Below are 230,686 nucleotides of genomic sequence, written 5' to 3'. Positions count from 1 at the left end.
AAAGGGCAGAGTGGACGCTAGCAATGATTCTCGAAGGCTCTATCGATAAAAACTGTAACAGAGCGTAGGATTGATTGAGTGATGTAAAGGCCTGATTAGGACGCCCAAGTTGATTATATATTTGGGATTGAGACACGGCGGCATCTTTTAAACCTGAAAGTAAACAAGCAAATTGACAAGGTTTAACATGGTGATCATTCACCGCAGTTTGAATATGAGTCGGCAGGTGGTGTAGGACATCTTCATACAAATAATGGGCTTCGGGCCAGTGTCCCTGTTCCATAAGTTGCTCGGCTTTTAAGTAGCGAGTCCAGCACTGTTGCAATTCCATATTGAGTCTCTCCATCGTTCATTCTGCGCTTATTAGAATGCAAATTAATCTCAATTGCAAATGCTTATCATTACATTTATTGAAAGTGAATTGTCTAATTAATGTTCAGTTAAACGCGAATGTTGCCTAAGTCACTAAAATACTTATGAATTGCATCTACACTGAACTTATATGAAGTATTTTTACAGGATGTAGGAGGCGGTAATGGCGATTAAACAATTATCTTCAGAGCAGTTATATCAAGTAGCAGATCTTGAAATGCTACCGTGTAAATCGACCAAAGAACTGGCCCCCATTGATGAAATCGTAGGACAAGAACGCGCCCAAAAAGCGGTTGAATTCGCGATGTCGATCAAAGAGAAAGGCTATAATATTTACGCAATTGGGCAAAATGGCCTCGGTAAACGCACCATGATTTTGCGTTACTTGAATCGTCATCCACATGAAACAGAGCAGCTGTTTGACTGGTGTTATGTCACTAATTTTGATGATGTGCGTACGCCGAAAGTATTGAAGCTTCCACAAGGCGTAGGGAAAAAGCTTAAACAAGATATTGAAAAGTTGATGACCAAATTGGTCAAGGCGATGCCTTTGGCTTTTGATAATGAAATGTACTTCAGTCGTGCGGATAAACTGAAAACACAACTTGATAAAAAACAACAAGTTGCTCTTGAAGGGATCAGCAATGAAGCCAAAAGCAAAGGTGTGAGTTTAACTCTGACGAACCAAGGGGACTACCAGTTTGTCGCCATGAATGGTGAGGAGTTACATACTGAAGAGAGCTTCGATGAGTTATCGCCTAAGCAGCAAAGTGAATTTGATAAGACCATTGATTTCCTTGAAGTCAGCTTACGCAATATGTCTCGTGATTTAACGGAGCTTGAAGAGACTTTCTCTGAAAAAATTCAAAAGCTGAATGACGATGTAACGCTCGATGTGATTACCCATTTTATTAAGCAGCTAAAAGCCGATTACAGTCAGTATCCAGAGATAAAAAAACACCTCACTGAACTGCAAAAAGACATTGTTGAAAATGCCGATATTTTCCTTGAAGAGGGGAATGAGCAAGCTGAAATTGCCACCGCTTCTTTGGATAAGAAATTGCCTCGACGCTACAAGGTGAATGTTCTCGTGAGTCAGGCCGAAGGCAAGTATCCTATCGTGGTCGAAGAGAACCCAAATTATCATTCTCTGTTTGGTTATGTTGAGACCGCGACGTTTAAAGGGACGGTATTTACCGACTTCTCATTGATTCGTGCGGGGAGCCTGCATAAAGCAAATGGTGGCGTTCTATTGATGGATGCGGTCAAAGTACTTGAGCAACCATATGTATGGGATGGGCTGAAACGCGCGCTACGTTCAAGACAGCTAAGCTTTACCTCATTAGAGAAAGAGGTCACGCTGACTGGAGCGGTCTCATTGGATCCTCAGCCTATTCCGCTTGATGTGAAAATTATTCTGTTTGGTGATTACCGCACTTATCAATTACTTCAACATTATGACGCAGAATTTGGTGAGCTATTCCGAGTGACGGCTGATTTTGAAGATGAAATGAAGCGTACACCGGATTCTGAACTTCACTATGCGCGATTCATTTCGAGTATCGTTCATGACAACAATATGCTGCATTGTGATCGTAAAGCTATCGCAAGGATCATTGAACACAGCTCTCGCCAAGCGGGTGATCAAAGCAAGTTATCACTTCATTCTGCTCACATTGCCAATCTATTGCGTGAGTCTAATTATGTGGCTAAAACCGCTAAATCGAATCTGATCCGCTCTAGTCATGTAGAACAAGCGCTGGATAATCAGCAGTTGCGAGTCGGTAGGTTGCAAGACAGCGTGATGGAGACATTTGTCAATGGCACAACGCTTATACGCACCTCCGGCGAGGCGATAGGGCAGGTGAATGCATTGTCGGTGCTAAGTACCAGTGATCATATGTTTGGCGCGCCTAACCGAATTACCGCAACTACTGCCTATGGTGAGGGTGAAGTGATCGATATTGAGCGAAACGTTGATCTTGGAGGAAGTATCCACTCTAAAGGTGTGATGATTTTGTCTGCGTATCTTTCATCAGTATTTGGTAAAACGGCACGAATACCACTGACTACCAATATTACGTTTGAGCAGTCTTACGGTGGAGTCGATGGTGACAGTGCCAGCATGGCTGAATTTTGCGCGGTAGTGTCCGCCTTTTCAAAGCAGCCAAATCGACAGGATATTGCGATCACGGGTTCAATGAATCAATTTGGTGAGTCTCAGCCCATTGGTGGCGTAAATGAAAAAATTGAAGGCTTCTTTGACGTTTGTGTGATCAAAGGGCGTTCAGCAGAGCAAGGTGTGATTATCCCTCAATCTAATATTCATAACTTGATGTTACGACCTGACATTGTAAAAGCGGTTGAGAAGGGGGAGTTCCATATTTGGGCAATTGAGCATGTGACGGAAGCGATTGAGATCTTCACTGGTAAAGAAGCAGGTATCGCAAGCGAAGAGGGTAGCTATCCGATCAATACAATCTTTGGTATCGCACAAGCCAAACTCAATGCACTGCGTAAGTAATAGAAAGTAAAGGGTTTAAAATGCAAGGGACGGCATAATTGAGCCTGTGAATTACATTATATGCGTATAGTGTGCTATAGATAATAGCTGAGCAATCAAAAGGAATTGTAATGCTTAAAGGTTCTATCAGTGAAAATTTACCAAGCAGTCGTTTGGATGATCTCGATGTTTTTATGTTGAATCAAGCTTTCGCGCATATCAACTCTGCGGTGATTGTGGCGGATCTTTCTCGGAAAATTGTAATGGTCAATGCGGCGGCAACATCGCTTTTTGGTTATTCCGAGGAGGAGCTGCTAAACCAAAGTACGCGGATGCTCTATGCAGACGAAAGTAATTTTTACAAAACAGGCAAAGACCGTTTTAACCCAACGGCCAAAAAAGAAAATGAAGCATCTCATGTGCAGTATCGTTGTAAGTCTGGGCGTATTTTTCAAGGGCAAACTTCTGGTGGTGCGATAAAAAATATTTCAGGGAATAACGCTTTCTACATTGGTATTATTTTAGATGAATCTTATCGGCTTAGTGCTGAAGAGACATTGAACCAGCTGCATAAAGTGACCTCATCTCGTGACTTAAACTATTCCGAAAGGGTTCAGGCCATTTTGGAATTAGGGTGTACGCACTTTCAACTGCCAATTGGTATTGTGAGTAAGATTTCCGGCAACCATTACGAAGTGCAAAATGCCACTCACCCCGATGACGCCTTGTCGGCAGGAATGGTTTTCGATTTGACGGGAACCTATTGTTGCCACGTATTTAAGGCAAATGATGTTCAAGGCTTCCATCATGTCGCGCAGAGTTCCATTGCAAAACACCCTTGTTATGAAAATTTTGGATTAGAAGCGTATTTAGGGGCTCCCATTTTTGTTGATGGGGAGCGTTACGGTACATTGAATTTCTCTAGCGTGACAAAAACACGTTCGTTTATTCGTCAAGATTACGAATTAATACGTCTTTTTTCTGAATGGATTGGACATGAAATTGCACGAAATAAAGATCTATTTGCACTGGAAGTTGCCAATACAAAGTTGGTTAAAGTGGCAAGCACTGACGAATTAACGGGATTGGCAAACCGACGAAGTATCGAACAGGTACTTAATGAACAATTATCATATTGTCAGTCGCTTGGATCCAATATGTCGGTGGCATTGATTGATTTCGACGATTTTAAGGCAATTAATGATACTTACGGGCATACCGTCGGTGATGACTCATTAAGGCTATTTTCTGACATTGCGAAAAGCCATTGTCGTAAAAATGACTGCTATGGACGATGGGGGGGAGAAGAGTTTCTGGCTGTTTTACCTCAAACTGATCTTCATGGCGCATCGCTACAGATTAAAAGAATACAAGACAGCTTGAAAAATAGTTGTTTAATACAAACCGATTCCGCGATTAATCTAACTCTAAGTGTGGGGATTACGGAGTTTCATCCTAATGATCGCTTTGAAGATATTTTGATGCGAGTGGATAAGCTAATGTACCAAGCGAAGCGCCGAGGAAAAAATTGTATTGAAACGGGTTAATGATCTTTTGGAATCGCTATTCCTATAGGGAAGTTACGTCGTTATCACGATCAATCGTTAACGACGTTTAACTGAAGGTTATTTACGCAAGACTAATTTAGCCCCATCGAACTTGAGCTGGCTCAATAGGTTTTTGGCATTTATTTTGCCATTATCATCAAACTCTAGGCCATACTTCGAGTAGTGAGTCGATTTTTGTAAGTTACATACCCGCCCTTTTAATGGCGCAAATACTTGACCTCTGCGGGCACCTACCATGATTTCTATTGAGATGTCATCACCGATTTGAATTGGTCTTCCTACCGGTGGGGTTACAAACCGACAACCACTTTTCGACAGATCACGGACTTCACACTCAACTTTATGTCCACTTACAAACGCTTTAGCAGCAAGGTTAACGTCATATCGAATCTCTTTTCGTAACTGAGTCACTTGCATCGTATTCGGGATACTGAGCATAATGAGTGGGATAGGTTCTAATATCTTATGCAAGAGCTGACAGCGAAAATGAATGATCGCACCTTCACCACGATGAGAAAGAGCTCTTACGTTGACCCAAAATCCTGGTTGGAAAAAGAACTCTAAATCATCATCTGACACTTTGGGTATTTCAATAAGGATACACTGATCCGAATGCGTGCCTATGAAGCTGGTGGTCGTAAGAAACTTAGTCCCAACCGGGGTGGAAATATTAAGCGTTAATTCACTGCTATGTTCAACCATCCCAAGCGCATCGGTACTATTGAGTGTTGATACTGTCTTGTTGTGAACTTGCGGTTTCATTAGCGGTGAATTCATCTAGCCTGTCTCCATTTTTGCTATGCGCTTTAATTATCATTTTTATATACTCAAGCTGATTGATATTAAGTTTTGACACGAATATTTACAATAAGCGCATTCGATAAATTATAAAACTTGGAGGTTTAGCATGCATAACGTGACACATAATATTGACGGTGAGTGCTTTTTGGTCGATTTAGAGCAAGGAATGCACGCAACGGTTAAGTACAAACGAGACAATAGTGTCATCACCATCACGTCAACAAGAGTCCCTGATGAGCTACAAGGCAAGGGGTATGGCAAGGTGATGATGGAAAGTGTACTTGCGGAAATTGAGCGTTTAGGACTGACGGTGATTCCTGAATGTAGCTATGTGGTTCATTATATGAATAAGCACACTCAGTGGTCTCATTTGCTAGCCAAGTAATAAGAACTGAAGTAATAAAAACGAGTGCTCCCCCCGATAGGATGATCTACGGGGGGATACCGTATGGCTAGAGTTTGTTCTTTACTCTTGCCATGAAGTAAGTATCAATATATTCCCCATGACGGAAGCAAGAATCGATAGCTTTTCCTTCTATCACAAAGCCTAATTTTTTATATAGGCCAATGGCTTTCTCGTTGTCAGTATTGACCTCGATCTGAATTCGATGAACATTGAGCCAGTTATCTGCCAGCTCAATGACGGTTTCAATGAGTTGTCGTCCAATCCCTAAGCCGTGATAGTCATCATGCACACCAAGTCCAAAACTCGCACAATGCTTAGTCCTAGGTCTTTGGGAGTGTTGGAATCCAATATTACCGACTATCTTGCCATCAATTTCTGCAACGTAGCTGTAAACGCCTTCCGGTATATCGGTTAGCCTTTTTTGCCATGAACTCAGTGTTGGAAGTGGCAATTGTAAGGTTTGGCTCTGAGCAAGCGGTTGTGAGTAAAGTTCACATAGTCCAGATGCATCTTTGATGTCGCTAGGACGAATTATTATTTCCATATTCTTGCTCCAAAGTGATCAAACAACCAATAATGTAGCGGTAACTTGATGAAATGAATAGCGTTAAATAAGCATTGTTAATTATTCGTTACTGAGAGTATGATCATTTTTTTAAAGCAAGGAAGAGTCATGCATAGCCCTCCTCAACTGGCCACTTGGAAAACGCCACAAAATTTCCTCTTAATCATCTCAATTATTGTCCCTATCGCGTTTGCTAGTTGGATGGCGCTGCTGAATAATTTTGTTATTGAACGTGCAAACTTTAGCGGCGCTGATATTGGTCTGTTGCAAAGTGTCAGGGAGATCCCAGGATTTTTGGCTTTTACCGCAGTGTTTGTGCTGTTATTTCTACGTGAACAGAAATTTATGATCATCGCATTGATGATGTTAGCGGTTGGCGTTGCGATTACAGGACTCTTTCCATCGGTGACCGGGTTGCTCTGTACGACACTACTGATGTCTGTGGGCTTTCACTATTTCGAAACATTGAAACAGTCGTTGTCGCTGCAATGGCTCTCGAAAGAGGAAGCTCCCGAAATGTTGGGTAAGCTCATCTCTATTGGGGCTTTGGCTTCGCTATGCACTTATGGTGCGCTATGGGTGATGCTTGAAGTATTTCAGCTAGATTTTAAGTGGGTTTATATGATCACTGGTGGCATCGCGTTCATTCTGGTGGTTGTGATTGCCGTTAGTTTTCCTGAGTTTAAAACAGAAACACCACAGAATAAGAAGTTGGTTTTGAGAAAGCGTTATTGGCTCTATTATGCATTAACCTTTATGAGTGGGGCTCGCCGCCAAATTTTCACTGTTTTTGCTGGATTTTTGATGGTCGAAAAGTTTGGTTACTCCGCGGCTGATATTACGCTTCTATTTTTGATTAACTACCTGTTCAATTTTTTGTTTGCTAAGAAAATCGGTAAAATAATCGGTATTGTCGGTGAGCAAAAAGCGCTAATGTTTGAGTATATAGGGCTAATTTTTGTGTTCATCGGCTATGGATTAGTTAAGAGCGCTGAGTGGGCTGCGGCCTTATATGTGGTCGATCACCTCTTTTTTGCTTTGGCTTTAGCGATTAAAACGTACTTCCAAAAAATTGCTGATCCAGCAGACATGGCTTCGACGGCAGGGGTGTCGTTTACGATAAACCATATTGCAGCGGTAGTTATTCCTGTCACTTTTGGTTTAATTTGGCTGGTATCGCCATCAAGTGTTTTTTATATCGGTGCGGTCATGGCTGGTTTGTCACTGATTCTTTCTTTGAATATTCCTGTACACCCCAAAGCAGGTAATGAAGTAAGACGGTTTAGTTGGAATTAAATCGATCGGACGGCTGCGATTCAATTACTATTTGAGTAAAGAAAAACCAGTGACCTATGCCACTGGTTTTTTGTATCTAACAGTCAATGCATAGCGAAAATGAAACTATTCCGCGCGGTGACTGTATCGTTATTTAGCGCGATTGAAAGTTACGGTTTCGTAGCTTAATGGCGTTAATGATTTGAGTGGTGTTAGGGTTTCAACAACCGATTGAGCATCGGTATTACACTTCACGTTCTCAGCTTTACAGTTAAGAGCTTGGCCTTGGTACACGACTGACTTTCTCATGACCATTTTGCCTTTTTTCATCTTCTCTTTAAGCTCTAGTTTGGTGACAGGGAAAGCAGTTAAGTTGCCGTCTACGTAAGCGAGATCAACACGCCCTGATTTCTCTGTTTGAGAATCAAATACAATGCCCCATCCGTCATTACCTGTAGCGTGGTAAGCATCCATCGCGACGTTATAGGTCTCTTTGTCTTGCACTGCTGTCCATTTCGGTGAAGAAGGAGTACCAGTATTGATTTCAATTGAGCTCAGCTTTCCTTCAACACCAGAGATGGTTTCATCGAAGGTGTAACGAAGGTTACCGCCGTAAGGGAATTTACCAGCATGTGCACCTTCAGGAAGGGTTGCTGTAATGCTTGAGCTGATCAATGCCTTAATGTTCTCCCCGCTCATTGGAACAATAGATAAAGCATTAGAGAAAGGAAGCAGTTCAAGAGAGATATTTCCTTCGCGTAAATCCCCAAATGCGATGTCCTGACGTACGCCACCTGCACCGACTAGTGATAGATCAGCTTTGATGCCAGCAACCTTAGCGACTTCATCAGAAGCAGCCCAAGCGTATTGACCCCACGCTACAATCGGTGCGACATCTGAACCATGAGCATCGGTTCCGCCATCATTTGGACGTCTTTCGTGGTTAATTGTATCTGGAACAAAAGTGATCACATCACCATAAGCTTCATTTAGGTGAGGTTGGTATTTTTGATCAATCAGCTTACGTAATTCGCTGTTCTCTTCTGTGATCGTAATGTTTTTGGTGTTATCGATGAATGTTTCAACTTTTTTTGTCTCTTTGGCCGCGAGTTTGTTGGTGCGATATTTATCGCCATAGAACTCATCGTTACTCAATAGAGTATTGTGGCCATTACAGCTGGTGATGGCACCTTGATCATTGAAGCTTGCCTTCACAAGACCGATAGCCTGCGCTGATTCACCCGCTTGAACGATACATGTTTTACCGCCATCAGGGTTAGCAACAAGGTTTGCGTATGTTCCGTTATCGGCTTTACCTAGGTTTGTGAAATCACCAAGTAAAGTATGAGAGTGACCACCGACAATTAAATCAATACCGTTAACTTTTGACGCTAATTCAACATCCTTTGCATTGCCAATATGAGTGACCGCGACGACTTTAGTAATGCCCATCGCTTTCAATTTATCGACACTTGCTTGAGCCGATATCACCATGTCTGAAAATTCAACGCCGCCCGTTTTGCTGGCGATATCTTTCATATCATCGAGAGCCAGGCCAATAACACCGACTAAGTTGTCACCACTTTTAATGGTTGCCATATCCGTGATTTGAGTCTTCTTGTTACCATCGAATTGGTAAATTAGGTACGGCTGGATATTTTTGTTGCCGTTTAAATACTCGTCACCTTCGATATCGATATTGGCTGCTAGCATTGGGAAATTGATAGATGAAACAAACTCAGCAAGCTTTTCAGTACCAAGATCAAATTCATGGTTACCCATAGCCATTGCATCGATGCCCATCTTGTTAAGCAAATCGGCATTCATCGCACCGTGGTTAAGCTTGAAATAAGCGCTGCCTTGGAATGCATCACCACCATGAAGAAATAGGAAGCTATCGTTAGCGTCTTTTGCTTGTTGCTTATAAGCGAGTGACTCTTGGTAAACTCGTGGGTAACCACCAAATTCATTGTAAACAAGTTCTTCATTTACTTTGAAGCTTGATTTAACCGCATCAAATGCAGAGTGAGTATCGTTGACGTGCGCGACAGTGAGCTCAAAAGAGTCTTGGGCAATAGCTTGTGCGCCATGCAGGCAAAAGCCAACAGATAATGCAAGAAGAGTGTGATTGAGTTTCATCAGAGAACCTTATTGATTTAATAATGGCGTTTTTATAAATCAATTAGTTACATTAAAAAGTGATCGAGGTAGTAAAAATTTGATTGTTTACTCTATTTTTCATTTATAAATGCGATGAAAGTTTTGCTTTCAATAATAAGAGTAAGCATTGGATGATGTTTGAACCGTCTTAAAGGGGATATGCAAAGTGAAGGCGTATGAAAAAGGCCGCGTGTTTATGGCGGCCTGATTTTCATTTCTATGCTGACGGAACGAGGGTTATTAGAAGGGATACCAAAATAGGGTTGGCTCGATAACTCGTTTGGTAATGGCTAACATAACGGTAATGCCGATTATAGCCAATAGAATATAGTCGGTTTTAGTCATGGCTTTCAGGCTATACCATGTCCGTGACTTGTGACGACCAAACCCACGTAGTGTCATCGCATTCGATATTTCATCTGCTCTGTCTAAACTAGAAAAAATCAGCGGACCCAGAATTTTGGCCACGTTTTTCATTCGAGTGAAAAAGGGGGCTTTTTTCGATAACTCCACTCCACGTGCTTGCTGAGCATGCATAATATTGACAAAGTCTTTCTTTACTTCTGGCAAATAACGCAGCGTTAAACTCACGGCATAAGCAATCTTGTATGGCACACCTAAGCGATTTAGGCTTGCCGCGAATTCTGTTGGGTGGGTTGTAAACACAAACACCAAAGCGATAGGGAACATGCTGAAGTATTTTAGAGTCACCGTTAACAAATAAAACAGTGTCTCTTGTGTCAGCGAATAGCCGCCCGGTAGAGCAAGCAGTATGGTTTCACTGCCCATGAATTCAGTCCCTTGACTTGGTGCGAGCAAATACATAAATAGGGCGTTGAGTAGCAATACACTCGCCGTGCCTATCAGAAGCGGTTTGTATACTTGTACTGGGACCTTGGTCATTTTTAATAACCCCAATCCAACCATTAACAAGCCTGTGATCATACGCAAGTCAAATGTAGTGAGAACTACCGTTACCCATGCTAAAAATAGGATGAATTTAGTGATGCCATTTAGAGCATGCAGAGGGGAGTTGGTATTAATGTAGTTAATACCAAATTTCATTTTAGATGCTTTCATGCTGACCTCTTTCATGTTGAATGAAGTGCTGCATAAATGCGTCCGTTTGGGTGATACCCACCTTAAGTGCGAGTTCGTATAAGCTCGTTGTTGCTAAGTTTGCACTATCCAGTAGCGCTGGTTGGCTGAACACTTGTGTCATTGGAGCATCTGCTATCAGTTTGCTGTCAGAAAATACGATAGAGCGGGTGGTGTACTCCAAAACTAAATGCATATCATGAGAAATGATAACCACAGTAATACCCAACTCACGGTTTAGCTTTTGAATGAATGCCAGCATTGAGGTGTAATTTCGATAATCTTGACCTGCGGTTGGCTCATCCAAAATCAGAAGTTCAGGCTCAAGAACCAAGATAGACGCGATAGTGACACGCTTTTTCTGTCCGTAACTCAGAGCTTCAATTGGCCAATTGCGATATTTGCTTAATCCACATAGTTCTAATATGTGCATGACTTTCTCTTGAACTTGCTCTTCACAAACTCCTCGGTTACGTAAACCGAAAGCAATTTCATCGACGATCATATGGTGCGAAATCATATGATTTGGGTTTTGCATGACTACGCCAACTTTCTGGCTTCGCTCAAAAATAGATAGCGTATCTAGATTGATCCCATTAAGTGATATGTTGCCTTCATCTGGATCGATAACCCCCATGATAAGCTTAGTTATCGTGGACTTCCCTGATCCATTCTTGCCTAAGATAGAGACAAACTCACCTTTATTGACTTGAAAGGAAACGTCTTGAAGGGCGTTCTTCTCACCATCATAAGAGTAAGTCAGATCTTGAATCGACAGGAGTGGCTCAGTGTGGGGCGCAAGTGTTGTTTCTGGGCGAGCATTAAACCAATTGTGCAATGTTTGCTGATGCTTCTCGGTATTGAATGACGCGAGTGATGATAAGTTTTCGTCGGCACTAATTGAAGAGTTTGCCGCTTTTAGTGCTGATAAATAGAGCGGTTCACGGATACCATGTTGCTCTAAAAGAGGTGAAACAAGCAATTCATCCGGTGTGCAGTCAGCAACGATTTCACCTTGCTCCATCAATATAATTCTATCAACATGGCGATGTAAGACATCTTCTAAGCGATGTTCAATAATGATGATGGTTTTACGAGTGCTTTTATGCAGTTGATCAATGATTTCAATCGTCGCTTTACCCGTTTTTGGATCTAAGCTTGCCAAGGGCTCATCGAACAAAAGCGTGTCGACATCGTCAACGAGAACACCACCAAGTGAAACTCGCTGCTTCTGCCCACCAGAAAGGTCATGTGGAGAGTGATCGAGCATCTCATCGAGATCGACCATTTTCGCAGTATTGGTGACAATACAGTGCATTTCATTGGTCGCCATCTGCTGGTTTTCCAGAGCAAACGCGATATCTTCACCAATACTAAGCCCTACAAACTGACTATCCGTATCTTGTAATACCGTTCCAATTTGTTCGGTAAATTCATGCATGTCGAAATGACGAGTATCCCTATTATTGAGCGATAATTTGCCCGAGATCTCGCCTTTTATTGCATGTGGAATCAGACCATTTAAACATTGGCCAAGTGTTGATTTACCGCTACCACTTGGACCAATAATGACGATTTTCTCCCCTTGCTCTATCCGTAGATTGATATTTTTTAGCGTCGGTTTATCCAGCGACTCATATCTAAAAGAGAAGTTCGAAAATTCTATTGTCATTGCCGTTTACGCCTCAGTTAGGTTACGGCTTTGTTTGTTTCTTTTCGCCACAGATTTAAGTATGAAGTAACCAACGATAGCGATAAGAACGGTGTTCCCAGCAGCAATAATCGATAACTGAGTAAACACTTTAGTAAATGGTTCTGCATATAAAATGGTATCGAGGAATGCTGAGCATCCGTAGCCTGCGATGTTGCCAACTAGAGCAAGTAAAACAAATAGAATGAAATCTTTATGATTAAAGTCGCCTTTCTCAATGCGGTTTTGAGTCAATTTAGGGAAAAAGCCAATGACTAAACCAACAATGCCTGAGCCAAGAACCCAAGTGATCCAGACGCCCCAACCTGCAAAAAGGTCAGTGACCCAGTGACCGATGAACCCAACTAAAAAACCGACTAATGGCCCAAAAAGTACAGAGAAAAGGGCTAAAACTGCCATTGCTGGTTTAAGTGTAGTGTTGGCAAAGACTGGTACGCCAAACATTGGCAAGCCGCCAATACCGTAAAGGGCTGCGCCAATTGCGATAACAACCACGGTTTTTGCTGAAAGATTCATAGATAACCTTAATTACTAAAATGTTCTTTTTAAAGAGCGGAATGGATCTGCTTTTATTTGCATTTTTCTATTGAGATTAAATAATAAACAAATAGAAAAATAAGCCGCGCATTATACAGGACAACAGACACCCAAGGGAACCTATGTGTCTAGATGTCTAAAAATAAAAAAAGGCAGCTGAATGTCAGCTGCCGTATACATTTTTTCAGAATGTTTGTATTTAAACCGATTGAGTTACCGAGAGGCGTAGCAAGTAGTTTAGGCATCGCTAGTGGTCTAGACGTCACTAATGTCTAAGTACAACTAATGGTTTAAATACAAGTAATGCTTTAAATACAAGTAATGGTCTAAATGCAACTAATGGTCTAAATACAAATAGTTTTGCCAGCTTTTCATTCGTATTAACACTTTCCGCATGATGGAGACATGAGTAAAGCTATCGGAATAAACAGCCACTTCGACCGCGGTACCTAGTGGTAAATGGTAATCTGACAGGTCATCATTGACTTTCAATTTCACCAGTACGCGGCCATTGGTGCGTAAGGCTTCCGTTCCTACCAAAGTTCCACGAGCTTGAAATTGGCTTTCTCCGATAGTTGGTAGCACATCAATAATTTCACCCTGAAAGACTTTTCCAGGAAGCGCTCTGAATAGAAACTCAGCAGTAAAACCAGGTTGTAGGCGCTGCAATGAATTTTGTCTAAAGGCGGCAGTATAGATTTTGTCTTCAGTGTGGACAAAGGTTGCAACGGGTGCCAAAGGCAGAGGAACCGCCATTACACCAGGTCTTAGGGCCAGTTGAGTCACATATCCGTCAGTGGGTGCCCTGACTATCGTCTGATCTAAATTGAACTCTGCTTGCTGAAGGTCGGCCAGTAATTTTGCAACAGCGGTATTTTCACCACCAATCTCTGAGCTAAGCGCGATTTCAGCTTGATCAAGTTTCGCTTGTGTGACGTTTACAGCCGCTTCGGCCGCTTTATAAGCTTGGCGGCGGGTATCAAGTTGTTGTTCAGTGAATGCGCCTTTATCGTACCCTTTTTGATAACGTAAGAACTCCCGCTTGGCTTTGTCTTTTTCAGCAACGGCTTTGATCTTTGCTGATTCGGCTTCAAAGACATCAGACTTTAGCCCCAGAGCACCTTGGCTTGCTTGTTTTATCTGGGCTTCAATTTTCGCCACTTCAGCCTCAAAAGGAATGGGATCGATTCTAAATAGAACATCTCCTTGCTTAAGCTCTTGGTTCGGCAATACTGGCACTTCCACAACTCGCCCACGAACACCAGACACGACAGGTGTGGTGGTGAACACTTGGTTACCAACTTGGGTGAAAGGGTGATTGTAGTTCATCAACAAAATTAGAGTACCGATTAATACGACACCGCCGAGTACCGCGGTGGGTACCGTCCACTTGTTTAGTGGGATTTTAAATACTTTAAATATCGTGATACACAGAGCGGCATAGGTCATTATCAGAAGTAAGTCCATTATTTATCCTCCTGATTTTGTTGTGCGGTTTGAGATGATGCTAAGGTCGTTTGCTTAGAATCTTGGGCTCGCTCTTGCGAGTCAGGTTGCGAGGGTGCGAATTGGGCGATTTTGATATCAGAGAGCTCTTTTTCAAGTGCCGCAACTTGATCTATCAACACGTCTACACGGTGATGAATATCTTGTTGCTCTTCTTTTATTTTTGCAAATCCCCAGCCTCGATCTTTGCGCCATAATGTTGCCCAAATCCAAAGAAATGGCCAAATCGTATGTAGGGTAAATAGGCTTACCCAGCCTGATACATGAATCGCATCTTGGTGTGGGTGGTCTCGCTCTTTTGCAATCTCATATGGGATGTCATGTATGACGATGACACCATAAAAAATTACAAGAGCAACAAAAATTAAGAGCCCAAGGGCAAAATAGTCTAAAAACATACAGCATCCTTGTGTTTAGTGAAACAGTAAGAAAACGTCTCACATAATATTAGTTAAGTATTTGTTGTAAAATATAAATAATCAACAAAAAGAACTGTGACATATGCGCTAATTCATATTTTGGGTAGAAGAAAAACGGTAACGGTGATATGTCAGTGGGTGCTTAGGGGGCGGAGTATGGAGATAATCAGTGAAACGGAGCAATGCGAATGAAAGGCCTAGAACTCAGTTGGTCCTAGGCCCAGATTCATTTATTCTTCTAAACAGACTTGATTACGCCCATTCGCTTTTGCTCTGTATAACGCTTTATCTGCTCGATAGAAGGTGCGTTGTGTATTTTCACCTTCACGGTGCGAGGTAATGCCGATACTGACAGTGAGTCCTCGCTCACCTAGGATCTCATGCCATCCATACTGGAAAATACGTTCACGGTAGTTCTCGGCATGCATTTCGGCTTGTTGCATGTTGACGTTTTCTAAAATCACAAGGAACTCTTCTCCACCAAAACGAACGCATGATGCACCGCTGAATCTAAAGTAGGAGGAGAGTTCATTAGAAACACTGACGATCGCTTTATCTCCGACTAAGTGGCTCAACTCATCATTAATGGACTTAAAATGGTCAATATCGACAACCATTAATGAAAACGTAGTGTCGTGTAGGAGTAAATCTTTTAGTTTTACATCTAACCAACGGCGGTTGTGTAAATTTGTCAGAGGGTCTGTAAATACATCTTGCTGTAGTTGAGCAACGGCATTCTTTTGATTTTCAGTGGTTTCTTTTAACTCACGGTTTTCTTGCTCAGAAAGAATCAACTTGAGTTGTAATTCAAAGCGAGACAGCCTTCGTAACTGAGTCGCTCCCAGTTCACTGATAGGAATATGCTTCATTAAATCAGATTCAATGCGGTAGCCTTTTTTTTCATATTCAAGTGCTTCTTGATACTCATTTTGGCTGGCACTGATGTGGCTTAATGTGTCATAAAACTTCTTTACAACCGCCGATGAAGATTGAATTTTTATACGTTTATGAGTGGTATTCAATACGATAGTGGCCAGTTGTTGCTTACCATCTATGCAGTTTAAACATAATGCTAACTCTAAACGAATCATCAAGGATAACCAACTAGATGAAGCACTGCTAATCGAGTATTGGACTTTTGATAGGGCGAGCAATGCATCGTGATACTGTTTTTTCTGACGAAAGATTTTGGCTTGGTAGAGACGAATTTGGCCGGCTAAAATTTTGTCACTGACGAGAATACTGAGCTCTTCACACTCTAAGAGTAAGTCGTTGGCTGCGTTGATGCGTTTTAGGTCGATGTAACAGGCAACGATATGAAGTTTGTATCGAAGTCTCAATGATCGACTACTTATTGCATGATCAATACTGTCAATCTTTTGGTAATAACGTAGTGCGCGGCTGTGGTCACCATAAGCATCGCACAAGTTCCCCATACCTAAAATTGATGCGACATAATCGTCAATAAAACCATGTTCTACAGCAATATTAGAGATGCTGATGTATTCAGATAGTGCTGAAGTGTAATCACCAATATCCATTAAACGTTCACTGAGACTCGCTTTTATTGTCAGGATATCATCGACGTCTTCGGGAATATTGAGTAAGTTAAGCGCACGGCGAAGTTCATCAATACTGGTGCTATGTTGCTTTAACTTTGCGCGGTATTCTGCGCTGATTAAATAGCAATGAGCACGTTCTTTATCTGTCGTTGCGATATGTTTACAGATATGTTCCCAAAATATAATGGCATTTTCACCAGACACGGAAGAAGGATCTAAGCCAGCATCGGAAATTTTGTTGAGTAGCGTTTCCATGATAGTACCTTCTATTGGCTTTCTTCTAATTGCTCGAGGGTGAATGGAAAAGTGAGAATGTCTTGTAGTGTCAATTTTGGTAGTTCGCCTGTTAAACCTTTACGATGCCAAGGGTAGATTTCAATCATTTGACTGAGAACGAGAAATAGCTGGTGTGCCGCGTCACCTTTCTCCGAGACTAGCATCGCAATGCGCTTGCTACTTAAGCGAGAGAGCAGATCATTGTGGTTACACAGTGTATGAGCAATCTCTGTACATACGTCTAAATAAGCCGGATCAGAGTGTTGAAGCATAATTATGGCGTGATTGGAGTGTTTAAGTTCTGTTTTAAATAGAACCAATTGCTCCCACCAGAATGTTTCAGAAACAACGTTTGAATAATGTTTCTGTGGGTCATATTCGTATTGACCACGGATTCTGTTAATTAGCTTACGTGCACGCTGCTCAAGTTGGCGCTTCGAACCTCGAGCTTTATCTAAGCTGACTCGAATGGTTTGTTCATTCAGCATTTTAATAGAGTGCTGGCGGTATTTTTTAAAGGCGATCAGTGCGGCTTCAAAATCATCTTGTTTTTCAGCGACTAAAGATTGTTGAAAGCAAATTTGACTGAGAAGTTCACCATTATCAAAAAGAGAGGCCGATTGTTCAGCATCCAAAAGTAATTTTGTAGCTTCTTTTGGTTTTTTCTTTAATAGTTCAAGCCTTGCTCTGCTGATAAATGAGTGAGCTTTAATCCATGTTAAATTGTGTTTCAGAGCAAGGTCATGAGCTTTTTTCGTTGCAATTTCAGCATCATCTAGCCGCTCAAGACCAAGTAAAGCTAAGCCTCTAAAATCCCATACTTCAGCTTGCCATGTTTTGTCTTGATGACCTTCCAAAGCATCCTGGGCACCATCAAGTACTGATAGCATTTCAACGTAATTATTGAGTAGGTAATAGTCCCATGCGAGAAGAATGCGAGCCTTACCTTCAAGCCAGCCAATTCGAGCACTATTTGCAACGGTGACAGCAAGCTTGTGGGTTGAGCTGGCCAGTTTATGTTCGTTAGTGATTCGCCATACGTTGCCCAGCCCAATAAGACATTCAATTTGAATTTCGACTTCATCAACAAGGGCAGATTGCTCTAACGCATTAATCCAAAATTGTTGCGCAGAGTAGTATTTGGCTTGCCCCCAATATTGCAAGGCATGTACGTGTAGGATTTCAGGGAGGTAGTTATCAGTATCGAGGCGACTTTGCTTAGAATAAGCTTCTTTGATGGTTTTCAAGCCTTTCCTATAATCCATCAAAGACCAATAGCATCGCGCCATAATCATTAATGACTGGATAGCGCCTTCTTGAAAAAGAATCTGCTCTGAACGAACTAGGCACTGTTCAGCGATACGTAATGCATCTTTAGGCTCTGAATCAATGCGTGATTTCAGTTGTTCTATTTCGATTTCTAAAAGAGACTGATTTTTATCCAAAAGTAATATCCATGACTACCGAACATATTGATAATGTGATCATTATATTAGCGTGCTCCTCGATTAGCACTATTTATGGACTTATAAAGGTAAAGTTTGATGTCTAAGCAACAATAATTAGTGCCGACTCACACTTAATACAGCAAAGTGACGAATTGAGATAGCGGCAATCTTGCGCCATATCATTAGATTCTAGCCTTAAAGTATTAAGACAGGAGCTGTTTTAATGTAAGAGGATGCTCTGTAAGCTCTAATCTTTGTGCCGCTGTAAGCCCATGCTTATCTTGGTAGCATAAATTGTGCCAAGCTCTGAATATATCGAGAAGAGGAAGTAATCCTCCAGGGCGCAGCTTGCGTCTTGGCTCGTTTATGAAGTTATCAAAAAGAAGTTGGAAGCGTTGCTGGTAAAACTCAGTCTGTTTTACTGACGCCTTGCTAAGCCAATGTTTTGGCGCATGGTTTTCACCTGCAAGATAGCAAATGCCTTTATGAGCAGAGCCTTGATTGGATATTGCCCAACGATCTCGCCACCATCCCATATGCACGATATCTGTTTTTTCAAATTCAGTATCGTTGCTCCAGCCGTTATCTTCTTCCACATACATTAAGTCAACGTTTTGACTCAATATTCGCGGTAAGCATACGCTAAGAGCGGCAGAACGAAGAACAGGATCTTGTGGCATATAAATCGAAACGCGCTTATTTTCGTTACACATATCTAGCACATGTAGAAAATGTGCATATGACGTATAAGGCGGTCGAATAAGTGCCCCTTTTGATGGATAGTTGAATATTGTGAGGTTCCCCATTGGGTCCTCGACATTTCCACGAGCCAAAATGGTTTGATACTGTTGGTCTATTCTTTCACGTAATAGAGGTGAAGGTGCCGGTGTCGGTAAATTCGCTTCTGAAGAGTGGTCTCGAGAGACAAACCGTGAAGGTGTGCTGTAAGGGTCATGATCGACTGAACCTTCAGGTTCTTCACCAGAAGAGTAGTTTACGTGTTGACATAAAATGTAGCCAGAGTGCGCTTCGCCTGTCGCAATCCATAATACGCCATTACTGCTTTTAGGTTGCAGTGGCATATAGTGAGAAGCAAATTCAAATGATTCTGCATGATTTACCCAACGAGCATCGATCATCGCCAGTTTACGACGGCAGCGACTTGCAATATGGTCAACATGGTCGTAGAACGTCTTTGGGTTGATTGAGAGTTTTCGGCAGATTTCACGTACGGAGTAACTCATAAAGAGCAACCCAAGTAAGTTTTCTTGAAAGGCTAGTTTTTTGTTGATACCAGACCATTTGTCAACAAACGTGGATTGGCACTGTTTGCAACGGTATCGCTGACGATCACCACTAAAACCAAAAGCATGGTAGAGGTGTTTGTGGGTGTGAACGGATAGACCAAAGTTCTCACACTCGCCGTTACGACAAGCGGGAAGGCCATCACTGTGAAGTTGTCTTAACCTATGTAACTCGTTAAGAACTTCTTGGTTGTTAAGTAAGGGGGGGAAAGCTCCACACTCACGACAAACCATCGCCGGACGCTTAGGGTTCGCATGTTGCAAAACGTAACGTTTTGCGTCGCTCAATCCAAAGTTGTCACACGCCAATGTTTTACAAAAGTTGAGTTGTAAACCATCTGCGTCTTTTGGCAGTTTGCCGTTGGACACGATCGCCCCCTCGGGATATTCAGGCTGCCAAGTTTTACCTCAGCAGCAAAATGAATTTTTATTAGATGTTGATTGCTGTTTCTAGAGCAACTTTCATCATGTCATTGAATGACTTTTGACGATCTTCAGAGCTTAGTTTTTCGCCACGGATGATGTGGTCAGAAACGGTAAGGATTGTCAGTGCTTTTGCACCTAAGTCAGCAGCAACACCGTAGATACCCGCTGCTTCCATATCAACACCTAGGATACCTAGTTTTTCCATTTTGCCGAATAGGTCAGCTTCAGGAGTGTAGAAAAGGTCTGCAGAGAATACGTTACCAACTTTAACTGGAACTTCTTGTGCACGAGCTTGGCTTACTGCTTCTTCTAGAAGACCGTAATCAGCAATTGCAGCGAAATCGTGGTTGTTGAAACGAATACGGTTCACTTTAGAGTCTGTAGAAGCACCCATACCGATAACAACGTCCATTAGTTTAACGTCATCACGTACAGCGCCACAGCTACCTACACGGATTACATTTTTAACACCGAATTCTGCAATGAGTTCGTGAACATAGATGCAGCACGATGGGATACCCATACCGTGACCCATTACTGATACTTTTTTACCTTTATAAGTACCTGTGTAACCAAACATATTACGAACGTCACATACTTGTTTTACATCATCAAGAAAAGTTTCTGCGATGTATTTAGCGCGTAGTGGGTCACCTGGCATTAGTACTGTTTCAGCGAAATCACCAGCTTGAGCATTAATATGAGGGGTTGCCATAGTTGTATCTCCAAAGTTTTTATCGTGGTGACAAGGATTTAAAATTCAAATCACCAATTCTGTTGAATCTGTTTCTGTCTGTTGAAGCAATAATAGCTAGATATCACGGCCTACCTTGAGACATTCATCACAGAATAGTGCAAGGTGCACTACATTGCCAATATTGATAACTCTTTTTGTTGAAAGTTGTAAGGCAATCGATTTGCTATGTGAATTATTAATAGTGGTTGTACGAAAATATTTTTTGTACAATCAGTTTTGGCATGCTATAAGTTATACGTAGGTTAATTTTGTATAGTTTTGGGGGTGTTTATGTCGCATATTGAGATCGGAGTGAGTGCATGTATCATTGGAAATCCAGTCAGATTTGATGGAGGAAGTAAATTAAATCATTTTCTTGCTCGGGATCTTGTTGACTATTTTTCTTTCGTGCCCGTTTGTCCTGAAGTTTCTATAGGTATGCCGACACCAAGACCGGCAATACGGTTGGTTTCTGACGAAGAGCGAATTCGCTTACTGCAAAGTCAAGACAGTTCGAAAGACCATACCGACAATATGATTCAGTTTTCGAAACAGAAAGTTCAAGATCTTGGTAAAAAAGAGCTGTGCGGTTATGTTGTATGCGCTAACTCTCCGACATGCGGCATGGAGCGTGTAAAAGTTTACCAAGGTAACCAAGCGCAAAAAAATGGTGTTGGCTTATTTACACAAGAGTTGATGGAGCAAATGCCGTGGTTGCCTGTAGAAGAAGATGGAAGGTTACAAGACCCTGTATTACGCGAGAATTTCATTACACGAGTCTATAGCTTGCGAGATTTCTATGATTCGATGGGGGGCGATCCAACGCCCGGAAAAATAGTTGCTTTTCATTCTCGCTATAAATTGAGCTTGATGGCTCACCATCCTGAGTCATATAAATCACTAGGTCGTTTGGTGGCACATATTAAAGATTACGATGAGAATGAGTTTTACCAACGTTATCGTACTGAATTCATGCAAGCGATAAGAAATCGAGCAAGCAGAAAAAACAATACTAATGTTCTGATGCATATCCAAGGCTATTTCAAAACACTGCTTACTGGGACGCAAAAAGCGGAACTGTGCCGTGTGATAGATCAATACCGAACCGGCTTGCTTCCGATCCTTGCACCGTTAACTCTAATTAATCACTACTTAGAGGCGTTTCCTGACTCGTATTTACTACAGCAAAAGTATCTCCAACCGTATCCGCAAGAACTAGGATTACGCTATGCACTATGAATCTGATCATGAAAAATGTGAGACAGAAGATCATAAATTGTATGCCATACGCGAAGTGTCTGAGTTAACAGGAGTTAAACCCGTGACACTTCGGGCGTGGCAGCGACGCTACAATTTAATTAAGCCCCAACGAACCGAAAAGGGGCATAGGCTTTATACGCAGGGTAATATAGAGACGATTAAGTCGATTCAAAGCTGGCTGGCGAAAGGCATTTCCATAGGGAAAGTTAAACCGCTGCTTGAATCTGAGCTGATAAATAATGCCGGGGCCGGAACTCAAGCAAGTACCTCACCGGTTTTAGAAGACGTTGATACATTGATCTCAGCACTAGCCTCTTTAAATAATGGGAAGGCAGAATCGATCGTTAGCATGGTATTAAAAGAGTACCCGTTAGACATCGTGACCGAGCAATTTGTATTCCCTATTTTGGATGCGCTGGAGCTTGTCAAAGGCCCGCAGCGAACCATTCAAAAAAGCCTGTTTCAGTCAATTATGCTCACGCGATTGATCTCAATTATTGAGGCGGAGAGAAAAGCTGCACATAAAGGGAAATGTTTATTTGTCAATTTGGATCCGATTGGCAGTATACCGGCATGGCTTTCGTGCTTGAAATTGAGTGAAATGGGTTTTTACATGGTTATGCTAGATGGGGTAGAAAGTGTATCTGCTTTACTCAAGCATGAAACCGTTACCAGCTTTTCTCATGTACACTTTTTTTCTAATCGAGCATTGGCAGATAAACAAGTCGCAATATTGACAGCGTGGATGAGTCACGCTGAGCAGGAAGTCTCGGTATCTGACGTTATTGATAAGCTGTATCTGTCATCCGAAGAAATAGCGAGCAGTGACTGAATTTAAGCAGTATGGATGCAGGGAAGCACTTTGTAAGATCAACTATCTCGCCTCAATAGTTGATAAAACAGTCGAAAGAGAGATAACCTTGTAAAAGATAAAGTGCTAAGGAATAACGATAAATGCTGCGATTCAAACCGTTAGGGCTACTACTAACACTCATTTTAGGCGTGACAAATGGAAGCCATGCTGCCACGTTTGAGTTACCTGAAGATGACAGCCATATCGTTGGTCGTTTGCAACTGCATGTTGTTGAAAAAGGTGAGACCTTAGCCAAAGTGGCCAAGCAATATGATGTTGGTTTTTTATCATTAATGGCTGCAAACAAAGGCGTTGATCCCTTCCTTCCCCTTGAAGGGTATGTACTTACTATCCCCTCACAATTGATTCTTCCTCAAGTTCCGCGAAAAGGTATTGTCATTAACCTTGCTGAATTGAGGCTTTACTATTTTGAACCTTCCCTGAATCAAGTCCATGTTTTCCCCGTTGGTATTGGCAGGGTTGGACGCGACACTCCAGAAATGGAAACGAAAATTAGTCAGAAAAGAGCGAATCCGACTTGGACTCCTCCCACCTCAATCCGCAATGAGTACTTAGCAAAAGGCGTTGAGCTACCCGCGGTTGTGCCGGCAGGTCCCAACAATCCGTTAGGGGAGTTTGCTTTGAGACTTGGGTATGGCGCTGGAGATTATTTGATCCATGGAACTAATAAAGAGTTTGGTATTGGCTTGAGAGTGAGTTCTGGTTGTATTCGTATGGAACCTCAAGATATCAAGTGGCTTTTTGAAAAGGTAAGTAAAGGCGAGAAAGTGAAAGTGATTAATCAGCCGATTAAAATCGCCCTTGAACCGGATCGGAGCGTGTTTATTGAGGCTCATGAGCCATTAACTCGCAGTGATGGAACGCAACAACCTCTTACCCTTCCTATTGAGTTAAATTGGTGGTTGGAAGAGTTTCAACTGTCAGATAGTAAAGCGAAGGCTGTCATTTTGGCGCAAAACGGTTTGCCTGTAGAAATAGCAGCACCTACTGAATAGCAGGTGCTGGAACAAAATAAGGCCGCTTATTTTGTGTAAGACTGTGCAATGTTATCGATACGCTCATTTGCACGAGCCGCTTCTTCTTGTGCAGACATTGCCGCGTCCGCTGCCATTTTTGACTTCATTTCAGCGTCAGCTTGCTCACCTTTAAGAGATGCCACTTCTTGGCTTAGTTGAGACACTTTGTTATTTAGTTCATCCATCTTTGCCATGCTCGCTTCATCTGGCCCTGAAGCACACCCAGCAAGAAGTAGTACTGATGTTGTTGCAGCAGCAAGTAACATTTTGTTCATAGGAACTCCTTGTTCAATAAGTATCGAATCGCGCGCTATACATTCTTCATCATATAGTCGCATCACCTTGATTGTAGCGACTAATTATCAATACACCTAGTTATCTGATGATAAAAAGTTCAATAGTTGAAGTAAGTATCGTTCAGATATTGAACATTCTTATATCTGAGAATCAACAGAGGGAGGCTGAAGGCGGTACTTTCAATTCCATATAATTTTTATGTGATCTCTATCTATAATGGCTGCTTTTGCGTTATCATATCGTGTTAACCAATTTTTATATCGAATCATTAAGACTGGAGAGTCCATTGCACTTTAAAGATTTAAGCCTAGACAATCGCTTACTTAAAAATCTGAAACACTACGACTTTAAAAAAGCGACAAAGATCCAACAACAAGCGATTCCTGTTGTTATTGCAGGAAAAGATTTGTTGGCTTCGTCAAAGACGGGATCAGGCAAAACCTTAGCATTTGTTTTACCTATGCTGCATAAGGCTCTCAAAAATAAAGCATTTTCTGCAAGAGATCCTCGTGGTGTGATTTTGGCTCCGACACGTGAACTGGCGAAACAAGTTTACGGTGAGTTGCGCTCAATGCTGGGTGGATTGTCTTATGATGCGACCCTAATTCTTGGTGGTGAAAACTTTAACGATCAAGTTAAAGCGTTACGCAAATACCCACGCTTTATTGTGGCTACTCCTGGTCGTCTTGCCGATCACCTTGAGCACCGCTCTTTGCATTTAGATGGTGTCGATACGCTTATTCTTGATGAAGCGGATCGTATGTTAGATTTAGGCTTTGCACCTGAATTACGACGCATTCATAAAGCGGCAAAACACCGTCGTCGTCAAACGTTAATGTTTTCAGCAACGTTGGATCACGCGGAAGTTAATGATATTGCATCTGAAATGCTTGATTCACCAAAACGTATTTCTGTTGGTGTTTCGAACGAAGAACATAAAGACATTACTCAAAAATTCTATCTTTGTGATCACTTAGATCATAAAGAAGCAATCCTCGACCGTATTATTGAAGAAGCTGAATACCGTCAGGTCATGATTTTTACAGCAACTCGTGTGGATACTGATCGTTTAACTGAAAAGCTAAACGAGAAGAAGCTTAAAGCCGTCGCTCTGAGTGGTAATTTAAACCAAACTCAACGTAATGCGATCATGAGCCAATTTGAGCGTGCAGTCTTTAAGATCCTTGTGACTACGGATGTCGCTTCTCGTGGTATCGATATTCCAAACGTGAGCCATGTTATCAACTTCGATATGCCAAAGCATACGGAAGAGTATGTTCACCGTGTAGGTCGTACTGGCCGTGCTGGTAATAAAGGGGATGCTATCTCTCTAGTTGGACCAAAAGATTGGGATAGCTTCAAGCGTGTAGAAACCTACCTACAACAAGATTTAGCTTTCTCTGTACTAGAAGGATTGAAAGGTAAATTCAAAGGTCTTCGCCCGCGTAAGCCTGCCTTTAAGAAAGGTGGCCCTGCAAAAGGTAAAGCGAAAGCGAAATCAGCACAGACTCCGAAAAAACCAACTCAACGTGATAAGAGCTTCCATAAGAATGTTGCAGTGGGTGATTCTGTCTTTATTCCAAAGAAAAAACCTGCGAAGCCTGCGGTAGATAAACCAGCAGAAGAGTAGGGTTTGAATTAAAAAAAACCGCCAAATTGGCGGTTTTTTTGTTTCTAGTGTTTAGCTTTTTCTTATGTGTACTACTTAAACTTTAAAGTAATCAAGTTCCAGTTTTTGCTTCTCAGCAAGGTTGGATAGCTCATGGCTAGCCGCTGCTGCTTGAGTGACGCCAGTTACGTTTTGACTAACCAAATCGTAAATGTTTGAAATGTTGCGATTAATATCTGCTGTTACATGGCTTTGCTCTTCTGCTGCCGTTGCAACTTGAGTATTAATCGAAGCAATATCACCGACTGATTCGCTAATCTCAGATAGTGCGTGGTTCACTTGATTTGCAAGCTGTTGGTTCTCTTCTAACGTGGTTAAACTTGAAATCATGCTCTCGTTAGCTGAGCCAGACTGATGTTGGAGCTCTTCGATGATGGCCTGAATTTCTTGTGTTGATGATTGAGTTCTTGCTGCTAGTAAGCGAACTTCATCAGCAACGACAGCAAATCCACGGCCGCTTTCACCTGCGCGAGCCGCTTCAATTGCCGCATTAAGCGCCAGTAAGTTCGTCTGTTCTGATATGCCTTGAATCACTTCAATCACATTGCCAATTTTTTCAGACTGTTCTTTCAATGAGCTAACAACACCCGCAGCGTCGCCCAACTGGTCTGCCATTTTCACATTTGCGCGGTTACTCTCTTCAAATAACTTCATGCTGTGTGAAGCACTTTCATCGGCTCGTTTTGATGCTGCATCGGCATCTACGGCATTGCTGTTTACGTTAGATGCCGTGCTTTCTAATTCATTGACCGCAGAAGCCACTTGTTCCACTTCTTGCTTTTCTTGATCTGAATTGGCACTTGATTGAGTCATGACCGCCGCCAATTCTGTTGATGCAGACGCTACTTCAACACTGATGCGGATAAGGGAATCTACGGTATGACGTAGCTGTTCAACGGTTGAATTGACATCATGGCATAGGTCGGTAATTTCATTCTTACCGTCAACATCGGCTTTCACTCGAAGATTACCTTTGGCGATCTCTCGCATCGTATCTTGGAGTTTGCGAATTGGAGTCACAATGATGCCTGCTAATAACCAGCCGCTTATCAATGCAATGGTAAGAACAACAATCAAGCCAATAGTGATCGCGCTAAGAGTACTTGTGTGTTTTTCGGTATTGATGCGTAAATCATCAAGAGAGATCTTGTTTAACTTATTTGAAAGTGCGTCAATCGCGTTAACCATCTTCGCACCAGCATCGCGATATTCAGCAGAAGCTTGGTTGTATTGCTGTTGGAAACTATCCGATAAATTTGTCGCGGAATGCTTGGTCTTTAATAGAGGGATCATGGTGTTTTGTGAGTAATCGACGTAGGCATTCATCGCTTCTCGCACAGCTTTAACCTCTGATTTCAAAGATGAAATACGGTCTAGAACATTAAGTTGCTCAAAGTTTGCCTGCTGGTTTGTCTTTAATTTTCCTGAGAGTAGGCTTACCTCGTTAGGATCAAATAAGCTGTAAATTGCGCTGATACGCATTGCGTAAGTATTGTCGACAATGGTACTAAGCCCATCTTTAAACACGATGACATCTTCAGTCGATGTTGTAACGTCATTGAAAGCTTCTTCTAATTTTTGCCCACCAAAAGTGATGCCAATAAGTAGGAGAACAACTGTGAAAAGGACAGGAACAATGACCTGTACCTTGATGGATAGATTACTGAGTAGTTGACGCATAAAAGCCTCTATTTAACGTTGTAATAAAAATATTTTGTAATGTTTGGAAACGAAAGTGTTATCGGCTCAGAAATCTTTGTCTCAGTAGATGATAACTCTGTGATATTGCTTCCACTTGAAGGTAATCTTCAGACTAACACTATTTATCCCACCACCCAATAATTTGAACGCATTCATGTTCGTTATTTTTCGTTTCGGTCTATAAATACAAAAAATAATTAAGAGGGTGAAGAGGTTATCGTTGTCATAGAGGCTTCAACGAACTGAAACACAACTGTCACATAACCTGCCTAAAGTGAGCATCGTCAAATGAAACACAACGGCAATAAGGCCACTAAAGGAATTTGTGATGAAAAAAACAGTAATCGGCGCAATCGCTCTATTCGGTGCTTTAACAGTGACTTCAGTTTCAGCAAAAGAAACTATTTCTGCGGTAGGTTCCAGTAGTGTAACACCGCTTATGGAAGTGTTTTCTGAAACATACATGAAATCGAATTCAAATGTTTATATTGAAGTGCAGGGGCCTGGCTCTTCTGCAGGCGTTAAAGCGGCAAAAAATGGGTCTGCAGATTTAGGGATGTCATCTCGAAATCTAAAAAGCTCTGAAAAGGAACCTGAATTAAAAGAACTGGTAATTGCTCGTGACGGTATTGCGGTCGTAGTAAACCCTAAAAACGGCATTCAACAATTGACGGCTGAACAGGTTACAGCAATCTATAAAGGCGAAGTGAGCAACTGGAAAGAAGTTGGTGGTGCAGATAAACCAATCGTTGCGATTACTCGTGATACGGCATCAGGCACTCGCGGTGCATTTGAAGATATCATGAAATTGAAAAAGAAAATTTCAGGTGTAAAAGTATCGGCTATTTCGCAACGAGCACAAGTTGCTAATGGTAATGGCGCACTGAAAACAATGGTCGCTTCTAACCCATATGCGATTGGCTATATCTCTTTAGGTACAGTGGATAACTCAGTACATGCGCTCCCTATCGACGGTACTGACGCGACAGTGAGTAATGTTAAGAATGGTTCATACAAAGTGGCACGTCCATTCCTAGTTCTTTACAAAGAAGGTAAGCCTTCAGCATCAACACAGCAATTCCTTGACTGGATGGTTACCGATGAAGCTCAAGCATTGGTTGCCAAAAAAGGTTACATCTCAGTTAACTAAAACAAATCATTATTGCTCAGCCCACATTTCGGGCTGAGCCTTTTTTACCCATATCGAATTATCGACATATGAGTATTTGGTTATGACCATCGCAACAAATAGTGAAAAGCTTATGAATAGCTCATCGATCTCAATGAAACGTGGATTACGGACGAAAAAGCGGGTTGATTGGAAAGAACGTATTTTTCACGGTTTATTTTTAACCAGTGCGGTTATTGGCATTGTGTCATTGTCAGTTATCGCTTATTTCATTTTTAAAGAGAGTATCCCTGCATTTCAAGCGGTAGGTGTTTCAGGCATCGTTCTCGGACAAAACTGGCTCCCACCTGCACTTTATGGCGTTGCAACAATGATTGTTGCCTCAGTGGTTTCAACATTAGGTGCTGTGGTGGTTGGGGTTCCCATTGGCTTACTGACTGCAATTTTTATTGCTGAAATTGCACCAAAACCACTGGCTAATATTATTCGCCCTGCGGTTGAGTTACTAGCAGGTATTCCTTCGGTTGTATACGGTTTTTTTGGTTTGGTGATCATCGTCCCTCTTATTCAAAACATATTCCAAGTTCCTGCGGGTAATACGATTTTGGCTGGAATTATTGTATTGGGCATCATGATTCTGCCAACCGTTATAACGGTATCGGAGACGTCAATACGTGCTGTTCCCAGTGTTTATAAAGAGGGCTCTTTGGCGCTAGGGGCATCAAAGATATTTACTATTTTCAAACTGTTAGTTCCTGCCGCTCGTTCTGGGATCATGACGGGTGTGATTCTTGGCATTGGCCGTGCGCTAGGCGAAACAATGGCCATCATTATGGTGATGGGAAATGCGCCTGCGATGCCCGAAGGGATTTTAGACTCTGCTCGAACGTTGACAGCCAATATCGCAATCGAAATGTCTTATGCCAGCGGGATCCACGCGAATGCATTGTATGCGACTGGCGTTGTATTACTGGTTTTCATCATGTCATTAAACGCTGTTTTACTGTATTTAAATCGTGAAAAAGCGAGGTAACTATCATGACTTCACAAAATATGACCACCTCAGAGAAAAAAGCGATGTCGGCGTCAACAGCACCCGATAAATTGAAAAGTACAAAACTTAAAAAACAGCGTCAGTTCAAAGATAATGTATTAAGTGTCTTTATTTGGGGCGCTTCAGCATTAACCGTAGGCTTCCTGTTTTGGATCATGTGGTACATCCTTTCAAATGGTTTGCAGCATGTTGATTGGAATTTTGTTACCGATGACTACACACGAACAGGGGATGAACACGGAATTTTCCCGATGATTATCTCGACGATCTATATGGTGATCGCGTCGATTTCAGTCGCCGCACCGCTTGGGATCATGACGGCAATCTACTTAACGGAATACGCCAAAGTGGGCAGTAAATTGGTTAAGATTATCCGTTTCTGTACCGAATCATTAGCGGGAATTCCATCGATCATATTTGGTCTATTTGGTATGACTTTCTTCGTGGCAATACTTGGGTTAGGTTTTTCCATTTTGTCGGGAGCATTAACGCTGAGTATTTTGATTCTTCCTGTCATTATTCGAACAACGGAAGAGGCTCTAATGGCAGTGCCGCAAACGTATCGAGAAGGATCTTATGGGCTAGGCGCTCCAAAAATTTATACGATTTGGCGTTTAATTCTACCAAGTGCCATGCCTGGGATTTTGACTTCCGTCATTTTGAGTATTGGCCGTGTTATTGGAGAGTCGGCACCTGTATTTCTTACCGCAGGTATGGTGGCGCGTATCCCAGATAGTTTATTGGATTCAGGAAGAACGTTAACGGTTCACCTGTATAAGCTCACCACGGAACTATTTTCTATTGAAGAGTGGAACCAAGCCTATGGCACGGCAACTGTATTGATTGTAGTGGTGTTACTGATCAACACCCTGACCAAACTGATAGCCAGTCGCTTTAATACTGCAACGTATTAAACATTGAGTACTTCAAGTACATAGTCGCTATCAGCCACAACAGAATTTAAGAGAACTTAAAATATGAACAAATTTGATATTCAAGACCTCGATCTTTTTTACGGTGAAAATCAGGCACTAAAAACCATTAACTTACCTGTACCAGTGCGCCAAGTTACGGCATTGATTGGTCCGTCGGGCTGTGGAAAATCAACATTACTTCGGTGCTTAAATCGAATGAATGATTTAATTGAAGGCGTGAAGATCACTGGTCGACTTGAAATGGATGGTGAAGATATTTACGGCAACATTGATGTCGCCGATCTCCGCATCAAAGTCGGCATGGTATTTCAAAAACCGAACCCTTTTCCTATGAGCATTTACGAAAATGTCGCGTATGGATTACGAGCTCAAGGCATCAAAGATAAGAAGCATATCGATTCCGTGGTTGAGCGTTCGCTACGTGGTGCCGCGCTTTGGGATGAAGTAAAAGACCGATTGAAATCACATGCCTTTGGTTTATCTGGCGGTCAACAACAACGATTATGCATTGCTCGTACTATCGCAATGGAGCCTGATGTCATTTTAATGGATGAACCAACATCCGCGCTTGATCCTATTGCAACCCATAGAATTGAAGAGCTGATGGAGGAGCTGAAAAAAGAGTATACGATCGTTATCGTGACTCACTCAATGCAGCAAGCAAGACGTATCTCTGATCGTACGGCTTTCTTCTTAATGGGAGAACTAGTGGAGCATGATGATACTGCCGTTATTTTCAGTGAACCTAAAGATGACAGAACAAAAGGCTATGTTAATGGTGATTTTGGTTGATATGCAATCATGCGCTAGTAGTAAATTCTAAGAAATCACTATAAAAATATATGCGATGAATTTTGCCTCACTTTATGTGAGGCTTTTTTTTGGAAACAAAATCCCAATAATGTCTAAGTACTCTAGGATGTTGTAAATAGAGTTTCAAAAATGCGGTGCATTTAACAATCGACATTTAACGCCATTGATTGCATATGGTTTTTTGAGCAATGATCCAGCCATTAGATGACATTATTGGGGTCCCTTGGTGTATATAAAAACGTTCTCAAAACAAGTTTCAGCAGTAAGAGATCATAGAGTGTTGGCTGAGGTGTTATTTGCTTACCTTCAAGAGGAGCTAAGTATCGAGGGCGCGCTCATTTTTCGTGATCCTATTTATAGTCCACGAACTGTCCCGTTATTCTCAATTGGTACTTTTTCATCACTCATCTCTTATCCATCTACTTTTTGGAAGTGGGCGGCACAGTTTGATACTGCGGAAGGATTCATACCTATCGCCATGAATAGCTGTATATGGGATGAGAAACCAAAGCATGAATGCTCTTATGTCATGATGCTGGATAATTCAACGGCTTCTCGAACTTACATTATCATTCAAGGTATTAAAGATGAGAGTGTCGAAAAAATATTTGAATCTACATTTGAGTTTTTACAAATTGCGGCGGCAAAATGGCAATGCGTGCGAGCTGAAAAAAATGCGGCTTTAGAGATTAAAAATCGAGATGTACGTGAAGCGCAATACCTCGATGAGATTAAAATGCGCGAACAGTTTGTAAACAACATGAAGTTGGTACAAAAGGTCGCCTTAGAGCTGTCTAATCCAAAATCCCTTGATGAATTATATAAAGCAGCAGTCGAAGCGGTACGTGATCAGCTTGGCTTTGATCGTGCGGTATTCATGTTACTTGATATGAAGAAGCGATGCTTCAGTGGGACTTATGGAACGGACGAATTTGGGAAAACAAACAGTGAACATCAGACCCAGTATGATATTCATCAGCTAGAAGAAGAGTACATTGAAGGGTTATTCAGTAAAAAAAAGAATCTGGTTGTGATCGAAAATGCACCTCTCTACACGGCTGGTAAAGTGGTCGGGCAGGGGTGGAATGGCATGCTGATTTTAAGAGAAGCGGGAGAGGCTTTTGGTTGGATCGCAATGGATAATTTGGTTCATCGCAATGCAATTACTGATTATCAGAAACAGATGTTGGAGTCTTTTGGTTCGCTTCTGGCGCAAATATATATCCGTAAGCGCCAAGAGCAGAGCGTTCGTATGCTGCACTCTAGTATTGTCGAGCTTTCGAGGTGCGCGACGGTAAGTGAAGTTTGTAAGTCCGCCGTCACCTTTGCGATTCAACATTTAGGTATCGATCGTTTAGCCGTTTTTCTAACCGATGAAAAATGCTCTTATATGCAAGGTACATGGGGGACTGATACTCAAGGCAATGTGGTGGATGAATCCTACTATCGAAGTGAAACCACGAATAAATCGATCGTGAATCAAGCGAGATCGGTTCCAAACGAAGTGGCTTTTGAAGAGTCAGTTCCTGTTTACCATGACTGTAAAATTGTAGGTTTTGGTTGGACATCAATGACGATGCTGACCAGTAATAGTGGTGTCCCTATCGCTTTTATCGCCGCAGATAATTTGCTAACTCGTAGTCCATTAACGTCCCAGTTGAGAGAAATGATCCGTATGTTTGCATCAAGCTTAGCCGAAGTGCTTCAGCGAACGGAAGCGCAAGAGGCGATCCGAGAGCTGAACGAAAACTTAGAGCAAGAGGTCTCTAAACGAACTCATGAATTAGAACAAGTGAATAGGCAGCTTGAGGTGCTTTCAAAAATGGATCCTCTGACCCGCTTAGGCAACAGAAGAATGTTGGATTATCACTTGGAAAAATTATGTGAAATAGAGAGCGAGAGGGAACTCACTTTTGGGGTCATCATTCTTGATATCGATCATTTCGGGCTGTTCAATAATTATTATGGTCACCTTGAAGGGGATATCGCCTTGATTCGAATCGGCAATATCCTTGAGCGATATGCTTCAGGTGAAGATCAAACATTTTGCCGCATTGGTGGTGAAGAGTTTGCATTATTACTTGTAGATACCACCGAAAGAGAAGTGGAAGAGAAAGCGGAAGCGATACGTCAAGGTATCGAGAATGAGAACATTAGGCACATTGATAACCCTGACAATACATGCTTAACGGTATCCATCGGGTACACATGGACCACAATGACATCGGCGAACTTTAATTTTGACTCGCTATACAATAAAGCTGACGAAGCTCTATATCATGCCAAAAGGTCAGGACGAAATTGTGTGAGTTGTTTGGACCTATCGAGTGAAAATGCTTAGTCGTGTGAAAATACTTAGTCGTGTGACGCTGACATAGAAACATTTGATTTATCTTAGTTGGAATGTCGAGAAGGTCAGAGTTTCGGGATGTAACGAGGTAGCTTGTTTTGCTTCTGCTATGTTTAATAAATATCAGGTTTATTAAATATCAAAAGCATAAGGGCATCAAAATGGAATTTGATTGGGTTGAATGGTTTGGTTATTTAGCTTCGCTTGTAGTACTCGTCTCATTAACCATGACGTCGATTATTAAATTACGGGTGATTAATTTTATTGGTTGCTTGTTATTTGCGGCCTTTGCCTATTTCATCGATTCATACCCCACCATGTTAATGAACCTCGGCATTGCGGGGATTAATGTGTATTACCTCTACAAAATTAGCCACACTAAAGAGAAGTTTAAACTGATTTCAGCGTCGGTTGGTTCTGAATATTTTGAGCATTTCATTACAGCAAACCGCGAAGATATCGAGCGGCAAATATCGACAGAAGAGTTAAAGTCAGCAGACACTGCTTTTTATATGCTTAGGAATAACAGTATTGCAGGGTTGCTGGTGGGTAAGAGAGAGCAAAATGGAGTACTGAACGTCTTACTTGATTATGTCACGCTAGAGTATCGTGATTTTAAAATTGGTCAGTATTACTTTAAAACGCATCCTGATGTGATAAAAAGCCGAGGGTTCAACTCGTTACACGCGCACGCAAATAGTGATGAACACCGTACTTACTTAGAAGCGGTAGGGTTCCTGCCTTCGGACGCGGATGATCAGTTATTTATTAAGTATCTGTAATTTCAATTACCCTAATGAATCAGATAAAAGGGAGCCAAAAATTCATTTGGCTCCCTTCCCTTTATTCACTTTAACGGCTATCTCGTATTAATAACTATCTCATATTAATAACCATCTCGTATAAATAACTATCTCATCTCAAAAGCGACCTCCTCACGCCAATCAGTCATGCCGCAGTCGTGATGGTTATCTTCATTTAAAGTTTCGCTAGCACTGATTTGTGTTTCGACTTTTGTGCTGTAGAGCTGATTTTCATCGCTTTGTTAATCAATTTAAGCAATGACTTGTTACTCCACTGAGACCGAGTTTCCCCATAGTGACTTTCATGCATTCGCTGGAGTTCATTCTCCATCGCATGGCGAACATCTGTGTCCAAATTGACTTGCGAGTACATCCAACTAGAGACGGCTTGTTGAATACGAATCGGATCACCGGCATCGATGGTTTGCAGTAGGCCAAGGTCTTGAGGGGCGATCTCGGCTTTGCTTGCTTGTGTACCGACATTTTTTGGCTTGGTTCTCCAAATCTTGATGGCCATAAGCACGGTGATTAGCCATAACGTGGCAAACATATAAGTCAGATATGGCCAAATGCCAGCATCAATAACCGTGATGGTTTGTGTTTCAACAGGCACAGCCTTAGTTGGCGCGCTTGGCAAAGTCAGAGCCGTTTCGTTACCCGGTTTTACCTCTAAGGTTAGTCCATCAATATTCGCTGTTTCCTGTTGTTTTAACTGAGTATTCCACCATGGGATTTTTACAGAAGGAAGTGTCACACTGCCTGTCGATTTCGGGATCAACACTTGCTTCACTGTCATTACGGTTTGACCCTGATCGGTGATGTCAAATTGAGGCTTTTCATCATAGACTCTAAGAGAGTCTGGATACGTTACATTCAAATTAGGCAATTGAGTTTCAGACAATCCATCAACGGTTAAAGAGATGGTTCGAGTGAGTGATTCACCAACTTTGGTATCGAAAGTCGAGGCAGGATCGAGATTTTTACCAGACTCATCTTGCCAAGTCTGTTTGAGTGTTAGCGATGGTGTTGGTAGCCAAAACCCACGGTAATTATCGGGTTTGGCTAATACTTTGATCGTGTAGGAATCGGCTTTGGTATTCAGTTGGATTAGACGTGTGGAGCCATTGCGGTTCCCTCCATAAACCACGGCACCTTTCAGACTTGGACCTAACAGTGTCGCGTTAGTGTGCCCATTATCATCAGCGGTTATGTGATAGCTCTGATCGACAATCGTCACTTCCATTCCATCGATAACGCTTTGATATTGCTTGGAGTCCCCAATTGCTTCGATACGGACTCCGGTTGCTTTCGGTTGGATTATTTGTGGGTTTTGTAAGCGTCGCGGATCCGCCTTAATAATCAGTCGGGCATGAAACTGTGTACTTTCATTCGGGTAGAGCTCATTTTTCTCTAGCTGAGTTTGAAATTCAACCATGTCGTTTTGGCTAGGAGCCGATGTGTCGATGCTTGATTGAATAACGATAGGCTGAGTTGATACACCTCCGACAGAAAAACTAGGGATTGTCAGTGTTCCTAATTTGAGTGCTGCGAGAGAGACTGTCCATTCACTGCGAACACTCCGATCACCATTGATGATATTAATCGCCGAACCGAAACTTGGGCGACCTAGATAGAAATCGGACTCTAGTGATGTAAAGTTAATGTCTTCAGAGCTGAGCTTATGATCCGCGACAATTTTAAGCTGAAACACTTCATTTTTGGCGACTCTGTTTTTACTTACGCTTGCGACTAAGGACTCAGCATGAGCGATTGAGCTTAGGCCTAGCACTAGGCTAAAGAGCATCGTGGAGAGTACTCTTATGAAAAATGGATAGGTGCGTTTCATTCTATTTACCACTTTTTATTGTTTTGTTGAGGGGCGTTTCTTTGTTGCGCTTGTAACAACATTTGTGCTCGTAATAATCGACTAGGATCGCGAGCACTTTCGACTTGTTCTAATCGCCTAACATCTGGGTCAACCTGTTGTACCTTACTGTTCTCTTCTGGAGAGGAGTCAGTTGATGGACGGTTGGCTGTTTGGGGATCGGTCAGGTCTTTCTCTTCAGGCAATTGAGTACCTTCAGAGGGCTTATCCTGTGAAGGCTCAGTTTGTGACTGCTCCGCTTGTGGAGACTTAGCCTGTGGAGACCTAGCTTGTGAAGATCCAGCTTGTGTATCATTCTCATCACTAGGTTCCGGTTTAGGTTGCGAGCCCGAATGATCGCCTTTTTGTTCGCTATCTGATTTCTCGCTTCCTTTATGAGGCTCAGAACGATCATTCTGTGCCGATTCGTTTTTTGAACCTTGCTGACCACTCTGTTTATTCTGTTGAGATGACTGGTCTTTGTCCGATCCTTGTGACTGAGAAGCGTTGTCATTCTGCTCTTGGTTCTGTTTAGAATCTTGTTGCTGTTGCTGTTGCTGTTGCTGTTGCTGTTGCTGTTGCTGTCGCTGTTGCTGTTGCTGTTTAGCTTGTTCAACAATGTCCAAGTTCTTCTTTGCAAGTGCATGGTTTGGATTGTTTTTTAGCAGCTTTTGATAGTGCGCAATAGCGTCATCTAGTTGACCGGATTGAGCATACGCATTGGCAAGGTTGTATTGATCATCTTCGCTGCTTAAAGGCGTTAAAGTCTCTATCGCAGATTGATAATCTCCCGCCTTATACTGAGCTGCACCTTTCCAACTTTGATTTGAAAACTGCTGAGCGGCAGATTGGAAATCTTCATTTTCAAATGACTGGTAGGCTTGTTGATCATCGGTTTTCCAAGGGTTCGCTTGACTTGGCGTTGGGTAAGCAAGTGGTAAAAACAGTAATGCGACACTCCAGATACCTCCCTTTCTAAATAGAAATAAGCCAGGGATCAACAGTAGAGGAACTAGCCAGAAACCATTATTGACTCGTTCGGTCAGTCGTTGGTCACTGTGCTTTTTAGCGCGGCCTTGGTTGCTAAGTTTCTGATTTGCAATCAGCTCTACATCACTGCTTGAATGCTGAAAAGGCGCAAAAACACCACCCGTTGACTGGCTTAATGACTGCATGTTACCTAGATTAGATTTCGCGATAACGGTAGCCCCTGAGCTCTGTTTGAGTAGGCTGCCGTCACTAAGTTTTATTGGTGCTCCCTCTTCTGTTCCAATGGCTAGAAATGAGAGTTCCCACTGTTGGCTAGAAGTAAGTTCCTGAATCTCTTGATATTCACGGTCATCAATATCGTCACTGATAAGAATGATCTGACCTTGATGATTACCAGCATTGGTTAACATCTCGATGGCGAGTTTCACCGCTGAAGCCGCATCGGCTCCTTGATATGGCATGATATCAGGAGATAAGTTAGGAATGAGAGCATGCAATGTATTCGTATCGCTTGTGAGTGGACTGACCGTATAAGCATCACCGGCATAAGCGATGAGCCCTGTAGCCCCCTCTTTCCAAAGCGGAAGTAGATCCAAAGCTTTATAGCGTGCTTGGGTTAGCCTGTTGGGTTGAATGTCGGTGGCATAGAGAGACATCGACATATCCATGACGAGAACACGTGCCGTCGCTAAGTCGAAACTCGGTTGCTCTGCTTTTTGAAAACTAGGCCCAGATAAAGCAACAATTGCCACAATACCGCTTAGTGCAAGACCAATCGAGAGTGGTTTGTGATTTTTAGTTTGATTGAAACCGAGCTGATTGGCTAAATGTGGCGCAATCAGTCCTGTTGAATTTTTGCGTCGAAATAGCCAAAGGCAAAGTATGAAAAGTGGAATGATCGCTACTAGCCAGTAGGGATAGAGAAAAACGAAACTAGCCATGATTTCTCCTCAGAATGATTAATATCAGAGAAAGAAGCAGTGCGAATGACAAGGGTAAGCCAAACCATTCACTTTGAGGTCGCCAAGTTTGTATCGCGGCACTGATCGGCTCTAATTGGTTTATTGTATCGTAGATGGTGGAGAGTTCTTGGCTATTGCGAGCTCGGAAATACTGCCCACCCGTCATGCGAGCAATCTCCATCAGCGTTTTCTCATCGAGATCCTGAGCGGTATTCACTTTGCGAGTCATGAAGAACTCTTTGACGACCATTTCACCTGCGCCTACGCCAATGGTGTAAATCGTGGTGTTGAATTTCTTAGCAATGGTTGCCGCTTCAAGCGGGTCTAACACTCCTGCGGTGTTGCTGCCATCACTGAGTAAAATCATCACTCGTTGTGGCGCATCACTGTCTACAAAGGTTTTCGTTGCAAGCCCGATCCCATCACCAATGGCCGTTTTAGTCCCAATTAAGCGCAAAACGGCTTGATTCAACTGCTGAGAAATGGTGTTTCTATCTAAGGTGAGTGGTGTTTGTAAATAAGCGTGATCAGCAAAAAGAACTAAACCTAAGCGGTCGCCTTTACGTTTATCGATAAATTCGGACAGCACATTTTTTACGGCACTTAAACGATCGATAAAGTCATCACCTTGCTTCATGTCTTGCTGATTCATGGAGTAGGAGAGGTCAACCACTAGCATCATGTCACGATGTTTAGGTTGAAAATCAACAGGATCACCATACCAAACCGGTCTAGCACTTGCGCATACAAGCAGTAGCCAGATGGCACAAGCAAGCACTTTTGCCAATAAAATATTTGGCGTCTTGGCTGTTGATTGTTCAGGCAAATAAGGCAGTTGAATGGCTGCCCGCTGCTTTACTGCGGGGGCAAAAATATAGATTAAAAAAGGCAAAGGGAGGATGAAAAACGCTCCCCACCAAACGAATTCAAGACTAAACCAATTACTCACGACCACCTCTCTTTGGTGGCAGAGCTTGTTCGATCCAAAATTGGCAATCTTCAATCAAGCTTTGTTGTGTTTCTGAGGATGGTTTTTGGTAAAGAGCTTGCTGCCATACAGCGCTATTTGGGGTAAAGCGAGGTTGGCTTATTTGAGAGTCCAAAAATGCGTACCACTCTTCGCCAGACAGCATAGCAATACGCTCTCTTGGGTAGTAACTGAGAGCCGCTTGACGCAAGAGTTCGATCGCTGCTGATGGGGTATGTTCCAAAGCTTGGTTGGTAATGATTTTCAGAGCCGCTTTTTTGGGTGCTAATTTCTTCTTGCGCCAACGCAAATAAATAACAACAAGTAACACCGTAAAGCAGGCCAAAGCCATTAATGACCACCAACCCCATGCGAGCGGCCACCAACTTGGAGCGTCAGGCAGTAAAGCCGGGTTTAATGGTAACGTAGGGGGTTGGGTTGTTGTTGATTGTGTCATGAATGTGTTCCAGTAATTTGCTCAACTAAAGATGTTGCACTTGAGATAGAGGTGTAATTGATTGCGAGAGAGCAACATAAATCGTTCAATTTATTCTGTTCTTGTTGAAAAGCAGCTTCAATATTACGACGGGTATTCGGCGATGAAAAATCAAGCCATAGCGCTTTGAATCCGTTTGAGACTTTTTCACTTCCGCGGTAATGGGTTTGACCTTTTTCTAAAGGGTCGTAAATATGAACGAGACGAAGTCGGTTGTGTTTTCGTAATTGAGTGAGTAATGCTCTATCTGACTCTTGATAGCGCATGAAGTCACTTAATAGGATGATTTCACTTCCTTTGGGGCAGAGCTGGTGCAATGTTTTTAACCCAGAAGCCATCGACGGCATGTCTGAGCCACGTTGATTCAGCTTGTTTTCCTGTAGCGATTCGTTATGCGCAGTAACTAATTGCTGCATGATGCGAAGAGGGCTACTGGTACGCGAAGAGGGGCGAAACTCAAACCGTTGTTCGCCTGTGTCTATAATGGCTCCGATGCGGTCTTTCTGCGCTACGGTTAACCAGCAAATTAGACTCGCGATATGAGCAAGTTGTACCGACTTAAGTACCATTTGAGAACCGAAAAATAGGCTTGGATTGAGATCAATATATAGCACCACTGGCTGCTCGCGCTCTTCGCTAAACAGCTTGGTGTGAGGCTTACCTGTTCGTGCTGTCACCCGCCAATCAATACTGCGGATGTCGTCTCCAGGTTGATATTGGCGGACTTCAGAAAAATCCATCCCTCGACCTTTTTGGCGGCTTTGATGTTGGCCACTTAATTGAGACCATAAACTGTTCGCTGGGGGTAACCAGCGTACAGTTTGAGACTTATAGTGCAGGAGTTCATCTAAACAGAGATTCACACCATCACTATGTGGGGGTAATTGGTTATCCATAGAAATACTCAAATTCTTAAGCTCGACTTACTTCATAAGCGCTATCTACTTCTTAAGCACTATCCACACCTTAAGCACTACCAACAAGGGTCAGAAGCTGAGAAATGACAGTGTTTGGGTGAACGCCTTCTGCTTGAGCGTGATAGCTTAAAAGCAGGCGATGCCTTAACACTGGAAATGCCATCGCTTGTACATCTTCTGGCGTCACAAAATCTCGATTTGACAGCCAAGCATGAGCGCGTGCGCAGCGATCAAGGGCGATCGTTGCTCGTGGGCTAACCCCCATTTCTAACCACTGATCCAACTGTTCTGCGCCAGTGTTGTTGGAGTAAGCTTTAGGCTCTCTGGTCGCCATGACCAAGCGGATAATGTACTGCTCAACACTTTCCGCCATATGAATTTCCAACACCTCTTTACGGGCTTGGAAGATATCTTTCTGGCTCAGGTGTGCAGGTTGAACTGGCGTCGTACCAAGGGCCTCGCCTCGATTAAGGCGTAAGATCTCTAGTTCACTTTGAGCATCTGGGTAGTTAACATCGAGATGCAGTAAAAAACGGTCGAGTTGAGCTTCAGGAAGTGGGTAAGTCCCTTCTTGCTCAATAGGGTTTTGGGTGGCCATTACCAGAAAGAGTTCAGGTAATTTATAAGTACTTCTACCGACTGAAATTTGTTTTTCGGCCATCGCTTCAAGCATCGCAGCTTGTACTTTGGCTGGCGCTCGGTTTATCTCATCAGCAAGGACTAATGAGTTAAAGATCGGCCCAGGTTGAAAAATGAACTCGCCCGTTTCAGGTCTAAAGATATCAGTACCCGTTAAATCTGAAGGTAAGAGATCAGGTGTAAATTGAATACGGTGAAAATCGCCCTCAATACAGTCAGCCAAAGACTTAACCGCACGAGTTTTCGCTAAGCCAGGTGGTCCTTCAACTAAAATGTGCCCGTCTGCTAGTAGAGCGACAAGCAGTTGTTTTACTAGCTCAGTTTGACCGATGATTTGAGATTCTAAATATTGCTTAAGTTGAGTGAAGGCTTCGGACTGCATGAGTGTTCTCTCTGTTATTTGTAGCATGAGCTACGTTGTGCTCGAAAATACATCTATTGGTTGATATTAAAAGGGAAAAGTTCCTTAAATCGGCCAACTTTTTCATGTCTATTATTATGGGGCCAGATTTAAGCGATCCAACCATTCAGAATTGAAAGATTAAATTTAAAAAACAATTTCAAAAAGCCGCAGACAAACTAAAGTTAGTTATACTTTTGCCGATAAAAAAAGATCAAGTGATTAATCCCCCAACAGAAGGGCATAATGATGTTCAAATTGAGCTCCATGAGTATCAAACAAAAAGTTGTTTTAGGCATGACATTTGCCGTACTTGCTTCCACTGTCATTGTCGGTGTTATGGCTCAGCGCCAAGCCCGTGAAGTTCTTACCCATCGTTTAATTGATATTGAATTACCAGCCATGTTGGAGAAGGTTAATTCTGAGATCGACCAAGAAGTATCAACCCTACTTTTTGCTGCTGAACAAACCGCTAATAACGAATTCATCAAAGAGGCTGTCTCATCAACCGATCGCGATCCAAGTACCGAAGCGATGCTGGTTAAGCAGCTGAATAATATCCGTAGCCAATATAAACTAAACGATGCGTCGGTGGCTAACCGCCAAACTGCTTATTATTGGAATCAAGGTGGCTTTTTGCGCCAATTGAACCAACAGCAAGATGGTTGGTTCTTTGGATTTACTCAATCTGGACAGCAAACAATGGTGAGCATGTTCCAAGAGGCGAGTGGCGAAGTGAAAATGTTTGCCAATTTCCAACAGGTCAATGGCACAACAATGTCTGGGCTATCGAAATCGATGGACGATATGGTGCGTCTACTTAATGGCTTCAAAATTGAATCGACAGGTTTTGTTTTCTTAACGGATTCAAAAGGTGCGGTTCAAATTCATCGTCAATCAGACAAAAGCCAGTCTAATTTAAATTCACTGTATGGCTCTGCATCCAATCAGTTACTGAATAAATCAGGCTTTAATTTGATTACGACGGAATACAATGGACAAGATGTGTTTATCGCAAGTAACTACGTACCTTCAATGGATTGGTTCGTGGTTGGCGTAGTACCAGTTGATGAAGTCTTTGCCGATTTGAATGCCACAGCACAAAAAATGCTGATGACGACCATTATTGTGGCGCTTATTTTCATTGCGATGGGTGTTCTACTCGCAAATAGCATCGCAAGCCCAATCAAACTGATATCGGAACGCTTCACTGATTTAGGCAAAGGTGATGGCGATCTGTCGCAACGAATTGAAGTGAAAGGCAATGATGAAATCGCCCAGTTATCTCAAGGCTTTAATGGTTTTATAGAAAAAATTCACGAGTCGATGAAAGAGGTCGCTTCAACCAGTCGAGCATTGCAGTCTGCTTCTGAAGGCGTCTCGAATAAAGCACACATTACTCGTGATAATAGCCACGAGCAACGAGATCAAACTATTCAAGTTGTTGCCGCTGTTAATCAGATGGGGGCGACGATCAGTGAAATCGCGTCTAATGCGGCGACGGCAGCAGAAACCGCGAACCATGCATCAGACAATACAGAAATGGGTCGTAGTGTCGTGACTCAAGCGAAAGATGCGATCAGCCGTTTGGCGGCCGATATTGAGAACACGGGCTTAGTGGTACAGCAATTAGCATCAACTACTCAAGATATCGGTTCTATTCTTGACGTTATTCGTGGGATCTCTGAACAGACTAACTTGTTGGCACTCAATGCGGCGATTGAAGCGGCACGTGCTGGTGAGCAAGGTCGTGGCTTTGCGGTGGTCGCGGATGAAGTGCGCAACCTAGCGAGTAGAACGGCTGATTCAACTGAAGAAATTCAGAAGATGATCAACCAACTGCAAAGCGATGCGAAAGATGCGGTTTCAGCGATGGAAGCAGGGAAAGCCATTACATTAGAAGGTGTATCTTCGTCTGATGAAGCCGTTGGTGTATTGGTGACAATTTCAGAGCGAATTATTGATATTTCAGATAGAAACACTCAAGTTGCCACCGCAACAGAAGAGCAGTCAACGGTAGTACACACCATTAATCAGAATATCGAAGAGATTAACGCGATTAACGAAGTGACGACCGGGACGGCTGAGCAATTAGCCGAAGCGAGCCAAGAACTGCGTGAATTATCCGCTCGTCTAGATAATATGGTCGGTAGCTTTAAGCTATAAGTGATTTATAACCTTATTAAATTTTAGGTTATGAGTGGTAGAGGTGCGTAGGTCGCAGTGCCGCGCACTGTCACTCAATAAGACTCGATCAAATTTGTCACGAGTCATGTTGATTACAGTGATCAGTCGGTTTGGTTTAGAAAAACTATTATGTTCTAGAAACTAAAACTATAAATAGGTAAAATTCAAATCAGATATGATGATTAGGTAAGTAAAATGAGCGATTTTGAAAAAGAACTGGCTGAGTTTTCACAGCAAGCGAGTAACGAGCCAGAAGTAAAACTACCTTCTCTAGAAGAGCAAAAAGCGGTAGTTGCTGAACTAAAGAGATTGGAAGCGGAAGGTAAACTTACACCAGAAGTGCTAGAGCAGCATTTTGGTAAATTTCAGTCTGATAACGATGCACCGATTCACTAGTAAAGCGATTAAGTTATTCAATTTAAAGGCACCTTATTGGTGCCTTTTTTATTTGCACTATTTCGTGATAGAAATAATTACGCTGTCTTCTTAAATATAAGAATTATTAATCAAGCGTATGAAAGCGAAGTATATTCTTTATGACTTTTGTCTAGGTTGGCTATTACAAAACTTGACGATTTGAAAGAGTTAACCACATTATTAACTGCAAAAGACGTTGGCTATTGGAGTAAATTATGGAAAAGCACTCAAAAGTTAAAGGCTCAGCATTTTTTATTGCTGAAAACAGTTTACAGTCTGGGTTACTCAAAGACTCACTAGAAGAGAAACTAAATTTAGCGTTTAGGCTTGTTACAATAAGCAATCTGTTTGATATAAATCATAATGAAATATCAGAACCAGATTTTATGATTATTGATGTTTCTTCGTTGTCTGAGCAAGATATTATTCACTACTTTCAAGTTCGTAATGCTAAATTTCCTAATTGCTATGAAGTTTTGATTAATTGCAAAGATGAAATTGAATATAGAGAGTTAATCAAATGGAAAAATCTTGTGGGTGTTTTTTATACGAATGATACGTTAGAACTGTTAATTCAAGGTATTACGAAAGTTTTAGACGGTGAGATGTGGTTTAGTCGTAAATTAGCACATGAATATATTCGTTTCTACCGAGAAAGAGAATGTTCTAATACCAGTTCTAGCTATTCACTCCTTACAAACCGTGAGCAACAAATCATTAAACTATTGGGTAACGGTGCCTCAAATTCAGAAATTGCTGAAAGCTTATTTGTGAGTGAAAACACGGTTAAGACTCATCTACATAATGTGTTCAAGAAGATTAATGTGAAGAATCGTTTACAAGCACTTATTTGGGTCAAAGAGAATGTGGGCTCAGAAGAGTTTGTATGATAGATAAGAAAAAGGTACCTCATTGAAACTAGGTACCCGTTTACTGAATTCGATTTAACTGGTTAGTGTTAAGGTGGGTGGTGTTGTCTGATTTGGCATACCTGAACTGCTGGCCTGTTGTTTTTTGTTGTCTTGATTTTGTTGGCGTGCAAACCGGATAGCCTCTTTACGGCAGTTTACATTTATCTTTTTGTAGAGCTTGTAGATGTGTGTTTTGACGGTGCTTTCAGCAACAAAAAGTTCATTGGCGATTTGTAAATTAGATTGTCCACAAACCAACCTATCTAAGATCTGTTGCTCCCTTTTTGTGAGTTCACCTATGCTATTTTTAGTCGATGGGGCATAGGGTCTACAGCGTGTTAGCATCTGCGCCATTAGGTTGCGTGGTAGCCATAGATCGCCTTTAGCGACAACCTCAACGCAACGTGTGAGATGATCCACAGGCGCGTCTTCATATAAAATCCCTTTCAGACAGCACCATGAGACAATGGTGTCGCAGAGTAGATCGACAGGCACGTCATAAATGACAAGATTAAAATCAAAGGTAGTTGCTGAAAGCAAATCAGTGTAAAGCCCATCTTTTATATAGTGGTAACTCATTAAAATAACAGAAATATTTTCAACCGAATAAGGTTGAGAAAACTGTTTATCTGTTTTCTGCTGTATTACAAATTTATTAGATTTTTCTAACTCACGTTGGATTAATCGAGAATGTATATTTGTACGACTTAGTAATAATATTTTATTTTTTTCTAGTACTTTCCCTTCCATAGTAAACCTCAGCTGACACATATTAACGTTGGACTAATAACATAACTAACAGTTAGTTAGGTATAGCAGTTCTTTATAATTTGAGTTGTATCTAAAATGATACACTCATTAATATACATTTACTTATTCTCTATATTGTTGATAAGTATTAGTATTTACGTCCTATTTTTTCCTACAACTTATCTACTACTTTTTATTTTCTTCATGCTTGTTTAATACTCACAGGTTTTTTTTGAGCATTATAGTTACTTACAAGTTAACGGAACGAAGGGATGACTCATGAATAATATAATGAAAAGTATTCATGCTTTTTTATTATTTATAGCAGCATTATCTTTTTCCAGTTTGGCAACTCAAGGAAGCCAATTATCTGTTTCTATTTCAGGGCATATCGAAAGTTATTGTGAGATCGATTTTACTGATGGCGTGAAAATGGACTTTTCAAACGAAGCTCAGAAAGTGCTTCCTTTTGATATTCAATGTAACCAACCGTTAAGTATGTCGGTTTACTCTCGAAATGGTGGTTTGCAGTTATTGAAAAGTAAACAGGAGAATCTAACCCCTTATGAAGTCAATATTGACATTACATCACTGGGGTTGAGCCAAACACTATTAAGCCGAGAAATATCGTCACCAAGAATTATTAACAGTTCAAATGTTATTCCATTCAACACTGATGGTGTGATGCGAGTGACGTTGGAAGAAAACCTGCTTTATGCGGGGTACTACGAAGATGTCATTGAGATTGATGTATTTCCGTCAATCCATGGCAGTGGAAAGTAAATCATCTGCTAGTTGCAGAGTGTGGCTCCAGTTTGGAACAGGGCCATGACAAGTACGTCTTAAACTATATAAAGGAATCTATTCATGAAAAAGCTAACAATATGTGCAGTTGCGGTATCGGGTCTATTTGCCGCTCAAGCGAATGCTGGTGATGTTCAATTAGTTGGGTTTGTTGCCCCAGTATGTGAAGTTTCTGGGCTATATACGCAGTTACTCGATTTTGGACAAGTCTCTAGTATCCAGTCTGTCTCAACTGACCTATCCATCCAATGTAATGATGCTGATGGGGCAACCGTAACACTGACGAGTGCCGAAGGTGGTCTTGAGTCTGATGATAAAGAAGACTATGCCATCGGTTATACCGCGACATTATCACCAGATAGTCATGCGGATCTCGTATTGACGACATTAGGCGGCCCTGGCGCGAATGATGTAAGTGCAAGTATGTCTTACTCTGGTTCGCTTGCTTTAGCTGGTGGTGTTCCTACTAGCTTGTCTGTAACGACTAATGAAACCATGGGTTGGTCTGGTGGTTACTCAGATACGCTAACCGTTCAAGTAACAGCGAACTAAAGAATAATAAAAACAAAAGATGGGAGGATAGTAATCGTCCTCCCATCTATTTTTGAGGGGTATAGAGATGAACACGTTTAGAAGGCTCTCTTTAATCTGTGTATGTTTAATCAGCTTTTCAGCCTTTGCTTATAAGGTTCAGCCGATGGTGGCTGAAATGGCACCGATTGGCAAAGGTTCCCAAATGTCGATGCGAATTGATAATACGAGTAATCAACCGCTAACGGTGGAGCTATTCCCACTGTCCATGGTGATGGATGAATTTGGTAATGAAACCACTTCGCCCGCTGAAGATGACCTGTTGGTGATTCCAGTTACTGCGATTATTCAACCAGGACGATCGCAATCGGTGATGGTGCGCTACTTAGGTGAGCCTTCAATTACTCAATCAAAAACCTATCGAATTTCGGTTAAACAAGTACAAGTTAAGAATGCAGAGAAAGATGCAGCAAGCTTAGGTATTCTTCTACAATTCAATACCTTGCTTAATGTTAGGCCTAAAAATACATACTCAGAGTTAAGTGTTCAGAATATAGAAAAGAAAGATGGGAAATGGATGATTGAGGTCGCCAATGATGGAGAAAGTTATGGTCGGTTAACGAATACTAATTGGACCGTTTCAGATCAAAGTCACTCTGTGTTTCTAAAAGGTACCGACGTGAGTCAAAGAATTGCGGGGACTTTGGTGCTACCGAAATCTAAACGTATTTTTGTTATGGATCCACTGGATGGGTTTGATGCTAATTCACTCTCAATTGAGATTGTAGACACGGAGTGAACCATGATAACTCGTCGCATGCTCTTAATGGTGGTTGCCGTGTTGTTGAGCGGCGCAGAGGCTCAAGCTGTTATTATTTCCCCCACGGTTTTGGAAATCGATAGTCAATCAAGTGGGCAGTCTCAAGTTATCGTCTCCAATAACACCACTCAAATAACCCCCATCGAGGCCAGTTTGCGCCGTTTAGTATTTCAAGGCGGTGGTGAATTTGTCGCACAGGACGTGATAGACAGTCAGTTGATGGTATTCCCACCTGCGGCAATGATAAAACCTGGCCAATCTCAAGTATTTCGTTTGCAGTGGATTGGTGACGATAGCTCGGCTCAATCGGAAAGCTATTTCCTTCGTTTTAGCCAACCCTCTTTGTTGGCTACTCAGGGGAGCCAATCTGGGATTGCGGTTCAAATTCACTACAACGCTATTATTCATGTGTTCTCTCCAGAACAAGCACCCAACGTTGAAATGCAAGTGACCAACAGTGGCGAGGCTGTGGTTAAGAATAGTGGTAATCGTTACACCTATTTAAGCTTAACCAAGTTTCTGCCCGCGGAAGAAAGTGCGACCGAGTTTGGGCTTACCCGCGTTGAGATGATGACATCGCTAGGCGAGCATTTTCTTCCACCATTTAGCTCTATTGAACTGCCTTCGAATTCATTGCTGAAACCTGGTGTTTATCAAGGAGTCCAACAATGAAAATACGCCAAGGATGGTTTCTAAGTTTTATTGTCTGTGTCATGTTCAGTTTTACAGCGGTCGTTGAAGCAACGCAGGAAACTATTCAAGAAATACAACAACCGAAAATAAACCCTACCGGTCGAGATATTGAGCTGATCTCCCTGCTAAAAATCAGTGATAGCGTCGTCGGTGAGGCCGAAGTGACGATCACCGCAGATGATGTGATCTTACTTCCCAAAGAGAGCACTCTTGCCTTGCTTATCCCTTTAATTACAGAGGACGCAATGGAAGTGTTAAAGGCAAGCAACCAGACTGAAAAACTATCACAAGAGGATTTTCGTCGTGCAGGTTTAGATTTAAATTTTGACTTTTCGACACTAGAGTGTGTGGTGACGGTTCCTGCGCAATATCGACGGACTCAACAGTTGTCCGTCGTCTCTTCCCCCTCTTTTGGTCAAAATTATTTATCACCAGCATGGATCAGTGGGTATTTGAATGTCTCTCTGTCGGGGACTCAGTCTCAGACGGTTGAGGATACCTCCGAAAATATCACAAGCTTTAATCACCGCTTTGAATCGGCATTAAACATAGGATCGGCGAACTTTGAGTATGAGTCTGCTTATGACGATGTTGAAGGGGACTCAGCCTACGTTCGGCGTGGGACTCGAATGAATCTTGATTTCCCATCTCAAGGCACGCGTTTGGTTGTGGGGGATATGTTCAACTCTGGAAAAAACTTGCAAGATGGCACGGATATTTTAGGTCTTGGTCTTACTCGTGATTTTACGTTGATACCAACCAGAAATGTGCGCCCAAAAGCCACTCAAACCTTTACATTACAGCGAACTTCAAATGTGGATGTGGTGGTAGACGGTGCGATTGTTCAGAGGCTTACATTGAATGCTGGTAGCTATAGTTTGAGTGATATCCCATTGGCGCAAGGCACGAACGATGTCGAATTGGTGATTACGGACTCTAGCGGTCAAGAGGAACGTATTCAATTCTCTGTGGCGACGGGGAATGACCTATTAGACAGCGGAGAGTTTGAGTATAGCGTTATGCTCGGGGTACCAAGTGAAACGGTAGCGAATGAGATCGATTATTTAACGGATCAACAGCTTATTCATGGTTATTTAGATGTGGGTGTCGCGCCTTGGCTAACTCTTGGTGTTAATGGCCAAGTGAGAGAAAAACTCTATCAATATGGCGTATCCAGCTTGCTGGCGAGTGATATTGGTGTAACGGAGTTTATTGTATCTCAGAGTCATCATCCTACGTTAGGTGATGGGCATGCGGTTCGTGTTGCTTACGATGCAGAGTTTTCTGACGAACTCGACTTTAACCCTCAGTTTAGTGTTATTTATGACTATCAATCGGAAAATTTTGCGGGTGTAAATGATGATATGGCTGCCACTCTGCCCCTGAACTCGGTCGAGCATTATGTGTCACTGTTTAGCTCTATGGATGTTACCCCTAGGTTGCGAACGGCTCTTTCTGGGACGTATAGCTCAGGAAGAGAAGATGCCGATAATTTTTGGTCACTAAGTCCCAGCTTTTCAGGCCCATTCTTTAGTACTCCAGCCACTTGGAGTGCTCGCTTCAATTACCGTAATTACCAATATAGTGATGACGAGTACAATACGACCCTAACGCTCAGTTGGCCTTTGAGTAGAGCAACACGGCTGGTTGGTCGTTATCAGAGTGATAAGGATTTCGGCTCTCTTGATATGAGTTATAAGAAAGGAATTGGGAACACGGGAGGGATTTCTGCTTTTGCTACGCTGGAAACCGAAAGAGAGACAGACTCAAACATTGACGCGGGCGTGAATTATACCGCTAATCAATTTCAAGTGATTGCCGATCATACCACGCGCTATCAAGATCTCAGTGAAGACAAACGAAACCATAATACTCGACTTGAGATCTCCAGTGCGATTGCGTTCGCAGGTACTTCTGTCGCGGTTGGACGTAAGGTTGGCGAGGCCTTTGCCGTGGTTAAGAAACACCAAAGCTTAGCTGAGAATGAGATTGCGATTGACCCTGAACGAAACACTGATTATGCCCGCGTCTTTAGCGTTTCCGATCATAATATGTTGGTATCGGATCTTGTGGCTTATACCCCACAGTTGATTGGGTACGATGTGGAGGATTTGCCACCCGGTTATGATCTTGGGGATGGGGCATTCTCTATTTATCCAGGATACAAAAGAGGTTATCAGCTAGAAATAGGTTCAGATGCGGTACTCACCATACTGGGGAACCTATTTGATGCGCAGACTAAAGAGCCCATTTCCTTAATTTCAGGTGTGGCTCTGTACCTTGGCGATGAATCTAGCGGTGAGAGTAACAAAAGCAAGCCACTTGAGTTTTTTACCAATCGGACAGGGCGGTTTGCTATTTCCGGAATGCGTCCAGGAGCTTATCGATTGGAACTGAACATGAAACCAAAACGATCGCTTGAGCTGGTGATCTCAGAAGATGGTGGTGTATTGATTCGAGTAGGAGATCTCTATGTTGAATAACCCTATTATTAGCGTGATGGGCTTGGCGCTTAGCGTGATGACAGGCTCTGCAAATGGTACGACAATGACTCATAGTTCTGGGGCGAATGAAGCGTGCGCCGCCAGTTTGATCAGCTTAGATCCTGTTTCCGCTCAGTCGACTTATGATGTTTTTTCGACTGCGACGTCCCCATTAGTAAAAGGATATCAAGTGAGGGCGGATGTTATGGGGCAAAACTGTTCCATTGTTGTGGAGATCGATGTCGACGACGGCTCGACAGTATTACGAGGAAGTTCTCAGCAAGCGCTTCGCTTTGAGTGGGCCGGTGGTAATGGATACCAAAAAGGAGGGCGCTGGTATGTCACTTTGACGGATGCGACACCAAATGTGCAATTTCAGTTGAGGTTCCCTTCAGATCAGTGGGCGACTGCGGGACAATTTAATGGCCAAATGACAGCTTCGATACAGCCGAATAACTCAAATGAGCCTATTTCAGAAGAAGAGGTTTTTCTAGAAGCAGAAGTCGATGTTTTACCCAGTGCGAAAATTCAATTTTATGGATTATCTCAGCGGTATTACGATTTGGACTTAGGGAAATTAGACTCGCATAAAGTTATCCAATCGGCGCCTAATTTATGGGTTCAAAGTACGGGTGAGTATGCCATTTCGATTGAATCAGAAAATCGTGGATACCTTCGTCATGAATCATTGAATACTCAATGGGATGTGGCTTACGATTTTTTGATCAATAATCAGGAAATATCGTTGGTGAATACAAGTAAACAGTGGCGATCCAGCCATGCTACGCAAGGGAAAGCATTACCTATGGCGTTTGTTATTGGAGATATAAGTCAAAGGCCCGGAGGCGATTATAGCGATATATTGCATATTACGATTGAGCCTGAATTGTCTCAAATACCGTAATAGAAAATAGAAAATAGAAAATAGAAAATAGAAAATAGAAGATAGAAGATAGAAGAAAAAAATCCCTCTAACTTGCGTTGGAGGGATTGTTTCTTGAGCTTGCTCAGTGGGTCAGCTTAGTCTCTTGTTACGCCATGCTCGTCGAACATACGACGACATGCGCGACCATCACTGTGGAACAGGTGACAACGATGAGCTGGAATACCAATCGCCAGTTTGTCACCAGGTTCAACCGTTAGAGTATCTGGTTGGCGGTAAATAACATCAGCATCCGCACCTTCAAGGTTTAGGTAAACTTGAGTTTCATTACCCAGTTTCTCAACAATCATCACTTCACCTTCGATGGTTGCATCACCTGTTTCAGACGAAACCAAGTGCTCTGGACGAACACCTAAAGACATGCGGTCGCCAACATTAACTGTTGTGCCATCAACGGGTGTCCAGAAAGAGAAGCCATTTGAAAGTTGAACTTTTACTTGTTTTGCTTCAGCTTCAATAATAAGAACGCTCATGAAGTTCATTTTTGGTGAACCGATGAAACCTGCAACAAAACGGTTTTCTGGGTAGTGGTAAAGCTCAAGTGGACGACCAACTTGAGAAACATAACCGCCATCAAGAACAACAATTTTGTCAGCCATTGTCATCGCTTCTACCTGATCATGTGTAACGTAGATCATGGTACAACCAAGTTGACGTTGAAGCTTAGTGATTTGCGAACGCATTTGAACACGTAGTGCAGCATCTAAGTTAGACAGAGGTTCATCAAGTAGGAATAGGTTTGGTTGTGAAACAAGAGTACGACCAATGGCAACACGTTGACGTTGACCACCAGAAAGTGCTTTTGGTTGGCGGTCAAGTAGATGGCCTAATTGAAGAATTTCAGCTGCGTGTTCAACACGTTTGTCGATCTCTTTTTTGTCAGCTTTCGCTAATTTTAAGCCAAATGACATATTGTCATATAAGTTTAAGTGAGGGTATAGAGCGTAAGATTGGAATACCATACCAACGCCACGTTTGGATGGCTCTACATCGTTCATGCGCTCGTCGCCAATGTATAAGTCACCTGACGTAATATCTTCTAAGCCAGCGATGCAACGTAAAAGTGTTGATTTACCACAACCCGATGGGCCAACGAAGATAACAAATTCGCCTTCCTTGACATGCAGATCAACATTTTTAGAAATTAGTACGTCGCCATACGCTTTACAAACATTTTTTAACGTGACACTCGCCATTTAGCTCGTCCTCGAACAATATCAAATTTTTTATAAATCACTGCCTATCATTATATGAGTTTTCTTGCAGGCAATGACAGTAGGAATTGGTAAGTTTTAGAGAAAGAGAGTAAGAAAAAATGGGTGGTGTCTACGAAATGCGTAGAAATGCACCACCCATCAAAGCCAAGGACAAGTTTGTATCCCCCGACACCAATGAAATGCCTCCCCCGTGAGTAATAACTACCACTTGCAATTCAATTGGTGACAACAAACTAGCCCGGCAATGTAAAACCAGTACTCTAGAAAAGGTAATACTGGAAAAGGGTTCTTACTATCCACTCTTGGATGACTAAAGTTTCTATTATTTGTCTTCTAGCGTCATCCTCCCATAGAAATATTTTAGAGGGGGAGTAGGAGGGGAGGAGCAAGAAAAGAGGAAATAAGGCGTAGTTGGATCAACTTCAAAAAAAATAGGCTTCAAAGAGTGAAATTGGTCACATAAAGATTCTTTTTTGTGATTGGCGTCTCTAACCTTAATCGATGGTGATCACGAAAATGCGCCATAATACCAAGGGCGTAGCCAGTAGGATGATGAGTAAATTATGATTTTCTTCGATGATATACATGAAATAACGGCTCATCCTCTGTGGTGACCCTACTCAAAAAAAATAAAAAGGATATGAACATGAAAAAAGCCCTAAGCACTGTTGCGCTAAGCACTCTTGTCGCTCTAGGTTCTTTTGGTGCACATGCTGCCATCGAAGAAGGACAACTTACCATTTGGATTAATGGTGATAAAGGTTATAACGGACTTGCAGAAGTAGGTAAACAGTTTGAAGCAGACACTGGCGTTAAAGTGACAGTGGCTCACCCAGACGGTCTTGAAGCTCGTTTCCCACAAGTTGCAGCGACTGGCGATGGTCCTGATATTATCTTTTGGGCTCACGACCGTTTCGGTGGTTATGCAGAAGCGGGTCTACTTGCAGAAATCAAACCTTCTAAAGAGATTAAAGAAGGCGTTGTTGATTTTGCATGGGATGCAGTTCAATTTGACGGTAAGCTAATTGGTTACCCAATTGCTGTTGAATCTCTATCTCTAATCTACAACAAAGACTTAGTGCCTAACCCACCAAAAACATGGGAAGAAGTTGAAGCTTTAAATACTAAACTTCAAAAAGACGGTAAGTCTGCAATTATGTGGAACCTAAAAGAACCTTACTTCACATGGCCACTAATGGCTGCTGATGGCGGTTACGCATTCAAATACACTTCTGAAGGTTACGACATTAAAGACGCTGGTATCAACAAACCAGGCGTTAAAGAGTCTATGAACTTCATTAAGAGCCTAATTGAAAAAGGCGTGATCTCTGCAGATATGGATTACTCAGTATCTGAAGCGGCATTCAACAAAGGCAACACGGCAATGACTATCAACGGTCCTTGGGCGTGGGGCAACATTGAGAAGTCTGGCATCAACTACGGTGTGGCTACGCTTCCTAAATTTAAAGGTAAAGCATCTAAACCATTCGTTGGCGTACTAACGGCGGGTATCAGCACTGCTTCACCAAACCAAGATCTAGCAGTTGAGTTCCTAGAGAACTACCTAATGACTAATGAAGGTCTACGTAAAGTAAACAATGATAAGCCACTAGGTGCTGTTGCGCTTAACTCGTTCCAACGTGAACTTGATAGCGATGCTCGTATTGCAGCAACAATGGACAACGCAATGAATGGCGAAATTATGCCAAACATCCCACAAATGAATGCATTCTGGGGTGCTGCGAAAAACACTATCGTGAACGTTGTTGATGGTCGTCAAACTGTAGATGCAGCTCTTGCAGATGCAGAAAAGCAAATGGTTAAATAATTTCGGTTTTTCATAAACCTTTTTAAGGAGAGGGTAACCTCTCCTTACTTTTCAATTTTTTTATATATCGCTAGCAGGTTCTTCTATGCAGTCAGTTCAAGGTACAGATGCTGTGTCAGCACCACCAAGCCTACCAACAAGCAAAAATGTATTTATAAAATGGGCACTTCTTGGCTCCGTTGGTATTATTAATGGCTATGCAACCATCCTAATGTATTCTCGCGGTGAGCTCGCATTTGCGATGCTTACGGTGATTTTAACCACTCTAGCGCTTTACATTTTCGGTAGTAAAAAGACATACGCGCACCGTTACATTTACCCTGGTATTGCAGGGATGATTCTTTTCATTCTTTTCCCTCTTGCATACACAGTCGGTCTTGCATTCACTAACTACAGTGCCAAAAACCAATTATCGCTAGAGCGAACTCAATCGGTCCTTTTAGATAGAACTTACCAAAGTGGCGAAAGTTTCCCTTTCACCCTTTATAAAACAGATAATGGGCACCGCCTATCTATTGATACCGGTGATCAAATCTTAGCAACGAAAGAGTTTGTACTTGAAGGCTTTACAGGTACGAATCTGGACCTTGCTCCAGTACCATCGGTTTCTGGTAAGAAAGAGTCAATTAAGACGATCATCAAAAGTCGACCTATTCTAGGTGCGATTGATCTTCATACGCCTTCTGGTCAAGCAATTCGAATGAGTGGCCTGCGTAAATTTGCGGCTGTTAATTCGTTATATACAATGCAAGCCGATGGCGAAACATTAATTAACAACGAATCCGGCGAAACGCTTAAACCAAATATGGAAGTGGGCTACTACCAGCCAATTTCAGATACTGGTGAATTCATTGGTAGCACTGTTTCTCCAGGTTTTGTGGTTCAAATTGGTACTCATAACTTTGAGCGTGTATGGACTGATGACGGCATCAAAGAACCGTTCATCAACATCTTTGTATGGACAGTGGTCTTCTCGGCAGTCAGTGTCGGTTTAACGCTTGTTATCGGTTTGATTCTAGCAAGTGTTGTGCAATGGGAAGAGTTAAAGGGTCGTGCTATTTACCGCGTACTTCTTATCCTTCCATATGCGGTACCAGCGTTCATTTCAATCCTGATCTTTAAAGGTTTGTTCAACCAAAGCTTTGGTGAAATTAACATGGTACTAGAGAGTATGTTTGGCTTTAGTCCGAACTGGTTCTCAGACCCTGTCATGGCTCGTGTTATGGTGTTGATTGTTAACACATGGCTTGGTTTCCCTTACATGATGATTCTATGTATGGGCCTATTGAAAGCGATTCCAGAAGATTTGTATGAAGCATCTGCCATTGATGGTGCTGGTCCTCTGATGAACTTTAAACGCATTACTGTGCCGCTAATGATTAAACCATTAACGCCACTTCTAATCGCAAGTTTTGCCTTTAATTTTAATAACTTTGTAATGATTCAGCTATTGACGAACGGCGGTCCAAACATGATTGGTACCTCTGAACCAGCTGGTTACACAGACTTACTAGTGAGCTACACCTACCGTATCGCATTTGAAGGCGGCGGCGGTCAAGACTTTGGTTTGGCAAGTGCAATTGCAACGCTAATCTTCCTACTTGTTGGTGGCCTAGCACTACTCAACCTTCGTTTCACTAAGCTATCTCAGGATTAAGGAGCAATATAATGGCAATGGTACAAGGTCAATCACTTAAATACCGTGTATGGGCGACCCATATTGCGCTTTGGATATTCCTATCAATGATTATCTTCCCGTTATTGATGGTAATCGCGATTTCATTCCGTGAAGGTAACTTTGCGACAGGTAGCTTGATTCCAGAAAACCCATCACTGGAACACTGGAAACTAGCGTTAGGTATTGCAGTCACTAATGCAGATGGCACAGTAACACCGCCTCCATTCCCAGTATTAACGTGGTTATGGAACTCAGTGAAAGTAGCAGGTATTACTTCTATCTTAGTGGTGTCGCTGTCTACAACGTCAGCATATGCATTTGCTCGTATGCGCTTTAAAGGTAAAGAAACTATCCTGAAAGCGATGATGATTTTCCAAATGTTCCCAGCAGTACTCGCGTTAGTTGCACTATACGCATTGTTTGATAAATTGGGTCAGTACATACCTTTCTTAGGGTTGAACACGCATGGCGGTCTGATTTTCTCTTACCTTGGTGGTATTGCACTGCATGTATGGACAATCAAAGGTTACTTTGAATCGATTGATAACTCGTTAGAAGAAGCCGCTGCTCTGGATGGTGCAAGCCCATGGCAAGCATTCCGTTTGGTTCTGCTTCCACTGTCAGTGCCAATTCTAGCGGTTGTATTTATTCTGTCATTTATCGGTGTGGTGGGTGAAGTTCCTGTAGCGTCACTACTACTTTCTGATGTAAACTCTTATACATTAGCAGTAGGTATGCAGCAATACTTGTACCCTCAGAACTATCTTTGGGGCGACTTTGCGGCAGCAGCAGTGTTGTCAGCATTACCAATTACCGCAGTGTTCTTACTTGCACAACGTTGGCTTGTTGGTGGCCTGACAGCTGGTGGCGTGAAAGGTTAAGAACAGTTCGAATAATAATAGAGCGATCTTTAGATCGCTCATTTATCGATACTTCTATTACACTTTTGGTTTGGCCGCTGATCAGTAGTAGAAGACGAACACTGGCGTTACGCATAGCTGGCTGTTAGTGAGGTTCCTTACGCCGTTTACACTAACAGTTTTGTAACTCAAGCCTAAGCATCTGCTTAGGCTTTTTTGTATCGGTAACATGCCGTATTCGTTAGTGGTTGAGTATAGAGATTTTACGGTGTCTCAAAAGTGAGTGACTAAACGAGTGCGTGAGACCTCAAATAATAAACTGCAACCGTTCACGTTATTACATAAAATTTAGAGTTCGCGATTAGAAGGGGCGTAGCCTAAATATTGCAGTAACACGTAAATGCTTTCTTGCTTTAATGCGACTTTTCGAAAGAGGTTTGCAAACGTATTATCCCCACCGAAGCAGGTCTGAATGTAATGGTCAATTTCCTCATTCGGATAACCCTCAACATACATGGTTCTTACCCACTGATATTCAACGGCACTGGTGTCGATAATGGTCGATTCACTAAGAGTGGGTTTATGTATGCCCAATTTTTATTCCGCCTGAAGATAAATAACTTTAGTTACAGCGAATTAGAACAAATCAAGATGAAAGAAAAATGACAAATCAGTAAAAATTGTTGGATTAAAAAGGCGTTGGAGCAAGGTTTACCACCGCAGAAAATAGAAAGCGGTGGATTTAGAGGGAAGTGTTGTCTTAAATTGCGATTACTTGAGTAGCTTTACATGCGCTTCCATCTCTTCACCAATCTGTTTACGCATATTCATCAGTTTGATTGCGGATTCTCGTAACATAATATCTTCCTCTGTTACTGGAACCCACTCCGGGATCTTGGTTGGTTTTCCGTTTTCATCAACGGCAACCATAATCACAATGCAGTGCGTTGTCAGGCGTTTATCTAAATCTTTTGGATCACTGGCCTGCACGTCAATCGCAATATGCATAGATGAAGAGCCGGTATAAATAACCTTCGCGCTGACCTCAACTAAATTGCCCACATGAATCGGCGCGACGAAACGGATACCACCAGCATAAGCGGTAATACAATATTTACCACTCCAACCTGCTGAACACGCATAGGCAGCTAAATCGATCCATTTCATGGCGGCACCACCATGTACTTTGCCCCCAAAGTTTACATCGCTAGGCTCTGCTAAAAAACGTAACGTAACATCTCGTTGACCACCACTCATTAGCCATCCTCACTTGAGCTATTTGCATTTAAACTATTTGTATTTAAATAATTTGTATTTGAACTACTTGTGAGTTGATAGTACGCGATATATCAACGCAACAAAAGTGCAAAGTTAATGCAACAAACAGTGGCTTGGTTGGCTATAGATTCGCTTTAATACGCAAATACAGATAATTAGATGAGTTGTGCTTTTATCTGGCCATCTAAGTTGGCACAATCATGCCATCTCCGCTCTGGTTTCATGACGATGACAGAGCTTTTTTATATTGGGATCTTTCTCGCTATGCGCATTCTTCATACTTCCGATTGGCATTTAGGGCAAAATTTTTTCACTAAGAGCCGTAAACAGGAACATCAACAGTTCATTGCTTGGTTATTACAGTTAGTTCAAAGCCAAAATATCGATGCCATCATTATTGCTGGTGACGTGTTTGACACTGGTTCGCCTCCTAGTTATGCCCGAGAAATGTACAATCAGTTCGTGGTGGATCTCAGTCAGTTGAATTGTCAGCTGGTGGTTCTTGGTGGCAACCATGATTCCGTCTCAACCTTGAATGAATCTAAACAATTATTAGCGTGTTTAAATACCCATGTTATCGCCAATACCAGTGATAACTTGTCTGAACAATTGATTGAATTGAAAGATGAGCATCATCAAGTAGGTGCACTGTTATGTGCCGTCCCTTTTGTGCGGGCGCGAGATGTTGTTGTCAGCCAATCTGGAGCGAGCGGAACGGATAAGCAGAGAGCGTTGGGTCAGGCGATAGAATCACATTACCACCAACTTTTTGAGTTCGCGGTTGAACAACGATCAGAAAAACAGATCGATGTTCCAATCATTACTACGGGCCACTTAACCGCCCTTGGTGTTACAGCAAGTGACTCTGTTCGCGATATCTACATCGGAACCCTTGATGGCTTTGATGCTAAAGGTTTTCCGCCAGCCGATTACATTGCGCTTGGTCATATCCATCGCCCTCAACTCGTGGCTAAAAAAGAGCATATTCGTTACAGCGGATCGCCTATTCCTCTTAGCTTTGATGAACTGAAGTCTCAAAAACAGGTGGTTATAGTTGAATTTGACACTAGCCGCAATGCACTGGTCTCAACGGTTGAAGTACCCATGTTTCAAGCCATGGCGATGCTAAAAGGCAATCTCGTAGAAATTGAAACCCAATTGGATGACCTTGCGAACACTGCCGAGAATGCCAGCATGTGGATCTCTATCGAAGTGAAAGAGCAAGATTATCTCTCTGATCTACAAGCACGAGTACAAAGCATGGTTGAAGGTAAGCCTTTTGAAGTGCTGCAACTACGTCGAGCTCGTGGTCCAAAACAGGCGGGTTTAACCCAAGAGAAGAGTGAAACCTTAGCTGAACTCACGCCTTTTGATGTGTTTGGTAAACGAATTGAACTAGAGACGTTTGAAGGGGAAGAGGAGCAGGCAAGGTTGGCTCGAATGAAAGATAAATTCCGCCAAATTGTCTCCGAAGTAGAACATAAGGAGGCAGACTAATGAGAATTCTAAGTTTATTTTTTGGCAATCTAAATTCCCTTAAGGGCGAATGGAAGATCGACTTTACTCAGTCCCCATTTGTCGATAATGGCCTGTTCGCGATAACGGGGCCAACGGGTGCAGGAAAGACCACGCTCTTAGATGCTATCTGTTTAGGGTTGTACCACAGCACTCCGAGGTTAGGGCCGTTATCGACATCGAATAATGAGGTCATGACTCGTGGCACTGCGGAATGTTTTTCAGAAGTAGAGTTTGAAGTAAAAGGCGTGGCTTATCGCTCGTTTTGGCGCATGCGTCGTTCACGCGGAAAAGCGGATGGTAACTTACAAGCCGCACAAGTGGAGCTTTCTGAAGTTGAAAGTGGCAAAGTTCTGGCTAATCAGATTAAGAAAAAAACAGAGCTGGTAGAAACTATTACGGGGCTCGATTTCGCTCGATTTACAAAATCTATGATGCTGTCTCAAGGTCAATTTGCCGCCTTCCTAAATGCTAAAGAGTCGGAAAGAGCTGAGCTATTAGAAGAGCTAACGGGAACTGAAATTTACGGACTGATATCAGAAAAAGTCCATGAACATTTCAGTACTGCCAAGCAAGAACTGGCTGAGTTAGAGTCACGAGCTCAAGGCGTACAGCTTCTGACTGAAGAACAGAAGAGCGAACTCCAGAAGTCACAGAGTCAGGTTCAAGCTTCAGTCGCTCAAGCTCGTTTACAAGTGGAAAACTGGCTAGCGCATAGAGCCTGGTGGGAGCAAGTTGAGAAAGAGAAAATCAATCTGACTAACGCAGAACTTGAGTTAAAGGGGGCAGAAAACGATAAGGTAGCAGCGCAGGCTGAATTGTTACGTTTGGCTCAAAGTGAACCAGCAGAAAAATTGCGAACGCCATTTACTCTTCTCCAAGACGCTCAATCGCAACAGAGCAAAATTGAGTTGCAACTTACGACCAAGCAGCTGCAATTAGAGCAGATCAATCAACAGAAAACGCTTGCTGAAAATAGACTCAATACGGTGAAAGCGAAACACGAAGAACTTCGATCTGCACATAAAACGCAAGAAAAACTGCTTAATGATCAAGTGATCCCTTTGGATAATCAACTGGCGACGTTGGCATCCCAACTCAGCAAGCTTGCAGAAGAGAAGGCGAAGTTAGAGCAGCAGTTGCAACACTTAACTCAAGGATCCACAGTATTAAACCAGCAGTTGATGGATTGTCAGAGTGCGTTAGAAGTGACAGCGCAGTACCAAGCGCAACATCAAAGTGATCGTGACGTAGCAGAGCAGCTCACTGGATGGAAGCAGCAACATAAGCAGTGGCAAGAGACTGAGAAACAAAAGCTGGAACAAGCGGCGCAAGAAGGAAAATTCGCAGCTGCGATTGCTTCAGAACAGGAAATTCTAGAGGGTAGCACAAAGGCTCAGTTGCAAGCCGATCTCGAATTGAAGCAGGCGAGTGAGCATCATGCTGCCCTGAATCAACAGTGGACGGTATTACTTCAATCGAGTGATAAAACATCTTTAGAGCGTCATTTAAGTCAAATTAGTGAAAAGCTAACATCTCGCCATACGTTGACCAATTTAAACAGTCAATGGCAGCAGTACAATAAAGAACGCAACGACAAGCAAGCTGATAATCAAACACTAGAGGCGAAGCAACAGCAGTTAAATTCGACTCGTGAACATCTAAGAACGCAATATCAAACTAAGAAGCAGCTAATCACTTCTCTTGAGCAACAGGTGGGGCAAGAAGAACATTTAGCTTACTACCGTTCATTACTTAAGCCGAACATGGAGTGTGCGCTATGCGGCTCTGTTGAGCACCCGAATGTGGATTATGCAAACCCGGATCAAACGTCAGATTTATTAGAGCAAAAGCGGAGCGTCGTTGCAGAGTTTGAAAAAATTGAACAGCAAGGGAAAGAGGTGGCCGTTGAATTAGACTCCATTGCTAGGCAGCTGAAAGACAACCTTGAACGTCTAGCATGGCTTAGTACTCAGTTGGATAACGTTCAGCGAGAGTGGCGAAGTCAAACGGCACGTTTAGAGCTTGAGTTAGACATTACACAGCTGGATAAGGTCGCAGAGTTAGGTTCGGTGTTAGAGCAGGAGCATAAGCAGATAACCCAACAACTTGAACAGCTATCACAATTAGAAAAGCAGTGTCATCAAGCTAGCCAAGCTCAGTTAAAAGCGGAGAACGAGCACAATCGCTGTGTTAGCCAAGTTCAATTGCACCAGCAACTTCTTGCAAATCATCAGCAAGCGCAGGCAGATGCGAATGAATCGTTACAGAGATTCGACGTAACATCAAAAGAGCAAATAGCAGTGCTGCTAGAGGCTATAGAAAGCTTAGGCTATCGCATTGATGATGTATCGAAAATTGCGAATTGGTTTGTGAATAAAGAGCAAGACGTTAAATCTTGGCAGGAAAACCAAGATAAGAAGCTTGAGTTAGAAAAGCAGATCGACGCTATTCAGATGGAGCAGAAGCATGGCCAACAGCGCAGTGTTGAATTGATATCTGAAACTCAACAACTGGTCAAAAAATCAGAAGCGCTGACACAAGATCAGAAAGTCGCGACGCAGCAGAGATATACCCTATTTGGTGACAAATCGGTCTCTCAAGAGCGCTCTAGTTTGCAGCGCAATCTTTCTGATTCTGAAAATCTGCTTTCGCAACATTTGGCGACAAATAGTGACTTATCGCAGCGTTTTTCAACCATTAGTGGTGAGGTGAACTCTCTAGATGAGTCTCATAAATTGTCCGTTGTGAGTGTCGAGAGTAAGCAGAAAGAGTGGGAGGCATTATTGCAACAGAGCCCATTTTCAACTCAAGCAGATTTGGAAAAATCCTTGTTAAGTGAAGATGAAGTCAAGCGTTTGACCGATCTCAAAGTGGGGTTAACAGCGCGATTTGACGGTGCTGGGGCACTGGTGAAAGCTGCACGAGAGAGATTGGATACCTTACAGCGTCATGAGCAAGCTACACAATGGAGCGCGATTGAGCTTGCTGTAGTCTTAACTGAATGCGAAGTCACTCAACAACAAGTGGAACAGTTGACTAAGCGTGAAGGTGAAATCAGCAATGAACTGCATTCAGACGCGCTTCGACGAGAAGAACAACAGTCATTATTTGAACAGATTGACGCTTATCGAAAGCAGTATGATGATATCCAGTATTTACATTCGCTTATTGGTTCGCAGAAAGGGGATAAATTCCGCAAATTTGCTCAAGGGTTAACGCTGGATAACTTAGTGTACCTTGCTAATAAGCAATTGGATCGTTTACATGGTCGATACTTACTTCAACGCAAAGAGAGTGACGGTTTAGAACTTGCTGTTCTGGATACCTGGCAAGGTGATTTATCACGAGACACCAAAACCCTTTCTGGAGGAGAGAGCTTCTTGGTGAGCTTGGCACTTGCGTTGGCGCTGTCTGATTTAGTGAGCCATAAAACCAGTATTGATTCCCTCTTCTTAGATGAAGGCTTTGGTACTTTAGATGCAGAAACGCTCGATATTGCCTTGGACGCTTTAGATAACCTGAACGCATCTGGCAAGATGATTGGGGTGATTAGTCATATTGAAGCGATGAAAGAGCGAATTCCTACTCAATTAAAAGTAACGAAAAAAAGTGGCTTAGGGGTAAGTGTTTTGGATAACCAGTATAGAAATTAATAGTTTGATAAATAAACCATTTATTTTAAACATAAAAAAACACCTAGCTAATGCTAGGTGTTTTTTTAAGCCGATTCGGTACTGTATTTTATTTTAAGGTGTACCTTTTAAAAGCCAACTGACAGTTAGTTATTCTATCAATTTACATTCGATTTTAGTCTAGATATTGAGAATGCGGTACTGTCCGATCGGACAGGTTTGTAGAATGAGATTATTGCGCATTGTTGTATTTCCACATACAAGGAGATACAACAATGACAATACAAATCCATTCACACAACCTCAATGCAATACCAAAGCATGATTACATCAACTTACTGAAATTGCGCTACAAAGTTTTTTCTGCCCGTTTACACTGGGATTTAGAAACCAGCGAAGAGATGGAAACAGACCAGTATGATGTTGAATTAGCTCACTATTTATACGCAATGGAAGACGAAGGTAGTATGGTGGGATGCTGGCGGATCTTACCGACCACAACGGACTATATGTTGAAGAACACCTTTCCCGAACTGTTGGGGGGGATCAGTGCGCCTGTTGATGAGAAGGTGTATGAATTAAGCCGTTTCGCGGTTGATAAAGACTTCTCGCGCAAAGTTGGAGGTGTGAGTAATATCACGCTGAAGATGTTCCAATCTCTTTATTACCATGCACAAGACAAACAGATTGATTCTTATGTCACAGTGACATCTGCAGGAGTAGAAAAGCTGATTAAACGTATGGGGATCCCTTGTTCTCGAATTGGCGACCAAAAGGTTCATATGTTGGGTGACACAAAATCGGTCGCTTTGCATATACCAATGAATAATCACTACCGGGAGAGTGTAGGCGCTTAAACGACGTGTGTTTAGTCATCTAGATAGGTGAATGAATCGTCACTTTAGTTAGGTGATAAAGAAACAAAGCATGAGCACAAGTGATTAATCGCTTTGTGCTCATTTTTAAAGGATAGTGTTAACAGAGGATATTGTTAAAGTAGTGGGTTGATATAACCACCTAAAATGGCTTTAGTGATGGCTTGATATCGGTTGGTCGCATTAAGTTTTTTGCAGGCATTACTGATATGGAATTTCGTCGTACGTTCAGAGCAACCAATTATGGTCGCAATTTCCCAAGCACTTTTCCCTTCCGCCGCCCATGTTAGGCACTGGGTTTCTCTAGCAGTGAGAACCGCTCTTGGTGCTGCATCATTATGACACTTTGCGATGTTGTGGATGTTATTAGACAGAAGGGGAACAATAAGCTGCGATATTTCGATGCTACGGTTTTGCAGTGAGTAGGATTTTACATCCGATGTTGCAAAACTAATCATACCAAACTCACCTCGTAGTCCATGAACAGGGATGCTGAAGCCTTTTTTGAGCCCGTTGCAGCGAGCTTCTTCAAATATCTCGTCGCCGCTATTGGTCAGTTCTTTGATTCTATCCCACTGGATTGGCAAGAAGTTATGAATGCTGTATTTCACAATAGGATCAACGTGCATAAAACCAGATTGATCGTATTGTTCGCGCCAGGCAGGAGGATAGTTGTCAGTGAGTAAGGTTTCAGAGGTAGTCAGCGTTGGTTTTAAGGATAACCCAAATAAAAAATACTCATGATCAATGATGTTATTTAGATCAAATAACACACTTTCCAGTTTCTCATGACTTGAGATCTCTCGATTCTCTTCTATTAATCGAAGTATTTTCTTCATCAATAAATAAGACCTTGTGCCAAATATCAGAACTGATTAAATATAAATATATCAGTAATATACAGTATATGCACCTGTTCTGATAAAAAATCATTCCATATTGACACTCACTGGCTCTTACTTGGTGACATCGATGAAGCATTAAGTGGTGTACTAGACGACTTCAATAGTAACGGAGTTCTCTTTTGCAAAGGCATCGATCTCTTCAGGGGGAGGTGTGTCCGTAATGATGATATCGACATCAGCTATTGTGCCCAGTTTTACCATCGCATTTCGGCCAAATTTAGTATGGTCAACCCCTAGTAATACACAGCGGCTATTTTCGATAATAGCTCGTTTGACTCTAACTTCATGATAATCAAAATCAAGCAACGAACCATCGTGGTCGATGCCACTTATTCCTAAAATACCGAAATCTAAGCGGAATTGAGAGATAAAATCCAGTGTCGCTTCACCAGTCACACCACCATCAATATTTCTGACTTCACCACCGGCGAGAATGACTTTAAAGTCGGGCTTGGTCATAAGAATTGTCGCCACATTAATATTATTGGTGACGATCCTTAACTGTTCATGGTTCACCAAAAGTGCTCTAGCGATAGCTTCCGGCGTTGTACCAATATCAATAAATAGAGTGGCGCAGTTGGGGATATGTTTAACCAAAGCGGCAGCGACTTTCTCTTTTTCTGGCTGTAAGGAGACTTGCCTAGATTGATAAGATGAGTTTTCAGAGCTTGATGCTAGTGTTGCACCACCGTGATTACGTCGTAGCTTATTGTCATCTGCGAGCTCATTAAGGTCTCTACGGATTGTCTGAGGACTTACGTTGAATCGTTCGACTAAATCATCGGTACTAACAAAACCATGAGTCTGAACGAGTTCAATAATTTCTTGATGGCGTTTAACTGCTTTCACTAACCAACTTCCTTATTGCGAATATTCATTTTAGTGTACGCTGTGAAGGCGCAATTTCAATAACTTCGAACAAATTCACAGGCTATTGTGCTCGTCTTTGACGTGGATTCACATAAACGAAAGCAAAAAAGAAAATTTACATTGATGTTAAGCTGCACTCTTGGCAATAACGGCAACTTGCTTAGATGTTTTAATTTGTGAAAGAATAACGCCAGATATCACCAAAATACCGCCCATCAGATGATAGCTCTGGATTGTCTCTCCAAGCAGCGTCGAGGCTAACGTGACCGCTATGACAGGTAAAAGATTCATGAACATCGCAGTAGAATCAGCCCCGATGATTGCAATCGATTTTACCCACATCCAAGGTGCAATGACCGATGCCAGAATGGCGGCATAAGCGATCAAACTATAAGACGCTTGTGTGGGTAGTAACTGGTCACTGGTCAGCCAGAGTGGCGTCAGCATAATCACAGCACATAGCCCCTGCATGTAGATGAAAAGCCAGTTAGAGAAAGGCATTTTCCAACGCTTTAGAAGAACGCAATACACCGCATAAATGCATGCCGCGATCACCATTAAGCCGTCACCCTGAGTGATTTCTTGGCGGGTGAAAAACAGCATATCACCCTTCCCGAGCATGAAAGTTAGGCCTAAAAGCGACAAAACCCCACCTACAATGCTTAAGCCTGATACTTTTTTACCTAATAACGGGACGCTAATGAAGACACTAAGCAATGGAACCAAAGAGATAATAAGAGACATGTTTGATGCAGTTGTGGTAAGTCCTGCGTAGTAGCCTAGTGACTGATTCAATACCATGCCGAGTAGAGCAAGAAATGCGATCTTACGGATATAAGGTTTTATGGTTTTCCATTGGCGAATGAGCGATGGTAAGCAGAAAGGCGTTAAAAGAGCCATGGCAAAAAACCAGCGGAAAAAGCTCATAGCACTAGGCTCTATTGCTGATGCCGCCAGTTTATTTACGATGGAATTGCCGCCCCAGATCACTACGGTAAAGAAAGGTAAGAGATAATTCATGTGATATCCATCGAGTAATTAATCGTTGGAGCTAGTGTATTTGGTCGCTATAATTATAAATATCTCCAGAAAGACATTCAGCGTGATAGGAAGACAATTTTGAAAAAAACGCCGAGAAAGCTGCACCGATCCTTATCAACGGAAAACGCACCATCAGATGTGTTTATGAATTTTGAAGCGTTTTTGTCGAATACTGAAACAAGAACTCACAGCCACGAATGGGGGCAAGTTCAGTTGATCAGTGGCGGGATTTTGGAAATGGAAGCTGAAGGAACCCGTTTCCTTGCTCCTCCCCATTTAGCGATTTGGGTTCCCGCAAATGTGATGCATTGCAGTTATAATCGTAAGCCCCTCGACTACTGTTCATTGAATATCGCTCATCAGCTAACCGCGTCGTTTCCAAACCAGACTAGTTTGATAAAAGTCACCCCAATTGTGTCTGCCATTATTGATGACTTACGACGTCGAGATGTCAACATTGCACAATCGGAATCTGACAAGCGATTGGTTCAAGTTTTGCTTGATCAACTGGCAACGGAAGAGGTTGAACACCACTTTCTACCGTCTAGCAATCATAAATACTTAGCGCCTATTCTTGCAGCGATAGAGGAGAACCCAACCGATGATATGTCACTCGCAGATTGGGCAAGCAGAGTTCACACCACGGAAAGAACGCTTGCTCGTTATTGTCAAAGCGAATTAGGGATGAGTTATACCGAGTGGCGATTAAGGGTGCGATATCTACATTCGATGGAGCTACTGCGCAGCGGTCAGTCGGTTAAAGAGGTGGCCTTAACTCTAGGTTACAACCAAGCAAGCCCTTTTATCACAATGTTTAAGCGATATTCGGGGTTCACGCCGGAGCAATACAAAAACCGTTTGCTGTAAGGGATTACACCAACGGTCAGGTTATTAAGAGATCTGTTTAGAGAAAAAGCAATGGGTATTCTTGAGGCGTTGGCGGAGAAGAACGTTCTTTTAGTCGTTCATGGAATTAGCGGCCTATGGGGGATCATGGCCGCTAATTTTTATTTTTCAGGCGTTTCTAGTGCTCTGATGGCGACGTTTAATGCATTGTCGAAATCTGCCCTTTTCTCTAGTTTTCCAGAGCTTGCTGGTCCGAGTGCGTTTGAATATAACGTTCTTTGCTTATCTAAAGGTAGATCTAATTGATTATATAAATTTTGTCGAATTTCGGCGTGTTGTTCTGGTTCATTATTCGAAAGGTCTATCAGGGTATCGTAAATTAGAGTGGAAATGGTGTTCATCGTAATCCCTTAATTACTGAATGGGTTGCATATTCGTTATATCTGTAAATTCTCCGGACGTCTGCGATGTCAGTCACATAACAATGGGTCTCAGATTGATGTGTGACTTATGACATTCTTAGCCCCATATTCGCCCAACGATCAAAGCAATTAAGGGTAAGATGTAAGCACATGAGAGTGATGTTTACAGTGTTGGCTTTAAACATTACCTTCTTGTACGGATTGAACTGGAACAAATAGGCTCGCTTATCTATAATGCCACTCCAAAATTTTATACCTCAGGAAATTGTCCTTGGTTGATGTCGTTATTTTAGCCATTGCTCTCAGTATGGATGCGTTCGCTGTATCTATTGGTCTTGGAGCAAAACATATTAAAAATTCTAGAGCTTTAGCGCTTATGTCGGGAGTCTATTTTGGTGCTTTTCAAGGCGCGATGCCGCTCTTGGGTTATCTAGGTGGAAAGGGCGTTCTAGGATTTGCTGAGTCATATGCACCTTGGGTTGCTTTTCTCCTGCTTGTCGTGATTGGTGGCAAAATGATTCACGAATCGATGTCGGACGGAGCAGAGAAAAATATCCGTGATATAACCCATAAAGTGATGTTTTTTCTCGCGATAGCAACCAGTATTGATGCCATTGCAGCAGGCTTCACTCTTTCGGTTCTGGATGTTAATCCGATGATAGCGTGTACGATTATCGGGCTAATAACCTTCGGATTTAGCTGGGGGGGAATTTTTATCGGTTCTAAATGTGGAACTTGGCTGGAAAGTAAAATGGAATTACTTGGAGGCGTGACACTTATACTGATAGGTATAAAAATTGTTTGTACATAACCGCAGACTGATCTTTGCCTAATATCGATTCAGTATCTAGAAACACGATTGGATCGCTTCGGCTTCGTTTACTGATAAGTGATAATAAATTATGCTTTTAGCGACGATGCAGCTAAAAGCATAATTAGTTAAATTGAATTACCCTACACTGAGTGCTCAATCAGGTAATTTAACCCACCCACAATGGCTGCGACTTGAGCTTTATTACACTCTTCATCTGTCACCTTCGGGCTATCAGGGTAAACCTCTGTTGTTGAACCAAATTGGCAATTCGTCATTCCACCGCAAAGAGAAAGCTCAGTCATTGGGTAGTTGATGACTCCTTCTTGAGTGACTGGAGAGCCAATAATATTGCCGTCAGAATCTGGCGGAGCGATATGAGTCACTTTTCTTACTGAGTCTATGATTGCTTTTTGGAAGGCTTCAACAGGCTGTTCCGAATCTCCCACGGTATAAAACCCATCAGGCACCTCTTCTTCGATATACTCCACACCGTCGCGAGCAGCAAGTGCAGGCATAAATTCAGATTCATCCGTGTCTGTTGTTTCATGCAGGTCTATGTGCATGAGAAAATCAATGTTGAGAGCGTTAACAAACTGCATCACTGATGCGGATTCTTCTGCTGGGCTATTGGCATAAAACGAACGGTTAGGATCGATAGCAAGTGGGTTCCAACGGTTAATCGTTTCGTAACCCCAAGGGCTAATACACGGCGTTACGACAAAATTGAAGCGGTCTAAATAGTGGTGAACCTGAGTTTGTAGAAAGGTCAAAGCCCCCTGAACACCACTGGTTTCATATCCGTGAACGCCGCCAGTGATTAAAATGGTCGGTTTTGAGGGATCCCAATTTTTAGTTTTAATCGCAAAAAGAGGGTAGCGGTCAGGGTCGTAGCTCAGTGCACCGTATTGTTCGATGTCAAAATCAGCGTTTAGTGCTGTGATTTTTGAAACCACTTCTTCTTGGTAAGAGCGTTTAATTGTGACTTGTTCACGCCATGCGTCTTTCTCTTTCTGCGTCCATTTGACGCCAGCGGTTCCGATTGGATAAAAGTATGAGCTTTGCATTGCTGAGCCTTGTTTTTGAGATGCTTGTTTTATGAGAGTAACAGCGGAAATGAATCGAGCAAAAGATTTTTTAAAGTGAATAGATTTCAGGGGCGAATCGGTGCGTAGAGGTGATGAATCTTGATAGATGATAGCTATTGATTGTTCCGCTCAGGTGAATGCTAAGTCAATAAAAACGGCAATGAACATTATCGCTCATTGCCGTTATGTCTGAGTTGAATTCTAGATTAATTTAGCACAACGAATATTTACTTAACCGTCCAAGCAATGGTCTCATCAGCTCGGATTGGCACAACAATATCTTGTCCAAAAGGCATGGTTGATGCAACGGTCCACTCTGCTTTAACGAGTGTGACTGTATCGGTATTACGCGCTTGCCCATAAAAATCAGGGCCATTGTGACTTGCAAATGCTTCTAAGTTCTCAAGCTTGCCTTCTTGTTCAAAAACTTCAGCATACAGTTCTAGTGCGGCGTGAGCGGTATATGAACCAGCACAGCCACAAGCGGCCTCTTTTTTACCCTTACCATGAGGGGCAGAGTCGGTTCCTAGAAAGAACTTTTTGCTACCACTGGTTGCGGCTGCAATTAAAGCTTGCTGGTGGGTGTTGCGTTTTAAAATTGGCAAGCAGTAAAAGTGAGGTTTAATTCCGCCAACTAACATGTGGTTGCGGTTATACAATAAGTGGTGAGCAGTAATAGTTGCAGCAACGTTGTCGTTTGCACGGTTAACAAAATCGGCGGCATCGGCTGTTGTGATATGCTCTAACACGATTTTTAGGTTCGGAAAGTCATTCACAATTGGAGCGAGAACGGTATCTAAGAATGCCTTCTCGCGGTCAAAGATATCGACATCATGAGCAGTGACTTCGCCGTGAATGAGGAGCAGCATACCAACTTCTTGCATCGCTTCTAAAACCGGATAAATATTTTTAGCACAAGTGACGCCAGAATCTGAATTGGTTGTCGCGCCAGCAGGGTAGAGCTTTGCAGCAACAACAGCACCTGATGCTTTTGCAGTACGAATTTCATCAGCAGTGGTATTGTCTGTTAGGTAAAGCGCCATCAAAGGCTTAAATTGAGCACTTGGCTTTTCTGCCATGATACGCTCGCGGTACGCTAACGCCATTTCAGTATCAGTGACGGGTGGGATGGTATTTGGCATGATCAAAGCACGGCCATTGTAACGGCTAATGTCTCGAACGGTGTCCGCAAGAACGTCACCATCACGAAGGTGAACATGCCAGTCGTCTGGACGAGTGATCGTAAGTGTTGTCATTTATAAGCTCCCACCAATTAAAATAGTTATGTGATTGGAGCCTAAATAGAGCGAAAAGTGTGAATGCAATCGCTTCCGTTTAGGCGACAGGATGATAGAGGAAATACTATTTGATTTCATCTTCTTTCTGACTTTTCCTTCGTATTTCTGGGATGACGGTGAATTCTTTTGTAAGCAGAAGTTTGTTAGCATGGCAAAATAGAAATGTTAGATACTGAACACAAAGGATAGGGTTAGTAATGTCATCTCAAAATACAACACCTCGCAGCAAAGTCACTCAACACGCAGACTCCACCCCAACACTTACTCAAATTAATGTTTACCCTGCTAAATCTGTTGGAGGGATCTCGCTTTCAAATTCATGGGTAGAGAAGCAAGGTTTAAGCTTCGATCGTCGATTTATGATTGCGCTGTCTGATGGAAGCATGGTGACCGCTAGAAAATACCCAAAGATGGTGAAAGTGAAATCTTGCTTAGTCGCGGATGGCGTTATGTTTACGTACCCCGGAATGCCTGCCCTAAAACTGGTGTATTCGGAATTCAAAATGCAAGAGTCACCAGCACAAGTATGGAAAGATACCTTTACTGCATATACCACGACGGATTGTGCTGATGATTGGTTTAGCCAAGTTCTCGGATTGCGAGTAGAGTTTCTATTTTGTGGGGAGCAGTCTAATCGAGTGCGCGAAAAACTTGGCCATAATGTCAGTTTTGCTGATGGTTACCCTGTGCTTATTATTAGCCAACAATCATTAGATGAGCTGAACAGACGTAGTCCTGAATTTCACTCAATGGATCAATTTAGAACCAATTTAGTGGTGTCTGGTTCTGAGCCATTCATTGAAGATAGTTGGAAGCGTATTCGTATCGGTGAAGTAGAGTTTGAAGCAGTAAAGCCTTGTGAACGCTGCATTCTGACTACAGTCGATGTGGAAAAAGGCGAATTCAGAACAACGAAAGAGCCGCTGAATACACTATCTCGTTTTCGCGCTAATGAGCGTGGCGGTGTTTTCTTTGGGCAAAACCTAGTGGCAAAAAATGAAGGATTGATCCAAGCCGGAGATGTAATCGAAGTTTTAGAAACCAATGAGAAAGAGTTCTATCAAGATACTTCAAGCGGGAATGTTGGTGAAAATGAAGGCGTTGACGATCTTCAATTAGTCGCGGCAGAAGAAAAAGCGCTGCAATTGAGTGTGAATGGCTATCTGTTTGAAGGGAATAACCAAGATACATTACTGAAACAAGCCGAAAACGCTGGGTTGTCGATTATGAATAGTTGCCGTGCTGGCATCTGTGGTGCGTGTATGATGACGCTAGAGTCTGGCAAGGTCGATCATTTTGATGCTCCTGCTATACAAGATGAAGAGAGGAGCATGGGGAAAATTTTAGCCTGTTGCTGCGTCCCTAAAACGGATATCGAAGTGATTGATTAAGCTTCGTGTTCATCTCTTGTGATTTAAAAAAGGCTAACAACGAGTGTTGTTAGCCTTTATGCTTTTTAGAGCTTAGAGCTTAGAGCTTAGAGCTTAGAGCTTAGAGCTTAGAGCTTAGAGTTTAGAGTTTAGAGCTAGTCATAGATCGTAGGAATTGGCTGGCGCTTGTGTTGAGTCGCTTTATAAATATTCACTAGACGGTTGGTGACATCCTGTGAAACAGGCTTGCCTTCCAAAAAGTCGTCAATCTGTTCATAAGACAAATCCAGAGCATCTTCATCCGCTTTTTGTGGATCAAGTTCTTCTAAATCTGCGGTAGGCACTTTTTTTACTAACTGTTCAGGAGCACCTAAAGTTGCGGCTAACTCACGGACTTGGCGCTTGTTTAGTCCAAACAGTGGCGCCATATCGCAAGCGCCATCACCAAACTTGGTATAGAAGCCAGTAATGTTTTCAGCTGAATGGTCAGTACCAATTACTAAGCCGCCAACATAGCCAGCGATTTCATATTGCGCTGCCATCCGTGCTCGTGCTTTAACATTGCCTTTAACAAAGTCGATTTTTGCTGAGTCAGTTGGAAGAAGGTTCGTGCCTTCTAAAGCAACATGAGAAGCCGAATGTAACCCATCAACGCCTGCTTTAATGTTGACAGAAACAGAGTGACTCGGTTGAATAAAAGAGAGCGCTAGTTGTGCTTCATCTTCATCTTTTTGTTCACCGTACGGAAGGCGAACGGCAATAAATTGATAAGCCTGCGAGTTTGATTCTGTATTTAGGGCATCAATTGCCAATTGCGCAAGTCGGCCACAGGTTGTGGAGTCGACCCCACCGCTGATGCCAAGTACTAACGATTTACAACCCGATTGTTGTAGCTTGTTCTTGATGAATGCGACGCGGCGATCAATTTCAAAATGAGCATCAATTGATGGGAGAACACGCATTTCATCTCGGATGAGTTGTTCCATTAGAGTTCCTTTTCTGCAAGCAATATAAAAAATAGTGAAATTAGTAGTATCATACCGAATTCATTTGATTAAAAAACTCAATTTAATAGGCGAAAGTCAGGCATGAAGAAAATAGCAGTGTTTGGGAGTGCGTTTAATCCGCCAAGTTTAGGCCATAAGAGCGTTATTGATTCATTAACCCACTTTGATTGCACCTTATTGGTTCCTAGTATTGCCCATGCATGGGGCAAAACCATGCTGGACTATGATATACGTTGTGAACTTTTGGATGATTTTATCTCTGATCTCGCACTTCCAAATGTACTGCGTTCAACCGTTGAGCAAGAATTGTACCTACCGGGGAAAAGTGTCACCACTTTTGCGGTCTTAAATAGAATTCAAGAATTGTACCCACATGCCGATATAACCTTTGTTATAGGACCAGATAACTTTTTCAAGTTTTCAAAATTCTATAAAGCGGAACAAATAATGCATCGATGGTGTGTGATGGCGTGCCCTGAAACAGTCAATGTTCGCAGCACGGATATCCGTAATCGATTAATGGCAGGTGAGGCAATTGATGATCTAACCACGGTTTCGGTTAGTAAAAAGTTGCAACACAGCAAGCTGTATTAGATAATTAAGCGCTAATCTAATGAGGTCCGATGACTATGCTAAAAAAGATGTTCATAGCTTCTATGCTAACTGTGGCTTATGCGCCATCGATTTATGCTGGGTGTGACTTTTTTAGTAATGAATCCGTCATGTTGGAGTCAAAATCCAGTTGGTGTGACTCAATAGCCAATGGTGTTGATATGATTAGCTCACAAGTCTCTACATTAGGAGGCTTGCTTGAAGAAGAAAAAATGCCGAATACTTACTGGGCAGAGTGGGCATTAAGGCCAGAAGATGAGCCTATCTTAACGCAAAATATATCTAGTAATTACATTGGTCTAGGCATTTGGATGCCAGATGAGTTGGCTGAAAATGAAAACCAAATGACCACAGAAGAGTGGCTGACTAATCACGGTTTACAGATCAGTATTGGCCTGGGTGAGAAAAAAAGCGGTGAGCCTAGAATGCGTTTTGATTACCGTTGGCATGAAGTTTATCAAGGCGATGTCATGATGCAGATCGAACTGCCATTTTAGACTTTCAATGATCTAAAAAAGCCGCTAAGAGGAGAGCATCTCAGCGGCTTTTTGCTATCTAAAGGAATGCTTAAACTAAAGGAATGTTTAAAGCTCACTTCCAAATACAAGCAGACATAACTGCTCAAACTCTTCTTCTTTACCGGAGAAAAGTTGCTCAATAATAAGTGCTTTCTTTTGACCAGATTGAAGACGCTTTTTGCTCTCGCGCATTGTCATGACTAAGATATTTATCTGCTCTAGATCAGAACTCTTTCCAGGCTCCCATTGATTAAACTCACGACTTAGCTGAGTTTCAATTAACGTTGGCTGAAGGGAGAGAACTTCCTCTTTAAGTACCGCTAATAGATCTTTCTCATGCTGTGGAGATAGCTTCTTTTGAGTTAGCTTATTTAATACGGCACGAGAGAGTTCTGATAAGCGAACTAAACCCGATTGAGTTGGGAACTTGTCAGTAAGCCGAATTGAAAAATCAACACGTTGAATATGAGTATTTGGAAAAAAAGTGATTGAAGTTAGGCAATCAAATGGCACCCAGATGGTTTCCCCTTGTTCAATAGCGTATTCAGTTTTTCCAAGCTTAATTAAGAGCAGGCCACTTTGGACGGTGATTAAACTATGCTTGAGCACTTTTTTTCTTGGGGTAATGACCAAGTAAGGGTAGCTAGTGTTCTGGTGTTCAATCGCGTAATTCATAGTGTAAACCTAAATTTATGGGGCGATAAGATTAACGGTTATGATCAAAAATTCCAACTATAAGTCTGATATTTGGAGATAATCTGGTCTGACCTTGTCAAAAGTATGGACTATGTAGCTGCGAGTGTCGTCAACAATGCGTAGAATGAAGAAGCTTTTTTATTTGATGTAGTGAAAAATGACTTCTAATACCGATCTTTATGCTGATATCCGTCCTTACAATGATGATGAGATCCCAGCTGCAATTAATCGTCTCATTAATGACGAAGAGTTTATCAATGCTATTCTAGAACATCGATTTTCAAATCATGCGACTTGGTTTAAAACTTTAATGAGTCCTGTTTTGCGTGTTTACCTGAAAGTTAAGTGGAGTAAATACCGTTCTGTTGATGCTATCCAGCTTGAAGTGAAAAAGTATTTAAAAAATACTCTGAATACGACAACGGATGGGGTGACTTACTCTGGGCTTGATGCTTTAGATAAAGATACGGCTTATTTATTTGTGTCTAATCACCGAGATATCGCGATGGATCCCGCTTTGGTCAACTATGGTTTGTATCAAGAGGAACACAGAACAGTTCGTATTGCTATCGGTGATAATTTATTAAAAAAACCGTGCGCCGCAGACCTCATGAGGATCAATAAAAGTTTTATTGTGAAACGATCTGCAAAAGGACCTCGTGAAATGATGAAAATGCTTGGGCAGCTTTCTTCATACATCAAGCACTCATTAGAGACTGGAAATTCTATTTGGATAGCGCAAAAAGAGGGGAGAGCAAAGGACGGGAATGATTTTACCGATCCTGCGATCCTAAAAATGTTTCATGTGGAAGGGCGTAAGCAAAAGACGCCTTTTTCAGAATATGTAAAATCACTGAAAATTGTGCCAGTTTCAATATCGTACGAAAATGATCCGTGTGATATCGCTAAAGCCCGTGAGCTATATGAAAAAGCGACACATGGCGTTTATGAGAAAGGCGAGTTTGAAGATATTGAAAGTATCATTCAAGGGATCATTGGACGTAAATCTCGTGTACATGTCGCATTTGGCCAAGTGATCGAAGATGATTACGAAACGCCTGAAGCATTAGCAACGGAAATTGATCGTCAGATACACCACAATTATAAATTATTCCCGATTAACCTTCTGGCTGAAGGTAAGGAAGATAGCTCAATAACAGAGGCGACCCGTAGAGATTTTGAATCAAAATTGGAGCAACTTCCATTGGGGGCGCATCAGTATTTGATTGACAGCTACGCAAACCCGGTGAAGAATCAAGCATAAGAAAGAGAGGAGCGATAAACGCTCCTTTTTTCATATCTGAGACAGATTATTTTGCAACGGCGCCACCTAGATTGAGTTTTGATGGCCATTTTGAAATGCGATTGCCACCCAGAAATATGTTGCCTTTAACGGTCATAATATCTGGAAACTCGGTAAGACCGGATCCCCCAATATACAGGTCTCCATCTACCTCTAATCCGTTAGGTAATGCGGTCAAAGGCGTTCGGATTAGGCTTAAATCACCTTTTACTTTCAGTCGATTCGGTAATTTGGTTAGCGGTGTATCGGTTAGGTTGAGGTATCCGCCAACTTTAACGCCTTTGGGCCACGACTGAATTTGTGTTCCAATGAAATTGGCGTACCCTTTTATAGACGTACCAGCTTTAATTTGTTTTACCATGCTATTTGAAGCGTCTAAGCTACCAAGAACCTTTAAACCAGCAGGCAAGCGAGTGATACTGGTTTTTGCAATATTAAGATTACCCTTAACTAATAAATCATTTGGTAGCGAGGTGTAAGGTTTATTGCGCAGGTAAAGGTTGCCATAGTTATCTAAATGGTTCAGCAGTTGGTAGGAATCTAAGGGTGCGGAATGGATCGCTTGTGATGCGAAAAGCAGCGTGCTGGCAAGTAATATCGTTTTGTACATCAGGGGAGCCTACTTTTCGGTTGCTATCGCTATTGGCTGTAAGCAATAAATATCTATATAGAGTAGTGTAATGAAGTTTTTAAACAAAATCATACTATTTACTGGGATCAGTTTATGTACCAATGCAGTGCAGGCCAAAACTGTTTCAACTCCCAGCGCCGCTCTCATCATAACTGAAGAGTTGGGACAAAGAGTCTGCTATTTCGAAGATAAAGCCTATACCATAGGTGCTGTTATTCAGGTTTCAGATATTTTACTTGAGTGTGTTGCTGAGAAGAGTTTTGAGACCAATGGAGCGTTGAAATGGGTGAAGTTAGACGTTAAAAACGAGCAATAGTGCTCGTTTTATTCGTGGATCTCAGAATTAACGTCTTAAAGAACGAGTCTTTAATTCAAAGATAAGCTTTTCAGCACTGACTTCAAATTTAAAGCGGGCTGTTAGCTCTGTTGACTCATCAGTAGATTTCAAAATGTCATGCTGTACATTTTTGCATACACCTTGGGCTAAACTTAAGTACTTAGCAAACTCAGCGTCCAGTAGTTCTTGGCTAGTTGCGCTAATCATTACTTCAGATACATCATCGCCTTCTTTAATGATAAAACCGATTTCGCCCGCACAGCCACATGCTTCACATACTTCAGTTTCTTTTAGATCAATACTCATAACAAATCCTCTTACAAAATATGAGGCTATTCTAACGAGCAAATGGAGCGACATCTAGAGAAATGAATGATTCTTGTCTATTTAATGAATCGTATGCTATGTTATTTATTAAAGCGGTGGCTTTCTGTACATAGTCGGTTTGTGGTTAATACATGTGTGATCTTAGTCACATTACTGAATGGAGCTATGTCACCTAAAGGTTAGAATGTTAGACAGTTAGTTGCTTCATGAAGGATTTTATAAGATTATCTATGTGCAGAATAGTATTTCTAAAACGAATTAATATTATGGCTTTATATTGTGATCGATAATGTAATTTATTTATATGAAACTTATTGATTACATATTACTCTGTTACGAAGTTTGTTTTAAATGTTAATAATGTTATTGTTAACATCGCTGATAGAAATGTTTTTCTCATATTGATTCTAGGGTTTATTTGTAATACTGCTTAATGTTGTGCTGTTACTTTCTGAAAAGCAGGTAGTAAATTTAAGCTTGCAGTTTATTCTATAAAGAACATAATACGGATAATTACTTTCATGCTGGTTCAGGCAATTGAATTAGATGGATTTACAAAAAAGAAGAGCGTTAAACCATGCCAAAGCGTAGTAAAGAAGATACTGAAATCACAATTCAGAAGATTATGGATGCTGTTATCGACCAGCTATTGAGATTGGGTTATGACAAGATGTCTTACACAACTCTAAGTCAACAGACGGGCGTTTCTCGCACTGGTATTAGCCATCACTTTCCTAAGAAAACTGACTTTACCGCAGCATTAGACGGTCGCATTTTTAAAATGTTTATGGAACATATTGAGTTCGATAAAGATCTTGAAGGCTTTTCAAAAAGCTGGCTTGTTGCTTTGGAAAATGCAGAATTCTTAGCTATTTTACGCTTGCTTTTCCACCATGTAGTTGTATCAGAAAATGCTCATGAATTTGCAGCAAATGGTATTGACCGCTTATACAAACTTGCTGAATCACAATTTGGTTCTGAAAGCTCTAAAGAGCTAGAGTGGCTATTGGGTAAATCTCTGGTTCAAATGAGCAAATAAGCCTGATTACATATTAAAAAAGCCTCATATATTGAGGCTTTTTTTCTATTTAAAGAAAGTTATATTGAAATTAACTTGTTATCAATAAAATGAGTTGTGTGGATACTGGCTAGAAATTGTGAGTGTATGACTTATTTGTGTATGCATATACAATTTAAGTAGTTGGTTATTGTTATTATAGTCATTGAATTTTAAGTGAGTTCTTGAGGTGAAACCTGTAAGCCGTGATTGGGATGAATTCTGTTATCCATTTATTTACGAAGAGAGTCCTGTTTGTGATTTCGAAATAATCGCAGATGAACTGTGCAGTCGTGTTGGTTTTGTGCTCTCTATGGAGCTTGATGATTATTCGCGTGATTTATTGAGCCGGGTTCAACCTAATATCTATCATTTGAATGGTTCTGTCCGTGGAAAACTGGCTATTTCTGTAAATGAGCTGGAAGAGTTGAAAAAAGATTATGTTCAACTGAGAGAAAAATTAGACGGAGGCTTTCAAGGCTTTGTGTTACCAGGTGGTCATCCAATCGCAAGCCAGTTGCACCTTTGCCGATGTCAGGCAAAAAAGATTGTTAGAGCTCTGGTTAAGATCGAGCATACTAGTAGTAAGAGCCCCGATCCTATTCTATTTAAATACGCTAACTTATTGGCGAATACAATGTATGCACTTGCCTCTTACACCAATCAGATTACAAAGTCGCCAGAAGTTGAGTTTGTTAGCCGTAGTTATAGCATGCCAAAAAAATAGCCTTAACAAAGGCTAAGGCTATTTTGTTGAACATTAAATCGAATGATTAGCTTGTCATTGCTGCGGATTCTAAGTTCTTAGCGCCTCGTAACATCGCTTCAATTAGTTCACCAGCATTAAACTTTTCTAACGCTTCATGTGCTCCTACTTGCTGCGCCCTATCGACACAAATTTCGCTAGAAAGGGATGTATGTAATATGCGGTAAGATTGGTTTAGAGAGGGATCATTTTGTACTTCGAAGGCTAGCTCATAGCCGTCTAAACCGGGCATCTCTATATCACTTACGAGAAGTTCAATAGGGGTATTGTTCTCAGCTTGCTCTTTCATGACTTTTAAAGCATCAAGGCCGTTATTACAAATTTTGTATGGAATATTAATACTATCTAAGGCATCGGAAAGCTGCTTGCGGGCAATGGATGAATCGTCTACCAGCAAAATATGCAGCGCTTTTAGTCTTTCTCGTTCAATATCGGTGAGCATTGGAATTCGAGCTGAGTCATACTGTGGGTAGATTTTAGATAGCAATAATTCTACATCTAACAGCTGGACGATGTTGTCTTCAAATCGGGTGATTCCGGTAACAAAGACATTATGTCCAGTTACGGTTGGTGGCGGCTCAATAGATTTCCAATCACACTCTATTATTTTGTCGATAGATCGCACCATAAATGCAACCACAGTTCGCAAACAGTCGGTGACAATTAGGAAGCAATTTTCATACTCTTCTGGCTCTATTGGACGAAAACCAATCGCCGCGGACATATCAATGACAGGCACGGTTAGCTCTCTGATGGTGATAGTACCAATAACATGATGATGAGAGTATGGGATTTTTGTCGTTGGCATATAAGGGACAATTTCTCTTACCTTAAGCGTACCAATGGCAAAGCTTTGCTTTAATGATAGCTTAAACATTAGCATGCCTTGCGATTGGTTAGCCTTACTCTTTGGTCGAGCCATATATATCCACCTACATTAAAATATTCTTATGCAATCTTATCTGATCATAGCTTAACGGCAACTTAAGTCTTAATATTTATGTGTTTTTATTGCGTCTACTCAAATTGGCTAGGTAACGATGAGTGAAGATTTAGAATTGATGAGGTAAAATGGCGTATCGCAACACTTTGAGATTAATTATGGCTAGATCAGCAGCAGCGCTTCACATTTTGGTGAAGCATAAAGAACAAGCAGAAGACATTATCAAACAGTTAAAGAAAGGCGCAAAATTTCAGACGCTTGCAAAAAAATTCTCCACCTGTCCGTCAGGTAAAAAAGGAGGGGATTTAGGGGAATTTCAAAAAGGGCAGATGGTCCCTCAGTTTGATAAAGCCGTATTCACTGGTGAAATCTTAACGCCACTATTGGTAAAAACAAAATTTGGTTGGCATGTTATTAAGGTTTTATACCGAACGTAATTTGATTGAAGTCATCTATAACGAAAACTTAAGAGCATAGAGGTAATTCTATGCTCTTTTTTTTGCCGACGTGTTGTTTGATTGTTTATGTTTCCCCATTTATGACTACTGCTATGAGTGATAAAGATCACAGCTTTGGCTTTGGCTATTAACTGATCCCTAAAATACTTTACGTGGTAGTAAGAGGTTTTCATAAACATCATGAAAAGGAATGGAGTAAGGGCGTTTGTGCTGGAAATTAATTATTCTTTCAATATATCAAAGTGTTATGTCTATTTTTTTTAGAGTGTGCATAGGGGTAAGTTGAAAGCTGAAGCATGAATTATCCAGAATTTCATTCCGTTAACCTTCTACGCCCTAAGGTATCCTCCGGGGTCGCATTGCAAAAGGGGGAGGGAGATTTCATTGCTGATCATATAATCGTTGCATTGTTTGGGCTTGTATTCATTTTTAACCTTGTATGTATAGGTTGAAGCCCAAGAAGATAGGAGAGAAATTATGACGCATTCAGTAGTGCCGAAGCAGAAGAGTAGTGATGTGATTTTACATGCATTCGATTGGACTTATTCAAACATCGCCCTTCAAGCTAGTACCATCCATTCTTTGGGTTACAAATCAGTGTTGGTTTCACCGCCAATGAAATCAGCGAGAACGGCTGAAGGTACGAAATGGTGGCAACGATATCAGCCTCAAGATTACCGAATTATTGACAACCAACTTGGCAATACACATGACTTTAAGGCGATGGTTGATGCTTTAAAAGCACAAGGCATACGAACCTATGTAGATGTGGTCTTCAATCACATGGCTAACGAATCTAAGCAGCGATTAGATCTGCAATACCCTAATGCAGCGGATATGGCGGAGTATGAAGAGAGCAATGGACGGGTTGAGGAATTAAAACTATTTGGCGATCTCTCTAAGCCGCTGTTTGATGAAGATGATTTTGTTGAAGCGTTCGGTATTGAGAATTGGAAAGATAAGTGGGAAGTGCAAAATGGTCGTATATCAGGCGGACCACAAGATCCCGGCTTACCGACTTTGCGCGTGAGCGATTATGTTGTAACTCAACAGCAGAATTACCTTAAAGCTTTAAAAGCTATGGGTGTTAAAGGCTTCCGAATTGATGCGGCTAAGCACATGTCAATTGAGCATCTTAAAAGAGTATGGACTGAGGACATAACTAAAGATATTCATATTTTTGGTGAAATAATCACAGATGGTGGTGCGACTGAAGAAGAGTACGAGATTTTCTTAAAACCTTATTTAGAAGAGACTCGTTTAGGGGCGTATGATTTCCCTCTTTTTAAAACCATTCATGATGCGTTTGCTCCGAAAGGCAGTTTGAAAGCTTTGATTGACCCATACTGCTTTGGCCAGGCGTTGTCACATCGTCGAGCGATAACGTTTACGGTTACTCATGATATTCCAAACAACGATGTCTTCCTTGATTTGGTGATGGATGAAGCAAGTGAACACTTGGCTTATGCATACATTTTAGGTCGTGATGGGGGCGTCCCACTTGTCTACACTGATTTAGATACTAGTGGTATCGTAAATTCAGAAGGAAAACCACGTTGGCAGGATGCTTGGCGCTCAGAAGCAATGATGAATATGATCGGGTTTCATAACCAGGTTCATGGTGAAAAAATGTCAGTGATCGAAGCAAATGACGACATGATTGTATTTTCTAGAGGGAAGAAAGGCCTGGTGGTGATCAATAAGTCGGTTCGAAGCCAAAGTCTACTTGTTCCTTGGGGCGCTGATGTGACCGATTTAATGACTCGTAAAACATTAGAGAATATTGGCGGAAAGTTAAGCTTCGATATTCCAGCAAAATCCTGCATGATGCTAGTTAATAGTTAATAAAAAACGAGGCATTAAGCCTCGTTTTTTTATCTCTCTATCCAGCTAGCTTTACTTAAACAATGAACTTATTAAGAAGATCATCCTGTTCTCTGACATTGCTGATCTGGACTTGCATTGCAGCATTTGCCCCTTCTGCTGCATCAGCTACTAGAGTGGATAAATCTTTAATTTTCACTGTATTGTTGTTTATCTCTTCCGCAACTAAGCTTTGCTCTTCTGCTGCTGAGGCAATCTGGATATTCATGTCTGAAATCTGCTCGATTGCACCACGAATTCGCTCAAGAGAACCATTGGCTTGCTGTGCCTTCTCTACCGCTTCAATGGCTGTATTTTTACTTTGATTCATCGCGTTAGACACTGAACTTGCCCCTGCTTGAAGCTGTTCAATCATACTGCGAATTTCAGTGGTCGATTGTTGAGTTCGCTGAGCAAGAGTTCTCACTTCATCTGCTACAACAGCAAATCCACGGCCAGATTCTCCTGCTCGCGCGGCTTCAATGGCAGCATTAAGAGCAAGTAAGTTTGTCTGGTCAGCAATGTCATTGATTACTTTAAGAATGGTTTCGATGTTATCTGTTGCAGATTCCAATACTTGTACTTCTGAAACGGCTTCATCAATACGAGCCGACAAGTTATCAATTGCGACCGTTGTGTCACCAACAATGGTATTGCCTTCAATGGTTGCTTCATCAGCGTCTTTCGCTGCGGCGGCGGCACCTTGAGCATTGTTTGCGACATCTGATGACGTCGTGGCCATTTCATGCATCGCAGTCGCAAGTTGTTCAAGCTCTTGAAGCTGATTTTGCATTGCCGATACCGATTGTTCAGCACCGCTTGCTGTCATTTCCGTATTGCTCATTATCTCCTTACCGATCGTTTTAGATTGAGTAATTTGCATTTGCAGCGTTTCGGTGAAGGTGTTAAAACCTTGGGCAAGTTGAGAGAATTCTTGGTCAGTATTGGTATCTAGGCGTTTCGTTAAGTCACCTTGACCGGAAGCAACGTCTTGGATTGCATCATTCAGTACTTCTAATGGTTTCATTAATGATTTGATCAGTATTAGGAGTATTGCAATGCTGAGCACAAGCGCAATTAAAGTGTATAAAATGGAGCTATCACGTAAGTCGTAAACTGCTTGGAAAGCAATACCTTCATCTAAAATTGCTCCGACGTACCAATCTTCGCCGGGTACTTTAGAGAAATCGACAGCAAAGGTTTTACCATCAAGATCGACATATTGCGGTGACTCCTTGATGCTCACATTTGGTAAATACTCGCTCATCGGTTTACCATTCATACTGCTTTCAGGGTGAGCAATGGTGGTTCCATTTTCGGATACTAAAAATAGGTAACCGGCATCAAATAGGGTCACTTTATTTACTATTTCTGCAAGTCCAGCCAAGCTTACGTCGTAAAAAATAGACCCGATGAAGTTACCATTCTCACGTACAGGAGTCGCAATCGATACGAGGATCTCATTGGTGGCGGAGTCTGCGTAAGGGGCGGTGATGATCAGTTTATTTGCTTGCTGTGCTGCTTTGTACCATGGGCGAGATCTTGGGTCCCAACTGCTACCAGGATTCCAGGAAGGATCATTATTAATATTGGAACCATCATTTTCAAATCCTAACCCAACAAGGAGAAACGTATCTTTGACTACTGGACGGGTAATCACATCGGAAATGTGCTGAGGTGACAAATCAACTTCAAGCATGCTTGTGGAATAGGCGGCGATCGCTTTACGGTTATTAATTTCGGAAGCTACGGTATTTTTAACGCCATCAATGATTTCTATTACACTTTCGTTCACTTGTGATTGAACTTCAGATTGCATAGTGAAGTATTGTTTTGCGGTTAATAACGATACGGTAACCAATAATAAGATGGATGAAGCGGCAACAATTTTGTGGCTGAATTTCATGTCATGTCCTTCTGAAATTTCATTCTCTATCAGTGTTATAGTTAGAAAACTCAAGAGTAGCCAGAAATAGTTACAACTTTAGTTGAGTTCTTTGATATGAGTAATGATTGGTTGTTGTTTCATATATTATTGTTATAAATACAAAAAGCGAGTGAATGACTCGCTTTTTGTGTGAGTTAGCCAATAAACTAAACGATGAATTTGTTCATGATTGAATCTTGCTCTCGAACATTTTCAGTTTGAACTTGCATCGCAAGATTGGCACCATCTGCGGCTTCTGAAACTTGTGTGGATAGATCTTTGATCTTCACTGTGTTGTTATTGATCTCTTCTGCCACCAAGCTTTGCTCTTCTGCTGCTGATGCTATTTGAATATTCATATCAGAGATTTGGTGAATCGCATCTCTAATCTTATCTAAAGCCCCATTGGCTTGCTGTGAACGCTCAACAGCCTCAAATGCCGTATCTTTACTTTGATTCATGGCATTGGAAACTGAACTAGCACCCGCTTGTAGCTGTTCGATCATACTTTTAATTTCAGTCGTCGATTGTTGAGTTTTTTGCGCTAATGTTCTGACTTCATCTGCGACAACGGCGAAGCCACGTCCGGATTCTCCCGCTCGAGCAGCCTCAATTGCAGCGTTGAGTGCAAGTAGGTTGGTTTGATCGGCGATGTCATTAATGACTTTTAGAATTGTTTCAATGTTATCCGTCGCTGATTCCAGAACTTGTACTTCCGATACGGCTTCATCAATACGGCTCGATAAGGCGTCGATAGCCGTAGTCGTGTCTCTGACTACTGATGTCCCTTCCTGAGTTGCTTCACCTGCCACTTTGGCGGCTTCTGCTGCGCCTTGGGCGTTATTGGCTACATCTGATGAGGTTGTCGCCATTTCATGCATTGCGGTTGCAAGTTGTTCAAGCTCTTGAAGCTGAGTATTCATCGCTTCTGCTGAGGCTTTCGAACCTGCAACTGTCATTTCAGTACCGCGCATGATCTCTTCACCTATCGCTTTAGATTGAGTGATTTGGCGCTGAAGAGTTTCGGTGAAAGTATTGAAGCCTTGTGCAAGATCTGAAAATTCTTGATCCGTGTTGGTGTCTAGTCTCTTCGTTAGATCACCTTGACCTGACGCAACATCATTAATTGCAGCGTTTAGGGCATCCAATGGGCGCATAAGGAATCGGATAAGTAAGGTCAACGCGATGATACTTAGAATTAAACCGATAATAGTGAACAGAATTGAGCTATCGCGCATCTCTTTGATTGATGCGAAAGCGATGTCTTGGTCTATGATTGCCCCAACATACCAATTTTCACTTGGGATAGATGTAAAACTTATCATGAAGGTTTTACCATCAATCTCAACGTTTTGAGGTTGCTCAGTCAGTGTTGCCTGAGGAAGGTAACTTGATAGTTTTTCACCATTATTTTTAGCATCTGGGTGAGCAATGGTTGTGCCATCGTCTGTTACAAGGAATAGATACCCAGCGTCGAATAAATTGACTTGATTGACCAGAGTTGCAAGGTTTGTTAATTCTAGGTCATAGAACATGCCAGCAACAAGTTGACCATTTTTCTTAACAGGGGTCCCGACTGAAATGATTACGTTTTTACTTGATGCATCAACATAAGGTGCGGTGACAACAAGGTGCCCTTTTGATTTGGCGTCTTTATACCACGGTCTCTGGCGAGGATCGTAATCAGAGCCAGCGTCCCAGTTATCGTCGTTCTCTATTACAAAGCCATTCTCTTCATAGCCATAGCCGATGGCTAAAAAGCTGCTTTTTAACTTTGGTGTTTCAAGAATCGCCTGAACATAGTCGTGATCGTTTGGAGAGATCTCTAGAATTTCGGTTGTGCTCTGGGCTAGAGATTTTTTTGCTTCCATCTCTGATACAACCGTATTTTTGACCCCTGCCACCAGTTCATTGAGGCTGGAGCTAACACTTGACTCAACTTCCGCGCGAACGGTATATAACTGTTTTATTGACAGCAAGGAGACGGTAACGAGTAATAATGCCGATGAGGCCGCTACAACTTTGTGACTAAACTTCATAAAAATCCCTCTTTAAATAAGCCAGTAAGTAATCCGTTATTCTTCTTATTATGTAATTGTATCGGCAAGTATGAATGAAACTTGATTGGATATCGCTATCAATTCCACGAAATAACAGCATGTGTGAGCTACGCCTCTGAATGGAGTACTATTAATATGTGAATTTCGTTCGAATAAGATGTGATTGTTACGATAAATACCTAGTTAACTGAGATATTTATGCGTATATGCAGTTACTTAATTGAAATTTTAGATGTGTTTATAGCTCGCGAGAACTAGTCTTTATAGAACATTTTACGGATACTAGCCATTAGAGATGTGATTTGGTTTTTTTCGGCCATAAATTTGTTTTTTATAATAAAAAGCCCCGCATTAAGCGAGGCTCTAACTAACTAACTAACTAACTAACTAACTAACTAACTAACTAACTAACTAACTAACTAACTAACTAACTAACTAACTAACTAACTAACTAACTAACTAACTATTTATTTATCTTACTTGCCATATTTCATTTAAAAGATGAAATGGGCTACACCAGCGATAACAGGAAGAGTTATCAACGTACGCAGGATAAAGATAATGAACAGTTCAAAGATATTGACTGGGATACGACTACCTAATAGCAGGGCACCAACTTCAGACATATAAATAAGTTGAGTTACTGACATTGCAGCGATGACAAATCGAGTCATTTCGTTGTCGATCGACGCCGCAAGAATCGCGGGAATAAACATATCAGCAAAACCAACGACGATGGTTTCAGATGCCGCAACCGCTTCTGGAATGCCTAACAGCTCTAAGAAGGGAATAAATGGTTGTCCAAGTACAGAGAAAATAGAAGTGTACTCAGCGATAACCAATGCAATCGTACCTAAACCCATCACCACAGGCAGTACGCCGAATACCATATCAGCAGCATTGCGTATGCCTTCACCGAATACAGATTTAACTGAAGTGACTTTACTTGCTTTATTTAATGCTTGCTCTAATCCCCAAGAGAAAGAGGTGTGGCCCGCAGGAATAGCGTCTGCGTCTTTATCTGGTACAGATCCATCAATGAAAGTGTTCTTTTTCATTGATAATGGAGGCAGTCGAGGAATAATGATTGCAGCCACGAAACCCGCTAAGCAGATTGCCGCATAGAATGGTAAGAAAAGGTGCTCTAAGTTTACTTGAGCGATAACAACTAAGCTAAAAGTAATAGAAACCGCTGAGAATGTGGTACCGACAACCGCCGCTTCACGTTGAGTATAGAATTTGTTTTCGTACTGTTTGCTAGTTAGAAGAATACCAACGCTGCCATCACCTAACCAAGAAGCCATACAGTCGATTGCACTTCGACCTGGAAGGTTAAACACAGGACGCATGATTTTGCTTAGTAGAGTACCGAACAGCTCTAGTAGACCAAAGTTAAGTAAAAGTGGAAGGAGCAAACCAGCAAAAATGAAGACTGAAAATAGAGTAGGTAGCAACCCTTCAAGAACCAACCCGCCAGTGTTCTCTTCCCAGATCGCTTCAGGACCAAACTGGAAAAAAGTCATTAGAACCGCAACACCACCGATCACTCTAACTGCTAGCCATAATAGAGAAGGGTTAAATAGACCGTTTAAAAAGCTATGATTAACAATGAATGATGGTTTAATCAGTTTGGTCAGTACAGAGGCAATAGACATGAAAACGATGATCATCGTTATCATCGGTACTAAGGCGTCACCAAATAGGGCTTGGATTGATTTGGCTAATACTGCAACAGGAATGGTGAGATCCCCATCATAACTAATTGGCGCCATGAAAAGGAACAAACCAATTAGTGAAGGGATGAAGAACATCCAAAAATTACTCTTTTTTACTGGTGCTTCCGTATTTTGCGTATCGTTTATCATCATAATCTCAATTACTACTAGTCAACAAATGCCGAATCCTTGGCATAAATATTCACTAAACATCCGTATTTACTCAATGGAAGAGAGATTACCTAGCTTTGCATAGTATTGCAATACTATGCAGGAATATTGGCTAAATATTCAAGATTAAAGATTGATAGAGTTCGTATTTTGAGCGATTTGTTCTGTTTGTGTTACAAGTGTATTTGTGGTGTTGTTTTTCGATGGTTTTGATGTGAGCTTGTTAACATACAGGAAGATGGAATAGCAAAATGCAATGATGAATGCAAAAGTAGCCGGAAAAGCAAGTGCATATAAATCAAAATGTTTGAATAATGCTGCTCCTAAGGTTCCTCCTGAAACAAAGCCAGCAATAATGAAAAGAAATAGTGTTGCCTTTCTGCGATCAAAAGGACGACCTTTTAATCTCTCTCCGATCATTATCCCAAGGTCAGTGATGAGACCGGTCATATGAGTGGTTCTAATAATCGCGCCACTATAGGTTGTGATCATCGCATTTTGTAGTCCGCAAGCGGCTGAAGCAAAATAGTGCCCTGTTAATGAGCCATTGACCAATACATACAGAGCGGTAAATAGTAGTGCTCCTTCGGTACATAGAGCAATGCCATAACGACGCCCACGTTTTAAAGCGGTACTTTCAATGTAGAAACCACTAATGGCAGCACCAAGCATAAAGCTCAGTACGATAAACAGTAGATGTAGAGTTAGGTCGTTAGCGTTGTAAAGGCTTGAGCCCAAAAGTGTCACAGTACCTGAAAGGTGGGAGATGGATTGATGCTGGAATCCCATTAAGCCAATTGCATTGACGGTACCTGCAAGAGCCGCAAGTAAGAATGCACCATATTCAATCCAGCGAGGAAGTTTTGAAATCACGATGTTGCCCTCTGTATACCAAGGGCTGGATTATAACGAGGCTAAGTAAAGAGACACAAATAAATTGTGCTATTCCATTTGATCTTACTCAAAAGTAAGCGAAGAAAACGATTGGTTTATTCTTGAGCGTTTCAAAAAGATGCATATTACTCAAGATGTTCCATTTGGCAGTCAAATTTTACCCAGCCATGTTTTCTCTCTTCATATACTGAGAAACTGGGTTCAGGGAAATCTTGTTCTTTAAATAGACCTAATGGAATGACACTTGATTCCGGTAACGCGCTCAAGGTGAGTTGCATTGTCGTGCCGCAGTGAGGACAAAATTGATAAGTCACTTTATGGTTACTATTGGCTATTCGCGTGTATTGTGAAGTTTCACCAAGAATTGAAACTTGCTCAGCGGGAAAACGCGCTTGCACACCAAATACGCTGCCTGTTCGCTTTTGACATTCAAAACAATGGCAAATAGAAGTACGAATGGGCTCTCCTGTGCAAATGAGGGTAACATTCCCGCATTCGCACTCTGTGGTTCGTATTTTTTGGCTCATAAACATCCCCTTTCTAACGGACAAATATAAATGTAAGGTTACTTAATGAATCTCAAGGTATTATTCATAGTTTAGCGCATATTATTACCCGTCATTTAGGATCCAAAATGAAGAAACGTATTTTACCCATACCTCTTATTTTACTTATTCCCATCCTCTTGTTGATCATCGTGGTCATTGGTGGTGTCTATCGCTTTAGTTTAAGCGATGAAGAGATCTTGGCGAAATATCCTTCGAGTGCAGTGAGTTTCGATCCTGTTGTTAAGGCTGTTTTTGATCTTAAGTCAGTCAACCCTTGGACGATAGAGGTTCCAGAAACGAGTGCGTTTTCGTTTATTGATGAGCTGGACAGCGAACAATATATTGCCTACGGCCACTATGATTCGGGTCTGGAAAGAGGAACCGTTCGAGTTGATATTGGTAAAGTGTTACCCGTTCCTCAAGTAGACTATGCCGCCTATTTAGCCCCTATGAGCGTGTCCAATCAAGGCTCTGGCGTATTCTATTATCTGGCGTTATTTAAGTTTGATACGCAAAGGAGCCGCGTTGTTTTAGCCGATAGCCTTTATGTAGGGGATCGTATTTCTATCACGAGTTTAACGGCTATCGAAGAGGGTTCTATTGAGCTTCAGTATCTCGATAGAACTGATGATAGCGCGATGGCAGATACTCCAACCGTGGAGAAAAAACAGCGAGTCGTAATTTCGGGGCAACTGAAGATTATCGCGAGCGAATGATCGGTTTGTGTTCGAATAATATGCAACTCAATATTGTTAATGTGAGCCAAATTACATATCATCGTCATTAGAAGTATAGAATTGTGAACTAAAACATAAACGTTGATAAATTTTAAACAAATGGAGCTTGCTATGATTAACAAACGTTTTTTCAAGACTAAAGATGAAGTTGAAGTGACTTTTGAACTTGCTGCCGCTGATGCTCAGTCCGTAGCGATTGTTGCCGATTTCCTTGATTGGGAAGCGACACCAATGAAAAAAGTAGTAAAAACAAAAACGTTCAAATTTAAAACTCGACTGCCGAAAGATAGCCAGTTTGAGTTTCGTTATTTGGTAAATGAAAATCAGTGGGTAAATGATGGGCAAGCGGATAGCTATATTCCTAACGAATATGGTGAAGATAATTGCCTGGTATCAACAACACAAGTGTAGATAATTACTTTTTCTAAGTTCTTGTCGTACTGGGTTTTTAAGCTTTTAAAGGGCACATTGTTGCCCTTTTTAAGTGTAAAGATGACAATGCCATGATGATTTCTGGCTCAGAAAAGCATATTCTCTTTCCTTTATTAGTTTAAGATATTGGTTAGATTGTGCCTTTAAAAATACTTACTTCCCGATTCTCTGAATGGTCACTTTACAAAAAATCGTTGGTTTTTTGTCTCCCTTTAGGTGCTGTTCTTGGGCTTTCCGCCTCTTTCCCTGATCATCAACTGCAACGGACGATCGAGCTGAACTTACCTGAATCTTCATTAGTTAGCTCTTTTTTTACCGAAACTAACACCGCAGCACTTCCGCCTGATTTCGAATATGAAATTCAACCTGGCGATAATCTCAGTAGCATCTTCACTCAGCTTGATTTTACTTATCAAGAGATGATGAAAGTGATGGAGACAGATCTCAACTTCTTGGCATTAGATACCCTTAAGCCAGGGAACCAACTGCGTTTTTGGCGAGATGAATCAACGGGCGCACTAGACAAAATGGAGTTGGTTTTTAATATCGCAGAGAAAGTGGCTTACCAGAGGTTAGACGATGGTAGTTTTGAATATCAAGACATATCCATTCCTGGAGAGTGGAAAGTGATACCGCTAGTCGGAGAGGTTAACGGGAGCTTTTCAGCTTCAGCGAATCAACTGGGGCTGAGCAGTATAGAGATAGATCATGTTGTCGGGCTTTTAAAAGATAAGATCAATTTTTCACGAGACTTACGCGCTGGTGATAAATTTGAAGTTGTGCAGCGTCGTCAATTTGTTGGAGATATCGCAAGTGGCAATCGTGAGATCCAAGCGATCAAAATCTTTAATCGTGGCCGAGTCTTGAGTGCTTATTTACACAAAGATGGTCAATATTACGATAAAAATGGTGATAGTTTACAAAGAGCATTTCAGCGCTATCCGACAAGTCGAAAGTGGCGTTTAAGTTCAAACTTCAATCCCAAACGCCTGCATCCTGTTACTGGTCGCGTTAGCCCTCACAACGGAACGGACTTTGCTACACCTGTTGGGACACCAATATATTCTACTGGTGATGGTCAAGTTATCATGACTCGCAAGCACCCTTATGCTGGTAACTATATTGTTGTTAAACATGGCAGCACATACAAAACGAGATATTTGCACTTAAGCAAAATTTTAGTGCGTAAAGGGCAGAAAGTGTCTCGTGGTCAAAAAATAGGCCTTTCTGGAAAAACCGGACGAGTAACGGGTGCGCATTTGCATTATGAATTGATTGAGCGCGGTCGAGCTGTCGATGCAATGAAAGCGAACATTCCAATGGCAAGTTCTGTGGCAAAGAAAGATATAGCCGAATTTAAAGCGACAACGGATGAGCTTGATAATTTACTGGCAGCTCAAGAAGCAGAGCAGATAAGATCATCAACGCTAGCGAATCACTTATCACAACAGGAAAACGGATCTTAATGCTTTTGATTTAAAGCGGAGTGAATCGGTTGTTTTAAGTCAGCATGAGTATGTATAAAATTGAAGCCGTTAGTATGTAATCAAAGAGATTGCACACTAGCGGCTTTTTTATGCTCGACGTATCTGATTTAAGTTTTTCCACTGCTCAATAATCGTCAGTGGACGCTCTGGGCGGGAGAAATAGTACCCTTGAATTTGGTGGCACCCCATCGAATAGAGTTTATTCAGTGCTTCTAAATGCTCAACCCCTTCAGCGACAAGGTCAACGTCTAGATGCCGAGCAAGTTGAATGATGAGTGACACGACATGCTCAGAGGATTTATTGGTCATCATATTACGGATGAAACTTGCATCAATCTTAATGCAGTCGATAGGGTAGCTATGAATGTAATTGAGACTGGAATAGCCTGTACCAAAATCATCGAGTGCAACCGTAAACCCAGAGTGACGAATATCATTGAGAATCGGTTCAATTCCCCCGCTTTGCGTGAGTAAGACGGTTTCAGTGAGCTCGATAGTGAATTCTGGCGGTGTGAAGTGGTATTTGCGGATGGTGTGAAGCAAATTTGAGAGATACTGGCTGGAATCAGAAAGCTCGTTTGCAGAGCAATTGATCCCGAACTTTACTTTGTATCCTAGGCCTTGCTCTAAAATTTGCTTCGCCTGACAAGCTAACTCAATGATCCTTTGGCCCAATGGCACAATGAGTCCTGACTGTTCCGCCGCTTCAATAAATTCTACCGGCGAGATGGAACCGTATTCGGCACTATCCCAACGACATAACACTTCGAAGTAATTCCATTCTGTCCGGTTGTTGTTAACAATTGGCTGGACCACTACGTAGATCTCGCTGTTTTCCTCAATTGGCTTTTCTAGTTCGTTTCTCATCGCTTCGATGATCTGTGTTTTACGGTGATACTGAGCGCTCAGGTGGGTGTCGTAGCACTGGATATGTGTATCTCGATATTGCTTGCAATCTTTGAGCGCGAGACTTGCATTTAGTATGAGTTGATCGGCACTTACTTGGTTATTTGATGTTCTGGCAATACCGATACTCACACTAAAGTTGATTTGGTGAGCAGAGTCTGTATAGCCTTGACTGATAGAGCTAATCAATTCTTGACTCATTTCGATAGGTGAATCTGAAAAGGTGATGAAAGCAAATTCGTCACCAGCAATACGAAATACTAGGTTGGGGTCAGGCACGGAACGTAATAAATTCTTTGCGGTGAATTTTATGATTTGGTCTCCGATATAGTTCCCGTACAAATCATTGATTGCTTTGAAATTATCTATATCAACAAAGGCTAATGAAAAGGGTTGGTCTAGTTGTTGAGTCATCAACTCAAGTTTATCTGCTAAGCAACTTCGATTTAAAAGTCCAGTTAGGTTGTCATGCGAGACTTCGTGGCTGAGTTGATTGAATAATTGGTTTGAGCGCTCTGAGAGCCAGCGTTCCCTGAGAGTATGAACAATAATATTGGCGTAAACGTGATGACAATAAAGAAGTTGAGCGGTGTCATCTAATGGTTCCTCAAAGGTTGAAAGTAAAATCCCCATGATCTCACCGTTATGTGCTTTTAAAGGTACACCCAAATATGACTCGATACCGCACTCTCGTAGAAAGGCATCTTCTGGGAATAGGTCATACACTTTTTCAGTATACAGGCAGTGGTCATTTGTTGCCTGTCGCACGGTTTCGCAAGGCGTATTTTCTAAGGAGTAGTTGAAGTTATTGATGACTTCGCCACCACAGGCGTAAGCAAGGGTATGGGCAATATTCTCGCTTTTGTTGATTTCCACAATACATGAACAATATGAATTGAAATTTTGGTGCAGTTGCAGTGAGACCTGCTCTAAAAGCTCAACATTATCTAGCATCAATGTTGAGGTGATCTGTTCTATATCGATAGTGTGATTAGCTAATGATCTTTTCATAATGATCACTTACCTTTACCTGAGCCAACTGATAATTATTATTCTTATATGCATGTATATTACTATTGACGATGTTTGCGCAAATTTCAAACTTTTGGACTAACTTTTATTGTGGTTTCCTCCACTAGGTTAGGGGGACAGAGGTTTGGCCTACACTCTTTGTTTTATGTCGTGGAATGAACACTATGCTTTTTATCATCTGAGTTGATGAGAGTAATAGAAAGCAATAGCGAAAGGCATTTAACCAATGTTTTTAAGCGGTGACGTGTTAGAAGCTCACTGATACAATGCGCTCAATTGAGAATCCTATAATCAGGAAAGTGAAATGCAACAGAATGAATTTGAAGTTTTAGTTAAAAACGTATGTGCGCAAGACGATTTACCAAAGGCGCTTGAGGTATTAATTGCTTGTGAAGATGAAGAAATTGCTGAAGCTGCAAAATCGCTAGTGGGTCAATTTGCGCTAGCCGACGTTGAAGGTGAGAAGCGAGTTTATCACGTAACGTTACAAGAAAATGATGCAGGTGAAGAAGAAGAGTTTGTTGAACACGTAATGAATGCGGGAGACGACGTTGTCAAATTTGCGGCTTGGTTCTTTGAATCAATGTTTGAATTGAAGCAAAAAGACACGTATCAAGCCGCAGGTAAAACCTATAAGCAACCTAAGCGCAGCTAATAAGAGAATAAACCTCGAACAGTAAAAGAAAATAGATGAGTCAAATACGACTGATTTTTATTAAATACTCATCATGAAAGTTAATTACAATAAAATGTGATGCAAGTCTTGTTTTTGGTTCTGTTTAATGTAAAATCGCCACATAAAGAAAGTTAATTACAAAACTATATTGATGTGGAGAGATAACATGGGTAACGAATTAGGCGGTGCTTATCTTGGTCAAATGATCGCTCAAGACATGATGCACCAAGCGCTTTATGGCAAGACTAAAGCAAAGAAAACATCTTTCATCAAAAAAATGATGAAGAAGATGTCTAAGTAATTAAGCTTTAGCATATATTTTAAGCCCCAGGCAGTCATGTCTGGGGCTTTTTCATTTTAAGTAATGAAAGAAAATTAGCAGTTTGTAATTGATGTCTGTCGAGACTAATTTTCCGATGATTAGCTTGCCGATTGCTTTGCCAAATCGACGACGTTATCTGGTATGGAATCGAGACCATTCTCACCAATCCAAGCTTCAAGGTTGTCTGCGCCACCGATATATTTACCATTCATCCAGATTTGTGGAACCGTTACCGGTGTTTTTTCGCCAATGATGGCTTTTACTTCTGGAATCATGCGGTAAAGTGCGGCGCTCTCTTTGACAACATCATGGTATTGATACTGGATGCCTGCATCGTCCAACATCTGTTTTGCTTTAACACAGTATGGACATGTCGCTTTGCCATAGACAATGCTTCCTTTAAGCGAGTCTCGTGTGGTCCACTCTTTGATTACCGACTGAACCAAAACACCTCGATTCAGAGCTTCCCCTTGACTGATCACTTTACCTTCAACGACAAGAATTGGAGCATGCCAAGCGCCCAATTTTAAGGGCTCCCACCAGTAAGAAAGCCAATCTTTCACTTCCAACTCTACTGGAACATCCGCTAATTCATTCTCAAAGGTATCTTTTAAAATATCTTTGGTCAAAGTGCATTCGCCACAAGGGATATTGACTTTAAATGGCCCCCAGCTTCCACCCCAGCGGTATAGCGTGATTTTTATTGGGTTTGACATCGGCACTTCCTTTCATGATTCCGTTTAATAATAAGAACTAATGAACGAGCTTTTTATTTCAAATTAAATTTTTATTTTTTGTTTAGAAGGCTTTTTTGTTTCCCAATGAGTGATAAAAGCAACAGACGCGATAATGATGAACGCTCCAAGCCACAGTCTTCCAGGTGGAACCCAGCCAAATACCATCCAGCCAGCTAATACATTAAGAGGAAGCTTTGCATGGTCAAAAGGTTGTACAAACGAAGCATCAGCAACTGCATAAGCCTTAACAATTGCCCATTGAGCCAAAGCTGTCATCGCACCAGCAGCAAGTAATACAAGCCAGATTGTCCCACCTGTTGGCATATTAAAATCAGGAAGAGCGAGCAGAATATTGAATGGTGTGATTAAAACAAGAAGATAGACCACCATGGTTGACGGTGAGTCATCGGAAGATAATCGCTTCACCATTAATGAATAGCATGCCCAGAAAAAAGCCGCGCCAACAGGGAGTAATGTCGCCCAGTTAAAGGTATCCCCCCATGGTTCCAAAATAATCATAGCACCGATAAAGCCTGTCAGCGTGGCTCCCCAGCGTGCCGTTCCTACTTTCTCTTTTAGAAATAGACCAGAGCCGATCGTTGCAAACAAAGGGGATGTCATTAGCAATGCGATACCTTGCCAAATGGGTACAGGGTACGCGAGCGCCCACAACCACAGTTGAATCCCAATAACGGAAAGGAAAACACGTAAAAGGTGCATACCAAGGCGGTTGGTTCTGAGAGATTGACGGATCCCTAATGTTCTTAAGTAAGGCAAGATCACGACTAAAGCTATCGCATATTGTACAAGTGCGACAGTTGTGGAAGGGAGACCAAACTTAATACTGGCGACTTGTGCAAGGCTATTCACAATGGCGAAAGCTAAGCCTGCTGTGAGCATCCAACTTGCCCCTTGGATTGGGTGATGATTTGATTGGGTCATTTAAAAGAGAATTTGTTAAAAGATGTTAGTAAATCATACGTTTTATCGCGGGCTAAGCCAATCATATCCTTTTGATGATGTTGTTAAAAAAATCTGAAGGAAAGAGATATCCCCCAATAAACACGAGGAAAGTGAAAAATATGTAGCGATTGATGATTGCTGTGATTACTCTGGTGTTAAATATATGGTGGCAAGCTTTGGACAACATGATCTCAGTAAGTATAGAAACCAGCAATCTGTGGGAGAAATGAATAAATGACAACTCAATTTCTTGATGACGTGATACAAGGTCATCGAGTCGTCCAATCATTAGATGTTGGTGATTTACCTTGTGGTGAACACCAACTTTGGTTTCAGGCTTCAACTTGTGGCATTGCTCAGCAACAGTTGCTTCCTGTGAGAGTGTTTAAAGGGACGCAGTCTGGACCTCTATTAATGATCACTGCTGGTATCCATGGCGATGAACTCAATGGCGTTTTGGCCGCTCAGCAAGTGGCACGAAAATTGGTTGGAAAATCTGTTTTTGGGTGTGTGACGATTGTCCCTACGGTCAATTTAACGGGAATGCTGAATCATAGTCGAGATTTTATTACTTCGGCACCAGATGCTTCTTCCGTTAACTTGAATCGTTTTTTTCCGGGTAACCACGACGGTTCAACAGCAGAACGTTTCTTGGCTAATTTATGGGAAAAGCTATTGAAACCCAATGCTACGTTCGCGATTGATCTCCATACTCAAACCAGTGGAGCAATTTACCCATTGTATGCGTTCGCTGATTTTCGATTGCCTACGGCGGTGGAAATGGCGAGATTGATGGATCCTGACTGCATATTAGATGATCCTGGAGACCCGGGCATCTTGGAAACCGTGTGGAACCGTAATGGGATCCCAAGTATCACGGTTGAAGTGGGGATGGGGAAAGTGACCCAACTTGATATGATTCAGCGTGCGGTCGATGGCGTAATCAATGTTTTGAGTCACTATCAAATGATTACCGGCACGGTGAAACCACCAAGCAGAGAATGCGTGGAAGGGAGTAAAATTGTAACAGTCAGAGCGGAAAGCGGAGGGTTTATTATTCCGCAGGTTGCTCTTCTGGATGAGGTAAAACCAGATCAACTATTGGCTATTCAGTATGATGCGTTTGGGCAAGAATCGATGCGATACCTTTCACCATCACACGGTGTCGTGTTGAGTCATAATACTGATGCGATGCGCGAACCGGGTGGGCTAGTGGTGCGGTTGTTATCGTAACTATCTATATTCTGGAGAGCTTGCTTTTGGTGAACATGCTTCTGGTAAATATGCTTCTCGTGAACTTGAGCCGGGATTGGCTTTAGCTCATAAAAACTCGAAACCACAGTCCCATCGGTGACAAAACACCGGTGGTAATATTTTTAATTTCGCCATCTCGAATAATCACAACTGTGGGAGTGACTCGTACTCCCCAATTCTGACTCTGTGTGCCAGTGACATCATTTAAAACAGAGAATTGATACTCATTTTCTTGCATGTATTGGCGGATCTGAGCGTCATCTCCAGACGAGAGAGCAACGCTGACGACAGGGTTATCTTGCGAAAAACGTTCGATCGTTGGGCTCACAAGGCTGCATGCGCCACACCAAGTCGCCCAAAAATAAACCACAACGGGTTGATTTTTACTGAGTTCGTTAACATCTAAGATTTCACCATTTAGCCCTGTTCCAACAATGTGCGGAGCCGATCCTGATGGCATGTTGGCACTGTAGTAGTAATCTAATGCGAACGAAAATAGGCTGACAATCAACAGAATAGAGATCAGCTCTTTTGCCCATTTTTTGATTTTCTTGGGTTTCTTATCTGGTTCTGAATCGTGTTTGCTTTTATCTATTTTCATTTTTTCAACGCCATTAAATTCACTTCCATCTATATTGACCTGTATTCTAGCGTTTTTCTTTCATATCGATGTTATTGCCTCGGCATATTTGCGTAGTGTGCTCTCATTCGAGCAGGGCTCTGCACATTCAAAGTTAGGAATTTAAGGGCGGTTTAGTTCAGAATAGTTGAGCTAGAGATCTGATTTTTGATAGAAAAGTCAGCGTGATTCTTATCTCCACCTGGAATGATAGGTTAGACTCTGCGCTCATATTTAAACCAAGGAAAGGGACATGAACGCGGTTCGAGTCGGAGAAAGGGAAATTATACCCACTAAAATAGTGTGCATTGGGCGAAACTATGTCGATCACATAAAAGAGTTAAATAATCCGATACCAGAACAGATGGTCGTGTTCAATAAGCCTAATAACTGCGTAACGTCGACGCTCTCTTCGTTCCATCAAGAGCCATTACATTACGAGGCTGAAATCTGCTTTCTTGTTGAACAGGGACGATTATCAGCGGTAGGAATTGGTCTTGATCTGACCAAGCGTAATTTGCAGTCTTATCTCAAAAACAAAGGTTTACCTTGGGAAAGGGCCAAAGCATTTGATGGTTCGGCGGTGATGAGTCGTTTTATTAGCCTTGATTACATTGATGTGAAAACATTGCAGATCGAACTCTATATTAATTGTGTTCGCGTACAGTGCGGGCAAGTCGAACAGATGCTCTATCCACCACTCGCTATTTTAGCTGAGCTTGAAACCTACACGACACTTTACGATGGCGACATCATCATGAGCGGTACCCCCAAAGGCGTTGGAGAAGTTCATGCTGGAGACGTTTTTCTTGGGCGTTTAAAGAGTGGAGACAAAACGCTGATAGAAATTGAATGGCAAGCAAAGTAAAGCTTTTAGTTGCTTAGTTGCCATTTCATTTAAGTCTACTTGTAATAGATAACGGAACCAGTGCTAAACGAAGACTAGTTTAGTACGAATACGTTAAGCACTAAGAACAGCAGCATGCTCACTATTGTTGTGAGGAGAACATTTTTCGTCTTCCATGCAATAAAAACCGCAATCACAGCGCCCCATAAATAAGGGTTCTGAACGGAAAGGGACAAGGTGCTGTCGGGCATAAATACAATTGGCCCCCAAATCGCAGTCAGAACCGCAGGGCTTGAATAACTGAGCAACTTTTGCGCTTGCGCGTTGAGTCTTAATGGTAATTTGGGCTCTAAAAATAGATACCGGCTAAGAAAGACTAAAGCGGTCATTGCGAAAATAGAGAGGATTACCATGACTGTTCCCCCCAATATTTTTCCGTTAGATAACCGAGCAGCATGCCACCCACACTTGCGAACATGAGACTGCCTTCAATTTCCCAATAAGTGAGGCCAACGGATAGCACGAGTGCACCTAGTACAGAGACTAATATGGGGATGTTCTTGATGGTCGGGATCACGATTGCGATGAACGTTGCGGCAACCGCAAACTCTAACCCGAGTTCATTCAGTGCAGGAATGTAGCTTCCTGCGACAATACCAGCAAAGGTGGCAAGGTTCCAAAACAGATAGAAACTCAACCCTGCGCCAAGGGCATACCAACGGTTAAACTGTTTATCTGTCTGGTGCCCGCATACAGCAAATAGCTCGTCGGTTAATAGAAAACCTAGTGATAACCGCCACCGTAAGGGAAGAGGACTGATTTTACTTCGCATCGACACGCTATAAAGAAAGTGGCGTGAAGTAATGAAGAAGGTGGTCAACAGCATCGTCGTTAACCCTGCTCCCGCCTTAATCATTCCCATTGCGACCAATTGTGCCGAGCCAGCAAATAGAATGGCTGACAGCGCTTGCCCTTCTAAAGGGTGTAATCCAATATCAATCGCAAATGATCCTGCTAGTAACCCCCACGGTAAGACGGCAATGCTTAATGGGATCATGACAACCATGCCCTGTAAAAAAAGTCGAGTGTTAGAATCTGTCATGGTGTCGGTCATTGTCTTTGTATGCATCATTTTTCTTCAATGAGTATTCGGTCTATTTATTTAGCCACTGTTGAAATGATGGTGATTGTATAAAATTGCTCAATAGAGCTTTAGATATTGCCCCGGGGTTATTCCCATGGCTTTTTTAAAGTGTCGATGCAAATGGCTTTGATCGTGAAACCCTGTCTCTTGCGCCGTATCAGATAACGAGTGCCCTTGCCTCATTAGCTTTCTAGCCATGCGTAATCGAGACTGAATTTGATACGCATGGGGAGGCAAACCAAGCGTTTTTTGGAATGATCGGACTAAGTGGTATGGGCTAAGGCCACTTAGTTGTGAGAGATCACTAAGAGATACATCCGCTTGTGGAAAATCATCGAGAAACTCTTTGATCAGCAAAAGTGGCTTTTGCGCTTTACCTTCATGGTTTATTGAGTGTCTAGACTTACCATGCTTTCCCATCAATTTGACGAGAGAGGCATAAATCAAGGTTTCTCTTAATAAGCGATTATCTGAGTGTTCGAGAGTGTTGAATACGAGTCTAAACTGGTTGGCAAGTTCTGGATCATAGACGACAGGTTCGGGAAAATATGGAGCACCAGCATGGGCTTGATTCAGCTCTCGGCTAATCTCTTCTAACTGCTGAGGAAGAGGATACATGGCTTTATATGCCCATCCACCTTCTGTTGCTGAGTGGCCACTATGCACCTCATCTGCATTAATTAAGATGATGCTATCTTGTGGTGCAATATGATTGCCTCCAGTTCGATAAAAACTCTGAGCTCCTCTCTCAATGACACCTACCGTGTAACCCTCATGGCTGTGACGAGAGAAGTTTTGTTTCTCGTATTGAGCATCCAAAATTTCCAGCCCACCGAGCTCTTCCGCTACTTGGTAGTGAGCAATCTCTTTTTTGGTTTTCGCCTGAGCCACATGAGTTCCATTTGAGACTTGAATGAGTTTTATCAGTGTAACGCAATTAACAGGAAGAATTTTGTACAAAATTGCGCATGCTATGTTCTTGAACTGTTAAAAATATCGCTGCCTGATGTGCTTGTATTTTAATCTATCGCCATTTACTTAATTTGCAGTCTATCGGTCATGGTAATGGTCCTTATGTTGGTATAAAATTCGCCGCTGAATTTATAAGGCAAAATATAATAATGATAGATATTTCAATTCTTCCGGTTTATTTAACCGCTGTCGTTGCGTTGCTACTGCTGCCTGGGCCAGACATGCTTTTGATCGCAAGCTCAAGTATCAGTTACGGCCGTAAAGTGGGCGTTTTTGCAAGTTTGGGAAATGCGACATCGGGGATTATTTTAACCTTACTCGCATCGTTAGGGGTTTCAGCTCTTATCGCAATGAGCCCAATCGCATTGAAAGGTTTAACTCTTCTTGGCGGTGCGTACTTGCTGAAAATGGGATGGGATAATGTTCGTGCTCAAGCTGATGTTGCTCCTGAACTGGATCAAACATCAAAAATGGCGACGACTTACTATCAGCGTGCTCTTGTCAGTAACTTGCTAAACCCAAAAGCATTACTGTTCTTTGTTATGTTCTTGCCTCAGTTTGTATCAACGAACATTGCCGCTTCTTCTGGTGAGCAAATGCTTGCATTAGGTTTACTGCTAAACGTTCTGGGGTTGTTGTTCAACTTTATTATTGTCGCGTTAGTGGGGACTCTGGGTAAGACGTTGGTGAATAATGTTCAATTTCGCACTTATCAGAACAAATTCATGGGCGCGATTTTTGTCTTCCTCGGCATCTGGTTATTGAGCTCATTCGTGACATCGTTGTAAGTCGTTAGATTCGACATTATTTTCAAGCTTTGAGTGATCATTGGAAAAGAAAAGTTAAAGCCAGCATTGGATTGCTGGCTTTTTTGTACCTATTTAAATGCTAAGGCTTGATTGGTGTAGGGCGATCAACTGCGCCATTGCATTATTGGCTTTCTCTTGTACAAACTGATAGTCATCGCCTTCTTTAAACTGCTCGATGACTTCGTAATAGCACTTCAATTTTGGCTCTGTTCCTGATGGGCGCACAATGATCCGCGCGTCATTGTCTAAGTGGTAAATGAGTACATCACTCGCGGGTAGGTTGATCTCTTCTGTCTTTCCATCTGCCGTAAATCTCAATGATGCTTTAAGATCTTCAGTGATCAGTACTTTAAAGCCCGCGATCTCTTTTGGTGGAGTCTCGCGTAATTTATCTCCCATTGATGGAGAGTTTGGCGCAAGAGCAATGCTGCGCTGAGCATTCACATAGACACCATGTTGACGATAGATACTTTCAAGTTGATCCCATATCGTTTTCCCTTGGCTGTATAGCTCAGCTGCAAGTTGCGCGAAAGCGACCAAGGCAGAAAGACCATCTTTGTCCCATACCTTGCTGCCAACTGTGTAGCCTAGCGCCTCCTCATAAGCAAAAAGGAACTGTTTCTCTTCACTCTGTCTTTGCATGGCGACATTGGTGAGCCATTTGAAACCCGTTAGAGTTTGGAAATATTCAGCGCCTTTGTCCTGAGCTATTTTTTGCAGCAGTCTTGACGATACAATGGTATTCCCTACCAGTTGCTTGGTGGCGTCAGTATGTCGAAGCAGATACTCACCAAATAGAATCCCAACCTGATCGCCTGTTAACATTTTATAATCTCCCTCAGGTGTTCGAACCGCGAGGGCGAAACGATCGGCGTCAGGATCATTCGCACAGGCGAGTTCAGCACCCACAGAATCCGCTAGGGCAATTACCATGTCCATGGCTCCTGCTTCTTCAGGATTAGGGAAGTTCACGGTTGGGAATGTACCATCGGGTTCCCGTTGTTCTGACACGCTGAGGACCTTTTTAAACCCGGCATCATGCAGCAGAGTTTCTGCCATTTCAGCGCCTACGCCATGCATTGCCGTATACGCAACAGAAATCGAGAGCGGGTCAGTATGATTAGAGAGCAGCTCGTTAGAATTCATGGTTTGGCGATAGCTTTGGTAGTAATCATCCTCTAGCCAAACGAGTAAGCCTTTTGCATGGGCGTCACTTAGTGACATTTGCGGAATAGGTTTTGTCGCAGCAATGTCGATCTCTGCGGCGATCCCTGAATCATGAGGAGGAATGATTTGAGCCCCGTTTTCCCAGTAAACTTTAAACCCGTTGTATTCAGGAGGATTGTGGCTTGCTGTAACGACCACAGCCGCGGCGGCATTAAAGTGTTCAATGCCATAAGCGACAATCGGTGTGGCGGCCACTTTACTGGTTAGGTAGACCTTAATTCCGAGAGAGGTTAATACGCTGGCGGTATCGTGAGCAAACTGCTTGGAATCGGTTCGCCCATCATAGCCAATGACAACCCCGCGCTTGCAAGTGTCATTGGTGTGATCAATAAGGTAATGGCCAAGACCTGTCGCCGTTTCTTGGATCACTAAGCGATTCATCCTGTTGGGGCCAGCCCCGACCATTCCCCTTAATCCTGCGGTTCCAAACTGAAGTCTAGAGTGGAAGCGATTCTCTAGTTCGTCGTGTTCGTGCGTATCGATGAGGTATTGAAGTTCTTCGCGAGTTTTAGGATCTGGATCTCTTTCTAACCAGTGAGTGATTGCTTGCATCATAGTCTGAACCCTGTACTTGTTCTTAATCATCATTAATAAGCTTAATGTAAACGATATTCATTATCAATTGGTTGAGCGCAATCGCTAAACCTAGATTTGTTATCGATTCTCATTTACTGGATGAGTTTTATATTCTGTCCCTTGAACAATTATAGATCTCTAACTAGCCTTTATTAACATAAATATAACAAATTGATTTTTAGTCATGTTACTAGGAAACAGATTGCACGGATGATCGGCATCGACCAACTATGGCGAGAGATGACCCAGGAGGGGCCTTTGAAAGAACTATTGATGATAGCAAAGCGACTAGTCCTTATCTTTATTGGGTCTCACTCCGCGCTCGCATTTTCAGGTGATTCTTCATTGAATATGACGAAAGGGGTCACTGACATTAGTGGCAAAGTCTATGACTTACATATGCTGATTTTTTATATCTGTTGTGCGATCGCTTTGATTGTTTTTGGTGTGATGTTCTATTCAATATTTCATCACCGAAAGTCAAAAGGTGCGGTTGCTGCGCATTTTCATGAAAGCACTAAGGTCGAAATTCTCTGGACCGTTATTCCCATCATCATTCTTATCGCAATGGCGATCCCTGCAACCAAAACATTGATCGCGATGGAAGATACGTCGCAGTCAGATTTGACGATTAAGATCACGGGATCACAGTGGAAGTGGCATTACAGCTATTTTGGACAAGATGTCGAATTTTTTAGTTTGTTGGCGACCAGTTCAAAGCAGATTGAAGGCGTAGAGGAGAAAGGAGCGCACTACTTACTCGAAGTCGATAACCCACTTGTTGTGCCTATTAACCGTAAAATCCGATTTTTACTGACTTCTGATGATGTTATTCACTCATGGTGGGTCCCTGACTTTGCAGTCAAAAAGGATACGATCCCGGGCTTTATCAACGAAGCATGGACAAAAATAGATAAGCCAGGCGTGTACCGAGGCCAGTGTGCCGAACTGTGTGGACGAGCTCATGGGTTTATGCCGATTGTGGTGCATGCAATGGAAGAGGATAACTATGAAGCATGGTTGGCAGAGAAAAAAGAGGCATTAGTTAAGGCAAAACAGGCGGCCTTAAGTGCTTTAGACCAATCCCTTTCAATGGAGCAGTTAATGGCGACAGGCGAAGCGGTCTACTTGGCCCGATGTTCCGTCTGCCACCAAGTTTCGGGCGCGGGTATTCCTGGCGCTTTTCCAGCGATTAAAGGCAGCGCTGTTGCAACGGGAGATCGATCTGCCCATATCGATGTGATTGTGAACGGTCGAAGTGGTACCGCTATGCAGGCGTTTGTAAATCAGTTAACGGAAGAAGAGATCGCAGCCGTCGTGACTTACCAACGTAATGCATGGGGAAATGATACCGGTGATTTGGTTCAAGCTTCGGATGTGAATTCGTTTAAACAGCAGACAGCGAAGGGTGATTTATGAAAACGTCAATAGAGTCGAAACAGAAACAATCTGCCGCTGTTGATGATGAGTTGAACCATTCTGCGAGTGGAAACATGAGTGATGATCATTCCGAGCATCACGCTCCAAGTGGTATAGCGCGATGGGTTTACTCTACTAATCATAAAGATATCGGCACTCTCTATTTATGGTTCAGCTTCATTATGTTTTTGACAGGTGGAGCCATGGCGATGGTGATCCGAGCGGAGCTATTCCAACCGGGTTTGCAGCTGATTGAGCCGGATTTTTTCAACCAAATGACCACGGTTCACGGGCTTATCATGGTGTTCGGTGCCGTAATGCCAGCCTTTACTGGGTTAGCGAATTGGATGATTCCGATGATGATTGGTGCGCCGGATATGGCGTTACCAAGAATGAATAATTTGAGTTTTTGGATCTTACCTTTTGCCTTTTTGATCTTGATTGCTTCCCTATTTACAGAAGGTGGTGGACCTAATTTCGGTTGGACATTTTATGCGCCGCTGTCGACAACTTACGGCCCTGACAGTACCGCTTTATTTGTATTTTCCGTTCATATCATGGGAATAAGCTCAATCATGGGGGCAATTAATGTCATCGTCACCATATTCAATATGCGAGCGCCGGGGATGACACTGATGAAAATGCCAATGTTCGTTTGGACTTGGCTGATTACTGCGTTTCTTTTGATTGCGGTGATGCCTGTTTTAGCCGGGGCGGTCACCATGGTTCTCACCGATAAATATTTTGGAACCAGCTTCTTTGATGCTGCTGGTGGTGGGGATCCGGTGATGTTTCAGCATATATTCTGGTTCTTTGGTCACCCCGAAGTTTACATCATGATTTTGCCATCTTTTGGGATTATTTCAGCGATAGTACCAGCCTTTAGCGGTAAGCGTTTGTTTGGGTATCACTCGATGGTGTATGCCACTTGCAGTATTGCACTGCTCTCTTTCTTAGTTTGGGCGCATCATATGTTTACCACTGGAATGCCCGTTTTTGCCGAACTCTTTTTCATGTATTGCACCATGTTAATTGCAGTGCCCACCGGAGTAAAAGTGTTCAACTGGGTGGCGACAATGTGGCGAGGTGCTCTGACGTTTGAAACTCCGATGTTGTTTGCTATTGCGTTTATTGTGCTCTTTACCATTGGTGGATTTTCAGGACTGATGCTGGCCATTGTGCCTGCGGATTTCCAATATCATGACACCTATTTTGTGGTGGCTCATTTCCATTATGTGCTGGTGACGGGGGCGGTATTCTCCATTATGGCGGCAGCTTATTATTGGCTACCGAAGTGGACAGGAAATATGTATGACCAAAGATTAAGTTTGTGGCATTTCTGGTGTTCGGTCATTTCGGTTAACGTTCTATTTTTCCCAATGCATTTCCTTGGCTTAGCTGGCATGCCAAGACGGATCCCTGACTATGCGATTCAGTTTGCCGATATTAATCAGGTCGTATCAATCGGTGGTTTTGCATTTGGTTTATCTCAATTGATCTTCTTATGGTTAGTGATCAAATGCACTCGGGGCGGTGAAAAAGCGAGCGCAAAACCTTGGGATAGGGCTGAAGGGTTAGAGTGGACGGTGCCGAGTCCCGCGCCTCATCATACCTTTACCACACCTCCGAAAATTGATGATTAAGGTGATGTGATGGTGAAGAAAAGTGACATTTCAAACCTTAAGCAGTCTAACCGAAAGTTGGTTGTGATTCTGTGTGCAAGCGTGATTGGAATGTTTGGCTTTGGTTTCGCACTTGTCCCTTTGTACGACGTGATGTGTGACGTTTTAGGTATCAACGGAAAGACCAATACCGTTTCAGCTATTCAACCTCAAGGGATGCAACCTGACGTTTCTCGAACCATACGAGTCGAATTGATGGCACATATCTCACCAGACATGCCATGGACGTTTGTTCCGCAAAGTCGAGTGATTGATGTTCACCCGGGACAAGTCATTCAAACTGCATATTTGGCATCAAATCAATCACATTCTCCTTTAGTTGGACAGGCTGTACCGTCGGTATCTCCGGGCCTTGGGGCCAGTTATTTTAATAAAATAGAGTGTTTTTGCTTTAATCAACAACCGTTAGAAGCGAATGCGCAAGCTGAGATGCCATTGATATTTTACATTGAACCGGATATTCCCGATTCAATCCACACATTGACCTTGTCATACACCCTTTTCAACATCACCACGAAAGAAAATTCAGATTTAGAAAGTAACAATGTCGATGCAAATAAAGAGAGCACAGATACGCGTGATGCCAGCGAGTTGGCAAAGCTATCATTACCTGCCCAAATTGAGCTGAGTAATATTGGCAGCCACGCTGCTCAAGGAGTCTCACCATGAGTTCAAAACATCAAACTTATTACGTTCCTGCCCAGAGTCACTGGCCGATTGTTGGTGCGATTGCTCTGTTCTTGGTCGCTGTCGGGGCTGGTCTAACGGTGCAAAGCCTTGATACTGACTCAAGTGGTATTGGCGGAAAAATCGTGCTGTTCATTGGCTTTGGGGTGTTGCTCTATATGCTCGCTGGCTGGTTCAGTAATGTCATTTCCGAATCATTATCAGGTCTGTATTCTGAGCAAATATCTCGCTCATTTCGTCAGGGGATGAGTTGGTTTATTTTTTCTGAAGTCATGTTCTTTGGTGCATTCTTTGGCGCTCTTTTTTACGCTCGGATGCTATCCATACCTTGGCTCGGTGGCGCTGATAATAACGCGATGACTCATGAAGTATTGTGGCCTTCATTTGAAGCTATTTGGCCTTTGACTCAAACGCCAAGTGGTGAACAAACGGAGGCGATGTCTTGGCAAGGGATCCCACTTAAAAACACCATATTGCTATTGCTCTCTTCGGTTACCTTGCACTTGGCGCATATCAGTTTAGAGAAGAATAAACGTATGGCTCTGATTGTATGGTTAGAGCTGACGATCGTGCTAGCTGCTTTTTTCCTCTATTTTCAAGTGGTTGAATACGTACATGCTTACCAAGAGATGGGCTTAACGCTTCAGTCTGGAATTTATGGTAATACCTTTTTTATGCTCACGGGTTTTCATGGTCTCCATGTTTTTCTGGGAACGACTTTCTTGATCGTATTGCTGGCGAGGGTCGCCTTTGATCACTTTACCCCTCACGATCATTTCGCCTTTCAAGCCGGAAGTTGGTACTGGCACTTTGTTGATGTGGTTTGGTTAGGTTTGTTTGTTTTTGTTTATGTCTTGTAACCTAATAAGGGCGGGGGTTGGGCTCGATCCACCCGGACAGCAATGCAATTAAAAGGAGCACGACCACCAAGGCGGAAAAGAAAACTCGACGGCCTAAAAAATGGCTAACTGGTTTCTTTTGAGAGCTCGATTCAAGTGGTGTTTTTGAAATATGAAGTAGGGCACGCATAAGATTAAATATGATGAAGAATAACAGTAGCACTAAAGCAATTTTAAACAGCAGTGGGAGCAACATAGCTTCTCCTAATAAACGTCTAGCTGAATCTTATTATTTTTGGTTGGCACTGCTAATAACTGTGGTCGTATTTACTGTATTGGTCAAATTGGGTTTATGGCAGCAATCTCGTGGGGAAGAAAAACAACAGCTTGAAAGAGCAATTGCTGATCGCGCTAACCGAGATTACGTGCCTTTGGAATCTATTCTCGTTTCGGATGATGGCACCACTTTTTTAGCTACAAGACGAGATTTAGGTACAAGAAATGAGTTAAGTACAGCAAATGAATTAGCTGCAAGAAACGATTTAGACATACATAAGCGTTCAGATGCGAAAAATATAGTTGGTACAAAAGTGGTGGTAACGGTGATCCCCAATAGTGATCAAGTTTTCCTACTTGATAATCAAACGTATCAAAACAGAGTGGGGTACTTGGGGTATCAACTTGCTCAGATCCAATCAAAGGATGCCTCGTTAAATGGAAAGTGGATTGCTATTGAATTAGGTTTTATCGCCGGCACATCATCGCGAGATAAACTTCCTTCGGTTCGGGTGTTGCCAGATACGATAAAAATGCTTGAGGGGAGGCTGTATTCCCCATCAATCAATCCATTAAGTGATCAGCTTTATCTTGAAGATACATTTCCTTATCGCATTCAAAATTGGAGTTTTTCACAATTGAGTGCATATACTGAATTAGACCTAATTAAATTGATTATCCAACCAATTCAACCGTTAGATGCGAAATCGTGGGCTTATCCTCAACCATGGAAACCACTCCCCATGACATCGCAGAAACATTTTGGTTATGCGGTTCAGTGGTTTGTTATGGCGGCTGTGTTTTTAAGTTTATGTATTTGGTTATGGATAAAAATGCTTAATCCAAGGAGGGGTAAATGAGTACGAAGCTAAGAGGTCGATTAATGCTGATTGGGTTAGTGTTTGTATTTACTTTACCCGCCATAATGGCAAAAACGGTGCTGGATAATCATTGGTATCAGTCAGGAGTGACAAATCAAGGGGTGTTGATTGAGCCTGCTACCTCTTTGGTTTCTCTGGGAATCGATAATCCGTTTGAGTCCCAAGCTTGGCATTTGGGATATGTCGTGCCTGCACGTTGTGATCTATTTTGCCAACGTCAAATCCACCTACTAACTCAAAGCCATACCGCTCTTGGAAAGTATAAAGAGCGAGTTGTTCCTGTGTTTTATGTGCGCTCTGATGAGGACTTCGATCGAGTTTCTGCACTATCGGATTTCCAAGTGGTTAAAGTGGGACAAGCATTAGACGCTACAGCGAAAGCCTTTGATTATATGATTGTTGATCCACTTGGTCAGTTGGTGATGCGATACCCGAAAGCGGAGTCTGAAGAGGCGCTTGCTTCTCAAAGTAAAGGACTGCTTGCGGATTTAAGGAAACTATTGAAGCTTTCTCGAGTTGGGTAGTGATAACCTAAAGTTGAGACGTAACAAGATTCAATGGTGAGTGTTCAAGGAGTAAGAACATGAAGTTGATTGTGTTAGTGAAATTTAGCCTGATACTGACTGCGGTTGTGATCATGTTGGGGGCATATACGCGGTTATCGGATGCCGGATTAGGTTGCCCTGATTGGCCCGGTTGTTATGGACAAATAGGTGCACCATCAAGTGAATCTCAGCTGCTTGATGCTAAAAATTTGTACCCTAATGAAGTTGTCGACTCTCACAAAGCTTGGCTTGAAATGATCCATCGCTATTTCGCTGGCACATTAGGGCTGGTTATTTTTGCCATCGCATTTCTATCTATTCGTAGCAAAGAGATTCCACCTAGTTTGCCAATGATGCTGTGTGGTGTTGTCATATTTCAGGCGCTGCTGGGAATGTGGACGGTGACGATGAAACTCATGCCAATTGTGGTGATGGGGCATCTGTTAGGGGGCTTCGCTCTTTTCAGTCTTCTTACTCTTCTTTATTGTCGACTGCGAAAAAGAGAGCGCTTGATCGATCACTATAATGTGAATCCAGCACTGCGCCCAATCGCAATCGTCGCGCTTATTGTGGTTATTCTTCAAATCATGCTTGGAGGCTGGACCTCATCTAATTACGCCGCTCTTATGTGTACCTCTCTGCCTATTTGTGAAGGAAATTGGCCAGAATTATTGAATTTTGATCGCGCATTCCAGCTCTATCAACCTGGTTTTGAAAGCTACGAATATGGTGTTCTCGACTATTCAGCAAGGATGACGATTCATGTTACTCACCGTATCGGCGCGATGATCACTGCACTCGTTGTGTTTACTTTGGCTTTTAAACTGGCCAGTCAGTCTGATTCTGTTTTGAACTTAGCAGGCCGCCGGCTCGGTTTGGTTTTGGCATTACAACTCGCATTAGGGATAAGTAATGTCGTGCTTCATTTACCTTTACCCATTGCTGTCGCACATAACATCGTGGCTGCATTGTTATTAGTCGGTGTCGTAAGTATCAACTATTTGCTTTGGAAGCCGCATTCGGTGGTGGATTTGTCAGGGAGTATTTCAAATGAATAAATCAGTGATGTTAGCCACAGGTAATATGGCCGAAAAATCGAATTGGAAGCTCTACTTGACCCTAACCAAACCGAAAGTCGTCGCTCTTATGTTGTTAACTGCACTGGTGGGGATGTGCCTTGCTGTTCCGGGGAGTTTGCCGCTTAAAGAGACGATTCTAGGGTTGTTAGGGATCGGGCTAATGGCGGGCTCTGCGGCGGCTTTTAATCACCTGATTGATCGCCGTATTGATGCCATTATGGCGCGGACACATAAGCGCCCATTACCATCAGGGGAGCTCGGAGTCGGGAAGGTGTTCTTTTTTGCATTGGGAATTGGCTGCCTTGGCTTCGCGATCCTATTTGCTGGCGTGAATGTACTGACGGCTTGGCTCACCTTTGCAAGTTTGCTTGGATATGCAGTGGTGTACACCATGTATCTAAAGCGAGCCACACCACAAAATATTGTTATTGCGGGGATCGCCGGAGCAATGCCTCCCTTGCTAGGTTGGACGGCGGTTACGAATGAACTGCACTCTCACGCTTGGTTGTTGGTCATGATTATATTCATTTGGACACCTCCGCACTTTTGGGCGTTGGCGATTCACAGAAAAGAGGATTACGCCAAAGCTGATATACCTATGCTTCCTGTGACTCATGGGGTTGAATACACCAAAACATCAATATTGTTGTATACCATTTTGCTGGCGCTAGTATGTGTTCTTCCTGTACTTGTTGGGATGAGTGGTTTGATTTACTTTGCGAGTTCGTCTCTCTTGAGTGGCGCATTTATCTACCATGCATGGCAGCTGAAATTTAGAGCGAATGATAAGTCTGCCATCGACACATTCAAATTTTCTATTTACCACTTGATGCTGTTGTTTGTCGCCTTGCTTCTAGACCACTATTTGTCGTAATGGTGTCGATTTGCGACATGGAACATCTTGGATAGGAATAAACTGGTGTTTGAGCCTGAGTGTTTGAAATAGGGAGCTATAGTTAAAAGGGTACTAACAATAAGAGTACATAAATGCGTAGATTTCTGGCTGTTTTGTCTGTTGTTTTCCTTTTAACTTTTTCACAGCGTAGCTATGCTCACTTAATTGAAGTGACAATATACGCTGATAATGCTTACCCTCCATATAGCTATGTTGAAGACGGAATGGCAAGGGGGGTGTATGTTGATGTTCTAAATATTGTATTTAAACGAATGGAACATTATCACGTGACCATTAAACCAGTCCCGTTTAAGCGTGGTTTGCGTCTGATTGAAGCTGGACGTGGTTTTGCTATATTTCCCCCATATTATTATGCCAATCGCCGACCTTATATTTCTCCTTACTCTATGCCTATTTTGGACGAAGATGTGGTGGTGTACTGCCATTCTGATGTCATGAAAGATCGCTCACGTCCAAATTGGCCCGGTGATTTTTATGGCTTAACTATTGGTATAAATGAAGCCTTTTCGATTGGTGGTGCGGCATTTTGGCAAGCAAAAGAGAGAGGCAAACTGCGAGTTGAAACCGCGAGCAATAATCGCGAAAACATACTTAAGTTACGTGCGAAAAGAATAGATTGTTACATTAATGATAGATTGTCTATTCAGTGGGAAATCGCAAAACTCAGAGAGGAGGGAGTAAAAATCTCAAAAGACGCTTTTACTCTGGCGGTAGAGGTGAGCTCTGAGCGTGGGTATATCGGATATACGAATCAGCAACTTGAATCGTATCCATTTAAAGATGATTTTGTTGCAGAGTTTGATCGTGTACTTATGGATATGCAGAACCGTGGGGAGGTTGACTCAATCCTTGGCAGTTATACCCCGAAGCTTTGATTATCCAAAGCTATGACTTTCTAAACAGCGACGGCTCTATAACTTCGCCGAATTTATTTACTGCCAATAAAAAGAGCATGCCAGTTAGCATGCTCTTTCTTATATTTCTGATTTACTCTTAATGAACCTCGATATAGGCGATTATTCGACGGCCTTTAAGTCGAAATATTACTTAGTTTCCGTATGCTCAAAGCTTGGGATTGTCACTTCAACACGACGGTTTTCACTACGTCCTTCAGCCGTTGCATTTGAAGCAATAGGATTATTTTCTCCTTTACCGCTCGCGGTTACTTGTTGAGGGTCAACACCTTCAGAAATTAAGTAGTCAGCAACAGATTCAGCACGTTTTTCTGACAGTTTCTGGTTGTAAGAGGCTGCACCTGAAGAGTCAGTATATCCTACGATCTCCGCTTTCGCTTGCGGGTAGGTGAGAAGCAAATTCAGAAGAGGTTTAAATGAATCTGCGGCTGCTGGAGTGAGCGTCGAGCTATTGTTAGAAAATAATTCAGCGTTAAAGCTCTCGCTGATCATCTGAGTGGTCGTAACGGGCTGCGGTGCGGGTTCCATCTCTTTCACTGGCTCAGGTTCAACCGCTTTAGGCTCTGCAACTACTGGTTCTTGATATACTGCTGGAGCAGATTGACCAAATCGATAGGTAAGACCGAGACTTAAGAAATTTGCATCCAGATCTTTCACATAATAGTCGGTCATATTTTGGAAGCGTTGATATTCAATGCGAACAGCAAAGTTATCTGTGTAGCTATATTCTGCACCCACACCACCGGTTAAAACGGTGTCATTATCGTCACCAAAATCCATGTAAGCGCCACCGATCTTGGCGAACAGATCAAACTTTTCATTGAGTGGTAATGAGAACTTAGGAGCAAGTGAAAGTGCCGTAAGTTTTTGTTCGGAGAAGTAATTAGCTCCTCCTTTGTTGATGTTGGTTTTGAATTCACCTAAATAGTCATAACCAAGCTCTAGAGCAACATAATCAGAGAAATCGTATCCGAGGTACAAACCAACACCGTAAGTATCGTCATCACAAGGAGAGCTTTGGTCACAGCCATCATCGATCCAAGTGGTACCAACTTTAGCGCCAACGTAGGTTTGCTGAGCGATTGCGTTCGAGGCCATGCCACCAGATAGTAGTGCGGCCGAAACAAGTAAAGCGAGCTTTTTCATAGTCATTCCTTTTTATTTAATATCTTTAGTAGGTCATGAAGCTAATGATGGGCTGATAGCATTAACTCCATTCTATGAGTTCAAGCACCACTGCTGAGACTCATGTTACTTGCCATGTGTATCTTTCCTTAAGTAATTATCATTGATGAAATTGGTCCCAGACAGATTTTTTACAACTGATTAAAGAATAGTCTTACAATTGAGAAACATAAAGTGAGTTTTGAGAGTTTATTCACGTCTAGAAAGTATAGGATAGCATTGTTGTAAATTTTTTATTACACCGGCTGTAAAGTGTAAATGTGCAAATTAATTGCCTTTTATCTTAAATAGTGATTGAAGTTCTACTTTTTAGTCGATAAGTTACAAGGAAGCAGAAATTAGTGTGCTGTATAAATAGTAATCAGCAATGGATAAGCACAGCACAGGGATAAGAATAAGGAAGATGTAAGCAATGTATCAAACTGATGATGTAAGAATTAATAAAGTAAAAGAATTATTACCGCCAGTTGCGGTTTTAGAGAAGTTTCCAGCGACTGAAATTGCTTCTTCTACCACATTTCAAAGTCGTAAAGCGATCCACAATATTTTGGAAGATAAGGATGATCGTCTACTTGTTATTGTTGGGCCATGTTCAATTCATGATCCAGAAGCAGCCGTTGAATACGGCAAACGTTTAAAAGTTCTGCGTGATGAGCTTGGTGATCGTCTAGAAATTGTCATGCGAGTTTACTTTGAAAAACCACGTACAACGGTTGGTTGGAAAGGTCTTATTAATGACCCGTACCTGAACGATACTTACAAGTTGAATGACGGTTTGCGTATCGGTCGTAAGTTACTTCTTGATCTTACCGATATGGGAATGCCAACGGCGAGTGAATTTTTAGATATGATCACGCCTCAGTATGTTGCTGATTTAATTAGTTGGGGCGCAATTGGAGCGCGTACAACTGAATCTCAAGTTCACCGTGAGTTATCTTCTGGTCTTTCATGCCCAGTTGGTTTCAAAAATGGCACCGATGGCAATATCAAAATTGCAACGGATGCGATTCGCTCAGCAAGCGCGCCGCACCATTTCTTGTCTGTAACTAAGTATGGACATTCTGCGATTATCGAAACAAGTGGTAACCCTGACTGTCATATCATTTTGCGAGGTGGTAAAGAGCCAAACTACAGCGCTGAACATGTTGGTGCGATTAAAGAAGAGCTAGAAGCATCAGGCTTATCGAAAAAAATTATGATTGATTTCAGCCATGCAAATAGCTCTAAGCAGTTTAAACGCCAAATGGTTGTTTCAGATGACATCAGTGCTCAACTTGCTGCGGGTGAACAATCTATTTTTGGTGTAATGATTGAATCTCATTTAGTCGAAGGTCGCCAAGATCTTGTTGATGGCAATGTTGCGACATACGGTCAATCTATCACTGATGCTTGTATCGGTTGGGAAGACACCGAAACCGTTCTGCGCCAATTAGCGGATGCTGTGACTGCAAGGCGTCAAGCGTAAAATAGGAAGACTTTCTGTTATAGACGGTTAGAAAAATGCCCAGAATTAACTGGGCATTTTTTTTATAAGTCGGTTTCTACTCTCAGTAGGCGGCTATCTTGAAAGGTACCTTCCATCTTAAGCGTCTGTGTTGGGAAGGCTACATCGCCACCATGTTGATGGATAATTTTCAGTACTTTCAGTAACACATCTTGTTTGACTTGTTGGTAACGGACCCAGTTCACCGTTTTAGTAAATGTATAGATAATAAAGTCTAGTGATGATGGGCCAAAGGCATTGAAATTGACAAACAATGTCTGCTTGGTATCAATATCAGGATGGTTCTCTAGCATGGTCTGAATATCAGTAATAATAACTTCAAGTTTGCTGGCATCATCATATCGAATGCCGATAGTCTCTTTAATGCGTCGATTGAGCATCCGAGAAGGGTTTTCCACAACAATATTACTAAAAACAGAGTTTGGTACATAAAGCGGCCTTTTATCAAAGGTGCGGATAATGGTCATTCTCCAACCAATTCTCTCCACAGTGCCTTCAATCGTACGATCGGGGGAGCGGATCCAATCGCCAACTTTAAACGGGCGATCGAAATAAATCATCATTCCGCCGAAGAAGTTAGACAGTAAATCTTTGGCAGCCAAACCGACAATCAAGCCACCGACGCCACCAAAAGTAAGCAGGCCAGATAAACTTAAGCCAAAGGTTTGCATTACCGTCAGTAGACCAATGGTAATAAAGAATAGACGCGCTACTTTAGCAATGGCTTGAACCGTCGTTTCGTCACGCTTCTTTTGTGACAAAATATACTCTTCTACATTGCTGATAAGACGCAGCGTGACCCATACAAAAACAACAATGAGCAAAATAAGCTTAAGATTGCTTAACCAATTGATCTTATTACCGAACTGCTGTGCAAGAATTAACCCTGTAGAAACGGTGGCTGGCCAGCACCAAATCAAAGTGCTGATGGGTGTCTTGAGAGCATGCAGTAAAAGGTCGTCCCAATGAAAGGCGGTTTTTTCTACAAGGGTTGCTAACCGGCTGTACAAAATACGCCAAGTGATCCAGAGGAAAAAACTGGCGGCAGTGATGAGTAAAACACTGTTACTCCAATCTTGATGATAAGCGGAGAGCTGAGTCTGTATCTGTGCTAAAAGTTCATTCATTACGACGACTTAAGTCAATATAGTTAATTTTAATTAGCTGAATTATAGGTGCTTATGTCGTAAATGAACATCCATCATGCAGTAGGTTAGTGGGCTAAATGAGAGGTAAACCTTGTCGGTGTGCCTATTTCAACATTAATGTCATCATAGTCAGGACAAAAGTTGAAAGAAAAAAGCCACGACCAATAAGAGGAGGTGGCTTGTACTTGCTAGCAGAATGGATGGATCCTGTAGACTGTCTTGCTATTAATCAGTGTTATCTATTAGCTATCAAACAAACTGACATATTCGGTGTACCCTTCTTCAACTAGCTGCTCTTTTGGGATAAATCGCATTGCTGCAGAGTTCATACAGTAACGTAAGCCCGTTGGCGCTGGGCCATCTTTAAACACATGCCCTAAATGAGAGTCAGCAAAACGGCTGCGCACTTCTGTTCGGGTAGAAAACAGTTTATGGTCAGGTTTAGTGACAATGTAAGCTTCGTTAATCGGTTTAGTAAAACTCGGCCATCCTGTACCTGATTTGTATTTGTCTGTTGATGAGAATAGAGGTTCGCCTGTGACAATATCTACATAAATACCTTGAGCTTTGTTGTTCCAATACTCATTGCTGAATGAACGTTCAGTTGCATCATTCTGTGTCACATCGTATTGAAGATTCGTCAGTTTTTCTTTGATCTCTGCATCTGATGGCTTTGTATATGCCTTTACGCTTGAGGCGATATTTTTACTATCAATCAGCTGTCTGAGCGTTTTTGGGTTCTCTTTTCTATCATCACCGAATACACCATCTAGATATTGATCTCGGCCAGATGCGTAACGGTAGTAGTTATAACGAACTTTACTCTTCTTATAGTAATCTTGGTGGTACTCTTCTGCAGGCCAAAATTTTTCGAATTTAATCAGCTCAGTGGCGAGTGGTTTGTCGTATATCTTAGCTTCATCGATTTCGGCAATAAATCTTTTGGCGGTATTGAACTGCTGTTGGTTAGTATAGAAAATAGCTGGACGATAATGTGCCCCACGATCTACGAATGATCCCTTAGCATCCGTTGGGTCAATATGGCGGAAAAAATAATCCAATACTTGCTCATAATCGACTGATTTAGGGTCATATGTCACTTCGATGACTTCAATGTGACCTGACTTTCCTGACGATACTTGCTTATACGTTGGGTTTTCTAGAGAGCCTCCAGAGTAACCAGAAACAACATCAACCACGCCATCAAGTTTTTCTAAATCTGACTCAGTACACCAGAAACAACCACCCGCTAAAGTGATGACTTCAAATTGGCCATTTTTTGCGATTTTGTCCATGGTATCAGCAGAACCGGATTGGCTAATAAATAGTGAAAACAGCGGCAGTGCAACCGCTATAGAAACCAATATCTTAGATAACTTTTTCATAAACACCTCTTTATGTGGGATCAACATAGTTAATGAACGTGTTGTCGTGTGGATATGTTGTTTAATGTTGATATAAAGACAGGATTGCCCCAAAAAAAATTTCAAAAATAGAGATAATAATTTCCGAAGCACCTTAAGGAAAGTGACTTCGGGGCGGGGAGCTGAAGGTATTGAAAGCTATAATACGTGTGTTACAGAGGTCTCTTCGATCAATTTTTATTGCGCAAAAATAGCCACAGTAGTACCTTGTGAGCATCGAAATTGATTAAATCATAGGTAGTAAAATGCAAGCTGAAGTTAAGTGGGTTGAAGACTTTAAATTCCTTGGTCAATCGCAATCTGGCCATGCCGTGGCAATGGATGGTAATGGTGGAGAAACAGCACCAAGTCCAATGGAAATGGTACTGATGGCGGCTGGTGGCTGTAGCTCGGTTGATGTAGTCGATGGCTTAAAAGAAGCAAAGCAAAAAGTGTCGGCTTGTAATGCAAAACTGACTACAGAACGTCGTGATACTGCCCCACGTATTTTTACAGCGGTTAACATTCACTTTGAAGTGTCAGGTGAAGATCTTGACGGTGACATTGTCGCTAAAGTCGCTGCAAACTCGCTTGAGAAGTACTGCTCTGTCTGCCTGATGTTAGGTGAGGGCGTTAAGATGACCCACTCTTGGGAAATCGTATAAATATTGCATGAGAGTAACTTGGCAATTATTGCTAAGTTACTTGCCATGGCTTAATGAGTTAAGCGAAAGGAATTGTCGTGCAATATGTGAAAATTAAAGAGGCAATAGCAGAACAGATCGACTCTGGAATGCTGGCGGCTCGTCAAAAGTTGCCATCAGAGCGTAAGCTTGCGGAATCTTTTAATACCACTCGTGTCACCCTACGTGAAGCCCTTTCTTTACTGGAATCAGAAGGCAAAATTTTTCGAGAAGATCGCCGTGGCTGGTTTATCTCGCCTGCGCCGCTTCGTTACGACCCAGTTCAAACATCAAACTTCACCTGCATAGCTCAAGCTCAAGGGCGAAAACCGAAAACCGAACTGTTAGCAGCCAAAAGTATACTTGCAACGAAAAGAGCGACAGCATTACTCAACCTTGCACCATTCTCAGATATTTATCGAGTTGATAGAGTCAGATACTTAGAAGATAGGCCTGTTGTGTATGTGACGCACTTTATTCGCCCTGAGTTATTTCCTAATCTTTTAGATTTTGATCTGTCGTCATCATTAACGGATATTTACCGAGAGCATTTTGGTGTTGTATACAAAAAAACGAAACTCCGCGTGAGTACATCGTCTTTGTTGGGGGAGTCTGCTCAAACGTTACGTGCGACTTCAGGAACACCTACAATGGTGGTTGAAAAGGTTAATTATAACCAGAACGGTGAATTGATCGATTGCAGTATTGAGCATTGGCGACACGATGCAATCAGCATTGAATCCATCGTAGAGCTTGAAGCTAGTGAAGGGTAAAACTTCCTGACTTGTATCAAACGGTTTCATTGAGGCTTCCATAATGGGAGCTTTTTTATTGGCTGTCGGTGCTAGAGATAATAAAAAGCCCTTATTGATTAACTCAGTAAGGGCTTTGTTTTATCGATGTTTAAAAACTATTGTATTGAACCTTGTTCTAAGCGAAAACTTAGAGTGAGGTTTAAGCTTCAGTTTTTGCTTCAACTAGTTCAGCTTCATCTTCCGCTTTTGCCGCTTCAAGCATCTTACGAACAACAACAGAGGCACCAAGTGCAATCACAACCATAACTACCGCTAGGATAGTAAGAAGTTGGAAGTAGTCACCGTAAACTGTTTTAACGATTTCTTGAGTGATCTCTTGGCCTTTCTCTAGCGCGATAGAAGTAGAGAATACTGCACCAACAATACCACTTAGAGCGATAGCAACAGAGAATAGACTTACAGAGAAGTTCTCAATGTGCTTAGGCGCTACTGAAAGGATGAATGCCACTACTAGGCTACCTACGATTACTTCAGCAAATGCTTGGAAGAAGTGGATAGCGAGGAAGATTTCCGGACGGATGATTACGTCTTCGCCGATGTTCATTACTGCTAGAGTAAGGATACCAAATGCGATTGCTGTACAAACGAATGAGAAACCAACTTTAGTTGCAGTAGAGAAGTTAATGCCACGTTTTTCAAGAGAAGAGAACGTCATCGCAATAACAGGACCAGCAACGATACACCATAGTGGGTTCATCGCCATAGATGCTTCAGGAGCAATTGGGATAAGACCGAATAGATCGCCACGCATTGTGTTGATCGTAACCATAGTCATTGAAGTCATCATTTGACCGTAGTAAACGAAGAAACAAGTCGTCAGCAGTGTCATGATAAGGATCGTACCCATTTTTAGAGCGTCAGATTTCTTAGACTTAATCATCAAAGAGATGAAGTATAAGATTGCTGCAGCACCAATTGCGTAAACGATGTTTTGGCCGATATCCATGTTTGAGAACATGAAGAATACTAAGCCAACCATACCTAGAGAAAGCGCGAAGAACGCAGCCCAGTTTTTAGCACTTACTGGCTTCTGGTCAATTTCTGCACCAACAGATAGAAGTGGTTTGTGGAAAATGATCAGTGTAACGAAAGCCAGTGCAGCAAGAGCAGCAGATAGACCGAAACTACCATTGAAGCCGATTGCTAGTACGAACATTGGGAATAGGTATTGACCTAATAGTGCGCCAACGTTGTTCACTGAGTAGTTTACAGGGTAGCCGTTCTCAAAATCTTCTTCAGTAGCAAAAGTACGTTTATATAAACTTGGGTAAGAAGGAGACATTAGACCACGAGCGTAACTTGCTAACGCGATACCAACCAGTGCCATCGGAACGTTAGTTGCAGATGCGCCAAGTACAAGAAGTGCGTAACCCGTTGCAAAAGTGCCGTATGCAATAGTGAGTGAACGGTATGCACCTAAAAATTTGTCTGCAATGAAACCACCAGCAATAGCAAATAGTGGACCAATTGAAGAGAAAGCACCAACAACCATCATAGTGTCAGCTTCGCTATAACCCAGATCTTCTAAGAAGAAACGAGTCAGAATTACCATTACGCCGTAAAATGACAAGCCAAACATCATTTGGCAGAACATCATCGATTTATTCAGTTTATTCCACATTATATTAATCTCATAGTTGTGGGTGAGGTGTAGTTTAAAAACGCGATTATACTATCATTTTTAGATGGACATAAATTGAAACATTTATCGCAAAAATAAATCTTAAAGCAATACATTTTCTAATGTATCGGGATGGTAATTCTAATGGGTATAAAATGTAGCCAATGCAAATGATTGCGTGATTAAATAGTATGCAGTGTTTTTAGTTTGCTAGTTGTGGTCGGCAGTAAATGATGTGGATTCCCAGTGCTCCCAGAGTTTTTGTTAACAAACTAACTACATAGATTACTGGTTTTAGACGTGTTTTTAGAGCTGATGGATGTATAGATAATGAATTGACTGGTATGTAATCGCGTGCATATCTGTTAGAGGTTGCATTAGAAAAAATAACCCTAATTAATGTATTTTTAATCTTAATTGAGCATTTGTGCTGTCAAAATATGCTTATTCATATCAGTACTTTATTTGGATATTTAATAAAAAATTAACATTTAATAAACGCTAGTATTGAGGCATAGTTTGCGTATTGGAGTACGCGGGGCTGGTGATTATTTTTGCAACCAATTCATTCTGGCGACGAGTGTTTGTTTTTTTCATTGCTCGTTTGATATAGGTTCTAACAGTCTCGTACGATAGGTGGTGCATTTTTGCAATCTCTGCGGGGGAGTGTCCGTTGAGCAATTCACGGCATATCACTGCTTCTTTATCAGTCAGTCCAAACGCATGGCAAAGAGCGTTTAAGTTGACTTTGGGGGGCTGATCTAGTGAATAGATAAAAATGGCGACTCCACCTTCGATGCAAGGCCGGCTTGAGGCTGGTTCTTGAATTGAATTTTTACTATCGTAGTAACTATCTGATATTAATGGTGCGATCGTTATCGTATACCCAAAATGGTTTGGTTTTTCCAAAGATATGGTTTCGACAGTACGGTTATTTAAACAATTAGATAATGCTTGGCTGAATAGTAGTTTGTTATACGGAGGGCATAAATGAAGGCTCTGGTTCACTTGTCGAAATATTTTTCCGTTATCAAGCAATGCGAATCCTTGGGTATTTGCATGGCAGACCTGACCTTGCTCATTAATTAAAATGACAGGTAATTGGATTTGATTAAATAATAATTCGGTAAGGTGTGCTTGTTGCTGTTGCTTAAGCTGTTGATGATAAAGTTGCATTGCGTGTTGAATATGCGGGATTAACCGCTTTAGCAGTAGGCATTCTTGTTGATTGAATTCATGTTGATTTCTACTTCGATGAAAGAAAATCAAACTACGCCAGGTGCCGTCTTGGGATAAAACAGCGCCCGTCGCATAGTAGATATCCAGGTCATCATTAAGTTGAGAAAAAAACTCAGGATGCTGCACTCGCATCTTATCTGCATCAACATCCCCCATGGTAATTAGGCTCCCAGAAGGGCTGAGGTTTAATTGTGAGATCAATGGATCACTTTGGCTGTTGAGTTCGATAAAAGCAGAGGCATCTTCAATATCGAGCCCGGCAGCCCATACCAAGCGTGACTTTTTGCTAATGTCATTCGTCATGACTACAGCGCCGGATAATAAGTTCAATTGCTTAACTAAAAGGTTTAAAAAAAAACTAAAGCCATCTTTAGACACTAAAGACTCATATAGAGATCGAATTAACGTATCAAGACAGTAATGGCTCATATTATGAAATCTCTTAATTATCTTTATTATTAATAACGGTAGCAGATCTATTTCCTTCTTTACTGTTTGATTTTATTTGGATTGACCTATATCAAATTTATAAAATAATTTCTTTTCATAGTGATTTATAGCTCTCAGTGTTGATATAAATCTTTTTATGCATCAATAAATATAAAATGTCCCCAATTGGGGATAGTTTAATACCTCCTTTTGATTAGTTTATGAAGTAGTAGTGCAAATGTACTAGATGCTCAGAATATGATTAATGAAAGGAGCTGTATATGAAACTTTCCCCTTTGGTAATAGCAATGAGTGCTATTGCCTTACCTTTATCGGGGTGTGGTGGAGACTCTTCAAATACGTCGAGTGATTCGTCGACCTATACGATAAAAGCCATTGATGGCTATCTGCGCGATGCTTTTGTGTGGTTAGACATTAACGGGAACTTCAAACATGACCAAGGAGAACCTTCTGCTATATCACTTAAAAATGGAGTGGCCAATTTAGATGTATCAAGCGTCGCTGATTATCTCGATCATGCGGTTATCGTAAAAGCGATTCCCCACGTAACTATTGATGAAGATACTCAATCGGAATCCAACCCAAATGGCGTTCCTATTCAATATGCATTCATGATGTCTGCCCCTGCAGGCGAAGCTATGGTCACCCCTCTTTCGACACTTGTTCACCTGAAGTTGGATGCTGGAAATATTGAGAAAGATGAAGCGGTTCAACAAGTATCGACTCAGCTTGGGATCGACCCTGAAGATGTACTGGGTGATTACAAGCAAGAGAGTAAAGAAGACATTTTAGCAAAGGCAAATGCGATTGTTGAACTTGAGCTGCTTCCGACAACAGAAGATGAGTTGGCGACGGCTTCTAAAGATACATCGATCTTGGATCAAGGATTAACTGCCTATAAAGATCTGATACAAAACCTGACTCCAGACCAACGAATTACTAAAGATGAATCTGGAGATTTTGTTGCGATAGAAAATGTTGATAAAGACGGTGATGGTGTCATCGATGGGCGAGACTCCTTTCCGGATGATGGAAAGGAGTGGTTGGACTATGACCAAGATGGAACGGGTAATAATGCCGACTTAGATGATGACGATGATGGGGTAGAAGACAGTAATGATGCTTTTCCATTTGATAAATCGGAGTCAGTTGATACCGATGGAGACGGTATTGGAAACGTAGCGGATACCGACGACGATGGGGATGGTTACCTTGATGCACAAGATGGTTTTCCGCTAGATAAAACCCGAGCAGGTGATCACGATAAAGATGGCTACGACAGCCTGAATGATGCCTATCCAAATGACGCAACAAAAGCAGGCGATCATGATGAGGATGGTGTTGATAGCATCGATGACCGATTCCCTAATGATAAAAGCGAATCTGTTGATACCGATAATGATGGGTATGGCGATAACTTAGCCGATAAGTTTCCAAACAATGGGGATGAGTGGGCGGATACCGATGGTGATGGCTACGGAGATAATAAAGCGGACCTTGTTCCAGATGATAAAGACCGTGCTGGAGATCATGATAACGACGGCATCGATACACTGATAGACAACTGCCCACATACGAGCAATGAGAACCAAGCTGATTCTGATAAGGATGGCATTGGTGATGCGTGCGATACCAGCGGTAGCATGAATGCTGTATGGAATACAACTAACTGGAATGACTCAAACTGGCAATAAATTCGCCTAAGGATTAGAACATGAATAAATATAATATGAGCTTACTTGCTAGCCTTATTACCGTTGGACTTACGGCAAATGCAGTCGCAGCAGACAGTTTGGTCGAGTTTACTGCAGGAACTCCGGCGAAGGCGGAAGAAGTTAATGGCAACTTTGCATATTTAGATTCGAAGATTGATGCGATAAAGGCGACCACATCCTTAGATATTGATTGCAGCAGTTCTCCTGAATCTTTGAAGACAACATTAGATGCCGCAACTTATGCAGGCCCGCTCACTTTGAATGTCACAGGGGCTTGTAATGGCCCAATTAATATCAAGAAAAATGATGTCATTATCAGCGGCGGTGAAATTACAGGGACGGAGGTCGATGGTGAATTAGAAGCGATGTTTGTTTCGGGTAGGACGAACATTAAGCTTGTTGATGTGAAGATCAATTCAGGTTCGGTGAGCATAGTAAGAGAATCGTATGTGCGTTTTGAGAACGTGACGTTACCAACGCCAACCCTTGAAGATGCGGATGATGGATGGTACGCCCCGAACGTATCCATGCGTTCATCATCATTGCGCATTAATTCGGGTAGCCTTGATAACTTATCATTGGCGAGTACATTTAACTCTTACGTACGGCTCAACAGCGGCTTAACTGGCAGTCCACAGCAAATCAATATTGATCTTAATTCATCGCTTCATAGTAAAGTAGCAAACCTCAATATAAAAGGTGTGCTATCCCTGTTTGGTAATGGTTCATTTATAGGTAAAAAAGTAAGTGCGGGTAGCTTTGAAATGGGCAATTCATCAGCATTTGAAGCGAGTGAATATACTTCAACAGGCTTTGTTGCATTAAATGAAGGTGCTGTTTTTGCTATTGAAAATAACGATGGCGTAACGACTCCTCTCTCAGTTCTGGCGATGGAATGTCATGCTGCAGATATATACGTTGATGGTGGCGTATCCTTCACTGGTACTCATGAGGAAGCGGGAAACACATCTTTTGAAGCGCATCATGGTTGTCGCGGTGAGATCAGTGGACAAGTTACTTTTCAAGGCACTGTCGACGATTGGACTAAAGCGAACTACAGCCACATAATGCTGTCTTATAAAGATGCAAACAATGAATTCCAATACCGTGATTAAGTATTGCTGATAATAATTCGATGTTAGAAATGAAGGCTAGATAGTTAAAGTGATCGCACTATATGCGATCACTTTTTTATCAGAGATTAGTGACTAGTAATTCGTGTCAGGCCACTCGTTTCAAGCTACTCGTTTCAAGCTACTCGTTTTAAGTTATTCGCAAGGTGGTGCCATGTGTATCAGCGCAAGCCCGCCAAGAGAGGTTTCGCGATATTTGCGGTTCATATCTTTGCCGGTTTGATACATGGTATCGATAACCTTATCTAAAGAAATGAGGCATTTGCTGGTTCGTTTGAGCGCCATTCTTGAAGCATTAATTGCTTTCATGGAGCCCATCGCATTTCGCTCAATACAAGGGACTTGAACTAAGCCGCCAATCGGATCACAAGTCATGCCTAAAGAGTGCTCCATCGCAATTTCTGCTGCCATGCAGATCTGCTCGTTACTTCCACCTCGAAGGGCGGTTAAGCCTGCCGCCGCCATGGAGGAGGAGACGCCAACTTCTCCTTGGCAACCTACTTCGGCACCTGAAATGGATGCGTTTGTTTTATATAAAATGCCAATAGCTCCTGAGACAGCTAAAAAGTCTTTTAACTGCTTAGTGTCGAGCTCTTTAATGAAGCGGTGGTAATACATCAGCACTCCTGGAATCACGCCTGCCGCTCCGTTTGTAGGAGAAGTCACCACTTGGCCTCCTGCGGCATTTTCTTCACTCACCGCAAAAGCAAATAGGTTAATCCAATCCATGATCTCCATAGGATCGTTTTCAATGGATGCATTGGCTTCGAGCTTTTTGAGCAAAGCAGGGGCGCGACGAGTCACTTCAAGTCCCCCTTCTAAAATCCCTTCGGTTTCAAAACCTCTTTGCATGCACAGCGACATCACTTTCCAGATTTGGTCCGCTCGGCTATCAATGGTTTCCATCGATTGGAATGCTTGCTCATTTCTGAGGACAAGCCCACCCAAACTGAGGCCATTTTTGTCGGCAAGGTTGAGTAACTCTTCTGCCGATTTAAAAGGAAACTCGACCTGAGTATCGCTCTCGGCAATACCATTCTCTAATTGTGCCGCCGTAGCAATAAAGCCTCCGCCAATAGAGTAGTAGGTTTCAATGACGAGCTGTGTGCCCGTTGCATCAAACGCGGAGATCGTCATGCCATTTTCATGCAGGGGTAAATTGGAGGTGTGGAAAAGCATATCCGTTTCAGTATCGAAGCTAATCTCGTGGCTACCAGATAGGCTTAAACGTTTATCATCCACTGCTTTTTTCATCGCAGCATTAGCGCTGGAGATTTTAATCGTGTCAGGTTTATTGCCAAGCAAGCCTAAAATCGTAGCGCGGTCAGTGTGGTGGCCTTTACCAGTCAAAGATAAAGATCCGTAGAGATCAATCTGTACCCGTGTGACATTCTCTAGGTAGGGGGCGATTATCTGGGTAAAATTGTACCCGGCAATCATAGGTCCATTCGTATGTGAGCTAGAAGGGCCCACTCCAATTTTATATATGTCAAAGATAGACAGCATAGAAACTTCCTGTGAGGCTTTGGCTTGATAAAACAAGCTCTTGTCGTGTAGATCATTTCAGTGTATTGAATGTCATTCCAATTTTAAAATGGATGCTATAAATATAGTTCACACTGTCTCATACGCTTCTCTGCATTTGTGAGCATAAATGCGACGCATGTAGCCAGTGAGGTTTAGTAAAGCTACGGGTAACCGATATGATTGTATACAGAATTCACTATATCCCATTTCAAAAACGAGACTTGAGCAATAAATGAACAATAAACGCGTAGTGATTGTGCTAGGAAAGCGGCTAAATAAAAATACATTGACTGCTGAAGGTAAAAGCCGAGTTGAAGGTTTGGTGGAACATTTGGAGACATCCAGCCGCCAAAACATTGTGGTTACTTTCTGTGGGGGAATCACTTCTGGGCAGACGCGTTCTGAGGCGGAAGCCATGCATGAGTATTTTGCTTCGCTGCAAAGTAATGGGAGCATAGATTTATCAGGGCTAGATATTTTGCTTGAAAAAGAGTCAGTGAATACCATCGAAAATATTCAAAATGTGGCAAAGAAGATGGTTGATGAGAACATTCTATCCTCTGGTGAGTGCATAAAAGTAACGTTTGTTTCCAATGACTACCACTTAAAGCGGATTTTCGAAATTCAACAATTGATGGATGAGCAAGGCTTACTCAGAGTCTTAAAGCGACGCTGTTCTGAATTTGGGGCTGAATTAGATATTTCATATGAGCTTGACGATCATCTTGCGATCCCTTACCCGCACCGTAATATTCGAGGCCAATTGTTTTTGCTCATGGATGAGTTGACGACTTATCGAGTGTACCTAGAAGGGGTAGTCAGTGGTGTTTTTTTGAGAGACTTGAAACAAGTTCGAAAAGAACCCTATCGTATTGCCGCTAGTGCCTTGGTCGAAATTAAGCAGTTATTAGCGATTCAGACGGAAGAGTCATCGGTCAATGTACAATTGGTGAGTGAGCTGTTAGGGGTTTTAGAGTCAAGTGTGCAGAATACGGTCGTTGATTCGAGTGTAGAACAGGTAAGATCGTATTTAGCGTTGCTAGATACCAATCTTACCTTACTTAATCGCTATTTAGACCCAGAGCAAGAGATCACGTTTCGCTGGTGGCGCTAGCGTGTTTCTTCGTGAATCCTGACACCGTTTTAAGAGAAGCGAAGGCTATGAGTGAATAACATAAAAGCTCTGTGCCTTCTTCGGCAATAATTTTCACGTCTCGAATATAATTCTCAGCCATAATATTTTTCCAGAAACTTCCCATTCCATATAAACGTGAGAAAACAATGAGCAGCATGACGCCTGTAATCAATAGATTCATGTGAGGAGAGGATAAGATAGCAGCAAGCTGATCAAGTGTGCGCTTTCCATTATTAATTGCATATAGAAGCACGCTGCTCGCGATGATTATTGCAGGAACCGCCCAAAAACCATGCGTAATATAGTCAAATAAGAAATCCAATTCCCGTATAAATAACACGGAAAAGAAGGCGCTAATTAGCAGTGCTGCATGTTTAAGGCTTGGTTGTTTCTGTGCTAAATGCGCAAAGCTTAGCAAGCTAACTAGAAGTAAAATCTGCTGAAGAGCTTCAGTAACTGAAAACTCAGCCAGCGTGATATTTAATAGTACGAAATCAACCCGTAATGCTAAATTGACGACAATGCTAATAGCAAGCACGATGAGAGCGGTCTGACATTTTTTGAACAGAACGGTTGCCGTGGAATTAGACAGTGTGAATTCTGGTCTTTCGATGGATACCGTGCTTTTTGAGTTATGGTGAGTTGATGTTTTCATACAATGCTGACTTATTTGAAGTTAAGGTTTAGTTCGATGTATACCCTCACAATATGACATTCAAACCCATATTTCATGTCAGGGAAATGCAATAATGAACACTGTTCGATTGAGAGGGGAAGCTTAAAGGCCAACCAAATATCTTTCAATTAACCTTTAAGCTTTCTATTGAACGTTTACTGAGAGATTTCTTCAGAGCGAGAGGTCAAGTCCCAATCTCCACCTAGTGCTTTATATAATCCAACAGTGACTTGTGCCGTTTGTAGCTTGGCTGCTATTTGACGATCTTGCATCAGCTTCTGTTGCCTTTGAGCATCCAGTACAGCTAAATGATTGATGAGCCCCGCTCGATAGAGTGATTTTGCTTTCATGACTGCATTGTCAGTAGAGCGGTTCGCTTCATCAATACGCCGTTGGTTCTCTTGGCTACGACCATAAGTGAATAGCATTGAGTCAACTTCGGCAAAAGCACCATCAACAGTATGCTGGTAGCGCAAAGCTGCGGATTTAAAGCGAGATTCATTGATGTCGACCATCGCTTCTCCACGCCCCCCGTCAAACACATTCCAACTGATGCCTGCACTCCCTACCCAAGAGAAGGAATCACTGCTAAATAGATCACTAAAGTCACCTGCAACGAGACCCGGCGAGCCCGTCAAGAAAAACTTAGGGTAGCGGTTGGCAATGCTTACCCCTAATTCTTGGTTAATGGCCGCCATTTCACGCTCTGCGATACGAATATCAGGGCGACGAGTGAGCAAATCAGAAGGTAATCCGACAGGAATGATGCCTTCAACCTTTGGCAAACCGCCTTCACCTGATAAGCGTATATCCACCTTGGTGAGTGGTTCGCCAAGTAAAATGGCGAGTCGGTGTTTATGGACCTGCTTTGCAATGTCCAGTTGTGGGATGACAGATTCGGTGGCCGCAAGCATTGCTTCTGCTTGGGCAAGATCTAATTCTGAACCATAACCGCTGCTGACCATCTTTTCGACTAAATTTAATGTCTCTCTTTGATCTGCAATGTTGTCGAGGGCTAACTGAGTTCTCTCTTGAGCGCCTCGATATTGAAGGTAGTTATGAATGACATCTGCAGTGATCAGAGTATTCAAACCGCTTTGATAGATCTCAGCTTGAGTTTTGCGAATTTGTGCAGCGTTTGTTTGTTTGTCGATACGTCCAAAAAGATCAACTTCCCACGCTATTGTTGCGCCTAAGAATCCACCGCTTTGTTGCTTGTCGGCGATAGTGACGCTTTGACCTAACATTGGTTGTGCGCCAACGGGTACTCCGATGGGAGACACTGCAGTGCCAAGGAGTGGGTCATTCTGGCTGATCTGATAGTTGAAATAACCAGCCCCAAGATTAACCGTTGGCACTTTGAATGACTCAACCATATCTTGATAAGATTGTGCCATCTTGATTCGTTCAGAAGCGAGTTTTAGCGGTATATTTTGCTTCTGAGCATCATGGACTAATTGATTGAGTGTTTCATCATTCAGTTGAAGCCACCAGTATGGCGTTTGAGTCATGCTGATTTCTGTGTCGTGATCAACAGCATTCAAATAAACATCGGCCATGGCGGTTTGTGGTTCGTTGTAATCTGGGCCAATAGCACAGCCTCCTAGCAGCATCGTGGTAGCTAATACAATTGGAGTGAATGACGTAGATAGATTGAAAACGTTCATTTTAGACACCTTGTTCTGCTAGTGAATGATTTTCGCACTTGCTAATGCCTTTCTCGCGATAGAACAAACGATAGAGTGCTGGCATGACGAATAGAGATAAAACGGTTGCGGCAGCTAACCCGCCAATAATAGTGGCGGCCATTTGGTCAAATAGGAGATCGGTTAGAAGTGGAATCATTCCTAATGCTGTTGTTAGGGCCCCCATAGAAATCGCCATCGTGCGGTTAACGGTTGCTTCTTTTATCGCATCCGATAGCTCGCGACCATTTTTGCGTTCAAGCTCAATTTGATCCATAAGTACAATGCCATTTTTAATGATCATCCCAGTTAAGGTGATCGCACCTATCAGTGCCATGAACCCAAATGGTTTATCGAAAGCCAGCAAGCTGAATGTTGCGCCAGTAGCGGCTAACGGCAGGATAGTGAAAATGATGACTGGCTGTTTAAAGCCGTTGAACATGCCAACTAAAATAATAAGCATCAGTAGCATGGCTTTTGGAAGTTGTTTGAATATATCTGACACGGCTTTATGTTCGTCATAGTATTCACCTCCCCATTCCAAGGAATAACCTGCAGGTAATTGAATGGCTTCAATATCTTGTAGGGTTGCGTTTCTTACTGCTGCTGGAGTGGTATATCGGCCTACGCCTGCTTGCGCTGTGATGGTTTTGACTCGATCGCGTCGCCAGATCATGCTCTCTTCAGATTTGAGATCAAACCCATCTACAACTTGTCCTAAAGGTACGCTATGTGCGCCAAGCAAAGAGCGAACTGAAAGCGTCTCTAATGAAGCCATTGAGCGTTCGGTGCCACGTAATTGAATTGGAATCAGCTCATCATTCAGGTTCATTTGACCTAATGGCATACCTTCTGATGCTCTCTTCATTGCAAAAGCGATGTCTGCGCGGTTAATTCCTGCTTGTCTTGCTTTCTCTTGATTGATCATCGGTACCAGAGCTTTGCTTTGTTGACGCCAATCATCACGTACGTATTTTGTATCAGGGTGATCTTTGAATATGGCTTTTGCTTGGTTTGCTAAATCATGAAGTACTGCTTCATCTGGCCCTGAAAAACGAGCTTCGACGCTGTATTTATCCGATGTTGCGAGTTTCAAAGCTCTGAAACGAGGCTCTGCATTTGGAAACTCTTTTGCTAACCATTCGTCGCCTCGGGCGATAAGTGTCGTTATTGAAGGGTAATCGATAGCGTTAATCAGAATCTGACCATATGCAGGATCAATCGGTTCAGGTTCAACAGTGACAGAAAATCGAGGTGCACTGTTTCCAACGTAAGATGAAATATTCTTCACTTCAGGCTGTTTGAGTAGCCAAGCCTCAATTTTCTTCATATCTTGCGAGGTTTGCTCGATGGCCGCCCCATTTGGTAGCCAGTAATCTAGGAAGAAAATAGGTCTATCCGCTTGTGGGATAAAGTTAATCGCGACTTTAGGTACGGCAAACGAGGTCGCCAAAATTAATGGGATCAAACACAAAAGCGCTTTGATTGGATTGTCCACCGTCCAACAAACTGCTTTCTTGTATAATGAAATTTTTTCTTCGGCTTTTGTTTTGTTTGGTTTAATGAATAACCAGCACATCAATGCGGTTAACGTTACGGCAACTAACCAAGATAAAAGCAGGGATGCCGCGATAATTAAAAATACAGAGCTGGCAAATTCAGCCGCATCTGTTTTTGAGAAAATAACCGGACTTGCCCCCATAATGGCAATAACCGTCGCTCCAAATAAAGGTAACCCCGTCTCTTTTACGGATTCGATTGCGGCTTGTGTTCGTTCAACGCCTTTATTGAGTTTTACGATCATCATATCGGTAATAACAATGGCGTTATCTACTAGCATTCCTAATGCGAGAATAAAGGTGCCTAGAGACACACGGTGCAAATCAATGTCTGCAATATTCATGTAAATTAGCGTAAGAAGAATCGTAATGAGAAGGCTGCTGCCAACAATGCTGGCACTTTTAAAGCCCATAAACACAAGAAGCACGACGAATACGATAGCCACACTTTCTAAAAGGTTACTAACGAAGTTATCAATCGATTTTTGAACTTCTTCAGGTTGATAAGCAACAGTGGATACCTTGACGCCTAAAGGTAGCGAAGCTTCAAACTCGTCAATAACTCGACGAATGTCATCCCCTAAGGAAACAACATTAATACCACTGACTGGGCTAACAGCAAGAGTGACTGCTGGAATGCCGTTATAGCGATTTTCTGACATTGAAGGCTGTTGGTAGCCCATCGTCACATCGGCAATATCCCCTAATCGAATCAAACTGGTTCCAAACTTACTGATGCCACCTTTAATGACTAAATTTTTAATGTCATCCAAAGATTGAAGAGCACTGCTCTGCTCTACTCGAATGCGCTCTTGACCTGCAACGAATTTTCCTGCTTCAAAAGTCGTATTTTGAGTGGTGAGTTGATTCCAAACTTGGGCTACAGAAAGGCCATATTGAGCGAGCCTTTCATCTGGCATATCAATATAAACAGTGCGATGTTGCACTCCGTGTAGCTCGATTTTCTTAATACCATCAACGGTTTTTATTCTTCTTTGTAACTCTTCTGCATATTGCTTTAATTCAACAGGTTGGGCATCTTGGCTATGGATTGAAAATAGCATGCCATAGACCTCAGAGAATTCATCTTGAACGATACTGATTTGAGCCGTGCTTGGGAGCAGTAGCTTCATATCATCCACTTTTCGGCGTACTAGATCCCACTCTTGCGGCAATACTTTTGAATTCAACGACTCTTTAAGATCAACGAATACCATGGATACGCCGGGTTTTGAGAGTGAGCGTAAGCGGTTAAGTGAAGCCATCTCTTGCAACTTTGTTTCGACGGTATCTGTCACTTGTTTTTCCACTTCTTCAGCTGAAGCTCCGGGGTATAACGTAACGACAACTGCCGTTTTTACGGTGAAACTCGGGTCTTCTAGTTTGCCTAGATCAAAGTAAGAGACTAAGCCTGCAATGATACTAATTATCGTAAAAAAGATAATGAAGGTACGTTGGCGTATGGCAAATTCAGCTAGATTCATTTTTGGGCCCTATAACGCTTTTACTTGAATTGAAGTGACGATGTCACCTTTTGTTAGATATGCGGCTCCACTGATAACAATCTGATCACCGGTATTCAAATCTCCAGAAACGCAGGCTTGTTCTGCATCCACTGAAATGAGCTCAACGGGAATCGTTGTGATCTGTTGAGTGTTCACTTTTAGAATATGTTGTGTCTCTTTTATCCCGACAAGAGAAGAATATGGAACACAATATTCTTGTTTTTTATCTGAAGAGTGGGTCGTTACTGTGACGGTTTTCCCCGGCAGCAACTGTTCATCGAAGCCATTGAGATAAAACGTTACGCTATAGGTCTGTTTTATGAGGTGAGGAACTGAGCTGATTTCTGATGCTTCTGCCGAGATGGCTTCATGAGAGCCATACCATTTTACTTGTGCTTTTTGTCCAATCTTAAACTCATGGATGAGATTTTCAGGGACATCAATTGTGACTTCCAATTGATCGGGTTTATGCAGGGTCACCACAGGGATTCCGGGCAATACTTGCTCATATTGGTCGATTTTAGTCGCGCCAATAACGCCATCAAAAGGAGCGACTAGCTTTGTATAACGTAGTGAGTCTTGTGAGCGTTGAATATTTTTCTCAACCACTTTTACCATAGCGGCACTGCGCTCATAGCCGCTAATTGCTCTATCTAAATTAACATCGGCGATTGCGTTGTCTTTCGTCGCTTGGGTTATACGTTTTAATTCTGATTGTGCAAGTTTATGTGCTGATTGAGCTTCAAGCAGTCGGGCCTCTAGCTCTTGGAGAGCCACTTGGTAATCGTGAGGATCAAGCTCTGCAATAACTTGTCCTTTCTTCACTAGTTCCCCCGCTTTTACAAGGATCGCATCAATGGTTCCAGGGACTCGGAAGGCTATCTCTGCCGTTTCTACCGATTGTAATTCGCCGGTGAAATGCTTGGCATTGATAGACTGATTTGGGCTTAATTCAATCACCTGAATAGGACGAGTGTGCTTTACAGGTCTTGATTCAAATGTGAATGGTGAAGATGCAGTTTGGTCATCTTCTGCGCTGTTGGTGTCTGTCTGGTTACAGCCGACTAGTAGAAAAATGCAGCTAGCAAGTAAAGATAATTTGAATGTGTCTTTCATAGAATACTCCTTTAATATGCGAGTATTCTACAATCGAACAGTGTTCAAATAATCAGGCGTTGTCGAAACACTTTGTCACGATAAACATGACAATCAAACAAGTTTTGGCATTTCATCTAGAAGAAAATCGATCAATAGATGAGTGGCGTGACTGATGGTTTTTCGCTGAGGGTAAAGTAACCAAACGTCTTCAGTCTCTGATTTATAACCCGGTAAAATCTTCATCAGTGAGCCATCTTCAAGCTCTTTAGATATTAGAATTGTTGGAAGAAAACCAATGCCACGTCCTAAAATAACGGAGCGTTTAACAAAACCAATGTTGTTGCTGCTGAGTTTTGATTTAACGACCAGTTCATGCTCAGCGATCTGCCATCGATTATCAAGCTCGCCACCAGGCCAACGAAAGCAGATCGTTTGGTGGTTCATCACATCAGGAAGATCAGTGGGTGAGCCATATTTAGTAAGATATTCAGGGCTCGCTACAAGATGTCGTTCTAATTCCAGAACTTTACGAGCGACAATATTGGCATCGTGAATTTTACCGCCGTGTATGGCGACATCCAAACCTTGCTGCTGAAGATCAATGAAGCCATTGTTGATACTTCTGATATCCAACTCAATATCTTGATATTTATCTTGGAATGAAAGCAGCAACGGCTGAAGGGTTTCATCGGATTCAGGCAATAAACCAATTTTGATGACACCCTTTGGAGATACAGTGGAATCAATGGCAATTTGGTTGGCTTTTTCAAGTGCTTCAAGTGCTTTCAACAGTTCGGAGTAGTATGCCTCGCCATGTTGTGTGAGGGAAATTTTGCGTGTGGTACGAAAGAAAAGTTGTACGTTAAGCGTGGATTCTAATTCACTGATCCTGCGGCTAACATTCGCTCTAGGGAGTTCAAGTGCATTGGCGGCAGCGGTAAAGCTCCCGAGTTCAACGATGCGAATAAACAATTTTAGATCATCAATTTTCATAAAAGCTAGCTTGGAATTAGGTGGAAAAATGAGTATATCAAGTTAGCTGCATGTAGCTTCAGATAAATGTAAAAAAGAAGATAGGTTCAATATCAGGCGGGTTCAATATCGTGGATAAATAGAGGGTTGATTGGGGGCTGTAAACGTACAAGTTATCAGTGTGAGTTTAGGTTATGTTTAAGTGTGAGGCTGGTTCAAAAGTTTAAATAGGGCTTCTATTATTAAAACCGAACTATAATTATCACTAAATAAGCAACCGAGCTCAAAATTATTCTTTAAGACTATGCACTTGAGCGAGATAATTGGTATTTTGTACCAATATAAAATCTCGATATTGTAGATAGCACGCAGTAGCAAAAGGAAGACAGATGTCAGAACAAAAATTTAGATTAGTAACTCGAAGTGATTTTGATGGGCTGGTGTGTGCTGTATTGCTAAAACAGCAAAACCTCATTGATGATATTAAATTTGTGCACCCTAAAGATATGCAAGATGGCAAAGTAGCGATCACTAGCAATGACATCGTGACTAACCTTCCTTATGTGAAAGATTCTCACCTCACTTTCGATCACCACTTATCAGAAACCATCCGTAATACAGGTGAAAAGCCTAATCACATTATCGATCCTGATGCGCCTTCAGCCGCTCGTGTTGTATGGGACTATTATGGCGGTCTAGAGACGTTCCCAGCCGATTGGCTAGAAATGATGGAAGCGGTAGATAAAGGCGATTCGGCGCAGTTTAATCGTGATGAAGTGTTGGACTCTCAAGATTGGAACCTACTGAATTTCTTGATGGATGCTCGAACAGGGCTAGGTCGTTTTCGTGAGTTCCGAATCTCCAACTATGCACTGATGATGGACCTTATCGACTACTGTAAAAATCATACGATAACTGAGATCTTGGCTCTGCCTGATGTACAGGAACGAATCGATTTGTACCGTGAGCATGAGACGATGTTCAAAGAACAAATTCAACGCTGTGCAACCGTACACCAAAATCTTGTGGTGCTTGATTTAACCAATGAAGAGACCATTTACGCGGGTAACCGATTCATTATTTACGCGCTATTTCCACAATGTAATATTTCGATTCATAAAATGTGGGGCTTCCAGAAGCAAAATATTGTGTTTGCAACTGGTAAGTCTATTTTTGATCGTGCATCAAAAACCAATGTGGGTGAGCTAATGCTTAAGTATGGCGGTGGTGGTCATATCGCAGCAGGCACGTGTCAGATAGACGTTGATAAAGCGGAATCGGTTCAACAAGAACTGATTAATGCGATCACTGCTGATGGTTAATTTCTCATTAGTCGTCGTGATGGTTAACAATTAAAATTCAGAAGCCTCGCCGTTGCGGGGCTTTTTAGTATTTACACCAAGGTGTGGTATATTCGCGCCAAATTCCTTAGTTCCAAGATCATTATGAGACACTTAAAAACGACAACGCATCCTGATATCGATCATCTGGATGGGAAAGTCATCTATCAGCGCAATGCTGCGCGTGCCATTGTTATTGATGGTGAAAATATCCTAATGCTTTATACCGCTCGTTATCATGATTACACCATTCCTGGTGGCGGTTTAGATGAAGGTGAAGATGTTATTGCAGGAATGGTTCGTGAGTTAGAAGAAGAGACAGGCGCACAGAATATTCACAGCATTAAGCCATTTGGCATTTTTGAAGAGTTCCGCCCTTGGTATAAAGATGATGCGGACATCATGCATATGATCTCTTACTGCTATACCTGTAAAATTGATCGAGAATTGGGGGAGACCTCATTTGAAGATTACGAAATCAAGAATGGAATGAAGCCGATGTGGATCAACATCCATGACGCGATTGCCCACAATGAGAAGACCATGGCTGAGAGCTCGAAGAAGGGCATGAGTATTGAGCGGGAAACATTTTTGTTGCACTTAGTGGCGAAAGAGATGTTGTGATTTTTTCGTAATGATGCATTAAAAAATAGAAAGCTTAACTCAAGGTTGAGCTTTCTATTTCATTACAGTTAGGGGAATTAAACCTCCGAAACACAGCGAGAGTTAAATCCACAACTTCTTTTTGATATGAGCCAACTAGGCATTAAGCACTAATTATTCAATACTAACTATCAAGCACTAGCTATTAAGCATTAGCTATTAAGTAACTAATGATTAGGCGTTAAGCGACGACAACCGCAGTACCACTTGCTGATACCATCAACATGCCATTGTTTTGCCCTAACACTTCATAATCAATATCAACACCGACGACGGCATTTGCGCCTAAATCACGGGCTTTCTGCTCTAATTCTTGAAATGCGATGGTACGCGCTTTTTCAAGCTCACGTTCGTAAGTGCCTGAACGACCGCCGACTAAATCTCGAATACCAGCAAACATATCCTTAAAGAGGTTTGCGCCCAAAATCGCTTCGCCTGCAATTACGCCTTTGTAATCAACGATTCGTTTTCCTTCAACACTTTGAGTGGTGGTGACTATCATTGGACTGTCCTATTTTTACATTTCAAACGTTAGCTTTAGTTATAAGTCGTCGCGGTGCTCGCTTCAATCATTTATTTGTATGAACGAGCAATCTGTGAGCCACATTTTGATAAATGAATTACCGCTGCTGGTCATTGCCTAAAATAGGTCCGCTGAACCATTAGCGGGTGAATTCTTCACGTAGCCAAGTTCTAAGAGTTAATACACTCTCATGCTTAAGTTTTTCTGGCGAGCAAGTGAAATAGAAGTCTTGCTTTGGATTTGGAACCGGTTTTTCTATTTCAGTCAGTAAGCCGTGTTTAATGTCATCTCGGACAAATAGACGATGCGTCACAAGCACTCCAAGTTTACGAATAGTGGCGTGTACGGCTTGAACAGAGGCATTAAACGTTAAGTTATTGCGGTAGGTCGGCAGTTTATTATCTGTTGCATCGCACCATATGTGCCAATCCTCTTTTCGTCTTTCATTGGCAACAAGAATTGCAGGATATTTGGCCATTAGTTGAGCAGGGGTTGCGTCAGGGATGGACTTGATCAGCTCAGGGCTACAGACCATAACCAGTTCATCATCTGAGAGTTTTTCACAGTAATAGTCTTGCCATTCATCTGTTTTGCCGTGGATCAGAGCCACATCAACGCCTTCTTGGTTGAGGTTGAAACTGCCAACGCGATTGGAGATCCGAACATCCAGTTGTGGCGCAAAATCTTGCAAGCTTTGTACTCTTGGGATCCACCAATGCAAAGCAAGCGAATTCACCATATTTAGAGTGATTCGGTTATCTTGAGGTTGGCTAATCATTGACTCGGTGGCCTCGACAATTAACTCCAGCGCCGGAGCCACTTGTTTATAATATTTCTTACCCGCTGAGTTGAGTTCAACTCTGCGACCAACACGGTGAAACAGGGGAGTGTTGATTAATGACTCAAGAGATTTCACCGATTGGCTGATTGCAGAGTGGCTGACATTTAACATTCGCGCAGCGTCTGTCATGCTTCCGGTTTCTGCTACCGCGACAAACGCGTAAATGGATTTAAGTGGGACAAGTTTGCGCATAATCAATATCGCCTGAGTTATTAATTAAAAACCATACAATTGGCTAAAGTATTGGTAAGTTTTTCTTACAAGACTGGTTAATAATACTCGTTATTTCTTTGCTTGTCAGATCGCTAAACTAGCGGCAGGTAGAGGAGAGTAGTATGCCGAATCAATTTAAGCCCGTAATATTTATGTTGTTGTCCACATTTAGCTTATCTATTACAGGGTTATTAGCTAAGCACTTATCTGAACAAATTAGCCCAGCAGTGCTCAGTTTTTTACGTTTTTCCATTCCATGTATCTTGCTGTTTATATTTGTCATAGTGACGAATCTTGTGGGTCGGAATGCACTAGATCAACACTCAAAAGAGCATCAACGATCAGGCTCTAAACAGTGGCTTCCTCCCAAGTCGATGCACTTTCCTATCGTGATTCGAGCACTGTGTATTGCAGCGTGTCAGATCTGTTTTCTTATCTCATTACAGTCTCTGTCACTCGTTGAGAGTGTAGTGTTATTTAGCACGGGTCCCTTGTTTATTCCTTTGTTAGAAAAGTTAATATTTAGTGTGAAAGTTTCGATCGTAACTGTTTTTGGCTTAACGATCACATTTAGTGGCGTGTTGCTGTTGGCAGGAGATGTGTCGGGTATTCACTTTAAACCAGAGCTTTTGCTTGGGCTTATGGCTGGTGTGTTTAACTCTGGTTCACAGCTAAGTCTGTATCGAGCGACAAAAGGTAACATGACACCAATCGAGTTAAACGCTTGGACATTCTTGATTGCGAGCCTTTGTTTGATTCCAGCAATGATGATGCAAGGGCAAGGGGTGTTAGCTCAGGATGTTCTGTCATTGACGAGTGCCGATACTCATGTATTTCATTGGCTGGTGATTGTTAGTTTGGCTCTGCTCGTGATTAATACCCAAGTGTTTAGAGCAAAAGCTTACAAGCTGGTGGACTCCGGCTCGCAATTGGCACCATTGATCTTCACTAATTTACTTTTCACTTCTGTTTGGCAGTGGCAATTTTTGGAACACACATTTAGCACTCACCAATTGCAAGGTATTGGACTCATTATCACCGCAAGTATTATCAATACATTTATGCCTAGAGTGCAGGCTCATTACATTCGTTATAAGGCAGCTAAGGTTGTGAGCTTGTCACCAGAAGGTGGCTCACCGCTTTTAAAACTGTGAGCGAATGTACTCCTTGACCAATTTTAAATGGTGTTCTCTGTCTACCTTAGAGTGCTGTTTCGGGTCAAGGAAGTCGTCGGCATATTGCTGATCAATTTCTTGCTCTAGAAAGATGACATACAATTTAGGGTCGATATGCCCGGAGGTTGCCATCTCCGTCATGATGGATAAGGAATCCGACAGTGTTTTTGATTTCTTATAAGGTCGGTCACTAGACGTTAAGGCTTCAAACACATCGGCGATTGCCATCACTCGTGCTTGGAGCGGAAGTTGCTCTTCGTTTAAGCCTCTCGGATAGCCTTTACCATCCATTCTTTCGTGGTGTCCGCTGGCGATATCAGGAATATTTTTTAGATTATCAGGATATGGCAGTCGCTTAAGCATCGAGAGTGTTTGCACAATATGGTCATTGATCATGAAGCGTTCTTCATCTGTCAGAGTGCCGCGACGAATGGTTAAATTATGCAGTTCACCACGATCATAACGTAGCTCTGGCGGCTCAAGAACGAAGTCTTCTTGCCAAATGTCTTGTGGGCGATTGCCTTCTTGCCATGGGATTTTGTGGGTCACCTTATCATCAAGTAAGTTCTCCATGGTTGGAAGAGGCGCGCTATTTCCACATCGCTCTCTTTCGATCCACGAAATACCGACTTGATCGTCAAGCGTTCGCTTCCATTGGCGTTGAGCTATCTTATGCAGACGCTCAATACTGCTGTCTTCCATAAACTCACCGCCTACATTGCACTCGGCAACAAAGAGGAATTCATCGTCAAGTTCTCTATGCTTCTGGTGCAATTTTAACTTGAGTTGGTCAGCATTCTCACCGCGACTTATGCCTTGCCAATACTCAATTTCAGCCTGCATTTTGATCAGCTCGAAACGCATGCGCACTTCATGTATTCGATCGTAAATGGTCTCAAGTTTTGTCGCTTTATCAACAATGTATTCTGGGGTCGTGACTTTGCCGCAGTCATGTAGCCATGCGGCAAGGTTCAGCTCTTCCCACTCTTTGGCATCCATCGAAAAATGAGGGAAATATTGGTTATCTTTTTCGGCAGCTTCCGTTAACCATTTAGTTAGCTCAGGCACTCTTTGGCAGTGCCCGCCAGTATAAGGGGACTTAGTATCTATCGCAGAGGCAATGAGTTCGATAAACGCATTTAGCATGTCCTTTTGCTGTTGCATTTGGTCGATATTGTCTTTGGCTATTTCAGCAAAACTCAGCAACTCGCGTAGAAACGCGTGTTTATCTGCCTGGCTAGTGGTGATTGAACGTTCGTAACCAAGAACAAGAATGCCAACAAGTTGCTTTTCACGATTCAATAATGGGAAAAGATAAAGGTCACTATTGAATATGGTGTCTTGGTGTTGTTTCAGAGCGTTGTCCTCACGATTGATATGGATGATTTCCCCCTCTTTGAGTTTTGCATGTAGCCATGGTGTCTCCTTAATAAATTCGTTGATATCCGCTTTAAAAGGAATAATGGCATGGTTCGCAGCGGTTAAAAATTGATCCTCTTCATCCGATTGAATAAAGAGAACGATCGTTTCTGCTTTGGTGACTAAGTAACTTTGGTGAGCGATGGTTTTTGCGAGCAGACCAAAATCTTGATTACTGGCAGTATCACGTAACAAGTTCAGGAGATCATGCAGGGTATGCTCCATGAGTTCGATTGAGTGAGTGAGGTTGGCGACCTCTTTGATCATACTTTTCGGGTAACGGGTTTTCTTAAAATTAAAACGAGCAATGTTATCGGTGAGTAATACCAAGTTCTGCAATGGACGCGCCAGACGGTTGGCAACTAACCAGACAATGCAAAAACAGACGATGAGCATTGAAATGGCAACGGTGACCTGTTTGTCTCGCATTGAGAGCAGATCAGCTAAGAGATCGTCTTGCGGTGTCGCTTCGGCAAGCAGTAAAGTGACATGATCGGTTAGCTTTACCGGGGTGACGGTTAAAGACCATTTATTAACATTGTAAGTGACGGTTTTAATGATAGATGCCTCTGTAGGCTCTCCTAATATTGACGAGAAAACACTACGACTTAAGCTTTGCTGCTGATTGGCCATACCCGTTTCGTGATCAATATTCAGTTGATGGCTAGCAAGTAGGTTAAATTGATCATCAAATAGTGCCAATTTGGAATTATCAGAATAGGCCAAATCACTTATCTGTTCGGAGATAGAGTCTAAAGTGAAATCAGCACCAACGACATTTACACCATTTGATGAGCGTCTAGAAAGTGTGATGCCATTCGTTTTTAAGAAATAAAAAGAGTAGGGCTGTGAGAGTCTGATTTCTCCATCGATATGAGCATTGGTAAACCAAGGTCTTATCCGAGGGTCAAAGGTATTGTCTTCGGTGTTGCTGTAACCAATCTGATTATGGTTCCCGTCTAGATAAATAAATTCATTTTTACCTGAAAGTGAGGCGTTATTAATTAACATGGTTGCTTTTGCAGGCGCGTTGAATTGGGTACGAATTTTATGGGTAGGCAAAGGGCGAAAGAGGGTGAAATCACCATTCTCATTGGTATAAAAGAGAGCCACTAGCCCTTTATTTTGTTTGAATACTAGATCAATTGACTCCAACCACGGTTTTTGTTCTTCAGTATCATCTTGATGGCTTATAAACGAAGTCAGTGCCATAAAATTCATAGTGGTGAGCACTGGGGCGATATTCTGTTTGAATATCGAACGTAGTTTTTGACTATGCTCTTGGCTCACATCATGAGCGGTACCTGACAAAAGCTCTTGAGAGTGTCGGTAACTCATTGATATTAAGACTATGCCTACAATAGTCGTCAGCACCAAAAACAGACTAGTAATATGGATGCTCAAAGGGTAGCGATGTTTTTTCATAAGAAATCCGTATCTAATGACAATTTTAATTATTGACCAATATACGAATGATGCAAAAAAAGCTTCCAATTTAGAGTCTTGAAAATGGATTATTGTGAGGCGCTGACGTTTTTAAAGCCTGAAAAACTATTCTGCACTTGTGACAAAAAGGTGAAAGCTAAGTTTGAATACTGTCAATTTATGGCTTCGCTGTTAAACTAGTTTTAACTATCACTTCTACTTACTTAGAACGGCAGGGCAATGATCTTACAAGTTGACACACACACTCATACCTATGCAAGCGGTCACGCATACAGCACACTGATTGAAAATGCTAAGTCGGCAAGTGAACATGGACTTAAGATGTTTTGCACCACTGACCATTCAGAATCGATGCCTGGAGCGCCACACTATTGGTTTTTCAGCAATCAGAGAGTGTTGCCACGCTTTATTGAAGACGTTGCGATTATTCGTGGTGTAGAGTCGAACATTATGAACACTCAGGGCGAGATCGATGTTCATCCCTCAGTTGATTCGAATTTAGATTGGGCGATAGCCAGTTTTCATGAACCAGTATTTCGACCAGCAGATAAAGCGACGCATACCGAAGCCTTGCTCAATGTCATCAAGGGCGGCAGAGTCGATGCTTTAGGCCACTTAGGAAACCCTAATTTTGATTTTGACTTTGAAGCCGTCATCCAATGTGCCAAAGAGTACAATGTGGCGATAGAAATCAATAACACCACGCTGAAAGGTAATAGCCGTGTTGGCAGTGTGGATCGCTGCTTTGACATTGCGACAGTGGCTAAAGATGTCGGTGCTTATATTACCAGCGGAAGTGATGCGCATTTCTGTCAAGACGTGGGGCGGTTAGATTTAGTCAGCGAGCTTTTGGATAGAGTCGGTGTGGATAGCCGAAAAGTGATCACTCATACGCCTCAGCAATTCCTTTCATTTTTAGCATTACGTGGTCGCAGCCAGATTGAAGAGTACGCCTCTTTGGCGAGTTTTGATTAGAGATTGAAAGCCAACAGAATCACAGTGGAAAGAGGTCAACGAATAGGTTGGCCTCTTTTTTATTTTGAGAGGTCGACATAAATTGTCACGGATAAAGAGTGTCTATTTAGGCTCAAATTGCTATACACTCGCGGCACAGAAATGAATTTGAAATTGTCTATTAATGAATCGGAGATAAAAATGAAGCAATTGTCTTTGCTATTGGCTTGCTTATTGTTTGCGGGAAATGTTGCGGCAGAAAGTATCGATCTAACCGCCACAATGAAAAAGATGCGTCTAGCGTTTAATCAAGCAGCAGAAGCGGAAAGCATTGAAGAGATGAAAGCGCCCCTTGCAAGGTTAGATGAGTTGGTTCAAATCTCCCAAAATGGCAGTTATCCAAAAGAGAAAGAGGCGCTCTATATGAGTGGCTTCAATAAACTGTCTTCCGTGGTGAGTGATGTGGAGTTACAAGTCGAGCAAGGTCAGTTTGAAGAAGCTAAAAAAACGCTACGCCAGATTGATGAGTTAAGAATTGAATACCATGATAAGCGAAACCCAAGCATTTGGAGCCGATTGTTTGGTTAAATTGAGCTAGGGGTGAGCAAGCAAGTAAGCAATGTACCGCTTTACTCACCTCTCGATATCCTAAGCCTTTGCCGATTTAAAGCACTCTGCTTCTACAGCAGAGTGTTTTTGTATGTGGTTCACAAAGATACAACTTCGTGAACTGGGTTAAAATAGTGTTATGATTTTTTGATAAGTTTTGTTTGATTGTATACTCTTGCCCTGAAACTATAGAGTGAACCAATGAAACGCTTATCCATCTTTAATCGATCAATGTTGCTAGCGACTGCCCTGAGTTGGGTTTTAGTTGCGCTGATGCCTGTTATCAATGCTCACGGTAATAGTGCTGGCGTGTGGGCAACATTGTGTACACTCAATGGTTTTGAGTTAGTACAAATTGAAGAGGGAACTGCGGACACTCACAACGGAAAACCATGCCCATTTAGTCATTTTTCCCCTTTCCATCAAATTGATCTTTCAACCACACCTTTACTCCAACGATTGAGTTTCGCTATTGAAAGTCGATACACTTTTTTGGCTCTAAGTGTTCGTTATCAATGGCAAGTTCCTCGCGCCCCTCCGACGATACTTTCTTAGAAAATTTGTTGAACACTATAAAAATAATGAACCAATCAAGCCTTATGTTTGAATTGGTATGAAGTAAAGTCAAAGTAAGCAAGGAATGAACTCGCCATTGATGTGGACGGGTTTCTTTGCTTGGAAGAAAGGAAAAACAATGCAAAGCGATAAAGCTTCGGCTGCGCCCATGGATGCATCACGTGCGAAAAATGATTCAAAATCCCGTTACTTTTTAACTTGGCGTTGGCATTTTTACGCTGGCCTTTTTGTGATCCCATTTATGTTGATTTTGAGCCTGACTGGCTTAGTCATGCTTTTTGATGATGAAATAGAATTTAATCGTTATCAAACACAACTTGAAGTGACACCGCAAGAGACAAGATTGAAGGTATCGACCCAGTTAGACAAGGTGGTTTCGGCCTATCCAGAGGCCGTCGTCACGCAATTTATTCCCGCCCCAACGCCTGATCTCGCTAACCGTTTCTCTATTAAATTTGATTCAGGAGAGACACGATTTATTACGGTTGATCCATTCAATGGGCAACTTTTAGGAAGTATAGATCGAAGTGATAGCTGGTATCAGCTTGCCAATGATATTCATGGCACCTTATTAATAGGAGATTGGGGAGATTACTTGATCGAAATTGCTGCGAGTTTGAGTGTGGTTCTACTTGTTAGTGGTATTTATCTTTGGTTACCACGAGATGCCGCGAGCAAAGCCGGATTTCTGACCTTAAGGTGGGCAAGTGGTTCTCGTATTTTTATGCGTGATCTTCATGCGAACCTTGGTGGTGTCTTGTCCATTGTGATGTTGCTTTTTCTAATTTCGGGATTAGCTTGGGCGGGCGTGTGGGGAAGTAAATTTGTTCAGCCATGGAGCAGTTTTCCTGCACAGAAGTGGGATGATGTACCACTGTCAACGTTAACTCATGCTTCCATGAATCATGGTAGTGAAGAGGAGGTGCCATGGAATTTGGAACAGACATTGTTGCCTGAATCTCACGATCACAGTGCGATGTTAGCCCAGAATGACAGTAATGAATTGGGCTCGCATGCGGAATTACAAGCAGTGAATATCGATCAACTGTTGAGCCAAGCCAAAGCGTTAGGTTTTACGCAGTTTAAATTGAATTTCCCGCGCTCAGAAACCGGAGTTTACACCTTAACAGCAAACACCATGAGCGGAGATGTTACTGATCCAAGGCTCGATAGAACGACTCATATCGATCAATATTCAGGAAAAATCTTAGCGGATGTGACTTGGGATGATTACAGCGTAGTCGCGAAATTAATGGCGGCAGGTATTGCACTTCATCAAGGTGACATCAGTATATTGAATAAAATTTTGAATGTGGTTTTCTGCTTAGCTTTTATTGTCATTGCTGTTACGGGGGGTGTCATGTGGTGGATCCGTCGACCGACAGGACAAATGAGAATCGGTGCGCCACCTCGTTTTGAGAGTGATGGCTTATGGAAGGCAGGTATTGTGACCATCATTATTTTGGGGTTGGTAATGCCAATGGCGGGCGGAACGATTGCTGTTATGCTCATTATTGACTGGCTTATCTTTCAGCGTGTAAGCCAGTTAAAGTCGGCACTTAACTAGCGGATTCGATTAAATCTAAGGCATCAAACCTGAGTTTACCGCTGCAAAGTGAACTCAGGTTTTTATCATAATCTGAACGAGAGATTACTGTTGGTCGATGTAAAGCTTGTGAGTTAAGTTATTGATTGCGTAGTCAATGAAGACTCGCAAACGAGCAGGCATATATTTAGTTTGAGCGTATTGCATTGCGATCGCACCGTGGTAGTTACTCTTAATCGTCCAGTCATCAAGAACCTGAACTACGCTCCCTTCAGAAATCGCATCTTTAATGACAAAATCATGGAAAATACCGATCCCTAAACCATTCTTGACACCATTTAAGCGCATTTGAGAGTGATTCACCGCGTAACGGCCAGTGACTGATACTGTGTGGAATTCATCATCTTTTAAAAAGTCCCAAATATGATCTTTATCGGTTTCAGCAAGATACAGGCAGTCATGAGTTGCAAGTTCTGTTGGGTGATCCGGAATCCCTTTTTGAGATAAGTAATCCGGGCTGGCACAGAGCACTAGATTCGTCTTTCCGATCTCTTTTAATACCAAATTTTCATCAGGTTTATCTGTCAATTTGAACGCTACATCGACATTATGCTTAAACAGATCAATATTGCCATCAGCGGCTCGTAGCTTGAGTTGGATTTCCGGGTACTGTTTGAGGAAAGGTACAACGAAAGGTTGGAGAACTGAATTGAGAAAGGCTTCCGGGGCTGCAACCGTGAGTGAACCTGCGGGCTCAGCATGATCTTCCGTTGAAAGTTCAACCGCTTGCTGAGCGGCATTAACCATCAATACACTTTGGTCATACACCTTCTGCCCTGCTTGCGTAATGATCAACTTTCGAGTGGTGCGCTCAAATAATTTAACGGATAACGCATTTTCTAAGCGTGTAATCAGCTTACTAAGAGCGGAAGGGGTTGCTCCGAGTTTTTTGGCCGCGGCAGTAAAACTACCTTCATTCACAACCAATATAAATGAAGCAAGATCAGGTAATAAAGAAATCAGTTTGGGGTTAATCATAATTTATCATTTTGGTCGGTGAATTCAGTGGTTTACGCATATCACTTTCATGTGAAAACATAAGTGTATTGCTACTTGCGGCTCTACGTATAACAAAATACAGGCATTTAATTCTTCTCGCTAGGATAAAGCGTGGTCAGCTGTCGAGTTTTAAATAAATTGATAATAACGCATGCTTGATGCCGTGCTGTAAATTAGTTTGGCAAAATTGATAATTTTCTCATGCATAAGTACCAGATAAAGTATCGAACTGATGGTAATCGCTATTGAATAAATGAAATAAAAACAAGGGCTTTATTTATGATATTAATGATTAATACTGTTTTGATAGCATGAGTAAATTTATCCTTTATTTTTAACGTTACTTTTCTATACTGGCTAAATAGCATGCAAATGTGATGCATGTTGCACAATGCGGAATGGTTAGGTCGTTAAAGGGAGATTCTATGAGCAAAAGTGAGGACAGTTTATTTCAGCTTGAAAGAGTACAAAGGTTTAATTTTTCAGTGTGGACGGTATTGGTCGGGACATTAATCGCACGCACCAGCTTTTTTATGGCATGGCCATTTTTGATTGTCTTCTTGTATAAAGATTATGGGGCAACCGCAGTTGAAGTGGGTGGAATGTTGGCATCATCTGCCGTTGTAGGGGCGGTGACAGGGCTTTATTCAGGCTATATTTCTGACAAGTTTGGTCGGAAGTGGGTCATGGTGTGCGGAAGTTGGATCGCAGCCGTCGCTTATAGCGGAATTGGCTTGGCCAGTGAGGTTTGGCAATTTTATGTATTGATCATCATTACGGGACTGATGCGCCCAATGATTGAAGCGCCAGCCAAAGCTGTCATCGGTGATAATTTAGATAATGTAAAAGACCGAGAGTTGGCGTTGAACGTACGGTATTTTTTGTTAAATCTGGGTGGTGCGATTGGGCCGCTGATCGGTATTACCATTGGGCTGAGCCAGCCGCAAAATTTATTCTTTATTGCTGGGGCGACTTACGTTGTATACGGGTTTTGGCTTCTGTTCGGGATAGAGAGGCGAGGAGTGCATACAAAACCTGATTCATCGATGTTGCCCAATTTCTCCGCGACGCTCAAGGTTATCCGTAAAGACAATATTTTCGTTAAATTGATGCTAGCGAACTTCATTATGATGTTTGTTTATGCTCAAGTTGAATCATCAATTCCTCAGGTTATTGTACGAGCATCGACATCGGATGCTGCGCAAATTATTGCAGGCTTAGTACTCGTTAATACGCTTACCATTATTATATTCCAATTTCCGATGTTGAAATGGTTAGAACACATTCCACTGTTTGTTCGAACTCGAATAGGTATGGCTCTGATGGCTGCAGCTCAAATAGGTTTTTTAATGACACCTGCGGATTGGCCAATTGGGTGGGGAATTGCCTGTTTTGTGTTGAGTATGGGGGAGGTGATTGCATTCCCGACGCTAAATGTTCAGATCGACCGTTTGGCTCCTGCACATTTAAGAGGTTCCTATTTTGGAGCCGCAGCTTTGTATTCCCTTGGTTTTGCCATTGCACCTCTTGTCGGTGGGGTGGTGATTGAATCACTCAGTTCAAACTGGCTGTTTGGGGTCTGCTTCTTCCTCTGCTTAGTGATGATCTGGCTATATTGGCTAGCAGAACACAGTGAAGATAACGTAGAGAGAGAACCCATTACAACCTAGTACAGCTTATGGTTAGCAAGAAATATTATGTAGAGCCACGATTACGGATAGTGATTGTGGCTTTATTATATTATTGGCATGTTAGAAGGTTTCTAAAATATAAATTGATGAATTTTAAATCATGATTCGTGTAAAGATTCACGGCTTAAACGAATTAAGTTAACGTAGAACGGAATAATGAGTAGTTAATAAATTACTTATAAAGCATGTGCTTATATATGGTGTCGATATTTTTGCTCTTGAGTGTAGGTGTTCTTGTTTTATAAATGCCAAGAGTACAGGTTGTGATTGATAAATTGATCTTGATACCAGAACCAGATCAATTGCATACGTTTTGTATTGACTCACTAGAGTAATTGCTCAAAATTGAATCGTTACAAATATAAGGTTGTCTTATATTTGGTTTGTCATTTAATCATAAGAAGAAAGATACGATGAAAAAATTGACTATTCTACTTAGCGCAATATTGCCTTTTACTGTTACGGCGGCAACAGAAACCGTCGTTGTTCCTGAATCGATTACTGCGGCACAAGTCAGTGGCGTTCAAGGTAAAGAAACCTATACCTATGTGCGTTGTTGGTACCGCACCAGTAATTCACATGACGACTCTGCTTCTGATTGGGAGTGGGCGAAGAATTCCGAAGGTAACTACCTAAAAGTTGATGGATATTGGTGGTCGTCGACCTCTTTTAAAAACCTGTTTTATACCGATACACCTCAAGAACTAATTAAGCAACGCTGTAGCGAAACGTTAGGCATGGACAGAGAAAATGTCGATATGACCTATTTTGCGGCAGATAATCGTTTTTCATATAACCATTCGATATGGACCAATGATGCGGTGATGCAACCAAATCAGATTAATCGCATGGTTGCTTTTGGAGATAGCCTCTCTGATACCGGTAATATCTTTAATGCTGCCCAGTGGCGTTTCCCCAATCCGAACTCGTGGTTCTTGGGCCATTTCTCTAATGGTTTTGTATGGACGGAATACATTGCGAACGCAAAAAACTTGCCCCTCTACAATTGGGCGGTAGGTGGTGCTGCAGGGACCAATCAGTATGTTGCTTTGACTGGTGTTTATGATCAAGTGACGTCATACCTTACTTATATGAAGATGGCAAAGAACTATAACCCAGAAAATACTCTATTTACTTTAGAGTTTGGCCTCAATGACTTTATGAATTACAACCGTGAGGTTGGAGACGTAAAAGCGGATTATAGCAGCGCACTTGTTCGCTTGACCGATGCTGGGGCAAAAAATATTTTATTGATGACTCTGCCTGATGCAACAAAAGCACCGCAATTTAAGTATTCAACGACAGAAGAGGTTACTAAAGTTCGTGCAAAAATAATCGCTTTTAATAGTTTCATTCAAGAGCAAGCGGCTTACTATATTCTGCAAGGGTATAATGTGACGCTGTATGATACATACACACTGTTTGAAGAGTTGACGGGTAATCCGACTCAGCATGGCTTTGCAAATGCTAGTGACGCCTGTTTGAATATTAATCGAAGCTCTTCTATTGATTATTTACTGAGTCATAGCCTAACGAATGATTGTGCGGCAAATGGTTCTGATAAATATGTATTTTGGGGGGTTACGCACCCAACTACGGCAGCGCATAGATACATAGCTGATCAAATGCTAGCGAAGGGATTAGATCGATTTAATTTCTAATCTTTACTCTATTGCCAGTATCGCAGTTTAGATTTTGACCTCTTTTCTAGTGATTATGGATGTAAGCGATCTAGTTTTTAAATTAGGTCGCTTTTTTATTGGGTCTAGCCGGACATTATCTTCTCTATAGTTCACAATAAAATACGTCAGTAATGGTAAGAGGGAATGACCGTTATATTTGTGCCTTGAATTCACCAATGCTTTTCCACCTTGAGGGATAATCGAAATCAAATGGATGAACTACAATGATGACAACGGTTTTAGAGCAAAAGTGATTCAGCTCACACTATGGTTTTTTAGTAAATGTAAGCCATATAGCGAATGATTTTTGTCCCCCTACGAAAAAGTGACTCTAAAGTTACTATTCATAATAACTAGGAAGGAATTGGATAATGTCTTCAGCATTTTACCAACAGATTCAAAATCAAATTGAAGAAGTGAAAAATGATGGTTTATACAAATCAGAACGTATCATCACTTCAGCACAAAAAGCGTCAGTTTCTATCTCAACAGGCCAAGAAGTACTGAACTTTTGTGCTAATAACTACCTTGGTTTAGCTAACCACCCAGCCCTCATCGAAGCAGCAAAAGGCGGCATGGATGAGCACGGTTTCGGTATGGCTTCTGTTCGCTTTATCTGTGGTACTCAAGACTCACATAAAGTGCTAGAAGAAAAACTGTCTACTTTCCTAGGCAAAGAAGACACGATCCTATACACATCTTGTTTTGATGCTAACGCGGGTCTATTTGAGACTATTTTAGGCAAAGAAGATGCAATCATCTCAGATGCACTAAACCACGCTTCTATCATTGATGGCGTTCGTCTTTGTAAAGCGATGCGTTTCCGTTACGCGAACAACAACATGGAAGAACTTGAAGCGCAATTAATTGCAGCAAAAGAAGCGGGTGCTCGCCATACACTTATCGTAACTGATGGTGTGTTCTCTATGGACGGTGTGGTTGCGAACCTTCCAGCTATCTGTGACCTAGCGGATAAATACGAAGCACTTGTGATGGTAGATGACTCTCACGCAGTTGGCTTCATGGGCGAAAATGGCGCGGGTACTCACGAACACCACGACGTTATCGACCGTATCGATATCATTACTGGTACGCTAGGAAAAGCAATGGGTGGCGCATCAGGAGGTTACACATCAGGTAAGAAAGAGGTGATCGACTGGCTACGTCAGCGTTCTCGTCCGTACCTATTCTCAAACTCTGTTGCTCCTGCAATTGTTTCTGCTTCAATTCGTGTGCTTGATCTGCTTGCTGAATCTGGCGACCTACGCACTCAACTGTGGGAAAATTCTGCACACTTCCGTACTCGTATGGAAGCGGCTGGTTTCACTATGGGCGGTGCTGATCACGCTATCATTCCAATTATGTTAGGTGACGCAAAATTAGCAGCTGAATTCGCAGAGCGTGCGTTAGAAAAAGATATCTACGTTGTCGCGTTCTCTTTCCCTGTTGTGCCAAAAGGCCAAGCTCGTATTCGTACACAAATGTCGGCTGCTCATACTCGTGAACAGTTAGATCGTGCCATTGATGCCTTTATCCAAGTAGGTAAAGACATGGAGATCATCGCTTAATCAGGCGAGAGGAATAATTATGAAAATTAAAGCACTATCAAAACTAAAGCCTGAAGAAGGCATTTGGATGACCGAGGTTGAGAAACCTGAAATGGGTCATAATGATATTCTTATCCGTATTAAGAAAACGGCAATTTGTGGTACTGACGTACATATTTACAACTGGGATGAATGGTCACAAAAGACGATTCCTGTACCTATGGTTGTGGGTCATGAATACGTAGGTGAAGTGGTCGGCATTGGCCAAGAAGTTCGCGGTTTCGAAATTGGTGATCGTGTATCTGGCGAAGGTCATATTACATGTGGTCACTGCCGTAACTGCCGTGGCGGTCGTACTCACCTTTGTCGTAATACTACGGGTGTTGGTGTGAACCGTACTGGTGCGTTCTCTGAATTCCTTGTGATCCCTGCATTCAATGCATTTAAGATCCCGGCTGAAATTTCAGATGATCTAGCGTCTATCTTTGACCCGTTTGGTAACGCAGTACACACTGCATTGTCATTCGATTTGGTTGGTGAAGATGTGCTGATCACTGGCGCTGGCCCAATTGGTATCATGGCAGCAGCGGTTGCGAAACACGCAGGTGCTCGCCATGTGGTGATCACAGATGTGAACGAATACCGCTTAGAGTTGGCTCAAAAAATGGGTGTCACTCGCGCAGTAAACGTTATGAACGAAAAACTTGAAGATGTGATGGCTGATCTAGGCATGACGGAAGGTTTTGATGTTGGTATGGAAATGTCAGGTAACCCATCTGCATTTAACAGCATGCTGACGAACATGAATCACGGCGGTAAGATTGCGTTGCTAGGTATTCCACCATCAGATATGTGCATCGATTGGAACCAAGTGATTTTCAAAGGCTTGGTGATCAAAGGCATTTACGGTCGTGAAATGTTCGAAACGTGGTACAAAATGGCTTCTTTGATTCAATCTGGCCTAGATCTAACACCAATCATCACGCACCACTTCAAGGTTGATGACTTCCAAAAAGGCTTTGACGCTATGCGTAGCGGGCTTTCAGGCAAGGTTATCCTTGATTGGGAATAGATGATTTCCAGTTCTAAATAGTAAAAGGCGACAGGTAAAACTGTCGCCTTTTTTGCGTTTTAACCGAGGAAAACTGACTGAAAATGACAAGTGCCGCCACTTTGCCGCCACTAATTTTCAAGAGGGTTAAGGTGAACAGCTTGTATTAAATGTTCCGGTGCAAAGTGAGCATAGGCCATCGTTTGTTCAATTTTAGTGTGACCAAGAATACGTTGTAAAACCAAAATATCACCTTTGTTCATCATGAAATGCGAGGCAAATGTATGTCGTAGTACATGTGTTGCTTGCCCACTTGGTACATGCCCTGGCAAAGCCTTCTTAATGTAACGCCATGCATCCTTATAGCTTGTATCAAATATTTCATGACCGCTTACAGCAATGTCTAAAATCTCTTGATGTAGAGAAGAGGAAATAGGCACACTTCGATTTTTCTTACCTTTTGTTTCCGCGTAGGTCAGTTTGAATTCAGTGACCTGTGATCGAGTAAGCGTTAGCGCTTCGCTGATACGAGCGCCAGTTGCCAAACAAATCTTGGCAATCACGATAAGTTGAGGTATCGAAACTTTGATGACTCGGTTGAAACTTGCTAGGTTCGTGAAGAAATCGTTGATTTGCGGCTTAGTGAGGTAAGCTAAGTTCTTCTCGGTTGTCTTTATAGGGTCGATAGCTTCAAGTGGGTTGGGATACTTCCATTGATTATATTTAATCAGCTTCTTGAACATCCCGCTCAGGTAAACTAGTTCAAGGTTGTGTGTTGTTGGAGAAACTTCAATACTCTTATCTTTACCGCGATAGGGCACTCGCGTTGCCCGGTAGTTTAAGTAATCTTGCTCTTTAAGGTGGGATGCAATTGGATTACCGAGTTCCTCAATAGTTTTAGCGATTAAGTCACGCGCTTGTTTTCCTGATTTAAGCGTATGGCCATGCGTAGTCCACCAAGTCTCCAGAAGTTCACTCATTCTACGATGATCAGGCTTATCACCTAGCCACGGCTTATCATCTATCTGCTTCATTGTATAAAGTTCAAACGCGGTCGCTTCACCTTTCGTAGCAAAGCGTTTACGAATGCGCTTACCTTCACGCCCTTGCGGGTAGCATTCGCAAAGCCATGGTTTCTTGTGGTCGTCTTTTTGCTTACGGATAGACATTATGCTTGTTGTGTTATACTGTTTGTGTATACAGTATCCTGATTGGTTGTTTATTCCAATGTTTGTTTTTTATATTGATAAACAACATATCTAGGAGGTTAATTTTTGCAGTTTAATTCTCATATTTGAATAAGGTGTAAAGGCATCAAAATGTAACGTTTAACTGATGATAACTGAGGGCGTATGATGAAATTTATTTTCATATGATAGGTGCTCAAAAGAAATGATTCGTACTGATGTTGGCTCCATAGATGGTGATAAATGGGAAAGGTTGATCCAGTCTGTATTTAAGAAAAAATATGACACCTATCAAGACATGGTGGCTTCCCCTGGTGATTTAGGGATTGAAGGCTTTGTTCTTGATGAAGGAATCATGATTCAGTGCTACTGCCCAGATGAAGAGTACAGTGCAGGAATTCTTCATGAAAAGCAGCGTGACAAAATCACGACTGATATTAAAAAGCTCGTTAAAAATGAAGATGACTTGATCAAACATATTGGAGATTGCCAAGTTTCTCAATGGTTATTCATTACTCCTCGTATTGGTAAGCATGATATCTATGCTCATGCTAGAAAAAAAGAAGAGGAAGTGAAAGCACAAGGATTGGCGTTTATAGCTGATGACTTTCAGATTCTAGTGAAAGATTTAGATTATTTTGTTCAGGATATTAGACAGCAACAGGTTGTCAATGGCGAGCAACTTTGTTTTACAAGTGCGATCGGTGAAGTTATCACAGAGCCCGAGCTAACGACCAAGTATGATGAAAATATCAATGATAAAAACCAGGTTCGCAGTATCGTTAAAGAGGTATATAACCCTGCTGTCCATCACCGTTTTAATGAAATTACCAAACAGCAATATCTCGAAGGATACGATATTTTAAGGCGTATCTTCAATCAATCTCCTGAATTATATGAACGCATAGCTAAACTTGTAAACAATTTTGAAGATGAGGTGGAGGTCATGTCGATGACATGGGAAGAAAGTCCTCAAAAATTGGTTTCCTTAGTCGAAGGTAAATTAATTGGCCGATTCGAGAAGGAACCACATATTTCAACTATCGAGCATGAAGATTTAATGTCGATTACTAAACACATGGTATCGAGATGGATAGCAGAATGCCCAATGAGGATTGAGTAGTGAGCAAATTATTATTTAACCGGAAAAGGTCTGCTGTCATCCCGGAACTAAGGCCTATGTATAAGGTTGGAAAGTTACTTCTCATTTTAAAGCTTTGTTGTAGTGGTGGGAAAGCTAGTTTATTAAAGTTACACCTGTTTAACTGGGCAATGCTAGATCCACAACGATTGAAAGCCTTACAACTGTCAGCTGAGAAAAAAGAACTATTACTAGGTATTTGGGGGATAGACCCATCGCTTAATATGGCTTTGAGTTATGCAACCTCTGAAGGGTTACTTGCGAGAACAAACAATGGTGCATATCAGTTAACCGCTAAATCTGAAAACTTTATATCAGGTACCAAACTGGTTGAGTTGTTTGATCCAGAAGCTGGAGAGCTAAAATTGATAGCAAAAAAAATAACAGAAAAAATGGTAACTCAAGCCGCGAAAAGGTGGGTAGATGAAGTTTAATCAATTATTTGTAACGTTATCCGCTACAGACAATCAGGATTATGGGTATCGAATCCCATTCAGTGCAGGGCTTAACATCATTCGTGGTGATAACTCTTCAGGAAAAAGTACGTTTGTAAACTCTCTGATTTATGCCCTTGGTATGGAAGAAATTATTGGTTCTAAGGGAAGTGCAGCGCTACCGTATGCATTAAAAGATAGGTTTGACTTAGATGGAACGGAGAAAAGAGTTGTTAGCTCTACTGTTTATCTAGAATTAGAAAACAAGCGTGGTCAAGTCATAACTCTAAAGCGAGCAATTAAATCTGAAGATAAAGATACAAAACTGATTCAGATTATCGAAGGTGCTTATTTAACGGATCAATCATTATCTAACTTAAGAAGCCAATATACGTTCTTGCATGATGGCGGCTCTGCCCAAGATGCACAGCGAGGTTTTTTTGCTTATTTAGAGCAATTTTTAGGGTTAGAACTGCCTAGCTTATCGGATAATAAGGGTAAAGAAACAAAGTTGTACTTACAGTCTGTGTTCTCTGCTTTGCTTGTTGAACAAAAGCGGGGTTGGACTGATTATATCGCTAACATTCCATATTACGGTGTTAGTGGTATGAGAGAGAAAGTAGCAAGCTTTCTACTTGATCTTGATAGTTTTAGAAATACGAAAAAGCTTAATGAGCTTCAATCTCAACGAGCAAGAGTGATGAGTGAATGGTCAGAGTTTGCGACAGAAATAAAAATTTCAGTAGAAAATAAAGATTTATCAGTTTCTGGAATTAGTAAGGCGCCATCTGTAGATTTTGACCCTAAGCTAGTGGTAATCGGTGAGAGAGTTGGCGCGGAAGTAAAACCCTTTGATCAGGTAAAAGCAGACATCAGACAAGAAATATACGATGTTGCTCAAAACGAGAAATCTCAACTTGCAGATGATTCTCCAGACTTAGTTGCTAAAATTGAATCAGTTCGAGATAGAATTGATGAACTGTTACTCATGCAAAGTATGTGTGGAAGTCAAATCAAAATAAATGAATCTCAACTTGGGCAATATGTTGAAAGTCTAGAGAGTATTGATAAAGATTTAAAGGGGAATAAATTAACCAGAAAGCTTGTTAAATTCGGTATGGATGAATCTGAATTGGACTTTGCTAAGGGCAAATGCCATACCTGCCTGAACCCTATTGATGATATTTTGATATCACCAGATAGTGTAGCGATGCCGATGTCACTTGAAGAAAATATTACACATTTAGATAATCAAAGGAAAATGACTAAATCTTTATTGGACGGTCTAGCAAAAAATATAGAACGAGATAAAGGTCAGCTCATTACCATTAATCGAGAAGTTGTTAAGTTTAGATCCGAATTGCTTTCATTAAAGCGAGATATTAAATCTACAAACAATATCAAAGAAGCTGATATTCGAAAGAAAATTGTTATAGAAAACCGTCAAGCTGATCTTAAAAAACTTGAAGAAAAAGTTAAAGACCATATTGCAGCACTGGCTACTTTAGCCAAGCAATATAAGAAACTAAATGGTGATATTACGGTCTTGTCTAAGCATAGTTTTACTAGAGGTGACTGGGACAAGATAAACATGTTTTCTTCAGAATTTAAGTTACTAGCTTCCAAGTTTGGTTATCGTAGTGCTGAAGTTGACCAGATTGAAGTAAAAGCAGGAACGCTTCTGCCATATCTAGAAGATTTGGAACTTAGAGAGAAGCTAGAAACACCGTCAGAGGTTAAGAAAAGAGAAAATACGAGTACAACAGATATTAAGTCTGATTCGTCTGCAAGTGACTTTGTAAGGCTTATCTGGTCATATCTTATAGCTCTATATAAAACCTCGTCAACTGAAAGCGGAAATCATCCAGGGCTTATTCTATTTGATGAACCAGCTCAGCACTCAATGAGTACCAAAAGCGTTAATCAAATGCTTGATACTTTAGCAAATACACATGGTTTACAAAGTATTGTTGCGGCATCATTTGATGAAAACGAAGAAACCTTCAGTTCATCTGTTGCTGGGCTAAATGAAGGTAGCTTTAAACTCGTTCGTTTGCCTAGTAAAGTGATATGTAAACTTGACGCTGATTTCACTCAAAGCTAAGTGATGGCTGGGGACATTAGTAATAAAAAAGGCATCAATATGATGCCTTTTTTATTAGTTTCTGAGCTTATCTAACTTACCATATAGCACTTCAAATTCTCGAAAAGAACCACGCTCTTCTAATTGTTCTTCTCTAGCGATAATTAGTGGTGCATAAGCTATATAAGAGTCAGTAATCATTTTTCCAGCAAGTTTATTGAGTACTTTAAGATCATATATATCTAAATTAATACCAGTTGCAAGCCGTTCAAAAGCATTTAATCCTTTGCTGATATGTTCAATGTTAGGTGAGTTTAAATGAGTGAGTGCAATATCTCTGGTCCATTCTCCCTGATGGATTGATGTAAGGCTTTGCCTTGCTTCTATAAGGCTTGGCTGAACTGCTTCCCAATAATCAAGAGTTTTGATTCGCTTTTCTCTACGGGTTGTTTGCACATAAGTAACAGAACTTACAATGAATGCGACACCTGCGATAATCGATGCTGAAATGGTTGCGATGTCTGCGGCTGAAACTGAAGTTTCCATTGTTACTCCTATTTTGGTTTACGCCCAAACCGCTGTGAAACAGTCTTTGTTTGCCCATTGAGTGACTTGGCAATACCCACCGCTTCCTTCATATCACGGATGAAATCAGGGACATTTGACGTATCGGTTTTACCATTGTGAAAGCTAAAGAAGTTCTTGGCTAAATCTTGTTTAACCTCGGTGCGCTCTTTATCTGGTAAATCTGAAAGGTATCCTCGAATTGTGAGTAATTGCGTACCTCTCTGGCGATATAAGTTCTCTTTTGCTCGATGAACCGCAGATTCTTTAAGCATGTAGACTGCGGGTGAACTGATCAGAAGTACAGTCATGAACCGTATAGTGAATGCCTCAAGTGTTAGGTCACTAAGTGATTTTGGAGGTGTATCATTCCAAAGTGCTAACCCAAGGTATTCACTGAATAACAAAACAAGCACAAGGATTGAGCAATACATTGCAATTAGCCCACGGGTTCTTAATTCATTTGCAGTTTTTTCTTCCGCGTTAGCTTGAGTGATGGTTACGTCGGCGTCTTTCGCTAAGCCTACTTTCTCGAGTAGCTTATCCATATCAATACGCTTGGTTTCAAAAGCTTGTACTTCTGTATCAATACGCTTGTTAATTGCACCGATGTTTTGTGTGACTTTTTCATCAATTGAAGATAGAGCACTAGATTGAGCTTTCTGGAGCGCCATCATTCCATTTGATGAAGCATTATCAATTGAGTTTACAATTTCATTCCTAGTCTCTTGTGTAAACAGTTTGAGATCTGATTTTTGTATTGAGATCAGATCTTCTATTTCTTGTTGGGATTCACCAACTTTTTTTGTTAAATCTGTAGCTATGGCTTCTGCTTTTTGAATTCGAACTTGGATTCGATTTGTTGACTCTTCTTCAAGAATTTGGAAAAGCTCACTGATGTCAGAACGATGGTTTTTACTTTGATTTTCAGCTTTGTTAACAATTTGCTTAATATTATCTTCTGCACGACTTGCTCGGATATCTAATTCGTCACGAACCGATTGTAAAATAGAACGAATATTTTCATTTCCATCATCAACTCTGTTCTGGATAGCTCGCTGAGCTTCTTCGAATAAACGTTGACTCCTTTCCATCACTCGTTGCTCTAATTCAGAATCTAAATTAGCTAAATGCTGTTGAGCCATTTTGAGCTCATTAAGTGTGGTTTGTAGTGAAATTTCAGCCTGTTCTATTTTTTTTTGTTGTTCATCTGTCTGTGGATCGATGTTCTGAGTTCTAGTGTGTTCAATTGCTTTTTGTAGATCAGCTTTTAAGTTGGCTACCGCTAGGTTAACTACACTGTTACTGTCTTCTCGTTGGTTTTGAAATGAACCTAAAGCATTAAATAAGTTTTTCGCTATTGTACGGTGTATTTGATAACCATCGCCCTCATTTAAAGAATCTTCGAAGTTAGTCAGATTGTTTTTTAGTCTTGCGTTACTTTCGATAAGCAGTTCTTGAGACAACACTTTTTTTACAAAATTAACAGAAGAAACAAGTCGTTCAAATAGTTCTGGAGTTATCGGATATCTCAACTTTCCATTTCCATTCGCCATCACACCTTCTCCAAAACAACAGCTACACGCCCAACAACCTTAATGTCATCTTCAGATACTTCCATCGTGCTGTCACCAAATGCGATTGCCAGTTTATTCGGCAAGCGTTGAATTTGGTTGATAGATAATCGACCATCAATATCAATCAAGTATTCACCACTCACCGCATCGTTCTGAGACTGATCCACCAAGTAACGCGCTTGGTTAGTTTCAACTTCAATCGTTGCCAGTTCGTTTAAATCCCACCCATTAAAGATGCGCTTTGCATAAGGCATATCACCTGTAGGAAGTAGCTTGCCATTTGATAGGCAGTAGCTTTTCAAAATTACTATACCGTGCTGTAAATTCGAGCCATCAGCTACATCTTGAGTCTGAGTTTGCGGTAATGCAGGAATTTTGGAGCGATTTGGTAGCTTTGCACGTTCTTCTTCTGAAAGTGCAAGTTCTTCGATTGGTACTCCAAACTTCAAATGAAGTCTTACCATTAGCTCGTGAGAGGTTCGATTGTGCAGATTCCAGGTGCTGAATGTTTGTTTGGGTACATTTAGTAACTCAGCTAACTCTAAGAAAGTCTTACACTTTGTAATGTGCTTAAGGTTGTCGGTAAATTCTGAGCCCTTTAGATATTCAAAAGGCAGTACCTGATCTCTTTTCATCAAATTACCAATGGTTTTATCGCCTTAAACTTCAATTCGCTATTACAAATATCCAAATGGCGATCAATAATCTTTCTCGAACTCAGATTAACCGCCGACCAAAGCTGCATGAATCTGAATCCAAATGAACTAACGAGAGAGAATACCACTATGCTGACAATCAGCCCAGTCATACCCGCTCCATTCGTGACATATGAAGAGTATTCACGCGTCACAGGTTTACCCATGGGAACCATTAAAGACTATGTATCTAAAGGGAAAATCATTGTCAAAGAAAAAGAGCAGACCAAAGGTAAGCCATTTGTGAACATGGTTGCCATGTATGAAATTGCTGTACGTGAAGCAACCAAAAAGCTGGGTTGATTTGTGCGCATTTTTTCTTTGATTCCCACTAGAAACCATTGCCCTGTTTGGCTTTCGGTGATTGCGTGGGTAGTCATTTGTATACCTCCGTTCCTATAGAGATTGTTAATCATGGATGAACAAGTCGCTATGTGCGTATTACGTGAGCGCAAACAAAAGGCATTTGACGAAGTATGCCATGCGTTTCGAGCTACTGAGAATATGACGAACATTGCAAACCAAGCAGGCATGAGCCCAACAATGCTGCGCAATAAGTTGAATCCAGAACAGCCGCATGTGCTTAGCCCTGTTGAGCTTTTATTGATAACGAAAGCCAGTGGCAACCACACGCTAATCAATAGCCTTTTGCTTGACCTCGGAGTGGTAACGGTAGGGTTTAACCCTGAAGGAAGTGAAGAACAAACATTAGCAGCCAGAGCACTTGCCGCAAATGTTCATTCAGGAGATTTAGCGCAACAAGCGTTAGACCTAGGCGGTAGCACTCGCCTTACTCGTACTCATAAGCAGAGCCTTATTAAAACAGCACAAAGTGGAATTACCAACCTTGTGCACCTTATTACCGATTTAGAAAATCGCACAACTGGCGTAACCCCATTTTTAACAATGGGTGTGGATTTCATCGCCAACGGTGCGCCCATTCCAGGCTTAAGTTAGAGGAATTACCTATGTCAGTTGCCATTCAAACTTTAGATAACCCATGCCATCAGCCTTGCCCTGATATGCCGTTTCACTCTTTAACCAGAGAGCAAAAAGAACGTGGTTTAACTTTTTTACAGCGCACTCGTAACGAGCTGCGTGATCGTCAATTAGCTTCACTACGAAAAACTAGATCTCAGTTACTAGCTCAAGAAAAAGCAAGTAGCAGTATTACTGAGCAAATTCGTCTATCGAAACAGATTCGAAAGATTGAATTAGAGGCCAATAGCGTGAAGGAGCGCTGGTCTTAACCACCCGATTTACTAAGCCAACCTAGCCATTGGGCATTTTGCCCGTATCCCTCTTAATTTCTTAACCGATTGAGGGAGGGATTTTTTTATCCAAAATTTGAGGATTTGAGTATGAGTAGTCTCGAAATGCACCTTCTTGAACAGTCTACCGAGCTGATCTTAGAACGCTTTAAATTAAGTAGCACAGAGCAGCAACACGAATTGTTATGCCACTTGGACGCCATTGCAAAGAAACAGCAACCACTTGAAACACATCGTCCACAGTCAGAAGTGTTGGCAGATATTAAAGAAGCAATGGAATGTGAACGCGCCCGTTTCTTCTTTGGTCATTCATTCCCTAGCTGGTACCGCAGTGGTCACATCAAGCAAGTATCACAGCTTCATCATTGGGCAAACTTAGATATGAGCAATCGTCGTCTATTTCTTGAAATGTTGGCACTGCGCGATTTAGGCCATTTTGATGATGAAGAGTTGCACCAGTTCGAACAGTACTGTTTGTCTGTTGTGGGAGAGTCGGCATGAGCATCATCACCGTATTCCGCAAAGACTTAGAGCATGGCCTTCGTGGTGAAGGTTTTACTACTCGCAAAATTGAACAGTTTATTCGTGTATTCAAAACGGTCGAATCGAGCCAGGGCGAAATGCTTGAGCTTGATTCCATTCGCGCCATGTTGGTGAACGTAAATGGCACTGAACAAGGTTTATGCCTAGAAGATTTCATCACCGCTTGGTGGGTTTTCTGGGTAGTGGTTTACAGCCAATCTTCTGATGACCAATCAATGGAACTTCAAGCTTTAGGCGCAATCCGCGCACTCTTCTTTGTTTCTGCTTGCACAAAAAGCACTAGCCAAAACGCAACCATGCAAATGTGGTGGCGCGACTATGAGCCGGAACATGGCTACCCAACGTTGGAGGCATGCTGATGCTGAACTATGTAGCAGTAGCTTTAAACAGCGGTGGTGGTGTGGTTCGTGATGCTGAAACGTCTGAGGCTATGAATGTGCAGTTAGGTGAGTTCGACTCACCAGAGAATGCCATTGATTCAGCGTGTGAAACATTCAACTGCAAGCACGTAATGAATGGAGTGATCATTAAGGGCAACAACACTGGTGGTCATATGGTTTTGGATACGCAGGAGTTTAGTGAGTTATGACTCATCAATATGAATACCAAGGTGTTCGCGGTTTAAGTGCGATTTCTAAAGCTTTCAATATCTCTTACTCAACATTGCTTAAGCGGATTCAAAGAGGTTTAAGTATTGAAGAAGCCGTTAGCAAGCCTCGTTTCTATCAAGATAATCAATGCATTCACGTTTATAACGGTGTGAATGGAATTAAGGCGATCGCTGAATTGACAGGTATTTCAAAAGCGACGATTTATGCTCGAATGAAGCAAGGTAATACATTGAAAGAAGCGGTTGAAGGAACAAAGCAACCAACTGCCTTGAAAATGGCTGCGATTAGAAAGAACCAGGTTGGTGTTCGTAAACCTGATCTTATGTCACCTAATTGGGCTTTGGCGCTGGGGATATCAATCTAGTGTCAACCTACTACCAACCAGTTAAGCCACTGAGGTTTGAATATAAAGTCCCTTCATCACCTATTGATGAAGGGCTTGTTTGCGTTCCCCATAGTTACCAACCTAAAGAATTCGAACCAGATGATATGAATTTTATTGAGCGTGATTTGTACCTGCTCAACCCCTCTGATCATCAATGGCGAACAGACAATAAGTTCTTTAGTGATTTGCCCCTTTACCTAATGAAGTATTTTGCAAAACGATACAAGCTGACATTTCAGCAGAAAGGTCGTGACGCTGCGAATGTTTTTCTGCGTGAAAAGATGAAACCAGCAACCGCTCGTGTTCGCAAGGTTTTGGTGCATTACAAACAATTACCGACGACTCATAAGGTGGCTTCGCTTAGTGACGATTTTGCTGATGGAGAGCAAAACAACACTGAACAAAGCAACTTTTTCAAATCAAACGAACAAGTTAGTTTCGATTTTGAAACGCTAGAAAAGAACAGGAAACCAGTAAAAAGCCGCATCTTGGCTGAACTAGAACAAGATGAATTAAAAGAAATGGCATTTAAGCTTTCTTTAATCATCATTCGTTACCAAGCCACGCTTACTTCAAGTATTGAATGCGACACAGAAGAAGGCGAAAGCATGGCGGCGCTAATGGTTTACAGACAGTGTGCCAACTTGATAGACGACTTCGGAATTAAAGCACCAGGTACGGGTAAGAAGCTAAAGCCAGATAACATTTTTCAGTTCATTTCAAAAATGCGCTGTGATAAGTGGTGGCTTGGTCGCTTGGTTAAATCTCGCAAAATTATGCGTGAACACTTAGCTATCGCAATGGGCCAAGTGTCTTCAAAAGCTTCGCCTTATGCTTCATGGGACTGCATTCGAGAACATAAAGAACAACAAAAGCGTAACTGGGAAGCGATTCAAAATATGAGCCTGTTTGATGAAGAAACAGGTGAAGAAGCTGATCTTGCCGATATGGTTTTGAAAAGCGTGTCTAACCCAGCTATTCGTCGCCATGAATTAATGGTGCGGTGCCGTGGTTGTGAAGACATTGCCGCATCACTTGGTTTGCAAGGTTTGTTCTTAACGTTGACCACTCCTGCTCAATTTCATAACAGCTACAAGAAAGGTGGCTTCATTGACCATTGGAACGGTGCAAGCCCACGTGATGCACAAGCGTACTTAAATAATGTATGGCAGCGTATTCGCGCCAAGCTTGGTCGTGAAGAGATCCGTTGGTTTGGCGTTCGCGTAGCTGAACCTCACCATGACGGCACACCACACTGGCACTTACTTCTTTGGGTTAAGCCAGAAGAAGTGCTGCGTGTTACCGACATTTTCATTCGTTACGCTGTTAAAGCCGACATGACTGAGTTGCTACCGAAAAAGCAATGGCCGTCTGTTGATAGCTTCGTTAGAACAAACACAACAGAAAACCCATTCAAGGTTTACTCAAAAGTGTATGCGAATAACTTCCCTGTGAAGGTGAAACGCAATTGCCCAGAAGTGTTGATCCCAGACTCAGCGCAGCGCTTTCCTATTGCTGAAAAAACGCTAACCACTTTAAACGTGGATTATTCAGCCCGTTGCGATGTTGGTTTTATCGACCCAGAGCAAGGCACAGCAACAGGCTACATTGCCAAATACATTTCTAAGAACATCGACGGTTTCAAAATGGACGATGAAGTGTCCGACGAGACTGGCAAGCCAGTAAAAGACATGGCGAAAAACGTGAGTGCTTGGAAAAGCCGTTGGAACATTCGCCAATTCCAATTCTTTGGTGGTGCTCCGGTTACGACATATCGAGAACTACGCCGTTTTGCTAGCCAAAACAAAAAAGCCTTTATGGAATATGTGTTCATGCAAGAGCGTGGTGATCTGCAGGCTATTTACGGCATGTTGAATCGTCACATCTATGGCCCTGTAAAACCAGCCACCGCACTGACTAATGCAGAACTTGTTGAGTTTATCGCGGCTAATTATGAATCACGTATCAATACCAAAGCGGCAAGCGTAGCGGGTACGTTAAAAGCTGCCGACCATGGTAACTGGCAAGGTTACGTTATGGGGCAGGGTGGTCCATTCGTTAAGCGTGACGATTTATTGATCACAAATTCATACAAAGTCCTTCCGTTTGCTTCACCGCATGGGGAGGACGTTCGCAAAATTGAGGGCTTTCAAACACCGGAAGAGGTGGTTAAAACTCGCATTAAAACTTGGACGATTAAAAAGAAAACAAAAGAAGATGAAAACGTTGAAGCGGGGGCTTCTGCTCTTGATCTTGATCTTGCTCTTCCTGACAGCTCTGCTGTCTCTCGGAGTTCTGTCAATAACTGTACGCACCCACAGAAAGTACAGATTAGCGATCAGCTTAAGCGGCTATTAGAACCTTACTCAATTAATGGAGGTTTACCTCCAAACATTGATGAAGATGCACTAACCGCGCTGCTAAAAGGCAGTTCAATTCGTATCGATGATGAAACCAGTATAAGAATTCGCCCTGCGGAGGTGAATGAGTACGGCAAGAAACGTCCAGCGCAGCTAGTAGAGAAGTACGAACCCAAGCCAGATTTAAGTTGGTTAGATGATTTCGAGGCTAAACCACCTGAACCTCTAACCGGAGAAGATGAAGATCATGAATATGAGCAGCCAGATTTATCAGAGTTCAGCACCAGTAATCGGCAACGTAAATCATGGGCGGCGTATCGGAGCATTATTGCTACAGAAGAATGGCCGTTGGCGTAAGTGGCAGTGATGGCACTATTAAGTTAAATATAAGATGCGTGAAACATGTCAAAAAACACTTGTAGATTGCTGTATGAATATACAGTATTATTTCTGTGTCGTTGGTAGGGGTATTTGTATGTCTGATAAAAAAGAACTGTTTCAACAATCACTTGAGGTCATTATTGATGGCATGTCGATGAGTGATGCTCGTGAAGGTAGCGCACAGGTAGGGTGCTACTTAGTGGGACTGTTAATAGCAGACAATAAAGGTGAATTAGACGCAGATAAAATAAAGGCCATTCAATCGATAATTGGAATGGCCGCAGAAGCAGAAAGCCCAGCTTTTCATTTATAGCATCGATAGCTGTTGTTGGAGCTCTTGCCGCTGTTCTGGCGGTAGGGCTTTGACTAGGCTAAACGCTAATTGAGAAGTTGTTTTAGCTGAAGGGCTAAGGGTACGACTAAAGCTAAGGTTCATCACAAAGGTGTGGCCACATTCGGGGTCACTACAACTACAATATAAGTCGCTATAACTCGCTGAAATACGGTTTGATTTTTGTATGCGACTTTTCTCGCCACACTCGGGGCAAACTACTCTCATATGACACCATGAACCTATTTGACTGACAGGTTCATAGTACTAAATTATGGTGTGTTTTTATACTGCGTAATATGTGTAGAGCTTTTACTCAGTAAATGTGTAGAAAAAACCACCATATTTCTAGTGAAAAGTGGTCAATTGTATCACTTTGACACTAAATTGATGTTTATCTAACAAGTAATCGATTACTTTGTGATCGATTGGTGAGGGTAACGGTTTTCGTTCTCATTATATGATTTTTAAGGTAGGTATTACGCCGTTAGTCATGGCGTTAATGAATGTGGAGACATTAATGAGTATTAAAGATTTAAGTGTAGTAAAGAAAATTTGGTTGAGTTATTTAGCCGTTTTTTTGGTCTTTTCAGTTGTTGCTGTAGTAATGATGTCGAGTTTATTATCTCTGAATAAAAATACAGCGATGTTAACCGATAAAAGTTTGCCGTCGGTGGCATTGCTTAAAGGCATTCAAGTTGATATTACAAAAGTTCGTAAAGATGAATTTTCGCTTCTGCCAAATGCAAAGCATCCCAAGATTGCGGAATGGATAGAGGGGCTTGAGCAGTGGAGGAAAAATGTTCAACAAGGTATTTTGTCGTATGAAGCTCTAGCGCTGAGTGAACAAGAAAAGCGTTCTTTTAAAGTATTTAAAGACACATGGAATAGTTATATTTCCGAAACGCAGCAATATAATTCTTTACTTGCGCAAGGTGATGCAGAAAAAGCCAATGAAATTGTTTTATCTAGTTTTGCGACATATGCAAAAGCTCTTAATAGTTTAGACGATACGCTTAGCTTAAATGATGAGCTTATAAGTAAGATAAAAGCGGAAGTACAAAGTGAATCTCAGTCGACTCAACTTACTGCTGCTGTTGGTTCATTAGTCATTATTTGTATGATAATTCTTTCATCAGTTCTTTTATCTCGAGTAATTTGTAAACCGGTTAATCGAGCATTGTGGTTTGCTTCTCAGATAGCTAAAGGTCAGTTGAATAATACAATTGATGAAAAAGAGTTAACTAAAGATGAACTTGGAACTTTGCTTAAAGAGTTAGTATTAATGCAGAACAACTTGCATTCTTTAGTATCAGAAGTTAGTGATTCAACAATTCAATTAACAGCTGCAGTGGAAGAGGTGAGTGCAATATCAGCTCAAACGGCTTCAGGAATGCAAAATCAACAATTAGAGTTGAGTTCTGTTGCATCAGCTATGACAGAAATGCAGGCTGCAGTTAACGAGGTGGCACAGAATACAGAAAGTGGAGCAACCTCAGCAAACTCAGCAACTGAAGTTGCAAAGCACGGAACCGAGATTTTAAATAAAACAATCCAAGAAATCGATAAGGTCACTAAAACAATACAAAATACAGATGAATTAGCGAGTGATCTAGAAAATAGTTCAAGTAGCATCAATGTGGTTGTTGATGTTATTCGTGGTATTGCGGAACAGACGAACCTATTAGCACTGAATGCTGCAATAGAAGCAGCCAGAGCTGGAGAGCAAGGGCGAGGCTTTGCTGTGGTAGCTGATGAAGTTCGTTCTCTGGCTCAGCGAACGCAAGAGTCTACAACTCAAATTGTCGATATTGTTGAAGATTTACAAGAGAAAACTATCAAGATGGGAGAGGCAAGCCGGGAGTGTCAGAGTGGTATCGCTACATGTGTTGACCAGGTGAATGAGGCTGGAGAACAAATTGATATGATCGAACATTCGGTAGAGAACATTGCGCAGATGAGTACTCATATTGCAACAGCTTGTAGTGAGCAAAACTCAGTATCGGAAGAGTTGAATCGAAGCGTTGAACATATTAATTCGGCATCCTCAGAAATGGCAGAAGGTACTTCACAAACCGCTATAGCGTGTCAAGAAATCAGTAGCCTAGCGCATAATCTTCAATCGAGGATGGGAGCGTTCAAGTTATAGGTATTACAGCAATACTGTTTAATTAAGAGTTATAAAAACGCCTGCATTTCTCTGCAGGCGTTTTTTGTTTATGGTAATGAATGACAACGTCACGGAAAGCACGCTTGCGTGACGGAAAACGCACTCCTCCTCCCCACCTGCGACGTTTTTGATCTCATTTTTTCGCAATTTTATTTCAGCGAAATTAAGCCACCTCATAAAAGCATCAACATGCCGCGAGCCCTTTAGGAATAAAGGGGCTTGCAGAGAATTATCCCCTCTGAGAATGGCTTTAATTAGGGCTAACAAAATTGCGAAGAGTGCAAAAAATTGCAATAAATTGAAATTCTGATGATCACAAAAGATCTCTTTGCTTTCGTAACTTGTTGATTTTATGTATTATTTGTATTTTGCGTCAGATTTTCGAATGATCTCTTTCTGTTTTTAATGATCATTTCAGATGTGCGTCAGCCCTTATAGGGTAAGGGCTGACGGGAATTGAAAGGCTAAAACAAAATTGCAAAACGTTTCACGGTATCATTGAGGGTATTACGTGGCCTCATTGTCTAAATCGAATTCAAAATGAAGGTTCTTTGGCACTTCTGGGTCGTTATTCACCGCATCCATGAACATTTGGCAAGCGGGTATCACTTCGTTTTTGCTGTAGACATAATCAAACTTAATCGGGTCGCCACGAGTACCACCATTTGGGATGATCGCGGCCAGTTCCACAGGGAACCGATGCCCGGTGATCACTTCTTGCGCTGTTACATTCTTAATCTTCTCGTATTCATCTTTGGTGGCAATGTCCCCAACAGGGATAAGTTGAATCCCTTTCTCATTGCCTCCTGGGATATTAATAAACATCGAGCGAAAGTTTCCCACACCACGGCTTGAGGCCATCTTGGTTTTTAAATCATCTTCATCTTCTTTGCTCAAGTTTGGGTCGGTCGCGTAAAAGATAAAGCCCATATGCAGACCGTTCTTGTAGTAACGGCGGCGGAACGTGGTGGAATCTTGGCTCAATAGCGCTGATTGAACGCACCCTAAATAATCGGGGCCACCATAAACTTGCTGAACTGGGTCATATTGCTTAATGAATATGATGTCTTTTTGTTTGTAAGTACGCTGCTTATTCTCCCGCTCAAGAAAAGCAAAATCGCCGTTTTTACGTTTGCGAATGTACATAGTAGGAACAGGCCAAAGCCCAACGACTTTGCCTAAATAATTACGCAGCTTAAGCAGGGCGGTATCACCAAACTCTAAATAATCATGAACGGCGGCTTGTACTTGTTGCTTTTGCATTCCACCTTTTACAAAGCGACCTGAAATCATATTGCGGCGCGCCATTAAAATGGATCCATGGTAAGCATTGGCTCGGGTCAGCTTATTTAATCCCGTCCTATCGAGTGGTGGCTCCCAGTAATCATCCTGGTCATTGTAGAAAAGTTCGTTGTAATCGTAGTTGGTAAAGTCTCTATCCATCACTTCAGGTGAGCCAAAACTAAACATGATGCTTTCTTCATGGTTTGATTCTTTGGCTAACGTGTCTTGTATGGATAGGTCGGTTGTTTGCTCAGTCATTAAGTTGTCTGCCAAGTTGATTTGCGTTTTTCAGAATGGTCTAGAGGTTCATTGATGCAAGCGTGAGAAATCGCCCAAAAGGCATCAGCGTGACCCGTTAACTCGCTGCGCTCTGCTTTGAAAGTCATGTTATTTCCGCTGTTAGTTGTGGCGCGTTTAATAGCCATGAACGCCATGGCAATATCTTTGTGCTCGGCATCAAACTGGATGCGGTTAGCTTCAACCACATCAATCATTTTCATCACTAAGCGGTTCTTACTTTCATTGCTGTATTGAATGGCCACGGTTTCTCGTGGGTGCTTCTTCTTGATCAAGTCAAAAACACCGGCACCAATGCCCGTGGTATCGATGCCTAAGTAACTGACGTTGTAACGTTCGAATACCTTTGAGACTTGCTGCGCTTGGTATTGGAAATTCAAACCACGCCAATAATGTTTTTCAAGAATGCGAAACTTCTCGATGGCAACAATCGGTGGAGCCACGACCACCAGGCAAGCATTGTCACGGGTTCGACTTGGGTCATAACCAAGCCATACCTCACGGCCTGAAAAGGGGTCTTTGTCTCTTGGGTTAAAATCTTGCCATCGACTGATATCCACCATGGCTTTTTCAAGTGCTGAGAATTTGAAGACGGAAGTGGCGCCATCGACAAATACACACATGAACAGGTTTTCAAAGTCGTCCTTGCTGTATTCATCACGCAGCTCGTCAATATCGAAAAGTTCACAACCGCCAGCTGCTGCATCTTCGATGGTCACGACATAGCGCCACTGTTTGTCTGGGCAAAGCCTGCCGTTATCTCGGTATTCATCAAATGATGGAAATTCAATGTTGGTGCGAGTATCACGACCTTTACGCCATTGGTCACCCGTCCAAAAAGTATAAGCCTGATGAGTTTTAGCGGAAGGCGTCGAGAAGTAAGTTTTGCGCCAGTTTTTGTGCGTGGCCATGGCCGAGGCAAGTTTGTTCAGCTCATCGAACTTGGGGATCCAGAAGTACTCATCCACATAAACATGGCCATGGTAACTCTGCGCGGTTTTTGAATTGGTCGATAGAAAACGCAGCTCAGCGCCGTTCGATAAGATGATCGGGTTGCCGGTTAATTCTATCCCTAGAAACTCAGCCGCAATCGCAATAATGTAACTGCGAAAGACTTCGGCTTGAGCGCGAGAAGCAGAAAGAAAAATCTGGTTATCGCCAGTTAAAATGGCGTTCTCTAGCGCTTCACCACTGAAGTAGTAAGTCGCCCCAATCTGACGGGATTTGAGGATATTACGAATACGTTGATGCAAGTTGTCACGCATCGTGAGTTGGTATTCAAAGAGCGAGTCATGCCAGGACTTAAAGTTTTCTTCACTCAGCTCAGAGATATTATTTTTGCCTTTCTTCTTTTTCTTATCGTCTGATTGAGTCGTGCGTGAAGATTTGCCGTTTGATTTTGATTTCGGCTTAGAAGACGAGGGTGGCTGTTGTGTGTTGGAATGCTCAGTGTTTTGCTTTTCTTGAGAGCGGAATTTCTTAAGGTGTACGTGATGCTTGATAAGTCTATCAAGCATATCGAGCTGGCCTTTGGTTGGGCTTTCCAGCTCTAACAAGGTTTCAATTCTACGCGCTATCGACTCATCAATAGTTTGCTCGCGCAGCATGTCACGCCATCCGTATTTGTCAGCCCAGTGATAAAGAATACGGGTGCTGTTCAAACCTAATTCGGAAGCGATTTCTTTGGGTGTCCAAGCCTTTAAATAAAGCGCTCGGGCCGCGTGTCGTGTTTCGGGAGTATATGCCATGAGCCAATCATACGCGCAGGCAACCCCCTAAATTGCATAGCAAAATTCGGATGCGTTCGGATATAGCCTGTATCCGAATTGGTCGGAATTGAAGTGGCTGAAAGCACCGATTCAAAGGCGTATTGTTTGAGTCCAGAAACACCAAACTGACTAAATAACACTAGGTAAAAGACTCAAATGGCAAAGACCAGCGATTGGAAAATTGTAGCGACAGAAGGCCCAACGGTTGATGGTCGCAAAATCACTCGTGAATGGTTAGTCGACATGGCTAAGCACTATTCAATGACTGAATACACCGCGATGGTCTGGCCGGAACACAAACGTTTTTCGGGTTACGGAAACAACTGGGGCAAAGTTACTGAAGTAAAAGCAGAAGAAGTGGACGGCAAAATGCGCTTGTTTGCCAAGCTTGAACCAAACCAATACTTATTTGAAGCCAACAAGCTTGGGCAGAAGCTATTTACCTCTATTGAGCCAAATCCAGATTATAAAGGGCAAGGAAAGTGCTACCTCATGGGTATAGCCGTGACCGATTCCCCAGCATCGTCTGGCACCTCAATTCTTCAGTTTTCACGACAAGAAGGCCAAACCACAGAACTCCAATGCAGCCAACTTGAAGAGCTGAACCTCGATGAGTGCTACCCAAAAACAGAACGATTCTTTGCGATGTGTAATGCCTTTTTCAATTCTGGTGATGAACAACCAGAGCCACAACCTGATCCTGAACCAGAGGAAAAAGAAGTGACAGAAGAACAACTCAAAGCCGCGCTCAAAGAGCAATTCGGCATCATGAAATCTGAGCTAAAAGATGAGTTGAAACAAGAATTCAATTTAAAGCCAGAAGTAAAACCAGAAGCCGTGCCGGTACCAGAAGAAGGCACGCAGCAATTTTCTATGGAGCAGTTCACTAGCGAACTTGGAAAACAGATCAATCCAGTGATGGAAAAAGTGAACGGCTTAGAAACTCAATTCGCAGAGCTGAAAAAAGAAGTGCCAGGCCAAAAGCCAGGTGAAGAAGGTAATGGCTCTCAAACTGTGGAGGCCATTTAATGTCCTTAACCAAATTAGCTGAAGAGTACCTAGAACATTACAGCGAAGCCGTGGCGAAATCGGCAGGTGTGAGTGATTCTTCTAAGAAGTTTTCTATTCAGCCTCCAATGGAAACCAAACTGCGTCAAGCGATCATGCTTGGAGTGGGTTTTCTATCACTGCTTACCGTATCGCCTGTCGAGCAAATCAAAGGCCAAGTGGTCGATGTGGGCACCGGTTCATTGTTAACAGGCCGTGTAAAAGGTGGCCGTTTCCGTGGCCAAGTTGGTCTTGATGGCAACACCTATGAACTGGTGAAAACCGATTCTGGCGCCGCTATTCCTTGGGAACTGATCGTTCAATGGGCTAATGCGGGTGATAAAGGTCAGTTCATTAAATTCATGAACAACGCCATTACGCAAAACTTTGGCTTGGATATGCTGAAGATTGGGTTTAACGGCACAAGCATTGCCGAAACCACCAACCCTGACAATAACCCGTTAGGGCAGGATGTGAATAAAGGCTGGCTGACGATTGCCAAAGAGAAAGCGGCTGCGCAAGTCTTACCTTCTGCAAAACTTGACCCAACAGGTGCGGCAGAAGATTCCTATAAGAATCTTGATTCGTTAACGAACGACTTAATCAATAACGTCATCCATGAAGCGCACCAAGAAGATCCTGATTTGGTGGTGATTGTGGGCCGTAACTTAGTCGCGGCTGAACAACATCGTTTACTTGAATCAGCGAATACACCAACTGAGCACAAAGCGGCTCAGTCTCTTGCGAAAACCATTGCAGGCAAAAAAGCGTACACCGCGCCATATTTCCCAGCCAATGGGTTATGGGTGACCAACTTGAAGAACTTACAAATCCTTCAGCAAAAAGGCACTCAGCACCGTAAGTCTCGTGATGAAGAAGATCGTTCTCAACATGAAACTACGTGGTGGCGTTTTGAGGGTTATGCGATTGGTAATCTTGACAAGTTCGCGGCTATTGAAGCTGTGACCATTGTTGACCCTGCTTAGGAGTAACGCATGGCAAGTCCATTAGCGAGAGCGCGACAACGGTTGGTATCAGAAAGCAATAAGCCATCGAGTAATGTAGTCGCCAAGCCCAACAGTCTTCATCTCTTATTAGCTGAGTTAGAAACTGACTTGAAAGTGCTAAAAAACTTCAACCGCTTAGATGAAAAGGTCAGCCATAAACGTGAAGTGTTGGTGCCGAAATACCGTGAAGCGATTGAAGAGTATTTAGCCGGTGATGAGCAATTCGATAATCCGTTATTTGCTCAGATGGTGATTTGGCTCTTCGATATCGATGATCTAGAAACGGCCATTGAATGGTGTGATATCGCTATTGAACGCGGGTTTGATACGCCAGAGCGATTCAAGCGCGACTTTGCTACGTTCTGCGCCGATGAAGTACTGAAATGGTCTGAGCGAATGGCGTCATACGGTCATGCTATTGAGCCGTACTTTAATCATGTGTTTGCCAATTTAATACCGGGTGCTGATGGTGAAAAACCTAAATGGACCATCACTGAGAAACTCAGCGCCAAATGGTTCAAGTTCGCAGGGCTTTACCTTCTTCGTAATGAAAAAGGGGAGGTGCATGCAGGCTCAGTCGCTGACAGCGAAAGATTGGAGAAAGCCAAAGCCTACTTGCTTAAAGCTCAAGATGAACACCCAGCGATTGGCGTTAAAACGATGATCGACAAAATCGACCAACGACTGAGAGCGCTAGAGAGTGGCGATAATCTCTAGCTAGAAAAACGACTCCTATGCCACCGCGCCTCGACTGACGAGGAAGAACAAGTGATTTATCACCCTGTTTATTCCGTCGACTCAGTGGCTAGAGGCGCCTCGATTAAGGATATTCAATGTTTGACGGCAATCCAATCAGTGATAGCTACCAAGACACTGAAATAGAGAACGACGGTTTTTGGCCTAACTTGAACGCCGGTGATTTTGAAAAGCGTCGTGGCATTCCTGCAGATATGGATGCAGAAGCGGTGGCACTTTCTTTAGCGGCCGCAATCAGCCAAATCAACATTGCATTACAGCTAGTGAAAGCAGGCTATCAAGCCGAAGGCATCGACAAAGCGGAAAGCCTTACAGGTTTGCCCAAAGTGCTTGGCAAAAATAGCATCGTTATTTTGTATGAAAAAGCGGTGTTTGCCAGAGCGAAAGCCGACATGGTCTCTGAGTTTGCAAGCGTACAGACCAAAGAAGCAGGCGATCGCATTGCTGAAAGTGAGCGCAGTATTACTGAGCGCTTATTGGCCGAAAGTCAGCAGCATATCAGAGCCATGAATGGTAGTAGTCGTTGTGGAGTAGCGCTGTTATGACGAGTGAAGTAAAAAATCAGTATCAGGCAGGTTTCATGCTGCAAGGACTCAATCAGCATTTAAGCCAAACGACTGATGAAAGACTTCATAAGCATATTGAATGCTGGATGGAAGATGTGGGCTTAACGCTCGCACCAAAAAACCAAGGGTTAGGTTTTGATATTGGGCAGATGCAGTACACCGCCGTGTTCAGTTTTGAGCGGTTCCCATTCAAAAAGAGTAACCCTGCGGTGGTGATGGCTAACGTTCTGGCCTGGCTTGATGACCACGATGAATATCGTGAATGTTTTGATTTAGCTGAGCCGAGCTTTGATATTGAGCCTGAAAGTGATGACACCGTGATCATGACGGTAGAAGTCGAACTCATTGAACCGTTGATGCTAGTTGAGCATGAAAATGGTGAAGTGATATGGCGTGGTAAGCGGTGGACCAATGCTCCTTATGAAGTCTGGAGTGCTGAGCATATTGATGTGATCAACGCGAACAATCCAGCCAGTCCGGTGACCGCAGATGATCAAGATTAGTGTGGATAAGCAATCCCAGTTGAGCGTACTTGAATCACTTAAGGCCATGACGCTCCCACGTAAACGCAGGCAGCGGATATTACAAAACGCAGCAAAAGGGTCGGTGCAAACCTCTCGTAAAAACCAGAAAGGACAGAAAGCGCCTGATGGTAAGAAGTGGCCAAAACGAGCGGGGAAAAGCCGTAAAAAGATGCAGGTTCGATTGGCGTCACTGCTTACCGTGACGGGCAATGATGGCAACCATGCCACGATAGGTTGGCGTAAAAGTGCGACCGAAAAAGTGGCGGCGAAACAGCATTATGGTCATCGAGAGCGTCATACCCGAGCTGCAGCAATAAAGGCGCTGCGCAATGCCAAAAAATAAAAGCCGATTGGCCCAAGCGCTGAATGCGATTGAAGGTGGGAAAGGCGGAGCTAGCCGCGCTCAAGCCAAAGCATTGAAAGATGAAGGCTTTAAAGTCTTTGCACGCAGGCTTAACCCACAAGCCCCGATTGGCAAATTAAGAAAGCCAACCATGAAATGGATACAGGCTAATCTCAGCGCAGAGCAAGCCGGATTGATCTTAAGGCAGATGCGTGGGAATGCGCCAACCCAATCATGGGAAACCAAAGTACCGGCTCGACCTTTTACTCAAGTCGATAAACGTAAGGCCAGAGCGGCATTGCGTCAAGAACTGAAACACACTCGCTAATTTATACCGAAGGGGAAGCACAATGGCGTGGCCAATTATAAACGTAAATGCTCTGAACCAAATGCAGGGGCCAGTGACCGAAGTTGAGCGTCACTTCCTCTATATCGGTTTAGGTACCAAGAATGCTGGCAAGCTGTTGTCAGTCAATACTCAATCTGATTTCGATGAATTGCTTGGCGAAGACGACTCGGCGCTTAAAGCCAATGTTAACGCTGCCATGCTCAATGCTGGACAAAACTGGACCGCTGCCGTGTATGTTATGTCTGCCCCAGAGAACTGGACGGAAGCGGTGAAAACCGCGCAGAAAACACAGAGCTTTGAAGCCGTTGTGCTTACCGTACCAACAACCGATAAAGCCACAGTGACAGCCGCTCAAGCACTTTATCATGAGTTGATCGCTAAGTATGGCCGTTGGACGTTCATGATGCTGGCGCTGCCTGGTATCGATGATAAAACCCAAACATGGTCTGATTATGAAACCGCGATGGTGGCAGTCCAAGACACGATTGCCGCTGATGGCGTGATGCTTGTACCTCAGCTTTTCCCTGATGCGATTGGCAAGCTGGCAGGGCGTTTATGCAACCGCGCCGTATCCATTGCTGATACGCCGATGCGCGTCAAAACAGGACCATTGATTGGTGATGTGACGCTGCCTATCGACAGTGATGGCAAAGCATTAGGCTCCGCTACACTGCAAACCCTAGAGAAAAACCGTCTGTCTGTGATGGCGTGGTTCCCGGATTATGACGGTATCTATTGGGCGGATGGTCGAATTCTCGATGTGGAAGGGGGCGATTTTCAAGTCGTGGAGTATCGCCGCATCATCGACAAGATTGCTCGCCGCGTTCGTATCATTGCCATTGGTGATATCGGTGATCGTTCATTCAACAGCAAACCTGCCAGTACGGCTCGCGCCAAAATGCGTTATACCCGCCCGTTACGTGAAATGGCGGTCAGTACCACGATTGGGCAGTTTGTGATCCCTGGTGAAATCGAAAGTCCAACCGATGACGCGATTGCCATTACGTGGAAGAACAAAAACAGCGTAGAAATTTACCTATCTGCTAAGCCAAAAGATTGCCCTAAATCGATTTCAGCGGGCTTGATGTTAGACCTAAGTAATCCGGAGATCGCGTAATGGGAAAACGAATTTCAGGAATGAGCTTTGATATCGATATTCACGGTATTTTGGTTCACGTAGAAAAAGCCACGGTGTCGATTTCAGATGATAGCCAAGCGGCGCCAACTCGCGGCGTGCCAGATGGTTACACCGATGGCGCAGTGAGCGCGGATGTGGAATACGAGCTCGATACAAAAAACTTTAAGCTTCTTGGTGAAGGTGCGAAAGCCGCAGGCAGTTGGCGTGATATTGAGCCTCATGATTGTTTGTTCTACGCCAATACGGGCAGTGAAGAGCTCGAAATCAAAGTCCATGGCGTGAAGTTATCCATTGATAGCTTACTCGATGTCGACCCTTCTTCTGCGGATAAGTCTAAACACAAAGTGAAAGGTGCGGTGACCAGCCCTGACTTTATTCATATCGATGGTGTGCCGTATTTAAGCGGCGATGACACTCGCGACTTGATTGGTTAATAGGGGGCGAAATGGATGCACTTGATCAAGCCAGTTCGCTTGAAACCAAACAGCGACAAATGGCAATTGCTCATCACAGCGCCAATCAAAAGAAACAGGTCGAACACACGAGCGCCCAAATCTGCATTGAATGTGACACGCCTATTCCTGAGGGAAGACGCGAAGCCATAAAAGGATGTCAGCACTGCGCTCACTGCCAACATTTAATTGAACAGGGGAAGCTATGAATTTAGCAAAGCTATTTATTGAGTATGTCATTAAACCTGCACTTGACCATTTAGATATGGCGGCCGGTGGAAAAGGAAAGCTCAATTCTCAAGCGGCCATTAATCTCATCATGATGATTGTGGCTCATGAATCGGGTCAATTAACCTATGCCAAGCAAATCAAAGGTCCAGCACTGGGTTTTACTCAGATGGAACCAGACACCTATCACTGGTTAGTGCAATGGTTGGCGAAGACTCGGCCGCACTTACTGGAAGTTGCAGCGGCGTTTGTTGGCTCAGGAAAACCCGAGCAAATGGTGTTTAACCCCCAATATGCCGTCTGTATGGCACGGCTGAATTTACTGCGCTTTCCTGAATCGATACCCGAGGCGGAAGATTTGGCAGGTTTAGCGCGATACGCCAAAAAATATTGGAACACTTCGGCAGGTAAAGCAACAGAGCAAGATTACCTTGATGCATACCAAACCATGATAGGAGATAAGGCATGAACTTTCTGCTTGGCGTAATGGGCAAAAGCCTTTTGGAAGTACTGAAAGGTTTGATTCTACAGATTGCTTGGGGCGTGATTTTAGAACGCTTTGCAACGCGATGCGTGATTTGGGGATTAAACACCCTTAAAACGTTGACGACGAACGATGTGCTTCAAGAGACCGTCGATGATGTGATTACCTCACTGCAAGGTAAACGTTTGAAAGAGGTACCGGCACCCAAACAGAGGGAGTAGCGATGGCATTAGATCCTGCTTGGATGAGTGTATTGATTGCAGCCGCCACTCTGTTAACCATTTTATTGACCGCTTTAGTGACTAAATTTTTCACAGTCACTAAAGAACTGGCTGAATTTAAAACCCACGTTGCTGAAAACTACGCAACGAAAGATGAAGTCAAAGACGGGTTTGAGCGCGTAGAGCGTCAAATTGAAAATGGCTTCAACCGAATCTATGAAACCTTAAATAAAAGAGAAGTAGCATGACAAAACCAGCCATTAAAATCGCCGTAAACGGCAACGAACTGCGCTTTGAACCCACGTTAGAAGCGTTTAACAAACTCACCAATGAAACCACGCCTTTCGATAAGGTGGCACCCACGACGAACTATCTACGCCGAGTGGTGCATAAAGACGACAAAAAAGCGTTGGATGATGCTCTGAAAATCCCTGGTGCGGTCATGCAATTAGCCGGTGCGGTGAACAGTGAATTCCAAGGTGAATTGGACATCGAAGTAAAAAACTAATCCGCCACGCCAAGGCGATTGAAGACAACGGATTGGAGCAAGTGTTCGCCTTAAAAGCGCATTACTTGCCTCATGCACCGGACACTACTGAGAACTATGCTCGCGCTTTGTGGCTTGCCAAGAACCAAGCACAAATTGTGGCCAATGGCATTAATAAAGCCCTTTCTGGAGAATGATCATTAATGAATTCTGTTGATAAATTGATGATGCAAATAGGGTTGCAAGATTTTGCAACCAAGCCTTTAAAGGGCATTCAGAAAACCGTGACACAAACGGCGGATGTGAGCCGTCAGTCATGGAAGCAAATGGCCGGTGGTACCGCTGGGTTAGTGGCGTCAGGGTATGCGGTGAAACAAGCGTTTATGCCAGCAATCGAAATGGACCGAGTTCTTGGTGAAGTTAAATCCCTTGGCGTGATAGACGCCGATCTTAAAACCCTTCAACAAACTGCCCTTGGTTTTTCTGCTGAGTACGGAAAATCAGCAACAGAAGTGGTGGGCGCGGCTTATGACATAAAATCCGCGATGGGTGATATGTCGGGCGCAGACCTTGCGGGCGTGACCGAAAGTTCGGCCATTCTTGCAGCTGCCACCAAAGCCGATACAGCGACCATCACCAACTACATGGGCACCATGTATTCGGTGTTCCAGGACAAAGCTGACGCTATTGGTAAAAGTGATTGGGCGCAGCGCGTCGCAGGCATGACGGCCAAGTCAGTCGAGAAGTTTAAAACCACGGGCCAAGGCATGTCGGATGCTTTCAAAGGCATTGGTTCTCTTGCGAAAACCCACGGTATTGAAATGAAAAACCAAATGGCCATTTTGGGGATGCTGCAGGGCTCGATGTCTGGCTCGGAAGCCGGCACCAAATACAAGGCGTTCTTAACGGGCGCCGTAAAAGCTCAGGATAAATTGGGCTTAAGCTTTACCGATACCAACGGCAAGCTACTCCCGATGTACAACATCCTTGAAAGCATCAAGGGTAAGTTCGGGGAGCTTGATTCAACGGAAATCACCCAACTGAAAACCGCTTTCGGCTCAGATGAAGCCATTATGGTGGTGACTGACCTCATTGGGAAAACCAACGCCTTGCAGGGAAATATTGCAGACCTTGGTGGTTTGGCCAATCTTGATTTTGCTAAAAACATGGCTGGCGCGATGACCGACCAATGGGAGCGACTAGAGTCGAGTTGGTACGCGATACGAGCGGGGGCTTTTGGCTTAATTCTTCCTGCTATCAATAGCGTGGCAGGAGCCATGGCCGATGGCTTAACAACTCTGCTTGGTTACACTCAAGAATTTCCAATCTTAACCAGTTATGCCAGTTACCTTGCACTTGCCATCGCAGGTGGTGCTGGCGTGATGGGCGCCTACAATCTCACCATGGGCGCCAGTCGCTTGGCAATGAACGCTCTAAAAACGCCTTTATTGTTCACTAAAGTCAGCGTGCTTAGCCTGAATGGCGCGTACACCAAAGCAAAATGGTCATTGTGGGCATTTAATTACTCGATGTTAAAGCAAGGCGTCTACTCTAAAAACGCCTCACTGGCCTCCAAAGCTTATGCGGTGTCGACGTTCTTAGTCGATAAAGCGCTGATGGCGGCATCTGGTGGGATGAAAGCGTTTGGTCTGACGGCGCTGAAAAGTGCCGCCATGATGTTGGCTAACCCTATCTTTTGGATCCCTGCTGCAATAGCGGCAGTTGGAGTGGCCACGTATGCCTTGATCTCAAATTGGGATGTTATGACCAGCGCTTTGGGTGATTGGTGGGTGTTCGAGCAAATTGGACTGGGCTTTGATTTTATTACCGGGACATGGGATAGCGCCGTTGATAGCATTTTAGGTAATCCGTTTGTTCAGTACTTAATGTCTCAATTGAGTTGGATGTTTGACCGAGCATCGGGCGTATTCCAAGGGATTGCTCTTGCTGGGCAAGGCGCGTGGAATATTCTAGGTGCGGGTGTTCAACTGCTGATTTTACCATTCACAACGGCGTGGACGGTCGCAAAAAGCTTTTTCACTTTGCTCAAAGATGGCCCAACGGCTGCTATGGCCGTGCTTGGTACTATTCCAGAACAGTTCACCGCCATATGGCAACGCGCGGTTGGTGGCTTTGGTATGGTGTATGACGGCATCAGCTTGTACATCACTTCATTGCTTGATGTGTTCAAAAGTCCATTCGCACTGGTTGGGGATGGTATTGATTGGCTCATCGACAAAGTGAACCTTATCCCTGGTATTAACATCGGCACGGAGGTTGAACAGCCAACCATGCCAGAGGTGATGGCACAAAAAACGGGCTATCCGCGAGGTAATTACCAACAAGTTGCGCAGCCTTATCGCTACGGTGCCCAGTCTCCAGTGACTCAATCTGTATTACCAGAGTTAGGGCAGCCCAGCCCTGTGGTATATCAATCTCAAGTTGAGCCACTAGACAGCAGTATTCATTATCGTGCTCAGTTGCCGCAGTCCGTGCTGCCAGAAGTGCCTCAACCAAGCCCCATAGAATATAAAGCGCAGTTACAAGCGTTGAAAAATGTGCCTACGTATCAGTCGGCAGCGCAGTACAACGCTGAGTTTGCAGCAGCAACCGCGCCACAGTTGAACGGCTCAGTTAACTACGCGGCCAATATGCCAAGTATTGATCCTGATGTTATCGACATGCAAGCGCGCCGTGAAAGCATGACCAAACCTATATCGGATTACTTAAACGGTGGAACCGAGCAAGGTCAATCGGTGGCGAACTACATCACTCAGGCTGGCGGTAATGGTTACACCGATAACAGTAAGAGCATGCACACGGGCGACATCATCATCAAGCAAGAGCAGCCGTTTACTCGTGACCAACTCGACGAGTGGCAGGAGTTAATGGCCCCATGAATGAGCTTTATATTGATTTACTTGTCAGTGACGGTGGATTGGATTTTGATGCGGGTCAACAGCCGATTTATACCAGTGACAGAAACAGCATAGGACAGGATATCAAGCACGCCATTTTAGAAAGTGGCTTGCTGCGTGAATACCAAGCTGAGCGTAGTCGGATCTTACGAGCAGATGTGTTAACTCGCATTGAAATGCTGATCGAAACCGATACACGTATTGAACCAGGGACTGCTGAAGTGGAAGAGCAATCCCCTGGTTTACTTGGCATGTTTGCCGAAACTACTGAGTATGGAAACATTGAAATGGGAGTGCCGTTATGAGTATTCGCCCACAAGTCGATTTTAAAAAGATCATTACCGAGGAAGGCATTCCGACCACGGAAGAAGCCATTGCCATTGAATTGGAAAAAGAGGTGGTAGCAGCAGGCAGTAAAGTCAGTAACGACAGCCGAATGTCTCCTTTCTGGCGCTTAATCAAAGCCATTGTGATCGCGCCAACGCTGTGGCTGATGGATAATTTACTGGCCGGTCATGTGTTGCCCAATACCTTTGCGGCGACGGCGAAAGGCATCTATCTCGATTTAAAGGCGTGGGATGTCGACTTAGCACGTAAATCCGCGACCAAAACTCGTGGCGTTGTGGCCTTTTTCAAAGAGACACCAGAGAACCCCATTGTGATCCCCAAAGGGACCGTGATTGAAACGGATCGAATTGAAGACACAATTTATCGAATGGTGGTGGTCGATGAAGTACTGATTGAAGCGCATCAAGCGAGTGGACTTGTGATTTGTGAGGCCGAAAAGGCGGGCAGTGGTTATAACTTACCTGCGGGTTATTACTCAATTTTACCTGTCGGAGTGTCGGGCATTTCACACGCGATGAACCAAGCCGACTGGATAGCCACGCTCGGCTCAGACTTAGAAGACGATGAAGAACTCTCGCTGCGTATTCGTAACCAGTTCAGTGTCGTCGGTCGTTATCACATTGATGCGATTTACCGCTCAATGCTTGCCAGTGTTGCCGGCGTTCGCAGTGATCAAATCTACTTTTTACACGATGCACCAAGAGGCCCGGGCACGGCGAATGCGTATATTTTGATGGACGTTGGTATTACTCCGAGCCATTTACTAGAACAGCTTAATGTGTACGTGATGGCGCAAGGCAATCATGGTCATGGTGATGACGTGTTGTGCTTAGGGTTACCAGAAACCATGCATACCGTGAATGCGTCTATTTGGGTGAAACCCAATATCAGTGAGGCTCGCCAGGCTAGTTTGAAAACGGATGTAGAAAACATGGTTAAAGCGGCGTTTCGAGAAAGTGACAGTTATAAAAACGTGACTCGAACCTACCCGAAATCAACGTTTTCTTTTAGTAAATTGACTGAAGAAATTCATGCTGAGTTGAACGATTCACTATTAAGTGTGCGTTTTGATGAGCCTGATATTGTGAGTGAATTGGCCATTCCAAGGCTTAACCAAGTGGTGGTGAGTTATGGATGAATCACCAAAGGGGGATCCGCTTGATCATGATGCGAATACGCCGCACTTACCTGCTTCCACGGTGCCGTGGTGGATGGATGGCCGCTCAATTGCAAAAGGACTCAAAGAGCCGCATTTTCTTGCCACAGGCTTGATGAATTACTGGCAAGCGATTCGCTGTTGGCTGCTTTACCCACTGGCGCAACTTGATCCGATGACATGCAGTGAACGGCTGCTAGAGGTTTTAGCCTGGGACCGAGACATTACCCGTTTTAAAGATGAGCCCTCTTCACTGTTTCGTAAGCGAGTGAAGTTCGCGTTCGTCAATGCCAGGGACGCTGGCGAGAAGGCTGGTTTTATTCGGATTTTTCAGCGTTTGGGCGTTGGCGTGGTCGAGATTGATGAGCGCACGCCTGAAAGGGATTGGGACATCATCACCATTCGGTTGAGTGATTCACAGCTTTCAGATAACACGACGTTACTTGAACAACTGTTGATGCAATACGGGCGCACTTGCCGCCGTTATGAATATCAAATTATCAGTACCACCACTTTACAGATGACGGCGTCACCACTGGACTGGGACCACCAGTGCTGCGTGGTGAGCTTAGAGGAATAACCATGGCGCAAAGTATTATTACCAAAGCGTTTGAAACGTATAAAGCGCAGCAAGAAGCCATCGCTTCCCCTGTTGAGCTTGATGAATTTGTTTTGGCATTGGTGCCAGGGCAAGACGCGAATGCTCCCATCGACCGTGATGAAACCATGCCATCGGCGGCTCAGATTGTATATCGCTCAACGGTCACTCAGCACGGCTTTGTAGGGCCAAACTCTGTGGTCTATTCCCTTATCATGGATACGCGAGTCGGAGATTTTGAGTTTAACTGGGTAGGACTTCGCAGCAAAAGCCATAATGTCTTAGCCGCTATCATGCATATTCCGACGATTGCTAAATTCGAATCGATACCAGGCGTACAAAATGGTAATTCGGTGACGCGTTCAGTATTGATGAATTATCAAGATGCCAAGCAGGCCACCGGTATTACGGTGGGCGCCTCGACTTGGCAGATTGACTTTACTTCTCGCTTGTTTGGTATGGATGAAGCGGAGCGTTTAGCTAACATTGATGTGTTTGGCCACGCTGCCTTTTTAGGTGATGGTTTTAAGATCACTAAATCCGGTAGTCATTATCTGGCTAAAGCTGGTTGCGGTTATGTGGGCGGTTTGCGTTGTCACCTTGATGCGGGTATGACATTAACCAACGTCATAAACTCTAGCGGGGTGTATCTTGATGCGAGCTGGCAGGGTGGACCTCTGAGCCAGTGGCATACTCAGGTTGAGATTAAAGCCAGTAAAAGTACTTTAAGTGACTACGTTGACGGTGATGGTTATCAGCATTACGTGACGAAAATTGCCGATATCAACAGCGCGGGAGCCATTACCGACCGCCGCTATCTTGAAGGGTTTGAGCAGTACTACCAGCAATATGAAGTGAATGAACGTCTCGAAGAAAAAATAGATAAATTGTCGATTACCGATAGCGTAAGTTCTGTATCGAGAGTTTTGGTTGCTTCTGCGAAAGGGTTGAAAACAGCGTATGACAAAGGCGTTGCGGCATTAAATCGTGCCAATGCTGCGTATGACTTAGCGGCGAGTAAGTGGGTACATCGAGCAGGCACAACCGCTCAAACTGGTACGGTTCAATTATCAACATCGGTCAGTTCAGAGAGTACCACGTTAGCTTCAACACCAAGCGCGGTAAGGTCTGCATACAATAAAGCGGTGGAAGCGCTCAATAAAGCCAATGCAAAGTGGAGTTATGTTCAAGCCTCGCTCACCGTATATGGCGCCACGAAGTTGTCGAGCGCGGTGAACTCAACGAGTGAAACATTAGCCGCCACCCCAAAAGCAGTCAAAATAGCTTATGACAAAGGTGTAGCCGCCTACAACCTTGCAGCAAGCAAGATGACCCAAGCCACGGCTGATGGCCGTTATTGGAAGCGAACGGAGACAGTAACGAACTCAACCAAGCTTGATAATAAAACTTACAGCCAGCTTTACACCGCAATTCGTGCAGGCTTAAGTCCTAACACGAATACATGGCGCTCTATTTCTGATGTGGTGAATAGTAACAGTTCGGATATATCAGCAAGCTTAAGAGCCGTAAAAACGGCGTATGACAAAGGTGTATCAGCCTACAACCTTGCCGCTAGTAAAATGACCCAAGCCACGGCTGATGGCCGTTATTGGAAGCGAACGGAGACAGTAACGAACTCAACCAAGCTTGATAATAAAACTTACAGCCAGCTCTACACCGCCATTCGTCAAGGATTAAGCCCAAACACGAATACATGGCGCTCTATTTCCGATGTGGTGAACAGCACAAGTTCAGTCATCTCAGCAAGCTCAAAAGCGGTAAAAACAGCGCATGACAAAGCAGCTCTGGCCTATAACCAAGCTACGGAAGCGCTAAGTATAGCGCACAGTAAATGGACGCATCGAAGTGCAACAACGGCGCAATCTGGTACGGTGCAACTGTCCACATCGGTCAGTTCTCAAAGCGCAGCGAGAGCGGCGACTTCGAGCGCGGTTCGAATTGCTTACAACAAGGCAGTAGAAGCGTTGAATAAGGCAACTGCCCCACAAGCTGGAGTTGTTGGTTCATACGGGTTGATGCGTAGTGATATTCGCAATCTTTCATTTGGTGATACGGTTTCAGGTAGTAAGTTGCGCCCTACCGATAATAGTTCAGGTTTTTATGGGCCATACCAAACGGGAACGTGGCGTTGTATGGGTAATTGTAAGGATTCAAATATAACGAACTTCTCAACGTTGTTCGTAAGGATTGCATGATGTTAACGATAGTCGAGGCTAAAAACCCTCAATGGGTCAATGTGGAAAAAACGAGATTGGATATGGATGTTCAATTTACCGAATTTGAGGAATATGTACCGTTTTCAGCAAGTGATAATGCAGACACTGAGCATGGTTTGGCGCTCTATCAACGCGCTATTAATGGTAACTTTGGGGCTATCGCACCTTATGTCGAGCCTGTAACTGATGCTGCGGACGTTGAAACAGTTTGGCAAACCGCAGAGCTTGAAAAGGTTGAAACAATATTAAAGCCATACGCAGAAGACATGCAAATCCCTGAGCAGTATTCAGAACTTCGCAAAACCGCTAATACAGAAGAGAATTATTACAAACTGTTGATGGATAGAAAGCTCTTGGTTGAATACTTACTGCAACCAGATTTCCCTGAATGTGGCCGTCCAACGCTTTCTGGTTTATCGGTATGACTTGGCAAGTGGTCTCACACCAATGGCCTGACAGCGCTCAGGACATTCAAACTCAAAGTGAAGCGGTACTGAGCCAAGTCGCGGGCGTAATGACCGCGAGCGTCAACCGAGTGGGAGGCCTTGCTGGTAACGTCAGTTTAGAACGTCACCCACTAAGCCAATCGGCTGACGCGATACTGTCGGCACGCTCTGCGCTTGAAACACTGCTGTGCCAGGGACAAATATTGTCAGTGCATCCGTATCAGTTTCAGGTGGGGAACGCGGTTCAATCGGGGCATCATTTATCACCAGAGAGAGCGACTGAAATACTGGCGAATAAGCTTTTGGATGTGAATGACAAACATAAACCCACGGGTAAGCTTTATGCGGAAGGGTGGATGATTGCGGAAAGCTCACTGGCGAACTTTGCGAAAAGTACCAAGGCGTTGTTTGACGTGGTCAATATTCCCGAGCTTGGGATGGTGACGCGCCGGCTCGCCAAAGAACAAAGCTTACAGACGGATAAATTCACTCAGCCTAAAGCTATTATTCAGCCTCGATTTAAACCTCAATCCAATTTAACTCCTGAACCATTACGAAGCGTATTGAACTGGCAAGGGGCGCAGGTCGCGCAGCTAGAATCACTGGCGGCGGATAGGCAAAGCCCCGTCGATAAGCTCAGCCAGTTAGCGCAAAAACGAGGCTTACAACTGCAGGAGTGGCAAGCGTCCATTAATGGACTCAAACAGAGTAATGTCGAATTACTTAAGTTTGAAGCCACCGGTACTACCGAAGTGTTGGCCACCATGCTTAAACAATCGCAGCCCCCAAGTCGTGCCAATAGCTATACCTTTGCCTCACTCTTTTTAAGTCGTGAGCCTCTTACTTTTCTATCGGAGTTATTTGCATGACCCAACTTGCCCTGGATGCTGAAATTATCCCGATGAAATCTCCTCGAATTAATCTCTCGATGGAGCTGAAAGACGAAGACATGAGCGGCCAGACTTCGGGCACCGATGCCAGTGAGCAAGGTGATAAGGGGATGGTGCTTTCTGTCACCGGCTTAATTCCGTTTAAAGAGCCCAAAGTATTAAAACGGCTCATGGTGTTGTCGCGTCAAAAAGAGGATGGCAAGCGTAAAATTTATCGCATTGGTAACGAGCTCGCTAAGAGCATGACCATTCGGCAAGTGCGATTCATGGGGCGAGTGATGGCCGATGAACAAGAAAAACTCATGGCATGGAAAGTCAGCTTTCAACTGCGAGAATATCTATCGGTATCTGAAGTGAAAGAGCAGCGAGAAAGTCAAAACCCAACCCATGCAGAGGTTCAACAAACCGAGAGCACGGCAAGCGTTGAACCGAAAACCCATGCGGCGATTGCCAATCAGGCTGAGCAAACCAGGCCGACTCGATTTGAAGATGCGCTGATTCAAAAAGAGAGGCAGTTAGCATGAAGCTAGACAAACGACTTTATATCGATGGGGAACTTACCGCGCTTGCAGAAGAGCAGGTGATATTTGAATTGTCAGCCGGTGGTCGCGCCACGTTCGTCACCAAAGGGGAAGTAACAGAAAACCAGTTAGTGGAATTACATATCGGTTATCAAGGGGCGTTCAAACGCTACTTTGATGGTTTTGTTACCAAAGCGCAGCCGGCCCAAAATGGTTACACCCGTTTTATTGCTCGTGAGCGCTCAGGGTTACTGGCCGCAAGGTGGCCAATCAGCATTCAGCACGCGACCGTGAGCGAAATTATTGAACAGCTCAGTTTTGAAACGGGGCTTAAGTTCGTGTTGCCTGAACAAGAGTATGTTGTTACTCGCATTGCCAACTTCACCTCACAGGGCACGGGCTATCAGTTACTGAATAATCTCGGGCGAGCGTTCAACATTGATGACTTTGTTTGGTATCAGCAATCGGATGGCACCATTTATCTGGGAAGTTTTGAGCATAGTCGTTGGTACTCTCGCCCGATTGCGCTGGAAACGTCACTTTCAAGTAAGCAGCGAGGAGGCGACAATATGACATTGGCGGCAATGCCATCAGTCAGACCTGGGGTTATCGTTAATGGTAAACGTATCACGCAGGTGCATTTTGAAAAAAGCCAAATGACTTTGTATTGGAAACAAGGTGAAGCTGCTGAAAAACGTAAACTGCATTATCTGTTTCCAGAGCTCGCAGCAGGGCATCACTTACCGCGATTCGGGCGAGTGGAAGCGGTCACCGACCAAAGCGAGGCTGGGCATGAACACAATTCGTTTCGTCCACGTTATGCCGTTGATGTTCAGTTACTTGATGAGTATGGCCAAGTCGATGCGCTTGTTCCTATTTACAAAGCGGTGCCACTGCCAACGGTGATAGGCGGTGCAGAGCAGGGGCAGTTTTCTACGCCGAAAGAAGGCTCGATTGTTGAAATTGCGTTTGCGTATGGCCGAAATGATAAAGCTTTTATTCGGACCATCTTAGGTGATGGTTGGTCATTGCCAACATTAGAGCCGGATGAGCAGTTAACTCAACAGCGCGATGAAGTATTTTCTAGAACTGATGCTGCGGGTAATCAAAGCCAAGCGACAGACCAAAAAAGGCATACTCAATCCTTTGAAGCACTGCAGCAAGCCGATCGCTATCTAGGCGAGTTTGGGAAGCATGAAATCATCACAACTCAGCACAGCAAAGAGAACATCGGTGGCCAAAAGCTCATTGAAACGTTAGGCACATTTGAAGTGATGGCGGGTGATGATGTCACGCTAGGCTCACTGGCGAATTTGCATCTCATCAATGGTGGCAATCAAACTCAAATTATTGGGCTGCTCAGAGATATCGTGATTGGACTCGATGACAAACTCAAAGTGATGGGGAATCGAATTATCAACGTAGAGAAAGACATTGAAGCGAGCGCCAAGAACATGCGTTACACCGCAGACCTTATCACCATGAACGGCGGCAAAGGCGTAGTACAGGGTGATTGTATTTGCGCGTTCACTGGTAAACCACACTCAGATTTATCATCAACCGTTAAGGCTGGTAAGTAATGGCATTAAACAAAACATCACTGAAAAAAAAAATAGAAAAAGAGCTGCAAGCACAAGGCATTGTGATCACAGGTGAACATGCCCAAGCGAGTAAGTTTGCGATCGCGATAGCCAATGCGGTGGTAGATGAGATCACGCAGAATGCACAAGTGGCGGTGACGGGGGGAAGTTCAAAGGGGAGCTACAAAGTAATGTAAACATGGATTTGTTTCAGTTTAGTAGTTTATATGCTTCTGTTTATACGGGATAAAGAAGAGAGTCTAATCATGGAAAGAAACAACTACTGGCCTCTTCCCATGTAATGTTAACGTCTGTTAGCTAACCATTTTTTAATGTCAGAGATATATGTTCCAGCTTCTGAAACAGCTTGAACTAACTGTGCTCTAGTTATTTTTAGTGTATTGGTCCAATAGACAACTTCATGCTCTTGGCTTAGGCTTACTCGCTGAGCATCAAGAGGCCGTGTAATATCTAAATTATCAGGCATTATAATTCCTTACATCTGTTCCGCACATGCCAATCATATGCGTGTTGTTGTATTTTGCTCCTAGTTGCCTGAAGATTAAACATAAATTTACATTATTTGAAATGTTGCATGAATGATTGTTCGTAGCGTGTGTTTTTTTGTAAATTATCAATAGCCTTCATTACAAGGCATGCTTCGCAAAATGGCGATATAAATAAATTCTGTCGCCACTTTGCCGCCACTGCTCTTTAATGCTGCTCTTAAGTTTATGTTTTTTAATGATTAATTATATTGTTGTATTTAATGGCTTCTTTGATTCAATCTGGCCTAGATCTAACACCAATCATCACGCACCACTTCAAGGTTGATGACTTCCAAAAAGGCTTTGACGCTATGCGTAGCGGGCTTTCAGGTAAAGTTATCCTTGATTGGGAATAGATTGAACTGATAAAAATCTACTGGATAGGGTGAACAGTATTTACAAAATATGCCTCAGTTTGCTCGATCTCTAATAGCGAAATACTAAGAAAATCGCGACCTTTTGGGTTGCGATTTTTTATTTTTACCTACGATTCAATTATCTATACTTTAACTCCCCAAAATTGTTCCTCAGCATTATCTTTTGTAGTCGCAAATAGATCTTGTAGCCATGTTTTATCTCCTCCTGAAATCTTCTCTTGAACGACAAAGGCACTATGAATGGTGTGTGATTTGATGGTTGCCAGACGGTATGGCGAGTGCTGCCCCCCTTGTTGTGAGAGTATTTTTTCTGGGTTTGTGGTGAGATATTGGCTTAAAGTCAGAGTTAATTGTAGCGGGTCTTGCAAAGAAGCAATTCGGTAGAGGTAGCCATTGTCGACTTTCTGTTTCACCCAATAATCACATTCAGTGAGATCCACAGTTTGTTTACTGATAAACAGGGCTTCACATCGATAATGCCAAGGTTTGATGTTGACAGGAGTATGTTTAAACTCTGGCTGTCCAGAATCGAGATCGGCGTTAGGTAGAATAAGATCGCAAGGCTTACTGTTTTTAGCCGTGGTGTTATTCCAGTGAATTGGCATGAATAGTTGTTTAGGAGCAACAGTCGAGGATATTTCGACGCGTGCTTGAATTTGATTGTGATCGTTGTAAATCGTTGCGATGTCGTAAGGCTTGAGATTATGTCGATTAGCCGTTTCAGGATGAATCATGACATATGGCTCGGGCGAGTGTTCAGATAGACGAGCGGATAGGCCAGTACGGCTCATCGTGTGCCAATGATCTCGCGATCTTCCGCTGTTTAGAATGAGTGGATGCTCAGCATTAAGGTGGCTGAGTGGCGATGCGTGTGTCGTGGCAATGAATTGCGCTTTTTTATTCGGTGTGAAAAATTGATGGTCACTAAACATACGTTGGTGGATGATGTGATCTTGTTTTTTCAGCACTGGCCACTGTTGTGGAGTAAGCGCGTTGTATTCCTGCGTATCCAGATCCACTAAACCAGACAATGTCAGACCTCTATTGTCTCCTTTTGTGTTATCAACCGCCGTTAAACGCGCATACTCTTTAAAGACTTCGCCCTCATGCAGGTAATCAAATGCTTTGGCAAACCCCATTTTTTTTGCGACTTGGCTTATGATCCACCAATCAGGTCTTGCGAGTCCGGGGCTAGGAAAAAGACGGCGTTGTCTTGAAATTCGACGCTCTGAGTTTGTGACTGTACCTGATTTTTCACTCCAGCCTTGCGCGGGTAAAATCACGTCCGCGAACCTTGTAGTTTCGGTATCTGCAATGCAATCTGAAACGACGACAAATGGGCATGCCTCAAGTGCAGATTCAATTTTTTTACTGTTGGGCAAGCTAACCACTGGGTTAGTTGCCATTATCCAAATTGCTTTTATTTTCCCTGCTTCCATTGCATCAAAGAGATCTATTGCTTTTAAGCCCGGTTGAGTCGCAAGATTATCTGTTTGCCAAAAGTCACTGATGATTTGGTGATGGTTAGGGTCGTTAAATTCCATATGTGCCGCAAGCGTGTTGGCAAGCCCTCCGACTTCTCTTCCGCCCATCGCATTCGGTTGGCCAGTGATAGAAAAAGGTCCGCAGCCTTTTTTACCTATTTTTCCTGTTGCAAGGTGACAGTTTAAAATGCTGCTCACTTTGTCAGAGCCTTGGGAAGATTGATTGACGCCTTGCGAATAGACAGTGATGACTTTCTCTGAATTCGAAAAAAGATGGTAGAAGTTCTCGATCACAGAGGAGGCTAGCCCCGTTAGTTGTGAAAGGTCTTTGTGTTGCAGTGCCGACTCCAGAGCATGCTCAAATCCGTCGGTATGCTGGTTAATATATTCGAGATCGAGTTTATTGTGCTGATAAAGATAGCTCAATAAGCCATTAAACAGCGCGACATCCGATCCTGATTGTATTGGAAGGTGTAGATCGGCAAGCTCACACGTAGCTGTACTTCTTGGATCAATCACGACGATTTTTAACTGCGGATTATTCTGTTTGGCGCTGCGAAGTCGCTGAAATAGAACCGGATGGCACCAAGCAAGATTAGAACCAGTAATGATGACCAACTCTGCATGTTCAAGATCATCGTAACAAATCGGAACGGTATCGGAACCGAATGCCCGTTTGTGACCCACAACGCTAGAAGCCATACATAAGCGAGAATTGCTGTCGATGTTGCCACTACCAATGAACCCTTTCATCAATTTGTTGGCCACGTAATAGTCTTCCGTGAGTAGCTGGCCAGAAACATAGAAAGCGACAGAATCGGCACCAAATTCAGTTATGGCTTGCTGAAATTTGTCGGCAATCAGTTGAGTTGCTTCGCTCCAGTCCATATCAACAGCAGTGCGTGACGGGTTTGAGCTTTTTGAATTTGAGCTAAGATCTGCACCATCATTCGAGCTCTTTGTGTCAAAGCGAGTGGGGAAAAGTAATCGTCCATCAGTAATTACCGTATCGCCTAAAGCTACTCCTTTAGTGCACAGTTTTCCATAGTTTGATGGGTGCTGCTTATCACCTCGAATATCGAGCAGACCATCCGTATTTGGTCTCGCTTCAACTCCACAGCCGACTCCACAATATGCGCATGTTGTTTTAACCCATCCATCGTTAATCATCATTAAACGTACCTCATCCTAATTGAGCGTTTTAAAGGCTATTTGTTTGTAGAGCAAAAAACGAGCCATTTATAGTGTTGGGTTTTAGTGTTTGAAATTAGGTTTTTATACATTTAAAAACAAAGGCTTAACTGTGTGGTTGAGGTTTTTATTTGTGGTAAGGAGATACGAATTTAGATAAAAGTTGTTTCTCGCACTGTTTTGGTGACTATTTGCACCAAAGCGATTAAAAAGAGAGCATTTACATTCTGTTTAGTGTTGCTTTTCTTGTCATAGGTATTAATGAACTTTATTTAACTAATTGTTTTAAATTAATTTTGTACCTTTATTTTACGAAGGTTTTGGTGGTTGGCACTCTCTTTGCTCTATGAGAAATACAAAGAAATATCAGTTTTGCAATTTAACGCAACATGAAGACAGCTTAATTTTAAAGGATTTAAATATGAGCGAGTTCAATCTAGATAGACGAAAAACGCCAAATGAAAGCACGAAGAAGCAGAGAATTGTAGTCGTCGGCAATGGAATGGTCGGACACAAGTTCATAGAGACAATTATCGCTGCTGATTCGGAGCAATTTGATGTAATTACGTTCAGCGAAGAGTCGCGATTGGCGTATGACCGAGTGCAGTTAACCGCTTATTTTAACGGTAAAAGTGCTGACGATTTGGCATTAACCGATGAAACGTATTATCAGGAAAATGGAGTTAGCTTTGTCCTCAATGACAAAGTTGTTTCACTGGATACGGCCCATAACCAAGTGATCACAGCCAGTGGGCGAGTGGAGCATTATGACAAGTTGATACTCGCGACAGGGTCATTTCCTTTTGTTCCTCCTATCCCCGGCAATGACCAATCGCACAGCCATGTTTATCGAACCCTTGATGATTTGGACGCAATCGAACGTTCAAGTAAAGAGAGCAAAAGTGGGGTGGTGATAGGCGGCGGATTGCTAGGGCTGGAAGCTGCAAATGCAGTGAAAAACTTAGGCTTGGAAACCCATGTTGTGGAATTTGCACCACGGTTGATGGCGGTACAACTGGATGAGGGCGGCGGGGCCCTGTTACGCCGTAAAATTGAAGATTTAGAGGTGAAAGTTCATACCCAAAAGGCGACCAGTGAAATTGTGGCTGGGGATACGTCTCGCTATCGAATGAACTTTGCCGATGGAACGCATTTGGAAACCGATATGATCGTTTTTTCAGCAGGTATTCGACCGCAAGATGAGCTGGCAAAAACGTCTGGAATTAGGATTGGTGAACGTGGCGGCATTGTGATTGATGATGACTGTCAAACCAATCTGAAGAATGTGTATGCGATCGGTGAGTGTGCGCTGTGGGAACAAAAAATATTTGGTTTAGTGGCTCCGGGTTATCAAATGGCAAAAGTGGCTGCGGCACATATTCTGTCTGACGGCAGTGATGATCTTAAATTTACTGGCGCGGATATGAGTACCAAGCTCAAGTTGCTAGGGGTTGATGTCGCGAGTATTGGCGAAGTGCATGGTCAAACCGAAGGGGCACAATCTTACACGTATCATGATGAGATCGAACAGGTTTACAAGCGGTTAATTGTGTCTGCTGATGGGTCTGAAATTGTCGGTGCAGTCTTAGTTGGTGATGCCGATGCTTACGGCACACTGCTTCAACTGAAACAAAATAATATGCCGTTACCTGCAAACCCAGCGGTTCTGATTTTACCTAATGTCGCGGATGACTCTTCGACAGGCATTGGGGTCGAGGCATTGCCAGACTCGGCGGTGATTTGCTCATGTTTCGATGTGACGAAAGGAGACATCAAGCAGGCCGTTTCTGCTGGTTGTACCACTATGGCAGCACTGAAAGAGACGACCAACGCGTCAACCGGTTGCGGGGGATGTGCGGCATTAGCCAAACAGGTATTAGACTGCGAATTGAGCAATCTTGGCGTCGAAGTAAACAACAATATTTGTGAGCATTTTGCCTATTCTCGACAAGAGTTGAGTGACATTATTCGAGTTAACCAAATCAAGAGTTTCGATATTTTGCTTGAGTCCCACGGTTCGGGGCTGGGTTGTGCAACTTGTAAGCCGACCGTGGGTTCCATTCTAGCCTCTTATTGGAATGATTATGTTTTAGAAGATAAGCACCTTGAACTTCAAGACACCAACGATATTTACCTTGGGAACATGCAAAAAGACGGAACCTACTCTGTGGTACCTCGTATTGCTGGTGGTGAAATCACCCCAGACAAGCTGATCGTATTGGGCGAGGTGGCAAAAGAGTTCGATCTATATACCAAGATCACGGGTGGGCAGCGAGTGGATCTTTTTGGCGCACAGCTGAATGAACTGCCAATCATCTGGAAAAAGCTGGTGGATGCGGGCTTTGAGACAGGCCACGCCTACGGAAAATCAGTCCGAACGGTGAAGTCATGTGTTGGCAGTACGTGGTGTCGATATGGCGTTGCCGATAGTGTTGGTTTCGCGATTGATATAGAGAATCGATACAAAGGTTTACGTTCCCCTCATAAGCTTAAATTTGCTGTTTCTGGTTGCACTCGTGAATGCGCAGAGGCTCAGTCAAAAGACATTGGTCTTATCGCGACCGATAAAGGTTGGAATCTCTATGTGTGTGGTAATGGTGGGATGCGCCCACGTCATGCGGATCTCTTTGCCATCGATTTAGATGAAAAGACACTGATCCAATATGTCGATCGGATTCTCATGTTCTATATCCGTACCGCTGATCGTCTTCAACGCACATCTGTGTGGCTCGAAAACCTAGAAGGTGGTTTGGAATACCTCAAGCAAGTTGTGATTGAGGACAAATTGAATGTGGCGGCCGATCTGGAAAAAGAGATGGCAGCAAATATTGGCAAATATCAATGTGAGTGGAAAACGACCATTGAGAGCCCTGAGAAGCTAAAGCGTTTCCAGCACTTTATTAACAGTGAAGAGGTGGATGACAACTTGAAGTTTGTAACTCAGCGTCAACAAAGGTTTCCGACTATCGGTCACCAATCCAACTCTGAACATCAAGCCAGTTCCGAACATAAACTCAATGCTGAACACAAACCCAATTCAGCTTTAGAGAAAAGGATTGATGTTGTAGAGGTGTGATCGCTAGGTCGTCACCATCACCATCACAATCACAAAAATGAAATTGAGATAAGTAGAAACAAAATTCAAGTCGATTAGGAGAAGGTTATGGATAACTGGCTAACGGTATGTACCACCCAAGATTTAGTGCCGCATACGGGGATATGCGCCAAGGTTGAAGAGTCGCAAGTCGCTATTTTCTATTGTAGGCGTAGTGATGAGTTGTATGCACTCTCAAATTATGACCCAATCGGAAGGGCAAACGTCATGTCACGTGGGATCATGGGTTCCATCCAAGGTGAGCCTTGTGTTGCGTCACCGCTTTACAAGCAGCACTTTAATTTGAATACAGGAATATGTTTAGAAGATCCTCAACACAAGTTGGAACGATTTGAAGTTCGAGTGGTGGGTGAAAACGTTCAAATTCAATTGCTGATGGCAGCTTAATACAGGAAGAAATGGCTATGGAAAGTACAACATTTTCGCTGATGAAGTTCACTGGCAAGATGAAGATATTACATTTGAGTTGGATGGCATTTTTTATCACTTTTGTCGTGTGGTTTAACTTTGCTCCGCTACTGCAAATGGTAAAAACGTCACTTGGGTTGAGTAATGAGGAGATTAAAACCTTACTGATTTTGAACGTCGCCCTGACGATTCCTGCACGAGTCGTCGTGGGGATGCTCACCGATAAATATGGCCCTAGGCTGGTGTACTCCACGCTGTTGGCCGTCTGCTCGATTCCCTGTTTTATGTTCGCTTTGGCAGACTCTTTTATTCAAGCGGCGATTGCTCGATTTCTATTAGGGTTTATAGGTGCCGGCTTTGTGATAGGGATTCGTCTGGTTTCAGAGTGGTTTCCTCATCATGAGTTAGGGACAGCAGAAGGTATATATGGAGGCTGGGGTAATTTTGGTTCGGCGGCAGCGGCATTTACTCTGCCAACGGTAGCATTGATCTTTGGTGGGGAAGAAGGGTGGCGTTATGCCATTGGAATCACAGGTGTAATGAGCTTAGTGTTCTCATATGTTTTCTACGCCAATGTCACAGACACCCCAAAAGGGTCGACTTACTTCAGGCCTAAACATTTAACGGCGATGGAAGTGACATCAAAAGGGGACTTTTTCTTCTTATTAGTGATGAAAATTCCTATGTATGCTGCTCTTGCCCTGTTGGCGTGGAAGTTGTCACCAAGTGGGATTGGGATGATATCGGCGGTGTACGTGGATTCTATCTACATTGGATTAATCGCCTTGTATTGCTACGAAGTTTCTCAGGTTTGGAAGGTAAATAAGTCGATATTCACTACGCCCGTACCTGAAGTTCACCAGTATAAATTTAAGCAAGTGGCCGTATTGAACATCCTTTATTTTGCAACGTTTGGTTCTGAATTGGCTGTTGTATCCATGCTTCCTCTGTTCTTTCTCGATACCTTTGAATTAACCCCGGTTATGGCTGGTCTGGTTGCCTCTGCATACGCCTTTATGAACCTGATGTCTCGCCCTGGTGGAGGTTGGATTTCGGATAAGTTTGGCCGAAAACCGACACTATTGATCCTCACTGCTGGATTGGCTGTTGGTTATTTCTTGATGGGACAAGTTAACAGCGAATGGCCATTGTGGTTGGCCGTTGTTGCGGCAATGGCATGTTCGTTTTTTGTTCAAGCAGGAGAAGGGGCGGTATTTGCAACGGTTCCACTGATTAAGCGCCGTATGACCGGACAAATTGCAGGCATGACCGGAGCCTACGGAAATGTAGGGGCGGTAGTCTATCTCACTGTTCTCTCTTTTGTGGATTATCAAACCTTCTTCTTTGTGATAGCCGGAACCGCGGTTGTGGGGTTTGCGACCCTAATGCTCATGGAAGAGCCTAGTGGCCAAATTGCCGAGGTCAATGAAGATGGAAGCGTAACCTTGATTAACGTTTCGCATTAATGGTGGTGGCGAAAGCTCTGTGTTTAGGGCTTTCGCTTTTTCAACTGAAAAGTGATGGCAAAGCATTTGGAGAGATAATCAATGGACGGTTTATTGCCAGACTCAAATCGTACACTCTTGCTCACTTATGGTGGATGCTCGCTGCAAGGTCGTAGAGATGAGAATCAAGATGCTTTTTTGGTTAAGTATCCAAGCAGTAGAACTGAGCTCTATTTTAAAGGCAGCATTGCTTGTATTGCTGATGGTGTGAGCTGTAGCGAGCAAGGGCAGAAAGCTAGCCATACTAGCGTGATGCAATTTTCGAATGATTACTATGCGACGCCAGATAGTTGGAGTGTGAAGCGATCGGTAACGAAAGTATTAACAGCGCTCAATACATGGCTTTTTACACAAAGTGAGCGCGATCATAGCCGACTTATTCAATCAAACAAATTGAGCAGAACCAGCCAAAGCACGCAGAACGGTGAACCAAACTCGAACTTACCACATAACGGATTGGTGACAACGTTCAGTTCTATTGTGTTTAAGTCGAATACCGCGCATATATTCCATGTCGGGGATAGCCGAATTTATAGGTTCAGGGGAGGAGAACTCACGCTATTAACTCGTGATCACCAGCGCATGAGCTTTGGAACTTCGGGGTATCTAACGCGTGCGTTGGGCATCGATAATAGGCTTGACGTGGATTACCAATCCCTCAGCTTAGAGGTCGGTGATCTTTTCCTTCTGACCACTGATGGTGTGCATGACTACCTACCTCAAAATCAAATAGCAGCACGGCTTGAAAAAGGAGATCACAACCCAGAAAAAACGGCTCAAACCTTATGCCAAGAAGCGCTCAATTCAAATAGCCAAGATAATGCGACGAGTCTGATTGTCAGCGTAACTGAACTCCCAATGAAGTCGGCCCTCGATATACATAAAAAGACGCTTGATTGTGCGATTCCCCCAGCGTTGAAAGTGAATAACACCATCGATGATTTCAAGGTGGTCAATATTTTGAATGAGAGCAGTCGAAGCTATGTGTACGAGGTCATCGAGAAGGGGACTGGTGAGCGGTTTATTCTTAAAGCTCTGCCTCCTAGCTATATTGATGATCAAGCCGCATTAACGAATTTTAGCCACGAGTATTGGATTGGATCGCAAATGAATAGTGAACGAATCATGCGTGTCTATCCTAAGCCAGAAGGCTCAAAATTTATCTATCATCTTTATGAGCAAATTGATGGGATCACCTTAAGACAATGGATTTATGATAACCCAATGCCCTCCATTCAGTCTGTGCGGTTGATTCTGGCTGAAATCGTCAAAGCGGTTCGAGTCATGCAAAGGTTAGACATGGTGCATCGTGATCTAAAGCCTGAGAACATTATGATCACCGAAAGTGGTCGCATTAAATTAATCGATTTTGGTAGCGCTAAAGTCATGGGTTTAACCGAAGCTATGGGGTTATGTTCCGATGAATTTCCTCTAGGTGCCGCAAACTATATTGCGCCAGAGTATTTGGCGGGTGAAGAGGTGACTACCGTTAGCGACCTGTTTTCAGTTGCGGTGATCGGTTATGAAATGTTAACGGGCGCTTTGCCGTATAAAGAAATAAATTCCCAGTCTATTTCTCAAGCTCGGCATCAAAAATGGCACTATCGATCTGCTAGGACAGTGCGAGCTGACATCCCTCTATGGCTCGATTTAACGTTCAAAAAAGCGTGCCATCCATCCACCCAGCAACGTTATCAGGTGATGAGTGAGTTTATTGCGGATCTCTCAATTCCGAACGCTCAATTAATCAAAGAAATGAAGAAGAGCCCGTTAACGACAACCAATCCGCTGATACTTTGGAAAAGTGCAACATTGGTATGCTTTGTCATAGCGGTTGTGGAATGGCTATTACTCGTTGGATAATTTTTGATATGGATATGAACTTGGTACGGAGAGTGCGGGGGATAAATGACTAATCTGGTCGATCTTTTCGATGGGTAATTAGAGATAAATATACGGAAAATCTTAAGCAGTCATCCCATTAGTTTTAACGTGACAATGTTATTACATTTTTGAGATAGATCACGTAAACTACGCGCTTATTTTTTCGTCCAATTATCAGGTGAATTATGATTCGTCTCAACCAAGTAAAATTACCGCTGGATCACAGTGAAAATGCACTACAAGATTATGTATTAAAAGCATTATCTTTAACTGAACAACAACTGGTTGATATCCATGTATTCAAACGTGGTTATGATGCACGAAAAAAGAACCAAATTACGCTGATCTACACGCTAGATGTTACTTTGCAAAATGTGGATGAAGACAAATTGTTAGAAGGGTTTGCTGAAGATCCAAATGTACGTGTCTCTCCAGATACAGAATACAAATACGTTGCGAATGCGCCAGCGAACTTGACTGAGCGTCCAATCGTGATTGGTATGGGACCATGTGGATTATTTGTGGCACTAATTTTAGCGCAAATGGGTTTCAAACCGATTGTATTAGAACGCGGAAAATCAGTACATGAACGCGCAAAAGATACATTCCGTTTTTGGCGTACTAGCAAACTGAATACAGAGTCTAACGTTCAGTTTGGTGAAGGCGGTGCGGGTACATTCTCTGACGGTAAGTTATACAGCCAAGTGAAAGATCCAGGCTTTTTAGGCTTAAAAGTGAAGCAAGAGTTTGTACTTGCGGGTGCGCCTTCTGAAATTATCTATGTAAGCAAACCACATATTGGTACTTACAAGTTAGTGACTATGGTTGAGAAAATGCGCCGTAAAATCATCGAACTTGGTGGTGAAATTCGTTTTGAAACTCGTGTGGAAGAGATCAACATCGAAGGTTCGGGTGATGCAAGAAAAGTAACTGGCGTGACTTTAAACGGTGGCGAAGTGATAAGCAGTAACCATGTTGTGGCTGCCATCGGTCACAGTGCTCGTGATACTTTCCAAATGCTGCACGACAAAGAAGTTCACCTAGAAGCACAATCTTTCTCGATCGGTTTCCGTATTGAACATAAGCAAGAGATGATTGACCAAGCTCGCTTTGGTAAAAATGCAGGTCACCCACTGTTAGGTGCGGCAGACTATAAACTTGTTCACCACTGTAAAAATGGTCGTTCAGTATATAGCTTCTGTATGTGTCCGGGCGGTGTAGTTGTTGCTGCAACCTCTGAAGAGCATGCCGTTGTGACTAATGGTATGAGCCAGTATTCACGTAGTGAACGTAATGCGAACAGTGCAATTGTTGTGGGCATTTCTCCGGAAGATTTTGATAACGATCCGCTACAAGGCGTTGCACTGCAGCGTAAACTTGAGCGAAATGCTTACATCATGGGTGGCAGCAACTACGATGCACCTGCACAAATGGTGGGTGATTTCTTAGCTGCGGGTAAAGGTAAACCTTTTGAAGCGGTGGAGCCATCTTACAAGCCAAACGTGAAAATGACCGATCTAACGGATTCATTACCAGATTTTGCAATTGAAGCTATTCGTGAAGCATTGCCTGCATTCGCTAAGAAAATTCGTGGGTTCGACAGTAAAGACGCAATGCTGACTGGAGTAGAAACACGTACTTCATCTCCAGTGCAGATCAAACGAGGCAAAGATTTCCAAAGTATTAATACTCAAGGTCTTTACCCTGGTGGTGAAGGTGCTGGTTACGCTGGTGGTATTTTATCCGCTGGCATTGACGGTATTAAGATTGCAGAAGCTGTGGCTCTAGATATGTTGAAAGGTGTAGAAGCTTAAGACCTTAATAGAGGCTTAAGATAACAATCGAAGCCAAAAAGCAGCCGATAATATCAATGATGATAGTATCGACCTTCATCAAAGGGATCCTTGTCTAGGATCCCTTTTTAATGAATTTTAAACATGACTGGTGATTTGCTCTTGTGGTTCTTCACACACGTATATCCCGTCGCGACCTGAGTGTTTTACCTGAAACAGAGCGTCGTCTGCGATACGTAGTAAATCTTCAAAATCGTGACTGGTCGAGGCGTTTACAATGCCAATACTGATGGTCGTAGAGAGTTTATCTGCTACTGTTGAGTAGTCTAAATGCTTAATTAACTGGTTGAGTTGTTGGCAAAAATCGTAAACCTCTGAAGGTTTCCAACCAATCGTGCCAATGACAAACTCTTCGCCGCCCCAACGAGCAATGAAACAATCTTCCTGTATATATGGTTTGAGAGATTGACCAATTTTTCTTAACACTTCATCGCCTATGATGTGGCCGAAGTTGTCATTAATCCTTTTAAAGTGATCGATATCGAGCATCACGATAGAGAAGTTCTTTTCGATGCTATTAGTTTCGATGCTATTAGTTTCGATGCTATTAGTTTTGATGTTATTAGCTTTGGTGCTAGGTGATTCGATACCACTTGGGTCGATTGTATTTCGAATCCAGTCATCAAATGCACGGCGATTAGGTAAGGTCGTTAGTTGATCCTCTTCTGCCTGTTTCTTAAATGCAGTCGCTTGCACTTGTAGCGCTTTTGTTTTTTGCTCTATTTCATAGGTGAGTCTCATTTCAGATTTCTGTAATAGGCTAACACGCCATTGGAATGAGAGAGCAATCATAAGAATAAACCCGGCAAAAATAGATAATTGAATACTCGCTCTTTGCCACCAGTGAGGCAGGATAGTAAATGAATAACTGGCTTCGTTTAGCATACTTTGGTGGTAGGAATAGTAGGCGTTGACAACAAACCTGTACTCGCCCGGAGCTAAGTTTGTATACTCAGATATTCCTTGGGAGCCACGTTCTATCCAATCAGAATCGAGCCCTTCGAGTTTTGTTTTGTAGCGAATATGCTGAGATGATTGAAAACCTAGTCCAACAAAGTTAAAGACGACTCTCTGTGTACCTGCTGGCAAGATAGAGGCTTTTTCATCTGATAGATCAAGTTCATGTTGATCACTGATGACGCTTTCGATAACCGTTGGAAACGTAGGCGTAACTAACTGCTTGAATCGTTGTGGGTGAGTCACTGTCACGCCAAGCGCAGAAGCAAACCAAAGTTGACCAGAAGAGTCGATCGTAGCTGCTGGGTTTGAGCCACCATTGAGCTGCGCACTTGCCATACCATCTAGTTCGTTGTAATGCTCAAATGTCAGTGTCTCAGCCGTTCCATCCGCGATTGCGTTGGCATCATGTTGGGATATTCGCCAAATTCCTCGATTTGACGTTAACCAAAAATAATCGTTGGAGTCAGCGAGAACTTGGAAGAGTTTATCGATGGGCAGTCCATGTCTTTTGCCGACTAAGCTTAAATCTTTATCAGAGAATCGATAGCGAATTAAACCACGATCTGTTGTCATCCACATTTGGTTTTCTTCTGCATAGAAACCGAAAACGTATTGGGCTTTATCAAGAGGGTCGAGGTCTAAAGTAGCGACGATGTTATTCTCGATAATGGCGACTCCAACCCCAGTACCAACCCATACTCGACCAAGAGTATCGGTGGATAATGCCATGATATAGTTGTCAGGTAGACCATCTTGAGTAGTAAATAGTTTATAGCTTCCATCAGGTGAGTATTTAACTAGCCCTGCTGTAGTTCCTACCCATAGTTCGTCTTCTGAAGTTTCCAGAACGGAACGGATCTGTTTCGTCGGTAAAGAAGGTAAGAAGTGAGGTTGTAATATTCCTTGATCAAAGAGATATAGACCTTTTGAGTAAGTCCCTACCCAAGCTCCACCTGCTGATCTTGACGCTAGGCTCAGTACTGATAGTTGTTTTTGAGCAGTTTGGCTGCTTGAATTAGGACTGTATTTGGTAACTTTGTCACCTTCAACCACGCTGAGGCCATTGCTCGTTCCCGCAATGATTTTACCAGAACCGTTTGCGAGTACGGTACGAACGTAATTGCCAGATAACCCCTTGGACTGATCCCAGGTGTTAAATGGAGCTTTCCGCAAACGAGTTAACCCACCGTTTGTCCCAATCCAAATGGACTTCTCACGATCCTGATAAAGTGAAAGAACATGGTTATGGGATAAACCTTGTTGTTCAGAAAAAGACGATATTTGCTGGTTGAAGTAGTGAAAAACGCCCTGGCTGCGAGTACCAAACCACAGCTCTTTTTGCTCGTCGATCATGACTTTAGTTACGATCGAACGATTCAATGCTTCATGTATTCGGGAAAGACGGCCATCTTTATATTGCCATGCGCCATTTTTTCCGCCCAAGATAATAGTACCTTGATCATCTTCAACCGCTGAGTAAACGGTGGTATTACCGAGCCCACTAGACTCACTGACATTTTCGACGGCCTTGCCAGAGATGATATACAACCCGCGACTTGTTGAGGCTAGCAGATCCCCATTTTTACGAAAGGACAGTTGGTAAACGGTGAGGTTAGGAAGGATGAGTTGATTATCAGCATTAGCCTCTGCTCTGAAAATAAGTCCTTCAGAACTAAGACCAATCCATATTCCACCGTCGGGTTGTTTAATGACGGCGTTGATTAGATTTTTAATAGTTGGTAGTGAAGACCAGTGATAAGCCTCTCGATAGACGAGCCCTCCACGAGCGCCTCCTGCCAATAATCCTCCAGACGTATCTGAATATAATGCTCGTACGCCAGAATCGACTAATCCACTTTCAGAACCGCGGGTGAAATGCTTGAACTCTTGTCCGTTAAATCGAGCGATGCCTTCCCATGTGGCAAACCATAAATAGCCATCATCAGTCTGAGTGATTGCGTTGATACTGTTATGGGGTAATCCATCTCGACTTGTCCAATTTTCGTATTGGTACTCATCAAGAATCATCGCGGATGAAGAAAACACACTGCCGAGAGAAAACGCGACAAACATCATCATCGAAAGAGTGCGAGCAGTCAGTAAACGAATAAGCATATAATCTATCAATGTATTAATTCTCTAATCCCACAGAATAGAGTAATGCTTATAGTCACTCAATTATTGGTGCTCTTTTTTTTTATAAAATAGTAATAAGGTGAAGTAGCACACTGTTTTGGTGTGTTACTGATGAGTAGTCTCATTTATAAGAAAGTCAATAAACGTTATGCTGTCCAATGTGTGACTCTGGTTCAATCCTTGGTTGCAACATCGTAGTTTTCTAATGGGCTATTGAGTGTGAGTGATTGGATGTTAATGATGCAAATTATTCGTCAATAAAGAAGTTCGTCTTTGAAATGCTTAAATGGTCGCGCGGTCAGACATGCATAGGTAGGGTGAATAAATACCGGAAAGTAATTAGACAAAAATAAAGCCTGCCACAAATAGGCAGGCTCTAAAAAATAGGGTTAAATATCGGTGTATGCGGTCACCGCTTTAATTGTTCGGTTACTCTTCACTCAGTTCACTGATGGGTAGCCAAATAACTTTCACTCCGGACTGCAGAAACATATCTTGGCTAATCTTGATTTTATCACCCCAGCGAGATAGAAAGTCTTCTGACTGCTCAGGACAATAAACTGCAGTAATGCCTGTTTGAATGATTTTCGCCGCGCAGTTTGGGCATGGAAAGTGCGTTACCCATATATCACACATGTCTAAATCACGTTTAGCAAAAAGGATGGCATTCTCTTCTGCGTGTAGTGTTTTCAGCAATTTCATTTCACGATCGTCTGTTTCAGCACTGTCTGAAATGCCATGAGGGTATCCATTAAAGCCGACAGAGACGATACGATTGTGTTTTGTGATCACAGCGCCCACTTGTGTTGATGGATCTTTACTCCATGAACCAACGAGTTCAGCCATCTGAAAAAAACGTTTTGCCCATTTCGATATCATTGTGTTTGCCTTTATTGTTGCGTGAATACGCTTCTAACTTATTGAATCATCATACATCAAAGTTAGACTATTCTCAGCTTTGACCCAAATAATTCTGTCACATGATATTGAATGAGTTGGGCAAAGTTCAATTTTGGCTGATTAATATAAATAGGCCTTCGATCACTTATGTGTTTTGAAGACCGCGACGGCATTATCCATCTCCGTTGCTTGAGATGACACCGTGTTTACCTCGATGAGACACTGCTGGGCAGAGTGCATGTTGTTATCTGAGATAGTGTTGAGCTCTGTAATGGATTCGCTCACTTGATTCATCACAATCCCTTGCTCTTCAATCGCAGAGGCAATACGTTCAGAGTTGGCTTGTATCGAGCCCATATCATTGATGATTTGTTGCAAACTATTGTCTAATTGCTCTGACGCGGCGAGGGTTTCGTGCCCTTGGGTATTGCATTGTTCGATATCGGCAACAACTGTCGACATCTGACTCTGAATTGCAGAGACCACATTGGTTATCTCTTCCGTTGATTGATGAGTTCGGCTGGCCAACGCTCGCACTTCATCAGCGACCACAGCAAAGCCACGCCCTTGTTCGCCCGCTCGTGCGGCTTCAATCGCGGCATTTAAGGCTAATAGGTTAGTTTGCTCTGCAATTTCTTGGATGATGTGAACCGCTCCACCGATTTTATCGACATGGCTATTGAGTGAGCCGATGGATTGTTGACTGCTCGATAGTGTTGAAGAGAGTTGCCCAATGTTCGTAACGGTTGATTCAACCACTACTCGTCCATTTTCGGCATTACCTGCTGCCTGTTGTACCCCTTCTACGGCGATCGTTGTACTTTCTGAAATCTCATTGATGGTTGCGACCATCTCTTGCACTGCCGTTGCCATGGTTGTGGTGTGATCGGCTTGAACATTGAATTGCTCAATGACCTCTGCTAGTTGGACTTGCATGTTATTCGTGCTGCTGGTCAATTGGTGAGATTTTTCTTGAGAGCCAGAGACCAGGTCCTCGATCTTGTTGAGTAGGGTATTGAAGTGAAGTCCGACTGAAACCAATTCATCTTTTCCTTTTAAATCGGCTCTCATTCCAATGTCGTTGGTTTCAGATATACGTCGAATAACCAATAGTAACCGTTGAACCTGGGTATTAATCGAGCGAGATATTTGCCAGATAAATAGGATGATAATGAGTAAGACTGAACCGCTAATGATATTTTTTATGGTGTTAAGAGAGTTGGTTTGAGAGTTAGATTCAGTCGTTAACGCTTTCGAAAACGCTTTAAATTGCTCCTCAACAGCATGTGAGAGTGCACGAGTGTCTCCAAGTAAACCTGTATTGTATTTTAGGCCGACCACTATTTTTTGAGCGATTAATTGTTGTGCGTTTTTACGTAGCTGCGCTGAGTTAATACCAACTAGGAAAGAGCCATCAAACTCTCCGTGCAGTACCTTAGTATTAAAATGGATCAGATTTAGCAATTGATCTCCAGTTGCTTGGCTCTCTACGCTTTCTAGTTCTTGTGAAAATTGACCAAGTAGGCCCGTATCTTCCTGTAATCCAAGAACTGTTTGTGCATGGACTAACTTTTCAAATCCTGCTTGGTATTTGAGAATATCTTGGCGTAATTGACTACTCGAAGGGAGGTTTTGCTGAGTTAAAATTGAGGTGAGATCGTCTTCCAAACTCAGGAATGTATTAATATTCTTTGAAAACTTATCGAGGTATTTGAGATCGTGTCGAAGTAAAAAATCTTTTTCATTTCGCCTTAAGTTGAGTAAGCGAATTTCTAGCTTATCAACAAGCTTAGCGGCTTGGGTTAATTCATTGGAAGTTCGAACGAAACTGTTGGTAGCAAAAAGTAAGGAAAGAACCCCTAAAATAGCAATAACACCTAGCAGGTATAGCTTTTGCTTTATACTCATCATACTTCCTTGTTTTTATAAATTTATATCTAATGCATCGCACTCATAGGTCTTCCCATACAGTAAGATTAATTGAGTTTATTATTATTAATGTTACAAATTTATGACAAACAAACGTCACAATAATGACAGTTGTAACTAACAGTATGATAGATAAGAATAAAACTAGATTAACTTTCCTCTTAATTTTTTTGTTGCGCCTTTTTGTGCTTTTTTATCGAGTCGCTTCCGTTGTGAAGAGCGAGTTGGTTTGGTTTCTCGTCGGTTTTTTTGAACGGTGGTTGCAGAGATGACTAATGCTTTTAAGCGAGCTAGGGCATCGTCACGATTTTGTTCTTGTGTTCTATATTGCTGCGCTTTAATGATGATGACACCTTCTTTAGTGATGCGTTGATCTTTTAAAGCTAACAACCTCTGTTTGTAAAAATCAGGAAGCGTTGAATGGTGGATATCAAACCTAAGATGGATGGCGCTCGACACTTTATTGACATTTTGTCCGCCAGCACCTTGGGCTCGTATCGCTGTGAGTTGGATTTCCCAGCTTTGAATTGTGACGGCGTTAGATATTTGAAGCATAGATAGAGAGGGCCTTAGTAAAAATCCCATACATTCTACTTAATCTTCGCTAAGGTAGTACAACTTTGTTTTTGATAGGTGTAAATATGAGTATTGATCTTAGTAGTTATCAAGGTTTGATCTTTGATATGGATGGCACACTCATTGATACTATGCCTGCGCACCTTGATGCGTGGGAGAAAACAGCCAATCAGTTTGAATTTCCATTTGATATGGATTGGTTGCATAGCCTAGGGGGAATGCCCAGCTTTAAAATTATCGGACAAGTGAACCAAAAGTATGGTCTGAATTTAGATGCTAAGCAGGTTTCTAAATTTAAAATGCAATGCTTTGCGGCTTTGGAGCACCATGGTGACGTGATTGAGTGTACATATCGATTATTAATAGACAATCTTGGTAAGAAGAAGCTGGCAGTAGGAACGGGAAGCCAAAGACAAAGTGCGATTCGTTTATTGGAAAAAGCAGAATTGTTAAACCGATTGGATGCAATGGTTTCCGCGACTGATGTCGAAAATCATAAGCCTGCGCCCGATACTTTCTTGCAAGCAGCGAAAGAGTTAGGGTTAGACTCTACACAATGCGTGGTTTTTGAGGATACTCATCTCGGTAAAATGGCCGCACATGCAGCAGGAATGGATTGTTACTTAGTGGTGGATGGACGCTTAGAATTTCATCCGGTTTCACAAGTTACAGACTAAGTTATTAGGGAATTTTCGATTCAAATCGGCACTATTCATAGATACAAGTGAACGGGTGTTTAATAAGGACTATCGTGACCTGGATATTTTTTACGTTATTAGCTGCATTTAGCCAGTCTTGGCGCAATGCCTTTCAAAGTCAGCTCAGTAAAGAGATGAATGTGATTGGTGTGACGCTGTCACGATTTTTATGGGCAAGCCCGCTCGCTGCTCTTTATCTAGTGTGCCTATATTGGTTTGAGCCGGTTGCATTGCCTTCCCTTAATATCCGCTCGTATCTATTTATTTTTGGTGCATCAGTGATGCAAATTTTAGCGACTGCGCTAATGGTGGTTCTATTCAAACAGAAGAATTTTGCCATTGGCGCTGGTCTTGCAAAAAGTGAAGCGCCAGTTGCGGCAATTTTAGGCGTATTATTTTTTGGGACATCTCTTTCTCTGTTTGGTTGGGCGGGTGTTATCGTTGGGGCCATCGCTGTGTTTATGCTTAGTTGCTCGAATGGTATACGTTCTATTTCATTGAAAACGGCACTTATCGGCTTAGCATGCAGTACCTCTTTTGCGTTGACCTCTTTATGGATCAGAGAGGCAAGCCTCACTCTTGATTTACCATTTCCTCATCGTGCCGCTTGGGTCTTATTCCTCGTCATCTCTTTTCAAACTCTGATCTTATTAGCTTATATGTTGTTAAAAGATAGACGGACCCTAAGTTTAATGTTCATTAAGTCTAAACTCGTCATCATGACCAGTGTTGCTAGCTTTGTTGGCTCATTAGGGTGGTTTAGCGCAATGTCACTTCAAACGGTTCCATTAGTGAAAACATTGGGGCAGGTTGAAGTCTTTTTCACCATGCTGATTTCATTCTTCTGGCTGAAAGAGGGCATTCGCAGAAAAGACATGCTCGCACTGGTTTTAATCGCTATTGCCGCTATTTTGGTTATGTGGCAGTAGCTTACGTGAAAGTAATATTGTAAATGGGTGTTATCCACTCACTTGCTAGTATATACTCCTTGCCTTTGTTGCATATGTAAGATTATGTATTACTTACTGGAAAAAATAAAATGAATAAATGTCTTCCACTATTGCTTTTAGCGGGTATGAGCTGTGCTGTACAAGCACAAGATCCTACAGAAACTGAACATAAAATTGGTATTAAATACAGCCGTTTGGACCAAACTGCCAGTGCAAGTGGGATCTCGGGTAGCGCGGATGATAAAGGTAACGTATATGGTATTGAGTACACTGCTCTTCGCCCAATATCTGATGAAGAAACGAATAAAGTTAAGTTTGGTGTGAACGTTGCCTTTGATATTACCACGCTTGACTATGATACTAGCATGGAGGCGGATCTTAGTATGATCACGCTAGCACCTGTTATTTCATATTCGCTAATCGATGAAATCGACATTTATGCAAAAGGTGGTTTTGTGTCTTGGGATGCTGATCTTCCAGGTGCAACTTCTTTGAGTGGTATTGATTTTATCTACGGATTGGGCATTACTTACCAGTCATCTAATGGTGCTTATTCCGGTCTCGAACTAACGCAGTTTGAAGGCCAAGATGATGGTATTACACTAGAAAATACAATGGCATCAATTAAAGTCGGCTTTAAGTTTTAAGGCTCAGCTTTAAGATCAACGTATGACTATTGAATGAAGTTGATTCGTATTGAAATTGAATCGACTTTATTCAATATTGCTTAGGCTTTGTCGATGATCACGCCCACCGGATCATTAACAAATGACCTACATAGTTAGCCTAATAATCACATCCAGCATTTCATCAAAGCATGGCCCTAGAGCTCCTTCATCAACCGCATGACAATAAACACCTTGTAACTGATCAGAGTGAAAATCGCTACTTAAATCCGGATCATTTAAGAGTGCAGGAGAGTTTGCCATTCGCAATAATAGATCTTCCCCGAATTCACTATCTGGCCCTGATGAAGATGTGAGTGACGACCCTAAACCGAGTGTAAATACATAAATGTCTTCATTTCGAGCTGCGGTTGCCATGTCTTCAACTAGATTCCTAGCAACACGATTTACTCGTTGATACAGATTATTCGCAGAGTGAGCATAGCGGTTGTATTGGCTTACAGGTCGTACTGGGTGATCTGGGTTTAGGATGTTGAATTCAGTTGCGGTTGAATCATGGGCGGTATAGTAATCAGGTAGTTCAACCAAGTGATTATCAATATTACTCCCTTCGTAGCCATTTCCAGATAGCTTAGTTGCAATCGAATCGTGTTTCCACAAGCCCCTAGGAGTCCCTCTCGACCCATCACTAGAGCGAATCGATCCTATGTAGTCATTTCCATCGGTAAGAGAAAATTGCGAGGAAAAAGTATTAGGCGCACCATCGGTGAAGAAGACAATGACTTTAAGGTTTGCAGGATTGGAAACATTACGTAGTTCATTCAGTGCTGCATAGAATCCCTCGGATGCGTTGGTGTATTGTGCATTAGAACTACTGCCAAAATTAAACGCATCAATTTGGTTTTGTATGCTTGTACGGTTATGACCACGAGCGGCAGTAAAAGGCACAGGGACTTCAGCACCAAAAGCAAATTTTACCAGCGAAATTCGATCAAAAGACTCATGAAAATTTTCCACAAATGATTTGGAGCGGTCGACAACATCTTGGGTGACATCTCCGATGCTGCCGAGCCTCAATGATGTTGTGTTATCAATAACAAGCACTAAATCTACAGGACGACGAATGACCTGAGCCACTGCCGTTGGTTTAAATGAATTGAATCCGATAAAAGATAAAAATGCATTCGAGATCTCTGATGACGCGTCTACATCAATGGATATATTACCGAAAGTGTCATAGGCATAACTTACCCCATCAAATCGGGATGTTGCACCATAGAAGTCGGGCGGCATGTTAGCGGTAAAATATTTGTTTGCTGCGGTTGTTCCTGCTTGCTCCCCATTTGCGACGGCCCTAGCTGCGGCAATACTGGCAGCATCGACAGCCGCGAGCAGTTTTGACCTCACCACATAGGCTTTACCTGTATCGATCGCCAGACCGACGATAAGCAATATAAAAGGTAAAGAAATGACGGTTAAAATAGCGACAAGTCCTTTGCTATAGCGCTTATTAGTTGTTTTTTTTCGGTTAATCATCGCACCAAGCCCTACATATAAGTGACATCACTAAGTGTGAAATTAGCATCTAATACCAGATTAAAGAGGGGAGTGTAATCGTAGAAAACCTCCACCACATAAACCGATTCTCCATCATCTAAATTTAACGAAAAGTTATTAAGCGTAGGAGGATTGGCTTGAGAAATATCACAAGCCCCATCCGCTTCCCAATCGCCGCAATTACTCCAAATATCACTACTTTTATTAAAACCAGCTTGATTCCATTTATACTGACTGCTGACATAGGGTAATTCATTCTGCTTGCCTGTTACTGATGTTATATAAATTGCTCCATCACTACTTAAATCTAATGGACCAGCGGTGATGGCAATGGTATCCATTATTTTTTGAGGTGTTTCGGTACTACTTCTAGATACGATGTTGCCACCTTCACGGCTGATACTGATGATAATGTGATCGGCTTGGATTATTTGAGTGAGTTCGACCGCTCCTGCAATTAATAAAATAAACACAGGTGTCACTAGAGTCATTTCAATGGCTGCAAATCCAGTTTGTTTTTGTGGATACTTTGGTAATGTCATCATATATACACCTAAAATGCTTCATTTTTCATAGCGGCGCTAACGGTGAATTTGTATTTTCCGTCATCGAGGAAAGGATAGATATAGGGACTGGTTGTAGGCCACTCACAATCCAAATGAATGGCAATAATCTCTCCGGAACTTCCAAACCCAGTGACTGCATTGCCAGAAGTATCTTCGACTCTAATATCATCCACATTCATTACTTTCGATAAGAGGCCATCGGATGATGTGGATATTTTTTGCAAGATAGCCGCTTCTCGATTACCTAGAAGATCAGGGTCTAGATTGGATTGCCCTGTCACGGCATATCTCGCCCCTTCCCTTACAGAATGTTGCATGGTGAGCTTTACGTAGCCATAGATACCTAAATCAATCACTGTAAAAATAAGTAAGAAGAAAAAGCTAGCAACAATTGAGAATTCAACGATGGCAAGTCCACGGCTTCTTTTCATTGCTCGATAGGTACCGCCTTTCCCGAAGTGATGATTCACTTGTGCAGTACCTCTTATTTGTGTTTCTTTAGGTCTATTTAAATTGTATTTAACCATGATGTAAGCGCTTCTTATTGTATTTGTAATGATGAGGTTGCTTTATTTATGACATTGCCCTGACATTCTTTAATAATGGTATAGGTGATATAGAAACCCATATCAATATTTCAGATTCTAAGTGTGAATTAAATATAACTTGAAGTTTACGAGGAGGTTTTGCAATTTGTGTATCTATCCTTATGTATTTAAATGTAAAAAATAAATATATCAATATTGGACTTTAATACTAGGATTTAAATTTACGGTAAACTTTAGTTTTAGAAAGTAACGTTATTTGCTTTTATGCTTGAATGATTTTTTCTGTAAGGGATTGTTTATAATAACGATTAATCTAGAGCCACTGTTTTAAACAGGTTCTCATTATTTGTTTCTGTTTTAATGTGTTATTTAATCGCTATAATGTACAAAGTCTCAAAATCGAGACGATTTTAGAGCACCGAAATCATGGTCAATAGATAGGTTTTTGAGTTTATTTATGATGTTTTTATTCGTTAGCTCAGCATTAAAAGTAGCCACATGATGATTTGATTCTTAGTTAAGTGCATGGTGAGCTCAGATAAGTATTGTATTCGTTGCTCATTAATACTAACTTACAATATCTTAACAAATACATGATTTATGGTATCTGAACTTATGAATCTCTCTAATATGTTTCGCCTAATAACGCTCGCTGCTATTTGGGGGGCGTCTTTTCTCTTTATGCGTATTGCTGCTCCATCAATGGGAGCGGCTGTTTTGATTGAGGTTCGAGTTGCGCTCGCGGCGATATGTCTATTCTTGATTTCGCTGTATCTGAAGCGAAAGTTAGCGTTCAGAAAATACTATAAGCACTTTTTCATTATTGGTTTATTTAATACAGCGGCGCCTTTTTTACTCTTTGCCTATGCCGCTCAGACACTGAACGCTTCAACACTCTCTATTTTGAATTCAACGGCAGCGATCTGGGGAGCCATCATTGGTGTGTTATGGAGAAAAGATGCATTAACCAGAAATAAGTCAATGGGTTTAGTTATGGGGATTGTAGGTTGTGCAATTTTAGTTGGCTGGGATGCGGTGAAAATTGGCGAAGGTGCGATGCTTCCTATCGCTGCGGGCGTAATGGCAGCGTGTTGCTATGGTATCGCAACTAACTACGCTAAGAATGCACCTTCCGTTCCGGCTTTTAACAATGCGCATGGAAGCATGTGGGCAGCGGTCATCATTGTTCTGCCGCTACTCCCATTTTTCCCAACACAAGCGCCACTGACCACTGATACATTAATTGCCGTTACTATGCTGGGTGTTATGTGTACTGGGCTTGCTTATTTGCTCTATTTTCGATTGATTACCGAGGTTGGGCCTGCTTCCGCATTATCGGTGACCTTTATTATTCCAGTGTTTGGTATTTTATGGGGGAACTTATTTTTAGACGAAACGATAGGCTTCAATACCATTATTGGAACCGTTTTTGTTGTTGGAGGAACAATGTTGGTAACCGGTTTTTCACTCTCTAGCTTGAAGGCTTCAAGAGCGAAGGTTTAGTGCTTTGAAGGTTTAGTGCTTTATAGACGTGTGCACTAAACCCGATGAATTCTAAATTGGAGAGTTATTTCATTTCTGAAATGACGGAAGGATCATTCAGCAAGTTAAATAGCATACTTTTTGCCGCTGATCGTTGCGCATCAGATAGCGCTTTTGTTGGGTTTTCTCTCGATTGTGTGAGCAGTTTTTTAATGAACGAACTATTTGTGCCAGATAACTCATATACAAATCGTAGCGTGTCTAATAGTTCATCTTGTACCAAGCTATACACTGCCATCTCGCAGCTAAGGTTATCCATTGCAAGTAGGTTGTTCACGACGACTTTACGTTCTGCGTTAAACTTTTCTTTTGCTTCGAAAGCATCAATCAACGTTTGTATTCTGTCGACGATTGCTACAGGTACTTCCATTGTTTTAGTTTCATGAATCATAGTTGATTTTCCTGTTTTAGCTGGAATTTTATCTCTAAGGTAAGTTTACGCTTTAACGGATATTTCAGCATTAACTTTAGCGTTAAAGCTATTGTGTTAAACCATCGAGTCAAAAGCTATCGCGTCATAAACCGTTGCGTCATAAACCATAGCCCCAAGCCTCGGAATGGGCTTGATGTGAGTTAAATTTCCATTTTTAACGTTGAGCAATAAATGATAAGGAGATCTGGTCGTCGGGTCACCCTATATTTTCATTTCTTTGCTGAATACTGTGAGGTTAGTGTTATATAGGAAGCATCTACTGGTACTCACTTGTACACAACGACATTGCAGTATTAGGTGATACGTATCTCGTGGATAATTCGGTGTATGAATAGTTGAAAGCTGAACACATACCTCTTGCATTGTTAAACGTTGATATTTTTATCTCTAAGTGAAAAAAATTGTACAGTGCCTTAGTTTGTTTACAAAAGACTCAAGATAAATTGAGACAAAGGATTGACTAAAAATTGATAAGCAATCAAGATCTTATGTAAATTACCTCCAAAAAAATAATTTATGCCCAAACCTCGAAAATTTAAAACACTCGCTTTTTACTTGATCTCGTCACTTTTGCTCTCCGTGTCCTTGTACGCGCAAGCCAATGAACCACTACCTATACCTCTCTTTTTTGCGGATAAAATTACCGCACAAGATGAAGCCATATTTTCCATTTATCAGTTAGCCGATAGCGAACCAGAAGTCGCCCGGAAAATGCTGTCCCAAATTTCATTAGCGAGCATTGAGGAAAAGGATAACCTTAAGCAAGCTCTATATTATTTGACTCTATTTCGTTTGGAAGGCGCGCTTGGTTCTACCGATATGTGGCAAGAGGATAAATATTCAGGGGACCATGTTGCCAGGCTAGACTCTTTAGGTGAGCGATTAGATCAAGCATGGATGCAGGGTGAGGCTGAATTGGAGAGGATCATTGAATTCATTGAGATCGGATATTATGACGAAGCATTACGACGAGTAGAAACCGTCATCGAGATTGCCAAACAAGCAGAATATTGGCATTTGTTGGCAAGAGCCACGAAATGGCGAGCAAATCTATATGTTGAGTTATCTGACTATCCAAAAGCGATGGAGGATTACCGAACTGCGCTGGATATTTTTACTCAACAAAAAGACATACTTCAACAGGCTAGAGTACTGTCCAATATTTCCACCGTTTACTTTCGCTTAGAGGAGTGGGGGCAAGCGGATAAATACAGTCGTCGGGCCTTTTCGTTGGTTGAACACTCGCATTTTAATAACCCTAGCGTCAAAGTGATGCTGCATATCAATGCCGGGATTATTGCTAAAAGTTTGGATAATAAGGAGTTGGAGTCCGAGCATTTTCGCGCTGCGGTTAAGTTATCGACAGAAAAAGGCTCTCGTTATTCCCAAATTTATGCGCTTGCTAACTTGGTAACGTTACTGATTCAGGAAAATCAAATAGATGAAGCGATAGTAAGTGCTCAGCGATGTTTGACTCTAGCAGAGGAAGTATCAGATAGAGCGGGGCTCATGTATTGCAATGAAGCGGTGGCAGAAACGTATTTGAAGCAGAAGAGGTTTGATGAAGCCTTAGCGCTAGCGGAAAAAGTGTTCGCACAATTTGACGCCGCCAATAATCGCATAAAAGCAATATCAATGAAGGCATTTATTGCCAAAATTCATGAAGATAAGTCTGATTATAAAAAGGCTTTAGTGTTGTATAAGGAGTATGCGAATGAACGGAATGACTATCTATTCGACGAACGACGCAAAGAGTTATTTGCTCTTCAAGAAAACTATGAGGCTAAGTATAAAGAAAACGAAATAGAGTTATTAAAGTATGAAAATGCACTAAATTCGGCTCGCCTGTCACAGCAGAAAATGCTCGATAAATTGTGGGTGTCAGTGTTACTTATATTCTGTTTGGTGATTTATATTCTTTTCCGTCGTTATATCTCCGTGTCCAAAACAAATTTCCGTCTTCGTCGGTCTAATGAAACACTGACGTCTCAATCATTAGAAGATCCTTTAACTGGCCTGCATAACCGTCGATATTTGGAGCAATGGTTGGAAAAGGCTGCACAAAATAACCAGCTAGCAGCTTATGATCTTGTTGTGTTAGTGGCCGATGTGGATCATTTTAAGAAAGTGAATGATATTTACGGTCATGATGTTGGCGATGTTGTGTTGACAGAAGTGGCTCGTCGCTTAAATGAAAATGCGCGTAGTGATAATGACTTGCTGGTTAGATGGGGCGGTGAGGAGTTCGTTCTGGTGTTAGCGGTATCTCCAGAGTCTGATGTTGAGTTGGTACTCAATCGCCTGCGTGAATCGATTTCAGTCACTCCTATCATATGTGCGAATCATGAGTTAACCGTAACCATTTCGATTGGTGCATTTGGAAAGATTAAATATGGTGAAATACATAAACGGTGGAATGAGATACTCTCAAAATCTGATGAGGCGTTGTACGACGCGAAATTATCGGGTCGTAACCGTGTCAAATTAGTTGCGGATAATTAATGTTCAACGTTGCAGGTTATTTAGGGTAGGGCATTTAACGTTAGATGGGGTTAGTGTTAACCACCTAACCTTAAACGACGGTTTCTATCTAAAACCGTCGTTTACTGTGTACTAATATTAATAACTATAGCCAGTAGTCTGAGTTTCCAGATGCATTTTTCTTACGTTTCTTTTTGCCAGTGCCTGCTGGTTTTGCCATTGGCTTACTGGCCGCTAAATAGGCTTCAGCCGCTGCTTCATCGACTTCAAATCCTTCAACTTGTTCACGGTCAAGTCTGATTTTGTTCTTCTTCTCGATGATCTTGAAGTGATGGTAATCTTCATAATCGATAAGTGAGAGCGCCAAACCTACTTCACCAGCACGACCGCTTCGGCCAATACGGTGCATATAGTCTGATGGGCTTCTTGGTAAGTCAAAATTGATGACAACAGGTAGCTTTTCAATATCAAGACCACGAGCGGCGATATCTGTTGCGATTAACACGTCAATCTCGCCGGCTTTAAACGCTTCAAGTACTCGGGTTCGAGCGCCTTGGCCTTTATCGCCATGAAACACTTCAGCAATAATGCCACGCTTATGAAGCTTATCCGCTAAGTGCTCACAACTGTTCTTTGCGTTAACAAAAATCAGCGCTTGTCGCCATTGATGTTGATGAATTAAATGAGCAAGTAGAGCCGTTTTCTCACCTTTGTTCACAGTAAATACGCGTTGTACTAACGTGCTGGCATCGGTACTTTGTAACTGTACTTCTACTGGGTCGATCAATAACTCTTGAGTCAGTGTTTGAACTTGTTCAGGGAACGTTGCAGAGAAAAGTAGTGTCTGTTTCTGTTTCGGTAGTAAACCTAACAGTGCAGATAATTCTTCCGTAAAGCCGAGGCTCAACATGCGGTCTGCTTCATCTAACACTAAGGTTTTTACTTTATCGAGCTTAATGGCATTGCTTGAGATTAAATCGAGCAATCGACCAGGGGTTGCAACGAGAATATCGGTGCCACCACGCAGTGCGAGCATTTGTGTATTTGCTGATACGCCACCGAATACCGCAACCGTCTTAACCGCTCCGTTGAAGTGCGTAGCATAAGACTTGATGCTGTCTGATACTTGCTTGGCTAATTCACGTGTTGGAACCAAAATAAGCCCAGTAACATAGTTTCCTTTACCGCTTGGCTTTTCAGATTGCTTCTGCGTGAAAACGTACTCTAACAAAGGAAGCGCAAAAGCGGCGGTTTTACCTGAACCAGTATTCGCACCAGCGATCAAGTCACGACCTGCTAAAACGCTAGGAATGACCTGTGCTTGAATCGGTGTAGGTTGTTGATATTCAAGTTCAGTTAGACGAGCTAACAGAGGTTGAATTAACCCAAGTTCTGCAAAATTGGCTGGTGTTGTGGTTGTTGTCATCAGTATAAAAGGCTCAAAGCTAAGATAATGGGCAGCATTTTAGCTTATTTGGGCTTGGTTAAGTAGCTCGATATTGACCTAATGCGCATTACTCTAAGAGTGATATGGTAAGTAATGTGGGAATTATTTTATTCGAATCACTTGAAGTTCACGGTTGCTCTGATTAACGTAGCGTCAATTAATGGATAGAATAAGAGTAAACAATGAATACAACCAATGAGAATGCTCAAAAACAGTCGGCTTGGACCCAACCAATGGCACAAGATCAATTTGATTTCATGTCTACAGTGTTAGCGGCTCCCTCTCCAATTGGCTTCGAAGCGGCAATGAGCTACGGTGTCATCAAACCAGAATTTGAATCTTTTATGCCAGCAAACTGGGGCGTTCACCAATTTAAGGGAAGTGCGAGCGTCGTTTTCGATTCACACCCTGGGCGTGATGATTTAACCAGCGTAATGATTGTTGGTCACGCGGATAAAATCCGTATGCAAGTTCGTAAAATTGATGAAGATGGCAAAGTATGGATTAACACCGATTCTTTCTTGCCTACCACACTTATTGGCCACGAAGTGAAAGTGTTCTGTTTGGATCCTGAAAAGCCAGGAGCGTATAAATCAATTACAGGTTGTACGGTTGAAGCTCTAGGGGCGATTCACTTCTCTACTCCTGCGCAACGTACGGGCGAGCAAGGGATTAAACCTGAATCTATTTATTTAGAATTGCACATGCATGGTGAAGATCGCAAAGCGCAAGTAGAAGCGCTTGGCTTACGTGCTGGTGACCCTATTTTACTAGATCGACCAATTAAACGTGGTGTTGCGGCCGATACTTTCTATGGTGCGTATTTAGATAACGGTTTGGGCTGTTTTTCGGTGACTGAAATTGCACGTATGTTGGCAAGCGAAGGGCTAGATAAAGTTCGAGTGTTGTACACAATTGCGACTCATGAAGAGATTGGTCGTTTTGGTTCAACGCAAGTGGTGGGCGAGCTTAAGCCTGACGTGTTGATTGCAACCGATGTTAATCACGATTATGAAGCAGCTCCGGGAATTGGCAGCCGTAACATGACGCCATTGAAAATGGGCGAAGGCTTTACCGTTGGTCGAGGTTCAGTAAGCTCTGAATTTTTAGTTCAAACGTTAGCAAATGTATGTAGCGAGAAAGAGATCCCATACCAAATCGACTTTTCTGGTCGAGATATGGGCACGGATGGCATGGCGGCTGCACTTGCAGGTGTTGATAGCGCTGCGATCACTATCGGCTATCCGATTCGTAATATGCATACGTCATCTGAATCTGCACATACTGGTGACTTATTGGCATCTATTCACGCTATTGCAGAGTTATTGCGTCACTTCAATGATTTTAATAACGGAAACGGTATCACCCGTGATGACCTGAAAAACAGTCATATTCGATTAGATAACCTGTAATTCTCAGCGTAGTCTAAATAATGTTAGACTACGCGATGTTTGATTTAGTATTTAAAGGCAGAGTAATGAACCCAATTCTTGCAATCTTGAAAGAAAGTAATATCAGTGACGAACAAATCCGTGAACTTTTTGAGACGTTGACTCAAAATCCACTCGCGGCAATGGCAACAATTGGTCAATTAGGTTTACCTCAAGACAAACTGCAATTGCTAATGGGGCAGGTTATGCAAAACCCTGCGCTAATTAAAGAAGCAGTAGAAGAGCTTGGACTAGACTTCTCAAAAGTTGAAGCAGCAAAAGAGCAGCTTCAGAAATAGACTTATTTTCAATGATCTAAACGTTAGAGATCATCAAGAATCTGAATAATAGAGAGTCGTGTAGTGCATTTTCCAAGATGCGTTCACGACTCTTTTTTGATCTCCATTTTATTGCTGATCTACTTTCCATTATTTCTGAAAAGATAACCCCAGCGATGCCAACTGTTGCGCTTTGCCTTTAATGTGACGCGTTAGCTCCGTGACTTCATCTACTTCTTTTAAGTTACATTGGGATGCATCTCGAATAGTTACAATGTTCTGATTAATATCGCTGGCTACGACAGATTGCTCTTCTGTTGCGGTTGATATTTGAGTCGCTGCGGCTTCGATGTGCTGCATTACATTCGCCATTTCCTCAATTTTCCGCTGCGTATCTGCTGTGAATTCAATGCATATCTGCGCCGAGTTTTTCCCTTGCTTCATCGTTTCAGAGAGTTCCGCTACAGACTCTAATACACTGCCCATTGATTGCTGGATATCGCTGGTGGCTTTTTGTGTTCGTTGGCTGAGTGCTCTCACTTCATCGGCAACAACCGAGAAACCTCGGCCATATTCACCAGCACGAGCCGATTCAATTGCCGCATTAAGCGCAAGGAGATTTGTCTGTTCCGCAATGCCTTGAATTTCAGACATAATCGATGTGATGCTGGTTAGCTTTTGAGACAAGTTTTCGGCAGACTCATAGGAAGCTGAAACGTCGTCCACTAAGGTTGAGACTTGATTTTGAGTTTTCTTACTTAACGAATTTGCATCTTGGCAAGTCGTATTGGCCGAGAGCACTTGATCCAATGTCGAGGCGCTATTTCTTGAAACTTCACCGATGGTTGCCACCATCTGTTCAACCGCCGATGCAATGTTCTCAATCTCTACGGTCTCTTTTTCAATGTTATGGTGAGCGTTATCGGAGACGTTTTCTAAAGAGTGCACTTGTTTAAGTAAATTACTACTGCTGTCTAACGTTCGTCCTAAAATGGTTTGTACTCGTCCTTGCTGCATCTTTAAGTGATATTCGGCGTAGTTTGTCTTGTCATCACAAAAGACCAAACGAGAAATGCTGTCATAGCTTTGTTTGAGTTCGTCGTAGAATTTTTGGCGAATGAATAGCTCATGGTAAAGCACACTAATGGTTGCAAATGGCACGATCAAAGTGGCAAGAGGAGAGACATAAAAACCCATAATGACGGCGCATAATGTGACAAAAAATAGCATGATGATTCGGTGTTTGGTGGTGACAAGAATGCTTGATGTGAGGCTTCGAGCCTTACTCGAAACGGAGTACAAATTGATCGCACGGTTTTTGACTTCGGGCGCTAATTTACGGCGAACAGATTGATAGCCAACCAAGATGTTGTTTTCAAAAATGGGGGTGACAAAAGCATCAACCCAGTAGTACCGACCATCTTTGCAGCGATTTTTAACAGCGCCTCGCCATGCTTGCCCATTCTTGAGATGTTCCCACAAATCTTTAAACGCCGCTTTAGGCATGTCTGGGTGGCGAATCATGTTGTGGTTTTTATTTAGAAGCTCGTGCGTTTCGTAGCCTGATACCCTGCAAAACTCTTCGTTTACATAGGTAATTACCCCCCTTTTGTCTGTCGTTGAGACTAGCTCCTCATTGTCTGAGAATTCGACTTCTTCATCGACGATCGCTTTATTTCTTCTATTCATAATGATAAGCCTGACGTTATATTTTCATTGATAGTCGTTTTTCTTAATATGCATATATAAACATAGGTGACTATGTGCACTTTCGCTAGGGACTCGCGTGAAGTACCAAAATCTATACAATATTAGTGAGGCTAGGTAATATACTTCTTCTTTGCGATGTATTACCTGCATTTAGCTAAACGGAACAGGATAAGAATTCTTTGAACGCCAATACGATATTAAGCCGATATGCTTCTGTTGCTGATGGGATAGCTCTGCTATTTTCTGACTATGTAGAAGTCATTATTCATGATTTAGAAAGTCAGTCCGTAGTGCATATTGCGAATAATATTTCTAAGCGGAAAATTGGCGATCCGTCGTCTCTTGATGATGTCGATTTTGCGCAGAATGAAGCGGTAATTGGTCCTTATGAAAAACTAAACTGGGACGGAAAGAAAATATGTTCCATTAGTATTGTCCTTAGAGATGATCAAGGCAGCCCTATTGGTATGTTATGCATCAATATGAGCACGGCTCCGGTGCAAGCGGCTCAAGATGCGTTGGCACTTTTGCTTCCAATAAAGAACCTTATTCCACAGCCAGAGAAGCTATTTCATGATGATTGGCAAGATAAAGTAAATAGCTTTATTCATAGTTGGTTAGCGAGTAATAGCTTAACGATCTCGGCACTGTCTCGTCAGGATAAACGTGAATTGATTGAAGCGTTATTTGATCAAGGAGCATTCAACGGAAAAAGCTCGGCAGACTATGTGGCCAACGTGCTTGGGATGGGAAGGGCTACCGTATTTAACTACTTACGTGAAATCAAGCAGCTAAGAAAGTCGTGATGACAAAAATGCCCTTCTTTAGAGTATAAAGTTAAGGGCATTTTTTAGATAATATAAAAACGAATGGAGCATTTAACCATTCAATTCAGCAAGGAACTCCGAAGTCTTCTGAAGCCCATCTTTGAGTACTTGTGGGTTATTGGCATATCCGATTCGTACATAACCTTCCATTTCTAAAACACTTCCAGGTGTGAACATGACGCCTTTTGATTCAAGCAGGCGTACACAGAATTCACGGCTGGACATATCAAGATCATATTTAAGTAATGCCACGGTTCCTGACTGTGGTTTTACGTAGCTGATTAACGGTTCATTAGAGATCCAAGCATCAAGAACCTCTCGGTTGGCTTGGCAGAGAGAACGACTTCTTTCAAGGATCTGCTCTTTGCATTCTAATGCTATGCAGGCGAAGTGATCGTCTAGCATTCCAACGCTGATCGTATTGTAATCCCGATGGATAGTGACCGCGTGAATAACATCCGTTGGAGCCGCTATCCAGCCCAGTCTTAACCCTGCAAGAGAGAAGCTTTTAGACATACTTGCAGTGCTGATCCCTTTTTCGTACAGATCGGCAATGGACGCGGTGAAACCGTCTCCGGAAGCATCCGTTCCTCTGTAGACTTCATCACACAGTAAATACGCATCACAGGCACGAGCAATATCTACGATTTGTTTTAGAAAAGTTTCATCCATTAATGCACCTGTTGGGTTATTCGGGTTGTTAATAGTAATCAGGCGAGTGTTGCTATTGGTTAGCTTTTGCAATTCTTCTAAATCAGGTAAGAAATTATTCTCTTCTTTTAGTTTTACTATTTGCACATCCGCACCGAAACTTTCGGGAATGGAGTAGTGCTGTTGGTAAGTGGGTAAGACTGAAACAACACGATCTCCCGGTTCTACCAGCGTTTGGTGAATCAGCGCATTTGCACCAATTGCTCCGTGAGTGATCAGAATGTTCTCTTTTTGCTGATTCTGATAAATCTCAGTTATGTTATTGCGTAAACGATCCGATCCTTCAATTGCGCCATAAGTGAGCTTCATTGGCAGTAACTCATTGAGAATCGTTTCTCGTTTTCCTGCCATATCGAGCAACTGTTCAACAGTTAAAGATTCAACACAGGTTTCAGCCAAATTATAGAGACAAGAGTTTTCATACTCATTCATCCAAATTTCAACACCAAACTCTTTAATTTTCATATTACATTCCTTTATTCATAAAGTTTTAAAATCGATGGTCTCTATTATTTTTTGCTGTCTATCAGTTGCCATATACCATAAGCGATCGCAACATCTTCGAGCCCTAAGCCGATAGAGCGAAAGAACACAGGCTTCTTATAGTCTGGTAGGTGACAGCGTTGAGCGACAAGATCCGATAAGTCTCCAACAATGTTAGCCTTATCCCAACCGTGTTGATCTTTTGCCAATTTCATTTCCCCAGCACTTTCAGGTGTGGTTAATTTGTAGTCGCAATATACATCCATGTTGTTCAGTAACGCTGGTGGCACTTCATGCGCATTGACGGCATTCGTACTAATGGAAGTGATCAATGCCGATTGTGGGATCTGCTGTTCGGAAATGACAGCGCTTGCCGCAGAGGTACATAGCATAATGACATCGGCGTTTTCTGTGGCTTGACTAGAGTGTAAAGCAATTTGAATTCGGTTATCTATTGCTCGTATTTCATTTTGGCGAATGTCGTTATCAATTAATTCAGGGGCAAATATCGTGATGCATTCCCACTCTCTTAGTGAAATTACATGGCGTAAATGCGCTAAGGCGACGTTACCTGCACCTATTAATGCTAAATGCGAACTCTCTTTTTTTGCTAAGTAATCAATGGCTAATGCCGTGGTTCCTGCGGTTCGTTCAACCGTCAGTTGCCCTGAATCACAAAGCAGCAGTGGCATACCTGTCTTCATCGACATCAGGTGTGTCCAAGCGGTAATAATCGGAGCCCCATCAGTCACTATGTAAGGGGAAAGCTTAGCACCGAACACTCCTTGTTCAGCAAGTACGCCGAGGTAAGTGATGTAATCGCCTTTATTGTTAGGGAATGGTGTTAACGTTTGGCTAGGCTGTACTGCGTTATCACGAGCTAAAGATGAAAACAGCGTCTCCATAAGAGATTTAACATCTAATTTAGGGAGAAGCGATTGCACCTCTTGGTCATTGAGAACGTAGGGAGCACAGGGTGACTCGGAAGTATTATTGGTCATTTGAGTTACTCGTTAGATTTTGTAGCACCAATAATACTCATTAGTCTAAATTATACTGTGAAGTCTATG

At 42.5% G+C, this 230,686-nt stretch carries 210 protein-coding genes and 2 pseudogenes (1 of these 212 running past the window's edge); 126 read left to right on the top strand and 86 right to left on the bottom strand.

From position 1 onward, the window contains the following. On the bottom strand, window positions 1–331 hold the 5' portion of the coding sequence (locus tag OCV39_RS15815; protein WP_017054364.1) for a hypothetical protein. 164 nt of this gene lie to the left of the window's left edge; 331 of the gene's 495 nt are visible here — the first part of the coding sequence; the start codon lies at window positions 329–331; its stop codon lies off the left edge, out of view. A gap of 204 nt (window positions 332–535) precedes the next feature. Here OCV39_RS15815 and OCV39_RS15810 point away from each other — a divergent pair, with 204 nt between their 5' ends. Further along, window positions 536–2,896: a Lon protease family protein gene (locus tag OCV39_RS15810; protein ID WP_261889955.1), complete on the top strand. Its 2,361-nt coding sequence runs from the start codon at window positions 536–538 to the stop codon at window positions 2,894–2,896. A gap of 110 nt (window positions 2,897–3,006) precedes the next feature. After that, complete coding sequence (locus tag OCV39_RS15805) at window positions 3,007–4,422, top strand: sensor domain-containing diguanylate cyclase (protein WP_261889954.1); 1,416 nt, start codon at window positions 3,007–3,009, stop codon at window positions 4,420–4,422. Between the two features lie 78 nt (window positions 4,423–4,500). Here OCV39_RS15805 and OCV39_RS15800 read toward each other — a convergent pair whose 3' ends face one another. Then, on the bottom strand, window positions 4,501–5,220 hold the full coding sequence (locus tag OCV39_RS15800) for a flagellar brake protein (RefSeq protein WP_261889953.1): 720 nt from the start codon (window positions 5,218–5,220) through the stop codon (window positions 4,501–4,503). Window positions 5,221–5,350: 130 nt separating this feature from the next. Here OCV39_RS15800 and OCV39_RS15795 point away from each other — a divergent pair, with 130 nt between their 5' ends. Then, window positions 5,351–5,629: a GNAT family N-acetyltransferase gene (locus OCV39_RS15795; RefSeq protein WP_017054368.1), complete on the top strand. Its 279-nt coding sequence runs from the start codon at window positions 5,351–5,353 to the stop codon at window positions 5,627–5,629. A 67-nt stretch (window positions 5,630–5,696) separates the two neighbouring features. Here OCV39_RS15795 and OCV39_RS15790 read toward each other — a convergent pair whose 3' ends face one another. Further along, window positions 5,697–6,194, bottom strand: a complete 498-nt coding sequence (locus OCV39_RS15790; protein ID WP_017054369.1) for a GNAT family N-acetyltransferase — start codon at window positions 6,192–6,194, stop codon at window positions 5,697–5,699. Window positions 6,195–6,323: 129 nt separating this feature from the next. Between OCV39_RS15790 and OCV39_RS15785 the strand changes: the two genes are divergently transcribed. Continuing rightward, the gene (locus OCV39_RS15785) at window positions 6,324–7,511 is read left to right on the top strand and encodes an MFS transporter (RefSeq protein WP_261889952.1); all 1,188 of its coding nucleotides are present in this window, start codon (window positions 6,324–6,326) and stop codon (window positions 7,509–7,511) included. A 129-nt stretch (window positions 7,512–7,640) separates the two neighbouring features. Here OCV39_RS15785 and OCV39_RS15780 read toward each other — a convergent pair whose 3' ends face one another. The 10 genes from OCV39_RS15780 to deoD all read right to left on the bottom strand — a co-directional run bounded on the left by OCV39_RS15780 (window position 7,641) and on the right by deoD (window position 20,652). Continuing rightward, on the bottom strand, window positions 7,641–9,629 hold the full coding sequence (locus tag OCV39_RS15780) for a bifunctional metallophosphatase/5'-nucleotidase (RefSeq protein WP_261889951.1): 1,989 nt from the start codon (window positions 9,627–9,629) through the stop codon (window positions 7,641–7,643). Window positions 9,630–9,890: 261 nt separating this feature from the next. Next, window positions 9,891–10,730, bottom strand: coding sequence for an energy-coupling factor transporter transmembrane component T family protein (locus tag OCV39_RS15775; protein ID WP_261889950.1), 840 nt, complete (start codon window positions 10,728–10,730; stop codon window positions 9,891–9,893). Beyond that, window positions 10,717–12,420, bottom strand: coding sequence for an ABC transporter ATP-binding protein (locus OCV39_RS15770; RefSeq protein WP_261889949.1), 1,704 nt, complete (start codon window positions 12,418–12,420; stop codon window positions 10,717–10,719). Before OCV39_RS15770 ends, OCV39_RS15775 begins: the two co-directional genes overlap by 14 nt. A gap of 6 nt (window positions 12,421–12,426) precedes the next feature. Then, complete coding sequence (locus OCV39_RS15765) at window positions 12,427–12,975, bottom strand: ECF-type riboflavin transporter substrate-binding protein (protein WP_017054374.1); 549 nt, start codon at window positions 12,973–12,975, stop codon at window positions 12,427–12,429. A gap of 357 nt (window positions 12,976–13,332) precedes the next feature. Then, on the bottom strand, window positions 13,333–14,463 hold the full coding sequence (locus OCV39_RS15760; protein ID WP_017054375.1) for an HlyD family secretion protein: 1,131 nt from the start codon (window positions 14,461–14,463) through the stop codon (window positions 13,333–13,335). Next, window positions 14,463–14,900, bottom strand: a complete 438-nt coding sequence (locus OCV39_RS15755; RefSeq protein WP_171755528.1) for a DUF3302 domain-containing protein — start codon at window positions 14,898–14,900, stop codon at window positions 14,463–14,465. Before OCV39_RS15755 ends, OCV39_RS15760 begins: the two co-directional genes overlap by 1 nt. Window positions 14,901–15,151: 251 nt before the next feature. After that, window positions 15,152–16,738 carry a GGDEF domain-containing protein gene (locus tag OCV39_RS15750; RefSeq protein ID WP_113798481.1) on the bottom strand — a complete coding sequence of 529 codons (1,587 nt, stop codon included), beginning with the start codon at window positions 16,736–16,738 and terminating at the stop codon, window positions 15,152–15,154. 11 nt (window positions 16,739–16,749) lie between these two features. Beyond that, entirely contained in the window at window positions 16,750–18,204 is a 1,455-nt protein-coding gene (locus tag OCV39_RS15745; protein ID WP_261889948.1) for a hypothetical protein, read from the bottom strand. A 206-nt stretch (window positions 18,205–18,410) separates the two neighbouring features. Next, window positions 18,411–19,880, bottom strand: a complete 1,470-nt coding sequence (locus OCV39_RS15740; RefSeq protein ID WP_113798477.1) for an IS1 family transposase — start codon at window positions 19,878–19,880, stop codon at window positions 18,411–18,413. A 61-nt stretch (window positions 19,881–19,941) separates the two neighbouring features. After that, window positions 19,942–20,652, bottom strand: a complete 711-nt coding sequence (gene deoD / locus OCV39_RS15735) for a purine-nucleoside phosphorylase (protein WP_017054380.1) — start codon at window positions 20,650–20,652, stop codon at window positions 19,942–19,944. A 312-nt stretch (window positions 20,653–20,964) separates the two neighbouring features. On the opposite strand from deoD, the gene OCV39_RS15730 reads away from it, so the two are divergent. The 3 genes from OCV39_RS15730 (at window position 20,965) to OCV39_RS15720 (ending at window position 23,802) form a co-directional block, all read left to right on the top strand. Further along, complete coding sequence (locus OCV39_RS15730) at window positions 20,965–21,912, top strand: YbgA family protein (protein WP_113798475.1); 948 nt, start codon at window positions 20,965–20,967, stop codon at window positions 21,910–21,912. After that, entirely contained in the window at window positions 21,902–22,765 is an 864-nt protein-coding gene (locus tag OCV39_RS15725; protein WP_171755526.1) for a MerR family transcriptional regulator, read from the top strand. The genes OCV39_RS15730 and OCV39_RS15725 overlap by 11 nt, the downstream gene beginning before the upstream one ends. Window positions 22,766–22,887: 122 nt before the next feature. Continuing rightward, window positions 22,888–23,802 carry a L,D-transpeptidase family protein gene (locus tag OCV39_RS15720; RefSeq protein WP_136995076.1) on the top strand — a complete coding sequence of 305 codons (915 nt, stop codon included), beginning with the start codon at window positions 22,888–22,890 and terminating at the stop codon, window positions 23,800–23,802. A gap of 26 nt (window positions 23,803–23,828) precedes the next feature. On the opposite strand, the gene OCV39_RS15715 is transcribed toward OCV39_RS15720, so the two are convergent. Beyond that, window positions 23,829–24,098 (bottom strand): Lpp/OprI family alanine-zipper lipoprotein, encoded by a 270-nt coding sequence (locus OCV39_RS15715; RefSeq protein WP_017054384.1) that lies wholly within the window; start codon window positions 24,096–24,098, stop codon window positions 23,829–23,831. Window positions 24,099–24,406: 308 nt separating this feature from the next. On the opposite strand from OCV39_RS15715, the gene OCV39_RS15710 reads away from it, so the two are divergent. Next, complete coding sequence (locus OCV39_RS15710) at window positions 24,407–25,750, top strand: DEAD/DEAH box helicase (protein WP_113798469.1); 1,344 nt, start codon at window positions 24,407–24,409, stop codon at window positions 25,748–25,750. Between the two features lie 75 nt (window positions 25,751–25,825). Here OCV39_RS15710 and OCV39_RS15705 read toward each other — a convergent pair whose 3' ends face one another. Next, window positions 25,826–27,469: a methyl-accepting chemotaxis protein gene (locus OCV39_RS15705; RefSeq protein ID WP_261889947.1), complete on the bottom strand. Its 1,644-nt coding sequence runs from the start codon at window positions 27,467–27,469 to the stop codon at window positions 25,826–25,828. A gap of 349 nt (window positions 27,470–27,818) precedes the next feature. On the opposite strand from OCV39_RS15705, the gene OCV39_RS15700 reads away from it, so the two are divergent. The 6 genes from OCV39_RS15700 to OCV39_RS15675 all read left to right on the top strand — a co-directional run bounded on the left by OCV39_RS15700 (window position 27,819) and on the right by OCV39_RS15675 (window position 34,553). Continuing rightward, window positions 27,819–28,640: a phosphate ABC transporter substrate-binding protein gene (locus OCV39_RS15700; protein WP_113798465.1), complete on the top strand. Its 822-nt coding sequence runs from the start codon at window positions 27,819–27,821 to the stop codon at window positions 28,638–28,640. An 82-nt stretch (window positions 28,641–28,722) separates the two neighbouring features. Next, entirely contained in the window at window positions 28,723–29,652 is a 930-nt protein-coding gene (gene pstC / locus OCV39_RS15695) for a phosphate ABC transporter permease subunit PstC (RefSeq protein ID WP_113798463.1), read from the top strand. Window positions 29,653–29,696: 44 nt separating this feature from the next. Beyond that, window positions 29,697–30,587: a phosphate ABC transporter permease PstA gene (gene pstA / locus OCV39_RS15690; protein ID WP_050988747.1), complete on the top strand. Its 891-nt coding sequence runs from the start codon at window positions 29,697–29,699 to the stop codon at window positions 30,585–30,587. Window positions 30,588–30,650: 63 nt separating this feature from the next. Further along, window positions 30,651–31,400 (top strand): phosphate ABC transporter ATP-binding protein PstB, encoded by a 750-nt coding sequence (pstB, locus tag OCV39_RS15685; protein ID WP_017053521.1) that lies wholly within the window; start codon window positions 30,651–30,653, stop codon window positions 31,398–31,400. A 247-nt stretch (window positions 31,401–31,647) separates the two neighbouring features. Next, on the top strand, window positions 31,648–33,762 hold the full coding sequence (locus OCV39_RS15680; protein ID WP_113798461.1) for a sensor domain-containing diguanylate cyclase: 2,115 nt from the start codon (window positions 31,648–31,650) through the stop codon (window positions 33,760–33,762). 170 nt (window positions 33,763–33,932) lie between these two features. Next, entirely contained in the window at window positions 33,933–34,553 is a 621-nt protein-coding gene (locus OCV39_RS15675) for a YgjV family protein (RefSeq protein WP_017053523.1), read from the top strand. A gap of 196 nt (window positions 34,554–34,749) precedes the next feature. Here the strand turns inward: OCV39_RS15675 and OCV39_RS15670 are convergent, their stop codons facing one another. From OCV39_RS15670 to OCV39_RS15645, 6 genes are all read right to left on the bottom strand, one after another. Beyond that, complete coding sequence (locus OCV39_RS15670; protein WP_261889946.1) at window positions 34,750–36,420, bottom strand: BatD family protein; 1,671 nt, start codon at window positions 36,418–36,420, stop codon at window positions 34,750–34,752. A 5-nt stretch (window positions 36,421–36,425) separates the two neighbouring features. Next, window positions 36,426–38,369, bottom strand: coding sequence for a VWA domain-containing protein (locus tag OCV39_RS15665; RefSeq protein WP_261889945.1), 1,944 nt, complete (start codon window positions 38,367–38,369; stop codon window positions 36,426–36,428). Further along, entirely contained in the window at window positions 38,362–39,339 is a 978-nt protein-coding gene (locus OCV39_RS15660; protein WP_261889944.1) for a vWA domain-containing protein, read from the bottom strand. The genes OCV39_RS15665 and OCV39_RS15660 overlap by 8 nt, the downstream gene beginning before the upstream one ends. Continuing rightward, window positions 39,332–39,814: a DUF4381 domain-containing protein gene (locus OCV39_RS15655; protein ID WP_261889943.1), complete on the bottom strand. Its 483-nt coding sequence runs from the start codon at window positions 39,812–39,814 to the stop codon at window positions 39,332–39,334. The genes OCV39_RS15660 and OCV39_RS15655 overlap by 8 nt, the downstream gene beginning before the upstream one ends. Further along, window positions 39,811–40,749 (bottom strand): DUF58 domain-containing protein, encoded by a 939-nt coding sequence (locus tag OCV39_RS15650; protein ID WP_017053528.1) that lies wholly within the window; start codon window positions 40,747–40,749, stop codon window positions 39,811–39,813. The genes OCV39_RS15655 and OCV39_RS15650 overlap by 4 nt, the downstream gene beginning before the upstream one ends. A gap of 70 nt (window positions 40,750–40,819) precedes the next feature. Beyond that, window positions 40,820–41,791, bottom strand: coding sequence for an AAA family ATPase (locus tag OCV39_RS15645; RefSeq protein ID WP_017053529.1), 972 nt, complete (start codon window positions 41,789–41,791; stop codon window positions 40,820–40,822). Window positions 41,792–42,058: 267 nt separating this feature from the next. Between OCV39_RS15645 and OCV39_RS15640 the strand changes: the two genes are divergently transcribed. From OCV39_RS15640 to OCV39_RS15630, 3 genes are all read left to right on the top strand, one after another. Beyond that, on the top strand, window positions 42,059–43,975 hold the full coding sequence (locus OCV39_RS15640; protein WP_113798764.1) for a methyl-accepting chemotaxis protein: 1,917 nt from the start codon (window positions 42,059–42,061) through the stop codon (window positions 43,973–43,975). Between the two features lie 216 nt (window positions 43,976–44,191). Continuing rightward, complete coding sequence (locus OCV39_RS15635; protein WP_017051643.1) at window positions 44,192–44,392, top strand: hypothetical protein; 201 nt, start codon at window positions 44,192–44,194, stop codon at window positions 44,390–44,392. Between the two features lie 236 nt (window positions 44,393–44,628). Beyond that, entirely contained in the window at window positions 44,629–45,303 is a 675-nt protein-coding gene (locus OCV39_RS15630; RefSeq protein WP_017051644.1) for a LuxR C-terminal-related transcriptional regulator, read from the top strand. 54 nt (window positions 45,304–45,357) lie between these two features. Here the strand turns inward: OCV39_RS15630 and OCV39_RS15625 are convergent, their stop codons facing one another. Next, a complete protein-coding gene (locus tag OCV39_RS15625; RefSeq protein WP_170961637.1) occupies window positions 45,358–46,074 on the bottom strand; it encodes a response regulator transcription factor in 717 nt (238 codons plus the stop codon). Window positions 46,075–46,353: 279 nt separating this feature from the next. Here OCV39_RS15625 and OCV39_RS15620 point away from each other — a divergent pair, with 279 nt between their 5' ends. From OCV39_RS15620 to OCV39_RS15595, 6 genes are all read left to right on the top strand, one after another. Then, a complete protein-coding gene (locus OCV39_RS15620; RefSeq protein WP_253825257.1) occupies window positions 46,354–46,857 on the top strand; it encodes a hypothetical protein in 504 nt (167 codons plus the stop codon). 84 nt (window positions 46,858–46,941) lie between these two features. Continuing rightward, window positions 46,942–47,430, top strand: a complete 489-nt coding sequence (locus OCV39_RS15615; protein WP_017051647.1) for a hypothetical protein — start codon at window positions 46,942–46,944, stop codon at window positions 47,428–47,430. Window positions 47,431–47,497: 67 nt separating this feature from the next. Further along, window positions 47,498–48,208 (top strand): fimbrial biogenesis chaperone, encoded by a 711-nt coding sequence (locus OCV39_RS15610; RefSeq protein WP_136995086.1) that lies wholly within the window; start codon window positions 47,498–47,500, stop codon window positions 48,206–48,208. A gap of 3 nt (window positions 48,209–48,211) precedes the next feature. Continuing rightward, a complete protein-coding gene (locus OCV39_RS15605; RefSeq protein ID WP_261889942.1) occupies window positions 48,212–48,901 on the top strand; it encodes a fimbrial biogenesis chaperone in 690 nt (229 codons plus the stop codon). A gap of 41 nt (window positions 48,902–48,942) precedes the next feature. Then, window positions 48,943–51,405 carry a fimbria/pilus outer membrane usher protein gene (locus OCV39_RS15600; protein ID WP_261890153.1) on the top strand — a complete coding sequence of 821 codons (2,463 nt, stop codon included), beginning with the start codon at window positions 48,943–48,945 and terminating at the stop codon, window positions 51,403–51,405. Beyond that, a complete protein-coding gene (locus OCV39_RS15595; protein ID WP_261889941.1) occupies window positions 51,395–52,309 on the top strand; it encodes a hypothetical protein in 915 nt (304 codons plus the stop codon). The genes OCV39_RS15600 and OCV39_RS15595 overlap by 11 nt, the downstream gene beginning before the upstream one ends. Window positions 52,310–52,425: 116 nt before the next feature. Here the strand turns inward: OCV39_RS15595 and malK are convergent, their stop codons facing one another. Further along, window positions 52,426–53,544, bottom strand: a complete 1,119-nt coding sequence (malK, locus tag OCV39_RS15590; protein WP_171755517.1) for a maltose/maltodextrin ABC transporter ATP-binding protein MalK — start codon at window positions 53,542–53,544, stop codon at window positions 52,426–52,428. Between the two features lie 667 nt (window positions 53,545–54,211). On the opposite strand from malK, the gene malE reads away from it, so the two are divergent. The 3 genes from malE (at window position 54,212) to malG (ending at window position 57,952) form a co-directional block, all read left to right on the top strand. Then, entirely contained in the window at window positions 54,212–55,393 is a 1,182-nt protein-coding gene (gene malE / locus OCV39_RS15585) for a maltose/maltodextrin ABC transporter substrate-binding protein MalE (RefSeq protein WP_171755516.1), read from the top strand. 85 nt (window positions 55,394–55,478) lie between these two features. Continuing rightward, window positions 55,479–57,050: a maltose ABC transporter permease MalF gene (gene malF, locus OCV39_RS15580; protein WP_017051654.1), complete on the top strand. Its 1,572-nt coding sequence runs from the start codon at window positions 55,479–55,481 to the stop codon at window positions 57,048–57,050. Between the two features lie 11 nt (window positions 57,051–57,061). Next, the gene (malG, locus tag OCV39_RS15575) at window positions 57,062–57,952 is read left to right on the top strand and encodes a maltose ABC transporter permease MalG (RefSeq protein WP_113798432.1); all 891 of its coding nucleotides are present in this window, start codon (window positions 57,062–57,064) and stop codon (window positions 57,950–57,952) included. Between the two features lie 327 nt (window positions 57,953–58,279). Here malG and OCV39_RS15570 read toward each other — a convergent pair whose 3' ends face one another. After that, the gene (locus OCV39_RS15570) at window positions 58,280–58,525 is read right to left on the bottom strand and encodes a hypothetical protein (protein ID WP_029203259.1); all 246 of its coding nucleotides are present in this window, start codon (window positions 58,523–58,525) and stop codon (window positions 58,280–58,282) included. Window positions 58,526–58,702: 177 nt separating this feature from the next. Beyond that, entirely contained in the window at window positions 58,703–59,188 is a 486-nt protein-coding gene (locus OCV39_RS15565) for an acyl-CoA thioesterase (RefSeq protein WP_017051657.1), read from the bottom strand. Window positions 59,189–59,473: 285 nt separating this feature from the next. On the opposite strand from OCV39_RS15565, the gene sbcD reads away from it, so the two are divergent. The 3 genes from sbcD (at window position 59,474) to OCV39_RS15550 (ending at window position 65,216) form a co-directional block, all read left to right on the top strand. Further along, window positions 59,474–60,706: an exonuclease subunit SbcD gene (gene sbcD, locus OCV39_RS15560; protein WP_261890152.1), complete on the top strand. Its 1,233-nt coding sequence runs from the start codon at window positions 59,474–59,476 to the stop codon at window positions 60,704–60,706. Beyond that, on the top strand, window positions 60,706–64,380 hold the full coding sequence (locus OCV39_RS15555; RefSeq protein ID WP_261889940.1) for an AAA family ATPase: 3,675 nt from the start codon (window positions 60,706–60,708) through the stop codon (window positions 64,378–64,380). Before sbcD ends, OCV39_RS15555 begins: the two co-directional genes overlap by 1 nt. 254 nt (window positions 64,381–64,634) lie before the next feature. Next, window positions 64,635–65,216 carry an acyl-homoserine-lactone synthase gene (locus tag OCV39_RS15550; RefSeq protein WP_136995093.1) on the top strand — a complete coding sequence of 194 codons (582 nt, stop codon included), beginning with the start codon at window positions 64,635–64,637 and terminating at the stop codon, window positions 65,214–65,216. Window positions 65,217–65,350: 134 nt separating this feature from the next. Here OCV39_RS15550 and OCV39_RS15545 read toward each other — a convergent pair whose 3' ends face one another. The 3 genes from OCV39_RS15545 to OCV39_RS15535 form a co-directional block, all read right to left on the bottom strand. Next, the gene (locus tag OCV39_RS15545; protein ID WP_017051661.1) at window positions 65,351–66,073 is read right to left on the bottom strand and encodes an autoinducer binding domain-containing protein; all 723 of its coding nucleotides are present in this window, start codon (window positions 66,071–66,073) and stop codon (window positions 65,351–65,353) included. 153 nt (window positions 66,074–66,226) lie between these two features. Beyond that, window positions 66,227–66,988, bottom strand: a complete 762-nt coding sequence (locus OCV39_RS15540) for a DeoR/GlpR family transcriptional regulator (protein WP_017051662.1) — start codon at window positions 66,986–66,988, stop codon at window positions 66,227–66,229. Between the two features lie 147 nt (window positions 66,989–67,135). Beyond that, on the bottom strand, window positions 67,136–68,029 hold the full coding sequence (locus OCV39_RS15535; protein WP_113798428.1) for a DMT family transporter: 894 nt from the start codon (window positions 68,027–68,029) through the stop codon (window positions 67,136–67,138). Between the two features lie 99 nt (window positions 68,030–68,128). Between OCV39_RS15535 and OCV39_RS15530 the strand changes: the two genes are divergently transcribed. Next, entirely contained in the window at window positions 68,129–68,917 is a 789-nt protein-coding gene (locus tag OCV39_RS15530) for an AraC family transcriptional regulator (protein WP_017051664.1), read from the top strand. Window positions 68,918–69,057: 140 nt separating this feature from the next. Here the strand turns inward: OCV39_RS15530 and OCV39_RS15525 are convergent, their stop codons facing one another. After that, window positions 69,058–69,288, bottom strand: a complete 231-nt coding sequence (locus OCV39_RS15525; protein ID WP_029203261.1) for a PAS factor family protein — start codon at window positions 69,286–69,288, stop codon at window positions 69,058–69,060. Between the two features lie 301 nt (window positions 69,289–69,589). On the opposite strand from OCV39_RS15525, the gene OCV39_RS15520 reads away from it, so the two are divergent. Beyond that, complete coding sequence (locus OCV39_RS15520) at window positions 69,590–70,129, top strand: manganese efflux pump MntP (RefSeq protein WP_113798426.1); 540 nt, start codon at window positions 69,590–69,592, stop codon at window positions 70,127–70,129. Window positions 70,130–70,272: 143 nt separating this feature from the next. Here the strand turns inward: OCV39_RS15520 and OCV39_RS15515 are convergent, their stop codons facing one another. Next, a complete protein-coding gene (locus OCV39_RS15515) occupies window positions 70,273–71,196 on the bottom strand; it encodes a M14 family metallopeptidase (RefSeq protein ID WP_261889939.1) in 924 nt (307 codons plus the stop codon). Window positions 71,197–71,444: 248 nt separating this feature from the next. After that, window positions 71,445–72,473: a dihydroorotase gene (gene pyrC / locus OCV39_RS15510; RefSeq protein ID WP_261889938.1), complete on the bottom strand. Its 1,029-nt coding sequence runs from the start codon at window positions 72,471–72,473 to the stop codon at window positions 71,445–71,447. 239 nt (window positions 72,474–72,712) lie between these two features. Here pyrC and OCV39_RS15505 point away from each other — a divergent pair, with 239 nt between their 5' ends. Continuing rightward, window positions 72,713–73,906 (top strand): YcbX family protein, encoded by a 1,194-nt coding sequence (locus OCV39_RS15505; protein ID WP_261889937.1) that lies wholly within the window; start codon window positions 72,713–72,715, stop codon window positions 73,904–73,906. A 134-nt stretch (window positions 73,907–74,040) separates the two neighbouring features. Here OCV39_RS15505 and nadE read toward each other — a convergent pair whose 3' ends face one another. Further along, window positions 74,041–74,871 (bottom strand): ammonia-dependent NAD(+) synthetase, encoded by an 831-nt coding sequence (gene nadE / locus OCV39_RS15500; protein WP_261889936.1) that lies wholly within the window; start codon window positions 74,869–74,871, stop codon window positions 74,041–74,043. A gap of 102 nt (window positions 74,872–74,973) precedes the next feature. Between nadE and OCV39_RS15495 the strand changes: the two genes are divergently transcribed. Together OCV39_RS15495 and OCV39_RS15490 are read left to right on the top strand one after the other, a co-directional pair. Continuing rightward, window positions 74,974–75,486, top strand: coding sequence for a nicotinate-nicotinamide nucleotide adenylyltransferase (locus tag OCV39_RS15495; RefSeq protein WP_261889935.1), 513 nt, complete (start codon window positions 74,974–74,976; stop codon window positions 75,484–75,486). Between the two features lie 29 nt (window positions 75,487–75,515). Further along, window positions 75,516–76,001 (top strand): hypothetical protein, encoded by a 486-nt coding sequence (locus tag OCV39_RS15490; RefSeq protein ID WP_017051673.1) that lies wholly within the window; start codon window positions 75,516–75,518, stop codon window positions 75,999–76,001. Window positions 76,002–76,088: 87 nt separating this feature from the next. On the opposite strand, the gene OCV39_RS15485 is transcribed toward OCV39_RS15490, so the two are convergent. Next, window positions 76,089–76,697 (bottom strand): hypothetical protein, encoded by a 609-nt coding sequence (locus OCV39_RS15485; protein ID WP_017052987.1) that lies wholly within the window; start codon window positions 76,695–76,697, stop codon window positions 76,089–76,091. A gap of 178 nt (window positions 76,698–76,875) precedes the next feature. On the opposite strand from OCV39_RS15485, the gene OCV39_RS15480 reads away from it, so the two are divergent. Further along, window positions 76,876–77,982: a 1-acyl-sn-glycerol-3-phosphate acyltransferase gene (locus OCV39_RS15480; RefSeq protein WP_261889934.1), complete on the top strand. Its 1,107-nt coding sequence runs from the start codon at window positions 76,876–76,878 to the stop codon at window positions 77,980–77,982. A 46-nt stretch (window positions 77,983–78,028) separates the two neighbouring features. Here the strand turns inward: OCV39_RS15480 and OCV39_RS15475 are convergent, their stop codons facing one another. Next, window positions 78,029–78,631: a hypothetical protein gene (locus OCV39_RS15475; RefSeq protein ID WP_017052985.1), complete on the bottom strand. Its 603-nt coding sequence runs from the start codon at window positions 78,629–78,631 to the stop codon at window positions 78,029–78,031. Window positions 78,632–78,701: 70 nt separating this feature from the next. Between OCV39_RS15475 and OCV39_RS15470 the strand changes: the two genes are divergently transcribed. Then, the gene (locus OCV39_RS15470; protein ID WP_113798411.1) at window positions 78,702–78,968 is read left to right on the top strand and encodes a DUF1496 domain-containing protein; all 267 of its coding nucleotides are present in this window, start codon (window positions 78,702–78,704) and stop codon (window positions 78,966–78,968) included. Window positions 78,969–78,995: 27 nt separating this feature from the next. Here OCV39_RS15470 and OCV39_RS15465 read toward each other — a convergent pair whose 3' ends face one another. Further along, entirely contained in the window at window positions 78,996–79,295 is a 300-nt protein-coding gene (locus OCV39_RS15465; protein WP_017052983.1) for a DUF406 family protein, read from the bottom strand. Between the two features lie 598 nt (window positions 79,296–79,893). Between OCV39_RS15465 and OCV39_RS15460 the strand changes: the two genes are divergently transcribed. Beyond that, window positions 79,894–80,355 (top strand): TetR/AcrR family transcriptional regulator, encoded by a 462-nt coding sequence (locus OCV39_RS15460; protein WP_017052982.1) that lies wholly within the window; start codon window positions 79,894–79,896, stop codon window positions 80,353–80,355. A gap of 208 nt (window positions 80,356–80,563) precedes the next feature. Continuing rightward, window positions 80,564–81,100, top strand: coding sequence for an ATP:cob(I)alamin adenosyltransferase (locus OCV39_RS15455; RefSeq protein ID WP_261889933.1), 537 nt, complete (start codon window positions 80,564–80,566; stop codon window positions 81,098–81,100). 46 nt (window positions 81,101–81,146) lie between these two features. Here the strand turns inward: OCV39_RS15455 and OCV39_RS15450 are convergent, their stop codons facing one another. Next, window positions 81,147–82,061 carry a chemotaxis protein gene (locus tag OCV39_RS15450; RefSeq protein ID WP_017052980.1) on the bottom strand — a complete coding sequence of 305 codons (915 nt, stop codon included), beginning with the start codon at window positions 82,059–82,061 and terminating at the stop codon, window positions 81,147–81,149. 179 nt (window positions 82,062–82,240) lie between these two features. Between OCV39_RS15450 and ppiC the strand changes: the two genes are divergently transcribed. Beyond that, window positions 82,241–82,519 carry a peptidylprolyl isomerase PpiC gene (gene ppiC, locus OCV39_RS15445; RefSeq protein WP_017052979.1) on the top strand — a complete coding sequence of 93 codons (279 nt, stop codon included), beginning with the start codon at window positions 82,241–82,243 and terminating at the stop codon, window positions 82,517–82,519. A 498-nt stretch (window positions 82,520–83,017) separates the two neighbouring features. After that, entirely contained in the window at window positions 83,018–84,385 is a 1,368-nt protein-coding gene (locus OCV39_RS15440) for an alpha-amylase family protein (RefSeq protein ID WP_113798407.1), read from the top strand. A gap of 55 nt (window positions 84,386–84,440) precedes the next feature. Here OCV39_RS15440 and OCV39_RS15435 read toward each other — a convergent pair whose 3' ends face one another. The 5 genes from OCV39_RS15435 to OCV39_RS15415 form a co-directional block, all read right to left on the bottom strand. Continuing rightward, on the bottom strand, window positions 84,441–86,309 hold the full coding sequence (locus OCV39_RS15435; RefSeq protein WP_261889932.1) for a methyl-accepting chemotaxis protein: 1,869 nt from the start codon (window positions 86,307–86,309) through the stop codon (window positions 84,441–84,443). 188 nt (window positions 86,310–86,497) lie between these two features. Beyond that, window positions 86,498–88,369 carry a methyl-accepting chemotaxis protein gene (locus tag OCV39_RS15430; RefSeq protein ID WP_261889931.1) on the bottom strand — a complete coding sequence of 624 codons (1,872 nt, stop codon included), beginning with the start codon at window positions 88,367–88,369 and terminating at the stop codon, window positions 86,498–86,500. 515 nt (window positions 88,370–88,884) lie between these two features. Further along, window positions 88,885–90,255, bottom strand: coding sequence for a YjiH family protein (locus OCV39_RS15425; protein ID WP_017052975.1), 1,371 nt, complete (start codon window positions 90,253–90,255; stop codon window positions 88,885–88,887). 147 nt (window positions 90,256–90,402) lie between these two features. After that, window positions 90,403–91,149 carry a YoaK family protein gene (locus tag OCV39_RS15420; RefSeq protein ID WP_017052974.1) on the bottom strand — a complete coding sequence of 249 codons (747 nt, stop codon included), beginning with the start codon at window positions 91,147–91,149 and terminating at the stop codon, window positions 90,403–90,405. A 146-nt stretch (window positions 91,150–91,295) separates the two neighbouring features. Then, window positions 91,296–91,697: a GFA family protein gene (locus OCV39_RS15415; protein WP_390903265.1), complete on the bottom strand. Its 402-nt coding sequence runs from the start codon at window positions 91,695–91,697 to the stop codon at window positions 91,296–91,298. 107 nt (window positions 91,698–91,804) lie between these two features. Here OCV39_RS15415 and OCV39_RS15410 point away from each other — a divergent pair, with 107 nt between their 5' ends. The 3 genes from OCV39_RS15410 (at window position 91,805) to OCV39_RS15400 (ending at window position 94,353) form a co-directional block, all read left to right on the top strand. Beyond that, the gene (locus OCV39_RS15410) at window positions 91,805–92,434 is read left to right on the top strand and encodes a hypothetical protein (protein ID WP_017052972.1); all 630 of its coding nucleotides are present in this window, start codon (window positions 91,805–91,807) and stop codon (window positions 92,432–92,434) included. 132 nt (window positions 92,435–92,566) lie between these two features. Then, window positions 92,567–92,866: an isoamylase early set domain-containing protein gene (locus OCV39_RS15405; protein ID WP_017052971.1), complete on the top strand. Its 300-nt coding sequence runs from the start codon at window positions 92,567–92,569 to the stop codon at window positions 92,864–92,866. Between the two features lie 158 nt (window positions 92,867–93,024). Continuing rightward, on the top strand, window positions 93,025–94,353 hold the full coding sequence (locus OCV39_RS15400) for a peptidoglycan DD-metalloendopeptidase family protein (RefSeq protein WP_017052970.1): 1,329 nt from the start codon (window positions 93,025–93,027) through the stop codon (window positions 94,351–94,353). A gap of 108 nt (window positions 94,354–94,461) precedes the next feature. Here the strand turns inward: OCV39_RS15400 and OCV39_RS15395 are convergent, their stop codons facing one another. Continuing rightward, window positions 94,462–96,291, bottom strand: a complete 1,830-nt coding sequence (locus tag OCV39_RS15395) for a putative bifunctional diguanylate cyclase/phosphodiesterase (RefSeq protein ID WP_261889929.1) — start codon at window positions 96,289–96,291, stop codon at window positions 94,462–94,464. Window positions 96,292–96,616: 325 nt separating this feature from the next. Here OCV39_RS15395 and OCV39_RS15390 point away from each other — a divergent pair, with 325 nt between their 5' ends. Both OCV39_RS15390 and OCV39_RS15385 read left to right on the top strand, forming a co-directional pair. Then, on the top strand, window positions 96,617–96,967 hold the full coding sequence (locus OCV39_RS15390; protein WP_017052968.1) for a hypothetical protein: 351 nt from the start codon (window positions 96,617–96,619) through the stop codon (window positions 96,965–96,967). Window positions 96,968–97,154: 187 nt separating this feature from the next. Then, window positions 97,155–97,289: a hypothetical protein gene (locus OCV39_RS15385; protein ID WP_017052967.1), complete on the top strand. Its 135-nt coding sequence runs from the start codon at window positions 97,155–97,157 to the stop codon at window positions 97,287–97,289. A 119-nt stretch (window positions 97,290–97,408) separates the two neighbouring features. Here the strand turns inward: OCV39_RS15385 and OCV39_RS15380 are convergent, their stop codons facing one another. Together OCV39_RS15380 and OCV39_RS15375 are read right to left on the bottom strand one after the other, a co-directional pair. Beyond that, window positions 97,409–98,026, bottom strand: coding sequence for a glutaredoxin domain-containing protein (locus OCV39_RS15380; RefSeq protein WP_017052966.1), 618 nt, complete (start codon window positions 98,024–98,026; stop codon window positions 97,409–97,411). Between the two features lie 63 nt (window positions 98,027–98,089). After that, window positions 98,090–98,989: a DMT family transporter gene (locus OCV39_RS15375; RefSeq protein WP_029203412.1), complete on the bottom strand. Its 900-nt coding sequence runs from the start codon at window positions 98,987–98,989 to the stop codon at window positions 98,090–98,092. 255 nt (window positions 98,990–99,244) lie between these two features. On the opposite strand from OCV39_RS15375, the gene OCV39_RS15370 reads away from it, so the two are divergent. Further along, window positions 99,245–100,243, top strand: coding sequence for a succinylglutamate desuccinylase/aspartoacylase family protein (locus OCV39_RS15370; RefSeq protein ID WP_113798394.1), 999 nt, complete (start codon window positions 99,245–99,247; stop codon window positions 100,241–100,243). An 82-nt stretch (window positions 100,244–100,325) separates the two neighbouring features. Here the strand turns inward: OCV39_RS15370 and OCV39_RS15365 are convergent, their stop codons facing one another. Beyond that, the gene (locus tag OCV39_RS15365; protein WP_171755500.1) at window positions 100,326–100,865 is read right to left on the bottom strand and encodes a protein disulfide oxidoreductase; all 540 of its coding nucleotides are present in this window, start codon (window positions 100,863–100,865) and stop codon (window positions 100,326–100,328) included. A 271-nt stretch (window positions 100,866–101,136) separates the two neighbouring features. Between OCV39_RS15365 and OCV39_RS15360 the strand changes: the two genes are divergently transcribed. Further along, complete coding sequence (locus tag OCV39_RS15360; protein WP_171755499.1) at window positions 101,137–101,751, top strand: fumarylacetoacetate hydrolase family protein; 615 nt, start codon at window positions 101,137–101,139, stop codon at window positions 101,749–101,751. Window positions 101,752–101,825: 74 nt separating this feature from the next. Here the strand turns inward: OCV39_RS15360 and OCV39_RS15355 are convergent, their stop codons facing one another. The 3 genes from OCV39_RS15355 to OCV39_RS15345 form a co-directional block, all read right to left on the bottom strand. Further along, entirely contained in the window at window positions 101,826–102,143 is a 318-nt protein-coding gene (locus OCV39_RS15355; RefSeq protein WP_171755498.1) for an AzlD domain-containing protein, read from the bottom strand. Further along, window positions 102,137–102,862, bottom strand: coding sequence for an AzlC family ABC transporter permease (locus OCV39_RS15350; protein WP_390903264.1), 726 nt, complete (start codon window positions 102,860–102,862; stop codon window positions 102,137–102,139). The genes OCV39_RS15355 and OCV39_RS15350 overlap by 7 nt, the downstream gene beginning before the upstream one ends. Window positions 102,863–102,931: 69 nt before the next feature. Next, a complete protein-coding gene (locus OCV39_RS15345; protein ID WP_261889928.1) occupies window positions 102,932–103,765 on the bottom strand; it encodes an AraC family transcriptional regulator in 834 nt (277 codons plus the stop codon). A 230-nt stretch (window positions 103,766–103,995) separates the two neighbouring features. Here OCV39_RS15345 and OCV39_RS15340 point away from each other — a divergent pair, with 230 nt between their 5' ends. After that, complete coding sequence (locus OCV39_RS15340) at window positions 103,996–104,634, top strand: LysE family translocator (RefSeq protein WP_017052958.1); 639 nt, start codon at window positions 103,996–103,998, stop codon at window positions 104,632–104,634. Between the two features lie 93 nt (window positions 104,635–104,727). On the opposite strand, the gene OCV39_RS15335 is transcribed toward OCV39_RS15340, so the two are convergent. After that, window positions 104,728–106,437 carry a phospho-sugar mutase gene (locus OCV39_RS15335; protein WP_136995113.1) on the bottom strand — a complete coding sequence of 570 codons (1,710 nt, stop codon included), beginning with the start codon at window positions 106,435–106,437 and terminating at the stop codon, window positions 104,728–104,730. Between the two features lie 360 nt (window positions 106,438–106,797). Here OCV39_RS15335 and coxB point away from each other — a divergent pair. The 4 genes and pseudogenes from coxB to OCV39_RS15315 all read left to right on the top strand — a co-directional run. Next, window positions 106,798–107,877 (top strand): annotated as a pseudogene (gene coxB / locus OCV39_RS15330) (cytochrome c oxidase subunit II); the annotation flags it as partial. Then, window positions 107,874–109,520, top strand: a complete 1,647-nt coding sequence (gene ctaD, locus OCV39_RS15325; RefSeq protein WP_113798380.1) for a cytochrome c oxidase subunit I — start codon at window positions 107,874–107,876, stop codon at window positions 109,518–109,520. The pseudogene coxB and the gene ctaD, both read left to right, overlap by 4 nt. A 9-nt stretch (window positions 109,521–109,529) precedes the next feature. After that, on the top strand, window positions 109,530–110,228 hold the full coding sequence (locus tag OCV39_RS15320; RefSeq protein ID WP_261889927.1) for a cytochrome c oxidase assembly protein: 699 nt from the start codon (window positions 109,530–109,532) through the stop codon (window positions 110,226–110,228). Next, complete coding sequence (locus OCV39_RS15315) at window positions 110,225–111,106, top strand: cytochrome c oxidase subunit 3 (protein WP_017052953.1); 882 nt, start codon at window positions 110,225–110,227, stop codon at window positions 111,104–111,106. The genes OCV39_RS15320 and OCV39_RS15315 overlap by 4 nt, the downstream gene beginning before the upstream one ends. A gap of 1 nt (window position 111,107) precedes the next feature. On the opposite strand, the gene OCV39_RS15310 is transcribed toward OCV39_RS15315, so the two are convergent. Continuing rightward, window positions 111,108–111,341, bottom strand: a complete 234-nt coding sequence (locus OCV39_RS15310; protein WP_113798374.1) for a DUF2909 domain-containing protein — start codon at window positions 111,339–111,341, stop codon at window positions 111,108–111,110. Between OCV39_RS15310 and OCV39_RS15305 the strand changes: the two genes are divergently transcribed. From OCV39_RS15305 to OCV39_RS15285, 5 genes are all read left to right on the top strand, one after another. Further along, window positions 111,286–112,221 (top strand): SURF1 family protein, encoded by a 936-nt coding sequence (locus OCV39_RS15305; RefSeq protein ID WP_261889926.1) that lies wholly within the window; start codon window positions 111,286–111,288, stop codon window positions 112,219–112,221. The two genes, OCV39_RS15310 and OCV39_RS15305, sit on opposite strands and share 56 nt — an antisense overlap. Then, a complete protein-coding gene (locus tag OCV39_RS15300) occupies window positions 112,218–112,766 on the top strand; it encodes a hypothetical protein (RefSeq protein ID WP_171755492.1) in 549 nt (182 codons plus the stop codon). Before OCV39_RS15305 ends, OCV39_RS15300 begins: the two co-directional genes overlap by 4 nt. A gap of 59 nt (window positions 112,767–112,825) precedes the next feature. After that, on the top strand, window positions 112,826–113,845 hold the full coding sequence (locus OCV39_RS15295; RefSeq protein WP_113798369.1) for a COX15/CtaA family protein: 1,020 nt from the start codon (window positions 112,826–112,828) through the stop codon (window positions 113,843–113,845). After that, the gene (gene cyoE / locus OCV39_RS15290; protein WP_017052949.1) at window positions 113,838–114,740 is read left to right on the top strand and encodes a heme o synthase; all 903 of its coding nucleotides are present in this window, start codon (window positions 113,838–113,840) and stop codon (window positions 114,738–114,740) included. Before OCV39_RS15295 ends, cyoE begins: the two co-directional genes overlap by 8 nt. 113 nt (window positions 114,741–114,853) lie before the next feature. Then, the gene (locus tag OCV39_RS15285) at window positions 114,854–115,657 is read left to right on the top strand and encodes a substrate-binding periplasmic protein (protein ID WP_261889925.1); all 804 of its coding nucleotides are present in this window, start codon (window positions 114,854–114,856) and stop codon (window positions 115,655–115,657) included. 168 nt (window positions 115,658–115,825) lie between these two features. On the opposite strand, the gene OCV39_RS15280 is transcribed toward OCV39_RS15285, so the two are convergent. Then, entirely contained in the window at window positions 115,826–116,842 is a 1,017-nt protein-coding gene (locus OCV39_RS15280) for an OmpA family protein (protein WP_136995118.1), read from the bottom strand. Window positions 116,843–117,293: 451 nt separating this feature from the next. On the opposite strand from OCV39_RS15280, the gene aroG reads away from it, so the two are divergent. Beyond that, window positions 117,294–118,346 (top strand): 3-deoxy-7-phosphoheptulonate synthase AroG, encoded by a 1,053-nt coding sequence (aroG, locus tag OCV39_RS15275; protein WP_171755489.1) that lies wholly within the window; start codon window positions 117,294–117,296, stop codon window positions 118,344–118,346. A 62-nt stretch (window positions 118,347–118,408) separates the two neighbouring features. Here aroG and OCV39_RS15270 read toward each other — a convergent pair whose 3' ends face one another. Both OCV39_RS15270 and msrB read right to left on the bottom strand, forming a co-directional pair. Next, entirely contained in the window at window positions 118,409–119,512 is a 1,104-nt protein-coding gene (locus OCV39_RS15270; protein ID WP_261889924.1) for a mechanosensitive ion channel family protein, read from the bottom strand. 263 nt (window positions 119,513–119,775) lie between these two features. Further along, a complete protein-coding gene (gene msrB / locus OCV39_RS15265) occupies window positions 119,776–120,918 on the bottom strand; it encodes a peptide-methionine (R)-S-oxide reductase MsrB (RefSeq protein ID WP_261889923.1) in 1,143 nt (380 codons plus the stop codon). A 284-nt stretch (window positions 120,919–121,202) separates the two neighbouring features. Between msrB and OCV39_RS15260 the strand changes: the two genes are divergently transcribed. Together OCV39_RS15260 and phnR are read left to right on the top strand one after the other, a co-directional pair. Next, entirely contained in the window at window positions 121,203–121,601 is a 399-nt protein-coding gene (locus OCV39_RS15260; RefSeq protein WP_113798355.1) for an OsmC family protein, read from the top strand. Window positions 121,602–121,678: 77 nt separating this feature from the next. Continuing rightward, complete coding sequence (phnR, locus tag OCV39_RS15255; protein WP_261889922.1) at window positions 121,679–122,392, top strand: phosphonate utilization transcriptional regulator PhnR; 714 nt, start codon at window positions 121,679–121,681, stop codon at window positions 122,390–122,392. 181 nt (window positions 122,393–122,573) lie between these two features. On the opposite strand, the gene OCV39_RS15250 is transcribed toward phnR, so the two are convergent. Together OCV39_RS15250 and OCV39_RS15245 are read right to left on the bottom strand one after the other, a co-directional pair. Then, complete coding sequence (locus OCV39_RS15250; RefSeq protein WP_017052940.1) at window positions 122,574–124,055, bottom strand: peptide MFS transporter; 1,482 nt, start codon at window positions 124,053–124,055, stop codon at window positions 122,574–122,576. Window positions 124,056–124,556: 501 nt separating this feature from the next. Then, window positions 124,557–125,723 (bottom strand): helix-turn-helix transcriptional regulator, encoded by a 1,167-nt coding sequence (locus OCV39_RS15245; protein WP_261889921.1) that lies wholly within the window; start codon window positions 125,721–125,723, stop codon window positions 124,557–124,559. 281 nt (window positions 125,724–126,004) lie between these two features. On the opposite strand from OCV39_RS15245, the gene OCV39_RS15240 reads away from it, so the two are divergent. Further along, window positions 126,005–127,438, top strand: coding sequence for an MSCRAMM family adhesin SdrC (locus OCV39_RS15240; protein WP_261889920.1), 1,434 nt, complete (start codon window positions 126,005–126,007; stop codon window positions 127,436–127,438). A gap of 20 nt (window positions 127,439–127,458) precedes the next feature. Then, window positions 127,459–128,574: a hypothetical protein gene (locus OCV39_RS15235; RefSeq protein WP_261889919.1), complete on the top strand. Its 1,116-nt coding sequence runs from the start codon at window positions 127,459–127,461 to the stop codon at window positions 128,572–128,574. A 153-nt stretch (window positions 128,575–128,727) separates the two neighbouring features. Here OCV39_RS15235 and OCV39_RS15230 read toward each other — a convergent pair whose 3' ends face one another. Then, window positions 128,728–130,098 (bottom strand): L-serine ammonia-lyase, encoded by a 1,371-nt coding sequence (locus tag OCV39_RS15230; protein ID WP_171755485.1) that lies wholly within the window; start codon window positions 130,096–130,098, stop codon window positions 128,728–128,730. Window positions 130,099–130,351: 253 nt separating this feature from the next. Between OCV39_RS15230 and OCV39_RS15225 the strand changes: the two genes are divergently transcribed. After that, entirely contained in the window at window positions 130,352–131,233 is an 882-nt protein-coding gene (locus tag OCV39_RS15225; protein ID WP_261889918.1) for a YdcF family protein, read from the top strand. On the opposite strand, the gene OCV39_RS15220 is transcribed toward OCV39_RS15225, so the two are convergent. The 5 genes from OCV39_RS15220 to OCV39_RS15200 form a co-directional block, all read right to left on the bottom strand. Beyond that, window positions 131,211–131,909, bottom strand: a complete 699-nt coding sequence (locus tag OCV39_RS15220; protein WP_113798340.1) for a hypothetical protein — start codon at window positions 131,907–131,909, stop codon at window positions 131,211–131,213. The genes OCV39_RS15225 and OCV39_RS15220 overlap by 23 nt on opposite strands. Before the next feature lie 176 nt (window positions 131,910–132,085). Beyond that, window positions 132,086–133,597: an efflux transporter outer membrane subunit gene (locus tag OCV39_RS15215; protein ID WP_113798338.1), complete on the bottom strand. Its 1,512-nt coding sequence runs from the start codon at window positions 133,595–133,597 to the stop codon at window positions 132,086–132,088. 1 nt (window position 133,598) lies between these two features. Beyond that, on the bottom strand, window positions 133,599–136,658 hold the full coding sequence (locus OCV39_RS15210) for an efflux RND transporter permease subunit (RefSeq protein WP_261889917.1): 3,060 nt from the start codon (window positions 136,656–136,658) through the stop codon (window positions 133,599–133,601). 9 nt (window positions 136,659–136,667) lie between these two features. Then, window positions 136,668–137,795 carry an efflux RND transporter periplasmic adaptor subunit gene (locus OCV39_RS15205; RefSeq protein WP_261889916.1) on the bottom strand — a complete coding sequence of 376 codons (1,128 nt, stop codon included), beginning with the start codon at window positions 137,793–137,795 and terminating at the stop codon, window positions 136,668–136,670. Between the two features lie 93 nt (window positions 137,796–137,888). Then, window positions 137,889–138,770 (bottom strand): LysR family transcriptional regulator, encoded by an 882-nt coding sequence (locus OCV39_RS15200; RefSeq protein WP_113798332.1) that lies wholly within the window; start codon window positions 138,768–138,770, stop codon window positions 137,889–137,891. Window positions 138,771–139,138: 368 nt separating this feature from the next. On the opposite strand from OCV39_RS15200, the gene OCV39_RS15195 reads away from it, so the two are divergent. Continuing rightward, window positions 139,139–140,071: an exopolyphosphatase gene (locus OCV39_RS15195; protein ID WP_113798330.1), complete on the top strand. Its 933-nt coding sequence runs from the start codon at window positions 139,139–139,141 to the stop codon at window positions 140,069–140,071. A 123-nt stretch (window positions 140,072–140,194) separates the two neighbouring features. Beyond that, window positions 140,195–140,713, top strand: a complete 519-nt coding sequence (locus tag OCV39_RS15190) for an NUDIX hydrolase (RefSeq protein WP_017052933.1) — start codon at window positions 140,195–140,197, stop codon at window positions 140,711–140,713. Window positions 140,714–140,933: 220 nt separating this feature from the next. Here the strand turns inward: OCV39_RS15190 and OCV39_RS15185 are convergent, their stop codons facing one another. Continuing rightward, window positions 140,934–141,254, bottom strand: a complete 321-nt coding sequence (locus OCV39_RS15185) for a heavy metal-binding domain-containing protein (RefSeq protein ID WP_017052932.1) — start codon at window positions 141,252–141,254, stop codon at window positions 140,934–140,936. A 160-nt stretch (window positions 141,255–141,414) separates the two neighbouring features. Then, window positions 141,415–142,308, bottom strand: coding sequence for a LysR substrate-binding domain-containing protein (locus OCV39_RS15180; RefSeq protein ID WP_017052931.1), 894 nt, complete (start codon window positions 142,306–142,308; stop codon window positions 141,415–141,417). 143 nt (window positions 142,309–142,451) lie between these two features. Here OCV39_RS15180 and OCV39_RS15175 point away from each other — a divergent pair, with 143 nt between their 5' ends. Continuing rightward, window positions 142,452–143,483: a DMT family transporter gene (locus tag OCV39_RS15175; protein WP_261889915.1), complete on the top strand. Its 1,032-nt coding sequence runs from the start codon at window positions 142,452–142,454 to the stop codon at window positions 143,481–143,483. Here the strand turns inward: OCV39_RS15175 and OCV39_RS15170 are convergent. After that, window positions 143,472–146,348 carry an HD domain-containing phosphohydrolase gene (locus OCV39_RS15170; RefSeq protein WP_261889914.1) on the bottom strand — a complete coding sequence of 959 codons (2,877 nt, stop codon included), beginning with the start codon at window positions 146,346–146,348 and terminating at the stop codon, window positions 143,472–143,474. The two genes, OCV39_RS15175 and OCV39_RS15170, sit on opposite strands and share 12 nt — an antisense overlap. Before the next feature lie 240 nt (window positions 146,349–146,588). Here OCV39_RS15170 and OCV39_RS15165 point away from each other — a divergent pair, with 240 nt between their 5' ends. The 4 genes from OCV39_RS15165 (at window position 146,589) to OCV39_RS15150 (ending at window position 150,075) form a co-directional block, all read left to right on the top strand. Next, on the top strand, window positions 146,589–147,344 hold the full coding sequence (locus OCV39_RS15165; protein WP_017052928.1) for a phosphatase: 756 nt from the start codon (window positions 146,589–146,591) through the stop codon (window positions 147,342–147,344). Between the two features lie 180 nt (window positions 147,345–147,524). Beyond that, window positions 147,525–147,911 (top strand): cytochrome b562, encoded by a 387-nt coding sequence (locus tag OCV39_RS15160; protein WP_017052927.1) that lies wholly within the window; start codon window positions 147,525–147,527, stop codon window positions 147,909–147,911. A 222-nt stretch (window positions 147,912–148,133) separates the two neighbouring features. Continuing rightward, window positions 148,134–148,487 (top strand): hypothetical protein, encoded by a 354-nt coding sequence (locus tag OCV39_RS15155; protein ID WP_017052926.1) that lies wholly within the window; start codon window positions 148,134–148,136, stop codon window positions 148,485–148,487. A 139-nt stretch (window positions 148,488–148,626) separates the two neighbouring features. Continuing rightward, complete coding sequence (locus OCV39_RS15150) at window positions 148,627–150,075, top strand: PepSY-associated TM helix domain-containing protein (protein WP_261889913.1); 1,449 nt, start codon at window positions 148,627–148,629, stop codon at window positions 150,073–150,075. Window positions 150,076–150,159: 84 nt separating this feature from the next. On the opposite strand, the gene OCV39_RS15145 is transcribed toward OCV39_RS15150, so the two are convergent. Beyond that, a complete protein-coding gene (locus OCV39_RS15145) occupies window positions 150,160–151,092 on the bottom strand; it encodes a LysR family transcriptional regulator (RefSeq protein ID WP_136995136.1) in 933 nt (310 codons plus the stop codon). Between the two features lie 446 nt (window positions 151,093–151,538). Between OCV39_RS15145 and OCV39_RS15140 the strand changes: the two genes are divergently transcribed. The 4 genes from OCV39_RS15140 (at window position 151,539) to tdh (ending at window position 157,105) form a co-directional block, all read left to right on the top strand. Continuing rightward, window positions 151,539–152,783: an MDR family MFS transporter gene (locus OCV39_RS15140; RefSeq protein ID WP_113798318.1), complete on the top strand. Its 1,245-nt coding sequence runs from the start codon at window positions 151,539–151,541 to the stop codon at window positions 152,781–152,783. A 434-nt stretch (window positions 152,784–153,217) separates the two neighbouring features. Further along, on the top strand, window positions 153,218–154,465 hold the full coding sequence (locus tag OCV39_RS15135; protein ID WP_261889912.1) for an SGNH/GDSL hydrolase family protein: 1,248 nt from the start codon (window positions 153,218–153,220) through the stop codon (window positions 154,463–154,465). Between the two features lie 392 nt (window positions 154,466–154,857). After that, a complete protein-coding gene (locus OCV39_RS15130; RefSeq protein ID WP_113798314.1) occupies window positions 154,858–156,054 on the top strand; it encodes a glycine C-acetyltransferase in 1,197 nt (398 codons plus the stop codon). Window positions 156,055–156,073: 19 nt separating this feature from the next. After that, a complete protein-coding gene (tdh, locus tag OCV39_RS15125) occupies window positions 156,074–157,105 on the top strand; it encodes an L-threonine 3-dehydrogenase (protein ID WP_136995139.1) in 1,032 nt (343 codons plus the stop codon). 110 nt (window positions 157,106–157,215) lie between these two features. On the opposite strand, the gene OCV39_RS15120 is transcribed toward tdh, so the two are convergent. Next, window positions 157,216–158,253 (bottom strand): phage integrase, encoded by a 1,038-nt coding sequence (locus OCV39_RS15120; RefSeq protein ID WP_261889911.1) that lies wholly within the window; start codon window positions 158,251–158,253, stop codon window positions 157,216–157,218. 223 nt (window positions 158,254–158,476) lie between these two features. Here OCV39_RS15120 and OCV39_RS15115 point away from each other — a divergent pair, with 223 nt between their 5' ends. The 3 genes from OCV39_RS15115 to OCV39_RS15105 are packed head-to-tail and all read left to right on the top strand — an operon-like array spanning window position 158,477 to window position 161,950. Continuing rightward, on the top strand, window positions 158,477–159,394 hold the full coding sequence (locus OCV39_RS15115; RefSeq protein ID WP_261889910.1) for a hypothetical protein: 918 nt from the start codon (window positions 158,477–158,479) through the stop codon (window positions 159,392–159,394). Further along, the gene (locus tag OCV39_RS15110) at window positions 159,394–159,846 is read left to right on the top strand and encodes a hypothetical protein (protein WP_261889909.1); all 453 of its coding nucleotides are present in this window, start codon (window positions 159,394–159,396) and stop codon (window positions 159,844–159,846) included. The genes OCV39_RS15115 and OCV39_RS15110 overlap by 1 nt, the downstream gene beginning before the upstream one ends. Next, on the top strand, window positions 159,836–161,950 hold the full coding sequence (locus tag OCV39_RS15105; protein ID WP_261889908.1) for an AAA family ATPase: 2,115 nt from the start codon (window positions 159,836–159,838) through the stop codon (window positions 161,948–161,950). Before OCV39_RS15110 ends, OCV39_RS15105 begins: the two co-directional genes overlap by 11 nt. Window positions 161,951–162,004: 54 nt before the next feature. Here the strand turns inward: OCV39_RS15105 and OCV39_RS15100 are convergent, their stop codons facing one another. The 3 genes from OCV39_RS15100 to OCV39_RS15090 are packed head-to-tail and all read right to left on the bottom strand — an operon-like array spanning window position 162,005 to window position 164,705. Then, the gene (locus OCV39_RS15100) at window positions 162,005–162,475 is read right to left on the bottom strand and encodes a DUF4760 domain-containing protein (protein ID WP_261889907.1); all 471 of its coding nucleotides are present in this window, start codon (window positions 162,473–162,475) and stop codon (window positions 162,005–162,007) included. Window positions 162,476–162,483: 8 nt separating this feature from the next. After that, a complete protein-coding gene (locus tag OCV39_RS15095) occupies window positions 162,484–164,049 on the bottom strand; it encodes a BAR domain-containing protein (protein ID WP_261889906.1) in 1,566 nt (521 codons plus the stop codon). Then, window positions 164,049–164,705 (bottom strand): phage repressor protein CI, encoded by a 657-nt coding sequence (locus tag OCV39_RS15090; RefSeq protein WP_261889905.1) that lies wholly within the window; start codon window positions 164,703–164,705, stop codon window positions 164,049–164,051. Before OCV39_RS15090 ends, OCV39_RS15095 begins: the two co-directional genes overlap by 1 nt. 150 nt (window positions 164,706–164,855) lie before the next feature. On the opposite strand from OCV39_RS15090, the gene OCV39_RS15085 reads away from it, so the two are divergent. From OCV39_RS15085 to OCV39_RS15045, 9 genes are all read left to right on the top strand, one after another. Continuing rightward, window positions 164,856–165,068 carry a hypothetical protein gene (locus tag OCV39_RS15085; protein ID WP_261889904.1) on the top strand — a complete coding sequence of 71 codons (213 nt, stop codon included), beginning with the start codon at window positions 164,856–164,858 and terminating at the stop codon, window positions 165,066–165,068. Window positions 165,069–165,179: 111 nt separating this feature from the next. Then, on the top strand, window positions 165,180–165,722 hold the full coding sequence (locus tag OCV39_RS15080; protein ID WP_261889903.1) for a phage regulatory CII family protein: 543 nt from the start codon (window positions 165,180–165,182) through the stop codon (window positions 165,720–165,722). Window positions 165,723–165,733: 11 nt separating this feature from the next. After that, complete coding sequence (locus tag OCV39_RS15075) at window positions 165,734–166,015, top strand: hypothetical protein (protein ID WP_261889902.1); 282 nt, start codon at window positions 165,734–165,736, stop codon at window positions 166,013–166,015. Between the two features lie 111 nt (window positions 166,016–166,126). Beyond that, window positions 166,127–166,537, top strand: coding sequence for a hypothetical protein (locus tag OCV39_RS15070; protein WP_261889901.1), 411 nt, complete (start codon window positions 166,127–166,129; stop codon window positions 166,535–166,537). Continuing rightward, window positions 166,534–166,938, top strand: coding sequence for a hypothetical protein (locus OCV39_RS15065; RefSeq protein WP_261889900.1), 405 nt, complete (start codon window positions 166,534–166,536; stop codon window positions 166,936–166,938). Before OCV39_RS15070 ends, OCV39_RS15065 begins: the two co-directional genes overlap by 4 nt. Continuing rightward, window positions 166,938–167,168 (top strand): hypothetical protein, encoded by a 231-nt coding sequence (locus OCV39_RS15060; protein WP_261889899.1) that lies wholly within the window; start codon window positions 166,938–166,940, stop codon window positions 167,166–167,168. The genes OCV39_RS15065 and OCV39_RS15060 overlap by 1 nt, the downstream gene beginning before the upstream one ends. Beyond that, on the top strand, window positions 167,165–167,554 hold the full coding sequence (locus OCV39_RS15055) for a helix-turn-helix transcriptional regulator (RefSeq protein ID WP_261889898.1): 390 nt from the start codon (window positions 167,165–167,167) through the stop codon (window positions 167,552–167,554). Before OCV39_RS15060 ends, OCV39_RS15055 begins: the two co-directional genes overlap by 4 nt. Then, window positions 167,554–170,292: a replication endonuclease gene (locus OCV39_RS15050; RefSeq protein WP_390903262.1), complete on the top strand. Its 2,739-nt coding sequence runs from the start codon at window positions 167,554–167,556 to the stop codon at window positions 170,290–170,292. Before OCV39_RS15055 ends, OCV39_RS15050 begins: the two co-directional genes overlap by 1 nt. A gap of 118 nt (window positions 170,293–170,410) precedes the next feature. After that, entirely contained in the window at window positions 170,411–170,629 is a 219-nt protein-coding gene (locus OCV39_RS15045; protein WP_261889897.1) for a hypothetical protein, read from the top strand. Here the strand turns inward: OCV39_RS15045 and OCV39_RS15040 are convergent. Continuing rightward, window positions 170,624–170,875 carry an ogr/Delta-like zinc finger family protein gene (locus OCV39_RS15040; RefSeq protein WP_261889896.1) on the bottom strand — a complete coding sequence of 84 codons (252 nt, stop codon included), beginning with the start codon at window positions 170,873–170,875 and terminating at the stop codon, window positions 170,624–170,626. The genes OCV39_RS15045 and OCV39_RS15040 overlap by 6 nt on opposite strands. 292 nt (window positions 170,876–171,167) lie before the next feature. Here OCV39_RS15040 and OCV39_RS15035 point away from each other — a divergent pair, with 292 nt between their 5' ends. Next, a complete protein-coding gene (locus tag OCV39_RS15035; protein ID WP_171755868.1) occupies window positions 171,168–172,796 on the top strand; it encodes a methyl-accepting chemotaxis protein in 1,629 nt (542 codons plus the stop codon). A gap of 528 nt (window positions 172,797–173,324) precedes the next feature. On the opposite strand, the gene OCV39_RS15030 is transcribed toward OCV39_RS15035, so the two are convergent. Beyond that, complete coding sequence (locus OCV39_RS15030) at window positions 173,325–174,359, bottom strand: phage portal protein (RefSeq protein ID WP_261889895.1); 1,035 nt, start codon at window positions 174,357–174,359, stop codon at window positions 173,325–173,327. Continuing rightward, window positions 174,359–176,146, bottom strand: a complete 1,788-nt coding sequence (locus tag OCV39_RS15025) for a terminase large subunit domain-containing protein (protein ID WP_261889894.1) — start codon at window positions 176,144–176,146, stop codon at window positions 174,359–174,361. Before OCV39_RS15025 ends, OCV39_RS15030 begins: the two co-directional genes overlap by 1 nt. Window positions 176,147–176,323: 177 nt before the next feature. On the opposite strand from OCV39_RS15025, the gene OCV39_RS15020 reads away from it, so the two are divergent. The 25 genes from OCV39_RS15020 (at window position 176,324) to OCV39_RS14895 (ending at window position 194,660) form a co-directional block, all read left to right on the top strand. Beyond that, a complete protein-coding gene (locus OCV39_RS15020) occupies window positions 176,324–177,196 on the top strand; it encodes a GPO family capsid scaffolding protein (protein WP_261889893.1) in 873 nt (290 codons plus the stop codon). After that, a complete protein-coding gene (locus OCV39_RS15015; RefSeq protein WP_261889892.1) occupies window positions 177,196–178,200 on the top strand; it encodes a phage major capsid protein, P2 family in 1,005 nt (334 codons plus the stop codon). Before OCV39_RS15020 ends, OCV39_RS15015 begins: the two co-directional genes overlap by 1 nt. Window positions 178,201–178,209: 9 nt before the next feature. Then, entirely contained in the window at window positions 178,210–178,938 is a 729-nt protein-coding gene (gpM, locus tag OCV39_RS15010) for a phage terminase small subunit (RefSeq protein WP_261889891.1), read from the top strand. Window positions 178,939–179,054: 116 nt separating this feature from the next. Next, a complete protein-coding gene (locus tag OCV39_RS15005) occupies window positions 179,055–179,522 on the top strand; it encodes a head completion/stabilization protein (RefSeq protein ID WP_171755874.1) in 468 nt (155 codons plus the stop codon). Beyond that, window positions 179,519–180,046 carry a phage tail protein gene (locus tag OCV39_RS15000; RefSeq protein ID WP_261889890.1) on the top strand — a complete coding sequence of 176 codons (528 nt, stop codon included), beginning with the start codon at window positions 179,519–179,521 and terminating at the stop codon, window positions 180,044–180,046. Before OCV39_RS15005 ends, OCV39_RS15000 begins: the two co-directional genes overlap by 4 nt. Continuing rightward, on the top strand, window positions 180,033–180,410 hold the full coding sequence (locus tag OCV39_RS14995; RefSeq protein ID WP_261889889.1) for a phage virion morphogenesis protein: 378 nt from the start codon (window positions 180,033–180,035) through the stop codon (window positions 180,408–180,410). Before OCV39_RS15000 ends, OCV39_RS14995 begins: the two co-directional genes overlap by 14 nt. After that, window positions 180,397–180,738: a hypothetical protein gene (locus OCV39_RS14990; RefSeq protein ID WP_261889888.1), complete on the top strand. Its 342-nt coding sequence runs from the start codon at window positions 180,397–180,399 to the stop codon at window positions 180,736–180,738. Before OCV39_RS14995 ends, OCV39_RS14990 begins: the two co-directional genes overlap by 14 nt. A gap of 22 nt (window positions 180,739–180,760) precedes the next feature. Next, a complete protein-coding gene (locus tag OCV39_RS14985; RefSeq protein ID WP_261889887.1) occupies window positions 180,761–181,876 on the top strand; it encodes a DUF2586 domain-containing protein in 1,116 nt (371 codons plus the stop codon). Beyond that, entirely contained in the window at window positions 181,876–182,331 is a 456-nt protein-coding gene (locus OCV39_RS14980; RefSeq protein WP_261889886.1) for a DUF2597 family protein, read from the top strand. Before OCV39_RS14985 ends, OCV39_RS14980 begins: the two co-directional genes overlap by 1 nt. Window positions 182,332–182,342: 11 nt before the next feature. After that, window positions 182,343–182,558, top strand: coding sequence for a TraR/DksA C4-type zinc finger protein (locus OCV39_RS14975; protein ID WP_261889885.1), 216 nt, complete (start codon window positions 182,343–182,345; stop codon window positions 182,556–182,558). Then, window positions 182,555–183,046, top strand: coding sequence for a hypothetical protein (locus tag OCV39_RS14970; protein ID WP_261889884.1), 492 nt, complete (start codon window positions 182,555–182,557; stop codon window positions 183,044–183,046). The genes OCV39_RS14975 and OCV39_RS14970 overlap by 4 nt, the downstream gene beginning before the upstream one ends. Next, window positions 183,043–183,282 carry a hypothetical protein gene (locus tag OCV39_RS14965; RefSeq protein WP_261889883.1) on the top strand — a complete coding sequence of 80 codons (240 nt, stop codon included), beginning with the start codon at window positions 183,043–183,045 and terminating at the stop codon, window positions 183,280–183,282. Before OCV39_RS14970 ends, OCV39_RS14965 begins: the two co-directional genes overlap by 4 nt. A gap of 2 nt (window positions 183,283–183,284) precedes the next feature. Continuing rightward, window positions 183,285–183,530 carry a hypothetical protein gene (locus OCV39_RS14960; protein WP_261889882.1) on the top strand — a complete coding sequence of 82 codons (246 nt, stop codon included), beginning with the start codon at window positions 183,285–183,287 and terminating at the stop codon, window positions 183,528–183,530. After that, on the top strand, window positions 183,527–183,790 hold the full coding sequence (locus tag OCV39_RS14955; protein ID WP_261889881.1) for a putative phage tail assembly chaperone: 264 nt from the start codon (window positions 183,527–183,529) through the stop codon (window positions 183,788–183,790). The genes OCV39_RS14960 and OCV39_RS14955 overlap by 4 nt, the downstream gene beginning before the upstream one ends. 41 nt (window positions 183,791–183,831) lie before the next feature. Beyond that, window positions 183,832–183,966 (top strand): DUF6890 family protein, encoded by a 135-nt coding sequence (locus OCV39_RS21210; protein ID WP_390903261.1) that lies wholly within the window; start codon window positions 183,832–183,834, stop codon window positions 183,964–183,966. 6 nt (window positions 183,967–183,972) lie between these two features. Then, a complete protein-coding gene (locus tag OCV39_RS14950) occupies window positions 183,973–186,669 on the top strand; it encodes a phage tail tape measure protein (RefSeq protein WP_261889880.1) in 2,697 nt (898 codons plus the stop codon). Beyond that, a complete protein-coding gene (locus OCV39_RS14945; RefSeq protein ID WP_261889879.1) occupies window positions 186,666–186,992 on the top strand; it encodes a DUF2590 family protein in 327 nt (108 codons plus the stop codon). The genes OCV39_RS14950 and OCV39_RS14945 overlap by 4 nt, the downstream gene beginning before the upstream one ends. After that, complete coding sequence (locus OCV39_RS14940) at window positions 186,989–188,173, top strand: baseplate J/gp47 family protein (RefSeq protein ID WP_261889878.1); 1,185 nt, start codon at window positions 186,989–186,991, stop codon at window positions 188,171–188,173. The genes OCV39_RS14945 and OCV39_RS14940 overlap by 4 nt, the downstream gene beginning before the upstream one ends. Further along, window positions 188,166–188,771, top strand: a complete 606-nt coding sequence (locus OCV39_RS14935; RefSeq protein ID WP_261889877.1) for a phage tail protein — start codon at window positions 188,166–188,168, stop codon at window positions 188,769–188,771. Before OCV39_RS14940 ends, OCV39_RS14935 begins: the two co-directional genes overlap by 8 nt. 2 nt (window positions 188,772–188,773) lie before the next feature. Then, window positions 188,774–191,005, top strand: a complete 2,232-nt coding sequence (locus tag OCV39_RS21255; protein WP_315973071.1) for a tail fiber protein — start codon at window positions 188,774–188,776, stop codon at window positions 191,003–191,005. Continuing rightward, the gene (locus tag OCV39_RS14915; protein ID WP_261889876.1) at window positions 191,002–191,451 is read left to right on the top strand and encodes a hypothetical protein; all 450 of its coding nucleotides are present in this window, start codon (window positions 191,002–191,004) and stop codon (window positions 191,449–191,451) included. The genes OCV39_RS21255 and OCV39_RS14915 overlap by 4 nt, the downstream gene beginning before the upstream one ends. After that, window positions 191,415–192,341 carry a hypothetical protein gene (locus OCV39_RS14910; RefSeq protein ID WP_261889875.1) on the top strand — a complete coding sequence of 309 codons (927 nt, stop codon included), beginning with the start codon at window positions 191,415–191,417 and terminating at the stop codon, window positions 192,339–192,341. Before OCV39_RS14915 ends, OCV39_RS14910 begins: the two co-directional genes overlap by 37 nt. Next, entirely contained in the window at window positions 192,338–192,886 is a 549-nt protein-coding gene (locus tag OCV39_RS14905) for a baseplate complex protein (protein WP_261889874.1), read from the top strand. Before OCV39_RS14910 ends, OCV39_RS14905 begins: the two co-directional genes overlap by 4 nt. Next, window positions 192,883–194,463: a hypothetical protein gene (locus OCV39_RS14900; protein WP_261889873.1), complete on the top strand. Its 1,581-nt coding sequence runs from the start codon at window positions 192,883–192,885 to the stop codon at window positions 194,461–194,463. The genes OCV39_RS14905 and OCV39_RS14900 overlap by 4 nt, the downstream gene beginning before the upstream one ends. Continuing rightward, a complete protein-coding gene (locus OCV39_RS14895; protein ID WP_261889872.1) occupies window positions 194,463–194,660 on the top strand; it encodes a hypothetical protein in 198 nt (65 codons plus the stop codon). The genes OCV39_RS14900 and OCV39_RS14895 overlap by 1 nt, the downstream gene beginning before the upstream one ends. A 107-nt stretch (window positions 194,661–194,767) precedes the next feature. Here OCV39_RS14895 and OCV39_RS14890 read toward each other — a convergent pair whose 3' ends face one another. Next, complete coding sequence (locus OCV39_RS14890) at window positions 194,768–194,950, bottom strand: DUF3606 domain-containing protein (protein ID WP_261889871.1); 183 nt, start codon at window positions 194,948–194,950, stop codon at window positions 194,768–194,770. Window positions 194,951–195,226: 276 nt separating this feature from the next. On the opposite strand from OCV39_RS14890, the pseudogene OCV39_RS14885 reads away from it, so the two are divergent. Then, window positions 195,227–195,367, top strand: a pseudogene (locus OCV39_RS14885) (L-threonine 3-dehydrogenase); the annotation flags it as partial. A gap of 143 nt (window positions 195,368–195,510) precedes the next feature. Here OCV39_RS14885 and OCV39_RS14880 read toward each other — a convergent pair. Beyond that, window positions 195,511–198,042: a molybdopterin oxidoreductase family protein gene (locus OCV39_RS14880; RefSeq protein WP_261890148.1), complete on the bottom strand. Its 2,532-nt coding sequence runs from the start codon at window positions 198,040–198,042 to the stop codon at window positions 195,511–195,513. A 442-nt stretch (window positions 198,043–198,484) separates the two neighbouring features. Between OCV39_RS14880 and nirB the strand changes: the two genes are divergently transcribed. The 5 genes from nirB (at window position 198,485) to OCV39_RS14855 (ending at window position 206,789) form a co-directional block, all read left to right on the top strand. Further along, window positions 198,485–201,139, top strand: a complete 2,655-nt coding sequence (nirB, locus tag OCV39_RS14875) for a nitrite reductase large subunit NirB (RefSeq protein WP_261889870.1) — start codon at window positions 198,485–198,487, stop codon at window positions 201,137–201,139. An 87-nt stretch (window positions 201,140–201,226) separates the two neighbouring features. Beyond that, the gene (gene nirD / locus OCV39_RS14870; RefSeq protein WP_261889869.1) at window positions 201,227–201,565 is read left to right on the top strand and encodes a nitrite reductase small subunit NirD; all 339 of its coding nucleotides are present in this window, start codon (window positions 201,227–201,229) and stop codon (window positions 201,563–201,565) included. A 17-nt stretch (window positions 201,566–201,582) separates the two neighbouring features. Further along, entirely contained in the window at window positions 201,583–203,052 is a 1,470-nt protein-coding gene (locus OCV39_RS14865; RefSeq protein WP_261889868.1) for a NarK family nitrate/nitrite MFS transporter, read from the top strand. A gap of 81 nt (window positions 203,053–203,133) precedes the next feature. Further along, window positions 203,134–204,954 (top strand): bifunctional protein-serine/threonine kinase/phosphatase, encoded by a 1,821-nt coding sequence (locus OCV39_RS14860; RefSeq protein ID WP_261889867.1) that lies wholly within the window; start codon window positions 203,134–203,136, stop codon window positions 204,952–204,954. Between the two features lie 206 nt (window positions 204,955–205,160). After that, the gene (locus OCV39_RS14855; RefSeq protein WP_136995143.1) at window positions 205,161–206,789 is read left to right on the top strand and encodes an NAD(P)/FAD-dependent oxidoreductase; all 1,629 of its coding nucleotides are present in this window, start codon (window positions 205,161–205,163) and stop codon (window positions 206,787–206,789) included. A gap of 117 nt (window positions 206,790–206,906) precedes the next feature. On the opposite strand, the gene OCV39_RS14850 is transcribed toward OCV39_RS14855, so the two are convergent. The 4 genes from OCV39_RS14850 to arfB all read right to left on the bottom strand — a co-directional run bounded on the left by OCV39_RS14850 (window position 206,907) and on the right by arfB (window position 213,308). Then, window positions 206,907–209,903, bottom strand: coding sequence for a ligand-binding sensor domain-containing protein (locus OCV39_RS14850; protein WP_261889866.1), 2,997 nt, complete (start codon window positions 209,901–209,903; stop codon window positions 206,907–206,909). A 450-nt stretch (window positions 209,904–210,353) separates the two neighbouring features. After that, window positions 210,354–210,803: a dCMP deaminase family protein gene (locus OCV39_RS14845; RefSeq protein ID WP_017053469.1), complete on the bottom strand. Its 450-nt coding sequence runs from the start codon at window positions 210,801–210,803 to the stop codon at window positions 210,354–210,356. Window positions 210,804–210,965: 162 nt separating this feature from the next. Beyond that, window positions 210,966–212,732, bottom strand: a complete 1,767-nt coding sequence (locus OCV39_RS14840) for a methyl-accepting chemotaxis protein (protein WP_261889865.1) — start codon at window positions 212,730–212,732, stop codon at window positions 210,966–210,968. Window positions 212,733–212,897: 165 nt separating this feature from the next. Next, on the bottom strand, window positions 212,898–213,308 hold the full coding sequence (arfB, locus tag OCV39_RS14835; RefSeq protein WP_017053467.1) for an alternative ribosome rescue aminoacyl-tRNA hydrolase ArfB: 411 nt from the start codon (window positions 213,306–213,308) through the stop codon (window positions 212,898–212,900). Between the two features lie 86 nt (window positions 213,309–213,394). Between arfB and OCV39_RS14830 the strand changes: the two genes are divergently transcribed. The 3 genes from OCV39_RS14830 to OCV39_RS14820 all read left to right on the top strand — a co-directional run bounded on the left by OCV39_RS14830 (window position 213,395) and on the right by OCV39_RS14820 (window position 215,624). Continuing rightward, window positions 213,395–214,006 carry a beta-phosphoglucomutase family hydrolase gene (locus OCV39_RS14830; RefSeq protein WP_261889864.1) on the top strand — a complete coding sequence of 204 codons (612 nt, stop codon included), beginning with the start codon at window positions 213,395–213,397 and terminating at the stop codon, window positions 214,004–214,006. Between the two features lie 74 nt (window positions 214,007–214,080). Then, window positions 214,081–214,956 (top strand): DMT family transporter, encoded by an 876-nt coding sequence (locus tag OCV39_RS14825; RefSeq protein WP_261889863.1) that lies wholly within the window; start codon window positions 214,081–214,083, stop codon window positions 214,954–214,956. Window positions 214,957–215,066: 110 nt separating this feature from the next. Next, window positions 215,067–215,624 carry a porin family protein gene (locus OCV39_RS14820; protein ID WP_261889862.1) on the top strand — a complete coding sequence of 186 codons (558 nt, stop codon included), beginning with the start codon at window positions 215,067–215,069 and terminating at the stop codon, window positions 215,622–215,624. Window positions 215,625–215,750: 126 nt separating this feature from the next. On the opposite strand, the gene OCV39_RS14815 is transcribed toward OCV39_RS14820, so the two are convergent. From OCV39_RS14815 to OCV39_RS14805, 3 genes are read right to left on the bottom strand one after another with little or no spacing between them, the layout of a single operon-like run. Then, entirely contained in the window at window positions 215,751–217,136 is a 1,386-nt protein-coding gene (locus tag OCV39_RS14815) for a vWA domain-containing protein (protein ID WP_390903276.1), read from the bottom strand. 14 nt (window positions 217,137–217,150) lie between these two features. Then, window positions 217,151–217,705, bottom strand: a complete 555-nt coding sequence (locus OCV39_RS14810; RefSeq protein WP_017053463.1) for a TadE/TadG family type IV pilus assembly protein — start codon at window positions 217,703–217,705, stop codon at window positions 217,151–217,153. An 8-nt stretch (window positions 217,706–217,713) separates the two neighbouring features. Beyond that, window positions 217,714–218,157, bottom strand: a complete 444-nt coding sequence (locus OCV39_RS14805; protein ID WP_040887258.1) for a TadE/TadG family type IV pilus assembly protein — start codon at window positions 218,155–218,157, stop codon at window positions 217,714–217,716. Between the two features lie 732 nt (window positions 218,158–218,889). On the opposite strand from OCV39_RS14805, the gene OCV39_RS14800 reads away from it, so the two are divergent. Further along, complete coding sequence (locus tag OCV39_RS14800; RefSeq protein ID WP_017053461.1) at window positions 218,890–219,777, top strand: DMT family transporter; 888 nt, start codon at window positions 218,890–218,892, stop codon at window positions 219,775–219,777. Between the two features lie 64 nt (window positions 219,778–219,841). Here the strand turns inward: OCV39_RS14800 and OCV39_RS14795 are convergent, their stop codons facing one another. Further along, the gene (locus OCV39_RS14795) at window positions 219,842–220,207 is read right to left on the bottom strand and encodes a hypothetical protein (RefSeq protein WP_017053460.1); all 366 of its coding nucleotides are present in this window, start codon (window positions 220,205–220,207) and stop codon (window positions 219,842–219,844) included. A 558-nt stretch (window positions 220,208–220,765) separates the two neighbouring features. Here OCV39_RS14795 and OCV39_RS14790 point away from each other — a divergent pair. Beyond that, window positions 220,766–222,751 (top strand): GGDEF domain-containing protein, encoded by a 1,986-nt coding sequence (locus tag OCV39_RS14790; protein ID WP_261889860.1) that lies wholly within the window; start codon window positions 220,766–220,768, stop codon window positions 222,749–222,751. A gap of 124 nt (window positions 222,752–222,875) precedes the next feature. Here the strand turns inward: OCV39_RS14790 and OCV39_RS14785 are convergent, their stop codons facing one another. After that, window positions 222,876–224,156, bottom strand: coding sequence for a DEAD/DEAH box helicase (locus OCV39_RS14785; RefSeq protein WP_261889859.1), 1,281 nt, complete (start codon window positions 224,154–224,156; stop codon window positions 222,876–222,878). A gap of 203 nt (window positions 224,157–224,359) precedes the next feature. On the opposite strand from OCV39_RS14785, the gene OCV39_RS14780 reads away from it, so the two are divergent. Further along, complete coding sequence (locus OCV39_RS14780; protein WP_261889858.1) at window positions 224,360–225,589, top strand: M20/M25/M40 family metallo-hydrolase; 1,230 nt, start codon at window positions 224,360–224,362, stop codon at window positions 225,587–225,589. 65 nt (window positions 225,590–225,654) lie between these two features. Next, window positions 225,655–225,906 (top strand): DUF2999 family protein, encoded by a 252-nt coding sequence (locus OCV39_RS14775; protein WP_029203459.1) that lies wholly within the window; start codon window positions 225,655–225,657, stop codon window positions 225,904–225,906. 129 nt (window positions 225,907–226,035) lie between these two features. Here the strand turns inward: OCV39_RS14775 and OCV39_RS14770 are convergent, their stop codons facing one another. Beyond that, a complete protein-coding gene (locus tag OCV39_RS14770) occupies window positions 226,036–227,574 on the bottom strand; it encodes a methyl-accepting chemotaxis protein (protein ID WP_171755461.1) in 1,539 nt (512 codons plus the stop codon). Window positions 227,575–227,774: 200 nt separating this feature from the next. Here OCV39_RS14770 and OCV39_RS14765 point away from each other — a divergent pair, with 200 nt between their 5' ends. After that, a complete protein-coding gene (locus OCV39_RS14765; protein WP_017053454.1) occupies window positions 227,775–228,401 on the top strand; it encodes a helix-turn-helix transcriptional regulator in 627 nt (208 codons plus the stop codon). A gap of 72 nt (window positions 228,402–228,473) precedes the next feature. Here OCV39_RS14765 and OCV39_RS14760 read toward each other — a convergent pair whose 3' ends face one another. Continuing rightward, window positions 228,474–229,598 carry an aminotransferase gene (locus tag OCV39_RS14760; protein ID WP_261889857.1) on the bottom strand — a complete coding sequence of 375 codons (1,125 nt, stop codon included), beginning with the start codon at window positions 229,596–229,598 and terminating at the stop codon, window positions 228,474–228,476. 44 nt (window positions 229,599–229,642) lie between these two features. Next, window positions 229,643–230,617 (bottom strand): ornithine cyclodeaminase family protein, encoded by a 975-nt coding sequence (locus OCV39_RS14755; RefSeq protein ID WP_261889856.1) that lies wholly within the window; start codon window positions 230,615–230,617, stop codon window positions 229,643–229,645. Between the last annotated feature and the right edge of the window lie 69 nt (window positions 230,618–230,686).

This window comes from Vibrio cortegadensis (assembly GCF_024347395.1).
Classification (GTDB): domain Bacteria; phylum Pseudomonadota; class Gammaproteobacteria; order Enterobacterales; family Vibrionaceae; genus Vibrio; species Vibrio cortegadensis.
The sequence above is the reverse complement of the archived record's forward strand: the minus strand, read 5'-3'. Positions and strand labels throughout refer to the sequence as shown.

Excerpts from the sequence above, each read along its gene's own strand:
- OCV39_RS15810 (WP_261889955.1), top strand. The coding sequence starts at position 536 with ATGGCGATTAAACAATTATCTTCAGAGCAGTTATATCAAGTAGCAGAT.
- OCV39_RS15805 (WP_261889954.1), top strand. The coding sequence starts at position 3,007 with ATGCTTAAAGGTTCTATCAGTGAAAATTTACCAAGCAGTCGTTTGGAT.
- OCV39_RS15800 (WP_261889953.1), bottom strand. The coding sequence starts at position 5,220 with ATGAATTCACCGCTAATGAAACCGCAAGTTCACAACAAGACAGTATCA.
- OCV39_RS15795 (WP_017054368.1), top strand. The coding sequence starts at position 5,351 with ATGCATAACGTGACACATAATATTGACGGTGAGTGCTTTTTGGTCGAT.
- OCV39_RS15790 (WP_017054369.1), bottom strand. The coding sequence starts at position 6,194 with ATGGAAATAATAATTCGTCCTAGCGACATCAAAGATGCATCTGGACTA.
- OCV39_RS15785 (WP_261889952.1), top strand. The coding sequence starts at position 6,324 with ATGCATAGCCCTCCTCAACTGGCCACTTGGAAAACGCCACAAAATTTC.
- OCV39_RS15780 (WP_261889951.1), bottom strand. The coding sequence starts at position 9,629 with ATGAAACTCAATCACACTCTTCTTGCATTATCTGTTGGCTTTTGCCTG.
- OCV39_RS15775 (WP_261889950.1), bottom strand. The coding sequence starts at position 10,730 with ATGAAAGCATCTAAAATGAAATTTGGTATTAACTACATTAATACCAAC.
- OCV39_RS15770 (WP_261889949.1), bottom strand. The coding sequence starts at position 12,420 with ATGACAATAGAATTTTCGAACTTCTCTTTTAGATATGAGTCGCTGGAT.
- OCV39_RS15765 (WP_017054374.1), bottom strand. The coding sequence starts at position 12,975 with ATGAATCTTTCAGCAAAAACCGTGGTTGTTATCGCAATTGGCGCAGCC.
- OCV39_RS15760 (WP_017054375.1), bottom strand. The coding sequence starts at position 14,463 with ATGGACTTACTTCTGATAATGACCTATGCCGCTCTGTGTATCACGATA.
- OCV39_RS15755 (WP_171755528.1), bottom strand. The coding sequence starts at position 14,900 with ATGTTTTTAGACTATTTTGCCCTTGGGCTCTTAATTTTTGTTGCTCTT.
- OCV39_RS15750 (WP_113798481.1), bottom strand. The coding sequence starts at position 16,738 with ATGGAAACGCTACTCAACAAAATTTCCGATGCTGGCTTAGATCCTTCT.
- deoD (WP_017054380.1), bottom strand. The coding sequence starts at position 20,652 with ATGGCAACCCCTCATATTAATGCTCAAGCTGGTGATTTCGCTGAAACA.
- OCV39_RS15730 (WP_113798475.1), top strand. The coding sequence starts at position 20,965 with ATGTCGCATATTGAGATCGGAGTGAGTGCATGTATCATTGGAAATCCA.
- OCV39_RS15725 (WP_171755526.1), top strand. The coding sequence starts at position 21,902 with ATGCACTATGAATCTGATCATGAAAAATGTGAGACAGAAGATCATAAA.
- OCV39_RS15720 (WP_136995076.1), top strand. The coding sequence starts at position 22,888 with ATGCTGCGATTCAAACCGTTAGGGCTACTACTAACACTCATTTTAGGC.
- OCV39_RS15715 (WP_017054384.1), bottom strand. The coding sequence starts at position 24,098 with ATGAACAAAATGTTACTTGCTGCTGCAACAACATCAGTACTACTTCTT.
- OCV39_RS15705 (WP_261889947.1), bottom strand. The coding sequence starts at position 27,469 with ATGCGTCAACTACTCAGTAATCTATCCATCAAGGTACAGGTCATTGTT.
- OCV39_RS15700 (WP_113798465.1), top strand. The coding sequence starts at position 27,819 with ATGAAAAAAACAGTAATCGGCGCAATCGCTCTATTCGGTGCTTTAACA.
- pstC (WP_113798463.1), top strand. The coding sequence starts at position 28,723 with ATGACCATCGCAACAAATAGTGAAAAGCTTATGAATAGCTCATCGATC.
- pstA (WP_050988747.1), top strand. The coding sequence starts at position 29,697 with ATGTCGGCGTCAACAGCACCCGATAAATTGAAAAGTACAAAACTTAAA.
- pstB (WP_017053521.1), top strand. The coding sequence starts at position 30,651 with ATGAACAAATTTGATATTCAAGACCTCGATCTTTTTTACGGTGAAAAT.
- OCV39_RS15675 (WP_017053523.1), top strand. The coding sequence starts at position 33,933 with ATGGAATTTGATTGGGTTGAATGGTTTGGTTATTTAGCTTCGCTTGTA.
- OCV39_RS15670 (WP_261889946.1), bottom strand. The coding sequence starts at position 36,420 with ATGAAACGCACCTATCCATTTTTCATAAGAGTACTCTCCACGATGCTC.
- OCV39_RS15665 (WP_261889945.1), bottom strand. The coding sequence starts at position 38,369 with ATGGCTAGTTTCGTTTTTCTCTATCCCTACTGGCTAGTAGCGATCATT.
- OCV39_RS15655 (WP_261889943.1), bottom strand. The coding sequence starts at position 39,814 with ATGACACAATCAACAACAACCCAACCCCCTACGTTACCATTAAACCCG.
- OCV39_RS15650 (WP_017053528.1), bottom strand. The coding sequence starts at position 40,749 with ATGGATAACCAATTACCCCCACATAGTGATGGTGTGAATCTCTGTTTA.
- OCV39_RS15645 (WP_017053529.1), bottom strand. The coding sequence starts at position 41,791 with ATGCAGTCCGAAGCCTTCACTCAACTTAAGCAATATTTAGAATCTCAA.
- OCV39_RS15640 (WP_113798764.1), top strand. The coding sequence starts at position 42,059 with ATGTTCAAATTGAGCTCCATGAGTATCAAACAAAAAGTTGTTTTAGGC.
- OCV39_RS15635 (WP_017051643.1), top strand. The coding sequence starts at position 44,192 with ATGAGCGATTTTGAAAAAGAACTGGCTGAGTTTTCACAGCAAGCGAGT.
- OCV39_RS15630 (WP_017051644.1), top strand. The coding sequence starts at position 44,629 with ATGGAAAAGCACTCAAAAGTTAAAGGCTCAGCATTTTTTATTGCTGAA.
- OCV39_RS15625 (WP_170961637.1), bottom strand. The coding sequence starts at position 46,074 with ATGGAAGGGAAAGTACTAGAAAAAAATAAAATATTATTACTAAGTCGT.
- OCV39_RS15620 (WP_253825257.1), top strand. The coding sequence starts at position 46,354 with ATGAATAATATAATGAAAAGTATTCATGCTTTTTTATTATTTATAGCA.
- OCV39_RS15615 (WP_017051647.1), top strand. The coding sequence starts at position 46,942 with ATGAAAAAGCTAACAATATGTGCAGTTGCGGTATCGGGTCTATTTGCC.
- OCV39_RS15610 (WP_136995086.1), top strand. The coding sequence starts at position 47,498 with ATGAACACGTTTAGAAGGCTCTCTTTAATCTGTGTATGTTTAATCAGC.
- OCV39_RS15605 (WP_261889942.1), top strand. The coding sequence starts at position 48,212 with ATGATAACTCGTCGCATGCTCTTAATGGTGGTTGCCGTGTTGTTGAGC.
- OCV39_RS15600 (WP_261890153.1), top strand. The coding sequence starts at position 48,943 with ATGTTCAGTTTTACAGCGGTCGTTGAAGCAACGCAGGAAACTATTCAA.
- OCV39_RS15595 (WP_261889941.1), top strand. The coding sequence starts at position 51,395 with ATGTTGAATAACCCTATTATTAGCGTGATGGGCTTGGCGCTTAGCGTG.
- malK (WP_171755517.1), bottom strand. The coding sequence starts at position 53,544 with ATGGCGAGTGTCACGTTAAAAAATGTTTGTAAAGCGTATGGCGACGTA.
- malE (WP_171755516.1), top strand. The coding sequence starts at position 54,212 with ATGAAAAAAGCCCTAAGCACTGTTGCGCTAAGCACTCTTGTCGCTCTA.
- malF (WP_017051654.1), top strand. The coding sequence starts at position 55,479 with ATGCAGTCAGTTCAAGGTACAGATGCTGTGTCAGCACCACCAAGCCTA.
- malG (WP_113798432.1), top strand. The coding sequence starts at position 57,062 with ATGGCAATGGTACAAGGTCAATCACTTAAATACCGTGTATGGGCGACC.
- OCV39_RS15565 (WP_017051657.1), bottom strand. The coding sequence starts at position 59,188 with ATGAGTGGTGGTCAACGAGATGTTACGTTACGTTTTTTAGCAGAGCCT.
- sbcD (WP_261890152.1), top strand. The coding sequence starts at position 59,474 with ATGCGCATTCTTCATACTTCCGATTGGCATTTAGGGCAAAATTTTTTC.
- OCV39_RS15555 (WP_261889940.1), top strand. The coding sequence starts at position 60,706 with ATGAGAATTCTAAGTTTATTTTTTGGCAATCTAAATTCCCTTAAGGGC.
- OCV39_RS15550 (WP_136995093.1), top strand. The coding sequence starts at position 64,635 with ATGACAATACAAATCCATTCACACAACCTCAATGCAATACCAAAGCAT.
- OCV39_RS15545 (WP_017051661.1), bottom strand. The coding sequence starts at position 66,073 with ATGAAGAAAATACTTCGATTAATAGAAGAGAATCGAGAGATCTCAAGT.
- OCV39_RS15535 (WP_113798428.1), bottom strand. The coding sequence starts at position 68,029 with ATGAATTATCTCTTACCTTTCTTTACCGTAGTGATCTGGGGCGGCAAT.
- OCV39_RS15515 (WP_261889939.1), bottom strand. The coding sequence starts at position 71,196 with ATGCAAAGCTCATACTTTTATCCAATCGGAACCGCTGGCGTCAAATGG.
- pyrC (WP_261889938.1), bottom strand. The coding sequence starts at position 72,473 with ATGACAACACTTACGATCACTCGTCCAGACGACTGGCATGTTCACCTT.
- OCV39_RS15505 (WP_261889937.1), top strand. The coding sequence starts at position 72,713 with ATGTCATCTCAAAATACAACACCTCGCAGCAAAGTCACTCAACACGCA.
- nadE (WP_261889936.1), bottom strand. The coding sequence starts at position 74,871 with ATGGAACAACTCATCCGAGATGAAATGCGTGTTCTCCCATCAATTGAT.
- OCV39_RS15495 (WP_261889935.1), top strand. The coding sequence starts at position 74,974 with ATGAAGAAAATAGCAGTGTTTGGGAGTGCGTTTAATCCGCCAAGTTTA.
- OCV39_RS15490 (WP_017051673.1), top strand. The coding sequence starts at position 75,516 with ATGACTATGCTAAAAAAGATGTTCATAGCTTCTATGCTAACTGTGGCT.
- OCV39_RS15485 (WP_017052987.1), bottom strand. The coding sequence starts at position 76,697 with ATGAATTACGCGATTGAACACCAGAACACTAGCTACCCTTACTTGGTC.
- OCV39_RS15480 (WP_261889934.1), top strand. The coding sequence starts at position 76,876 with ATGACTTCTAATACCGATCTTTATGCTGATATCCGTCCTTACAATGAT.
- OCV39_RS15475 (WP_017052985.1), bottom strand. The coding sequence starts at position 78,631 with ATGTACAAAACGATATTACTTGCCAGCACGCTGCTTTTCGCATCACAA.
- OCV39_RS15470 (WP_113798411.1), top strand. The coding sequence starts at position 78,702 with ATGAAGTTTTTAAACAAAATCATACTATTTACTGGGATCAGTTTATGT.
- OCV39_RS15465 (WP_017052983.1), bottom strand. The coding sequence starts at position 79,295 with ATGAGTATTGATCTAAAAGAAACTGAAGTATGTGAAGCATGTGGCTGT.
- OCV39_RS15460 (WP_017052982.1), top strand. The coding sequence starts at position 79,894 with ATGCCAAAGCGTAGTAAAGAAGATACTGAAATCACAATTCAGAAGATT.
- OCV39_RS15450 (WP_017052980.1), bottom strand. The coding sequence starts at position 82,061 with ATGGCTCGACCAAAGAGTAAGGCTAACCAATCGCAAGGCATGCTAATG.
- ppiC (WP_017052979.1), top strand. The coding sequence starts at position 82,241 with ATGGCTAGATCAGCAGCAGCGCTTCACATTTTGGTGAAGCATAAAGAA.
- OCV39_RS15440 (WP_113798407.1), top strand. The coding sequence starts at position 83,018 with ATGACGCATTCAGTAGTGCCGAAGCAGAAGAGTAGTGATGTGATTTTA.
- OCV39_RS15435 (WP_261889932.1), bottom strand. The coding sequence starts at position 86,309 with ATGAAATTCAGCCACAAAATTGTTGCCGCTTCATCCATCTTATTATTG.
- OCV39_RS15430 (WP_261889931.1), bottom strand. The coding sequence starts at position 88,369 with ATGAAGTTTAGTCACAAAGTTGTAGCGGCCTCATCGGCATTATTACTC.
- OCV39_RS15425 (WP_017052975.1), bottom strand. The coding sequence starts at position 90,255 with ATGATAAACGATACGCAAAATACGGAAGCACCAGTAAAAAAGAGTAAT.
- OCV39_RS15415 (WP_390903265.1), bottom strand. The coding sequence starts at position 91,697 with ATGAGCCAAAAAATACGAACCACAGAGTGCGAATGCGGGAATGTTACC.
- OCV39_RS15410 (WP_017052972.1), top strand. The coding sequence starts at position 91,805 with ATGAAGAAACGTATTTTACCCATACCTCTTATTTTACTTATTCCCATC.
- OCV39_RS15405 (WP_017052971.1), top strand. The coding sequence starts at position 92,567 with ATGATTAACAAACGTTTTTTCAAGACTAAAGATGAAGTTGAAGTGACT.
- OCV39_RS15395 (WP_261889929.1), bottom strand. The coding sequence starts at position 96,291 with ATGAAAAGATCATTAGCTAATCACACTATCGATATAGAACAGATCACC.
- OCV39_RS15390 (WP_017052968.1), top strand. The coding sequence starts at position 96,617 with ATGCAACAGAATGAATTTGAAGTTTTAGTTAAAAACGTATGTGCGCAA.
- OCV39_RS15385 (WP_017052967.1), top strand. The coding sequence starts at position 97,155 with ATGGGTAACGAATTAGGCGGTGCTTATCTTGGTCAAATGATCGCTCAA.
- OCV39_RS15380 (WP_017052966.1), bottom strand. The coding sequence starts at position 98,026 with ATGTCAAACCCAATAAAAATCACGCTATACCGCTGGGGTGGAAGCTGG.
- OCV39_RS15375 (WP_029203412.1), bottom strand. The coding sequence starts at position 98,989 with ATGACCCAATCAAATCATCACCCAATCCAAGGGGCAAGTTGGATGCTC.
- OCV39_RS15370 (WP_113798394.1), top strand. The coding sequence starts at position 99,245 with ATGACAACTCAATTTCTTGATGACGTGATACAAGGTCATCGAGTCGTC.
- OCV39_RS15365 (WP_171755500.1), bottom strand. The coding sequence starts at position 100,865 with ATGAAAATAGATAAAAGCAAACACGATTCAGAACCAGATAAGAAACCC.
- OCV39_RS15360 (WP_171755499.1), top strand. The coding sequence starts at position 101,137 with ATGAACGCGGTTCGAGTCGGAGAAAGGGAAATTATACCCACTAAAATA.
- OCV39_RS15355 (WP_171755498.1), bottom strand. The coding sequence starts at position 102,143 with ATGGTAATCCTCTCTATTTTCGCAATGACCGCTTTAGTCTTTCTTAGC.
- OCV39_RS15350 (WP_390903264.1), bottom strand. The coding sequence starts at position 102,862 with ATGATGCATACAAAGACAATGACCGACACCATGACAGATTCTAACACT.
- OCV39_RS15340 (WP_017052958.1), top strand. The coding sequence starts at position 103,996 with ATGATAGATATTTCAATTCTTCCGGTTTATTTAACCGCTGTCGTTGCG.
- OCV39_RS15335 (WP_136995113.1), bottom strand. The coding sequence starts at position 106,437 with ATGATGCAAGCAATCACTCACTGGTTAGAAAGAGATCCAGATCCTAAA.
- ctaD (WP_113798380.1), top strand. The coding sequence starts at position 107,874 with ATGAAAACGTCAATAGAGTCGAAACAGAAACAATCTGCCGCTGTTGAT.
- OCV39_RS15320 (WP_261889927.1), top strand. The coding sequence starts at position 109,530 with ATGGTGAAGAAAAGTGACATTTCAAACCTTAAGCAGTCTAACCGAAAG.
- OCV39_RS15315 (WP_017052953.1), top strand. The coding sequence starts at position 110,225 with ATGAGTTCAAAACATCAAACTTATTACGTTCCTGCCCAGAGTCACTGG.
- OCV39_RS15305 (WP_261889926.1), top strand. The coding sequence starts at position 111,286 with ATGATGAAGAATAACAGTAGCACTAAAGCAATTTTAAACAGCAGTGGG.
- OCV39_RS15310 (WP_113798374.1), bottom strand. The coding sequence starts at position 111,341 with ATGTTGCTCCCACTGCTGTTTAAAATTGCTTTAGTGCTACTGTTATTC.
- OCV39_RS15300 (WP_171755492.1), top strand. The coding sequence starts at position 112,218 with ATGAGTACGAAGCTAAGAGGTCGATTAATGCTGATTGGGTTAGTGTTT.
- OCV39_RS15295 (WP_113798369.1), top strand. The coding sequence starts at position 112,826 with ATGAAGTTGATTGTGTTAGTGAAATTTAGCCTGATACTGACTGCGGTT.
- cyoE (WP_017052949.1), top strand. The coding sequence starts at position 113,838 with ATGAATAAATCAGTGATGTTAGCCACAGGTAATATGGCCGAAAAATCG.
- OCV39_RS15285 (WP_261889925.1), top strand. The coding sequence starts at position 114,854 with ATGCGTAGATTTCTGGCTGTTTTGTCTGTTGTTTTCCTTTTAACTTTT.
- OCV39_RS15280 (WP_136995118.1), bottom strand. The coding sequence starts at position 116,842 with ATGAAAAAGCTCGCTTTACTTGTTTCGGCCGCACTACTATCTGGTGGC.
- aroG (WP_171755489.1), top strand. The coding sequence starts at position 117,294 with ATGTATCAAACTGATGATGTAAGAATTAATAAAGTAAAAGAATTATTA.
- OCV39_RS15270 (WP_261889924.1), bottom strand. The coding sequence starts at position 119,512 with ATGAATGAACTTTTAGCACAGATACAGACTCAGCTCTCCGCTTATCAT.
- msrB (WP_261889923.1), bottom strand. The coding sequence starts at position 120,918 with ATGAAAAAGTTATCTAAGATATTGGTTTCTATAGCGGTTGCACTGCCG.
- OCV39_RS15260 (WP_113798355.1), top strand. The coding sequence starts at position 121,203 with ATGCAAGCTGAAGTTAAGTGGGTTGAAGACTTTAAATTCCTTGGTCAA.
- OCV39_RS15250 (WP_017052940.1), bottom strand. The coding sequence starts at position 124,055 with ATGTGGAATAAACTGAATAAATCGATGATGTTCTGCCAAATGATGTTT.
- OCV39_RS15245 (WP_261889921.1), bottom strand. The coding sequence starts at position 125,723 with ATGAGCCATTACTGTCTTGATACGTTAATTCGATCTCTATATGAGTCT.
- OCV39_RS15240 (WP_261889920.1), top strand. The coding sequence starts at position 126,005 with ATGAAACTTTCCCCTTTGGTAATAGCAATGAGTGCTATTGCCTTACCT.
- OCV39_RS15235 (WP_261889919.1), top strand. The coding sequence starts at position 127,459 with ATGAATAAATATAATATGAGCTTACTTGCTAGCCTTATTACCGTTGGA.
- OCV39_RS15230 (WP_171755485.1), bottom strand. The coding sequence starts at position 130,098 with ATGCTGTCTATCTTTGACATATATAAAATTGGAGTGGGCCCTTCTAGC.
- OCV39_RS15225 (WP_261889918.1), top strand. The coding sequence starts at position 130,352 with ATGAACAATAAACGCGTAGTGATTGTGCTAGGAAAGCGGCTAAATAAA.
- OCV39_RS15220 (WP_113798340.1), bottom strand. The coding sequence starts at position 131,909 with ATGAAAACATCAACTCACCATAACTCAAAAAGCACGGTATCCATCGAA.
- OCV39_RS15215 (WP_113798338.1), bottom strand. The coding sequence starts at position 133,597 with ATGAACGTTTTCAATCTATCTACGTCATTCACTCCAATTGTATTAGCT.
- OCV39_RS15210 (WP_261889917.1), bottom strand. The coding sequence starts at position 136,658 with ATGAATCTAGCTGAATTTGCCATACGCCAACGTACCTTCATTATCTTT.
- OCV39_RS15205 (WP_261889916.1), bottom strand. The coding sequence starts at position 137,795 with ATGAAAGACACATTCAAATTATCTTTACTTGCTAGCTGCATTTTTCTA.
- OCV39_RS15200 (WP_113798332.1), bottom strand. The coding sequence starts at position 138,770 with ATGAAAATTGATGATCTAAAATTGTTTATTCGCATCGTTGAACTCGGG.
- OCV39_RS15195 (WP_113798330.1), top strand. The coding sequence starts at position 139,139 with ATGTCAGAACAAAAATTTAGATTAGTAACTCGAAGTGATTTTGATGGG.
- OCV39_RS15190 (WP_017052933.1), top strand. The coding sequence starts at position 140,195 with ATGAGACACTTAAAAACGACAACGCATCCTGATATCGATCATCTGGAT.
- OCV39_RS15185 (WP_017052932.1), bottom strand. The coding sequence starts at position 141,254 with ATGATAGTCACCACCACTCAAAGTGTTGAAGGAAAACGAATCGTTGAT.
- OCV39_RS15180 (WP_017052931.1), bottom strand. The coding sequence starts at position 142,308 with ATGCGCAAACTTGTCCCACTTAAATCCATTTACGCGTTTGTCGCGGTA.
- OCV39_RS15175 (WP_261889915.1), top strand. The coding sequence starts at position 142,452 with ATGCCGAATCAATTTAAGCCCGTAATATTTATGTTGTTGTCCACATTT.
- OCV39_RS15170 (WP_261889914.1), bottom strand. The coding sequence starts at position 146,348 with ATGAAAAAACATCGCTACCCTTTGAGCATCCATATTACTAGTCTGTTT.
- OCV39_RS15165 (WP_017052928.1), top strand. The coding sequence starts at position 146,589 with ATGATCTTACAAGTTGACACACACACTCATACCTATGCAAGCGGTCAC.
- OCV39_RS15160 (WP_017052927.1), top strand. The coding sequence starts at position 147,525 with ATGAAGCAATTGTCTTTGCTATTGGCTTGCTTATTGTTTGCGGGAAAT.
- OCV39_RS15155 (WP_017052926.1), top strand. The coding sequence starts at position 148,134 with ATGAAACGCTTATCCATCTTTAATCGATCAATGTTGCTAGCGACTGCC.
- OCV39_RS15150 (WP_261889913.1), top strand. The coding sequence starts at position 148,627 with ATGCAAAGCGATAAAGCTTCGGCTGCGCCCATGGATGCATCACGTGCG.
- OCV39_RS15145 (WP_136995136.1), bottom strand. The coding sequence starts at position 151,092 with ATGATTAACCCCAAACTGATTTCTTTATTACCTGATCTTGCTTCATTT.
- OCV39_RS15140 (WP_113798318.1), top strand. The coding sequence starts at position 151,539 with ATGAGCAAAAGTGAGGACAGTTTATTTCAGCTTGAAAGAGTACAAAGG.
- OCV39_RS15135 (WP_261889912.1), top strand. The coding sequence starts at position 153,218 with ATGAAAAAATTGACTATTCTACTTAGCGCAATATTGCCTTTTACTGTT.
- OCV39_RS15130 (WP_113798314.1), top strand. The coding sequence starts at position 154,858 with ATGTCTTCAGCATTTTACCAACAGATTCAAAATCAAATTGAAGAAGTG.
- tdh (WP_136995139.1), top strand. The coding sequence starts at position 156,074 with ATGAAAATTAAAGCACTATCAAAACTAAAGCCTGAAGAAGGCATTTGG.
- OCV39_RS15120 (WP_261889911.1), bottom strand. The coding sequence starts at position 158,253 with ATGTCTATCCGTAAGCAAAAAGACGACCACAAGAAACCATGGCTTTGC.
- OCV39_RS15115 (WP_261889910.1), top strand. The coding sequence starts at position 158,477 with ATGATTCGTACTGATGTTGGCTCCATAGATGGTGATAAATGGGAAAGG.
- OCV39_RS15105 (WP_261889908.1), top strand. The coding sequence starts at position 159,836 with ATGAAGTTTAATCAATTATTTGTAACGTTATCCGCTACAGACAATCAG.
- OCV39_RS15100 (WP_261889907.1), bottom strand. The coding sequence starts at position 162,475 with ATGGAAACTTCAGTTTCAGCCGCAGACATCGCAACCATTTCAGCATCG.
- OCV39_RS15095 (WP_261889906.1), bottom strand. The coding sequence starts at position 164,049 with ATGGCGAATGGAAATGGAAAGTTGAGATATCCGATAACTCCAGAACTA.
- OCV39_RS15090 (WP_261889905.1), bottom strand. The coding sequence starts at position 164,705 with ATGAAAAGAGATCAGGTACTGCCTTTTGAATATCTAAAGGGCTCAGAA.
- OCV39_RS15085 (WP_261889904.1), top strand. The coding sequence starts at position 164,856 with ATGCTGACAATCAGCCCAGTCATACCCGCTCCATTCGTGACATATGAA.
- OCV39_RS15080 (WP_261889903.1), top strand. The coding sequence starts at position 165,180 with ATGGATGAACAAGTCGCTATGTGCGTATTACGTGAGCGCAAACAAAAG.
- OCV39_RS15075 (WP_261889902.1), top strand. The coding sequence starts at position 165,734 with ATGTCAGTTGCCATTCAAACTTTAGATAACCCATGCCATCAGCCTTGC.
- OCV39_RS15070 (WP_261889901.1), top strand. The coding sequence starts at position 166,127 with ATGAGTAGTCTCGAAATGCACCTTCTTGAACAGTCTACCGAGCTGATC.
- OCV39_RS15065 (WP_261889900.1), top strand. The coding sequence starts at position 166,534 with ATGAGCATCATCACCGTATTCCGCAAAGACTTAGAGCATGGCCTTCGT.
- OCV39_RS15060 (WP_261889899.1), top strand. The coding sequence starts at position 166,938 with ATGCTGAACTATGTAGCAGTAGCTTTAAACAGCGGTGGTGGTGTGGTT.
- OCV39_RS15055 (WP_261889898.1), top strand. The coding sequence starts at position 167,165 with ATGACTCATCAATATGAATACCAAGGTGTTCGCGGTTTAAGTGCGATT.
- OCV39_RS15045 (WP_261889897.1), top strand. The coding sequence starts at position 170,411 with ATGTCTGATAAAAAAGAACTGTTTCAACAATCACTTGAGGTCATTATT.
- OCV39_RS15040 (WP_261889896.1), bottom strand. The coding sequence starts at position 170,875 with ATGAGAGTAGTTTGCCCCGAGTGTGGCGAGAAAAGTCGCATACAAAAA.
- OCV39_RS15035 (WP_171755868.1), top strand. The coding sequence starts at position 171,168 with ATGAGTATTAAAGATTTAAGTGTAGTAAAGAAAATTTGGTTGAGTTAT.
- OCV39_RS15030 (WP_261889895.1), bottom strand. The coding sequence starts at position 174,359 with ATGACTGAGCAAACAACCGACCTATCCATACAAGACACGTTAGCCAAA.
- OCV39_RS15025 (WP_261889894.1), bottom strand. The coding sequence starts at position 176,146 with ATGGCATATACTCCCGAAACACGACACGCGGCCCGAGCGCTTTATTTA.
- OCV39_RS15020 (WP_261889893.1), top strand. The coding sequence starts at position 176,324 with ATGGCAAAGACCAGCGATTGGAAAATTGTAGCGACAGAAGGCCCAACG.
- OCV39_RS15015 (WP_261889892.1), top strand. The coding sequence starts at position 177,196 with ATGTCCTTAACCAAATTAGCTGAAGAGTACCTAGAACATTACAGCGAA.
- gpM (WP_261889891.1), top strand. The coding sequence starts at position 178,210 with ATGGCAAGTCCATTAGCGAGAGCGCGACAACGGTTGGTATCAGAAAGC.
- OCV39_RS15005 (WP_171755874.1), top strand. The coding sequence starts at position 179,055 with ATGTTTGACGGCAATCCAATCAGTGATAGCTACCAAGACACTGAAATA.
- OCV39_RS15000 (WP_261889890.1), top strand. The coding sequence starts at position 179,519 with ATGACGAGTGAAGTAAAAAATCAGTATCAGGCAGGTTTCATGCTGCAA.
- OCV39_RS14995 (WP_261889889.1), top strand. The coding sequence starts at position 180,033 with ATGATCAAGATTAGTGTGGATAAGCAATCCCAGTTGAGCGTACTTGAA.
- OCV39_RS14990 (WP_261889888.1), top strand. The coding sequence starts at position 180,397 with ATGCCAAAAAATAAAAGCCGATTGGCCCAAGCGCTGAATGCGATTGAA.
- OCV39_RS14985 (WP_261889887.1), top strand. The coding sequence starts at position 180,761 with ATGGCGTGGCCAATTATAAACGTAAATGCTCTGAACCAAATGCAGGGG.
- OCV39_RS14980 (WP_261889886.1), top strand. The coding sequence starts at position 181,876 with ATGGGAAAACGAATTTCAGGAATGAGCTTTGATATCGATATTCACGGT.
- OCV39_RS14975 (WP_261889885.1), top strand. The coding sequence starts at position 182,343 with ATGGATGCACTTGATCAAGCCAGTTCGCTTGAAACCAAACAGCGACAA.
- OCV39_RS14970 (WP_261889884.1), top strand. The coding sequence starts at position 182,555 with ATGAATTTAGCAAAGCTATTTATTGAGTATGTCATTAAACCTGCACTT.
- OCV39_RS14965 (WP_261889883.1), top strand. The coding sequence starts at position 183,043 with ATGAACTTTCTGCTTGGCGTAATGGGCAAAAGCCTTTTGGAAGTACTG.
- OCV39_RS14960 (WP_261889882.1), top strand. The coding sequence starts at position 183,285 with ATGGCATTAGATCCTGCTTGGATGAGTGTATTGATTGCAGCCGCCACT.
- OCV39_RS14955 (WP_261889881.1), top strand. The coding sequence starts at position 183,527 with ATGACAAAACCAGCCATTAAAATCGCCGTAAACGGCAACGAACTGCGC.
- OCV39_RS14950 (WP_261889880.1), top strand. The coding sequence starts at position 183,973 with ATGAATTCTGTTGATAAATTGATGATGCAAATAGGGTTGCAAGATTTT.
- OCV39_RS14945 (WP_261889879.1), top strand. The coding sequence starts at position 186,666 with ATGAATGAGCTTTATATTGATTTACTTGTCAGTGACGGTGGATTGGAT.
- OCV39_RS14940 (WP_261889878.1), top strand. The coding sequence starts at position 186,989 with ATGAGTATTCGCCCACAAGTCGATTTTAAAAAGATCATTACCGAGGAA.
- OCV39_RS14935 (WP_261889877.1), top strand. The coding sequence starts at position 188,166 with ATGGATGAATCACCAAAGGGGGATCCGCTTGATCATGATGCGAATACG.
- OCV39_RS21255 (WP_315973071.1), top strand. The coding sequence starts at position 188,774 with ATGGCGCAAAGTATTATTACCAAAGCGTTTGAAACGTATAAAGCGCAG.
- OCV39_RS14915 (WP_261889876.1), top strand. The coding sequence starts at position 191,002 with ATGATGTTAACGATAGTCGAGGCTAAAAACCCTCAATGGGTCAATGTG.
- OCV39_RS14910 (WP_261889875.1), top strand. The coding sequence starts at position 191,415 with ATGTGGCCGTCCAACGCTTTCTGGTTTATCGGTATGACTTGGCAAGTG.
- OCV39_RS14905 (WP_261889874.1), top strand. The coding sequence starts at position 192,338 with ATGACCCAACTTGCCCTGGATGCTGAAATTATCCCGATGAAATCTCCT.
- OCV39_RS14900 (WP_261889873.1), top strand. The coding sequence starts at position 192,883 with ATGAAGCTAGACAAACGACTTTATATCGATGGGGAACTTACCGCGCTT.
- OCV39_RS14895 (WP_261889872.1), top strand. The coding sequence starts at position 194,463 with ATGGCATTAAACAAAACATCACTGAAAAAAAAAATAGAAAAAGAGCTG.
- OCV39_RS14890 (WP_261889871.1), bottom strand. The coding sequence starts at position 194,950 with ATGCCTGATAATTTAGATATTACACGGCCTCTTGATGCTCAGCGAGTA.
- OCV39_RS14880 (WP_261890148.1), bottom strand. The coding sequence starts at position 198,042 with ATGATTAACGATGGATGGGTTAAAACAACATGCGCATATTGTGGAGTC.
- nirB (WP_261889870.1), top strand. The coding sequence starts at position 198,485 with ATGAGCGAGTTCAATCTAGATAGACGAAAAACGCCAAATGAAAGCACG.
- nirD (WP_261889869.1), top strand. The coding sequence starts at position 201,227 with ATGGATAACTGGCTAACGGTATGTACCACCCAAGATTTAGTGCCGCAT.
- OCV39_RS14865 (WP_261889868.1), top strand. The coding sequence starts at position 201,583 with ATGGAAAGTACAACATTTTCGCTGATGAAGTTCACTGGCAAGATGAAG.
- OCV39_RS14860 (WP_261889867.1), top strand. The coding sequence starts at position 203,134 with ATGGACGGTTTATTGCCAGACTCAAATCGTACACTCTTGCTCACTTAT.
- OCV39_RS14855 (WP_136995143.1), top strand. The coding sequence starts at position 205,161 with ATGATTCGTCTCAACCAAGTAAAATTACCGCTGGATCACAGTGAAAAT.
- OCV39_RS14850 (WP_261889866.1), bottom strand. The coding sequence starts at position 209,903 with ATGCTTATTCGTTTACTGACTGCTCGCACTCTTTCGATGATGATGTTT.
- OCV39_RS14845 (WP_017053469.1), bottom strand. The coding sequence starts at position 210,803 with ATGATATCGAAATGGGCAAAACGTTTTTTTCAGATGGCTGAACTCGTT.
- OCV39_RS14840 (WP_261889865.1), bottom strand. The coding sequence starts at position 212,732 with ATGAGTATAAAGCAAAAGCTATACCTGCTAGGTGTTATTGCTATTTTA.
- arfB (WP_017053467.1), bottom strand. The coding sequence starts at position 213,308 with ATGCTTCAAATATCTAACGCCGTCACAATTCAAAGCTGGGAAATCCAA.
- OCV39_RS14830 (WP_261889864.1), top strand. The coding sequence starts at position 213,395 with ATGAGTATTGATCTTAGTAGTTATCAAGGTTTGATCTTTGATATGGAT.
- OCV39_RS14820 (WP_261889862.1), top strand. The coding sequence starts at position 215,067 with ATGAATAAATGTCTTCCACTATTGCTTTTAGCGGGTATGAGCTGTGCT.
- OCV39_RS14810 (WP_017053463.1), bottom strand. The coding sequence starts at position 217,705 with ATGATGACATTACCAAAGTATCCACAAAAACAAACTGGATTTGCAGCC.
- OCV39_RS14805 (WP_040887258.1), bottom strand. The coding sequence starts at position 218,157 with ATGAAAAGAAGCCGTGGACTTGCCATCGTTGAATTCTCAATTGTTGCT.
- OCV39_RS14800 (WP_017053461.1), top strand. The coding sequence starts at position 218,890 with ATGAATCTCTCTAATATGTTTCGCCTAATAACGCTCGCTGCTATTTGG.
- OCV39_RS14795 (WP_017053460.1), bottom strand. The coding sequence starts at position 220,207 with ATGATTCATGAAACTAAAACAATGGAAGTACCTGTAGCAATCGTCGAC.
- OCV39_RS14790 (WP_261889860.1), top strand. The coding sequence starts at position 220,766 with ATGCCCAAACCTCGAAAATTTAAAACACTCGCTTTTTACTTGATCTCG.
- OCV39_RS14785 (WP_261889859.1), bottom strand. The coding sequence starts at position 224,156 with ATGACAACAACCACAACACCAGCCAATTTTGCAGAACTTGGGTTAATT.
- OCV39_RS14780 (WP_261889858.1), top strand. The coding sequence starts at position 224,360 with ATGAATACAACCAATGAGAATGCTCAAAAACAGTCGGCTTGGACCCAA.
- OCV39_RS14775 (WP_029203459.1), top strand. The coding sequence starts at position 225,655 with ATGAACCCAATTCTTGCAATCTTGAAAGAAAGTAATATCAGTGACGAA.
- OCV39_RS14770 (WP_171755461.1), bottom strand. The coding sequence starts at position 227,574 with ATGAATAGAAGAAATAAAGCGATCGTCGATGAAGAAGTCGAATTCTCA.
- OCV39_RS14760 (WP_261889857.1), bottom strand. The coding sequence starts at position 229,598 with ATGAAAATTAAAGAGTTTGGTGTTGAAATTTGGATGAATGAGTATGAA.
- OCV39_RS14755 (WP_261889856.1), bottom strand. The coding sequence starts at position 230,617 with ATGACCAATAATACTTCCGAGTCACCCTGTGCTCCCTACGTTCTCAAT.